This is a genomic window from Micromonospora sp. NBRC 107095, assembly GCF_030269705.1.
In the GTDB taxonomy this organism is placed as follows: Bacteria; Actinomycetota; Actinomycetes; order Mycobacteriales; family Micromonosporaceae; genus Micromonospora; species Micromonospora parva.
The window spans coordinates 1252812-1480247 of record NZ_BSTU01000001.1 but is presented as its reverse complement, the minus strand read 5'-3'; the positions used below and the strand labels follow the sequence as shown (position 1 = coordinate 1480247).

At 70.2% G+C, this 227436-nt stretch carries 212 protein-coding genes, 4 tRNA genes and 1 pseudogene (2 of these 217 running past the window's edge); 98 read left to right on the top strand and 119 right to left on the bottom strand.

The window, feature by feature from the left end:
• Window positions 1-125: the 3' portion of a glycoside hydrolase family 3 protein gene (locus QSK15_RS07005; RefSeq protein ID WP_285793422.1), read on the top strand. 1330 nt of this gene lie to the left of the window's left edge; only the last 125 of its 1455 coding nucleotides appear in the window; its start codon lies off the left edge, out of view; it ends in the stop codon at window positions 123-125.
• A gap of 270 nt (window positions 126-395) precedes the next feature.
• Here QSK15_RS07005 and QSK15_RS07000 read toward each other — a convergent pair whose 3' ends face one another.
• Window positions 396-1058, bottom strand: a complete 663-nt coding sequence (locus QSK15_RS07000; protein ID WP_285793421.1) for a GNAT family N-acetyltransferase — start codon at window positions 1056-1058, stop codon at window positions 396-398.
• Window positions 1059-1228: 170 nt separating this feature from the next.
• Between QSK15_RS07000 and QSK15_RS06995 the strand changes: the two genes are divergently transcribed.
• Together QSK15_RS06995 and QSK15_RS06990 are read left to right on the top strand one after the other, a co-directional pair.
• Complete coding sequence (locus QSK15_RS06995; protein ID WP_279517234.1) at window positions 1229-1423, top strand: DNA repair protein; 195 nt, start codon at window positions 1229-1231, stop codon at window positions 1421-1423.
• A gap of 134 nt (window positions 1424-1557) precedes the next feature.
• Window positions 1558-2076 carry a hypothetical protein gene (locus QSK15_RS06990; protein WP_285793420.1) on the top strand — a complete coding sequence of 173 codons (519 nt, stop codon included), beginning with the start codon at window positions 1558-1560 and terminating at the stop codon, window positions 2074-2076.
• 10 nt (window positions 2077-2086) lie between these two features.
• Here QSK15_RS06990 and QSK15_RS06985 read toward each other — a convergent pair whose 3' ends face one another.
• Both QSK15_RS06985 and QSK15_RS06980 read right to left on the bottom strand, forming a co-directional pair.
• Window positions 2087-2815, bottom strand: a complete 729-nt coding sequence (locus QSK15_RS06985) for a Clp protease N-terminal domain-containing protein (protein ID WP_285793419.1) — start codon at window positions 2813-2815, stop codon at window positions 2087-2089.
• A 59-nt stretch (window positions 2816-2874) separates the two neighbouring features.
• Window positions 2875-3885 (bottom strand): glycosyltransferase, encoded by a 1011-nt coding sequence (locus tag QSK15_RS06980; RefSeq protein ID WP_285793418.1) that lies wholly within the window; start codon window positions 3883-3885, stop codon window positions 2875-2877.
• 93 nt (window positions 3886-3978) lie between these two features.
• On the opposite strand from QSK15_RS06980, the gene QSK15_RS06975 reads away from it, so the two are divergent.
• Window positions 3979-4818, top strand: a complete 840-nt coding sequence (locus QSK15_RS06975; protein ID WP_502889504.1) for a DUF72 domain-containing protein — start codon at window positions 3979-3981, stop codon at window positions 4816-4818.
• Window positions 4819-4828: 10 nt separating this feature from the next.
• Here QSK15_RS06975 and QSK15_RS06970 read toward each other — a convergent pair whose 3' ends face one another.
• Window positions 4829-6658: a glycoside hydrolase family 15 protein gene (locus QSK15_RS06970; RefSeq protein WP_285794348.1), complete on the bottom strand. Its 1830-nt coding sequence runs from the start codon at window positions 6656-6658 to the stop codon at window positions 4829-4831.
• Window positions 6659-6823: 165 nt separating this feature from the next.
• On the opposite strand from QSK15_RS06970, the gene QSK15_RS06965 reads away from it, so the two are divergent.
• Window positions 6824-7249, top strand: coding sequence for a VOC family protein (locus QSK15_RS06965; protein ID WP_285793417.1), 426 nt, complete (start codon window positions 6824-6826; stop codon window positions 7247-7249).
• Between the two features lie 33 nt (window positions 7250-7282).
• Here the strand turns inward: QSK15_RS06965 and QSK15_RS06960 are convergent, their stop codons facing one another.
• Both QSK15_RS06960 and QSK15_RS06955 read right to left on the bottom strand, forming a co-directional pair.
• Window positions 7283-8500, bottom strand: a complete 1218-nt coding sequence (locus tag QSK15_RS06960) for an FUSC family protein (protein ID WP_285793416.1) — start codon at window positions 8498-8500, stop codon at window positions 7283-7285.
• Between the two features lie 69 nt (window positions 8501-8569).
• A complete protein-coding gene (locus QSK15_RS06955; RefSeq protein WP_285793415.1) occupies window positions 8570-8866 on the bottom strand; it encodes a DUF6582 domain-containing protein in 297 nt (98 codons plus the stop codon).
• A gap of 153 nt (window positions 8867-9019) precedes the next feature.
• Here QSK15_RS06955 and QSK15_RS06950 point away from each other — a divergent pair, with 153 nt between their 5' ends.
• Entirely contained in the window at window positions 9020-9322 is a 303-nt protein-coding gene (locus tag QSK15_RS06950; protein WP_285793414.1) for an amphi-Trp domain-containing protein, read from the top strand.
• Window positions 9323-9427: 105 nt separating this feature from the next.
• Here the strand turns inward: QSK15_RS06950 and QSK15_RS06945 are convergent, their stop codons facing one another.
• From QSK15_RS06945 to QSK15_RS06930, 4 genes are all read right to left on the bottom strand, one after another.
• Window positions 9428-12121 (bottom strand): RICIN domain-containing protein, encoded by a 2694-nt coding sequence (locus tag QSK15_RS06945; protein ID WP_285793413.1) that lies wholly within the window; start codon window positions 12119-12121, stop codon window positions 9428-9430.
• Window positions 12122-12716: 595 nt separating this feature from the next.
• The gene (locus QSK15_RS06940) at window positions 12717-15701 is read right to left on the bottom strand and encodes a glycoside hydrolase family 3 protein (protein WP_285793412.1); all 2985 of its coding nucleotides are present in this window, start codon (window positions 15699-15701) and stop codon (window positions 12717-12719) included.
• A 219-nt stretch (window positions 15702-15920) separates the two neighbouring features.
• A complete protein-coding gene (locus QSK15_RS06935; RefSeq protein WP_285793411.1) occupies window positions 15921-16271 on the bottom strand; it encodes a DoxX family protein in 351 nt (116 codons plus the stop codon).
• 77 nt (window positions 16272-16348) lie between these two features.
• Window positions 16349-17287: an oxidoreductase gene (locus tag QSK15_RS06930; protein ID WP_285793410.1), complete on the bottom strand. Its 939-nt coding sequence runs from the start codon at window positions 17285-17287 to the stop codon at window positions 16349-16351.
• Between the two features lie 95 nt (window positions 17288-17382).
• Between QSK15_RS06930 and QSK15_RS06925 the strand changes: the two genes are divergently transcribed.
• The 6 genes from QSK15_RS06925 (at window position 17383) to QSK15_RS06900 (ending at window position 24317) form a co-directional block, all read left to right on the top strand.
• Window positions 17383-18018: an acyl-CoA-like ligand-binding transcription factor gene (locus tag QSK15_RS06925; protein WP_285793409.1), complete on the top strand. Its 636-nt coding sequence runs from the start codon at window positions 17383-17385 to the stop codon at window positions 18016-18018.
• A 65-nt stretch (window positions 18019-18083) separates the two neighbouring features.
• On the top strand, window positions 18084-21206 hold the full coding sequence (locus QSK15_RS06920) for a hypothetical protein (protein WP_285793408.1): 3123 nt from the start codon (window positions 18084-18086) through the stop codon (window positions 21204-21206).
• A gap of 283 nt (window positions 21207-21489) precedes the next feature.
• The gene (locus tag QSK15_RS06915; protein WP_285793407.1) at window positions 21490-22989 is read left to right on the top strand and encodes a SulP family inorganic anion transporter; all 1500 of its coding nucleotides are present in this window, start codon (window positions 21490-21492) and stop codon (window positions 22987-22989) included.
• Window positions 22989-23444: a MerR family transcriptional regulator gene (locus QSK15_RS06910; RefSeq protein WP_502889501.1), complete on the top strand. Its 456-nt coding sequence runs from the start codon at window positions 22989-22991 to the stop codon at window positions 23442-23444. Before QSK15_RS06915 ends, QSK15_RS06910 begins: the two co-directional genes overlap by 1 nt.
• A gap of 50 nt (window positions 23445-23494) precedes the next feature.
• On the top strand, window positions 23495-23827 hold the full coding sequence (locus QSK15_RS06905) for a hypothetical protein (protein WP_285793406.1): 333 nt from the start codon (window positions 23495-23497) through the stop codon (window positions 23825-23827).
• 145 nt (window positions 23828-23972) lie between these two features.
• A complete protein-coding gene (locus QSK15_RS06900) occupies window positions 23973-24317 on the top strand; it encodes a YnfA family protein (protein WP_279517223.1) in 345 nt (114 codons plus the stop codon).
• Between the two features lie 61 nt (window positions 24318-24378).
• Here the strand turns inward: QSK15_RS06900 and QSK15_RS06895 are convergent, their stop codons facing one another.
• The 5 genes from QSK15_RS06895 to QSK15_RS06875 form a co-directional block, all read right to left on the bottom strand.
• Entirely contained in the window at window positions 24379-24942 is a 564-nt protein-coding gene (locus tag QSK15_RS06895) for a kinase (protein WP_285793405.1), read from the bottom strand.
• A gap of 132 nt (window positions 24943-25074) precedes the next feature.
• Window positions 25075-27729, bottom strand: a complete 2655-nt coding sequence (locus tag QSK15_RS06890) for a DUF4132 domain-containing protein (RefSeq protein ID WP_285793404.1) — start codon at window positions 27727-27729, stop codon at window positions 25075-25077.
• Window positions 27729-28037 (bottom strand): hypothetical protein, encoded by a 309-nt coding sequence (locus QSK15_RS06885; protein ID WP_285793403.1) that lies wholly within the window; start codon window positions 28035-28037, stop codon window positions 27729-27731. The genes QSK15_RS06890 and QSK15_RS06885 overlap by 1 nt, the downstream gene beginning before the upstream one ends.
• 33 nt (window positions 28038-28070) lie before the next feature.
• The gene (locus QSK15_RS06880; protein ID WP_285793402.1) at window positions 28071-29285 is read right to left on the bottom strand and encodes an FUSC family protein; all 1215 of its coding nucleotides are present in this window, start codon (window positions 29283-29285) and stop codon (window positions 28071-28073) included.
• 123 nt (window positions 29286-29408) lie between these two features.
• Window positions 29409-31892, bottom strand: coding sequence for a M14 family metallopeptidase (locus tag QSK15_RS06875; protein WP_285793401.1), 2484 nt, complete (start codon window positions 31890-31892; stop codon window positions 29409-29411).
• A 25-nt stretch (window positions 31893-31917) separates the two neighbouring features.
• Between QSK15_RS06875 and QSK15_RS06870 the strand changes: the two genes are divergently transcribed.
• The 3 genes from QSK15_RS06870 to QSK15_RS06860 all read left to right on the top strand — a co-directional run bounded on the left by QSK15_RS06870 (window position 31918) and on the right by QSK15_RS06860 (window position 34275).
• Window positions 31918-32097, top strand: coding sequence for a hypothetical protein (locus QSK15_RS06870; RefSeq protein ID WP_285793400.1), 180 nt, complete (start codon window positions 31918-31920; stop codon window positions 32095-32097).
• Between the two features lie 89 nt (window positions 32098-32186).
• Window positions 32187-32657, top strand: a complete 471-nt coding sequence (locus tag QSK15_RS06865) for a TspO/MBR family protein (protein ID WP_285793399.1) — start codon at window positions 32187-32189, stop codon at window positions 32655-32657.
• A gap of 82 nt (window positions 32658-32739) precedes the next feature.
• Window positions 32740-34275 carry a sigma-70 family RNA polymerase sigma factor gene (locus QSK15_RS06860; protein WP_285793398.1) on the top strand — a complete coding sequence of 512 codons (1536 nt, stop codon included), beginning with the start codon at window positions 32740-32742 and terminating at the stop codon, window positions 34273-34275.
• A 41-nt stretch (window positions 34276-34316) separates the two neighbouring features.
• Here QSK15_RS06860 and QSK15_RS06855 read toward each other — a convergent pair whose 3' ends face one another.
• Window positions 34317-34874 (bottom strand): hypothetical protein, encoded by a 558-nt coding sequence (locus QSK15_RS06855; protein WP_285793397.1) that lies wholly within the window; start codon window positions 34872-34874, stop codon window positions 34317-34319.
• Between the two features lie 192 nt (window positions 34875-35066).
• Between QSK15_RS06855 and QSK15_RS06850 the strand changes: the two genes are divergently transcribed.
• Window positions 35067-35651, top strand: coding sequence for a transglutaminase-like domain-containing protein (locus tag QSK15_RS06850; RefSeq protein ID WP_285793396.1), 585 nt, complete (start codon window positions 35067-35069; stop codon window positions 35649-35651).
• 468 nt (window positions 35652-36119) lie between these two features.
• Here QSK15_RS06850 and QSK15_RS06845 read toward each other — a convergent pair whose 3' ends face one another.
• A complete protein-coding gene (locus QSK15_RS06845; RefSeq protein WP_285793395.1) occupies window positions 36120-36611 on the bottom strand; it encodes a carboxymuconolactone decarboxylase family protein in 492 nt (163 codons plus the stop codon).
• A gap of 150 nt (window positions 36612-36761) precedes the next feature.
• Window positions 36762-37634 (bottom strand): SDR family NAD(P)-dependent oxidoreductase, encoded by an 873-nt coding sequence (locus QSK15_RS06840; protein ID WP_285793394.1) that lies wholly within the window; start codon window positions 37632-37634, stop codon window positions 36762-36764.
• A gap of 195 nt (window positions 37635-37829) precedes the next feature.
• Between QSK15_RS06840 and QSK15_RS06835 the strand changes: the two genes are divergently transcribed.
• The gene (locus tag QSK15_RS06835; RefSeq protein ID WP_285793393.1) at window positions 37830-38693 is read left to right on the top strand and encodes a helix-turn-helix transcriptional regulator; all 864 of its coding nucleotides are present in this window, start codon (window positions 37830-37832) and stop codon (window positions 38691-38693) included.
• 242 nt (window positions 38694-38935) lie between these two features.
• Window positions 38936-39199 (top strand): transposase family protein, encoded by a 264-nt coding sequence (locus tag QSK15_RS32515; RefSeq protein WP_352232164.1) that lies wholly within the window; start codon window positions 38936-38938, stop codon window positions 39197-39199.
• A gap of 484 nt (window positions 39200-39683) precedes the next feature.
• On the opposite strand, the gene QSK15_RS06830 is transcribed toward QSK15_RS32515, so the two are convergent.
• Window positions 39684-39765 (bottom strand) — tRNA-Lys (locus QSK15_RS06830).
• Window positions 39766-40217: 452 nt separating this feature from the next.
• Here QSK15_RS06830 and QSK15_RS06825 point away from each other — a divergent pair.
• The 6 genes from QSK15_RS06825 (at window position 40218) to QSK15_RS06800 (ending at window position 47792) form a co-directional block, all read left to right on the top strand.
• Entirely contained in the window at window positions 40218-41114 is an 897-nt protein-coding gene (locus QSK15_RS06825; RefSeq protein WP_285793392.1) for a hypothetical protein, read from the top strand.
• A 178-nt stretch (window positions 41115-41292) separates the two neighbouring features.
• Complete coding sequence (locus QSK15_RS32595; RefSeq protein WP_502889498.1) at window positions 41293-41478, top strand: hypothetical protein; 186 nt, start codon at window positions 41293-41295, stop codon at window positions 41476-41478.
• A 983-nt stretch (window positions 41479-42461) separates the two neighbouring features.
• Window positions 42462-43895 (top strand): N-6 DNA methylase, encoded by a 1434-nt coding sequence (locus tag QSK15_RS06815; protein WP_285793391.1) that lies wholly within the window; start codon window positions 42462-42464, stop codon window positions 43893-43895.
• Window positions 43892-45418, top strand: a complete 1527-nt coding sequence (locus QSK15_RS06810) for a restriction endonuclease subunit S (RefSeq protein WP_285793390.1) — start codon at window positions 43892-43894, stop codon at window positions 45416-45418. Before QSK15_RS06815 ends, QSK15_RS06810 begins: the two co-directional genes overlap by 4 nt.
• Entirely contained in the window at window positions 45415-46986 is a 1572-nt protein-coding gene (locus QSK15_RS06805; RefSeq protein ID WP_285793389.1) for an AAA family ATPase, read from the top strand. The genes QSK15_RS06810 and QSK15_RS06805 overlap by 4 nt, the downstream gene beginning before the upstream one ends.
• Window positions 46983-47792 (top strand): HNH endonuclease family protein, encoded by an 810-nt coding sequence (locus QSK15_RS06800; protein ID WP_285793388.1) that lies wholly within the window; start codon window positions 46983-46985, stop codon window positions 47790-47792. The genes QSK15_RS06805 and QSK15_RS06800 overlap by 4 nt, the downstream gene beginning before the upstream one ends.
• A gap of 343 nt (window positions 47793-48135) precedes the next feature.
• Here the strand turns inward: QSK15_RS06800 and QSK15_RS06795 are convergent, their stop codons facing one another.
• The 11 genes from QSK15_RS06795 to amcA all read right to left on the bottom strand — a co-directional run bounded on the left by QSK15_RS06795 (window position 48136) and on the right by amcA (window position 55927).
• A complete protein-coding gene (locus tag QSK15_RS06795; RefSeq protein WP_285793387.1) occupies window positions 48136-49608 on the bottom strand; it encodes a tyrosine-type recombinase/integrase in 1473 nt (490 codons plus the stop codon).
• Window positions 49605-50015, bottom strand: a complete 411-nt coding sequence (locus tag QSK15_RS06790) for a hypothetical protein (RefSeq protein WP_285793386.1) — start codon at window positions 50013-50015, stop codon at window positions 49605-49607. Before QSK15_RS06790 ends, QSK15_RS06795 begins: the two co-directional genes overlap by 4 nt.
• Window positions 49990-50913 (bottom strand): DUF2637 domain-containing protein, encoded by a 924-nt coding sequence (locus tag QSK15_RS06785; protein WP_285793385.1) that lies wholly within the window; start codon window positions 50911-50913, stop codon window positions 49990-49992. Before QSK15_RS06785 ends, QSK15_RS06790 begins: the two co-directional genes overlap by 26 nt.
• 380 nt (window positions 50914-51293) lie before the next feature.
• The gene (locus tag QSK15_RS06780) at window positions 51294-52181 is read right to left on the bottom strand and encodes a replication-relaxation family protein (RefSeq protein ID WP_285793384.1); all 888 of its coding nucleotides are present in this window, start codon (window positions 52179-52181) and stop codon (window positions 51294-51296) included.
• A 1142-nt stretch (window positions 52182-53323) separates the two neighbouring features.
• Window positions 53324-53482, bottom strand: coding sequence for a GNAT family N-acetyltransferase (locus QSK15_RS06775; RefSeq protein WP_285793383.1), 159 nt, complete (start codon window positions 53480-53482; stop codon window positions 53324-53326).
• Between the two features lie 93 nt (window positions 53483-53575).
• On the bottom strand, window positions 53576-54028 hold the full coding sequence (locus QSK15_RS06770; RefSeq protein WP_285793382.1) for a SitI3 family protein: 453 nt from the start codon (window positions 54026-54028) through the stop codon (window positions 53576-53578).
• A gap of 10 nt (window positions 54029-54038) precedes the next feature.
• Complete coding sequence (locus tag QSK15_RS06765; RefSeq protein WP_285794346.1) at window positions 54039-54437, bottom strand: CdiA C-terminal domain-containing protein; 399 nt, start codon at window positions 54435-54437, stop codon at window positions 54039-54041.
• Between the two features lie 158 nt (window positions 54438-54595).
• The gene (locus tag QSK15_RS06760) at window positions 54596-55114 is read right to left on the bottom strand and encodes a DUF6244 family protein (protein ID WP_285793381.1); all 519 of its coding nucleotides are present in this window, start codon (window positions 55112-55114) and stop codon (window positions 54596-54598) included.
• Between the two features lie 98 nt (window positions 55115-55212).
• A complete protein-coding gene (locus QSK15_RS06755) occupies window positions 55213-55422 on the bottom strand; it encodes a hypothetical protein (RefSeq protein WP_285793380.1) in 210 nt (69 codons plus the stop codon).
• Between the two features lie 41 nt (window positions 55423-55463).
• Window positions 55464-55781 carry a hypothetical protein gene (locus QSK15_RS06750; RefSeq protein ID WP_285793379.1) on the bottom strand — a complete coding sequence of 106 codons (318 nt, stop codon included), beginning with the start codon at window positions 55779-55781 and terminating at the stop codon, window positions 55464-55466.
• Window positions 55781-55927: a multiple cyclophane-containing RiPP AmcA gene (gene amcA / locus QSK15_RS06745; RefSeq protein WP_285793378.1), complete on the bottom strand. Its 147-nt coding sequence runs from the start codon at window positions 55925-55927 to the stop codon at window positions 55781-55783. Before amcA ends, QSK15_RS06750 begins: the two co-directional genes overlap by 1 nt.
• 280 nt (window positions 55928-56207) lie before the next feature.
• Here amcA and QSK15_RS06740 point away from each other — a divergent pair, with 280 nt between their 5' ends.
• Together QSK15_RS06740 and QSK15_RS06735 are read left to right on the top strand one after the other, a co-directional pair.
• Entirely contained in the window at window positions 56208-57371 is a 1164-nt protein-coding gene (locus tag QSK15_RS06740) for a helix-turn-helix transcriptional regulator (protein WP_285793377.1), read from the top strand.
• 10 nt (window positions 57372-57381) lie between these two features.
• A complete protein-coding gene (locus QSK15_RS06735) occupies window positions 57382-58122 on the top strand; it encodes a 5-formyltetrahydrofolate cyclo-ligase (RefSeq protein ID WP_285793376.1) in 741 nt (246 codons plus the stop codon).
• A gap of 157 nt (window positions 58123-58279) precedes the next feature.
• Here the strand turns inward: QSK15_RS06735 and QSK15_RS06730 are convergent, their stop codons facing one another.
• Both QSK15_RS06730 and QSK15_RS06725 read right to left on the bottom strand, forming a co-directional pair.
• On the bottom strand, window positions 58280-58957 hold the full coding sequence (locus tag QSK15_RS06730) for a recombinase family protein (protein ID WP_285793375.1): 678 nt from the start codon (window positions 58955-58957) through the stop codon (window positions 58280-58282).
• A gap of 533 nt (window positions 58958-59490) precedes the next feature.
• Window positions 59491-59566, bottom strand: a tRNA-Lys gene (locus QSK15_RS06725).
• Window positions 59567-59754: 188 nt separating this feature from the next.
• Between QSK15_RS06725 and QSK15_RS06720 the strand changes: the two genes are divergently transcribed.
• Window positions 59755-61017, top strand: a complete 1263-nt coding sequence (locus QSK15_RS06720; RefSeq protein WP_285793374.1) for a L,D-transpeptidase — start codon at window positions 59755-59757, stop codon at window positions 61015-61017.
• A 248-nt stretch (window positions 61018-61265) separates the two neighbouring features.
• Entirely contained in the window at window positions 61266-62558 is a 1293-nt protein-coding gene (locus QSK15_RS06715) for a L,D-transpeptidase (RefSeq protein WP_285793373.1), read from the top strand.
• Between the two features lie 111 nt (window positions 62559-62669).
• Here QSK15_RS06715 and QSK15_RS06710 read toward each other — a convergent pair.
• Window positions 62670-62745, bottom strand: a tRNA-His gene (locus QSK15_RS06710).
• Window positions 62746-62849: 104 nt separating this feature from the next.
• Window positions 62850-63440, bottom strand: a complete 591-nt coding sequence (gene orn, locus QSK15_RS06705; RefSeq protein WP_036411320.1) for an oligoribonuclease — start codon at window positions 63438-63440, stop codon at window positions 62850-62852.
• A gap of 72 nt (window positions 63441-63512) precedes the next feature.
• Here orn and QSK15_RS06700 point away from each other — a divergent pair, with 72 nt between their 5' ends.
• The gene (locus QSK15_RS06700; RefSeq protein ID WP_285793372.1) at window positions 63513-64796 is read left to right on the top strand and encodes a glycosyltransferase 87 family protein; all 1284 of its coding nucleotides are present in this window, start codon (window positions 63513-63515) and stop codon (window positions 64794-64796) included.
• A 193-nt stretch (window positions 64797-64989) separates the two neighbouring features.
• On the opposite strand, the gene QSK15_RS32590 is transcribed toward QSK15_RS06700, so the two are convergent.
• From QSK15_RS32590 to QSK15_RS06685, 3 genes are all read right to left on the bottom strand, one after another.
• Entirely contained in the window at window positions 64990-66021 is a 1032-nt protein-coding gene (locus QSK15_RS32590) for a hypothetical protein (protein WP_377632998.1), read from the bottom strand.
• 150 nt (window positions 66022-66171) lie between these two features.
• Complete coding sequence (locus tag QSK15_RS06690; protein ID WP_285793371.1) at window positions 66172-66915, bottom strand: YcnI family copper-binding membrane protein; 744 nt, start codon at window positions 66913-66915, stop codon at window positions 66172-66174.
• Window positions 66916-66932: 17 nt separating this feature from the next.
• Window positions 66933-68600, bottom strand: coding sequence for a copper resistance CopC/CopD family protein (locus tag QSK15_RS06685; protein WP_285793370.1), 1668 nt, complete (start codon window positions 68598-68600; stop codon window positions 66933-66935).
• A 171-nt stretch (window positions 68601-68771) separates the two neighbouring features.
• Here QSK15_RS06685 and QSK15_RS06680 point away from each other — a divergent pair, with 171 nt between their 5' ends.
• The 4 genes from QSK15_RS06680 to QSK15_RS06665 are packed head-to-tail and all read left to right on the top strand — an operon-like array spanning window position 68772 to window position 71734.
• Window positions 68772-69362: a sigma-70 family RNA polymerase sigma factor gene (locus QSK15_RS06680; RefSeq protein ID WP_030331211.1), complete on the top strand. Its 591-nt coding sequence runs from the start codon at window positions 68772-68774 to the stop codon at window positions 69360-69362.
• A 32-nt stretch (window positions 69363-69394) separates the two neighbouring features.
• Complete coding sequence (locus QSK15_RS06675; protein ID WP_285793369.1) at window positions 69395-69916, top strand: MauE/DoxX family redox-associated membrane protein; 522 nt, start codon at window positions 69395-69397, stop codon at window positions 69914-69916.
• Window positions 69909-70625 (top strand): DsbA family protein, encoded by a 717-nt coding sequence (locus QSK15_RS06670; RefSeq protein WP_285793368.1) that lies wholly within the window; start codon window positions 69909-69911, stop codon window positions 70623-70625. The genes QSK15_RS06675 and QSK15_RS06670 overlap by 8 nt, the downstream gene beginning before the upstream one ends.
• Window positions 70622-71734: a hypothetical protein gene (locus QSK15_RS06665; protein ID WP_285793367.1), complete on the top strand. Its 1113-nt coding sequence runs from the start codon at window positions 70622-70624 to the stop codon at window positions 71732-71734. Before QSK15_RS06670 ends, QSK15_RS06665 begins: the two co-directional genes overlap by 4 nt.
• Here the strand turns inward: QSK15_RS06665 and QSK15_RS06660 are convergent.
• The 4 genes from QSK15_RS06660 to QSK15_RS06645 are packed head-to-tail and all read right to left on the bottom strand — an operon-like array spanning window position 71718 to window position 74417.
• Window positions 71718-72476 carry an energy-coupling factor ABC transporter ATP-binding protein gene (locus QSK15_RS06660; protein WP_285793366.1) on the bottom strand — a complete coding sequence of 253 codons (759 nt, stop codon included), beginning with the start codon at window positions 72474-72476 and terminating at the stop codon, window positions 71718-71720. The genes QSK15_RS06665 and QSK15_RS06660 overlap by 17 nt on opposite strands.
• The gene (gene cbiQ, locus QSK15_RS06655) at window positions 72473-73243 is read right to left on the bottom strand and encodes a cobalt ECF transporter T component CbiQ (RefSeq protein ID WP_210859349.1); all 771 of its coding nucleotides are present in this window, start codon (window positions 73241-73243) and stop codon (window positions 72473-72475) included. Before cbiQ ends, QSK15_RS06660 begins: the two co-directional genes overlap by 4 nt.
• 14 nt (window positions 73244-73257) lie before the next feature.
• Window positions 73258-73704 (bottom strand): PDGLE domain-containing protein, encoded by a 447-nt coding sequence (locus tag QSK15_RS06650; RefSeq protein WP_285793365.1) that lies wholly within the window; start codon window positions 73702-73704, stop codon window positions 73258-73260.
• Complete coding sequence (locus QSK15_RS06645; RefSeq protein ID WP_285793364.1) at window positions 73701-74417, bottom strand: energy-coupling factor ABC transporter permease; 717 nt, start codon at window positions 74415-74417, stop codon at window positions 73701-73703. Before QSK15_RS06645 ends, QSK15_RS06650 begins: the two co-directional genes overlap by 4 nt.
• A 182-nt stretch (window positions 74418-74599) precedes the next feature.
• Between QSK15_RS06645 and bcp the strand changes: the two genes are divergently transcribed.
• From bcp to QSK15_RS06625, 4 genes are all read left to right on the top strand, one after another.
• Window positions 74600-75076 (top strand): thioredoxin-dependent thiol peroxidase, encoded by a 477-nt coding sequence (gene bcp / locus QSK15_RS06640; protein WP_210859345.1) that lies wholly within the window; start codon window positions 74600-74602, stop codon window positions 75074-75076.
• Window positions 75077-75175: 99 nt separating this feature from the next.
• Complete coding sequence (locus tag QSK15_RS06635) at window positions 75176-76033, top strand: HNH endonuclease signature motif containing protein (RefSeq protein WP_285793363.1); 858 nt, start codon at window positions 75176-75178, stop codon at window positions 76031-76033.
• A tRNA-Leu gene (locus QSK15_RS06630) sits at window positions 76019-76101 on the top strand. The genes QSK15_RS06635 and QSK15_RS06630 overlap by 15 nt, the downstream gene beginning before the upstream one ends.
• 80 nt (window positions 76102-76181) lie before the next feature.
• Window positions 76182-76709: a GNAT family N-acetyltransferase gene (locus QSK15_RS06625; RefSeq protein WP_285793362.1), complete on the top strand. Its 528-nt coding sequence runs from the start codon at window positions 76182-76184 to the stop codon at window positions 76707-76709.
• A gap of 4 nt (window positions 76710-76713) precedes the next feature.
• Here the strand turns inward: QSK15_RS06625 and QSK15_RS06620 are convergent, their stop codons facing one another.
• The 3 genes from QSK15_RS06620 to QSK15_RS06610 all read right to left on the bottom strand — a co-directional run bounded on the left by QSK15_RS06620 (window position 76714) and on the right by QSK15_RS06610 (window position 79474).
• Complete coding sequence (locus QSK15_RS06620) at window positions 76714-77706, bottom strand: expansin EXLX1 family cellulose-binding protein (protein WP_285793361.1); 993 nt, start codon at window positions 77704-77706, stop codon at window positions 76714-76716.
• 111 nt (window positions 77707-77817) lie between these two features.
• Window positions 77818-78636, bottom strand: a complete 819-nt coding sequence (locus tag QSK15_RS06615; RefSeq protein ID WP_285793360.1) for an MOSC domain-containing protein — start codon at window positions 78634-78636, stop codon at window positions 77818-77820.
• 4 nt (window positions 78637-78640) lie between these two features.
• Window positions 78641-79474 (bottom strand): O-methyltransferase, encoded by an 834-nt coding sequence (locus QSK15_RS06610; protein WP_285793359.1) that lies wholly within the window; start codon window positions 79472-79474, stop codon window positions 78641-78643.
• Between the two features lie 140 nt (window positions 79475-79614).
• Between QSK15_RS06610 and QSK15_RS06605 the strand changes: the two genes are divergently transcribed.
• On the top strand, window positions 79615-80694 hold the full coding sequence (locus QSK15_RS06605) for an LCP family protein (protein WP_285793358.1): 1080 nt from the start codon (window positions 79615-79617) through the stop codon (window positions 80692-80694).
• 121 nt (window positions 80695-80815) lie between these two features.
• Here the strand turns inward: QSK15_RS06605 and QSK15_RS06600 are convergent, their stop codons facing one another.
• Window positions 80816-82273 carry a sugar transferase gene (locus tag QSK15_RS06600; protein WP_285793357.1) on the bottom strand — a complete coding sequence of 486 codons (1458 nt, stop codon included), beginning with the start codon at window positions 82271-82273 and terminating at the stop codon, window positions 80816-80818.
• 200 nt (window positions 82274-82473) lie between these two features.
• Window positions 82474-83694 carry an endo-1,4-beta-xylanase gene (locus QSK15_RS06595; protein ID WP_285793356.1) on the bottom strand — a complete coding sequence of 407 codons (1221 nt, stop codon included), beginning with the start codon at window positions 83692-83694 and terminating at the stop codon, window positions 82474-82476.
• Window positions 83695-83893: 199 nt separating this feature from the next.
• Here QSK15_RS06595 and QSK15_RS06590 point away from each other — a divergent pair, with 199 nt between their 5' ends.
• The 5 genes from QSK15_RS06590 to QSK15_RS06570 are packed head-to-tail and all read left to right on the top strand — an operon-like array spanning window position 83894 to window position 89240.
• Window positions 83894-85492, top strand: coding sequence for a lipopolysaccharide biosynthesis protein (locus tag QSK15_RS06590; RefSeq protein ID WP_285793355.1), 1599 nt, complete (start codon window positions 83894-83896; stop codon window positions 85490-85492).
• Between the two features lie 31 nt (window positions 85493-85523).
• A complete protein-coding gene (locus QSK15_RS06585; protein ID WP_285793354.1) occupies window positions 85524-86555 on the top strand; it encodes a glycosyltransferase in 1032 nt (343 codons plus the stop codon).
• The gene (locus QSK15_RS06580; protein ID WP_285793353.1) at window positions 86552-87496 is read left to right on the top strand and encodes an NAD-dependent epimerase/dehydratase family protein; all 945 of its coding nucleotides are present in this window, start codon (window positions 86552-86554) and stop codon (window positions 87494-87496) included. The genes QSK15_RS06585 and QSK15_RS06580 overlap by 4 nt, the downstream gene beginning before the upstream one ends.
• Before the next feature lie 20 nt (window positions 87497-87516).
• On the top strand, window positions 87517-88533 hold the full coding sequence (locus QSK15_RS06575) for a GDP-mannose 4,6-dehydratase (RefSeq protein WP_030331246.1): 1017 nt from the start codon (window positions 87517-87519) through the stop codon (window positions 88531-88533).
• Window positions 88530-89240 carry a nucleotidyltransferase family protein gene (locus QSK15_RS06570; RefSeq protein WP_285793352.1) on the top strand — a complete coding sequence of 237 codons (711 nt, stop codon included), beginning with the start codon at window positions 88530-88532 and terminating at the stop codon, window positions 89238-89240. Before QSK15_RS06575 ends, QSK15_RS06570 begins: the two co-directional genes overlap by 4 nt.
• Before the next feature lie 61 nt (window positions 89241-89301).
• On the opposite strand, the gene QSK15_RS06565 is transcribed toward QSK15_RS06570, so the two are convergent.
• The 3 genes from QSK15_RS06565 to QSK15_RS06555 all read right to left on the bottom strand — a co-directional run bounded on the left by QSK15_RS06565 (window position 89302) and on the right by QSK15_RS06555 (window position 94357).
• Window positions 89302-90267 carry a glycosyltransferase family 2 protein gene (locus QSK15_RS06565; protein ID WP_285793351.1) on the bottom strand — a complete coding sequence of 322 codons (966 nt, stop codon included), beginning with the start codon at window positions 90265-90267 and terminating at the stop codon, window positions 89302-89304.
• 269 nt (window positions 90268-90536) lie between these two features.
• Window positions 90537-92279, bottom strand: coding sequence for an O-antigen ligase family protein (locus QSK15_RS06560; protein ID WP_285793350.1), 1743 nt, complete (start codon window positions 92277-92279; stop codon window positions 90537-90539).
• Window positions 92279-94357 carry a trypsin-like peptidase domain-containing protein gene (locus QSK15_RS06555; protein WP_285793349.1) on the bottom strand — a complete coding sequence of 693 codons (2079 nt, stop codon included), beginning with the start codon at window positions 94355-94357 and terminating at the stop codon, window positions 92279-92281. Before QSK15_RS06555 ends, QSK15_RS06560 begins: the two co-directional genes overlap by 1 nt.
• Before the next feature lie 200 nt (window positions 94358-94557).
• On the opposite strand from QSK15_RS06555, the gene QSK15_RS06550 reads away from it, so the two are divergent.
• The 7 genes from QSK15_RS06550 (at window position 94558) to QSK15_RS06520 (ending at window position 104221) form a co-directional block, all read left to right on the top strand.
• A complete protein-coding gene (locus QSK15_RS06550) occupies window positions 94558-95409 on the top strand; it encodes a MurR/RpiR family transcriptional regulator (RefSeq protein WP_285793348.1) in 852 nt (283 codons plus the stop codon).
• A gap of 16 nt (window positions 95410-95425) precedes the next feature.
• Complete coding sequence (hutU, locus tag QSK15_RS06545; protein WP_285793347.1) at window positions 95426-97084, top strand: urocanate hydratase; 1659 nt, start codon at window positions 95426-95428, stop codon at window positions 97082-97084.
• Window positions 97081-98283 (top strand): allantoate amidohydrolase, encoded by a 1203-nt coding sequence (locus QSK15_RS06540; protein ID WP_285793346.1) that lies wholly within the window; start codon window positions 97081-97083, stop codon window positions 98281-98283. Before hutU ends, QSK15_RS06540 begins: the two co-directional genes overlap by 4 nt.
• Before the next feature lie 115 nt (window positions 98284-98398).
• The gene (locus tag QSK15_RS06535; protein ID WP_285793345.1) at window positions 98399-99760 is read left to right on the top strand and encodes a formimidoylglutamate deiminase; all 1362 of its coding nucleotides are present in this window, start codon (window positions 98399-98401) and stop codon (window positions 99758-99760) included.
• A complete protein-coding gene (gene hutI, locus QSK15_RS06530) occupies window positions 99757-100944 on the top strand; it encodes an imidazolonepropionase (protein WP_285793344.1) in 1188 nt (395 codons plus the stop codon). The genes QSK15_RS06535 and hutI overlap by 4 nt, the downstream gene beginning before the upstream one ends.
• Entirely contained in the window at window positions 100941-102479 is a 1539-nt protein-coding gene (gene hutH, locus QSK15_RS06525) for a histidine ammonia-lyase (RefSeq protein WP_285793343.1), read from the top strand. Before hutI ends, hutH begins: the two co-directional genes overlap by 4 nt.
• Window positions 102480-102751: 272 nt before the next feature.
• Window positions 102752-104221, top strand: coding sequence for a glycosyltransferase family 39 protein (locus tag QSK15_RS06520; protein WP_285793342.1), 1470 nt, complete (start codon window positions 102752-102754; stop codon window positions 104219-104221).
• A 70-nt stretch (window positions 104222-104291) separates the two neighbouring features.
• On the opposite strand, the gene rdgB is transcribed toward QSK15_RS06520, so the two are convergent.
• The 11 genes from rdgB to QSK15_RS06465 all read right to left on the bottom strand — a co-directional run bounded on the left by rdgB (window position 104292) and on the right by QSK15_RS06465 (window position 113598).
• Complete coding sequence (gene rdgB, locus QSK15_RS06515; RefSeq protein WP_030331263.1) at window positions 104292-104906, bottom strand: RdgB/HAM1 family non-canonical purine NTP pyrophosphatase; 615 nt, start codon at window positions 104904-104906, stop codon at window positions 104292-104294.
• A gap of 106 nt (window positions 104907-105012) precedes the next feature.
• Window positions 105013-105744 carry a ribonuclease PH gene (gene rph, locus QSK15_RS06510; RefSeq protein WP_285793341.1) on the bottom strand — a complete coding sequence of 244 codons (732 nt, stop codon included), beginning with the start codon at window positions 105742-105744 and terminating at the stop codon, window positions 105013-105015.
• Window positions 105745-105753: 9 nt separating this feature from the next.
• Complete coding sequence (locus tag QSK15_RS06505; protein WP_285793340.1) at window positions 105754-106923, bottom strand: glycosyltransferase; 1170 nt, start codon at window positions 106921-106923, stop codon at window positions 105754-105756.
• Window positions 106920-108065 carry a glycosyltransferase family 4 protein gene (locus QSK15_RS06500; RefSeq protein WP_285793339.1) on the bottom strand — a complete coding sequence of 382 codons (1146 nt, stop codon included), beginning with the start codon at window positions 108063-108065 and terminating at the stop codon, window positions 106920-106922. The genes QSK15_RS06505 and QSK15_RS06500 overlap by 4 nt, the downstream gene beginning before the upstream one ends.
• Window positions 108066-108174: 109 nt before the next feature.
• Window positions 108175-108918 carry an MBL fold metallo-hydrolase gene (locus QSK15_RS06495; protein WP_030331266.1) on the bottom strand — a complete coding sequence of 248 codons (744 nt, stop codon included), beginning with the start codon at window positions 108916-108918 and terminating at the stop codon, window positions 108175-108177.
• 223 nt (window positions 108919-109141) lie between these two features.
• Window positions 109142-110107: a PLP-dependent cysteine synthase family protein gene (locus tag QSK15_RS06490; RefSeq protein WP_279517161.1), complete on the bottom strand. Its 966-nt coding sequence runs from the start codon at window positions 110105-110107 to the stop codon at window positions 109142-109144.
• An 11-nt stretch (window positions 110108-110118) separates the two neighbouring features.
• Complete coding sequence (locus QSK15_RS06485; protein WP_285793338.1) at window positions 110119-110505, bottom strand: MoaD family protein; 387 nt, start codon at window positions 110503-110505, stop codon at window positions 110119-110121.
• Window positions 110506-110570: 65 nt separating this feature from the next.
• Window positions 110571-111059 carry a M67 family metallopeptidase gene (locus tag QSK15_RS06480; RefSeq protein WP_030331272.1) on the bottom strand — a complete coding sequence of 163 codons (489 nt, stop codon included), beginning with the start codon at window positions 111057-111059 and terminating at the stop codon, window positions 110571-110573.
• Between the two features lie 52 nt (window positions 111060-111111).
• On the bottom strand, window positions 111112-111612 hold the full coding sequence (locus tag QSK15_RS06475; RefSeq protein ID WP_285793337.1) for a DUF2017 domain-containing protein: 501 nt from the start codon (window positions 111610-111612) through the stop codon (window positions 111112-111114).
• Window positions 111609-111899, bottom strand: a complete 291-nt coding sequence (clpS, locus tag QSK15_RS06470) for an ATP-dependent Clp protease adapter ClpS (protein ID WP_030331276.1) — start codon at window positions 111897-111899, stop codon at window positions 111609-111611. Before clpS ends, QSK15_RS06475 begins: the two co-directional genes overlap by 4 nt.
• A gap of 148 nt (window positions 111900-112047) precedes the next feature.
• Complete coding sequence (locus QSK15_RS06465) at window positions 112048-113598, bottom strand: P-loop NTPase family protein (protein ID WP_285793336.1); 1551 nt, start codon at window positions 113596-113598, stop codon at window positions 112048-112050.
• Window positions 113599-113794: 196 nt separating this feature from the next.
• Between QSK15_RS06465 and QSK15_RS06460 the strand changes: the two genes are divergently transcribed.
• Genes QSK15_RS06460 through QSK15_RS06445 form a run of 4 tightly spaced genes read left to right on the top strand, consistent with a single transcriptional unit; the run spans window position 113795 to window position 119685 of the window.
• Window positions 113795-116473, top strand: a complete 2679-nt coding sequence (locus QSK15_RS06460) for a LuxR C-terminal-related transcriptional regulator (protein ID WP_285793335.1) — start codon at window positions 113795-113797, stop codon at window positions 116471-116473.
• 16 nt (window positions 116474-116489) lie between these two features.
• Window positions 116490-117776 (top strand): nicotinate phosphoribosyltransferase, encoded by a 1287-nt coding sequence (locus QSK15_RS06455; protein WP_285793334.1) that lies wholly within the window; start codon window positions 116490-116492, stop codon window positions 117774-117776.
• 36 nt (window positions 117777-117812) lie between these two features.
• Window positions 117813-118394 (top strand): isochorismatase family protein, encoded by a 582-nt coding sequence (locus tag QSK15_RS06450; protein ID WP_285793333.1) that lies wholly within the window; start codon window positions 117813-117815, stop codon window positions 118392-118394.
• Between the two features lie 40 nt (window positions 118395-118434).
• Window positions 118435-119685: an MFS transporter gene (locus tag QSK15_RS06445; RefSeq protein ID WP_285793332.1), complete on the top strand. Its 1251-nt coding sequence runs from the start codon at window positions 118435-118437 to the stop codon at window positions 119683-119685.
• 655 nt (window positions 119686-120340) lie between these two features.
• Here the strand turns inward: QSK15_RS06445 and ctaD are convergent.
• Both ctaD and QSK15_RS06435 read right to left on the bottom strand, forming a co-directional pair.
• Entirely contained in the window at window positions 120341-122098 is a 1758-nt protein-coding gene (ctaD, locus tag QSK15_RS06440; protein WP_285793331.1) for an aa3-type cytochrome oxidase subunit I, read from the bottom strand.
• Between the two features lie 130 nt (window positions 122099-122228).
• Complete coding sequence (locus tag QSK15_RS06435) at window positions 122229-123335, bottom strand: FAD-dependent monooxygenase (RefSeq protein ID WP_285793330.1); 1107 nt, start codon at window positions 123333-123335, stop codon at window positions 122229-122231.
• A 298-nt stretch (window positions 123336-123633) separates the two neighbouring features.
• Here QSK15_RS06435 and QSK15_RS06430 point away from each other — a divergent pair, with 298 nt between their 5' ends.
• Window positions 123634-124758 carry a glycoside hydrolase family 12 protein gene (locus tag QSK15_RS06430; RefSeq protein ID WP_285793329.1) on the top strand — a complete coding sequence of 375 codons (1125 nt, stop codon included), beginning with the start codon at window positions 123634-123636 and terminating at the stop codon, window positions 124756-124758.
• Window positions 124759-124818: 60 nt separating this feature from the next.
• Here the strand turns inward: QSK15_RS06430 and QSK15_RS06425 are convergent, their stop codons facing one another.
• From QSK15_RS06425 to QSK15_RS06415, 3 genes are all read right to left on the bottom strand, one after another.
• On the bottom strand, window positions 124819-125784 hold the full coding sequence (locus QSK15_RS06425) for a golvesin C-terminal-like domain-containing protein (RefSeq protein ID WP_285793328.1): 966 nt from the start codon (window positions 125782-125784) through the stop codon (window positions 124819-124821).
• Window positions 125784-125936 carry a hypothetical protein gene (locus QSK15_RS06420; RefSeq protein ID WP_285793327.1) on the bottom strand — a complete coding sequence of 51 codons (153 nt, stop codon included), beginning with the start codon at window positions 125934-125936 and terminating at the stop codon, window positions 125784-125786. The genes QSK15_RS06425 and QSK15_RS06420 overlap by 1 nt, the downstream gene beginning before the upstream one ends.
• Before the next feature lie 125 nt (window positions 125937-126061).
• Entirely contained in the window at window positions 126062-126850 is a 789-nt protein-coding gene (locus QSK15_RS06415) for an aldo/keto reductase (protein ID WP_285793326.1), read from the bottom strand.
• A 94-nt stretch (window positions 126851-126944) separates the two neighbouring features.
• On the opposite strand from QSK15_RS06415, the gene QSK15_RS06410 reads away from it, so the two are divergent.
• Both QSK15_RS06410 and QSK15_RS06405 read left to right on the top strand, forming a co-directional pair.
• On the top strand, window positions 126945-127985 hold the full coding sequence (locus QSK15_RS06410; RefSeq protein WP_285793325.1) for a DNA polymerase ligase N-terminal domain-containing protein: 1041 nt from the start codon (window positions 126945-126947) through the stop codon (window positions 127983-127985).
• A gap of 13 nt (window positions 127986-127998) precedes the next feature.
• Window positions 127999-129189 carry a threonine synthase gene (locus QSK15_RS06405; protein WP_285793324.1) on the top strand — a complete coding sequence of 397 codons (1191 nt, stop codon included), beginning with the start codon at window positions 127999-128001 and terminating at the stop codon, window positions 129187-129189.
• Window positions 129190-129209: 20 nt separating this feature from the next.
• Here QSK15_RS06405 and QSK15_RS06400 read toward each other — a convergent pair whose 3' ends face one another.
• The 3 genes from QSK15_RS06400 to QSK15_RS06390 all read right to left on the bottom strand — a co-directional run bounded on the left by QSK15_RS06400 (window position 129210) and on the right by QSK15_RS06390 (window position 132614).
• Window positions 129210-131009, bottom strand: coding sequence for a glycoside hydrolase family 15 protein (locus QSK15_RS06400; protein WP_285793323.1), 1800 nt, complete (start codon window positions 131007-131009; stop codon window positions 129210-129212).
• Between the two features lie 42 nt (window positions 131010-131051).
• Window positions 131052-131444 (bottom strand): cupin domain-containing protein, encoded by a 393-nt coding sequence (locus QSK15_RS06395; protein ID WP_036411381.1) that lies wholly within the window; start codon window positions 131442-131444, stop codon window positions 131052-131054.
• A 282-nt stretch (window positions 131445-131726) separates the two neighbouring features.
• Window positions 131727-132614, bottom strand: a complete 888-nt coding sequence (locus QSK15_RS06390) for a sulfotransferase domain-containing protein (protein ID WP_285793322.1) — start codon at window positions 132612-132614, stop codon at window positions 131727-131729.
• A 91-nt stretch (window positions 132615-132705) separates the two neighbouring features.
• On the opposite strand from QSK15_RS06390, the gene QSK15_RS06385 reads away from it, so the two are divergent.
• The gene (locus tag QSK15_RS06385) at window positions 132706-133773 is read left to right on the top strand and encodes a beta family protein (protein ID WP_285793321.1); all 1068 of its coding nucleotides are present in this window, start codon (window positions 132706-132708) and stop codon (window positions 133771-133773) included.
• A gap of 9 nt (window positions 133774-133782) precedes the next feature.
• On the opposite strand, the gene QSK15_RS06380 is transcribed toward QSK15_RS06385, so the two are convergent.
• Window positions 133783-134064: an adhesin gene (locus tag QSK15_RS06380; RefSeq protein WP_124857855.1), complete on the bottom strand. Its 282-nt coding sequence runs from the start codon at window positions 134062-134064 to the stop codon at window positions 133783-133785.
• A gap of 193 nt (window positions 134065-134257) precedes the next feature.
• Window positions 134258-135331, bottom strand: coding sequence for an NAD(P)-binding domain-containing protein (locus QSK15_RS06375; RefSeq protein ID WP_285793320.1), 1074 nt, complete (start codon window positions 135329-135331; stop codon window positions 134258-134260).
• Window positions 135332-135440: 109 nt separating this feature from the next.
• On the opposite strand from QSK15_RS06375, the gene QSK15_RS06370 reads away from it, so the two are divergent.
• Together QSK15_RS06370 and dacB are read left to right on the top strand one after the other, a co-directional pair.
• Complete coding sequence (locus QSK15_RS06370; RefSeq protein ID WP_285793319.1) at window positions 135441-136157, top strand: MIP/aquaporin family protein; 717 nt, start codon at window positions 135441-135443, stop codon at window positions 136155-136157.
• 67 nt (window positions 136158-136224) lie between these two features.
• Complete coding sequence (gene dacB / locus QSK15_RS06365; RefSeq protein ID WP_285793318.1) at window positions 136225-137808, top strand: D-alanyl-D-alanine carboxypeptidase/D-alanyl-D-alanine endopeptidase; 1584 nt, start codon at window positions 136225-136227, stop codon at window positions 137806-137808.
• Window positions 137809-137853: 45 nt separating this feature from the next.
• Here the strand turns inward: dacB and QSK15_RS06360 are convergent, their stop codons facing one another.
• From QSK15_RS06360 to QSK15_RS06350, 3 genes are all read right to left on the bottom strand, one after another.
• Window positions 137854-138174, bottom strand: a complete 321-nt coding sequence (locus QSK15_RS06360) for a hypothetical protein (RefSeq protein ID WP_285793317.1) — start codon at window positions 138172-138174, stop codon at window positions 137854-137856.
• A 114-nt stretch (window positions 138175-138288) separates the two neighbouring features.
• Complete coding sequence (locus QSK15_RS06355) at window positions 138289-139137, bottom strand: hypothetical protein (RefSeq protein ID WP_285793316.1); 849 nt, start codon at window positions 139135-139137, stop codon at window positions 138289-138291.
• Window positions 139138-139432: 295 nt separating this feature from the next.
• Complete coding sequence (locus QSK15_RS06350; protein WP_285793315.1) at window positions 139433-140026, bottom strand: pentapeptide repeat-containing protein; 594 nt, start codon at window positions 140024-140026, stop codon at window positions 139433-139435.
• Window positions 140027-140122: 96 nt separating this feature from the next.
• Here QSK15_RS06350 and QSK15_RS06345 point away from each other — a divergent pair, with 96 nt between their 5' ends.
• On the top strand, window positions 140123-141355 hold the full coding sequence (locus QSK15_RS06345; RefSeq protein ID WP_285793314.1) for a serine hydrolase domain-containing protein: 1233 nt from the start codon (window positions 140123-140125) through the stop codon (window positions 141353-141355).
• A 51-nt stretch (window positions 141356-141406) separates the two neighbouring features.
• A complete protein-coding gene (locus QSK15_RS06340; protein WP_285793313.1) occupies window positions 141407-142048 on the top strand; it encodes an NAD(P)-dependent oxidoreductase in 642 nt (213 codons plus the stop codon).
• A gap of 21 nt (window positions 142049-142069) precedes the next feature.
• Here the strand turns inward: QSK15_RS06340 and QSK15_RS06335 are convergent, their stop codons facing one another.
• Together QSK15_RS06335 and QSK15_RS06330 are read right to left on the bottom strand one after the other, a co-directional pair.
• Window positions 142070-142534 (bottom strand): PPOX class F420-dependent oxidoreductase, encoded by a 465-nt coding sequence (locus QSK15_RS06335; protein ID WP_285793312.1) that lies wholly within the window; start codon window positions 142532-142534, stop codon window positions 142070-142072.
• A gap of 42 nt (window positions 142535-142576) precedes the next feature.
• Window positions 142577-143215 carry a DUF6642 family protein gene (locus QSK15_RS06330; RefSeq protein ID WP_285793311.1) on the bottom strand — a complete coding sequence of 213 codons (639 nt, stop codon included), beginning with the start codon at window positions 143213-143215 and terminating at the stop codon, window positions 142577-142579.
• A 303-nt stretch (window positions 143216-143518) separates the two neighbouring features.
• On the opposite strand from QSK15_RS06330, the gene QSK15_RS06325 reads away from it, so the two are divergent.
• Window positions 143519-144298, top strand: coding sequence for a D-Ala-D-Ala carboxypeptidase family metallohydrolase (locus tag QSK15_RS06325; RefSeq protein WP_285793310.1), 780 nt, complete (start codon window positions 143519-143521; stop codon window positions 144296-144298).
• 103 nt (window positions 144299-144401) lie between these two features.
• On the opposite strand, the gene QSK15_RS06320 is transcribed toward QSK15_RS06325, so the two are convergent.
• The 4 genes from QSK15_RS06320 to QSK15_RS06305 form a co-directional block, all read right to left on the bottom strand.
• Window positions 144402-144812 carry a hypothetical protein gene (locus tag QSK15_RS06320; protein ID WP_279517130.1) on the bottom strand — a complete coding sequence of 137 codons (411 nt, stop codon included), beginning with the start codon at window positions 144810-144812 and terminating at the stop codon, window positions 144402-144404.
• An 88-nt stretch (window positions 144813-144900) separates the two neighbouring features.
• A complete protein-coding gene (locus QSK15_RS06315) occupies window positions 144901-145239 on the bottom strand; it encodes a DUF234 domain-containing protein (protein WP_285793309.1) in 339 nt (112 codons plus the stop codon).
• A gap of 82 nt (window positions 145240-145321) precedes the next feature.
• A complete protein-coding gene (locus tag QSK15_RS06310) occupies window positions 145322-146071 on the bottom strand; it encodes a response regulator (protein WP_285794345.1) in 750 nt (249 codons plus the stop codon).
• A complete protein-coding gene (locus tag QSK15_RS06305; protein ID WP_285793308.1) occupies window positions 146050-147309 on the bottom strand; it encodes a sensor histidine kinase in 1260 nt (419 codons plus the stop codon). The genes QSK15_RS06310 and QSK15_RS06305 overlap by 22 nt, the downstream gene beginning before the upstream one ends.
• A gap of 131 nt (window positions 147310-147440) precedes the next feature.
• Here QSK15_RS06305 and QSK15_RS06300 point away from each other — a divergent pair, with 131 nt between their 5' ends.
• The 4 genes from QSK15_RS06300 to QSK15_RS06285 are packed head-to-tail and all read left to right on the top strand — an operon-like array spanning window position 147441 to window position 150461.
• Window positions 147441-148337 (top strand): ABC transporter ATP-binding protein, encoded by an 897-nt coding sequence (locus QSK15_RS06300; RefSeq protein ID WP_285793307.1) that lies wholly within the window; start codon window positions 147441-147443, stop codon window positions 148335-148337.
• Complete coding sequence (locus QSK15_RS06295) at window positions 148334-149128, top strand: calcium homeostasis modulator protein (protein WP_285793306.1); 795 nt, start codon at window positions 148334-148336, stop codon at window positions 149126-149128. Before QSK15_RS06300 ends, QSK15_RS06295 begins: the two co-directional genes overlap by 4 nt.
• 2 nt (window positions 149129-149130) lie before the next feature.
• Complete coding sequence (locus tag QSK15_RS06290) at window positions 149131-149880, top strand: YqeB family protein (RefSeq protein ID WP_285793305.1); 750 nt, start codon at window positions 149131-149133, stop codon at window positions 149878-149880.
• Window positions 149881-149912: 32 nt separating this feature from the next.
• Window positions 149913-150461: an SOUL family heme-binding protein gene (locus QSK15_RS06285; RefSeq protein ID WP_285793304.1), complete on the top strand. Its 549-nt coding sequence runs from the start codon at window positions 149913-149915 to the stop codon at window positions 150459-150461.
• Between the two features lies 1 nt (window position 150462).
• On the opposite strand, the gene QSK15_RS06280 is transcribed toward QSK15_RS06285, so the two are convergent.
• From QSK15_RS06280 to QSK15_RS06270, 3 genes are read right to left on the bottom strand one after another with little or no spacing between them, the layout of a single operon-like run.
• A complete protein-coding gene (locus tag QSK15_RS06280; protein WP_285793303.1) occupies window positions 150463-151494 on the bottom strand; it encodes a hypothetical protein in 1032 nt (343 codons plus the stop codon).
• Window positions 151495-151536: 42 nt separating this feature from the next.
• Entirely contained in the window at window positions 151537-153966 is a 2430-nt protein-coding gene (locus QSK15_RS06275) for an ABC transporter permease (RefSeq protein ID WP_285793302.1), read from the bottom strand.
• The gene (locus QSK15_RS06270) at window positions 153960-154709 is read right to left on the bottom strand and encodes an ABC transporter ATP-binding protein (RefSeq protein ID WP_285793301.1); all 750 of its coding nucleotides are present in this window, start codon (window positions 154707-154709) and stop codon (window positions 153960-153962) included. Before QSK15_RS06270 ends, QSK15_RS06275 begins: the two co-directional genes overlap by 7 nt.
• A gap of 168 nt (window positions 154710-154877) precedes the next feature.
• Between QSK15_RS06270 and QSK15_RS06265 the strand changes: the two genes are divergently transcribed.
• Genes QSK15_RS06265 through QSK15_RS06255 form a run of 3 tightly spaced genes read left to right on the top strand, consistent with a single transcriptional unit; the run spans window position 154878 to window position 157272 of the window.
• The gene (locus QSK15_RS06265) at window positions 154878-156035 is read left to right on the top strand and encodes a sensor histidine kinase (RefSeq protein ID WP_285793300.1); all 1158 of its coding nucleotides are present in this window, start codon (window positions 154878-154880) and stop codon (window positions 156033-156035) included.
• Window positions 156032-156700, top strand: coding sequence for a response regulator (locus QSK15_RS06260; protein ID WP_285793299.1), 669 nt, complete (start codon window positions 156032-156034; stop codon window positions 156698-156700). Before QSK15_RS06265 ends, QSK15_RS06260 begins: the two co-directional genes overlap by 4 nt.
• Window positions 156701-156729: 29 nt before the next feature.
• Window positions 156730-157272, top strand: coding sequence for a DUF1697 domain-containing protein (locus QSK15_RS06255; RefSeq protein WP_285793298.1), 543 nt, complete (start codon window positions 156730-156732; stop codon window positions 157270-157272).
• 42 nt (window positions 157273-157314) lie between these two features.
• Here QSK15_RS06255 and QSK15_RS06250 read toward each other — a convergent pair whose 3' ends face one another.
• A complete protein-coding gene (locus tag QSK15_RS06250; protein ID WP_285793297.1) occupies window positions 157315-158292 on the bottom strand; it encodes an MBL fold metallo-hydrolase in 978 nt (325 codons plus the stop codon).
• A 153-nt stretch (window positions 158293-158445) separates the two neighbouring features.
• Window positions 158446-159360, bottom strand: a complete 915-nt coding sequence (locus QSK15_RS06245) for a serine hydrolase (protein WP_285793296.1) — start codon at window positions 159358-159360, stop codon at window positions 158446-158448.
• Between the two features lie 52 nt (window positions 159361-159412).
• Between QSK15_RS06245 and QSK15_RS06240 the strand changes: the two genes are divergently transcribed.
• Entirely contained in the window at window positions 159413-160378 is a 966-nt protein-coding gene (locus QSK15_RS06240; protein WP_285793295.1) for a LysR family transcriptional regulator, read from the top strand.
• A gap of 98 nt (window positions 160379-160476) precedes the next feature.
• Complete coding sequence (locus QSK15_RS06235) at window positions 160477-161328, top strand: aldo/keto reductase (RefSeq protein WP_285793294.1); 852 nt, start codon at window positions 160477-160479, stop codon at window positions 161326-161328.
• Between the two features lie 115 nt (window positions 161329-161443).
• Here the strand turns inward: QSK15_RS06235 and QSK15_RS06230 are convergent, their stop codons facing one another.
• Window positions 161444-162286: a helix-turn-helix transcriptional regulator gene (locus tag QSK15_RS06230; protein WP_285793293.1), complete on the bottom strand. Its 843-nt coding sequence runs from the start codon at window positions 162284-162286 to the stop codon at window positions 161444-161446.
• A gap of 102 nt (window positions 162287-162388) precedes the next feature.
• Here QSK15_RS06230 and QSK15_RS06225 point away from each other — a divergent pair, with 102 nt between their 5' ends.
• Entirely contained in the window at window positions 162389-163141 is a 753-nt protein-coding gene (locus QSK15_RS06225) for an SDR family oxidoreductase (protein WP_285793292.1), read from the top strand.
• 75 nt (window positions 163142-163216) lie between these two features.
• Window positions 163217-164203 (top strand): aldo/keto reductase, encoded by a 987-nt coding sequence (locus QSK15_RS06220; protein ID WP_285793291.1) that lies wholly within the window; start codon window positions 163217-163219, stop codon window positions 164201-164203.
• A gap of 25 nt (window positions 164204-164228) precedes the next feature.
• Here QSK15_RS06220 and QSK15_RS06215 read toward each other — a convergent pair whose 3' ends face one another.
• The gene (locus QSK15_RS06215) at window positions 164229-164744 is read right to left on the bottom strand and encodes a GNAT family N-acetyltransferase (RefSeq protein ID WP_285793290.1); all 516 of its coding nucleotides are present in this window, start codon (window positions 164742-164744) and stop codon (window positions 164229-164231) included.
• A gap of 131 nt (window positions 164745-164875) precedes the next feature.
• On the opposite strand from QSK15_RS06215, the gene QSK15_RS06210 reads away from it, so the two are divergent.
• From QSK15_RS06210 to QSK15_RS06200, 3 genes are read left to right on the top strand one after another with little or no spacing between them, the layout of a single operon-like run.
• Window positions 164876-165430: an NADPH-dependent FMN reductase gene (locus QSK15_RS06210; protein ID WP_285793289.1), complete on the top strand. Its 555-nt coding sequence runs from the start codon at window positions 164876-164878 to the stop codon at window positions 165428-165430.
• A gap of 27 nt (window positions 165431-165457) precedes the next feature.
• The gene (locus QSK15_RS06205; RefSeq protein ID WP_285793288.1) at window positions 165458-166471 is read left to right on the top strand and encodes an ATP-binding cassette domain-containing protein; all 1014 of its coding nucleotides are present in this window, start codon (window positions 165458-165460) and stop codon (window positions 166469-166471) included.
• Window positions 166468-167325: an ABC transporter permease gene (locus QSK15_RS06200; protein ID WP_285793287.1), complete on the top strand. Its 858-nt coding sequence runs from the start codon at window positions 166468-166470 to the stop codon at window positions 167323-167325. Before QSK15_RS06205 ends, QSK15_RS06200 begins: the two co-directional genes overlap by 4 nt.
• Window positions 167326-167394: 69 nt before the next feature.
• Here the strand turns inward: QSK15_RS06200 and QSK15_RS06195 are convergent, their stop codons facing one another.
• A complete protein-coding gene (locus QSK15_RS06195; protein WP_285793286.1) occupies window positions 167395-168300 on the bottom strand; it encodes an AraC family transcriptional regulator in 906 nt (301 codons plus the stop codon).
• A 157-nt stretch (window positions 168301-168457) separates the two neighbouring features.
• Between QSK15_RS06195 and QSK15_RS06190 the strand changes: the two genes are divergently transcribed.
• Together QSK15_RS06190 and QSK15_RS06185 are read left to right on the top strand one after the other, a co-directional pair.
• Window positions 168458-168763 (top strand): putative quinol monooxygenase, encoded by a 306-nt coding sequence (locus QSK15_RS06190; RefSeq protein ID WP_285793285.1) that lies wholly within the window; start codon window positions 168458-168460, stop codon window positions 168761-168763.
• A 43-nt stretch (window positions 168764-168806) separates the two neighbouring features.
• Window positions 168807-169766, top strand: coding sequence for an alpha/beta hydrolase (locus QSK15_RS06185; RefSeq protein ID WP_285793284.1), 960 nt, complete (start codon window positions 168807-168809; stop codon window positions 169764-169766).
• A 47-nt stretch (window positions 169767-169813) separates the two neighbouring features.
• Here the strand turns inward: QSK15_RS06185 and QSK15_RS06180 are convergent, their stop codons facing one another.
• Window positions 169814-173161 carry an ATP-binding protein gene (locus tag QSK15_RS06180; protein WP_285793283.1) on the bottom strand — a complete coding sequence of 1116 codons (3348 nt, stop codon included), beginning with the start codon at window positions 173159-173161 and terminating at the stop codon, window positions 169814-169816.
• A gap of 171 nt (window positions 173162-173332) precedes the next feature.
• On the opposite strand from QSK15_RS06180, the gene QSK15_RS06175 reads away from it, so the two are divergent.
• Window positions 173333-173785, top strand: coding sequence for a helix-turn-helix domain-containing protein (locus QSK15_RS06175; protein WP_285793282.1), 453 nt, complete (start codon window positions 173333-173335; stop codon window positions 173783-173785).
• Window positions 173778-174146, top strand: a complete 369-nt coding sequence (locus tag QSK15_RS06170; protein WP_285793281.1) for a DUF4180 domain-containing protein — start codon at window positions 173778-173780, stop codon at window positions 174144-174146. Before QSK15_RS06175 ends, QSK15_RS06170 begins: the two co-directional genes overlap by 8 nt.
• Before the next feature lie 5 nt (window positions 174147-174151).
• On the opposite strand, the gene QSK15_RS06165 is transcribed toward QSK15_RS06170, so the two are convergent.
• Complete coding sequence (locus QSK15_RS06165; protein WP_285793280.1) at window positions 174152-174787, bottom strand: 8-oxoguanine DNA glycosylase OGG fold protein; 636 nt, start codon at window positions 174785-174787, stop codon at window positions 174152-174154.
• 203 nt (window positions 174788-174990) lie between these two features.
• Between QSK15_RS06165 and QSK15_RS06160 the strand changes: the two genes are divergently transcribed.
• Together QSK15_RS06160 and QSK15_RS06155 are read left to right on the top strand one after the other, a co-directional pair.
• Complete coding sequence (locus QSK15_RS06160) at window positions 174991-175212, top strand: hypothetical protein (protein WP_285793279.1); 222 nt, start codon at window positions 174991-174993, stop codon at window positions 175210-175212.
• Window positions 175213-175402: 190 nt separating this feature from the next.
• Window positions 175403-176293 carry a cellulose binding domain-containing protein gene (locus tag QSK15_RS06155; protein WP_285793278.1) on the top strand — a complete coding sequence of 297 codons (891 nt, stop codon included), beginning with the start codon at window positions 175403-175405 and terminating at the stop codon, window positions 176291-176293.
• A gap of 198 nt (window positions 176294-176491) precedes the next feature.
• Here the strand turns inward: QSK15_RS06155 and QSK15_RS06150 are convergent, their stop codons facing one another.
• Window positions 176492-177598 (bottom strand): FAD-binding oxidoreductase, encoded by a 1107-nt coding sequence (locus QSK15_RS06150; protein WP_285793277.1) that lies wholly within the window; start codon window positions 177596-177598, stop codon window positions 176492-176494.
• 219 nt (window positions 177599-177817) lie between these two features.
• Here QSK15_RS06150 and QSK15_RS06145 point away from each other — a divergent pair, with 219 nt between their 5' ends.
• The 5 genes from QSK15_RS06145 to QSK15_RS06125 all read left to right on the top strand — a co-directional run bounded on the left by QSK15_RS06145 (window position 177818) and on the right by QSK15_RS06125 (window position 182119).
• Entirely contained in the window at window positions 177818-178336 is a 519-nt protein-coding gene (locus QSK15_RS06145) for a flavoprotein (RefSeq protein ID WP_285793276.1), read from the top strand.
• 59 nt (window positions 178337-178395) lie between these two features.
• Entirely contained in the window at window positions 178396-179247 is an 852-nt protein-coding gene (locus QSK15_RS06140; protein ID WP_285793275.1) for a hypothetical protein, read from the top strand.
• Window positions 179248-179638: 391 nt separating this feature from the next.
• A complete protein-coding gene (locus tag QSK15_RS06135; protein WP_285793274.1) occupies window positions 179639-180784 on the top strand; it encodes a DNA cytosine methyltransferase in 1146 nt (381 codons plus the stop codon).
• A 41-nt stretch (window positions 180785-180825) separates the two neighbouring features.
• Window positions 180826-181548, top strand: coding sequence for a GIY-YIG nuclease family protein (locus QSK15_RS06130; protein WP_285793273.1), 723 nt, complete (start codon window positions 180826-180828; stop codon window positions 181546-181548).
• A 100-nt stretch (window positions 181549-181648) separates the two neighbouring features.
• Window positions 181649-182119 carry a very short patch repair endonuclease gene (locus QSK15_RS06125; protein WP_352232163.1) on the top strand — a complete coding sequence of 157 codons (471 nt, stop codon included), beginning with the start codon at window positions 181649-181651 and terminating at the stop codon, window positions 182117-182119.
• 53 nt (window positions 182120-182172) lie between these two features.
• Here QSK15_RS06125 and QSK15_RS06120 read toward each other — a convergent pair whose 3' ends face one another.
• The 4 genes from QSK15_RS06120 to QSK15_RS32510 form a co-directional block, all read right to left on the bottom strand.
• Complete coding sequence (locus QSK15_RS06120) at window positions 182173-182409, bottom strand: hypothetical protein (RefSeq protein WP_285793271.1); 237 nt, start codon at window positions 182407-182409, stop codon at window positions 182173-182175.
• A gap of 159 nt (window positions 182410-182568) precedes the next feature.
• A complete protein-coding gene (locus QSK15_RS06115) occupies window positions 182569-187839 on the bottom strand; it encodes a DEAD/DEAH box helicase (protein ID WP_285793270.1) in 5271 nt (1756 codons plus the stop codon).
• Between the two features lie 183 nt (window positions 187840-188022).
• Complete coding sequence (locus tag QSK15_RS06110) at window positions 188023-191112, bottom strand: hypothetical protein (RefSeq protein WP_285793269.1); 3090 nt, start codon at window positions 191110-191112, stop codon at window positions 188023-188025.
• Window position 191113: 1 nt separating this feature from the next.
• Complete coding sequence (locus tag QSK15_RS32510) at window positions 191114-191509, bottom strand: hypothetical protein (protein WP_352232162.1); 396 nt, start codon at window positions 191507-191509, stop codon at window positions 191114-191116.
• A gap of 463 nt (window positions 191510-191972) precedes the next feature.
• Here QSK15_RS32510 and QSK15_RS06100 point away from each other — a divergent pair.
• Window positions 191973-192557: pseudogene (locus QSK15_RS06100) on the top strand (DUF3427 domain-containing protein); the annotation flags it as partial.
• A gap of 26 nt (window positions 192558-192583) precedes the next feature.
• Here the strand turns inward: QSK15_RS06100 and QSK15_RS06095 are convergent.
• From QSK15_RS06095 to QSK15_RS06085, 3 genes are all read right to left on the bottom strand, one after another.
• Entirely contained in the window at window positions 192584-194737 is a 2154-nt protein-coding gene (locus QSK15_RS06095; RefSeq protein ID WP_285793268.1) for an MMPL family transporter, read from the bottom strand.
• A gap of 423 nt (window positions 194738-195160) precedes the next feature.
• Window positions 195161-195925 carry an alpha/beta fold hydrolase gene (locus tag QSK15_RS06090; protein WP_285793267.1) on the bottom strand — a complete coding sequence of 255 codons (765 nt, stop codon included), beginning with the start codon at window positions 195923-195925 and terminating at the stop codon, window positions 195161-195163.
• A gap of 38 nt (window positions 195926-195963) precedes the next feature.
• Entirely contained in the window at window positions 195964-196263 is a 300-nt protein-coding gene (locus QSK15_RS06085; protein ID WP_285793266.1) for a helix-turn-helix domain-containing protein, read from the bottom strand.
• Window positions 196264-196333: 70 nt separating this feature from the next.
• On the opposite strand from QSK15_RS06085, the gene QSK15_RS06080 reads away from it, so the two are divergent.
• Window positions 196334-196762 carry a VOC family protein gene (locus QSK15_RS06080; protein WP_285793265.1) on the top strand — a complete coding sequence of 143 codons (429 nt, stop codon included), beginning with the start codon at window positions 196334-196336 and terminating at the stop codon, window positions 196760-196762.
• A 71-nt stretch (window positions 196763-196833) separates the two neighbouring features.
• Here the strand turns inward: QSK15_RS06080 and QSK15_RS06075 are convergent, their stop codons facing one another.
• The 3 genes from QSK15_RS06075 to QSK15_RS06065 form a co-directional block, all read right to left on the bottom strand.
• The gene (locus QSK15_RS06075) at window positions 196834-198069 is read right to left on the bottom strand and encodes a hypothetical protein (RefSeq protein ID WP_285793264.1); all 1236 of its coding nucleotides are present in this window, start codon (window positions 198067-198069) and stop codon (window positions 196834-196836) included.
• A 102-nt stretch (window positions 198070-198171) separates the two neighbouring features.
• A complete protein-coding gene (locus QSK15_RS06070; RefSeq protein ID WP_285793263.1) occupies window positions 198172-198705 on the bottom strand; it encodes a WapI family immunity protein in 534 nt (177 codons plus the stop codon).
• A 45-nt stretch (window positions 198706-198750) separates the two neighbouring features.
• Window positions 198751-199902: a hypothetical protein gene (locus QSK15_RS06065; RefSeq protein ID WP_285793262.1), complete on the bottom strand. Its 1152-nt coding sequence runs from the start codon at window positions 199900-199902 to the stop codon at window positions 198751-198753.
• A 133-nt stretch (window positions 199903-200035) separates the two neighbouring features.
• On the opposite strand from QSK15_RS06065, the gene QSK15_RS06060 reads away from it, so the two are divergent.
• The gene (locus QSK15_RS06060; RefSeq protein ID WP_285793261.1) at window positions 200036-201613 is read left to right on the top strand and encodes a gluconokinase; all 1578 of its coding nucleotides are present in this window, start codon (window positions 200036-200038) and stop codon (window positions 201611-201613) included.
• 18 nt (window positions 201614-201631) lie between these two features.
• On the opposite strand, the gene QSK15_RS06055 is transcribed toward QSK15_RS06060, so the two are convergent.
• Window positions 201632-201916, bottom strand: a complete 285-nt coding sequence (locus QSK15_RS06055; RefSeq protein WP_285793260.1) for a putative quinol monooxygenase — start codon at window positions 201914-201916, stop codon at window positions 201632-201634.
• A gap of 254 nt (window positions 201917-202170) precedes the next feature.
• Here QSK15_RS06055 and QSK15_RS06050 point away from each other — a divergent pair, with 254 nt between their 5' ends.
• Window positions 202171-203493 carry a serine hydrolase gene (locus QSK15_RS06050; RefSeq protein ID WP_285793259.1) on the top strand — a complete coding sequence of 441 codons (1323 nt, stop codon included), beginning with the start codon at window positions 202171-202173 and terminating at the stop codon, window positions 203491-203493.
• A 7-nt stretch (window positions 203494-203500) separates the two neighbouring features.
• Here the strand turns inward: QSK15_RS06050 and QSK15_RS06045 are convergent, their stop codons facing one another.
• The 8 genes from QSK15_RS06045 to QSK15_RS06010 form a co-directional block, all read right to left on the bottom strand.
• On the bottom strand, window positions 203501-204271 hold the full coding sequence (locus QSK15_RS06045) for a hypothetical protein (protein ID WP_285793258.1): 771 nt from the start codon (window positions 204269-204271) through the stop codon (window positions 203501-203503).
• A gap of 134 nt (window positions 204272-204405) precedes the next feature.
• A complete protein-coding gene (locus QSK15_RS06040) occupies window positions 204406-205164 on the bottom strand; it encodes a MerR family transcriptional regulator (protein ID WP_285793257.1) in 759 nt (252 codons plus the stop codon).
• A 50-nt stretch (window positions 205165-205214) separates the two neighbouring features.
• Window positions 205215-207470, bottom strand: coding sequence for a putative bifunctional diguanylate cyclase/phosphodiesterase (locus QSK15_RS06035; protein ID WP_285793256.1), 2256 nt, complete (start codon window positions 207468-207470; stop codon window positions 205215-205217).
• A 318-nt stretch (window positions 207471-207788) separates the two neighbouring features.
• On the bottom strand, window positions 207789-208022 hold the full coding sequence (locus QSK15_RS06030; RefSeq protein ID WP_030331435.1) for a zinc-ribbon domain-containing protein: 234 nt from the start codon (window positions 208020-208022) through the stop codon (window positions 207789-207791).
• Window positions 208023-208197: 175 nt separating this feature from the next.
• Window positions 208198-209067: an SRPBCC family protein gene (locus QSK15_RS06025; RefSeq protein ID WP_285793255.1), complete on the bottom strand. Its 870-nt coding sequence runs from the start codon at window positions 209065-209067 to the stop codon at window positions 208198-208200.
• Window positions 209060-209617 (bottom strand): ArsR/SmtB family transcription factor, encoded by a 558-nt coding sequence (locus tag QSK15_RS06020; protein WP_285793254.1) that lies wholly within the window; start codon window positions 209615-209617, stop codon window positions 209060-209062. Before QSK15_RS06020 ends, QSK15_RS06025 begins: the two co-directional genes overlap by 8 nt.
• A gap of 101 nt (window positions 209618-209718) precedes the next feature.
• Window positions 209719-211062: a class I SAM-dependent methyltransferase gene (locus tag QSK15_RS06015; protein WP_285793253.1), complete on the bottom strand. Its 1344-nt coding sequence runs from the start codon at window positions 211060-211062 to the stop codon at window positions 209719-209721.
• A complete protein-coding gene (locus tag QSK15_RS06010; protein WP_285793252.1) occupies window positions 211059-212456 on the bottom strand; it encodes an FAD-binding oxidoreductase in 1398 nt (465 codons plus the stop codon). Before QSK15_RS06010 ends, QSK15_RS06015 begins: the two co-directional genes overlap by 4 nt.
• A 93-nt stretch (window positions 212457-212549) precedes the next feature.
• Between QSK15_RS06010 and QSK15_RS06005 the strand changes: the two genes are divergently transcribed.
• Window positions 212550-213020 carry an aminoacyl-tRNA deacylase gene (locus QSK15_RS06005; RefSeq protein ID WP_285793251.1) on the top strand — a complete coding sequence of 157 codons (471 nt, stop codon included), beginning with the start codon at window positions 212550-212552 and terminating at the stop codon, window positions 213018-213020.
• 56 nt (window positions 213021-213076) lie between these two features.
• Complete coding sequence (locus tag QSK15_RS06000) at window positions 213077-213781, top strand: RICIN domain-containing protein (RefSeq protein ID WP_285793250.1); 705 nt, start codon at window positions 213077-213079, stop codon at window positions 213779-213781.
• Between the two features lie 13 nt (window positions 213782-213794).
• On the opposite strand, the gene QSK15_RS05995 is transcribed toward QSK15_RS06000, so the two are convergent.
• The gene (locus QSK15_RS05995; RefSeq protein WP_285793249.1) at window positions 213795-215099 is read right to left on the bottom strand and encodes an MFS transporter; all 1305 of its coding nucleotides are present in this window, start codon (window positions 215097-215099) and stop codon (window positions 213795-213797) included.
• 53 nt (window positions 215100-215152) lie between these two features.
• On the opposite strand from QSK15_RS05995, the gene QSK15_RS05990 reads away from it, so the two are divergent.
• Window positions 215153-216160: a GlxA family transcriptional regulator gene (locus QSK15_RS05990; RefSeq protein ID WP_285793248.1), complete on the top strand. Its 1008-nt coding sequence runs from the start codon at window positions 215153-215155 to the stop codon at window positions 216158-216160.
• Between the two features lie 435 nt (window positions 216161-216595).
• On the opposite strand, the gene QSK15_RS05985 is transcribed toward QSK15_RS05990, so the two are convergent.
• The 7 genes from QSK15_RS05985 to QSK15_RS05955 form a co-directional block, all read right to left on the bottom strand.
• Window positions 216596-217057: a hypothetical protein gene (locus tag QSK15_RS05985; protein WP_285794344.1), complete on the bottom strand. Its 462-nt coding sequence runs from the start codon at window positions 217055-217057 to the stop codon at window positions 216596-216598.
• A 133-nt stretch (window positions 217058-217190) separates the two neighbouring features.
• Window positions 217191-219143: a vWA domain-containing protein gene (locus QSK15_RS05980; protein WP_285793247.1), complete on the bottom strand. Its 1953-nt coding sequence runs from the start codon at window positions 219141-219143 to the stop codon at window positions 217191-217193.
• Between the two features lie 2 nt (window positions 219144-219145).
• On the bottom strand, window positions 219146-220606 hold the full coding sequence (locus QSK15_RS05975) for a magnesium chelatase ATPase subunit I (RefSeq protein ID WP_285793246.1): 1461 nt from the start codon (window positions 220604-220606) through the stop codon (window positions 219146-219148).
• 31 nt (window positions 220607-220637) lie between these two features.
• A complete protein-coding gene (locus tag QSK15_RS05970; protein ID WP_285793245.1) occupies window positions 220638-221294 on the bottom strand; it encodes a response regulator transcription factor in 657 nt (218 codons plus the stop codon).
• Entirely contained in the window at window positions 221291-222535 is a 1245-nt protein-coding gene (locus QSK15_RS05965) for a histidine kinase (protein ID WP_285793244.1), read from the bottom strand. Before QSK15_RS05965 ends, QSK15_RS05970 begins: the two co-directional genes overlap by 4 nt.
• A gap of 55 nt (window positions 222536-222590) precedes the next feature.
• The gene (locus QSK15_RS05960) at window positions 222591-223097 is read right to left on the bottom strand and encodes a hemerythrin domain-containing protein (RefSeq protein ID WP_112641993.1); all 507 of its coding nucleotides are present in this window, start codon (window positions 223095-223097) and stop codon (window positions 222591-222593) included.
• On the bottom strand, window positions 223094-224074 hold the full coding sequence (locus QSK15_RS05955) for an aldo/keto reductase (RefSeq protein ID WP_285793243.1): 981 nt from the start codon (window positions 224072-224074) through the stop codon (window positions 223094-223096). Before QSK15_RS05955 ends, QSK15_RS05960 begins: the two co-directional genes overlap by 4 nt.
• A gap of 70 nt (window positions 224075-224144) precedes the next feature.
• Here QSK15_RS05955 and mgrA point away from each other — a divergent pair, with 70 nt between their 5' ends.
• Window positions 224145-225140: an L-glyceraldehyde 3-phosphate reductase gene (mgrA, locus tag QSK15_RS05950; RefSeq protein ID WP_285793242.1), complete on the top strand. Its 996-nt coding sequence runs from the start codon at window positions 224145-224147 to the stop codon at window positions 225138-225140.
• Window positions 225141-225236: 96 nt separating this feature from the next.
• Here mgrA and QSK15_RS05945 read toward each other — a convergent pair whose 3' ends face one another.
• Complete coding sequence (locus QSK15_RS05945) at window positions 225237-225812, bottom strand: TetR/AcrR family transcriptional regulator (protein ID WP_285793241.1); 576 nt, start codon at window positions 225810-225812, stop codon at window positions 225237-225239.
• A gap of 100 nt (window positions 225813-225912) precedes the next feature.
• On the opposite strand from QSK15_RS05945, the gene QSK15_RS05940 reads away from it, so the two are divergent.
• The gene (locus QSK15_RS05940; RefSeq protein WP_285793240.1) at window positions 225913-226083 is read left to right on the top strand and encodes a DoxX family protein; all 171 of its coding nucleotides are present in this window, start codon (window positions 225913-225915) and stop codon (window positions 226081-226083) included.
• Between the two features lie 194 nt (window positions 226084-226277).
• A complete protein-coding gene (locus QSK15_RS05935; protein ID WP_285793239.1) occupies window positions 226278-227189 on the top strand; it encodes a Kelch repeat-containing protein in 912 nt (303 codons plus the stop codon).
• Between the two features lie 64 nt (window positions 227190-227253).
• Here the strand turns inward: QSK15_RS05935 and QSK15_RS05930 are convergent, their stop codons facing one another.
• Window positions 227254-227436: the end of a lytic polysaccharide monooxygenase auxiliary activity family 9 protein gene (locus QSK15_RS05930; protein ID WP_285793238.1), read on the bottom strand. It continues 726 nt past the right edge of the window; only the last 183 of its 909 coding nucleotides appear in the window; its start codon lies beyond the right edge, outside the window; the stop codon is at window positions 227254-227256.

Below are 227436 nucleotides of genomic sequence, written 5' to 3'. Positions count from 1 at the left end.
CGGTGGTGGAGATGGGCTGGCCGGCGCAGTGGCGTCCAGCGGGCGTCCGCGCCTTCGTCACCACCTACGGCGCGAGCCACGCCAACGGTCGCGCAGCCGCCGAGGTGCTCGGCCTGGCCGGTTGAGTCCTCCGTTCCCCCCGGCGCTCGACCTCATTCGCACGCTCCGTCACTGAAGCGCCGACCCGTTCGGTCGGGCGGAGAAGCAGGTCAAGTCCACTTCTCGACACTCCGAATCGACAGCTTCAACCTTGCCCCGAGCCTGATCGATACGTAGCGTGATCGACACGTGGCGGCTCGCCAACCGGCGGGGCGCCACATTCGGAACCGGGGCCTGGGGGGAGGTTGCGGACCGTGGATCCGGCCCGGGATCCACGGTCCGCGCCCAATGTCCGCTCAGCGCGGATAGACCCCGTACGCGCGCCAGCCCCGGTCCGGGAACCCGGCCGCTTCGGCCACCCGGGCAGAGGCGTGATTGTCCCGCTCGTGCAGGTAGGTGGGCACCGCACCCTCGTCGAGCACCCGCCGTGCCGCCTGGGCCACCAGTCGACGGGCGAGGCCACGCCCCTGGGCGGCCGGCACGGTGCCAACGGCCAACTCGTGCCCGTACGCGTCGTGTCGTTTGATCCCGGCGCCGGCCAGGTAGGCGCCGTCCGGGGCACGGACCACGAGCACCGGCCGGTCGAAGAGCCGTAGCCAGGGCGGCAGCCCGGCGGCTGTCGGCTCGGTCCACTCCCCCACATCGGGCAGCGGCGCGGGGGACACGCTCCACCGGAAGGGGCCGTCGTGTACGCAGAATTCGGGCCGGCCGACGGCCTCCGGCAGCGCGGCGAGCAGGCGGTTCGGCGTACGGCGGGCCAGCGCGCGGATCGCCTCCACGCGGTCCGGCGCCACGGAGAGCACGGCGCTCTGCCCGGTGTCCACGGCGAGCGCGGGGCGCAGTCGGCCGTCCCACGCCGGTGTGGCCCGTCGCTGCGAGGCGACCACGTTCAACCCCGGCCCGGCCGGCCACTGGCCGAGCCAGGTGGCCAGGTGCAGGTGAAGTCGCCGGTCGAGCATGCGCACCTCCCCGGTCACCCGACCCGTCGTGGATCACCGTACGCCGGACGGCAGGGCCGGGCGCAGGATACGTCAGAGCCGAGTGGGCAAGGGGTACGGGAACCAGTCGCACAAATCGACCGTCATATCTATTTCCATACCTGGACACCTTTCTTTGGGACGGTGAACGCATGCCGATTCAGCCGAACGACCACTACGAGCAGGACCCCGAGCGACTCTGGCGGGCGGCGGAGGCCGTCGGCGGCAATCCTCCCCAGCCGCGCTACCGGAACCCCCGGACGATCGGCAGCGGCGACCTGTCGTGGGCCGGGCTGAACAAGCTGCCCGCCGGCAGCTCCAGTCGGCACCGACTGAACACCCACTGACACCGGCCGTCGCGGCGACGGCCGGTGAGCACGGAGGCGACACACCGGAGGAGGTCCAGCGGCGGCTTTCGCACACCTGTCGGGTAATTTCTTGTGGTCCCTCATCCCGGCCTACGACAGGAGAAGCTCCGCGCATGGGCAAGAAGACGATCCACGTCTCCGACTTCACCGGCACGGTTCTGCAGCAGGACGACGAGGTGGTCCGCGTCGTCGTGCTGGAGCACCCGGACCTGGTCGCCGGGCCCGTGCAGTTGGACGCCACCCCGGGCGAGGTGGAGAACATCGACGACGCCGCGCTGGACGTGGCGGTGGTCGAGATCCACGACCGGCACGGTGGCGGCGAGCCTCGCCGGGTGGTGCTGACGGCCAGTGAGTTCGACGCGATGGCCACCGACGTGCCGATGGCACAGTTGTTGAAGACGGCCGAGCGGGTCCGTCCTCCCAAGGCCCGCAAGAGCGCCGAGAAGATCGACTACGGCACGCTGGAGCACGCCGGAAAGCCGCACCGGGGCCGGGTCACCGAGGAGGAGGCCCGCCTGGTGCGCGAGCAGCTCGACGAGGTCAACAAGCGCCTCGCCGACGCGGGGGTGCGCCAGATCGATCCGACCGATCCGGAGCACGCCCTGCGTTACGGCTTCCGTGAGGCGTCCTGACCCCGGGGCCTCACTTCTTTCCGACGATGGCGGCGAGGGCGGCGGCCAGGTCGGCCTCGACCGCCGTCTTGTCCAGGCCGAGAGTGGTGAGCACGCCGTCGCCGTCCTCCTGCTCGAGCAGGGCGAGCAGGATGTGCTCGGTGCCGATGTAGTTGTGCCCGAGGCGCAGCGCCTCCCGGAAGGTCAGCTCCAACGCCTTCTTCCCCCGCGCGTCGTACGGGATGAGGTCCGGCACCTGTTCGGCCCGGGGCGGAAGGACGGCGGTGACCGCCTCGCGCACCGCCTCGGGGGTGGCGCCGCGACCGGCCATCACCCTGGCGGCCAACCCCTCCGGCTCGGCCAGCAGGCCCAGCACCAGGTGCTCGGGGCCGATCTCGGCGTTGCCGCTGGCCCGGGCCTCCTCCTGGGAGGCCACCACCACGTTGCGGGCGCGCGGGGTGAATTTGCCGAAGCCGGCGTTGGGGTCGAGCGCGGCCACGTCGGTCGCCTTCGGCACGAAGCGCTTCTGGGCGGCCTGCTTGGTGACCCCCATGCTGCGGCCGATGTCGGTCCAGGAGGCGCCCGAGCGCCGGGCCTGGTCGACGAAGTGCCCGATCAGGTGATCGGCGACCTCGCCGAGGTGGTCGGCGGCGATGACCGCGTCGGTGAGCTGGTCGAGTGCGTCGGTGTGCGCCGTCTTGATCGCCTGGATCAGGTCGTCGAGCTTGACGTGGCTACCGATCTGGAGAGGATCTGTCATGCGTCAACCATAGGTTGACGCAGCCCATGCGTCAACCACAAGTTGACGATCAGTTTCGCTCAGGCGGCGTACTCCGGCAGGAGCTGGGCAACGGCCGCCGGCGAGGGCATGCCGGCGATCTCCTCGGCGATCAGGCGGGCCGCGTCGCGCGGCGCGACGGTGCCGCGGCCCGGCAGCAGCCGGTGGGCCTGCTCGGCGACCGCCGCCGCGTCCACCTCGGCGGGGAGGAGCCGAAGACCAACCCCGGCGGCGGCGAGCACCTCCGCGTTGGCGAACTGGTCCGCGCCCTGCGGCATCAACACCTGGGGTACGCCCGCCGCGAGCGCGCCGAGGGTGGTGCCGCTGCCCCCGTGGTGCACCACCACGTCGACCAGCGGCAGCAACTCCGCCTGCGACACCCACCGGTGCACGCTGACGTGGTCGGGGATCTCGCCCAGCTGTTCCACCGGCACCCGGCCCGCCGCGACCACCACCTGGGCGTCCAGCGTCGCCAGACCGGCGATGGCGGTGCGCAGCAGCTCCGGCGTGCCGAACGCGGTACCGAGGGTCAGATAGATCAACGGGCGGGACGTCCGACGGCGCACCCGCTCGGGCAGCGGAGCCGGCGTCGAGAACGCGACCGGTCGCAGCTCGATCCGGTGTTCGGTGGCGAGGAAGTCCCTGTCCTGTAGCGAGGGCGGCCAGATGTCCAGGTGCGGCCGACCGACGACCTCGGCGTTCCTGGTGGGCAGCTCCAGACCGATGCCCTCGGGAAACATCCGGCCGAACCCGTGCCACAGACCGGGGATCCCGGCCCGGTGGGCCGCCACCGCCGCCCCCGGCAACCCCCACTCGTGCACCACCAGGTCGGGCCGCAGGCGCGCCAACTCCGGTGCGAGATCCTCGGCGTACACCTCGTAGAAGGCGTCGCCGGGGCGGAACGGCCGCAGGCCGTACGCGGCCAGTGGCGCGTGCACCTCCGTACCGGCGGCGAAGTGGACCTCGTGCCCGGCGTCCCGGGCGGCGATCGCCAACGGGATCAACGGATACGTGTGACCGACTGACGCAAGACTGGCGAACAGCACGCGCATGGCGTCGGACCCTACCCGTCACATCGGGGCCCGGCGCCGGCCCCGATACCGTGGGCTCCGGTCGAGCGCGGTCACCGGCGGGAAGGGCGGGTCATGCGTCTGCACGTGGGGTGCGCGATGTGGAGTCACCGGTCGTGGCCGGGCCACCGGCTGCCGCCCACGGAGCGCCTGCGGCACTACGCCAGCTGGTGCGACGCGGTGGAGGGCAACACCACGTTCTACGCGACCCCGGCCCGGGACACCGTCGCCTCGTGGGCCGCCCAGACGAGCCCCGACTTCCGGTTCGTCCTGAAGCTCCCCAAGGTCATCACGCACGGACGGCGGCTCACCGACGTCGGCGAACCGCTGCGCGCCTTCCTGGACGCGATCGAACCGCTCGGCCCGCGCGCCCACGCCCTCTGGATCCAGCTACCCGGCTCGTTCGCGCCCGGCGACGTCCCGACCCTGGGCCGTTTCCTGCGGCAGCTTCCGCAGTCCCACCGGTACGCGGTGGAGGTCCGCCATCCCGCGTTCTTCACCGACGCCCACCCGGCCCGACTGCTCGGGGCTGCCCTCGCCGCCGCCGAAGCCGAATGGATCCCCTTCGACACCACCGCCTTCTTCGCCAGCCCACCGACCAGCGACGCGGAGCGGGACGCCTGGACCAAGAAGCCGCGCGTGCCGCTGCGATCGCTCGCGCTCACCGAGCGGCCGATCGTCCGCTACCTCGGTCGCGACGACCCGACCCGCACCGTCGAGGGGTGGCAGCGCTGGATCGACGTGACGGTCACCTGGCTGCACGAGGGGCGCTCCCCGACGGTGTTCATCCACACCCCGGACAACGCCGACGCACCGGCGCTCGCCCGCCGGTTCCACGACGAGGTACGGGCACGCGTACCGGGACTCGCCGCGTTGCCCGAGCCGATCCCGGTCGAGCCGCTGACGCTGTTCTGACCGGGACCGCTCAGCCCTGCTGGTCGAGCAGCTCGTCGAGGTGGGTCGCCGTGCTGATCAGCGACAGATGGCTGAACGCCTGTGGAAAGTTGCCGATCTGCTCGCCGGTCGGCGCGATCTCCTCCGAGTAGAGGCCCAGCGGATTGCTGTAGGTGAGCATCTTCTCGAAGGTCAACCGGGCGTCGTCGATCCGGCCGGCCAGCGCGAGCGCCTGCACGTACCAGAAGGTGCACATGTTGAACGTGCCCTCGGTGCCGGCGAGACCGTCCGGCGACGCGCTCGGGTCGTAGCGGTAGACCAGGCTGTCGGAGACCAGGCCGGTGTCCATGGCGCGCAGCGTCGACTCCCACATCGGATCGGTGGGCGAGATGAAGTTCAGCCCCGGCATCGCCAGCAGCGAGGCGTCCAGAATGTCCGAACCGTAGTGCTGCACGAACGCGCGTCGCTCCCGGTCAAAACCACGGGTCATCACCTGCTCGTAGATGGCGTCACGCTCGGCGGACCAGCGGGCGACGTCGCCGGGGCGGCCCCGGCGACGCGCGATACGGATGGCCCGGTCCAGCGCGACCCAGGACAACACCCGGCCGTACGTGAAGTCCTGCCGGCCGGACCGGGTCTCCCAGATGCCGTCCTCGGGTTGGTTCCAGTGCTCACAGAGCCAGTCCATCAACCCGGCCGTCTTGCGCCACCCCTCGTACGGCGCGATCAGGCCGTTGCGGTCGGCGAGCTCCAACGAGACGAGCGCCTCGCCGTAGATGTCGAGTTGGAGTTGGTCCGCCGCGCCGTTGCCGATCCGCACCGGAGCCGAGCCTCGGTATCCCTCCAGGTGGCCCAGCACCTCCTCGGGGAGGTCCGGTGAGCCGTCGATGCGGTACATGATCTGCAGGGGCATGTTGCCGTCGCGTGCCTCACGGATGCGCGCGTTGAGCCACAGCAGATACTTCTGGGCCTCGTCGGTGAAGCCCAGGCGCAGCAACGCGTGCACGGAGAAGGACGCGTCCCGGATCCAGGTGTAGCGGTAGTCCCAGTTCCGCTGCCCGCCGATCTGCTCGGGGAGCCCCGCGGTGGGCGCGGCGACCAGGGCGCCGGTAGGCGCGTACGTCATCAGCTTGAGGGTCATCGCGGACCGCTCGACCATCTCCCGCCAGCGGCCCTTGTAGCGGGAACCGCCCACCCACCTCCGCCAGTGGTCACGGGTCTCGGCGAGCAGTTCGCACGCCTCCTCGGTGCTGAGTGCGCGGGGCGCGTGTGGGCTGGCCGTCTCCAGGGCAACCCCGCCGATGTCGCCCGCGTGCAGCGTGAACCGCGCGGACACGCCGTCGGCGTCGCGGTGGAAGTCCCCCACGTGGAACGCCCGCTCCACGTCCTTGAAGGCGGCGAGGGAGAAGGTCAGCGTCGGGCTCCGGAAGACGTCCCCCTCGGGGTGCACCTCCAGCTCGAACGGATCGCGCCCGTAGTTGAACCGGGGGCGGCACTGGACGCGGAACCGCATGGTCCCCCGGACCATGCGGACCAACCGGATCAACCGGTGCCGGTCGGTGGCCTGTGCACCGGTCACGGGCATGAAGTCCAGCAGCTCACCGACGCCGTCGGCGCTGTGGAAGCGGGTGATCAGGATCGGCGTGCCGGGCAGGTAGAGCTGTTTGCTCGTGTAGTCGACACCGTCGGGCGAGAGCTGGAAGTGGCCGCCGTTGCGGCGGTCCAGCAGCGCGCCGAAGACGCTCGGCGAGTCGAAGCGGGGTGCGCAGAACCAGTCGACGGTACCGTCCGTGCTGATCAGTGCGGCGGTCTGCAGATCACCGATCAGACCGTGGTTCTCGACTGCCGGGTAGCTCTCCACGCTGTCCCCCGCCATCCGTCCTGGCAATGGCGCCGTCTACCCGGGTACCGCCGAAAGATGCGGCCCGCCGCCCGACACGGTCGGGACCCAGAGCTCATTGCGGAAGCGAAGCCTCCGCAATGGTCGATAACGTCACCACCAACGACATCGACGAGAGGACACCCGATGAGCCTGCGAGGTTTTGCCACACTCAACATCTGGGCGGACGACGTGGCAGCGGCCACCGCCTGGTACGCGGACTTCCTCGGCGTCGAGGCGTACTTCATGCGCCCGGGGCCTGACGGGCGTCCGGCCTACACCGAGTTCCGCATCGGGGACTACCAGGCCGAATTGGGCATCATCGACCGCAGGTACGCGCCAGCCGGCGCGGCGACCGGACCCGGCGGCGTGATCATGCACTGGTGCGTCGACGACCTCGACGCGACCGTCGAGCGGCTGCTGGCGTTGGGTGCCTCGGAGTACCAGCCGATCACTGCGCACGGGGACGAGGGGTTCATCACCGCGGCGGTGGTCGACCCGTTCGGCAACGTTCTGGGGGTCATGAAGAACCCGCACTACCTCGACGTCCTCGCCTCTCTCAAGGCGACCTGACCCGGCGGCGGTGGCCGCCGCAGGGCAGCCGGCTCAGTCCCACTCGTGGCGACCCGACGCCCGCCGCACCAGCGCTCCCGCCTCCTCGATGTCCAACCCGCTGGCGATGAGCAGGTCCTGGCCGGCGGTGCGGAACTCACCCGCGGCGATCAATCCCGAATAGCCCAACCGGTGGGTGTGCGGGCGGGTGGGATCCGGCGCGGCCTCGCCCTGTGCCTCTCCGACCAGCTCGACAGCCGTGATGATCTGCCGGCGCGCCTCCTGTGGGTCCGCATGCTCGGGGGCCATGGTGCGTCTCAGCGTCTGCACGCTGGTGGCCAGCAGGTCGATGGCCGTCGCGAACTCATCCGGTATCGGCTCATCGTCCCGCAGAGCTTTGGTGAGTCTCCTCGCGACAGCCCGACAGGCGTACAGGCTGCGCTCGAGATGTTGGATGGACCGGGTGTAGTGGGCCAGGGACCTGCGTTGGCGCCACCGTAGTGGCGCCAGTCGCACCACCTCCTGGGCGGCCCCGAGCCCTTCGTCCAGCGCAGTCATCCGTGACCCGAGCATCCGCAGATTGGTTAAACTCTGCTCGGCGTCGCCAACGTCTCGACGACGAAGCGCCGTGGCCAGGCTGTGCAGGGCGGCGATGGTCGGGTCGAGGACCGGTTCGGTCAGCCGCCGCACCGTCCGCTGAGGGTGGATGGGCACCAACAGCAGGCCGACTGCCAAACCGACGAGCCCGCCGACCGCGGCGTCGACGAAGCGGGGGATGGACAGATCACGCACGGGCGGTTCCAGGGTGGCGATGAGGACCGCGGTGCCGCCGGCCTGGGTGAGCAGCGAGCCGCCGCCCTTGAGCAGCACGGCGACGATGATCGCCAGCACCACGACCAGACCGGTCTGCCAGGCTCCGATGCCGAACAGCGGCATGAGGATGTCACCGACGGCGAGGCCCAGGACGACCCCGACCAGCAGCTCGACGGTGCGGCGCAGGCGTGTGCCCATCGACGCGGCCACGATGCCGACCGCGGTGGTGGGCGCCAGGACCGGGGAGGGGTTGTTGAGGAACTGAGCTCCCACGAACCAGGCGAGCGACGCCGCGACGCCGGCCTGCACGGCGAGCAGCCCGAAGAGGCGGAAGCGCCAGACGCGGGCGTGTAGTGCGTGCCGCAGCCGGCCGCGCAGGCCGGCCACTGTCCGGTCGGTCCGGGACGCCCCGCTCGATGCCGGGTCGGAGTGCGCTGCCGGCTCCTGATTCGCAGGCATTCGCGCCGCTTACCCGCCGAAGGCGAACCTATCCGGTGGTAGTGCCGTGCCATATCGGGTGGGGTTGCCTCAGTGGGCGGGATTCGGGGTGTGCGGTAGTTTGCCCAGCTGACGCCAGTTCGTCTCGGCGACGTCGACGCCGTAGTGCTTGGCGGCGGCGAGGATGTTCTGGAAGGCCAGGTCGCGGTCGGCGTCGGTGACGCCCTGCACCTGGTCGAACCGGGCGATGGCGTTGCGGACGTGACCCGCGTCGGTCATCGGCTCCTTGCGTTTCCCGGGGAACGCGAAGACGCTCTCCGGCAGCTCACGCTTGTCCTTGTCCGACAGGATGCCGTGCTTCTCGTGGGGCTTCCAGGTTGATGTCATCCCCCAGCATTACCCGCACACGGCCCGGTAGCACCTCCGGAGCCGGCATTATCCGGACGACCGTCACCGACAAGATCCATACCATGCCGGCACTGCCGGGTGGAGCCGAAGCCCTTCCCTGGTTGTCCTTTGTGGAGTGCGAGCATTGCCGGCATGGATATTTACGAGGATTCCCGTACGGTGTCCCGCTCCGACCTGGCCGCCTGGCTGCGCCAGCTGGCGAACCAGCTGGAGTCTGACGGGCGGCTCTTCTACGGCGCGGCCGGCGCGGTGACCGTGGCGGACACGGTCCGCTGCGAGCTGGAGATCGAACGCGAGAGCGACACGGAGGTGTCCGTCGAGATCGAGTTCTCCTGGACCGAGCCGGCGCGCGTCACGGTGGCCGACGAGCAGGAGTCCGCCAAGGGCGACGAGGCCGCCGAGCCGGCCGGGACCACGCCGGAGGCCGCCAGCTAGCGACGTCGGCGGCGCCGATCCGGGCGCCGGACCTGCGACAACTCTGGCTGCCACGAACAGCCGGGGGCCAGGCCCGTGCCGGCCTGGCCCCCGGGGTCTGGTCGGTCAGCTACGCAGCGTCCACTGCTGGTTCGTGCCGCCGTTGCAGGACCAGAGGATGACCTTGGTGCCGTTGGCGGTGGCGGCGCCATTGGCGTCGAGGCAGAGCCCGGACTGGGCGTTCGTGACGGTGCCGTTGGCGTTGAGGTTCCACTGCTGGTTCGCGCCGCCGTGGCAGTCCCAGATGATGACCGCGGTGCCGTTGGCAGTGCCGGCCCCGGAGGCGTCCAGGCACTTGTTGCCGTACACGGTCAACTGCTTGCTGGCGGTCTGGGTCCACCGCTGGTTGGCACCGGTGGAGCAGTCCCACAGTTGGGTCTGGGTGCCGTTGGTGGTCGAGGAGTTGGGCACCTCGACACAGCGACCGGACTGGCCACCCACGAGCTGCCCGTTGCCCGTACCGCTGCCACCGCCCTGCTGCCGGACGATCGATGTCGACTCGGCCGACCGGTTGCCCTGTGCGTCGACGACGTAGAGCCGGTACTCCCCCTGGGTGCTGGGCACGGCGATGGACGTCGCGGTGCCGGACGCCCTGGTCATCGTCGCCCCGGCGGTGAAGGTGGTGGTGCCGTACGGAGCCAGCCAGACCGACTTGGTGGCGTCGCCGGTGCTGCGAATCGGGATCGACGCGGTGGCACTGGTGACGAAGGTGCTGGCCGGCAGCACATAGTTCGGCGCGGAGAAACTGCTCGCCGGAATGATGTCCCGGTAGGCGTCCTCCAGGCCGGAATTCGCGGCGATTCCGTACGCCGTAGCGGGCCAGACATAATCCGAGGAGACGATGATGTCGCCGATCGTGCTGTTCGGCAGGTTCTTGTTCGAGACCTTGTTGATCGGCCCGTAGATCTGCGTGATGCTCAGATCGTGCTTCCGCCCGAAGTCGTCCGAGTTGATCATCCAGGTGACGTTCTTGTCGATACTCAGGACATTGTCCCGGAAGGTGATGAACGCCGATCCCTCATCCGGGTGCAGGCCGTACTTGTGGCCGGACGGAACACCCTGCAGATAGTTGTTGGTGATGGTGGTCCCCGGTTGGCTGCCGAGCGTGTAAATGGGTGCCGTGTCGCTGAGTCGTTGCACCGTGTCGATGATGTGGTTGTAGCTGATGGTGTTGTTCCGCGCGGTCGTGGTCGGTCGGTTCGGCACGATCGAGCCCGACGATCCGTCGAAGTTCCACCAGCCCCAGCCCAGCGTGATGCCGGACCATGGGGCCTTCTCGATCCGGTTGCGCTGGATCGTCAGGGTGTCGACGAAGTACGCCGAGATCGGGCTGTGCCCGTTGAACAGCACCGCGCTGTCGTAGAGGTAGTTGTTCTTGATGTCGATGTTCTTCGGCAGCCCCTCGACCTGCGGAAGGTACTTCTCCCGGTTGGTCGACGTGCCGTCTCCGATGTAGACGTGCTGGGGATGGCCGACGTTGATGGCCGACCCGGCGATGTCGTTGGTGGCGTTCCCGATCAACTGGGTGCCCTGCACGTCGTTGACCATGCTGATTCCGTCGGCACCGGTGTGCTCGATCCGGTTGCGTTGCAGCACGAGGCCGTCGGCGTTCTGGATCTGAATGATGCCGGGGGTGACGTCCACGTTGCGGTAGTGGTAGACGTGGAAGTTGCCCTTCGCGTACGCCTGTGCGCCGAGGTTGCCCTGCTGCGCCTGCTTGAACGACGATCCGGCGACGTTGAACAGGTTCCAGTCCGAGTGCCGGACCGTCAGACCGGAGAACGTGATGTTGCGGGCGTGGCTGGTCGTCGAGGTGCCGGCGACCCGCAGCACCGTGGTCACGTTGTTCGGCGCGTAGACCGTCGCGGTCGACATGTTCTCGGCGCTGGCCTTGTAGTAGTAGACCGTCTTCGCGCCCTTGTCGTAATAGAACTCACCGGGCGCGTCCAGGAACTCGTACGCGTTCATGAGTTTGTGGGTGCCGCCGACCTGGGCGTTGCCGTTGAAGGCCCCCTGGGCGATGGCCGCGCCCGGCTGCTGGAACAGAGCGACCCGGCTCCCGCCGTCGGTGGTCACCTGCCGGACGCCCACGATGGCGGTGGTCCAGGTCGTGCCCGTCTCGATCTCGATGTCGTCCTGGTTGCGCGCGATGGCGGGGAAGTCGTTCTGGTTGTACCTGGCGCCGTCGCACTGTGACCCCGACTCCCAGGCCCAGGCGGCCTGGCCTGCGGTGATGTTGTACGTCCCGAAGCACCCACCCGAGTTGACCGTCTTCGTCGCCATGACAGCGCGCTTGTCGTTGACGTAGAGGGTCCGCAGCTTGTTGGCGCGGTCGAGCGGCGCCTTCCAGATGTTGCCGCTGTGCTGGGTCCACCCGGTCACCTGGACGCCGCCGTCAAGGACTGGCTTCTCGTTGGAGTAGGCCCCGTAGCTGACCCGGAATCCGTTGGTGCCGGAGTCGCTCGCCCCGAATTCGATCGTGCTGCTCACCGGATAGGTGCCGCCACGGAGATAGACGTTGATGTCGCCGGTCATGTTCGCGCTTATCGGGCGAACGACGTCCCGGGCCCGTTGGATCGTCCTGAACGGGGACTGCAACGTGCCGGGGTTGGCGTCGTTGCCGTCCGGGGCCACATAGTAGGTCGCCTGGACTGCGGCCGAGGCCGGCAGTTGGTGTGTCAGCACGGCCGGCAGCGTGGCGGCGACAAGCGCCGCCACCGCCAACAAGGACGTTCGCGCGGTGGATTTGGCTGACTTCACGTCTGTTCCTCTCACTGGTCGTCGACGTGTGGGTGCCCAACGTGGGTGTCGAGCGACGAGTACGGAACAGGGACGCCACCAAGGCCGGCGGGGACTTTCGTCGCCCCGACCGCACTCTTTGTTAACCGCCCCGAAATTCTTAGTGGGAGCGTAGGTCACACGTCTGACCAATGCAACCGTCAATTGGGGGGCGTCTATGCCTAAATGCGCCCGGATCGGGCAGATCAGCCCAGGTGCTCGGGTACCCCGGTGTGCGTCGTCCGACGAATCCGCAGCGGGGCGCTGACCGGCCACGAGCGTTCACTGTGACTCCAGGCCCGCCGGCCAGGGGCACAGGTGGCACGGCGCTCCTTTGGAGCTGAATCGTTTACGACATCACCGCCGCGCGATCCGCCACGACACTGCCTCCGCGCGGTCCCCTCGCGCGGTTCGTCGCGACCACCGCCACGGGCTCCCCCGCCTGATTCGTTTGCGGCATCAGCTCCATAGGCACGGCGGCACCGCGCCCCGCCCACGCCGACGGCCACGAAAGAGAGCCAACGGCCGCCGCCCGGGGCCGGGCCGGGCCGACGATCGACCCGGCCCCGAACGCCGGTCAGCTGATGGAGAACTCCGCCAGCCGCAGCGGGGAGTCGAACACCAGGTACACGTCCCGGGTGCCGACGGCACGGGCCAACTCGGTGCTGGTGCTGACGTACCGGTAGTCGTCGCCGGTGCTGGGCACGGTGGCTGTGCCGAGCAGCCGGCCGGTGGGCGACCCCAACCGGATCTGGATGGTGCCGCCACCCGCACCGGCCTTGGCGACCTTCGCGCTGAAGGTCTGCGCGCCGGCGCGCAACGCGGAACCGTCGAAGGAGATCCACTGACCGGCCGCGGTGGCACCGACCGCCGTACCGCTGGGTTTCGTCTCGTCGACCAGCCGGACCCCCGCGTACCGGTCGAAGTTCTCCGCCCTGGTGGGGCGGGACAGGTCCCGCGCCGGGATCGTCTCACCGCGGACCCGGACCGCGGCGCGGGCCCGGATGTCCTCGGCGGACGCCCCGACCATCAGGTCGTGCACTGACGACTCGACCACCCACCGGCTGCGGGTGACGTCCCAGTGCGCCAGGTCCGCGGCGGGCAGGCGCAGGGTCACCGTACGGGTCTGCCCGGGCGCGAGCCTCACCTGCTGGAACGCCTTGAGCTGACGGACCGGCGTGGTGTCCCGCGAGGTGCGTTGGTGGGTGTAGAGCTGAACCACCTCGGTCCCGGCCCGGCTGCCGACGTTTGTCACGTCGACACTGGCCGTGATGGTCCCGTCGGCCGCCACCGACTGGGCACCGGCACGCAGCTGTCCGTAGCGGAACCTGGTGTACGACAGCCCGTGGCCGAACGGGTAGAGCGGCTTCGCGGTGCTGTACAGATAGGTCTGCCGGGACGAGATGATGTCGTACTCCAACAGGTCCGGCGGCAGTTGCGAGTCCGAGCGGTACCAGGTCTGGGTGAGCCGGCCGGACGGGTTGCGGTCGCCGAACAGGACGTCGGCGACGGCATGACCGGTCTCCGCGCCCGCGTGGGTGGTCCAGACGATGGCCGGTACGTGCTCCTGCTCCCACCGGATGGTGACCGGGTAGCTGGTCTGGAGCACCAGCACGGTCCGCGGGTTGGCCCTGACCACGGCCTTGACCAGCGCCTCCTGGCCGGCGCTCAGCGCCGTGGAGGTCCGGTCGTGCGCCTCCCGCCCGTTGATGAACGGGTTGCTGCCGACCACCAGCACAGCGGTGTCGGCCGCCTTGGCCGCCGCCACCGCCCGCTGGATCCCGCTGCTGATCACCTCGCGACTGAAGTGGGTAGCGGCGGCCGGGGTCGATGCGCCGAGCTTGAGGGCGCCGTCGTCGCCGATCGTCACGTACGTGTCGGCGCCGAACCAGCTTTCCTTGGTCTCGTAGCCGACGTAGCGCAGCACCACCGTTCCGTCGGGTTGCGGCTCCAACTTGAACTGCTGCTGGACGTACCAGCCGTTCGGCTGCTCGTCGCGGGTGACGAACGGCCCCCAGTTGTAACCGAGGTAGCGGCCGTTGGCGGCGTTGCGCAGCGTCACCACGTCCTGCCCCCAGTCGACCACGTCGAACTGGGCGACGAGCGCCGGGGTCGCGCCGGTCCCGAGAACCGGGTTGGCGTCGGTGGTGCCGGTCGCCGAGACGTACTTGCCGGTCCGCACATCCTTCAGGGCGATCCGGTCCGCGCCGTCGAGCCCGCTCACACTGGCCGAGCCGCCCAACCGTTCACGGATGCCGTCCAGCGCCGTCACCTGGTACGGCAGGTCGCCGCCGTACCAGTCGGAGTAGAGGGTGTCGCCCAGCGGGCCGAGCACCGCCACCTTGCGGGTCCGGGCCGGATCCAGCGGTAGCGCCTGCCGCTCGTTCTTCAGCAGCACCATCGCCTCGCCGGCGGCCTGCCGGGCCAGTCGCTGGTGTTGCGGGCTGTTGATGACCTCCGGGGTGATGCCGCCGTACCGGCCGCCGCCCGGGTCGAACTCACCCAGCCGAAACCGGATGGTCAGGATGTCCCGGATCCGGGCGTCGATGTCCGCCTCGGTGAGCAGGCCGGCGGCGAGGGCCTGCTTGATCGCGGTGACTGTCGGCTGGGCGTTGGTGTCGTCGGTGATGAAGCTGCTGAGCCCAGCCTTGATGATCGCCGCGTTCGCCTCGGCCTGGGTGCTGTAGTACTTCTGCGAGTTCACCAGGTTGTTCGGCGCCCAGGCGTCCGTGACGTTCATCAGGGTCTGGTCGGTCCAGCCGCGAACCACGGTGGCCAGGTCCGGATCGACCGTCGCCGGACGTCCGTTGACCAGGTTGTAGGCGGCCATCATCCCGGTCGCCGCGTCGGCGGCGATGGCCGGTTTGAAGGCGGCGCGGTCGTACTCGTTGAGCACCCGAGGTGGCACGTTCGAGGAGGTTACGTCCCGCCGGACCTCGTTGTTGTAGGCCAGGTAGTGCTTGAGGGTCGGTGCGCTCTTCAGGTGGTTCGGGTCACCGCCGGTCATTCCCGAGCCGTACGCGGTGGAGATCGCGGCGGTGAGCAACGGATCCTCGGAGTAGCCCTCCTCGTTGCGGCCCCAGCGGGGGTCGCGCAGCAGGTTGACCACCGGCGCCCAGAGATTGAGCCCCCAGACCCGGGGGTTCTGCGCGTGGTAACCGCGCGCCTCGTCGCCGACGGCTGACCCGACCTGCCGGATCAGGTCGGTGTTCCAGGTGCTCGCCATGCCCACCGGCTGGGGGAAGGCGGTGCCACGAGCCTTGACCACCGCGCCGCCGTTGTCGATGTCGGTGGACCAGGCCACCCCGTGCAGCGCCTCGGTGCCGGTCTTGAACAGGCCGATGCCCAGCCGGGGAACGGCCGGCTGGTACTGGTGCAACCAGGAGATCTTCTCGTCCTGGGTGAGACGGCCGAGCAGGTCGTCGACCCGGGCGCTCACGGGCAGGTCGGGATCTCGGAACGGGTAGGTGGGCTCGGCGAGCGCGGTGCCGGGAACGGCCGGTAGGGCCAGCAGGGCAAGCGCGAGCGCGGTGATTCCGCGCCGAAGGCGCCAGTTCCGCATGCGGTTCTCCTCATGTCGTACGACAGACGCCCATGCGGGCGCCGAGGCCGCGTGACCAGGCTCGACACCCGGCTGTCGGGCCTGAACGACGAATCGTCGAAGCGCTTCGACGACCCGGCCGCGTCACGACGGCCATGATTGTGGTGATCCGCGCAACTATAGATGTGCACCAATGAGTCGGCAATACCGGTCGGCCACGTCGACGTCGGAGCTGGCGAATCACCAGTGATGGAGCACATTCACCGCCAGCGCGGCCAGCACGGTGATGAAGAAGACGGCCCACCCCACTAGCTGCCGGGAGCCGACGCGCAGGTGCGCGATGAGCGCGCCGACGAAGTACAGCACCAGCCCGGCGGCGGCGAACGTGCCCAGCAGCGGTACGGCGAAGCCGGCCAGCAGCCCCAACGAGCCGGCCGCCAGCGCCATGCCCAACCACGGCAGCCACGAGCGCGGCACGCGCTTCATGTCCGCCTGGGCCTTCGGATAGTCGTGCCCGATCAGGTAGGTGACGGCGGCGATGCCGGTGAAGACCGACGCGAGAATGGTGACAGTGACATAGGCGGCGAACATTCTTCCTCCGTTGTGGTCGTTCGCCACCTGGACGATCCAGCGCGGTGGGATGTGACGGCTGCCGGACGGTCCTGCGATCAGCTCGCTGGCCGCAGCGACGCGAACCGTACGCCGGTGGCCTGTTCGGACAGTTCCCACAGCCGGCGGCCGTGCTCCGGGTCGGTCACCGTGGCGGAGAGTTTCCCGGGTGCGGGGTGGCCGCGCAGCTCGGCGGGCCCGCCGGGCGCGACGAGCTGTCCCGGCTGCGCCCCGGGGTCGGTGGCGGCGAACAGCTGCGGCCAGACGCCACTGTCGACCGGCTGGGCGAGGAGCGGGTTGCCGATCCGGCCCAGCAGCAACCGCCAGATCGGGGTGCTGCCGCTGCTCTGCAGGTTCGTCGCGGTGTAGCCGGGGTGGGCGAGGAAGCTGCGCAGCGGGCTGCCCGCGGCGCTGAGCCGCCGGTGCAGCTGGTAGCCGAAGATGGCGTTGGCCAGCTTGGACGTGTTGTAGAAGCCCATCGGGGAGTAGCCGCGTTCGCCGGTCGGGTCGGCGAACCGCACCTTCGCCTGCCGATGGTTGACCGAGGTGACGGTGACCACCCGCGGGTCCCGGCCGGCCAGCAGGAGGTCGAGCAGCAGCCCGGTGAGGGCGAAGTGCCCGAGGTGGTTGGTGGCGAACTGCATCTCGTGCCCCTGCGGGCTGAGGGTGCGTGGCAGTGCCATCACCCCGGCGTTGTTGATCAGCACGTCCACGCGGCGATGGTCGGTGTGCATCCCGTCGGCGAACATCCGCACCGAGTCGAGGTCGGCGAGGTCGATCCGCCGGACTTCCAGGTCGATGCCGGGCCGGGCCGCGGCGATGTCGGCCGCCACCTGGCGACCCTTCTCCTGGTCGCGAACGGCCATGACGACGCGTGCGCCACGGCTGGCGAGCGCCCGGGTGGTGGCCAGGCCGAGGCCCGCCGTGGCACCGGTGACGACGAAGGTGCGACCCCTCAGGTCGGGGATCTGTTCGGTGGACCAGCCATTGACAGTCATGCGACCCACTGTGCAACTGGTGGCACTGAGTGTCAAGGAATACGTCAGGTGTCAACGTTGGCAGGAGGTAGCACCGCATGGCGTAGCATCGGCCAATGAGATCCCGCGCGGACAGCAGCCTGGCCGAACGCAAACGCCAGCTCGTTGCCGACGAACTGCGCGACGCCGCCCTGATGCTGCTCGCCACCAAGGGCTTCGACGTGGTGACCGTCGACGACATCGTGGCGGCGGCCGGCATGTCGAGGCGTACCTTCTTCCGCTACTTCGCGTCCAAGGAGGACGTCGTCGTCCGGTTCCTGGCCGACATGAGCGCGGACGTCATCACCGAACTCGCCGCCCGGCCACCCGCCGAACCACCGTCGGTCGCGCTGCGCCACGCCCTCTGGGTGCCGCTGGCCGCCTGCAACGACCACCCGGAACACTCCGAGCGGGCCCGCGTCGTCGTCCGTCTCATCCTGGACACCCCGGCCCTGCACGCCCGCTGGCTGGAACGCCAGATCCAGTGGCGTACCGAGCTGGCCACCGAGCTGGCCAGCCGCTGCGGCCTCGACCCGCACACCGACACCTACCCGCGGATGGCGGCCGGAATGGCCCTACTGGCCCTCGACACGGTGCTCCAGCAGTGGCAGCCGGGCGACGACGAGCAGCGCCTGACCGAGCTGACCGACCGGGCGTTCGCCGTCGTGGCACCGGCCCTGGACGCGCCGAGCACGGCACCCGACGCCGGCTGAGCGGCGCCCCCGAGCGAATCAGCGCGGTTTCAGCACCCTTTCAGGCCGCTCAATACGTTCGCGGCATGACACCCACACGTTCCACGCGCACCAGGCGCGGGACCGCCGTGCTGGCGATGATCGCGGTCACCGCGGCGAGCGCGCTCTTCGGCGAACCCGCGTCGGCCGATCCCGTCCCCGTCCCCATCCCGCAGACCGCCCTCACCGATCGGGCCTTCGGCCAGGTTGCCGAGACCCACCTCCAGGGTGCCGATCGGATCACGGCGGCAGTGCTGTCGGCCGAATTCGTCCAGTGGCACCGGCTGCACCCGAACGTCACAGCCGAGCAGGCACAGACCCAGCTCACCACCCGCAAGCAGCTGCTCGACAGCTCGCTGACCGCGTTCGACCGGCTCCTGCCCGAGCAGGACCTGCTGCTCAAGTCCGTCGACATCCTGCTCGGTGCGCCCGGCGGCGACACCCGGACCTCGCCGGAGATCACCGGCCTGGTCGGGGCCGTCATCGGGAAGACGGTCGAGGCGTGGGACACCCGTGAGGAACTCGCATCCGGAGCGCTGCGGACCGCCCAGTGGCTGCGCGGCCGTGACGACGCTCTCGCCACGGTCTGGTCCGCGATCCGACAGGCGGCGGCAGCCAGCGCACCTGTCGCCACCGCCTGGAACGCCGTCCTGGGCGAACCGTTCGGGGTCGACATCACCAGCGGTTACCAGGACCTCAGCCAGGACCCCGGGCTGTCCCACGTGGACCTCGCCGCGATCCTGGCGTTGCAGGGCGACTCGGCGGCGTTCGTCGCGGCGGCCAAGCAGCAGTTGGCCGCCCTGCACGCGCAACTGCTCGGCCTCAGCCTGGAGATCCGTCTTGAAATCGGCGAGAACAACCAGAAGTGCCCGCCCGAAGGGCCGCCGAGCGCCGCGTGCACCGCGGCGGCGAAGAAGGCCGCGGAGGACCGGGACAAGGACCGGCAGCAGACGATCTCCGACGTCAAGGCCGGGGTGGGCATGGTCTCCACCCTCATCGGGTTCGCCGACCCCGACGCCGGCAAGAAGTCCAAGGTGATCGGCGAGGCGGTACTCACCACGATCAGCGCGATCTCCAAGTACGCGGCGGCGATCACCGGGCGCGGCCTGGCGGGCTCGATCTTCAGCACCGCGACGCTGGCGATGACCGGGAACATCTTCGGTGCGGTGATGTCGGTCGTCGGGCTCTTCGGCAGCAGCGCCCCGTCGCTTGACGCGCAGATCCTCGCCCAGGTCAAAGCGTTGCGCGACGAGGTACGGGCGCTCGGCGACGAGATGCGCGCCAGCTTCGCGCGGGTCGAGGCCCAGATCAACACGGTGTACGCGAACATGATGGCGCAGTTCGACAAGCTGAACGCGGCGATCGCCGGCAACACCGCGCAGATCACCCTCGTCCAGCAGCAGGTCGCCCAGCTCGGCCTGCGCCTGGAGGACATCGCCGCCACCGTCCTGGCCGCGATCGGCGACGCCACCCTGCACGACGCCCGCGCCGACATCAACAAGTACCTCGGCTACCTGGAGAACTTCGGCCAACCCATCCCGACGTACAACGAGTTCGTCGGCCCGGAGAACGAGTTCCACCTGGCCGCGACGCAGCTGGCCAGCGGCGCCGCCTTCGTGGTGCCCAGGACCGACGCCGACAACCCGGCGATCGACCCGACCACCGTGCTGAACAGCTTCGGCGAGGCCCGGTCGATCAACTACCTGGCCCGGGTCGCCAGCGGGCGGGACCCGTCGATGGTCGAACCGTCGACACCGGTCGGCAACCCGACCGTGTGGAACCTCGGCGCGCAGGCGTACGCGATGTTGATGCTGCAGAACCCGACGTACGCCGCCCAGGTCAGCACCGGACGCGCGGCGCAGATCGAGGCGGAGGGCACCCGCGTCGCCGACCTCGCGGCCAGCTTCGGTCGGCCGGCCAACGGCAACGCCAATGGCCTGATCACCGGGTTGGTCGACGAGTACGTCGGCGCCACCAACGAGCTGTCGACAGCGCTCGCTGCGGTGCGGACCAACGAGATCCAGGTCCGCTACGAGCCGGACGCCAACGGCGTACAGGTGAGGACGCCCAAGAACTACGACCTGTTCTGGGACACCGACAAGCCGCTCGCCCCGGCGCCGACGAAGCCCGACGAGGCGACGGTGCCGTCCTGTGCCGGCAGCAGGCAGATCGACCGACCCGGCAACGTCCGCTACGACCTGATGTCGAACGTGGTGCGGGCACTCCAGTACGCGTACACGCCACGCCTCGACGAGCCGCCCGCCGGCGTACGTGAGTTGCCCGAGGTCGGCTACTGCTACGCGCCGAGCTGGGTCCACACCCGCACGACGGGCTACGGCACCGGGGTGGTCCGCTACTACGGCAAGCTCCGTTTGCAGATCCACAGCCGGTTCCGGCTGAACTCGACAGCGGCCTGGCAGAACTCCCGGACCGCCGACTACACCTGGCCGGACGAGCAGGTCTACCAGATCGACTGCGAGCTGTTCAACTGTGACAGCGAAACCACCCCAGAGCAGGGCCTGACCCAGAAGTGGCCGGCCGGCCGGTACGCCTTCGCGAGCGCCGCGACGGCCACCAACAACACGGCGCTGGACACCACGCTGACGCCGACCCTGCGTGGTTTCCTCCAGGCCCGGCAGAAGCTGATGTACGACCGGGTCCGGGACCAGAGCACGCAGCTCAGCGGGTCGATCCCCACCGCCCTGAAGAAGGTGAACACTGCGGCGCGGCTGTTGCAGGCGTACACCCGGTTGGGTCTGCCCAACGCCCTCGACTCCGACGACGTGTTGTCCGCGAACCTGTTCGGGCAGTACCAGCTTCCGGTGAACATGCCGACGGACGCCAAGATCGGCAATGCGTATGCCAGAGCGAGCGGGAACTACACCCTGTGCGGGCCCGCGCCGTGCCCGCTCGACCCCAGCCGGCCGCTGCGCGACCAGGTCAGCCTCAAGGTGCCCTGCGAGCCTGCTGTGGACTCGTCCAACCTGCCCGGTGACCCCCTCGGAGACTGTCTGATCACCAGCGCGCGGTCCCGCGCCAACGCGCTGATGCAGCGGTACGAGGTCTGGGCGGACCAGATGACCGCCGGGCTGCACCACGAACGGGTGCCGTGGATGAACGACACCCTCGTGGGCCTGCGCATCACCACCCGCCTGACCCACCCCAACTGACGACACCGCGTTGCCGGCGTCTCCGGACGCCGGCAACGTGTCACCCACGCGGAAGGCGTGAGTCGCCGAATCCAGCACGGTGATGATCACCACGTTGAGTGAACTCTCCCCTGACGGAAGGGTAGCTTCGCGGTTGGCTGTCGAAGTGAGGCACGGTCGCGCTCCTGCGGTGACCGTGGCCGCCCCCGGAGCCGTCCGACAGGCTGCCGCTCGTCGGTGGGGTAACTGCCCCATCTCGGGCGGACAGTGCGCGTCCACGGGACGCCCGAGTGGAAATGGCTGTATGTCTTCTGTGCTGTCCGCGGTCAACCGACCGCGTCTGTCCCGCCCGTCCTGGCTGTCGCCGAAGGTGTTCCGCACGGAGGTCCTCGCCGGCCTGGTCGTCGCCCTGGCGTTGATCCCGGAGGCGATCTCCTTCTCGATCCTCGCCGGGGTCGACCCCCGGGTGGGGCTGTTCGCCTCGTTCACCATGGCGGTCACGATCGCGATCTGCGGCGGCCGCCCGGCGATGATCTCCGCCGCGACCGGGGCCATCGCCCTCGTCGTCGCGCCACTGGCGAAGGAACACGGACTGGATTACCTGATCGCGGCGGTGATCCTCGGCGGCGCGATCCAGATCCTGCTCGCCGTGCTCGGCGTGGCGAAGCTGATGCGGTTCATCCCACGCAGCGTCATGGTCGGTTTCGTCAACGCCCTGGCCATCCTCATCTTCGCCGCCCAGGTCCCGCACCTGCTCGGCGTGCCGTGGCTGGTCTATCCGCTGGTCGCCGTCGCCCTGGCGATCATGGTCGGGCTGCCCCGGCTCACCCGCGCCGTCCCGGCACCGCTGGTCGCCATCGTGGTCCTGACCCTGGTCACCGTGTTCGCCAGCGTGGCGGTGCCGACCGTCGGCGACGAGGGCGCCCTGCCGGACAGCCTGCCCACCCTCGGCCTGCCGCAGATCCCCTGGACCATGAGCACCCTCACCCTGATCGCCCCCTACGCCCTGGGGATCGCGCTGGTCGGGCTGATGGAGTCGCTGATGACCGCCAAGCTGGTGGACGACATCACCGACACTCCCTCCAGCAAGACCCGCGAGTCCTGGGGCCAGGGCGTCGCCAACATCGTCACCGGTTTCTTCGGCGGCATGGGTGGCTGCGCGATGATCGGCCAGACGATGATCAACGTGAAGGCGTCCGGTGCCCGTACCCGGTTGTCGACCTTCCTGGCCGGTGTCTTCCTGCTGGTCCTGGTGGTCGCGCTCGGTGACGTGGTCGCGGTGATCCCGATGGCCGCGCTGGTCGCCGTGATGATCATCGTGGCGGTGTCGACGTTCGACTGGCACTCCGTCGCCCCAGCGACGCTCAAGCGGATGCCGTACGGCGAGACCATCGTCATGCTCGCCACCGTCGCCACCACCCTGGCCACCCACAACCTCGCCATCGGCGTCGTGGTCGGCGTCCTCACCGCCATGGTGATCTTCGCGCGTCGGGTGGCCCACCTGGTCGAGGTCACCAGCGTCCTGGACCCGGACGGCACCACCCGGATCTACTCGGTGCACGGCGAGCTGTTCTTCGCCTCCAGCAACGACCTGGTGGGCCAGTTCGACTACGCGAACGACCCGGAGACGGTGGTCATCGACATGACCCACGCCCACGTCTGGGACGCCTCGTCGGTCGCCGCCCTCGACGCCATCACCACCAAGTACGCCGCCCGTGGCAAGACCGTCGAGATCATCGAGCTGAACAAGCCCAGCGCCCACATCCACGACGCCCTCGCCGGCCAACTCGGCGTCGGCCACTGATGGTCACCACCAACCGGGAGACCGGGTCGAAGCAGCAGCACCGCTCCGACCCGGCCACCGGCCGCCTGATGCAGATCGGCGAAGCGGCCGATCGGGTCGGGCTGAGCATCCGCACCATCCGTCACTACGAGGAGGCCGGCCTGATCGTGCCCTCCGCCCGCAGCGAGGGCGGCTTCCGCCTCTACACCCAACCCGACCTCGACCGCCTCGCCGTGGTCAAACGCATGAAACCCCTCGGCTTCACCCTCGACGAGATGCGCGACCTCCTCGCCGTCGTCGACGCCCTCGACACCGCCACCGGCGCCGACCGGACCGCCCTGCTCGACCGGCTCGCCATGTTCCACACCGCCGCCACCGCCCGCGTCACCGCCCTGCGCGACCAACTCGCCCTGGCGGAAGGCTTCGCCAACACGCTCCGCGCCACACTCGACCACCATCAGGGCCCAGCCGTCTGAGCGCCTCCAGAGCGGCGGCGATCGACGGAACAGGGCCTACCGTCGTGGGTATGACCACTGATCCCCAAACCTGGGTGCCCGAGTCGTGCACCTTGCCGAGCGCGCAACAGCCACTGCGGCTGGCCGAGTTCGACGAACTGTTCACCACCGCACTGCTCCAGCAGGAACGGCTGTCCCCCACCGCGCTGCGGTGGCGCCTCGACCCGGCAGCCGAGGCGACCACCCGGGACCTGACCGCCCGGGAAAGCTCCTGCTGCTCGTTCTTCTCGTTCACCATCGCCGCCGACGCCGGCGCGCTACGCCTCGACGTGCAGGTGCCGGCCGCGCACGTCGACGTCCTCGACGCGCTCGCCCTGCGCGCCGCCGCCCGGATGACGGCGTGACCGGATCGCCCAGCAGCCAGGTCGCCATTGCGGCCGGGGTGCACCTTGGCCGATCCGCCGCAAGCGGCTCGGCGGGAGCGACTGCCGACGCCCGACCAGCCCACCGGCCCGATCGTGGACCGCGACACCTCGGTACGGTCCACCGGTGACCGTCGTCCGCTCGATCCTGCTGTTCATCGTCGCCGCCCTGTTCGAGATCGGTGGGGCGTGGCTGATCTGGCAGGGCTGGCGCGAACACCGCGGCCTGTGGTGGATCGCCGCCGGGGTCATCGCCCTCGGCGCGTACGGGTTCGTGGCCACCTTCCAACCCGACCCCAACTTCGGGCGCATCCTCGCCGCCTACGGAGGCGTGTTCGTCGCCGGATCCCTCGCCTGGGCCATGATCGTCGACAGGTTCCGGCCCGACCGGTGGGACGTCATCGGCGCCGGCATCTGCCTTGTCGGCGTCGCCTTGATCATGTACGCGCCGCGTTCGGCAGGCGGCTCCTGATCGCCACAGGGCGGGCTGATCGAGCGCGAGTTCACAGTCATCGAGAGTTGGCTGGACGGTGCTACGGGACGTTGGGAAGCAGGTCGTCGTCGCGTCCGGTCTGGGGTAGCCCAGCGGCAGCGGCGATGGCCTCGACGGCCTCGTCCAGTCCGGTGCTTTCAGGAAGGACGAGTTCGTCCGGCCAGCCCAGGACGTCGTAAGCGGCGTACCAGCCACTCATCTGGTCGGTGGTGAACTCCGTGGCCTGCGGGCGGCTGAGGTGCCGGCGCAGAGTCTCGGGCAGGGACACGTCGAGGTAGCAGAACAGCGACCGGCCGCGGTGGTCGTCCCGCAGCGAGGTCAGCACGCTGCGGTAGCGGCTGGTGTGCATGATGCCCTCCAGCACCACGTGATAGCCGTGGTCGAGAGCGAACCGCACGGTCTGCCCGATCAACGCCGGTGCCGCACCGCCGGGCTTGTCCCGCTCGCGCAGCAGGATGCGGCGCAGATAGTCCTGCTCGACCAGAGCGCAGCCCCGGCCGTGCCGACGTCGCAGCTCCCGGGCGATACTGCTCTTGCCCGACCCGGAGTTCCCCCGGACGCAGACGAGAATCGTCTCCGGGCTGCCAGTGGATTCAGCGACCACGACGCCTCCTCAACTTCAGTCGATGCGGACGGCGGGGGTGGGCACGCCACCCCCGCGCGTTCCTTGCGGCCACTGGCGACACAACAACTACCGCCGGGTCGTGGCGACAGCACGGCCGCTCCCGTTGGTGCCTCAGAGCTGGTGCAGGATCACCGGGTCCTTGATCTTCTTGTCGGCTGCCAACAACAACGCCTTGCTGATGATTTCGCCGAGCCGGCTGTCGCCCTCGAAGGGCAGGAACATCTCTGGCTCCTTCGCCTTCGCCGAGGCGGGAACGATGCACAGGTACCGATCGTCCGGGGCGATCAGGATGTTGCCCGAGCCGCAGTGGATGCGGTATGTGTGCAGGTCACCCCGTACTTCGATGAACCGGTCGGTGACCGTGCACCGGTCGGCGATCGCCAGCCGGGGAATCAGCTCGGCCAGCACCTCCCGGCGGGTCCGGGCGGTCGGGGTGAGGTCGCCGAAGCTGCTCTGCGACCAGTAGTCGCGGTACCGACCCTCGGGACCACCGTCGTACCAGTTCGGGTCGTTGCCCACGCCGGCCGCGGCCACGAACAGGTCGACGTCGCGCATCACCTCGCTCAGCACGACCGCCGGAACCTCCTCCAGCGGCACCGGCGTGCGCTCACCCCGGGCGAACCACAGCTGGTCGGTTCCCATCGTGTCGAACACCGCGTCGTCGTTCCGATCCGCGATGCCCGCGACGTTCAGCTGGGCCCGCAGACCCCAGTCGGGTAGGGCCAACCAGGGCAGGTCGTAGCTGGCGCCGTCGTTGCGGTGCTGGACGTACGACCAGCCGCGCCGGGACAGCAGCGCATTGAGACGGTGCTGGCGCACGATGTGCGCGGCGAACCGGTTGGAGTATGTGCCGGTGGTGCGCTCCGCGTCGGTGAGCAGGTACTGCTCGCGGTGCGCCTGCTTGAACGGCTGGGTGATCGTGTGCCGGCCCAGGAAGCCCCGCCACGCCTGGACCGCGGCGCGGTCGTCGACCGGGTGCCACAGCCGTACCGTGGCGTCGCTGGCGGGCTCGACCACCCTGTCGTCCACGGTCCGCAGGGCGTCTCCACCCCAGCAGCAGGCCACGCCGTCGACGGTCCAGATGAGACGCCGGGCCAGGGTCCGGGCCAGTGGGTGGTCCAGGAAACGCTCCCGCCACTGCTCGACGGTCCACGCCCGGTCCCGCCGCAGCAGCCCTTCCAGGCGGTCGCGGGTGGCGATCAGCGTCGCCCCGACGTCCGTGACGGTCGACTTCAGCTCCTTCAGCTCGTCGCCGTGCTCCTTACGCACCTGCGCCGGTGGGGCCTTGACCACCTTGCCGTCCGCGTTGCGCCACACCAGGACGGCGTCGACGCCGCGCACCTCCAGCTCGTACGAGCAGTCACCCAGCTTGTCCGCGAGGGGAAGGCAAAAACCGGGCAGGGCCATCTCCTCGACGTCCTCGCGGCTGACACCGAGCGCCTCGGCGTGCTGGGTCAGCCCCTTCTCCACGATGCGCAGGGTGCTCTTGTAGGTCAGCCGCGACGCGAGCCGGGCCAGTTGCGCGAGGGCGGCGGGATGATCGGACTCGATGAGCGCCGCGACCGCGACGTTCGCCAGTTTCGGGCTGGCCGGCCCGTGGCCGGGGATCTTGCGCGCGGCTCGTTCCGCGATCTGGCCGAGGCTGCGCAGGGTCTCCTCCGACGACGGCAGCATCGTCCGCAGCCAGATCAGGCCCCAGAGCAGCCCGACGTTGTAGCGGTCGATCATCCGGGGCGGGACGTCCGCGAGGTGGCCGGGACAGCACTTGGTCATGCGCAGCGGCCAGGTACGCGCCTGCCCCACGAGCGGGAGCCAGTCGTCGAGCCGGGCGGTGAACTCGTCGTCGCCCACCGCGTCGAGCAGCGACCGAGCCTGCTTGCGCCAGCCCGCCGACGGCTTCGCCTTGTCCGCCTCGACCGAACAGTGGGCCAGCAGCGCCTGCCACGCGGCCCGGCGGTCCCCCGTCATCGCCTCGACGTCCGCGACCGCGCGATCGGCCCACGGTTCGCCGACGTTGGGGATCGGCCACATCCGGTCGGCCTCGTCGCTCATGTCGCGCAGCGAACGCTCGATCCGGGTCCGGCGCCAGGTCGCCAGGGCCGCCGGGTTCACCCGCCCGGCCGACGCCTCCGCCTGGATGGACTCCCAGGTGAACCGCTTGAGCTGCGTGCTCCAGTAACCGAAGCCCAACCATGCCTGACCGCCCAGCCGGTCGAGCCAGACGGCGCCGTCGAGCCCGCCGCCGGAGCGCACGGCACTGATCAGCGTGCCCCGCCCGTCGCTGTCCTCCCCCGGTACGGTCAGGGCGTCGAACACCGTCTGCCGGACCGGTGCCGGTTGTGCGGCCAGCAGTTGCGCCGCCCGGGCCCAGATATCGCGGCGGGCGCGGTCCCACGGGGTCTTGGCCTGGTACGCCAGCATCGGCAGGGTTTCGACCACCGTCATCGCCGCGGCACGACGGCGATGATGGTCTGCGTCGCGGCCGTCCAGGTCCGCCACCGCGGCGGCGAGCAGTTCACCCTGCCGGATGGCCTCCGGCAGCAGCTCGACCTGCGGCGCGGCGAGCTGGTAGGGCCCGTTCGGATCGGTGAGCGCGGCGAGCAGCGCGGGCAGCGTGCCGGCCGGCGCCCAGCCGAGCACCGTGGTCATCCGGCTGACGAAGTCCCGCCGTCCATGCTCGTTGAGGGTGTTGTCGCTCAGCTCGCACCATCCCCTGACGGTGTCGACCACGTCACGCAGTGCCAACTCCACGTCGTGCGGGTCCATCAGCCACCCACCAGCGGGACGAGCTTGAGGAAGGTGATCCGCGACCCCACGTGCAGGCGGACCCTCTCGTCCAGGGCTGTCACCTGCCGGTCGTCGACAAGCACGACGAACCCGTTGCGACGGAACGCGTCGAGTGCCGCCTGCGTCCGCGCCTCCGCGTCGACCTCAGCGCCGGACTCGGCGATCTCCAGGAATGTCCGCCGCCGGATCAACTCGTCGAGGCGTAGCGACTCCTCGAAGACCTCCACGCTCCACTCGGGTCCGCTCGGGGCCCCGATCACTTCATCGGCGATCGTGATCATCGGCATGGCGGAGAAGGTAACGCAGCCGTCCGACAGTGGTCAGATGTGCTGGCCCTGGCTGATCGCCCGCCGCACCAGCGCCGCGCCCTTCTCGGGGTCCAGGCCGCTGGCGATGAGCAGATCATGGGCGATGGTCCGGAACTCGCCCACGGCGATCATCCCGGAGTAGCCCAGACGGTGACTGTGCAGACGGGTGGGGTCGCGGCCGGACCCGCCCTGGGCCCGTCCGACCAGTTCGACAGCCTCCAGGATCCGCTCGCGCGGCTCCCGTGGCTCCTCCCGCGCGATGATCGCTGCGCGCAGGTCCTGCGCGCCGTCGGCCAGCAGGTCGATGGCGTCCGGGACCTCCTCCGGCAGCGGCTCGTCGTCCTTGAGCGCCGTCGTGAGCCGCCTCGCCAGAGATCGGCAACTGTGCACGCTGCGTTCCAGATGTCGGATCGACTCCGCGTGGAGGGCGAACGAGTCGCGTTCATGCCAGCGCAGCGGCGCGAGTCGTACCACCTCCTGGGCGGCTTGCAGCCCGTCCCGTAACGCGATGATCTGCGGGCCGAGGTTCCGCAGCTCGCGCAGGCCCTGCTCGGCCTGTCCGAGATCCCGCACGCGCAGCGCCGCCGCCAGGTGGTGCATGGCGGCCACCGCGGGACCGACCACGGGCTCGGCCAGTCGGTGCAGTGTCCGCCGCGGATTGATGGGCACCAGCAGCAGACTGACCGCTAACCCGATCAGCCCTCCGACTGCGGCGTCCACGAACCGGGGAATGGACAGGTCACGGACCGGTGGTTCGAGGGTGGCGATGAGCACGGCCGTACCGCCGGCCTGGGTGAGCAGCGAACCGCCCCCCTTGAGCAGGATGGCCACGATGATCGCCAGTAGGACCACCCCACCGGTCTGCCACGGGCCGATGCCGAAGAGCGGCATGAGCAGGTCACCCACGGCGAGCCCGAGCACCACCCCGACCAGCAGCTCGATGGTGCGCCGCAGTCGGGAGCCCATCGCGGCAGCCGTGATGCCGACCGCCGTGGTGGGTGCGAAGACCGGGGACGGATTGCCGAGAAACTGGTACACGACGAACCAGGCGAGCCCCGCCGCGATGGCGGCCTGCACGGCGAGCAGACCGTAGAGCCGGAACCGCCAGGAGCGTACGCGCCACGCCTCCCGCGCCCCCTCCCGCAGGCTGCCGAACACCCGGTCGACGCGAGAACGCCCGTGGGGTGCCGAATCCAGGTCGGCGGCCGAATCCTCGCTCGCGGGCATGCGCGCCGCTTACCCACCGAACGAGGACCTATCCCCGCTGCCGACGCCGCGCGCGCCCTGTCGACCGTTGCCCCGCCGGTGCGGGTCACACCGACCGGCGGGGCAACGATCACGGTACGCGGACTACCTCTTGGTGATCTTGATCGTCGCCGTCCGGTAGTTGTTGCGCCTGTCGTTCTTCGTCGGGTCGTAGTTCTTCTCGATGTTGCCGGCGCTGTCCACCGAGAACCAGCGGAACGTGGTCGTCTCGGTCACGTGGAACACCTGCCCCGGCTCCCGGAACTCGGTGGCCGCGTAGCGCGGCGACTGGAGCGTCGGCCGGCTGCCATCGGTCGTGTAGTAGATGGTGGCCGGCTCGCTCGTCTCGAAGCGTACGTCCACCGGCCCGCGGTAGGTCCCGGCGCCGGGAACGAGCTGCGATGTCGGGTTCTTCCGGTCCCGTCCCCAGTCCGCCGCGACCCGGAACATCTCCATGATCCCGTTGGCGTACTCCATCGTCTCGGCGTGACCGCTGACCAGCTCGGGGTTGCCCGCCCACTCCGGCTGGAACGAACCGCCCTGCCAGTCGCCCGTGGCCGGGTTGTAGACGGAGCCGCCGACCTCCCAGCCGAAGGCGTAGATCCCGTAGGTGTGGTACAGGTCCTCGCGCACGTTGCCGGCGGAGGAGTAGAGGACGTCGGACGAGCCACCGACGTTCTCCGGCGTGACGACGGTCTCCCGGTGCGCCTTGACCTGCGACAGGATCCGGGCCGCCGACTGCCAGTAGAACGCCTCGTCACCCAGCGGCGGGCGTGGCGTGGTGATGCGCCCGTCCGCGATGTACGCGCCGGGCTGCCAGAACAACTGGCCGCCGTTGGAGTGCACCGACATCATGAACTTGATGTTCTTGTACTTCTCGACCAGCCAGATGATGTTCTTCGACTCGGGCTCGGACAGCTTCTCCGGGCCCTGGTAGGTGCCGCTGACGCAGTTGGTCGACCCGCCCGCGTACCCGTCGTGACCCGACCCGACCCGGTAGTTGCGGTTCAGGTCGACGCCCCAGGAGTTCCGCTGCCCAGGATCGGCTGTCGCGTCCGGGCAGTGGTTCGTCAGGTTCTTCCGCTGCGAAGCGAAGTTGTAGAAGCTGTAGTTCGCCCCGTCGGGGTTGTTGGAGAGGATGAAGAAGACGTCGGTGTTGTCGACGATCTCCTTCGTCTCGCGGTCGGACCGGTAGTTGTGCACCAGACGCTCGGCCGACTCCAGGCTGGTCGTCGCCGGCACCCACTCGCGGGCGTGGTCCTGCGCCTGGATCAGGACGCCGGGCTTCTTGCCGTCACGGTGCTTGCCGATCCGCAGGACGGGAATCGTGACCGGGCCCCGGGGCACCTCACCCTCGGGCGCGCCGACGCGCTTCTGGTCGAGGAAGTCGGTCAACGCGACCGGGCCGGCCGTCGGCGCGACGACGCCGGTGCCCGTGTTGGTGCGGTACGGGTGCGCCCGGTCGATGAGGCCCGCAGAGCGGGTCCGCAGCGCGTCCGCCACCTGGGTGGCCGTGCTCGCCGGAGCGCCGGAGGCGTCAGTGGCGAGCAGCACGCGGACCGCTGTGCCGGTGACCTCAACGGCGAGCGGCAGGTCCGCCTCCGGCCGGTCCACGAACTCGACTGTGACGTCGTTGCCGCCCTCGTGGCCCCACGCCGCCGAGCTGACCACCACCGCCGACTGCCCCGTACCGCCGATCGTGGCCTGCGCCTTGCGCTGGTAGCCGTTGGTCTGGTTCGGGAGGTAGACGATCTCGGCGATGTCCGGGTACTGGCGGGCGATCTCCTTCGCCCGGCTGTAGAGCTGCTGCGGGTGCTTGTACCCGTCCACGAAGTCCGACTTGTAGGACGGGTTCGCCGTCAGCGGCGGCGGGGCGTCCTCCAACCAGTCGGAGACCTTGCCGGTGGTGACGCCACCGGTCGAGCTCGTGACCCGGATCTGGGTCGGCCGGGCGTCGAGCTTGAACAGGTTCCGGTGGAACATGTACTGCCCGGAGTCCACGAAGCGGCTCATCGTCCGGGCGAAGCCGAACGACGTGCCCCGGCCCGAGTCGTTCTCCAACTGCATCTCGACGACCGGTTCCGCCTGCTGTCCCTCGGTGGTGCGCGCCTCGACGTACAGGAAGCCCTGGCCCTTGGTGGTGAACCAGTCGGCGCGGGCGATCCGCACCGTCGCGTCGTGGCTGGCCGGCTGCGCCGCGCGGGCGGCGGCGTTGCCCTGGAGGCCGCCGTCGGCCTCGTCACTCCAGACGAAGCCCGCGTCGTCGGCGAGGACCTCGACGCCCATCGCCGTCAGTTCGGTGATCTGCTCGGCGGTGACCACCGCCTCGCCCTCGATGCCGGTCGGCACCCGCTTGAGACCGTGTTCGAGGTCGAAGCCGGCGGCGACGACCTTGTCCAGCATGTCGGCGCCGGCCAGTTTGACGTGTACGCGGCGGACCTGGTCCCGGGTCTCCAGCTGGGATCGTGCGGAGCCGGCCGTGGCGGCCGACTGCGCGGGATCCGCGCCCGCTGGCCCGGTCGACACGAGGACGCCCGCCAACAGTGCGGGCAGCGCCACGAACGCGATGCGCCGTTGTCTGCGTCGCATTGTCCCCTCCTTCTCCTTGCGACAGGTGGATGATGTGCTCGCGACCATCCACAAAGGAGGGATGGTTGACGCTCGCGCACCCTGGTCGGGGCACGGTGACGATTGGCGTAGCGAGGAGGTCCGGGAGGCCGTGCGCGAGTTGGCTGAGCGTATGCGGATCTTCGACGGCATCGGCTCGGATCAACGTAATTTGAGCATTACTTGAGGCACACCACGACGCAGGACCCGGGTGCCCTCGCCGAGTCCCGTGGACCGGCTGTGGTTGATCCGGCACCGGCGGGGTAGCTGCACAGCATGCGACTTCCCACCCTGGTCAAGACCGCGGCGGCGGTCACCGTCACGGCCGCCGCCGGTACGGCGGTGAACGACACCTCCAACGGCTGGTACCGGCGACTGCGCAAGCCGACCTGGCAGCCACCGCCCGTGGCGTTCCCGCTGGTCTGGACGCCGCTGTACGCGCTGATCGCGGTGGCGGGCGCCCGCGCCCTGGACCGCACCAGCGGAGCCGAGCGCGCCGCGTTCACCCGCGCCTACGCGCTCAACCTGGCGCTCAACTTCGGGTGGAGCGCGTTGTTCTTCAAGGCCCGCAGGCCCACCGTCGCGCTGGCCGAGATCGCCGCGCTCAACGCCTCCAACGTCGCGCTCATGCGCCGCGCCGCCCACGCCGACACCGTCGCAGGTGCCGCGCTGGCCCCGTACGTCGCGTGGACCCTCTTCGCCACCGTGCTCAACGGCTCCATCGTCCGCCTCAACAGCGACAGGTGACAGCTCAGTTTGTGTGACCTGGGCGGGTCTCAACCCATCTCCACGGTGTACGAGAATGTCCCGTGAAGGCGAGGTTGTGAGCGTGACCTATCACGCGTACCCGAACAGGACCGACCTGTCGGCGGTAGTGGACGCGGCCCGCCGCGGCGACCACGCCGCGATGGATGAGCTGGTCTCCCACTACCTGCCACTGGTGTACAACATCGTGGGCCGGGCGATGAGCCGTTCCGCGGACGTCGACGACGTGGTGCAGAACACGATGCTGAGCGTCGTACGCGGGCTGGCGAGCGTACGCGATCCGCGGCTGTTCCGGTCCTGGCTGGTGGCCGTCACCATGAACGAGATCCGTGCCTACCGGCAGCACCGGCAGACCACACCGACGCCGCCGGAGGACATCGACAACATGGTGGCCCCGGGTTCCGACTTCGAGGACCTGACCCTGACCCAGCTACGCCTGTCCGACCAGCGCCGGGAAGTCGTTCTGGCCACGCGATGGCTGGACGACGACCACAGGCACCTGCTCTCCCTGTGGTGGCTGGTCGAGGCGGGTCACCTGTCCCGCGCCGACCTGGTCGACGCCCTGCGGATCGACCCCCACCACGTCACCGTCCGGGTGGCCCGGATGAAGGCACAGTTGGACACCGCGCGACTGGTCGTACGGGCCCTCATCGCCCGGCCCGGCTGCGCCGGCCTCATCGACACGGCCTCGGACTGGGACGGCCAACCGGCGCCGGTGTGGCGCAAACGGTTCGCACGGCACATCCGCGACTGCACGTACTGCCCGAACACGGCCTCGGACCTGGTTCCCGCCGAGCGGCTGCTCGCCGGCCTCGCGCTCACGCCGGTCCCGGCCCGCCTCGCGTCGGACGTCTCCCACCAGGCCCAGCTCGTCGCCACCTCGCAGGGCGTCGCCTCGGCGGGCGCGTACGCGAAGGCCGGGCTGGTGGCCAAGGCCCGCCTCACGGCACTGTCGCTCCCCAAGACCCTGGTCGGCGCCGTCGCGGCCGTCGCCATGGTCGGAGGGGGCGGCCTCATCCTCACCACCTACGCCGACCGGCCGACGAAACAACCGGCGAGCGCCACAGCCCTCGCACCCTCGGCGCAGGTCACCGACCCCGCCGCCGAGCCGAGCGAACCCGCTGTCGAGTCGCCCTCCCCCACGGCACCCGAACCCTCCCCGAGCACCGCACGCCCGAGCCCCACCCCCAGCAAATCGGCGACGCCGACGCGTACCCCGTCACCGACGCCGAGCAGGCCGGCCAAGAAGTCAGCCGCCGCCCTGCCGGCCGGCGTGTCCGCCGCCGAACAACGCCTGCTGGTGCTGCTCAACGAACGACGCCGCGCGCTCGGACTGACCGAGGTCAAGATGCGCACCAACGAGCAGAACCTCGCGGAGGACTGCGTGAAGCAGAACCTGGACGCGGGCACCTTCGAGCACTGCGGGCACGAGGTCCTGTGGGCGTCCTCGGGAAACTCCCCGCCCGAGCAGATGATCGAGGCCTGGTTCAACAGTCCCGGCCACAAGACGGCACTGACCTACGCCAGCTCCCGCTTCGCCGGCCCCGCCATCGTCTACAACGGCTCCCGCCAGATCGCCGCCATCAACATCGACTACTGAGGCTCTCCGGCCCGGCGACTGTCGTCGCCGGGCCGGCCCGCCTACGCCCCATCCCCGACAGGTGGCATCGGCCGCACGGACGCCTCGGCGGCCAGGCGCGCCGCCAACCGTTCATCGAGGTACGCGGCCACCTGCGCATCCTCGGCCGGGGCCAGCGTCGTCCGGCACAGGTACCGCGGCTGCTGGTCCGCGCAGTCCAGGCGGTACGCCTCCCGCATCCGGACGGCGTGCCTGATCGCCGTCCACGGCAACCGCAACGCCGCATGAGCGGTGTGCCACTCGATGGCCTCCGCGGTGAACACGTACCGCACCGGCGCGCTCAACTCGGCGTGACGTCGCAGGTACGCCGAGCCGTTGATCAGCCCCGCGATGCACCAGACCGCCCCGAACGGGACGCCGAACAGCCCGGCAAGGAGCCACCCGCCGTCGGCCGTGAACGTACCGAGGCTCGTGATCGACAACAACAGACCCGAGATGACGAACAACCAGCTCATCCGCCGCAGATCCCGTCGCAGCAACCGCGTGAACCGGACGTCGGGCGTGACGAGCAGGTCGAACCCGCCCCGGACGCCTGCTTCATCGAGCTTCTCGTCGCTCACGCATACCCCTCGCCGTCGTCGATGCCAGCCGCGAGAAAACCTAGACCCTGCCGGCGCGTTGCCGCAGCTGTGGCCGGGAATGAGGGTGACAGGCGAAGCGTGGCTGCGGTGAGATGGCACCGTTACCGTACGCGACGGGTCATGGCGCGATGGAGCAGCCTCGATCCGACAGGCAGCGGGGAGAGGACAGCTGTGCAACTGGTCGCGGGCGAACCGATGGATTACCTGGGCGGTGACACGGTCGTCGAGGTGGACCATCCGGCAGTGCGGGCGTTAGCTGGTGAACTCCGCGCGGCGCATCCGGACGACGTCGACTTCACGCGGGCCGCCTTCGAATGGGTTCGTGACCGGATCCGGCATTCCGTGGACGCCCAGGATCCGCGGATCACCGTCACCGCCAGCGAGGTGCTCAGCGCTGGCGTCGGCCTCTGCTATGCCAAGTCGCACCTGCTGGTGGCCGTGGCCCGGGCCGCCGGCGTTCCGGCCGGGTTGTGCTACCAACAGCTGACCGACGGGAGAGAGCCCTTCCTGCACGGCCTCGTCGCCGTATACCTTGCGGGCCGCTGGCATCGCCAGGACCCGCGCGGCAACCGCACCGGCATCGACGCCCAGTTCCGGCTCGGGCGTGAGCAACTGGCCTACCCGATCACCGACGGCTCGACCGGCCTCGATCTTCCTGACGTGCACGTGCGACCCTCGCCCAATGTGATCGCAGCCCTGCGCGGCGCTCGAGACGCTCTTGAGCTGTGCCGCGCCGGGTTGCCCGCTACGCCCTGAGCCGGGACAGCCGACGCCGGACATGAAAATTCGCGGCAACACGGCCGTACGCGAAAGGCCCCGACCCGGTGTGAACCACCAGGTCGGGGCCTTGATCGTTGATGCGCCGCCAGGGACTCGAACCCCGAACCCGCGGATTAAGAGCCCCGCCTGTGTCGTGTTCGTGGGTCCCACGTGGCATCGACGGTCCCACGTGCCCGTGCTGATCCAGCGTCTGCGGCCGCTGGGTGCCAACCGATAGCTACCTGTCCCCGGCGAGCGAGCACCCGACGAGCACCCGCACATCGCGGCGGAGCCGACACGGAAGCCAGCCGAGCTGGCCGGCGGTTGGACTTCGACCTGGTCTTCACAACCGGCATCGATACCCCATCGAGCCGCGGAACCTGAACCGGCACTTCGTCCGGCTCATGGCGCTGGCCGGAAGGGGTCAGGCCCGGTCCAACCGGACCGGGCCTGACCCCTGAACCCTTACTTACCAGGGTCTGAGCGTTGCGGGTTCTCTGCGAAGACCTGAGCCGCGACCTGGTAGCCGTCGAACGCGCGTGCTACGCCAGCGTAGGCCGCGACCTGAAGAAAGACTTCGGCGATCTCTTCCTTGGTGGCGCCGGCGTTGAGCGCGATGCGCAGCTGACCACGGAGGGGCTCCAGGACGCCGAGTGTCGCCGCGATGGTGACGGACACCAGTGCCCGCGTCCGTGTATCCAGGTGCTCGGTGCGCGGCCAGACGTCGCCGAAGGCGTGCATCGTCGCGATCCGTTTGAAGTCTGCGCCGTTAGCTGGCTCACCAGGCGTGGCGCCAAGAAAGCGCTCCAAGCGGAAGCCCAGCAGACGCTCAGCCGTGTCCAGCGCGGCGGCGTACCCCGGGTCTGTCGGATGGTTCGTCGTCACGATAATCACCCTTTCATCTATAAGGACAAAGCAGATGAGATCCGGCATTTCGAAGGTGACAGAGATCGTCACCTCAGTCGAGCTGATCAAGTCGCATGTCGGGACCGGGCAGCGTCTCGCTGTGGGAGCCATGGCTGACGGCCGCTGGCCGGCCCCGGTGGCGGTTGCCGGATCGGCCAGCCGCCCGAGCCGCCTGTTACCCGAGGCGGAGTCAGCGCATGGTCAGGAGATCTGCCAATCGATCGGATGCTCGCCCGGGCGCGGGATCAACGCAGTGAACAGCGGGCTGGGCTCTGCGAGGACGGCGGTACGGAACTCCGCCCAGTAGCCGTCGGTGCCCAGGATCTGCTTGGCCCTAGGAATGGCTGCCGAGTCCGGTGCGGAATAGTAACGGACCTTGGTGTTGTCCCCGTCGACGGCGGCTCGGTACACGACGTCGGCGGTAATCGACGGGTCAGAGCCGGTTGGCGCGTTCTTGGAGAAGAACGCATCGATTCCAGCCTGATAGTCCGCAGGGACGTCCTGCGCAATGTCGATCTTCGTGAAAATGCGGGTGGAGTGCTGTCCCGGCAGGACGGCCTTGACCGCGATGCCGAAACCGGCCACCTCCAGGCTCATCCCCTCACTCAGGGCCGCCACGGCTGCCTTAGAGGCAGCGTAGACGGCGCTGTACGGATAACCCTGCTCAGCGGTCAACGAGGAGATGTTGATGATCGTTCCGGAGCGCTGGGCGCGGAAGATCGGCAGGAAGGCCCGGCTGAGCGCGATCAGTCCGAACACGTTGGTCTGGAACTGCCGGTGGATCTGGTCCATGCTGCTCACCTCCACCGGCCCCATCTGGTAGAAACCCGCATTGTTGACCAAGACGTCGACCTGTCCGAACTGCTCCACCGCGGTCTGCGCGAAGGGCCCTGCCGCCTGCTCGTCATCGACGTCCAGCAGCAGCGTCCTGACCCGCTCCAATCCCTCGTGCACCGTCAGGTCGGCCTCCTTGCGGACCGTCGCGACCACGTTCCAGCCTTCGGAGGCGAACTTCTCGACGATGGCCCGGCCCATCCCAGTCGCGGTACCGGTCACCACGATCGTTTTCGACATAGAGGACTTCCTCACCTATTAGTTAGTCCCGGCCCGGACATCCGTGCCCTTTCTGGGCTTTGCTGCTGTCCGGGCAAGTGGTGGCTTGCTGATGCGTCCTAGTCTCACCGTGGCAAATCGGGCCGGCCAGGTTCGGTTCTTCATGGGAAAGACAGTCCCAGGTATCCGCCGATGCCCGGGGGTAGGTTGGGTTTCATGTCCAAGCGCCCGGCGTCCAGCGCGAGCAATCCGCTTGCCGAGTTTCTGCGGGCCAGCCGTGCACGTATCCGGCCGGACGACGTCGGCCTACCCGACGGCGGCCGGCGGCGACGCGTTCCCGGGCTGCGCCGTGAAGAGGTCGCCCAGCTGGCCAATGTCAGCGCGGACTACTTGGCCCGGCTCGAGCAGGGACGCGTCACCACTGCGTCACCCGAAGTCCTCGACGCCCTCGCGGACGCGCTTGGTCTCAACCGCGATGGCCGGGAGTACTTGCACTCGATCGCAGGGCCGAAACAGCGCCCAGGATTCCGCACTCAGACCACGTCGCGGATTGACCCGCAGACCCAGCGATTGCTCGATAGCCTGTACGAAGTTCCCGCCTACGTATTCGGCCGGAGACTGGACATCCTCGCCTGGAATCCCCTGGCCGCTGCCTTGTTCACCGACTATGGGGCGCTACCGGAGCGGCACCGCAACCTTCTCTGGCTCACCTTTCTCGATCCGGGTTACCGGGAATTGAACACCGATTGGGCCAGGGCCGCCCAGGAATGCGTCGCCTACCTACGCATGGAGGCCCGGAACTACCCTAGCGATCAGCGCCTGGCTGAACTTGTCGGGACTCTCTCCGTCAAAGACGCGGACTTTCGCACATGGTGGGGCGGCCACCTCGTGACCGGCGCCACGCTGCGCCGCAAGATTTACCAGCACCCACTGGTCGGCCCACTCACCCTCGATTCGCAGCAATTCGACGTCAGCGGCAAGTCCGACCAGCACCTCGTGGTGTTCACCGCCGAACCAGACAGCTCATCCCACGAGGCACTGAAGTTGCTCGCCCAGTGGGCGAACACGCCGGTGGCTTGAAATCCCCGTTCCGAAAATGCCTGCCTCAAATCCGGCATCGTGGTTGTAGACCCGACCCGTGGCCGGGTCGTGCGCGTCGTGATCGATCACAAATGTGGCCTGGGGCGGATGGAACGCGTGGAAAAAGCTGGCGGAGACTGCCGGCGGCCAGGGCCCCGGCAAAGTCGTGGGGTGCCCGGCTTGATGTGGTTGGTGTAGACGCGCCCTTGCTGGTGGTAGCAGGGCAGGGATGACCGGTTCAGATGATCATCGAGGTTCCTACGTCTTGTCGATCGTCCGAAGTGAGCCATGCCCGCTTTGCCATCATCGCTGATCTCGTCCGTGTCCGACGCACCGGTTGTCACGTGCCCGAAGCCGCTGCTGGGCTGCCCGCAGCGTTGACAGGTCTGCCAGATCCTCGCGCCCGTCGCGGTGTCCGGCACCGGTTGACCGTGGTGGTGACCGCAGCGGTCTGTGCCGTGGTGGCCGGCTACCGCTCCGAGCGGCACCTCGCCAGTCGGCAGTAGTCGCACTGAAGGATGAGCGCCTCGCCGCTGACTTCAAGCGCAAGACGGACGCCCTCGCCGAACGGCGCTCCTTCGGCCTGAACTTCGAGCGACACGTCCCCGAGGCCGTCGAGTTGCCCGGGCGACCGTCCGCAAGAACGACAAGGTGCATGTGCTCCTGACGCGAGAAAAGCAGATTCGCCTGGCGGACGACGGGATCGTCAACAAGCACCACGACCTGAACAGCTCCGACGATCTCGAACGACTGCTCGACGAACGCGTCGCCCTACTCACCGACGACCACATCCCCGAGGCGGCGGTTGTCGCCCACCGGCCGATGACACCAACCCGAAACCACGAATCGAAGATGCCCGGCGACGTCCACCAACGCAGGCCCTGTCGCTCCAGGCACGGAACGGTCCAACGGCTTCCGAGCACCCGGCTACGGCACGGAACATGAAGAAAGCCCCGACCCAGGTGGAAACCAGGTCAGGGCCCATCTCAGTGGTGCGCCGCCAGGGACTCGAACCCCGAACCCGCGGATTAAGAGTCCCGTCGATGCCGTGCTCATCGGTCCCGCACGGCGCTGGCAGTCCCACATCCCCCTACCAGTCCATTGCCTGTGGGCCGCCGTGTGCCACCGGATGCCCGTCGTCCACGGCGGGCGAGCACCCGGCGAGCACCCGCATAGCGCGTCCCAAACGACCATAAGACAGCCGAGCGGAACCGGTGCTTGGCCCCCCACGCCACTCAGAGCGGTGGGCGCAGAGGCCCTTGTGCGCCGCTCGTGCCCGTCGTACGGTGCAGGAATCGGGACGCCGGTCTATCCGTCTCCCCTTGCTTGCCGCTTCCTCTCGCGGAGCCCGCATCGCGGCGTAAACGCCGAGGGCTACGAGCCGCTTGCGGCTCTACCCATCTGGTTTCTGAGGACCCTTGCCTACCTGGGGTAGGCCGCCGATCTCGCGCGTTCCCTGCTAGTCGGGCCCCACGCTGCCGTACCCGTGGTCAGCGTCGTTCCCACCGTGAGAGGAGTACCACCATGATCGTCCGATCCGATGGCGTATCGCAGGATCCCGTCGGCGCGTTGCTGGCCGAGGCGTTTCCGTACCAGCATGTTCTGCGCGCTGACATCGCGGCTGATCTCCGCCGCTGTCCAGTTCTGCTGATTGACCCGCCGAACAAGTCGTTCTTCGGCCACGTTGTGGAACTCGCGATTGGTCTGGCCTTGTGCGATCAGAGCCCGTACCTTCGCCTGCTCCACTGCCTCGACCACGACCTTACGGCCCGATTGCTCACCATGGCCGGCTACGGGCCCACCGACAACGCCACCACGGCATACGGCGCTTGGCGCCGTAACGGCTCAGAGCTGCAGCCAGCGCACATCTTCACCGTGGCCAGTCGGCTCGCTCACGTCCGTAACTTGCTCAACGACCTCGACCGTCATTGCTCAGACTCCGTAGATGTCGCACGGCATCTCCTTGAGCAGTACCCGCGTCTCCTCAGCGGTCGTGCCGAGGAGACGTATCACACGAGGCGTGTGTTCCGTACCGTCTGGGCCAGCTACTCCAGTGGCTTTCACAACGCTTTGCGCTCCTACGGGGCAGCGACCACGCAGCTGTCCCTGCTCGACGCACGCCGCCACGCCGACTACCTCCTTGGTACCACCGTGCTGGAAGTCAAGACCGGCCGACTCGACGAAGACCGCTACCTCGACGAGCTGATCCAGCAGATCCTGACCTACGCGCTGCTTGCCCATCACGATGGTCACCGCGTCACTCACATTGCCGTCTACGCGGTTCGATATCAGCGGCTGCTGCGATATCACATCGATGAGCTGGCCAATCAGCTCGCCGGCACACCCATCGATCTGGCTGGAATCGGCGCTGAGTTGGCCGACGCCATAGAGACCCGGCCACGTCGAAGGCTAGCCACCTAAGCGCGGGAGGCGAGCTCAGGTGCAAGATGGGGGCAGCCTCGCTAACGGCACAACTCTGTGTCACGCGCTGACAGGAGAAACGTTGCGTCCGATCCACGCCCCAAGGACCGCTCGGTAGGCCGCCATCGCGCTGACTTATTGGGCTAGTTTCATCGAGTTGAGGGGCAATCTCAACGGCTTGGAGGACAAGGATGGCCTCGACGATCGAGCTGGCGCGGCGGCGCTCAACGAGATCTGGATGGCGCTGCGGGCGCCTTGGGTAGCCCTTATCCGCGTCCGCAAGAGTCAGCACGTTCGTGCTGGCCAGGACGTAAAAGAGGCCGTGAATGCGGGCGGCGGTCAGGTTGTGGACGGCGCCGGGTAGTACGGCCGAGGCCCAGATCAGCCGCCGGCCGTGTCGGCGAGGACTTGCACCTCAACGACCTGGCGCTTGCGCTTCCCTACGGAGGCTGGTCGGGGGCCAAGTTGATCGGGCTCAGCGTGCCATCGAGGATCGCGTACGCCAGTTGGGCGGTCGGACGCATCGCCGCGTTGAGGTCGGCACCGGAACCGAGCAGCTCGTCGGCCTCGCGTAGTTAGTGCCACACGTCCGTCAGCGACAGCTCGAAGCCCGCCGCGCGGCGCGCGAGGATGTCGCCGTCGCGCAGGTGCGCCGAGGCGAGCAGCGCCGTTCGCAGTGCAGGCAACCGGCGTCAACGGCCGCCGAACGCGCGGCGCCGGCCGCAACTCAGCTCGATCCGGCGGGCCAGGCTCGCGTGGAGCGGGATGCTGGCTGGATGAGTCGGCTGCGAAGCTCCCGTCCTGGGCGGTTGATCTTGGTCGACCGCACCGCTGTGTGCCTGCTCAGGTCTGTCCGTCGCGATGGAAGCTCAACGAGCGCCGCCGTTGGTCACGGGTGCCGGGCTAGCATCGGGTCGTGAGGGGCGAGTCATTGCTAGGCGCGAAGGACGCCCTCGCCGATGCAAGTGTCGGCTGTCGGCTCCCCTGACAACTGACCCGATGGCCCTGAAGACCGCCCGGGGCAGCGGGACGACCCGGCCGACCAGCCTCACAGAGGTCGGCCGCGGAGCTTCGCTGATCGCCGCTGTCCATGCGGATTGCAGCCCAGTCAGACAGGTCGGCGGCGCTTCGACTACCCTCACTCGTCCCGCATAGCCGCATGCCGCACTCGTCGGGCCGCCAACCGCGGTGCCGCCGCCCGCTGGTAGCCCTCAGTGCTCGGCTAACAAGCACCGAGCGACGGCGAGCAGCTCGTGCTCCCAGCGGTCGAGACCTGAGGCTAGGTACTGTCTCAGCCTTTGCGTAGGCTCTGGGAGCAACTGCCAGGTGAAGGATAGGACGTCGACCTTGCGAGCCGAGACTAGAGACAGCGTCAACAAGGTGTGGGCGCTCTGTAACGCGCTTAAGGATGACGGCGTCACTTTCCACCAGTATCTTGTAGAGCTTTCGTACCTCCTGTTCCTGAAGCTTGCCGCCGAGTTGAAGGTCGAGCACAAGCTGCCGCATGGTTGCAGGTGGAGCGCCCTAACAGAATGCCCTGAAAGCCTCCTTCTGGAACGTTATGGAGCTCTGCTTCGCTCGCTTGCGACATCAGACTCCGAGGTCGTTTGCAGAATCTTTTCCCAGAGTCGCACCTCCATAAAGAAGGCCAAGACCCTTAGAGTACTCATTCAAGGCATCGACCGTTTCGCTTGGTACGAGATCTCTCGCGAAGGACTAGGCGACCTCTACGAAGGTCTCCTCGAAAAGAACGCGAACGAGAAGCGATCGGGTGCTGGGCAGTATTTCACACCCCGATTACTGATCGACAGCATCGTCCGAGTGATGAAACCCTCCCTGAGGGACGTAATTCAAGATCCAGCCGCAGGCACGGCAGGATTTCTTGTCTCAGCCGGAAACTATATTCGAGCGAATAACGATGCATGGTCCGACGTCTCCGAAAAAGAGCTTTCGGCCATCTTTCACGGAGTCGAACATGTTGACGACACGTACTCGCTTGCCCTGATGAACCTCTTCTTGCATGGCCTCGTGAACGATGACTCGGTTGGCCTAGTATATGGAGACACGCTATCGAGCGCAGGTAAGGACCTTCCGCCGGCGACTCTCATCTTGAGCAACCCTCCTTTCGGAACGAAGCGGGGCGGCGGTCTTCCAGATCGGGACGATCTCCCCTTCCCAACCAGCAATAAGCAGCTCTGCTTCGTTCAGCACATTATTTCAGCGCTTGCACCTGGGGGTCGGGCGGCAATTGTGGTGCCCGACAACGTCCTATACGAAGAGACGGTGGGTCTCAACGTTCGCAGGTATATGATGGATTCCTGCGACCTTCACACCATGCTTCGCCTGCCACCAGGGCTCTTTTATGCAGCTTCGGTGAAGACACATGTGCTTTTCATCACCAAGAATGATGGAGGCAGCTTTCAAGGCACTAAGGACCTCTGGTTGTATGACCTCCGAGGGCACGGTCACGGACGCAGCAAATCTGAAGGCCTCACTGAAGAGACGCTGCGAGCCTTCGAGCATGCCTATGGGAACGACCCGAAGGTCGGCCCCGAAGCCCGACGCACAAGACTAGACTCCCTTAACGACTCATATCAAGTGTTCTCGCGTGCAGAGATCAGGGAGCGCGGAGACAACCTCTCGCTAGTCATAGACGCAGAACGTACCCCCGAGTCACCGGAGGATCTCGAGGAGGCTCTACAAGTTCTCGAGAAGAGCCTCGAAGTAAGCATGTCCGCGTTCCGAGAACTCAGCGATATGGTCCGAAAGGGACCGGCGTGAACGAACTACCGCCATCGTCGCGCCCTATCAAACTCGGTGAATGCGTATACGTGGCGACTCGGTCCAAGGCGGAACCGTCGGAGATCGCTGGCGAAGCATGGTTGCTGGAGCTTGAGGACATCGAACGGGACACCGGCCGACTCTTGCAGCGCGTGACTAAAGCTGAACGAGCACCTAAGAGCGAGAAGACACGGTTCTTTGCAGGCGACATCCTGTACGGCAAGCTTCGCCCATACCTAAACAAGGTTATCCAAGCAACGGACGACGGATACTGCTCTACCGAGATTGTGCCGCTTCGAGCCCCTCACGCCCTCGACAGTAAATACATCTACTACTGGATGCAACATCCAACTTTCCGAGACTACGCAAATGTTGCGAGTCAAGGAACCAATATGCCCAGGGTTAGTCCTGCGAGGCTTCGCGACGCCCCCTTCCTATTCGCCTCGACCCAACGGCAGCGCTTCATCACCGACTACTTAGATGACGTCTTTCTCCGCATCGAAGCCATTCGTAACGCTGTGGCGCAAATTCCGGGCACCCTAGATATGATCTGGGCTCACCTCGCTGAGCGGACCTTTGATGAGCTTTCCGAACGAGGACCGACGGTACGGCTAAAAGATGTCGTCACGCGAGCGAACTACGGGACCAGCAAGAAGTCTTCCAGGGAGGGCAAGGTTCCAGTCCTTAGGATGGGCAACCTCCAAGACGGCGAGATTGACTGGTCCGATTTGGTTTACAGCTCCGACGACGCAGAGATCGACAAATACAGCCTGAATGAGGGCGACCTCCTCTTCAATCGCACGAATAGCCCTGAGCTCGTAGGAAAAACGGCTGTCTTTCGAGGCAGTCGCAACGCGGTATTCGCTGGTTACTTGATTCGTCTACAGCTCGCGGACCACGTGCTCCCTGAGTATGTCTCCGTTTTGCTCAACTCGCCCCTAGGGCGCGCCTACTGCCGGAACGTCAAGGTAGATGGTCTCAGTCAGTCGAACATCAATCTGAGAAACCTACTCGATTTTCGATTTACCCTGCCCAGTGTCGGTAGGCAGGAAGCCGTCGTGAACAGGCTGATGGCGGCTAAGGGGCACGTCAGGCACCTCCGGCAGGCCGGGATGGAAATTCTCGAGGGCCTTCCCAATGTACGCGATATCGCCTTACAACGAGCTTTTGCCGAGTTGCAGTCATCACGCAATGCGCTCGATGAGACAGACTCTTTGCTGCTCGAGGAAATCGAGGAGGAGGTGCGTTCAATGGCTCAGCGAGATGTGGTCGACGCTCGCGAACGTCGTAACCGGCCGAAGGTTGAACATCGACGTCTGCTAAGTCGCGGAGAAATTTCCAGGGACCATTTGAGTCAACTGATCCAGAGCGAAGACGGCCTTAGACCCATAGATCTATGGGAGGAGTCGAGGCTAAACATCGATGACTTCTACGATCAACTTCGTGACGAGGTCATTGCCGGCCTTATCGTGGAACTTCGCTCTGATGATGATGAGTCGGAGCGAAGGTTGGTGCGACGGTGAAAATCCTCAGCTTGAGCCTGCCCCGCTATCGGAACTTGCGAGACTTTGTAATCGACTTCGACGAGGAGCAGTCGACAACTGCGCTTATTGGCGGGAATGGCACGGGCAAGTCACACCTTATCGAAGCGATTGTGGAAATATTCCGAGATCTGGAGACTGCAGACGCCTCAGCCTTTCCGTACCGGATTCTATATACGTGTCGAGGGCAAACCGTAGAGGTCTCTAATGACCCATCAAAGACATCACGGCCTCTAACGATTAGCGTCAACGGCGAGCGGATTGCGCAGAAGCGATTCCGCGAGCAGGCGGCGCAACTTCTGCCCAGCTACGTTTTCGCCTACTATTCGGGATGGAGCGATCGCCTGGAAAGACAGTTCGACGAGCCGACACGTCGTCATTACGAAGCAGTGATGGATAGCGGGGGCGTTGGCCTACCGCTCAGACGTATGTTCTTCTGCCGCAAGGAATACAGTCAGTTAGTCTTGCTCGCCTTTTTCCTGGCGCCGCCTGACATCGCTCGCGTTGTCCTCGAGAAGTACCTAGCGATTGCTGACTTCGACTCCGCGCTATTCGTTCTTAAGCGTCCCTGGTGGTTCAATGGAAAACCGAATCGCGCCCAACTCGAGGATGGCGATCCCAGATTCTGGTATGCGCGCGGTGCGTTCCGCCCTTTCCTTGCCAAGCTGTGGAGCGAGTCATTAGCTCCCATTCGGGCCGAAGACCGTGTTGCACGGGACATACGGAAGCAGCCGGAGCAGTCGGAGCGTCAGTATCTATTCCTACGCGACCTGAATAGTCTTGCGCGGCTTCAACACTCGGGGGACGAGGTTAAAGAACTCTTTGGCCATCTAGAGAGCTTGTTTCTGTGCGATTTGATCGATGAAGTGCGAGTCGTAATTCGTCGAACTGATGGTCACCGCGTGAAGTTCGTCCAGATGAGCGAAGGTGAGCAGCAGTTCCTCACCGTTTTAGGGCTGATGTTGTTCACGAGGAACGACGAGTCGCTCTATCTCCTCGACGAGCCCGACACGCATCTTAATCCAATATGGACTTACGAATACCTGGGCCTATTGCAGGATACCATCCGGCAAGACAAGGGGCAGCTGCTTGTCGCGACCCATAACCCCCTTATGATCGGTGGCCTGGTACGTGAACAGGTGCGTCGCTTTAACCGTCAAGGCACGAGCCACGTCGCGATCGAGCCAGAATACGATCCTGTCAGCATGAGTATCGAGGGAGTTCTCCGCTCGGAGATGTACGGCCTTCGGTCAACCCTGAGTAAGCAGGTACTCGCACTCCTTGACGAGCAATACGCGCTTCTGGGGGAGGACCTTTCCGATCAAGGTAGGGCGCGCCTCAGCGAAGTATCCCGTGAGCTAAACGAGCTCGGCATCGCGCACACCTATCCTAACCCCTACTTTAACAGCTTCGCGGCTGCGTTGGCACGTCGGCGACAACCTGGTGCAGTGAGGCTTACCGAGGAGGAAATGAACGAACAAGCCGCCCTTTCGGATCAAATTCTTCGCGAGCTGGAACTGGAGGATACCGGAGATGAGGAGTCGGCTTGAGATACATTAAAATGCCCCCTCCCCCCTACCCGGAGTGGCTCGAGAAGGCGTCGGAGATTCTAGCTGAGTTGGACAAGGCGTCTAGCTCAGATGAGCGGCATAAGATTATCGATGATAACGCTGCTTTTTGGGGACAGTTAAAGCCTTGGTTACTCAAGCTGTCCCATGACAAGTGCTGGTTTTCAGAAGCCAAGGATTGCTTCAGCCACTGGGACGTCGAGCACTTTAGGCCGAAGAAGTCCGCTCGAGGGCTTAATGGAGAGACGGAAGAAGGATACTGGTGGCTAGCCTTCGACTGGCGGAACCTCCGAATCTGCGGTACGGCGGGAAACCGGAAGAAGGGCACGTTCTTCCCTGTGCGCGAACTGACACAGCGCGCGACACGAAATAGTGATCTACGCGCCGAGCAGTTCGACCTTCTCGATCCAGCGGACGAAGAAGATCCAGCCCTTCTGTTCTTTAACGTTTTTGGTGATGCCATAGTTGCTCCGCACGTCACAGACTTATGGGAGCGGCATCGGGTGGAATACTCTATAAAGCGTTACAACCTCAATTCTTTCGAGGCGCTTCGCACGAAGCGGCAACAGCGATGGTCCGAGTGTTGGGGCTACATCTGTGATTATCAAACCGAGCTGACGGCTTTCCAACGAGATCCGAGTAAGGTGATTGCTCGCGACCGCGCCAAGCGCCTGGCCGGAATGATCCGAGCAATGCTTGGAGAGGACCAGGAATTGTCAGCAGTTGCGCGCGCCTGCCTCCTCAGCGCCAATGACCCTCGTTTGGTCGGCTTCCTGCAGACCAAATAGAGCGGGCCGGCGCAACCTCCGGCCACCGCTACCGAGGTCACCGCTACCTTCGCCCCGCCGTTCGCGCTTGCGGCAGTTGGGATAGCCAGCGAATTGCGCTGGGCGGCGGATTTCAGAGCCACTCGGTCAAAAGTGGGTCGGGGCCTATATGAGAACTAGCCGTCGCCCAACGACGGCGGTGCAACATAGTCGCTTTTTGAATCCCACACTGCGTCGCCGTCCTGACAGGGCCGATCGCCGGGCTTGCCGCCGTACGGTCCTGATGCCTCGACAAGTTCATCGGCCAACGAGGCGGTGGACCTGGAAGTGCCGGCTGGCCCGCCGCGGTCGACAGCCTTCGGGTCTACGCCGTCCCCGTCGAGAGACGCCGTCGCGGGACGACCGATGCGGTTGCTTCGGCGGCGGCGTGGGACAGCTCCGGCAGGACGTCGCCGTAGAACTTAGCGGTGAAGTGGGGGCTGGAGTGGCGGAGCCGGTTGGAGATGACCTTCATCTGGACGCCAGCGGCGAGGCCCATGGTCGCGGCGCCATGCCGGAGATCATGCAGCCGGATGGGTGGAAGACCGGCCTGCGTGGCGAGGTGGTGGAAGTGGTCGGTGACGCTGGCAGGATGGAGCCGACCACCCGTGGGCGTGGTGAACACGAGCCCGGTAGTGGTCCAGGCAGCACCGGCGGCGAGGCGTTCGCGGTGTTGCCGGGTGCGGTGGGCGCGCAGCACCGCGACGGTCTCGGTGTCGAGGGCGACCGCAGCTTCGCTGTCGGTGGTTTTGGGGGTGTCGATGGTGGTGGCCCAGCCGTGTTGGACGAGTTGCCAGCGGACGGTGAGGGTGGCTGCGTCGAGGTCGAGGTCGTCCCAGTGCAGGCCGCAGGCTTCGCCTCGGCGGAGGCCGGTGAAGGTGATGAGGTGGTAAAGGGCATAGAGGCGGTCGTTGGCGTCGTGGGTGTGGTCGAGGAATCTGCCGGTGTGTTCGGGGGTCCAGATCATGACGGGGCTGGGGGTCTTGCCGGTGTCGCGCCAGGTGCGGACGCGCTGGTCGGTCCAGACGGTGGGCTTGGGTGGTCGGGCTATCGGTAGTTCGACCATGAGGGCGGGGTTGGTGTCGATGTAGCGGTGGCGGCGCATCGCGTCGTTGAGGGCCTTGCGCAGGGTGGCGTGGATGACGTGCAGGGTTCTGGGGCCGACGATCCGCTGGTTCTTGACCTGGTCGCGTTTCGCGGTGTTGCGGCTGGCGCGCAGGGTGGCGATGGTGGTGTTGCGCTGGGCGATGGCGTGGTACATGGCGTCGATGTGGCCGGGGCGGAGCCGGTCGATACGTAGGTGGCCGAGGTGCGGGATCAGGTACAGCCGGATATGTCCTTCGTAGGAGCGAAGAGTGCCGGTCTTGATGTTCTTGCGTCCGGCGAGCCAGTCGGTCAGGTATGCCTGCATGGTGGGCAGTCCGGTGGGGGTGATGTCCAGGTGCAGCGCCCGCCGGACCTGATCCGGGGTGGGGACGGGCGCATTGGTCTTGACGGCTGCCTCGATGAGGTCGCCTGCCTTGACGGTGGTGTGCGGGTCGGTGGGGTCGGGGACGGCGAGCGCAGCGCGGATGCGGTCCAGGACGGCGTCGGCCTCGGCCTGGGTGGCGTAGGGGCCGTGGCGCAGCGGGCGGCGGGTGCCGTCGGCGCGGGCAGGGATCTCGATCTGCCAGTGCCAGTGGCCGTGGGTGCGGGACCAGCCGCCGCCGGGCCGGCGAAGCTGGGGACAGGAACGTCCCAGTCGCCGGCCCGTGACGCTGTCGCGGCATCCGCAGCGTTTGAAGGTGGATCCCTTCACCCATCGTCTCCTGGATGCTCGGTACGTTGCCGCCAGCGGTGCCGGGTGGAATCCGCTGGTGGCGGGGTCGTTGCATCCACGCTCACCTTCGCGTCGGGATCAAGTCGCCGGTCGTTATGGGTCGGAGCAGGGTCGTCAACCAGCAGGAGCTGGAGGAGGCCGACGACGGGGACGATGATCCGGCTACCAGCCCGGATCAGCGGTATGGGGAACTGGTTGGTGGCGGCGAGCCGGTAGGCCTGGGATCGGCTGATCCCGATCACGGAGGCGGTGGTGGCCAGGGTGGTGGTCACGCCGAGGGCACGGATACGCTCGATCGTCCATACCTCCCCGACGCAGGGCGCGGTGGTGGTGCTTTCAGTCGTGGTGCGGGTTGTCTCGTCATCGTGATTCGTTGAGCTGTTCATGATCAGGGTTCTCCTGGCCGTGAGGTGGATGACTGTTCGGTAGGAGCGGGGTAATTTCGCCCGGGTCGACCGGCGCAGGGGTGACTGTTCCGCCATCGCTGCGCCGCTCCGGGGACAAAGGCGGTGGCGTCGGTTTGGTGGGCCCGACCGAGTCGACGGCCGTTACGGGTGCGGTCGGCGGCTCGGTCTTGAGGGTCTTGAGGAGTTCGGATACTCGGGTGTTGGAGACGGTGTGACCGGCGGCGCGGAGGGCTTCGGCGAGTGCAGCCCGGGTCAGTGCCTGTCCGTCCGCGGCGAGCCGGTCCCGCACCTTTCGCGCCGCCGGCAGGAGCTCGGCCACGTCGCCGGACGGCTGCGCGGACGGTCCCCGGTCCGCTCGCCGCTGCTGGTCCCGTCCGCCATGTCGGCGACGAGCATCCGGTGAGCGGACGGTCCGGGTCCGGGACCGCCGCTCCCCCGCCGTGACAGCAGTCCGCACCGTCTGATCCGGTCGGCTGCCCGGAACGGTCCGCCCGGCCTCGTCCCGTCGGCCGTCCCCAACCGTCCAGGCAGTGTCGGCGGGCGTGGCGGTGCTGGTCCGTCCGAGGGCGATCTTGACCATGACGAGGAACCCGAGCGCGGGTACGGCGGCGGCGACCCAGCCGATGACCGAGGGTTCGGCCTCGACGACCTGTGCTGCCAGGGACAGGGTGACGGCGCAGGCCAGCACGGTGGCCGGGAAGACGGTGGAGGTGTGGGTGCGTTTGCGGCGGCGCAGTTCCAGGCCGGAGGCGATGGACATCAGCTCCAGGACGATCGCGTCGGCCCAGGCCAGCCAGCCGGGTTGGCCGTGCGCGGCGGCTACGTTGTGGACGTGGGTGAAGCTGGCCGCTCCGGCTGCGCCGCCGATGGCCAGCATGATGACGACCTGGACGGCGCCCTCGACGCGACTGCCGCGTGGACTGGTGTCTGGGTCAGATATCGGTGCTGTCGTGGCCCATCACCTCCCCGACCCGGACAGGGGTTCCGGTCCGTCCGTCAGTCGCAGGAGGCGGGACCGGATGGCAGACCGACCCGGCTTCGGACAACAGTCGGGACGGGGACCGGACACCGGTCGCGGACCGCCCGACGCGGACGCCGGACCGAGAAGTGGTCCGCCGCTGTGAGAGCGGACGGCTGGTGCTCTCACGGATCTGTCAGCGCCGACCGCGCTGCTCACGACAGATCCGTGACAGACGCCGAACCTTGCTGTCCGATCCGAAGCGGAGGTACTGTCCACGGCCGTCGTGCCGTCGCCGATCACGCGGCCTCACCCGCCCGGCTGGAAGCGTCAACGGCATACCCGGCCAGATCCGCCAGCCGCAGCCGCTGCCCTTCCCCGCCGGCCACGGCCCACACCGCCTCTGCCGGGCCGAGGCCGGCCGTTGCGGCGTGGTCGCGGGCCCCGGTGGCGACCGGCACCGACAGCGGCAGGTCGGCCAGCGCGCGGCGTAGGTTGCGCTCTCGGGCGGCCGAGTGCAGCCAGAACAGCACCGGCCACGCCCGCTCGATCGTGCCGAACAGCTCCTGATAGCCGTCCACCTTGGCGGCGAGGATCGACAACTGCTCGGCGCCGGTGTCGTACTCGACGAAGAACGGCACCTCGACACCGTTCTCGACCCACCGGCCATATCCATCCGGGCGCACCCGCGGCTGATACGCCCGCACCAGCCCCGGATCCTGCCGGCTAGTGAACGTCCCGGCACGCTGGCACACCGCCTCCGGCAACCACTCCACCAAGCCAGTACCCGGGTGAGTGCGGGCGTGCCCGGCCAGGTCGGTGAAGAACCCGTTCACCCCGAGGCGGTGAGAGAGGCTGCGGGTCGAGGTCCAGCGCCGCCGCTCCACCCGGGCGTGGTCCCGCCGCGGTGGGCGATCGTCCCGGCTTGCCGCGACGACCTCGGCGCCGAGCTGGTCGATGACGTAGTGGTACGGGTACGAGCCGCCGTCGGCCCGCTGCGGCCGGAACCGAGCGACGAGGCGCAGCCGGTACAGGGTCCGCAGCCGCCGCTGACAGAAATCGAGGGACGGGAACAGGGCGGTCGCGAGCTGGAACGACGTCAGCACGCCGTGGTCGTACAACCAGCCCAGCAGCACACGGTCACGGCCGGTCAGCTGGGACTGGACCCGAAGGACCGGATCATCCACGGGCAATCACCTCCTGTCCGGGTACTGGTTGCCGGCCCCAGGGGGAGAGACCCGAGACCAGGCAGGGTCTGTCGCAGGACAAGTCGACGTCGCGGACAGACGGTCTGGCCTGCGGTGTGAGAGAAAAGAGGGGGTCTGTTCGGGGGTCCGGCTGAAGACTGACGTCAACGCTGACGCCAAGCCCGACCCTCGAACGGGGGCCAAGCTGGAAACTGTCACCGCCACCGGGCCGAATCCCGAGGCGATGCGGAAGTCGTGGAAAAACACGTTAGGTACTCCTTGTCGAAAGATCTGAACGGCGCCGTGGACCACGGCACTGGTGAAAAACGTGGAGGGCCATGTGCATCGCACTCGCACCGGAGTGAGGTTGGCCGGCGATGGTCGCCTGCCGGGTCGCGGGGGCGGCCCGGCAAGGTGGACGGCGGGGGAAGTCGCGCTGTTAATCACTGTTGAGGCGTCAACGAACACTCCGCGCAGCGCACGGAAAGACCCAAGACGGGTCAGGGCAGCAGTCATCGCCACGACCGTGACCGGCACGATCGTGGACACGAAGATGGACAGCGACGGGGACGCGAACCGGCGGGCTCAGATTCGCTTCCGGCAACCGGAGCAACTGTTTCGGACAGGGACACTTCCGCCGGTAACGCAGCACACCGCTGCGGCCGGACTGGCGTCGGCTCAACCCGCCGGGAGAAGATCCTTCATGGCGGTCCTCCTGTCACTCGGGCGGCACCCCAACGACCAGACCGGCGCACCAAGTCACAACGACGAGGAAAGGCCCTGACGGGCGCCCATCCTCGACCAGTCGGCCTGGCGAATCAGCTCGCCGCAAGGGAACGTTCTTCCAGTACCTCTCGACCAGACCGACGCTGTCAAGCAAGTCAACCCGACGATCGAAGCCCTCGGCACGGCCTCGACGGGGCACAGCGCCGGACCACCTTCGCCAGCCCGTCACCTGCCACAACGGTTCCCACTGTCCCCACGACCCGACCGTCCCAGCCGGCCGCGCCTAGTGAAGAGCCGGTTAATGTGGGTTGCTTTGACCGAAAGGTCGATCACTGTCTAGAGCACCTGGTGATGACGGACACAAAGTCTCGAGTTCGCCGACACCATTAGCCTCAGCCAGTCCAGGTTCTGAGAGTTCAGAGATCGTCCCACCAGTGCTCGGGCCATCCCCGACGCCGGCGGTTGGGGTCGGTCATCACGTCTTGCAGATAGATCTCGGCCGGATCATCCTGGCTCCGCGTTGCGACGGGGCAGCCGACGAGCTCACCGTCCAGGATGGCAATCGCACGGTCCATGCCGCTCGTGGGCGGCCGACGAAGTCCTTGCGTCTGCGGGCGCGTCAGGGCCGAGGCCCTTGCCAGTCGCGGAATAGGCAGGCCGCCGAGCCTTTACCGGCTGAGAAGATCGTCCCCGCCGTGAACGCCCCACCAGCTCAGTGCGTGCCGGCGCAGCGTTCCCGAGAAGCGGGTCAGTAGCAGCCAGTCGGCGTCGAGGATCAGCGCGGCGTCCTCCGGCCGCTCGTCTAGCACCCGGGCCACGGACGCGAGCATCTCCCGCGTCGCCCGGTCGGAGGATTCGTCCTTCCCCAGCCGGAAGCCGATGGTCACGTACCGCTCCGGTTCCCACTCCCACATCGAGCCGTCACCATCTTCGGCCTCGAAGTAGCCGTGGGATCCGGCGTGGATGCTCACCGTGTAACCACACCGATCGCTGAGGTCCGCACTCAACACCCGGGGCTTGCCATCTACCGCCGACTCCTCAACACCTTCCGGAGCGACGACACCGGCCAGCGCATCGAGAGGAATGTCGCCGGCCAGCGTCAAGCGGTACTCGGTCGCCATGGATAGCCCTTCAGTCTCGTCGCAGGATCTGGATTATCGCCCCGCTGCGCGTCACCGCCACCAGTTCCTTCAACCCTGCGATCGGCCAGTCGTCGAACTGCCTCTGCAACGCCGGGAGATCGCCACGCCAGTCGTGGAGGTTGACCACCACCCGTTGGGTCTGCTCGCTGGTGATCTTGTCGGATACCCCGCTCCACACGCCTCGCACGCTCTTCGCCGGCATCGGGGAGTAACAGTCGAAGACATGTCCCTCGATCAGGTAGTCGGGATCCTTACCCGCTTTCCCGGAATCACCGGTACCGAGCCGGGCATCAGCGACCTCCTGCCGGGTCGGGTTCTGGTGGAGCCGGTACCCCTCCGCAGCGACGGTATCGGCGCACCGGTTCTCCAGTTCCAGGGAGCGCCGCACGCGCGCGTCTTCCCTCGGAGGAATCCGGGTACGCCGACCGGTCGGCGAACCGCCCGGCTCTCCGGTCGGTTTGCGCGTCCACGCCGTCGTCACGCCCCTGCCGGGGGACGGTGTGGGAACCGAGGCAGGGCTGGTCGGTACGGCACCGCCAGCCCCGCTCAGTTTCCCAACTGTCGTGCCTCGGCGATCGCCGCGTCAACGGCCTGGCGGGTCGTGGCGGTGCGCTGAACCAGCAGGACAAGCACCTGTTTGACGCCCTCCAGAGCCTGCAGCAGCGGCCCCGGCTGCCCACCCTGCAAAACCCCGACGACAAGCTGCTGCGCCTCACCGACCTGGGTGACAGTGGCGGCCGTCTGGTCACGGATGCCGTCGACCGCACTCTGCAGCGGAGTCAGCCCGCTGATGGTCTCCCCCGGACTGGCCTGCTCCGGGACACCAGCGGCCACCTTCGTGGCATCACCGACAGCCCCGGTCAGACCACCCAGTCCACCCCGGACGGTGGCGATGGCTCCGCGCACCCGCGCCATACCGGCAGCGACCGCTGCGAACCCGGCACCCGCCGCGCGCAGCGCGATCTCCTGCGCCTGCTGATCAGCAGCGGCAGCCAGACCGTCTGCACGTTCGACCCCAGCGGCCAGCGTACGTAGCTCCGTAGTGATCTTCTCGACCTGCGACACGCTGCCGGATCCCTCCACCTGGCCACGAGAGCTCTCAGGAGGCTTGAACCTACCGGCACGGCACCGACGCCACCAGACGTCGCAGAGCAAGTACGCGATCAGCGGTCGCGGCCGAGAAGCATGTGCGGGTACCCCTTGTTGACCTGTTCGCCGAGCTCGATGCCGAGGGCGACGATGAACGCGTCCAAGCGTTGGATGGCGTCGCTCACGTCCTCGGCGTCGCCTTTGAAATCGAACTCGACGAAGCCACCCGCGTCCACGACGTGGTCGAGGACGATCTCGACGTCCGGCAGAGTCCAGGCCCGCACGGCGGTGAGAGGAATTAGCGATCAAGGCCGGTAGCGGTCAATCAGCGCGGGACGGCAGAGCCCGCTCTGGGATGGCGCCGGCCGGGCCAGCCGAGGAACCGGTCGAACAGGTCGCTGACCCCACGGGTGGTGCTCGGGTTGAGTCGATGCAGGTCGTCGATGGCCTCGTGCAGCAGGCCGGCCAGGTAGAGGAAGAGCCCGACCCGGTTGTCGCGGTACTCGGCGACCAAAGCGATCCGCGCCCGTCCGCAGGGCCAGGGCTGCCCGCAGCGCCGGCACAGCCAGAGCGGACGAAGCGGCGGATGCTCCGACGGGAGCAGCCGGTCTCCCTCCGGCACACCTGCTCCGGTGCCGGTCATCAGCGGTCGCGTTTCCGTGCCTGCTGCTCGAACACGAGCCGCCACACGTGCGTCAGCAGCGGCAGATCGACCGCGTCCGAGCGGACCGCCGCCGTCCTGGGAGCCAGTTCACCTGTGAAGGCGAACCGGGAGACATACACGGTCATGATCGACCTACCGCCGGGACAGTCACCACGGTCATCGGGTTCTCTCCACATCGCTGTCGGGGCTTCGAGGGCGCCGGGACGGGCGGGCAGTGAGGGCGGCGGCCTTGCCGTACCGCTGTGCCGTCGGCCGGCACCCGTCCCGGGCCATGCCCCTACGCAACCGTGGATCGGGGTAGGCCTCCAGCGCAGCAATGGCGCAGAACCGGCGCATCCCCGTTGCGCTGTGGCCGCTGAGCTGGATGAATGGATTCGAGAGCATCGGCTGCGGAAGGAGCGGCACGTGGCTGGCAAGCGGCACCGGCTCGCTCAGCGCCGGAAGGCCATCGGGCTGAGCCAGGAACGCTTGGCCGAGAAGCTCGGCGTCGATCGATCGACCGTCGTCCGGTGGGAGCGGGCGGAGACGGACCCGCAGCCCTGGCATCGCCCCCGTCTGGCCGCGACGCTGGGAGTGTCGGTCGAGGAACTGGCCGCTCTGCTGGCCGATGTGGGCCAGCCGCCGTCACCACCGAACGAACGGCTCGCATACGTCCTGCGCCATCCCCAGCGGGTCGACCTGGTCGCCGTGGCCTACCTGCGAGAACGTATTCAGCACCTAGACGAGCGCTACGACCACACGCCCTCGACGCTGCTGCTCGCCGACGCGGGACAGCTACACGGCCAGATGCTCTTCCTCCGCGAGCACGCCAACAGCGGGGCAGTTCGACGGGAGCTGTCGTTCGCCGTCGGCGAGTCCGCGACCCTGATGGGTCAGCTCGTCTGGGATGCCTCCCAGCGCCGTGACCACGCCGCCAGCGAGGCGTACTTCGACCAGGCGATCAACGCCGCCCGCGTAACCCGAGACGTCGTCACCGAAGGCAACGCGCTGCTACGACAAAGCTTCCTTGCCCTCTACGGAACCAAGCAGCCCGCCACGGGCCTAGCGCTCACCAGCAGAGCCGCCCAGGTCAGCCGCGGAGACAGTCACGTCATCACCGGTCTCGCCCACCTGCACCGCGCCGAGGCACACGCGATTCTCGGCCAGGACCGTGCGTGTTCCGACGCGCTGAGCATGGCCGAGACGCACCTCAGCACAGCCGACAGGGATGATCCCGCCGGTGTCCTTTTCGCTCCCAGTCAGTACGCACGGCTCGAAGGATCCTGCTGGCTGTTTTTGAACAAGCCCGACAAGGCCATCACCGCGTTGCAGACCGCCCAGAAGCTCAGCGAGACTCAGCAGAAATCCACGGCGGTGATCCTTGGAAACCTTGCCCTGGCCAGCATCCTCCGCCGGGACATCGAGGCCGCCACCTCGTACCTGCACCAGGCAATCGATGTGATCGAGTCGACCCGCGCAGGCGGTGGCCTCAACCTGGCCTTCACCGCCGCACGGCAGCTGAGCCCGTGGCGCGCCGAACCGGCCGTCCAGGACGTCAACGACCGGCTTCTCACCCTCATGACCAGATAGGAAACGCAGCGTGACCAACCCCCGTGACCTCGACTACGCCAAGCACGCCGCCCGCCAGCACGTCTGGGATCTGCTCGAGCGTGACAACGCCGCCCCGTCAGGCGTCCACGGCCACATCCCCGACTTCGTCGGCAAGGAACAAGCCGCAGCCCGCCTGGCCGAACACGACCAGTGGAAAAACGCCAGCGTCATCAAATGCAACCCCGACCGGGCCCAGCTACCCGTTCGCCTGCGGGCCCTACATGAAGGCAAGCTGCTCTACATGGCGGTGCCGAAACTCGCCACCGCCAAACCGTTCTACCTCCTCGACCCCGCGACCCTCACCGCCCCCTTCGACATCGCCGCCACCAGCACCGGCGCCGCCGACGTCGCTCCGCTGGTCGAGCCGCAGGAGATGCGCCCGGTGGATCTCGTCGTCTGCGGAAGCGTCGCCATCGGCCGACACGACGGCGTACGCATCGGCAAAGGCGCCGGCTACTCCGACCTCGAGCTGGCCCTCCTCAGCGACGCCGGCCTCATCACCGACAACACCACAATCGCGACCACGGTTCACGACCTCCAGCTCGTCGGCGACGCTCTGCCGTACGACGAGCACGACTTCAGCGTCGACCTGGCGATCACCCCAACCGGAGCTCTCGCCTTCACGCCGACCCGGCCGCGGCCAGCCGGCATTCTGCCCGGCAAAGTCCGGCCCGAGCAGTTTCGGGCCATTCCCGCCCTCGCCCAGGCGACCCGGCATAAGGACCGCTGAGACGAAGCGATCGGCACCACTCCGGCCCCGGACCAGTTCACATCCACCTACAAAAAGATCCATTCGGCCGGCAGGGCAGGCGGAAGGTGGGTCAACGGGTGACGCGCAGTCGGCTCACGGCTACCAGCCACCCCCCATGATCCACCGATGCACCCCTTCAAGCCTCTCCCGTGAGTCTCGAGAGATGCACAGCTTGATCATCCAGGCAATCGAGGAGAAGCCGCCGGTACTGCCGAGCGTCCTGCGTGCGCAGCAGACGTGAGACGTGCGAGGGATACCAGCGTTCACCGCCACCCGGGGTCGGCACCCCATTCTCATTCAATAGCTCTGCGATATCGACTTGGCGGACGCCCAGCAGGGACTTCTCGACCACTGTCCGAAGCACGTCGTCCTTACAGCGCCTGGGGCGTCCGAGCCGTATGCCGATCGAACGGGCCTCGGCGAGGCCTTCTATGGTTCGTGCAGAGCGCAGGCCGCTGCTGCCTACGTTGTCGGCCTGATCGTCAAGCATGTCATCGAGGATTTCCAGCGCCCAGCCGAACTCGATGGAGTGACGTCTGAGCCCTGCCGTGATGAAGTTGGTTGGGCCGAGCCGGTCCCACCGCGTGACGAACAGTGCTTGAGCAGCACCCATCTCCAATCGCCTCAAGGCTTCCGGTAGTCGCACCGGGTGTTCGGCCGCCTCATCGCGGATCGTCCACACGAGTTCGTACGGCACGGGAAGCTGGCGGGCGACGACTGCCCGGCGAATCGCTGCAGCCTGCGCGCTCAAGACCGCAGCGGACTCCTCCGGCAAAGAGCGTACGTAAGCAAGAACCGGCACCGTTCGGCGCATCGGATCACGGTACGCGCTCCCCCGCGTTGACGTCACGGTGCACCACCCGTACGTCGGAACAGGCTGACCAGCAACGCAAGTACTCGAAAGGCATCGTTGCGTCGCTGCCGCTGAGGGTGCAGCACGGCCACCGCGGCTGCCAAGGCGGCCAGCGCCAGGAAGACACCCAAGACGATAGCTAGCAGGGAGCCACCCGGCAGGTCCCCCAAGATCATATTGCCCTCCCTCTCGTCGTGAAAGAAGAGAGGGAGACCGACGTGGACGACCGAATACAGACTCGCCGGGCGATGGTCCGTTCCCACTAAACGATCGCGTCTTCCTTGCACCCAAGAGCGAACAGAACCGACATAACTGGCCTACAGGGTCCTGCCGAGCCACGCCGCCGACCGCCGACGGCTCGCGTAGCCGCACCGTCCCACCAACGCCACCCTGGTCCAACGGCTCCCGAGCACCCACCGAGCCACTACCACCGGCCAGCGGACACGAAAAAGGCCCCGACCCAGTGAGAACCACCAGGTCAAGGCCTTGATCGTTGGTGCGCCGCCAGGGACTCGAACCCCGAACCCGCGGATTAAGAGTCCGCTGCTCTGCCAGTTGAGCTAGCGGCGCTCGTTCGGCAACGGAGAGAAGATTAGCACCCGGTCGAGCCGGGCTCCAATCCGGTTACCCGGCTCCCCCCTTCGGTCGAGCTTACCGGGCATATGGCTACAAAGGCACCCGCGTACGAAAGTCCGGGGCGTGGGTGGCGGCGCTGATACGGCACGATGTCCGCCAGGTACGCGAGAACAGAGGTGGGGATGGCACGGTTCACGCGAGCCGGGGCGGTGGTGGGCGCTCTGGCCCTGGCAGCGTCGCTGGCACTGGCCGGGTGCGGCGGCGACGAGAAGAAGCCGGAATTCGTTGGTGGGGCGTCCTCGGACGCGAGCGCCGCCCCTGATTCAGCCGCGCCGTCGGCGCCGAGCGCACCGAGCGGCCCGCCGCTCACCCTGAGCCCGGCGGACGGCACGAAGAACCGGCCGGTCAGCACGGAGATCAGCGCGAAGCTCCCGGGTGGCGGGAAGGTGTCCGCGGTGACCCTGACGGCGGACGGTGGTGGCACGGTCGAGGGCAAGCTGCGTACCGATGGTTCGTCCTGGGTGCCGTCCGCCCCGCTGAAGTGGGGCACCCGCTACACGGCCACGGTGACGGCGAGCACGCCGGACGGCACGAGCAGCCAGGGCACCAGCAGCTTCACCACGATGGCCAAGCCGAAGTCGACGATCGGTTCGGGCCTGTACCTCTTCGACGACAAGAGTTACGGGGTGGCCATGCCCGTGGTCACCGAGTTCCACCCGGGCATCCCGAAGAAGGACCGCGCAGCGGTGCAGAAGCGGATGTTCGTCAAGACCGACCCGCCGCAGCCGGGCGCCTGGCACTGGGTCAGCAACGGTACGCAGGCCTACTACCGGGCCCCCGAGTACTGGAAGCCCGGCACCACGATCACCGTGCGGATCGCCCTGGCCGGCATCCCGCTGAGCAACGGCCGGTACGGCGACATCGACCGCAAGGCCACCGCCAAGATCGGCCGGTCGTTCGAGATGAAGGTCGACAACGCCAACAAGAAGATGACGGTGTACGAGAACGGCGCGCCGGTGCGCACCATCCCGGTGAGCCTGGGCAAGAAGAGCACGCCGTCGTCGAGCGGCACGATGGTGGTGATGGAGAAGAAGGAAGCCACCGTCTTCGACACCCGGGACGACCCGGATCCGGCCAACCGTTACGTGACCGACATCCAGTTCGCCCAGCGGCTCACCTGGGGTGGCGAGTACATCCATGCCGCGCCCTGGTCGGAGCACGTGCAGGGCCGGCGGAACGTCTCGCACGGCTGCGTGAATGTGTCGATGGCGAACGCCCGGTGGTTGTTCGACAAGACCCGGATCGGTGACCCGATCACGATCAAGGGGACCGAGCGCAGGATCGCCGCCGGCAACGGTTGGACGGCGTGGAGCCTGAGCTGGTCGGAGTTCATCAAGGGCAGCGCGTTGCCGGTGCCCAGTGGTGGAGCCGGTCCGGCGATCTGAGGCGTCGGCTCGTTACGCCGGCTCTGCCGTTGGCGGGGCCGGCGTACCCTTGCACTCCCGCCGTGCGAGGCCGGCGCGGCGACCCCGTGATCCCCGTTACGGAGACGAGCCAGACTCACGAAACGCCGAATAGTAGCAGAATTCGGGCACTATTGATGGCGTGTTTCGGTTCACCCTCGGCAACCAGGGCCGGCTCTGGCGCGTCAGTAGGAGACGATGGGGCAGCGACCACGACTGTGAGGGAATTCATGCGAGCTAGCCAGGACCAGCTGATCAGGCCCGGTGGGCGACGCCGCGTGTTCGCGGCGGGGCTTCTCGCCGTGGCGCTGGCCTTCACCTCCGCCTGCACCGACGGCGACGGCGGCAAGCCGTCCTCGTGGCACGGTGGTGGCGAGAACACGGCACCGAAGGCCGCGGCGACGATCAGTGAGCCGGCGGCCGACGCCAAGGACGTGCCGGCGTCCACCGCCATCACCTTCACCACCAAGGACGCCGTGGAGACCGCTGTCGAGCTGAAGGACTCCGCCGGCAAGACGGTCGAGGGCACCCTCGCCAAGGACGGCACGTCGTGGCTGCCGGCCGGCGCGCTGGCGTACGGCACGAGCTACACGGCGACCGTGACCGCCACCGGTGACGACGGGCGTCCGGCCACCGCGACCAGCACCTTCACCACCATGGCCAAGCCCGGCAACCAGGTTCGGGTGAGCAGCTTCCTCGGTGACAACCAGGTGGTCGGGGTGGGCATGCCACTGATCGTGAAGTTCAGCCGGAACATTCCGGAGGACTACCGCGACGACGTGCAGCGCCGGATGACGGTCACCTCGACCCCGGCGCAGGAGGGGATCTGGCACTGGGTCAGCCCCACCGAGATCCGGTACCGGCCGAAGGAGTTCTGGAAGCCCAACAGCAAGGTCTCCTACCGGGTGCAGGCGGGTGGCCTGCCGATGGGTGCGGGTTGGTACGGCCGCGCCGACCTCTCGGTGGACATCAAGATCGGCGCGGCGGTGGTCATGACGGTCGACAACAAGACCAAGCGGATGACGGTGACCCGCAACGGCTCGGTGATCAAGACCATCCCGGTCAGCCTGGGCAAGAAGAGCACCCCGTCGTCCAGCGGCACCATGGTCGTGATCGAGAAGCTGCGCAAGACGGTCTTCGACACGTTCGAGGAGCTGGGCCCGGAGGAGGGCTACCGCACCAAGATTGACTTCGCGCAGCGCCTCACCTGGGGCGGCGAGTTCATCCACGCGGCACCCTGGTCCGAAGGGCAGCAGGGCAGCGTGAACGTGTCACACGGCTGCGTGAACGTGTCGATGGCCAACGGCGACTGGCTCTTCAAGAACACCCAGATCGGTGACCCGATCACGGTCAAGGGCACCGAGCGCAAGCTCCAGAACGGCAACGGCTGGACCGACTGGAACATGAGCTGGGACGAGTACGTCAAGGGCAGTGCCATTCCGTACGAGCCCCCGGCCGACCCGGACACCACCACCCCGAGCCCGGACACGACGAGCACCCCGTCCGCCACGCCGACCGCCTGAGCCACCCGAAAAGGCCCCCTCTTCGGAGGGGGCCTTTTCGTGGCTGCCCCTGTCTGGCCCATGAAACGACTCAGGCCCCCTCCGGAGAGGGGGCCTGAGCGGTGAAACCAGTGGGGTGACTGATGGGAATTGAACCCACGACAACCGGGACCACAACCCGGTGCTCTGCCAACTGAGCTACAGCCACCATGCCGCCGTCGCCCGGTCGATCGCTCCGGGCGGGGTGCGGACCAATAATAGCCACACCCCAGCCAGGCACGTCCAGCGGGTTGCCGGTCGGCACGGCCGGGGTCAGAGTTCGGCGGCGATGGCCTTGGCGGTCTCGACATCCGGGCCGGGCAGCGGGACGAAGACGGTGCGCCGGTAGTACTCCAACTCCCGGATGCTCTCCCGGATGTCGGCCAGCGCCCGGTGCGCGAGACCCTTCTGCGGCTGACCGAAGTACACCCGGGGGTACCAGCGACGGCAGAGTTCCTTGATCGACGACACGTCGATCATCCGGTAGTGCAGGTGCGCGTCGAGGCGGGGCATGTCCCGGGCGATGAAGCCCCGGTCGGTGGCGATCGAGTTGCCACACAGCGGAGCCGTACGCGGGTCCTTCACGAAGCCGCGGACGTACTCCAGGACCAGGTCCTCGGCTTCGGCGAGAGTGACCGCCGAGCGGCGGACCTCTTCGGTGAGGCCGGACTTGGCGTGCATCGTCTGCACGATCTCCGGCATCCCCTCCAGCGCCGCCTCGTCGGCGTGGATAACCACGTCGACACCGTCACCCAGCACGTTGAGGTCGGGATCGGTGACCAGTGCCGCAACCTCGATCAGTTTGTCCCTGCCGAGGTCCAACCCGGTCATCTCACAGTCGATCCAGACGAGGAGATCAGCCACCGGGACAGCCTACGCGCAGCCCACGCCCTGTGGCTGCGCGCTCTCGGCGGACCGGACCGCTAGGGTTTCGGGGTGCCAGCAGAACCCGTCGCACCGCCCGCCGTCACCGAAGACGATCCCGGTGGTCGTACGGTCCGTCGCCTGGTCGCCGTGGTGGCGCTCGGTGCCGTGCTGCCAGCGCTCTACCTGCCCGGCCTCGTACACAACTTCTTCGATCTCAAGATCTACATGTCCGCGATGGACTGGTGGCGGGTCGGCCACCCGCTCTACGACTACGTGCAGCCCGACCGGGTGCAGGGTGAGCTGTACTTCACCTACCCACCATTCAGTGCGCTGCTGCTGTGGCCGTTCGGCCTGCTGCGGCTCGGCGCGACCGTGGCGATCTTCACGGCGTTGACCGTGTTGGCGGTGGTGCTGACCACCCGGTGGCTGGTGATGCCGGTGATCGACCGACACGGCCTGCCCCGAACGTTCACCCTGGTCATCGCCGTCCTGCTGGTGCTGGCGGTGGAGGGCATCCGGGAGACGATCACCTTCGGCCAGATCAACATGTTGCTGGTCGTGTTGATCCTGGCCGATCTGCTGTTCGCGGTACCACGGGCGCGACGCTGGGCCGGGGTGGGCGTGGGGCTGGCGACGGCGCTCAAGCTCTTCCCCGGCATCTTCATCGTGTACCTGCTGGCCACCCGGCGGTGGCGGGCCGCCGCGGTGGCGAGCGCGACCGCTGCGGCGGCGACCCTGCTGGCGGCGGCGATCGCCCCGCGCGACTCGTGGCGGTTCTGGACCCACGAGCTGTGGACCACCGAGCGGGTGGGGCGCACCGACATCGTCGGCAACCAGTCGCTGTTCGGCCTGCTCAGCCGGTTCACCGCCCCGGAGAAGCCGGACCGGCTGCTCTGGCTGCTGCTGGTCGCCGTGGTCGCCGGCTACGGACTCTGGCGGGCCGCCCGCGCGGCCCGGGCCGGTGACCCGTTGACGGGCCTGACGCTGACCGGGCTGGTCGGTTCCCTGGCGAGCCCGATCACCTGGACCCACCACATCTACTGGTTCGTGCCGGCGGTGGTGCTGCTCGCCGACGCGGCGTTGAGCGCCAACCGCCCCGACGAGGTACGCCGGCGTCGGTGGCTGGCCGGCCTCGCGTTGGGCATCACCGCCCTGACCATCTACGGCGTGGTGACGTTCCAGGCCTGGGGTGTGGCACCGGTCCGCACGCGTGACCCGTTGGATTTCCTCCTGCAGAACACGTACGTGCTGCTCAGCCTGCTGCTGCTGGTCGCGTTGCCGGTGCGGTCGAGGCTGGGTGCGGAAAATCGCACCAATTGGACACACCTCCCGAGTAGCCATGATCGGCGCTAACCTGTCCTCATCTACCTCAAGCGTCGCTCGGGTAGCACCGATCCCCCGGTGAGAGTGGCCCTCCGCGTCGGCAGCGCGGAGGGCCACTCGCCGTTTCACCCGCCGCGACCGGCCGCCCGCCAAGATCGCCAGCGGCCGGGCCGCCACCCGCGGGGCAACGCCACCCGGCGAGGCCCGGCCACCAGCAGGGCCGTCAGCCGGCCGGATCGCCATCGGGCCGGCCGCCAGCCGGTGGGGCCACCACCGGTCGGGCCGTGGGCTCGTCCGCGTCGGCCGGCGGCCAGGCGAGGCTCAGCGTCACCTCCGGCGGCCGGGGCAGCCGTACCGGCTCGTCCAGATCGGCGAGGGTGGCCGGGCGGGCACCGATCGCCGATCGGGACCGCTCCGCCGCCCCGGCACCGACCGGGGTGAGCTGACGTGCCGGCAACGGCTCGGCCGGCTCCGGTTTCCGGGGGCCCAGGCCACTGAGGGACGTGACCCCGAGGCGGCCGGCGAGCACCGGCACCTGGTCCGGCTCGACCACGAAGATCACTTCGCGCGGGCGTAGCGGTCGCAGCAGGATCAGCACTGCGCCCACCACCAGCAGCACGCCGACCGCCAGCAGACCCCAGGCGGCCGGACCGGTCCACCCGACCTGCAACTCCGCGCGCAGGTCCAGAGCCAGGTCGGCACCGCCGTCGGGGCGCATCACCACCAGGCTCATGGGTTCGCCGGCGAGGTCGTCCGCGCTCCACTCCAGCGAGCCGATTCCCTCGCGTACCCAGAAGGGCCGACCCAGCGGCGTGACCAGCCCGTCGGCCGTCGCGGCGCCCGTGCGGTCGGTGCGCGGGGTGTCGATGGCCGGTCCGGCCGGGTCGAGCCGGACCGGCAGCGGCCCCCGGGCCAGTGCCATCCGGCGGACCGTGGCGTGCGGCACCGTCTCCAGCCAGCCACGCACCTCGGCGGCGGGCGCCAACCCGACGAACGCCGGCCCGCCGGTGGTGCGGGCGTCCAGGTGAAGCCGGGCCTGTGCGGTACGCGCGAAGGGCGCCTCCTGTCGCAGCAGCCGGTCGAGGTCGGTGACCACCACCGCGTGACCGGGCGTGCGGACCGTTTCGAAGCGGGCGGCGAAGACCCCGCCGGGGTCGGCGTGTCGGGTCACCAGCCACAGCCCGCCACCGGCGAACAGCGCCGGAATTCCCACAACCAACAGCAGCATCCCGGCGATCGCCCGCACGAACCGCATCCGCACCGTCCCCCTCCGTAGCCAAATACCCGGCCGACCTTACCGACGTAGCCCGCCTGATCAGGGGATATCCACGGCACGGCCGACTCCGACTGCGGAAAGCACGCTGGCCCGCCGGATGATCCGGCGGGCCAGCGGGTCACTCAGGGGTCAGGCCTTGGCGACCGGCTCCCGGCGGGTCCGCGTGAACGCCAGCCCACCCAGCACCAGGCCGGCGAGGCCGGCGACGAGACCGGCCACACCGAGGCCGACCGCGAGCCCGTTGCCGTCGTCGTCATCGTCATCGTCATCGTCGGGCGACGCGACAGCTGCGGTCGGCGCGGCCGAACCCGACGGCGCGGCCGCGGCGGCCAGGGTGAGCACCGGAGCCGGGTGGTCCGGCTCCTCGGCACCCGCCGCCACCGGTTCGTCGATCCAGCGCGAGATGTTGCCGTCCGAGTAGGTCTGCAGGGTCTTGAAGATCATCGAGTCGACCTGCGGCAGCGGCCCCAGCGACACCGGGAACTCCTGGAACTGCCCCGGCTTCACCCCCGCGTCACCGGTAGCCGTCCAGGTGATCTTGGAGACCGCCTCGGTGAGCTGACTGCCGTGCACCTCGATCGGCGGGTCCACCTTGCGCTTCTCCGTGGCGACCGTCCAGCCGGGCACCGGCATCGTCGACACCGAGCCGACCGGAGCGTTCTCCGGCAACACGACCTCCAACTTGGTGGTCGACGCGGTGTCGCTCTCGTTCGGCACCCGGAACGCCACCCGGGCGTAGCCGCCCTGGGTCGCCTCCTTCGGGTTCACCGTGACGTGCGCGGACGCCGGCCCGGCGAAGCCGAGCACAGCGGTGGCGGCGGCGGTGAACGCCAGGGCGGCAGCGGCGGTTGCGGTGCGCCGGAATCGGGTCATGGGTTTCGCGAACCTCTCTAACGGATGGGCACGGTGGCGGTCACCGTGGCCTGGTCGATGTCGGTCGTTCGGGCGGTGATCTTCAGCTGCCACTCGCCGGAGGTCGGCATGCTGATGTCGCCGTAGGCGTGACTGTCCGTCAACCGCAGCAACGGCACCTCGATCGGCTCGATCCCGGCCGACGGCAGCGCGACTGTCGCCTTCCACTCCGCGACCAGCAGCGGCTGGTTGTTCTTGTCGTAGGCGTACAGGTGCACCGAGTTGTTGCCCCGCTCGGCCGGGCTCACCTCGACCTCCACTGCCACCAACGGGCTGGACAGCCTGGTGCTGAAGAAGCCCGACTCGGACCCGGCGGACGGGCCGGCCACGGCGGTGCGGGCCGGGGTGGTCTGCACGAGCGTGGCGGACACCGCCAGCACCACCACGGTGACTGCCAACTCCACCAGGACCGCCCGGCGCACCGGCACCGGGCGTTGCGCGGCGACGCGGCTGCGTACCAGGTGCCGGGAGTACGCGGCCACGGCGATGACTATCGCGAACAGCCCGATCTTGGCGAGCAGCAGACGCCCGTACGTGGTGTCGATCAGCGCCCGCGGGGTGGCCACCTCGATCAGCGCCTGGACGGTGCCGGCGAGCAGCAGCGCCGAGACGGCGAGCGCCGCCCAGCGCGACCAGATCGGCAGGATCGCGCCCAACTCCCGTTCGTCCGCCTGACGCAGCAGGAAGACGGCGAGCATCAGCAGACCGCCCAGCCAGACCGCCATGCTGCCCAGGTGGACCGCGTCGACCACCACCGACACGGCCGGCGCCGGGGAGGCCGCCGGGTGCCCGGCCAGCGGCCAGGTCAGCAGGGCGGCACCGCCGAGCACGGCCAGGATGATCGCGTCCGCCCGGCCGGCGGGCCGGGCCAGCAGCGGGCGGAGCAGGAAGACCGACGCCGCCAGCAGGCCGAGCCGGACCAGGTGCGCGGCGCCGAAAGCGCTGCCGAAGACACTGCCGAACCCCTCACCGGTGACGTCGAGGAGACCACCACCGGCGGTGTACGGCACCTGCAACCACAGGTCGGCGAGGGTGGCGAAGGCCACCAGACCGAGGCCGGTCCAGGCCAGCCGGGTCGGCCCCCGCCGGGAGAGCCGGCGCGGCCAGAGCACGGCGAGCACCAACGCCGGCCCGACCAGCAGCACCAGACCCGCGTAGCCGAGGAAACGGGCCACCTTCACCGCCGTCCCCACCACCGGGTTGGCGCGGCTGTCAGTGCCGGAGTCGACGGGCGGGGTCGAGGCGGCGCCGACCGAGTAGGTGAACGCCCCGGAGACCGGGTGACTGTCGGCGGAGATCACCCGGAAGCTGACCAGGTAGGTGCCGCGCGCGCCGCCCGGGTCCACCGGGATGGTCACCACGCCGCCGCTGAACGACGGTTCGCCCCGGTCGGCCCGGGACCCGTCCGGCGCGATGACCCGGATCTTGCCGGGCACCTTGCGGACCGACTCACTGAACGTGAGGACCACCTCGGACGGCCCGCTCGGCACGATGGATGAGGCGGCCGGACTGCTGCTCTGCAGCACCGCGTGGGCGCTGGCGGAGGTGGCTGGCGCGATCAACAAGGCGACGACGGTGACCAGGAGGCCGGCGGCGGCGGCCAGCCGGGCGGCCCAGCGGCGGGGGGCGACAGTCATGCCGGCCATGGTCGCCGATCGGTGTCCCGTTCGGCGACCCGAGGGGGGTGGCCGCGTCGGAGATCGCACGTCATGAACGGGTAGTCGGCCGGGGTTGGGGGAAAGTTCCCGACGTGGCGCAGACCATCAAGGGCCGAACGACCCTGACGCGTCGCCGGGTGCCGCGTAACCTGGTGTGTCGTGATCCCTGTCCCGCGTGACTCCGGTGCCGCCGGTCCGGCGGAGCCGGTCGACGACGTCGCCCGGGACCCGGCAACCGGGTGGGCGTTGACCGCCCGCGACGGTGACCCCACCGCCCAGGCGGCGTTCGTCCGGCTGACCCAGGCCGACGTCTGGCGGTTCGCCGCCGCCCTGGTCGACCCGGACAGCGCCGACGACCTGACCCAGGAGACCTACCTGCGGGCGTTTCGGGCGCTGCCCGCGTTCGAGGGTCGCTCCAGCGCCCGCACCTGGCTGCTCGGCATCGCCCGGCGGGCCTGCGCCGACCACCTGCGCACTGTCATCCGGCGTCGGCGGCTCGACGAGCGCCTGACGGCGAACGCGTACACCGACCGACCGCACCCGGACCCGGCCGGCCAGCTCGGCGCCGCCGACCTGGTCCGCCGCCTCGGCCCCGAGCGGCGCTCCGCGTTCGTGCTCACCCAACTGCTCGGCCTGTCGTACGCCGAGGCCGCCGCCGTCGAAGGGGTGCCGGTGGGCACCATCCGCTCCCGGGTCGCCCGGGCCCGCGACGACCTGGTCGAGGCGGTCGGCGACGCCCTGACCGGCTGACAGTGGAACTTCCGGCGCGGACGGGACGACAAATGAGCGTGACACCTTCCACCCGGGGCGGCCGGTGGCCAGTGGTCCGCCCTTGGCTCGGCATCGCCGCCCGACTCGGCCTCGCCGCCGTCTGGTTGGTCGCCGGCGCGTCGAAGGTCAGCGATCTCGCCGCCTCCGGACGGGCGGTCAACGCCTACCAGGTGCTGCCGTACGACGTGGCGACAGTGATCGGCGCGGCCCTGCCCTTCGTCGAGCTGGCACTGGGCGCGCTGCTGCTGCTCGGGCTGGCCACCCGGCTCGTCGCCGGGTTCTCCGCCGCGCTGCTGGTGGTCTTCATCGTGGGGATCGCCTCGGCCTGGTCGCGGGGGCTGGCCATCGACTGCGGCTGCTTCGGCAGCGGCGGGCAACTGGCGGCCGGGCAGGCACCCAGTTACCTCCCGGAGATCCTCCGGGACCTGGGATTCTTGGTTTTAGCCGGATTTCTGCTGATCTGGCCGCGTACGCCGGTATCGGTGGACGGGTGGTTGTCCGGCGAACCCGTTGTGGAGGACGAGGATGAGTAGTCGCAAGGGGCAGCGGGACGCCGCCCGGGTGGTCCGCGAACAACTGGCCCGCGAACGGCGTCGCCGCCGCACGATCTGGGTCTCCGCCGCCGCGGTCGTCGTCCTGGTCATCGCCGGCGTCGTCGGTTGGGCCGTCTGGTCCAGCCAGCGCTCCGACGACTTCACCACCCCACCCGGCGCCAACACCGCCGGCACCGGCATCGTCACCGGCAACGGTCCGGTCACCGTCGACGTCTACGAGGACTTCCTCTGCCCGGCCTGCAAGCAGTTCGAGCAGACCAGCGGGTCGACGCTCGAACAGCTGGTGGCCGAGAACAAGGCGACCGTCGTCTACCACCCGGTCGCGTACCTCAACCGCTTCTCCACCACCGAGTACTCCACCCGCTCCTCGGCCGCCTCCGGCTGCGCCGCGGCCGGCGGCAAGTACCACGAGTACGCCAAGGCGCTCTTCGCCCAACAACCACCCGAGGGCAGCGCCGGGCTCACCGACGACCAGCTGATCGACATCGGCACCAGCGTGGGCCTCGACCGGGGCTCCTTCGGCACCTGCGTGAAGGACCAGACGTACCGGACCTGGACCGAACACGTCACCGACGACGCCAGCCGGAACAACGTCACCGGCACGCCGACCGTCAGGGTCAACGGTCAGCCCGTCGAGAACCCCACCCCGGACGCGCTCACCGCAGCCGTGGCGGCGGCCGGCAAGTGATCCGTACCCTGCTGGGCCGCGCCGGCCTGGTCGCGGCCGCAGCCGGTCTGGCGACAGTGATCAGCGCGGCGCCCGCCGCCGCACACGGCGCGGACGCCCCGGACGGCACCGACTACCGCACCCGGACCACCGGCGTCGCACCGGCGCGGCCAGGACTTGAGGTACGCGTCATCGAGGCGGGTGCCCGACTGGAGCTGACCAACCACACCGGCCGCACCATCGAGGTCATCGGCTACTCCGGCGAGCCCTACCTGCGCGTCGGCCCGGACGGGGTCTTCGAGAACAGCCACTCCCCCGCCACCTACCTCAACAGCACCATCACCGGGGACACCACGCTCCCGGCCGAGGCCGACCCGGCCGCCGCACCGTCCTGGCGGCGGATCGCCGACGGCACCACGGCACGATGGCACGACCAGCGCGCGCTGTGGCAGGAGTCAGCCCCACCGGCCGCCGTCCGCGCCGCGCCGGAGCGCGAACACCGGGTCCGGAACTGGAGCATCCCGCTGCGCGACGGCACCGACCCGGTGGCGATCGGCGGCACGCTGGACTGGGTGCCGCCACCGGACGCGTACACCTGGTGGGCGGTGACCATCGTGGGGCTGCTCGCGGTGGGCGCGCTCGGCCTGCTCCCCGCCACCGCCCCGGCCGGCACCCGCGCGCTGTCCGCGCTGGGCGTGCTGCTGATGGTCGGCGGCGCGCTGGCCGTCGGCTACCCGGTGGGACGCGAGTTGGACGCCGGCGCCCGGGGCGTGGGTGGGGTGCTGGTCGGGCTGCTGTCCGGGCAGATCTGGACCCTGCTCACCGGCCTCGGCGCGATCGCCGCCGGCTGGTACGCGCTGCGCCGCCGCCCGGCCGCCGACTTCGTGGTCGCGCTCGCCGGGGCCTGCCTGACGCTCTTCGCCGGAGCGGCGAACGCCGCCGTGTTCGCCCGCGCCATCGCCCCGGTTCCCTGGCCGCCGACGACCGCCCGCATGCTGGTGGCGCTCTTCCTGATCACCGGCGCCGGCGCGACAGCCGCCGGCGTCCTGCGCCTGCACGCCGCCTCCCGCACCACCGCGGCAGCACCGCGGGTCGAGACCGCCGAGAGCGGGTCTACGGCTGCGGGGTGAAGCCGTAGGGCAGCTCCAGGCGGTGCTGTGCCAGCAGGGTGGCGTCGTTGAGCAGGGTGGTGGTGGGGGCGTCGGCGACGATCCGGCCGTCGTCCAGGATCACCGAGCGCTCGCACAGCTCCGCCGCGTACGGCAGGTCGTGGGTGACCATCAGCAGGGTCACCGGCAGGCCGCGCAGGATCTCGGCCAGCTCACGACGGGCCGCCGGGTCCAGGTTCGACGACGGCTCGTCGAGCACCAGGATCTCCGGGTGCATGGCGAGCACCGTGGCCACCGCCACCCGGCGGCGCTGCCCGAACGACAGGTGCTGCGGGGCCCGGTCCCGGTGCTCACCCATCCCCACCGCGGCGAGGGCCTCGTCCACCCGGGCGGCCAGCTCGGCCCCCCGCAGACCCAGGTTCGCCGGCCCGAACGCCACGTCCTCCGCCACCGTGGGCAGGAACAACTGGTCGTCCGGGTCCTGGAAGACGATGCCCACCCGACGACGCACCTCGGCCAGGGTGGCCCGATCCGGTGTGACAGTCAGCCCGCCGACGCTCACGCTCCCCTCGGTCGGGCTGAGGATGCCGTTGAGGTGCAGCACCAGCGTGGTCTTGCCAGCGCCGTTGGGCCCGAGCAGGGCCACCCGGTCGCCACGCGGCACGACCAGGTCAACCCCCTGCAGGGCGACGTGCCCGTCCGGGTACGCGTAGCGAACGCCCCGAACGTCCAGCGAGACAGCGGTCTGCACGACACCGATCATGACAGGACGACGGCGGTGGCGGCGATGGAGGCCGCCACCACCGGCACTGTCGCCGCGACCAGCCACTGACCGGCGCTCGCCGCACCCTCGCCCTGCCACACGGCCGGCATCCGCCCGGTGTAACCCCGGGACAGCATCGCCAGGTAGACCCGCTCGCCGCGCTCGAAGGCGCGCAGGAACAACGCCCCGATCCCGGCGGCGAAGCCGCGCAACTGCCACAGGAAGCGCGGGTCGTCGCCCCGGGAGATCCGGGCCACCCGCATCCGCCGCGCCTCGCCCACCAGCACGTCCAGGTAGCGCAGCATGAACGTGGCGATCTGGGTGAGCACCTGCGGGCAGTGCAGCCGGTCCAGCCCCACGATCAGATCCCGGGTGGTGGTGGTCGCGGCGAGCAGCAGCGAGGCGAGCACCCCCAGGGTGCCCTTGGCCAGAATGTTCCACGCGCCGTGCAGCCCGTCCTCGGACAGCCGCAGACCCAGCACCTCGACCCGGTCGCCGCTGCCGAGGAACGGCAGGGCCACGGCGAACAGCACGAACGGCAGCTCGATCAACGCTCGGCTGAGCAACCACCGTGGCCCCACCCGGGCCAGCGCCGCCACCACGGCCACCAGCACCGCGTACGCGCCGAAGGCCCAGAACGCCTCGCGCGGGGTGGCCACCACGGCGATGGTGAAGACGACCATCGCCACGATCTTGACCTCGGGCGGGAGCCGGTGCACCGGCGAGTCCGACTCGCGGTACAGCACGTGCCCGTGACCGGCACCCATCCGCGTACCCCTGCTCAGCTGGCCGTGCCGGCGCGCGACGCCGCCGCGGCACCGTCGGTGGGCGTAGGCACCGTCTCGTCATCGTCGGTGGGCGTGGGCGTCGCCGCGGCACCGTCGGTCGGTGTGGTGCCCCGGCGGCGGAGCAGCCAGAACCCGCCAGCGCCGATCGCGAAGGTCACCAGCACACCGAGCACCCCGGACAGGCCGGTGGAGACGAAGCTGTTCTGCACGCCGCGTACGGCGTAGTCGGCGAGCGGGCTGTCGGCCAACTCGTGGTCGCGGGCCTGCTGCGCCGGGCAACTCCCGCCGACGATGTTGTCGTCGGCGTCGACGGTGCAGCCCTTGAGCAGTGACGAGTCCAACCCGTCCGGGTGGGACGAGGCGTAGTTGCTGACCACACCGGCGAGTAGCAGGGCGACCAGCAGACCGCCGGCCAGGAAGGCCCAGGACCGGTTCTTCATCGGACACCTCCGGCGACCGGGACGGCGGGGACAGCGGGCGTACGCAGGGACCGCAGCGCGTACACCAGGTCGGGGCGCACCTTCGCGACGGTGAGCACGGTGGTGGCCGTGATCAGGCCCTCGCCGATGCCGATGAGCAGGTGGACGCCGGCCATCGTGCCGGCCAGCCCGGCCAGGTTGCCGCCCAGGTCGGTGGTGCCGCCGAGCCAGTACTGCAGGACGAAGCCCTGCGACGCGACGACCACGCTGAGCATCGCGGCGACGAACGCGGTCACGGCCAGACCGGCCCGGGTGCGGGGCAGCACCCGCAACAGCAGCGCGATCAGCGCGTACGCCGCGGCGGTGCCGAGCAACGCCATGTTCGTGATGTTGAGGCCGAGCATCGCCACGCCGCCGTCGCCGAAGATCAGCGCCTGCACGACGAGCACCACTGCCACACAGAGCGCGCCGACCCACGGGCCGACCAGCATGGCGGCGAGCGCGCCACCGAGCAGGTGCCCGCTCACACCGGCCGTGAAGATCGGGAAGTTGAGCATCTGGACGGCGAAGATGAACGCCGCCACCAGGCCGGCCATCGGGGCCAGTCGGTCGTCCAGGTCGCGTCGGCCGCGCAGAACGCAGGCGGTGAGCGCGGCCAGAGCGAGCGCAGCGAAGATCGCTGCCACGGGACCGTCGATGATCCCGTTCGAGATGTGCATCGCCAGTGTCTCCACGCGACCTCCCACGCGTCAGCGGACCCGACCGGGCCGGCAGGGGTCAGCCTATTTCCCAGGCATCGTTGTTGCCAGACTCTTGCAACAAGGCATGGGCTTGATCACCATTCCAGGCCGAACCCGTCACACCCGACGCGTATCGCCGGCGCGGCACCCCCCGGCCCGGCGGTAGGGTCGGGGCCATGACCGCGCCCGACCGCCTCTCCCCCGGTGACCCCGCCCCCGAGTTCACCCTCGGCACCGACACTGGCGACCAGCTCTCCCTCAGCGACCTGCGAGGCCGCAAGGTCGTCCTGTACGCCTACCCGGCCGCGATGACCCCCGGCTGCACCAAGCAGGCCTGCGACTTCCGCGACTCGCTCGCCTCGCTCCAGGCCGCCGGCTACGAGGTCATCGGCATCTCCCCGGACAAGCCGGAGAAGCTGGCGAAGTTCCGCGAGCGCGACGCGATCACCTTCCCGCTGGTGTCGGACCCGGACAAGGCGGTGCTGATCGCCTACGGCGCGTACGGCGAGAAGCAGCTGTACGGCAAGACCGTCACCGGCGTGATCCGCTCGACCTTCGTGATCGACGCCGACGGCAAGATCGAACGCGCGCTCTACAACGTCAAGGCCACCGGACACGTCGCCAAACTCCGCCGCGACCTCGGCCTGGACTGACCTGTCGTACCGGTTCGCTACGGTCCGTCAGTGGTTCGATACAAGTACACGCCCGAAGCGCTCGCCGCCGCTGCCGCCGCCGCCCGCAACATCACCGAGGTGATGCGGTTGCTCGGCGTACGCATCAGCGGCGGCTCGCACGCGCACATCAGCCGGCAGCTCAAGCGGTTCGGCATCGACACGTCACACTTCACCAGGCAGGCACACAACAAGGGCCGCAGTGGTCAACGGCGCACGACATCTGCCCAGCTTCTGGTGATGCTGCCCGGAGGGTCCCGCCGGACGCCGGGCGTGCGGCTGAAGTGGGCGCTGGGCACACTCGGCGTACCGGAGGAGTGCGAGGGGTGTGGGATCGGGCCGGTGTGGCAAGGCGCGCCGCTCATCCTGCACGTCGACCACATCAACGGGAACTTCCTCGACAACCGGCCACCGAATCTTCGGCTCCTCTGCCCGAACTGCCACAGCCAGACCGTCACCTTCGCTGGCCGGCGGAACCGTGCCCGTGACCTCACCGTTCCCATGAGAACGGCGACAGGCAGCGAGGAGCAGCCGTACGAGGCAACAGGTTCCGATCGCAGACCAGCAACCCGGGGTGAACTCCTCGACCTGTTCGGTCGAGTCGACGCGCAACAGATGACGGCCCTCGATGCCGCACGACACCTGGGCTGTCACCCGGCACACCTGTACAAGGTTCGGCGCGGCCTTGAGCAGGAAGGCGTGCTGACACCACGCGCGGACCGCAGCTGGCGTTCAAGGGCTCATCGCGACACGGTGATCGAACAGGCGCTGGCCAATCCGGATGCCGGGCCGAAGCGGCTGTCGGGCATCCTCCGCAACCTGCCCGACGGGCCGTGCAAGGTGAGTCACGGCACGATCTCGACGATTCTCAAGGAGGCCGGGCTCAACACCGTCGGGGCGAGACGTTCTAGACTCACGGAGTTGGCGGGAGTGGCGTAACGGCAGCCGCGATAGGTTTAGGTCCTATTGTCCGAAAGGGCGTAGGGGTTCGAATCCCCTCTCCCGCACAGGTCAACGCAGAGCACGGGCTGTCGGGCGCGTCACTGTCGGGGGTCGCGGGCCTGGTCGTCGGGTCAGGATGGCGGGCGTGAGTCTGCGCTTCGTCCTCGACCCCGACCTGACCCCGCAGCTGCGCGCCGAGATCGTCGACCTCTGGGTGGACGTCAGCAACGCCGGCGGCGCCGTCGGTTTCGTGCCACCGGTCACCGCCGCCGACGTGCACGTCATCGCCGATCCGACCTTCGCCGGCATCGTCGACGGGCCGGACCGGCTGCTGGTCGGCTACGCCGGTGACCGGCTGGCGGCGATGCTGATCTTCGGTGACAACCGGTTCCCGCTCAAGGCGCACTGGTGTGTGGTGAAGCGGGTGATGGTCCACCCGGACACCCAGGGCGCCGGCTACGGCGCGGCCCTGATGACGGAGGCCGCCCGGCTGGGCAGGGTGTTCGGCCACGAGGCGCTGCACGTCACGGTGCGCGACGGGCTGGGGTTGGACAGGTTCTACGCCGGCCTCGGGTACCGGGAGATCGGCCGGCTGCCGGGCGCGTTGCGGGTGGCCCCCGATGACGACCGGGACGAGATCCTGATGTGGCTCGATCTGGCTGTCGCCGCCTGAACGGTCAGCCGGCGCACCACCGGGCGTTCGCCTGGGCCGAACTGGTGGTCGGCGCGGCGGTGGCCGGCGCGCTCGCCTTCGCGACCTCGACCGGGCGACGGGTCGGCGTCGGCGTGGCGGCGGGTCGGTTGCCTGGCGGTCGGGTGGACGCGGCGGGACGCCGGGTGGCCGCCGCCGCGCCGCCGGGTGCGTACATCCGGACCGTGCTGTTCTGCACCTGACCCGGGGCCATCCGGATGCCGCCGACGGTGACCCGGTTGCCGTACACGTCGCTGACCCGGAGGGTGAACGGACCCGGCCCGACGCCGGAGGCGATCAGCCAGTAGTTGTAGTCCTGCCTTGCGGCCGGCTGCCAGGGGTCGCTGTCTCTCTGCCGGACCTCGACGGACCGCAGCGGGTTGCCGTGGTTGCCGACCCGGACGGCGAACCACCACTGCGACGCGCCCTCCTTGATCCGGAAGGTGAGTGGTCCGGGCAGCGGCGGGTTGACGACCGCGCGGTAGGTGACCGGAACGACGCCCTGGACCGGGTCGGCGATCCGGGCGAACGCCTCACGGGACAGGTCGAGGTGGCCGGGCTGGCACTCCGGGCACTGGTCCATGATGAGCACCCGGACGGTGCCCTTCGGGCCGGCGACGTCGAGGAATCCGCCGCAGGCGGCACCGGCGGAGTATTCCGTCGGTCCGAGCGCGACGTAGAGCCGGTTGGCCGGGGCGGCCGGGTTCGAGCAGTTGCCGCCGGCTCCCTTGGAGTCGTAGAAGGTCGCCTTTCCGGTGTGCGTGGCGTTGCCGGTGGGCGGCGCGGCGGCGAGTGTCCGGCCGGCGGCGCAGGCCGGGGTGGATCCGGAGCGTAGGGCGAGGGTGAGCCCGAGCGTCGCCGCGAGGACGGTGACGCCGGTGGCGACCAGCCAGGGCTTCGCGCCGGACGACGGTGCCGGCCGGTCCGCTGGGGGATGGTCCAGGTCGATGGTGATGTCGACAACGCTTCCGTCCGGCACGACGGCGATGCTGCCGGATTCTGGCGCGTACCGACAAGCGGGCTAAGCCAAAGCTAAGACAGCATCGACGGACGGTGATGAGGGCGTGCGGATTGCCGGTTGGTGGCGCGGTCAGGGCGCGACGACGATCGGGGCGCCCACGGTCAGGGGTCCACTGTCGAGCGGTACCAGGTTGAGTCCGAAGAGGAGTTTCTGCTTGACGTTGCGGTGCCGCCCGAGGGTGCGCAGCGGCTCCTTCGTGCGTACCCCGGTCTCCTGGTCGGTGGTGGTCACCACGCAGCGGTCGCACGGCCCGGCGGCCCGGAACAACCGGTCACCGATGCGCAGCGGCCGACCGACCCAGTCGTCCTCGGCCCAGGCCGGCGCGCCGCTGACCACCAGGTTGGGTCGGAACCGGGTCATCGGCACCGGTTCCTCCCCCGCCTCGGCGAGCCAGTCGTTGAGGCCGTCGAGGGAGGCGGCGTTCGCCAGCAGCACCGGGTAGGCGTCGGCGAAACTGACCTGGTCACCGGTGTCGTGTTCGCGGGACCCGGCGGCCAGGTGGCGGGTCGGCTGGGCCAGCCAGACCAACCGGACGGGTCGGCCGAGCAGGGCGTTGAGCCAGTCGTCGGCGTCCTGGCCGGCCGGCAGCGCGGGCACGGGGAAGGCGCGGCTGCGGAAGGTGCGCACCGCTACCGGCTCACCGCCGGCGGGTTCGGGCACGTCGAGGTCGGGCTGCCCGTCGGCGCGCAGCGACAGACCTCCGGGGCGCACCGATGCGCGCAGGCCGACGAGGCGGGTGGTGTCCCGCTGGGTGACGCCGACGCCGTCGGCGTCCACGACCATCCAGCGCCGGTCGCCGGCCAGCCCCCACCGGTGCACGAACGCACCGTCGTGGTCGAGCCGGTGACAACCCTTGATCGGGTACGTGTGAATGGAGGTCAGGCGCACCCGGCTACCATGCCACGCCGATCCCGTCGCCCGGGTACCAGTGGTTGACCGGGCTCTCCCGGTAGGCGAGGAACCGGCGGCCGGTGCGTTCGGCGTGCTCGGCGAGCACGTTGGTGCTGGTGACGTTGTCGGTGAGCAGGATCGCGCCGGGGGCGAGCTTGGGCTCCACGGCGTCGAACTCACGCTTCTCGTGGGCACGGCTGTGGTCGCTGTCGTGCAGGAACAGGTCCACCGGGCGGTCCAGCGCGCCGATCGAGGCGATCGAGTCGCCGATCACCAGGTCGACGACTTCCGACCAGGGCGCGACCCGGGCGAGGTAGCCGGCCTCCGGGTTGATGTCCAGGGAGGTGACCCGGCCGGGGTGCCCCTCCTGCGCGTTGCGCAACAGGGCGGACGCCAGGACGCAGGTGCCCAACCCCTTGTCGACGCCGGTCTCCACCACGTGTGCGGGGTGGGTGGCCCGGACGATCGCGTACCAGCCGACGCGTCGGGCGTAGCGGACCTTCCGGTCGGCGAGGCCACGGCGGGCTGCGGTGGCGGTGGCCTGCTCGATGTGGTGGCGCAGCGCGTCGTCGGACTCGATCTCGGCGACGTAGCCGCGGACCTGCTGCACGGGGATGTCGCAGACGACGCTGACGAACCAGGTCAGGTGGTGGCGACTCAGCTTGGTCAGCTCGTAGGTGTAGTTGTGATGCTCACGGGAGGTGACCAGCCACCGGGCCGAGGCGCGCAGCACCTTGGCGTCGTGGCGGGCGACCCGGGCGAACCGCTTGGGGAAGGCGGCGACGGGCGCGAGCGGGGTACGGGCGATGGCTCGGCGGAGCTTCGTTGCGTCCACCGGAGGTTCATACCACTTCCGCGGGAGCACCGGCAGAGGGAAACGGCGGATGGTGCGCCGTCCGATTTGGGACCCACGTCGCACGATGGTGACCGGACGAGGGTACGCGATCAGAAACCACGTTCAGTAGCATCGCGCCCATGCCACGTCGTGAACATACAGCGGAGCACTGGACGGAACCGAGTTACGGCGCCGCCGGCGGGCCTCAACCGACCGAGGACATTCCGCCGGCCGACGCACCGCCGCGCCGCCGCCGCTGGCGCCGGATCGCCCTGTTCAGCCTGCTGATCTTGCTGGTGCTGGGGGGCAGCGGCATGGTGGCCGGCGGTCTCTACCTGCGGTCGGTCGAGTCGGGTATCGAGCGGGTCGACGCCTTCGACGGCGTGCCCGAGGAGTCGCGCCCTCAGGCGGCCGTCGACGGCGCGATGAACATCATGATTCTGGGCAGCGACTCCCGCGACCCGGAGAAGACGAGCGGCTCGCGTACCGACACGATCATCCTGGCCCACCTGCCGAAGGACCGGAAGAGCGCCCAGCTGATCTCGATTCCCCGCGACACCTGGGTTTCGGTGCCGAAGTCGGCGGACGGCAACAACGGTGGCCGGGACGCCAAGGTGAACGCCGCGTACGCCTGGGGTGGGGTGCCCCTCATGGTGCAGACGGTGGAGAAGTTCACCGGGGTCCGGGTGGACCACGTGACGCTGATCGACTTCGCTGGTTTCAAGGAGATCATCGACGCGCTGGGCGGCGTGGACATCGACTCGGAGAAGAGCTTCACCTCGATCCACGAGCCGTTCCGCACCTTCAAGAAGGGTGTGCAGCGGATGGACGGCGAGGCGGCACTGGACTACTCCCGCCAGCGCAAGCAGTTCGCCGACGGTGACTTCGCCCGGATCCGCCACCAGCAGCAGGTGATCCGCGCCATCATCGACAAGGCCTCCTCGGGCGGCATCCTCACCAACCCCGGCAAGTTGAACAGCTTCCTCAAGGCCACCTCGAACTCGGTCTCAGTGGACAAGGAACTGTCGCTGTTCGACATGGCGACGCAGATGCGTGGCGTTCGCGGCGGCAACATGACCTTCGTGACCAGCCCCACCAAGGGCACCGGCCGGATCGGCTCGGAGAGCGTGGTGTTGGCCGACAACGCCCGAGCCAAGACGTTCTACGACGCGGTCCGCCGGGACTCGGTCGCCGAGATCGTCAGCCTCGGCAAGAAGTAACGACCTGGGCCGGCGCGGGACCCGCCGGCAGTCGAGACACCAGACGGGCGGCGGCCTCACGGCCGCCGCCCGTCGCTGTGTGTCTGTGGTCCTTCCGGGAGCCCCGGTGTGACCGGGTGGGTCAGTACGCCCCGCGCCGGGCCAGCACCACGCTGGCCGTCTTCCAGAGGATGGCGAGGTCGTACACCAGCGACCAGTTGTCCACGTAGTGCAGGTCCAGCCGGACCGCGTCGTCCCAGGTGAGGTCGGAGCGGCCGGAGATCTGCCAGAGGCCGGTGATGCCCGGCCGCACCAGCAGCCGCCGACGGACATCACCGCGGTAGTCGTCGTCCTCGGTGGGCAGTGGACGCGGCCCGACCAGCGACATCTGCCCGCGCAGCACGTTGATCAGCTGGGGCAGTTCGTCGAGGGAGAGCGCCCGCAGGTGCCGGCCGATCGGGGTGACCCGGGGATCGTCCTTCATCTTGAAGAGCAGGCCGTCGCTCTCGTTGCGATGCTTCAAGGTCGCCAGCCGCTGCTCGGCGTCGGTGTACATGGTCCGGAACTTCCAGACCTTGAAGGCGCGTCCCTCGTGGCCGATGCGGGTCTGCCGGAACATCACCGGCCCGGGATCGTTGATCTTGATGGCCAGCGCGATGGCGAACAGCACCGGGCTCAGCAGCACCAACCCGACCAGCGCGGTCACCCGGTCCAGCACGCTCTTGGCCAACAGGGAGAGACCGGAAATGGTCGGCTCGTCCACATTGAGCAGGGGAAGGCCCTCGATGGGCCGGACGTGGATGCGAGGACCGGTGACGTCGGTGACCTGGGGGACCACCACCAGGTTCAGGCCGGTGCCCTCCAGCTGCCAGGCGAGCTTGCGAAGCTCGTACGACTCCAGGCTGGCCGGGCCACAGACCGCGATGGTGTCCGCGCCGAGTTGTTGGACCAGCGGCACCAGGTCCCAGCCCACGTACACCGGCACCGGGGCGTTCACCCGCTCGCCCGGACGGGGATGGTGTGGCAGGTGGATGGCGATCGGGTGCAACCCGGCCCCGTAGTTGCGGGTCACCACCTCGTGCAGCGCGAGCGCGTCGACGAGGCGGCCCACCAGCAGCACCTTCTGCGACGCCCGCCCGGTACGCCGGATCCGCCGCAGCACCACCCGGGCGGCGAACCGAACCACCAGTGTGTAGAGCAGCAGGCAGACGATGATGGCCGCGACAGTGGCCCGGGACAGGTCCTTCTTGAAGCCGAGCGCCAGGAACGAGACAGCGGCGGCCATCGCCAGGCTGGCCCGGGCGACCCGCTTGAGTTCTTCGGTGCCCAGCCCGAGCGCCCGCTGGTCATACGCCCCGGAGGCGACGAGCAGGAGCAGCCAGCCCACCGGGACGCCGACGAAGGCCGCGAGGCTGAAGGAGCTGACGTTCCCGAGCACCCGCTGGTCCCAGAAACCGGCGTCGGCGTCGGCCAGCAGGGTGACGACCGTCCGGCTGGCGGCCAGGGCCGCGAGTACGTCGAGCAGGACCAGCCAGGCCACGTAGCGGCGACGCCAGTTGGCCCGAGGCGCGACCGGTCGGGCGAACACCGACCGGGCCATGCCGTTGGACGGAGGCGTGATCACACCGAGGTCGGGGTCGAAGCTCGGTCTTTGCTGCGACGAGACAGCCGTGAGGAATTGCGTGTGTGCGGACACGACCTTCCTTTCCCATGTCGCCCCCGTCGGGAGATCGCGACGTGCACCCTATGCGTCCATGCCACGTCGTGCCTAGTGGCGGTTCGGGTCCTTCCTCAGCCGGATCAGTTCGGTGATGCCGACTTCCGGGCACTCAACTCCTGGGCGAGCGCACCGTGCGCCGGCTTCGGCGCGAACTCCTCGTCGAAGATGCAGGCGGCGCCGTACCCGGGATAGTGCGAACCGATCCAGCTGCTGACGTCCGTGAAGCCCCACAACGTGACCGATTCGCAGGTGGCGACGGCGAGACAGGCCTTGAGCATGTGTTGGTAGAGCAGCGCCTGGTCCAGCAGTTTCTGGGTGGTGACCGGCAACGGAATCCGTACGTCCAGTTCGGTGATGGCCACCGAGACGCCCAACGCGGCGAAGCGGCGCAGGTTTCCCGTCGCGTCCTTCGGCGGCGCCCCCAACCGGATGTGGCTCTGGAAGCCGACCCCGTGCACCGGCGCGCCACCCGCGCGCAACTCCTTGACCAGCCGCAGCAGGCCGTCGGCCTTACGGGTGCGACCCTCGGTGCCGTAGTCGTTGATGAACAGTCGGGCGTCCGGGTCCGCCTCGTGGGCCCAGCGGAACGCGTCGGCGATGTAGCGGGGGCCCAGCTTGCGCAGCCACAACGAGTCTCTCAACGACCCGTCCTCGGCGAGCACCTCGTTGACCACGTCCCAGGCCCAGATCTTGCCCCGGTAGCGGCTGACGACTGTGGTGATGTGCTGCTTGAGCACGGCGCGCAGTTGCTCGGGCGACCAACTCTCGGCCACCCACACCGGAGTGTTGCTGTGCCAGAGCAGGGTGTGACCGTAGACCGCCTGCCCGTTGGCCTTGGCGAAGTCGACAAACTGGTCACTGGCCGACCAGTCGTACACGCCGCGCTCCGGTTCCAGGATCGTCCACTTCATCGCGTTTTCGGACGTGACGGCGTTGAACTGACTCGACAGCGTCGCGCGGTACCGCGCGTCCGAAGCCAACATCTGCCCGTTGACGGCGGATCCGATCCTGACGTTCGGCGGCATCAGGTCCCGCAGCGCCGGAGGACCCGGGGTTGGCGACGGCTGTGCGGTGGGGGCGGCGACCGACTCGACCGGGCCCACCCCGCGGTCCCAGCCAAAGTATGCTGCGCAGGCGACGAGGACCAGCACCACCACCGACAGCACCACCACACGAGCCCGGGGCAGCCGTGACATCGTGCGGTCGACCGATGTCGGCACCCGCGATGGCGACACCGGCCAGCCGTCGTCCGTTCGGACAACGGTGCCCGTCGCGGCACCGGCGCGGACCTCTTCGGTCATTAGCATCCCCAGACAGAAGTAGCGACGCAGCATGACGAGGCCCAACTGATGCGCCTGATCGATCCTACGACCCTCGACCATAAGGGTCCGCCCGCCTGTCGGCTGACCTCCTCGGCGCCGACGTTGCCGTGCAGGCCGACCGCAGCCAGCGTTCATCCCCGGTCGCGCCGCGACCCATAGAGACATCGGCGGTCTGACAGTGCAGCACGGTCATCCCATCAACGGCAGCGCGGCACGCCTGCGGGATCCGGGGGTCCCACCGGTCGGCGGGGCAACCGGCGGCGACGCCGCGCGCGGTGTCGCCGCGGTGCCCCCACCGAAGCCCCCGGTTCGTGGTGGTTCCACCATCGTGCGCAGCGGCGCGCTCTCGATGCTCGCCCTGGTGGCGGTGGGCGCGACCCGTCTGGTGCACGGCTCACTCACCAGCCATGCCACGGACCGCGCCACCTACGGGCTGGTCGGCATCATGCTGGCCGCGAGCATGGTGGCCAGCCTGCTGCTGCCCGGCGGCGTCTCCAGCGGCCTGTCCAAGTTCGTCGCCTTTCATCGTGGCGCCGGCGACCTGCCCGGGGCCTGGGCCGTACACCGGTTCCTCTCCCGGCTCGGCCTGACGGCCTGCCTGGTGCTCGGCGCCGCGACGGCGCTGGTGGTGCAGCGGATCTACGACCTCGGCGTCGTGGACACCCTGACGCTCGCGGTGTTGACAGCCACCTACTCGCTCTACACCGTGGACAAGGCGGCCATGTACGGCCACGGCCTCGTCCCCCAGTACGCCCGCATCGAACTGGCCACGTCCGCGCTGGCGGTGGTGACCACCGTCGTGGTGATCGCCACCGGTGAGACCGCCTACCTCCTGCCGCTCTGCCTCGGTTACGGCGTCTTCGTCGCACTGTGCCGGCACCAGCTGCGCGCGCACCGTCGGCGGGAGGGAGTGCCGGCCGGTGGCCGGTTCGACCGACGCGAGGTCGTCACGTTCGCCGTACTGGGCAGCATCGGCACGCTGGCCAGTGCCGGTTTCCTCCAGACGACCCAGCTTCTCGGCGGTCACTTCGCGGACCCGTCCGAGGTGGCCTACCTGGTCGCGGCCGTCGCCCTGATCGCACCGCTGTGGTTCCTGCCCCGGGCGCTCGCGTTGGCGCTCTTCCCGGCCATGGCGGGGGCTCAGGGCGCGGGGGACACCACAGCGGTACGCCGACAGGTGGACGCGTCGACGCGTGCCCTGGCGGTGACGATGGCCCCAGTCTTCGTGGTGGGTCTGCTGGCCGCGCCCCTCGTGTTGGGCCTCTTCGGCGGCCAGGAGTACGCCGCCGGCGCCACCGTGCTGCGCGTCATGCTGTGCGCCGCCTTCCTCGGCATCCTTCAGGTGCCGTCGGTGAACGCGCTGGCCAGCGGACCGCTGACCCAGGCCCGGGTGCCGGTGATCTCCGCCGTGGTGGGCTGCCTGATCGGGCTGGCCGTGGTGGTGGCCGCGGCCCGCTCGATGGGTGCCACCGGGGTCGGCATCGGCTACCTGGTGGGCACCGCCGTCACCGCGACCATTCCGGTCGTCGCGGTCTGGTGGCTGCACCGGCTCGCCTGGACGATGACCCTGGTCCGGAGCATCGCCCTGGTCGTGGTCGCCGCGCTGGTGACCCGCCTGGACGTCATGCAGACCTGGTCGTGGACCGCCGCCGGGGTGACCCTCGCCGGGTTCGTCGTGGCCGGGCTCGTGCTCAGTGGTGACATTCGCCGGCTGCTCGTCCTCGCCCGCAGCCACCGCCGCGGTTCCGCGTCCACCCCGGTCACCACCGCCGTCTGACCCGACAGAGCGTCTGAAGAAAGAGAACAGCGTGAACGAGACGTCCGAGCAGTTGTCCCCACCCCTCGCCCAGCAGCGCACCCTGCGGATCCTGGCGGTCACGAACCTTTGGCCGGAGCAGGGCAGCTACCGGGGCATTTTCGTGCAGCGACAGGTGTCCGCGCTGCGCGCGCTGGGCCACCACGTCGATGTCGAGGTGGTCGCCCAGTCCCGCGGCAAACTGGACTACCTCACCGCCGCCAGTCGGATCCGTCGGCGCGCCCGGGCCGGCGCTTACGACATCGTCCACGTGCACTACGGGATGACGGCACCGGCGGCGCGGCTCGCTGGTCACCCCGCCCGGGTGCTGTCGCTCTACGGCAGTGACGTCAACGCCCCCCGCCAACGTTTCATGACGAAGCTGGGCTGGGGTGGCACCCGGGCCCGGATCTACGTGTCCCGCCGGCTGGCCGAGACGGCCGGTGACGCCGCCGGTCATGTGGTGGCCAACGGGGTCGACTTCCAGCTGTTCCAGCCCGGCGACCGGTTCGCCGCCCGGCAGGCACTCGGCATCGCCCCCGACGCCCGGGTGGTGCTCTTCGGCGCCGACCCCGGTCGGCCGGTGAAGGGCTACGACGTCTTTCGTGACGCGCTGGCCGAGCTGCGGCGCCAGGACCCCTCGGTGCAGGAGCTGATCCTGTCCGCGCCGGGTCAGCCCGAGGCCGACCTGGTCCGCAAGTACGACGCGGCCGACGTCATGCTGTTCACGTCACGGCCGGGCAGTGAGGGCTCCCCCACGGTGGTCAAGGAGGCCACCGCGATGGGCCTGCCGGTCGTCACCGTCGACGTCGGCGACGTCGGCGAGGTGCTGGCCGACGTACGACCAGGAGCCGTCGTGCCGTTCCCGGCCGGTCCGTTGACCGGGGCGGCCCGCGACCACCTGGTGTCGGAGCTGGCCAACCGGGTCCGCGAGGTGCTGCACCACGGCGTACGGGCGAACGGGCGCGAGCGGAGCAGCTGGCTGGACGAGCGTCTGGTCGCGCAGCGGATCGCCGAGATCTACCGGTCGGTGCTCGGGTCGTGAGCACCACGCTCGTGACCGGGTCGCACGGTTGGGTCGGCACCCACCTGCGTCGCCTGGTCGCCGCCAACGGTGAGCGGGTGGTCGGGCTGGGTCGCCGGCCCCGGCAGCCCGGTCCAGGTGAGACCTACCACCAGCTGGACCTGCACGATCCGGCGGCGGTCCGCGCCCGGCTCCAGGCGGTACGCCCCGACGTCGTCTTCCACCTGGCCGCGACCCTCCCCCAGCGGGGGGCCGGCGGGGCGGACGTGGTGGCCGATGCCGTGCACACCACCTACACCCTGTGCCAGGAACTGCGCCGGGTCGACACCCGGTCGGGCCGGCCGGCGCGTCTCGTCCTGGCGGGATCCTCCGCCCAGTACGGCGCGGTGCCGCCGGAGCTGAACCCGATCACCGAGCAGACGTTGCCCCGGCCGGTGGGCGCCTACGGTCATGCCAAGGCGGCCGCCGAGTCGCTGGCCCTCGCGCTCGGCGCCGACGGGCGGATCGCGGTGGTGGCCGCCCGTCCGTTCAACCATGTCGGCCCCGGCGAGGACGGTGCCACGGTAGCCGGCTCGCTGGCCCGACGGGTGGCTGACGTGCTGGCCGGGCGCGCCGACCGGGTCCAGGTCGCCGACCTCGACGCGGTGCGCGACTTCACCGACGTCAGGGATGTCGCGCGGGCGTACGTCGAGCTGGCGGAGCTGGGCAGGGCCGGTGAAATCTACAATGTCTGCTCGGGTTCCGGGGTGACCGTCCGGCGGGTCCTGGAGATCCTGCTGGACCTGGCCGGGCTGGACTGGTCCGTCGTTGACGTGGTCGCCGGGCGCAGCGACCTCCGCTGCCAGGTCGGTTCGGCGGCCAAACTCGCCGCCGAGACACCCTGGAAGGCTGAGACGCCGTTGCGGGATAGCCTACGTGGCCTGCTGACAGAGTTGGCAGTGCCGGCCGGAGCCGGCCAATGAATGACAAGGAGAGGCACGGGATGACGGCGTTATCAACCGATGGGGCTTGGGCGGGGCGCCGGGTTCTGGTCACCGGTGCCGGCGGGTTCATCGGCTCCCACCTGACCGAGCGACTGGTCAGGGCCGGGGCGGAGGTACGCGCCATGGTCCGGTACACCGGTCGGTCCGACCTCGGCATGCTCGCCGACGTCGACCCGGAGGTCCGCCGGTCGGTGGAGGTGGTGCACTCCGACATCACCGACCCCTTCGCGGTCCGCCGTGCCATCGCCGACTGCGACACGGTCTTCCACCTGGCCGCCCTGATCGCGATCCCGTACAGCTACGTGGCCCCGGCGTCCTACGTGGCGACGAACGTGACCGGCACGCTGAACGTGCTGGAGGCGGCGCGTGATCTCGGGGTACGACGGTTGGTTCACACGTCCACGTCCGAGACGTACGGGACAGCCCGTTACACGCCGATCGACGAGGACCACCCGATTCAGCCCCAGTCGCCCTACTCGGCCTCGAAGATCGGCGCCGACGCGATGGCCGAGTCGTTCTACCGGTCCTTCGATCTGCCGGTGGCCGTGATCCGGCCGTTCAACACCTACGGTCCCCGGCAGAGCGCACGCGCGGTGATCCCCACCGTCGCCGCCCAGGTGGTGGCGGGGCGGGAAAAGATCGCCCTCGGCGACCTGCGGCCGGTGCGCGATCTGACGTACGTCACCGACACGGCGGCCGGGTTCATGGCCGTAGCGGCTGCCGACCAGTGCGTCGGGCAGGTCACCAACATCGGCAACGGCCGCGGCATCGCCATCGGTGACCTGGCGCGCCTCATCGCGGAGGTGGCGGGGCGACCGGACATCGACATCGTCGAGGACAGCCAGCGGCTGCGGCCCCCGCAGAGCGAGGTGTTCGAACTGATCGCCGGCACCGAACGGGCGCGGGAACGCTGTGGCTGGGAGCCCACGGTGTCGCTGCGTCAGGGCCTCACCGAGGTCGTCGACTACGTGCGGGCGAACCTGGGCCGGTTCGATGTGGACCGGTACGTGGTATGAGGGCGATCATTCTCGCTGGTGGGCGCGGCACCCGGCTGCGTCCGTTCACCACCAGCTTCCCGAAGCCGCTGATGCCGGTCGGTGACATCCCGATCCTGGAGATCCTGCTCCGCCAGCTCAAGGCACACGGCGTCACCGACGTGACACTGTTGACCGGTCACCTGGCGTACCTGCTGGAGGGGTACTTCGAGGATGGCAGCAAGCTGGGCCTGCGCATCGACTACGTCCGCGAGGAGCAGCCCCTGGGCACGGCGGGGCCGTTGCGCCAACTGGCGGGCTCCCTGGACGACGACTTCTTCGTGATGAACGGCGACCTGCTCACCGACCTGGACTTCACGGCCCTGATGGCGCATCACCGTGGCAGCGGAGCCCCGGTGACGATCAGCGTGTACACCCGGTCGGAGAAGATCGAGCTGGGCATCCTCAAGATTGACGAGTCCGGTGACGTGGTCGGCTACGACGAGAAGCCGACGCTGAACCTCGACGTCTCGATGGGCGCCTACGCCATGTCACCCAAGGCGCTCGAGAAGATTCCGCCCGGCGCGTACGACATGCCGCAACTCATCCTCGACCAGCTGAGCACCAACGGGCGGGTCTCCAGTTGGCGGCACCGCGGCTTCTGGCTGGACATTGGGCGGGTGGACGACTACAGCCTGGCCAACAAGATGTTCGCGGAGAACCCGACCGGGTTCCTGCCGCCCGACTAACGCCACCACGACGATTCGGCCCGGCCGCCCCCGAGGGGTGGCCGGGCCGAGTTTGTTTGATTCAGCGACCGAGCGCGGACACCAACCACTTGCCGATCTCGCTGCTGGCGCGCACCGCCTTGATGACCAGCGCCAGGCCCGGCACCCGTGGGCGGGTGTAGCGGCTGATCAGCTGGAACCAGACACTGAGCCCGGCGATCCGGCGGCGGCTGATGCTGCCCTCGTGCCGGTGGAACCGGACGACCGGATGGTCGAGGTGCGCCGGGTGGACGCCGTTGGCGAGCGCCCGCAGGACCAGCTCGACGTCGACCTTGATCGGTAGTTTCTCGTCGTAGCCACCGAGGCGGAGCAGCAGCTCGCGCTCGATGGACATGCCGGAGTGCTTGAACGGCAGCCGCGGACGGGTCAGGACCGACCAGAGCATGCGGCGCGCCGTCGGGTAGGACGGGAGGCTGATCGACCGAGCGGAGTTACCCACCAGCTCTTCGTAGTCGGTGTAGACCCAGACGGCCCCGGTCCGAGTCAGGAACTCCTGGATACGGGCCAGCCCGTCCTCAGTGAACTCGTCGTCGGAGTCGAGGACGGTGACGTAACGGCCACGGGCGACGCGCAGGGCCGTGTTGCGGGCTGTGCTGATGCCCGACGGCTTCTGACGCACGAGTCGAATACGCTGGTCGGCCAGAAGACCGGCGGCGGCCAGGCATTCCTGGGCCGGCACGGTGGAGCCGTCGTCGACCACGACGATCTCGAAGTCGTCGAAGGTGCCGCCGAGCACGCTGCGGATGGACGTCACGAGTAGTTCGGGACGGTCCCGTACCGCGATGCAGACCGAGATCGCCGGAGTGACCCGGCGTACCGGCTCGGTGAGCCCGACCGTCGGCGCGTCGACGGAGGGACGGACCGGCCCGGTGAGCCCGACCGTCGGCGCGTCGACGTTACGGCCGGGGGCGCCCGGCAGTGGCTGGAGTGCGCGAGGATCCCGGTCGGTCAACTGAGCGGCGCGCACCGCGAAAGGGCCCTCGCTCACCGCGAGCGTCGACCGCCGCTCGGGGCGAGGCTCGCGCCGACCGGTGCCCGGCCAACGAACGAGCCATCGGCTCTGCTTGTATCGCCCATGCCCACAACCCCCGTGATGGTCACTGCTGGTCGTCCTCTGGCGACGCTCCGGTAGGACCGTCGCGCCGAAGGATGCCCGATCTGAACGCCGCGCGCGGCAGATGGATTCTAGCGACGCACTCATGATCGCACCACTACTGAATGTGGACGAGTAGTGACACAAACGCGTGTCGCGCTACCTCAGCGGAATCCCGCCGGTGGTCGCACCCGACGCGCCTGCGCCAGGATCTCGTCGGTGGCGAGGATGCGGGTGTCGTCCTCTCGGGCACCGGCGGGGCCAGCGGTATCGGCGGGCCCACCGTCCTTCCGATCGATGGGAGCGGGGCGCCGTGCGGCCCACCAGGCCAGACCGACGACCGTCCAGAGAAGGGGCGGGAGCAGGGGATCCTCCATCGATGGCGAGAGGAAGCCAACGATGCAGGCGAATATGATGGCGGCGATTCCCCACAGCACATTGGGTGCCGGCCGGTGACCCGCACGACGCAGTTGACGGGTCCGGGCCAGCAGTGGTTTGGCAATCATGAAGAGCCACACCAGGTACGCGCCGAACCCCAGAACGCCGACCTCCATGATCAGGTGCAGCCAGAAGGAGTCCACCTGAACCGCCTGGAAGCCGTAGCGGTTGAAGCCACCCGGGCCAAATTTCGGGTTCTTGTGCCAGTTCGGATTGTCCTTCTCGGCGACCACACCACCGAACTGGCCGATACCGAAGCCAAGAAGGGGTTGACGCGGCAGGATTTTCGCTGCCTGCTGGAGGTAGAGCACCCGGATCTCGCGGACCGGCGCGGGCGAGTGGGTGGGCTGCGGCGTGACCGCTCCCGGCGATCCTCCCGGGCCGCCGGATCCGCTGGTCCCGGGCGACGTCGACGGCTTCGCCGAGGTCTTGGGGCCACCCGACGCGGTCGAGCCGCCGTCCGGCCGCGCGGTGGCCGTCGGGGAGGGCTTGGCCGTGGTCGCCGCTGGCGGAGCCGGCGGCGACGACTCGCTGCCGGCCGGGTGATTGAAGCTCGTGAACGCGTTGCCGATGCGGCGTTCCCATTCGGCCCGGTTGTCGGGCCGGGCGGCGATCTGGGCGACGGTGCAGAGGACCACCAGCAGGCAGACGGCGAGGATGCGTCGCGTGTTGGTGCGGGCCACCACCGCGATCACCACAGCGCCGATCAGGACGCCCAGCAGCGTTTCCCTGGACTGCGTCGCGGACATGGCGACGGTGGCGACGACGGCCACCGCCCACCAGCGCCGTCGGACGTCGGCGGCGGTCGCCAGCCAGGCGACGAAACCGAGCAGGGTCAGCCCCAGGACGTGGCCGAGGTGGTTCGGGTGGGACAGCAGCCCCTGTGCGCGGCTCTGCTCCGACCAGGTGAGGTCCACCCAGCCGAGTACGCGGTAGGCCGGCTCACCCACGACCATCTGGATGAGAGCGAGCAGAACGTTGACGCTCACCACCACGGCCACCACGATGAGCAGGCGACGGATCATCGTCGAGTTCAGGTCGGCCGCGCGCAGCGCGTAGAAGACGATGACGCCACGGAAGTAGACGAACAGCGCCTCGCCCATCAGGGACATCGAGGAGTCGTTCACCAGGCCGGCGAGCACCATCACCAGCCCCAGCACCAGCAGGGCGAGGTCGGCGCCGGTAAGGAACCGGCGCCACAGCCGATCGACGACGACCTTGACCACCGTCAGCCCGGCGAGCCCCAGGTAGAGGACGGTCTTGAGCTGCTTGGGCCACTGGGCTGAGCCGTCGAGGTTGGCGCGCGGATCCACGCTCGTCGGACCGCTCAGCACCTGGGCCCAGGTTTCGAGCAGCACATGTACCAGCAGCGCGCCGACGACCACCACGATCGCGGTGGAGAGCAGCCCCGAGACGGGCCGGGTGGGCCGGTCCGTCGCCGGGGCCATGCTCTGGATGGAACCGTTCATCACACGTCCCTACGGCGTCGGACCAGCATCACCACGAGCACGATGAGACCGACGAAGAGAGCGCCGCCGGCACCGGCGAGCAACACCATCAGCCAGACCGACTGGTCGCTCGGCTCGGACTCGTTCTGCTGCCGTTCCACGGCATTCTGCCGGTACGCCTTTGCCAGCAGGTTGCCGGGGGATGCCTGCGCGACCGCGTCGAACTGGGTGATCGCCGCCGAGTGCTGACCGGCGAAGTAGGCGTCCAGGGCCTTGCGATACAGCTTGTCGGAGTCACCGAGCTTGTTGGCGGTTCCGGCCTCGCCGATCAGCGCGTTCAGGCTCGACGACGGGACAATCACCCGATTTGCCCTGTCCGGACGAGCCTGATCCTGGTCGATCATCCCCGCCACCCGGCCGCTCGGGTCCAGGGCGATACCGCCGTGCGACGTGGTTCCGAGATCCTGGTTGATGCGGGAGATCGACGCCGACCCGCGCCGCCCGGTGCCGGTGATACCGACGAGCTTCGACTTCGGACCGTAGGTTGCGGTGCGGAAGTCGTCATCGGTGGTGGCGAAGCCGAGAATGAGCAGGGAACTTCCGTCGGTGAGGGTCGCCGAGGGGTTGAGCTCCGCCACCGGAAGGCTCCCCCGACCCAGCTTGATGAGCGCGATGTTGCCGGTGTCGGGCGGCAGCGCCCGGACGACCTGCGCCGGGATCGCCGGCTCCGTGGTGAGGTTGCCCTTGGCGGTGTTGAGCTGGCCGTGGATCTCGGTACCGGGCTCGGTGCCCGGATCGATGCCGGTGAACTTCGTCTTGCCCATGTTGGTCCGGATGTACTCCTGGACCTGCGCGGGGACCAGTGTCTGCTCGCGCACGAGCATCCGGGCCACCGTGTCGAGCGCGATCTGCCTGGCGGTTTCCTGGGTGGGCTTGACGCACGCGCTACTGGTGAGTGCGTGCCCGTCCGGGGTAACCACGAAGGCGCTGCACCTGCGGGTGAAGGTGATGGGCGTGGCCCGTATCGGCGTGTTGGTGCTGGCGTCGCGGACGTAGCCGGTGAAGACCGTTTCGACGAAGACGAGCGCGGGCGCGGCAACCGCCAACGCGCGCTCCTCGGGGCTGTACGGGGCGGCCTGCGCCCAGGGCTTCAGTGGCGGGTCGACGGCGGCGGCCGTGGGGAACGCGGTGGCGCCGACGGTCGGCGGGATGCCGGGGTCGGTCGGCTCGTCGGGGGCGAGCGCCCAGACCGCCACGCCGCTGCCCACCGCCACCGCCAGCGCGAGCGCGGCCACCTTGACCCAGAGGCCGGTACGCCGCTTCGGTGGGGCCGACGGCTGGATCCGTCGCACCGGCGCGGCGAACGGATCGTGCGGCGGCGGGCCGTCCATCGGCCCGACGGCGGGCGGCGGCGGCTCGTCGGCGTCGGGCTGCGCGGTCGTGGGGTTGGGGTTGGGCGCCACCGGCGGGCCGGCGTGCAGCGCCCACGGCGCCGGCGGAGGGCCCGAGGTCAACTGCGGCACTCCCGACACCTGCTGCGGCACACCGGAGACCTGCTGCGGAATCCCGGAAACCTGCTGCGGCACACCGGACACCTGCTGTGGAATCCCGGAGACCTGCTGCGGCACGCCGGAGACCTGGTGCGGCACACCGGACACCTGCTGGGGGATGCCGGACACCTGCTGCGGCACGCCGGAGACCTGGTGCGGCACACCGGACACCTGCTGGGGGATGCCGGACACCTGCTGGGGGATGCCGGAGACCGGGGCGGCGGGACCGCCCTCGGTGGGCACCGGCTGATAGTCCTGGCCGAGCGCCCGGAACAGTCGCTCCGCGCCCGGGCCTGCCTCCGCGGGGTACGCCACCCACGGCTCGGCCGCGGAGAAGTCGGCGTAGGCGAAGGTCTGGCCACCGGGCGCCTGCGCCAACCCGTTGGCGGTGCCGACGAAGGCCTCCCGCCAGCCCGGCGCGTCCGCGACGGCCGCGTTCAGCACGGCAATCGTCACCAACCGGCCCTGCCCGTCGATGGCTGCCCATGCCTTACCGGCCGGGCAGGTGCCCAGCATGTGGGTGAACCTGTACGGACCAACCGGTTGCATGCGCACTCCTCTGCTCAACCGCCGTGCGGATACTACAGAGAGCGCGCTCGTCCGCCGCCCTGGTGGTCGTCGGCCCGACAGCCGGTTGACGGGGCCCACAAGGCGCACTGTCCCAGCCCGTCAAGGGGTTCCCCGGTCAGCCGACAAGCGACGTGTGACGCCTGTTGCTTATTGAAAGTTTTCATGCATAGAGTCACCGTGTGAATGAAGGAGCTGTCGGGGCACCGGCCGAGCAGGTGCTCGGCCTGTTCCAGGGGGTGCGACTCACCCCCACCCAGCGCCGGATCGCGCACTGCTTGGTGCAGCACGCGCCCACCGTGGCCTACCTGTCCGCCGCCGAGGTGGCCGAGTTGGCCGGGGTCAGTCAGCCGTCGGTCACCCGGTTCGCCGTCGCGCTCGGCCACGACGGCTACCCGGCGCTGCGCCGCCGGCTGCGCGACCTCACCGCCACCGCACCGGGCGGATCGGCGGACGCCGGCAACGAGCTCCAGCAGGCGGTCCGCGCCGAGATGGACAACCTGGACCGACTGGCCGGTCAGCTCGCCGACCGGGACCGGATCGCCGAAACCGGGCGGTTGCTCGCCGCGAGTCGTCCGCTGCCGGTGCTCGGCCTGCGCGCCGCCGCACCGCTGGCCGCGTACTTCGCCTACTTCGCGGCCAAGGTGCACCCGGACGTACGGGTCCTCGACGACGGGGGCAGCCTGCTCACGGACCGCCTGGAGCAGGCCGCCGAGGCCGGGGCGAGCGCCGTGCTCGCCTTCGTGCTGCCCCGCTACCCCCGGGAAACCCTGGACGCGTTGCGCGACGCCCGCGACGCCGGGTTGACAGTGGTGGCGATCACCGACTCACCGGTCAGTCCGGCCACCGAGCACGCCGACGTGGTGCTCGCCGCCGCGGTGGGCGCGCAGCTCGTCTTCGACCTGCACACCGCCCCGATGACCCTGGCCATGGTGCTGCTGCAGGCGATCTGCGATGCCGCGCCGGCCGACACCCAGCGCCGACTGGAGGCGTTCGAAGCCTCCGCGGCCCGCCGACAGTTGTTCCTCGGTTGACCGGAGGAGACCAGAGATGACCCAGCCCATTCGTGCCGCACGGGGCAGCCAGCTCACCACCCGCGGGTGGCAGCAGGAGGCCGCCCTGCGGATGTTGATGAACAACCTCGACCCCGAGGTGGCCGAGCGCCCCGACGACCTGGTGGTCTACGGCGGCACCGGCAAGGCGGCACGCGACTGGCCGTCGTACCACGCGTTGGTCCGCACCCTGACCGACCTGCGCGAGGACGAGACGATGCTGGTGCAGTCGGGCCGCCCGGTCGGGGTCATGCGCACCCACGAGTGGGCACCTCGGGTGCTGCTGGCCAACTCGAACCTGGTCGGCGACTGGGCGACCTGGCCGGAGTTCCGCCGCCTCGAACAGCTCGGCCTGACCATGTACGGGCAGATGACCGCCGGTTCGTGGATCTACATCGGCACCCAGGGCATCCTCCAGGGCACCTACGAGACGTTCGCGGCGGTGGCCGCCAAGCGGTTCGCGGGCACTCTCGCCGGCACGCTGACGTTGACCGCCGGCTGCGGCGGAATGGGCGGGGCGCAGCCACTCGCGGTCACCATGAACGGCGGCGTCTGTCTGATCGTGGACGTGGACCGCACCCGGCTCGACCGCCGGGTGCACGACCGTTACCTGGACCAGGTGGCCGACTCGCTCGACGACGCGGTGCGGCGGGTGCTCGCCGCGAAGCGGGAGCGGCGCCCGCTCTCCGTCGGTGTGGTCGGCAACGCGGCGGTGGTCTTTCCCGAACTCCTGGTGCGGGGCGTGGAAATCGACATCGTGACCGACCAGACCAGCGCGCACGACCCGCTGTCGTACCTGCCGGTGGGGGTGGAGCTGGCCGACGCCCGGGAGTACGCGGCGGCCAAGCCGGCCGAGTTCACCGAGCGGGCGCGGGCGTCGATGGCCCGGCACGTGGCGGCGATGGTCGGTTTCCTCGACGCCGGCGCCGAGGTGTTCGACTACGGCAACTCGATCCGGGGCGAGGCGCAGCTCGCCGGCTACCAGCGTGCCTTCGACTTCCCGGGTTTCGTGCCCGCGTACATCCGGCCGTTGTTCTGTGAGGGCAGGGGTCCGTTCCGGTGGGCGGCGCTCTCCGGCGACCCGGCCGACATCGCGGCCACCGACCGGGCCGTCCTCGACCTGTTCCCGGAGAACGAGTCGCTGGCCCGCTGGATCAGGCTGGCCGGTGAGCGGGTCGCCTTCCAGGGCCTGCCGGCCCGGATCTGTTGGCTGGGCCAGGGCGAACGGGACCTGGCGGGCGTGCGGTTCAACGACATGGTCGCCTCCGGCGAACTCTCCGCCCCGGTGGTGATCGGCCGGGACCACCTGGACACCGGCAGCGTCGCCAGCCCCTACCGGGAGACCGAGGGGATGGCCGACGGTTCCGACGCCATCGCCGACTGGCCGCTGCTCAACGCCCTGGTCAACACGGCCAGTGGCGCGTCCTGGGTGTCCATTCACCACGGCGGTGGAGTGGGCATCGGCCGGTCCATCCACGCCGGGCAGGTATGCGTGGCAGACGGCACCGCCCTCGCCGGTCAGAAGATCGAGCGGGTGCTCACCAACGACCCGGCGATGGGGGTCATCCGACACGTCGACGCCGGCTACGAGAGCGCCCGCGAGGTCGCCGACCGGACCGGCGTCCGGGTGCCCATGACGGAGGGGCAACCCTCATGAGCGGCGACCTTTCGGCCCGGTTCCGGGCGCTGTGGGACGAGATCGCGCCGGTCGGACGGGACGCCGACAGCGGCGGCTACCTGCGGTACGCGTTGACCGAGCCGGAGCGGGAGCTGCGCGCCTGGTTCCGCGCGCAGGCCGAGCGTCGGGACATGCCGGTCACCGAGGACGGCAACGGCAACCTCTTCGCCCACTGGGGTGACCCGGAGGCGTCGGACGCGGTGCTCACCGGCAGCCACTTCGACTCGGTGCCGCACGGCGGGGCCTACGACGGGCCGCTCGGCATCGTCAGCGCGTTCCTCGCCGTGGACGAGCTGCGCGCCGCCGGTGTCACTCCCGGCCGGCCTCTGGTGCTGGGTGCCTTCGTCGAGGAGGAGGGGGCGCGCTTCGGCGTACCGTGTCTGGGGTCGCGGCTGCTCACCGGCGCGCTGTCGGCCGAACGCGCGGCCGGCCTGCGCGACGCGGCCGGGGTGAGCTTCGCCGAGGCGCTCGGCGACCGGCCGGCGGGCGCCCGGCCGGAGCTGCTGGGCCGGTTCGGCGCCTTCGTGGAGTTGCACGTCGAACAGGGCCGCGCGTTGGTCGACACGGACGCGCCGGTCGCGGTGGCCAGCGCGATCTGGCCGCACGGCCGGTGGCGCTTCGACGTCGTCGGCGAGGGCAACCACGCGGGTACCACCCGGATGGCCGACCGGCGCGACCCGATGCTGACCTACGCGTTCACGGTGCTGGCCGCCAACAAGGAGGCCCGGCTGCGCGGCGCGCACGCCACGGTGGGCCGGGTCGCCGTCGAACCCAACGCCACCAACGCGATCCCGTCCAAGGTGACCGGCTGGTTGGACGCCCGGGCCGCCGACCCGCAGACGCTGACCGGGCTGATCGACGCGGTGCGCGGCAAGCTCGCCGAGCGGGCCCGCCGCGACGGTACGGAGGTGACCGTCACCGAGGAGTCGGCCACCCCGCTGGTCGCCTTCGACGGTGGGCTGGCCGAACGGCTGGCCACGCTGCTCGACGCCCCGGTGCTGCCCACCGGGGCGGGCCACGACGCCGGGGTGCTCGCCGCGCACCTGCCCACCGCGATGCTCTTCGTGCGCAACCCGACCGGGATTTCGCACTCCCCCGCAGAGGCCGCGACGGACGATGACTGCGCGGCCGGGGTACGGGCGCTGGCCCGGGTGCTGGAGGGGCTGACATGCGCGTGAACGGGCCGACGGGCCAGCCGTCGAGATCGCCCGAACCGCTGAGGTCACCCGAACCGCCGACATCGCCCCGGCCGTTGATGTCGCAGACGATTCAGCTCCAAAGGAAGCGAGGAGCATGACCACCGCCCGCTGGCTCGCCCAGTACGCCTGGCTGCCCGAGCACGCCGAACCCACACCCGACGTGCTCATCGAGGTCGAAGCCGGCCGGATCTCCGCGCTCACGCCACTGGTCGGCGGCGAAGGCCCCGCCGCCGGTGTCGAAGTGCTGCGGGACGCCACCCGGCTGCCCGGCCTGACAATGCCCGGTCTCGCCAACGCGCACTCGCACGCCTTCCACCGGGCGCTGCGCGGACGCACCCACGGCGGCCGGGGTGACTTCTGGACCTGGCGGGACCAGATGTACGCCGTCGCGGACCGGCTGGACCCGGACACCTATCTCGCCCTGGCCCGCGCGGTCTACGCGGAGATGGCGCTCGCCGGGGTCACCTGTGTGGGCGAGTTCCACTACCTGCACCACCGGCCCGGCGGCGGCGCGTACGACGACCCGAACGAGATGGGCGCGGCGCTGGTCGAGGCCGCCGCGCACGCCGGGATCCGGCTCACCCTGCTGGACACCGCCTACCTCACCTCCACCGTGGACGGACAGGCGCTGGCCGGGCCGCAGCGCCGCTTCGGCGACGGGGACGCGGCCCGCTGGGCGCAACGGGCAGAGGCGTTTCAGCCGACCGACCCCCACGTGCGGGTCGGCGCGGCTGTGCACTCGGTGCGGGCGGTCCCGGCCGACCAGCTCCGCACTGTCGCCGAGTGGGCCGGGGAGCGGCAGGCGCCGCTGCACGTGCACCTCTCCGAGCAGCCGGCCGAGAACGACGAGTGCCGGGCGGTGCACGGGCGGTCGCCGACCGCGTTGCTCGCCGAGCACGGCGTGCTCGGGCCGGACACCACAGCCGTCCACGCCACCCACCCGACCAGCGCGGACCTGGCCCTGCTCGCCGACAGCCGGACCGGCGTGTGCCTCTGCCCCACCACCGAGCGGGATCTCGCCGACGGGATCGGCCCGGCCCGGCTGATGGCCGAGGCGGGCATCCGGCTCAGCCTGGGCAGCGACAGTCACGCGGTGATCGACCTGTTCGAGGAGGCCCGGGCGGTGGAGCTGGACGAGCGGCTGCGTACCCGCCGGCGGGGCCACTTCGCGCCGCTCGACCTGCTGACGGCGGCCACCGCCGCCGGGCACAGCGCGCTGGGCTGGGCCGACGCCGGGAGGATCGCCGTGGGTGCCCGCGCCGACCTGGTGACGGTACGCCTGGACAGCGCCCGCACCGCCGGGGTGCCGCCGGTGGGCGTGTTCTTCGCGGCCGGCGCGGCGGACGTCGAGCAGGTCATGGTGGACGGCCGCGTGGTGGTGGCCGAGGGCCGACACCTGACCGTCGACGTGCCGGCCGAGCTGGCGGCGGCCATCGAGGCGGTGAACCCTCTATGAGCGGCAGCCTGCTGGTCGACAACATCGGGGAGCTGGTCACCAACGGTGCCGGCGAGGGCCCGCTCGGCATCCGCCGCGACGCCGCCGTGCTGGTCGAGGAGGGCCGGGTGGCCTGGGTCGGGCCGTCCGCGTACGCGCCGGCCGCCGACCATCACGTCGACGCCGGTGGGGCCGCCGTGCTGCCCGGTTTCGTGGACAGCCACGCCCACCTGGTCTTCGCCGGGGACCGGGCCGCCGAATTCGCCGCCCGGATGGCCGGCCAGCCCTACACCGGCGGCGGCATCCGGACCACTGTCGGCGCGACCCGGGCCGCGACCGACGAGGAACTGCGGGCCACCGTGCGCCGGCTGCGTGCGGAGGCGCTGCGCCAGGGCACCACGACCATGGAGATCAAGAGTGGGTACGGCCTGACCGTCGCCGACGAGGCCCGCTCACTGCGGATCGCCGCCGAGACCAGCACCGAGACCACCTTCCTGGGCGCGCACGTGGTGCCCGCCGAGTACGCCGACCGCCCCGACGACTACGTCGGACTGGTCTGCGGGCCGATGCTGGCTGCCGCCGCCCCGCACGCGAAGTGGATCGACGTGTTCTGCGAGCGGGGCGCCTTCGACGTGGACCACGCCCGCGCCATCCTGGCCTGCGGTCAGGCCGCCGGGCTGGGCGTACGGCTGCACGCCAACCAGCTCGGACCCGGCCCCGGCGTTCAGCTCGGGGTGGAACTGGACGCGGCGAGCGTCGACCACTGCACCCACCTCAGCGACGCCGACGTGGCCGCGTTGGCCGACACCGCCCACAGCGACTCCTCGGGCACCCGCACGGTGGCGACACTGCTGCCCGGCGCGGAATTCTCCACCCGCTCGCCGTACCCGGACGCGCGCCGGCTGCTCGACGCCGGTGTCACGGTGGCGCTGGCGACGGACTGCAACCCTGGCTCGTCGTACACCTCGTCGATGCCGTTCTGCGTGGCCCTCGCGGTCCGCGAGATGCGGATGACCCCGGCGGAGGCGGTCTGGGCCGCCACCGCCGGTGGCGCGCGGGCGCTGCGCCGCGACGACATCGGTGTCCTCACCCCCGGCGCGCGGGCCGACCTGGTCGTCCTCGACGCGCCGTCACACCTGCACCTGGCCTACCGGCCCGGTGTCCCCCTGATCCGCCAGGTAATACGCAACGGAGTTCCGCAATGACGAACGTGACCATCCAGCCCTCCGGGATCACCGCCGACGACGTTCTCGCGGTGGCCCGCGGAACCGCCACGGTCGTCCTCGCCCCCGCCACCATCGAGGCGATGGCGACCAGCCGGGCCATCGTGGACGGCATCGAGTCGTCGGGGCGCCCCGTCTACGGGGTCTCGACCGGGTTCGGGGCGTTGGCCAACACCTTCATCGCCCCGGAGCGACGGGCCGAGCTGCAACACGCGCTGATCCGCTCGCACGCCGCCGGGGTGGGCGCGCCGATGCCGCGCGAGGTGGTCCGGGCCATGATGCTGCTGCGGGTACGGTCCCTCGCCCTGGGCCGTTCCGGGGTCCGACCACTGGTCGCCGAGGCCCTGGTCGACCTGCTCAACCACGACATCACCCCGTGGGTGCCGGAGCACGGCTCGCTGGGCGCCTCCGGCGACCTGGCGCCGCTGGCGCACTGCGCGCTGGTGCTGCTCGGCGAGGGCTGGGTCCTCGGCCCGGCCGGTGAGCGGCAGGACGCGGCCGACGCGTTGACCGCCGCCGGGCTCAAGCCGATCGAGCTGGCCGCCAAGGAAGGGCTGGCGCTGATCAACGGCACCGACGGCATGCTCGGCATGCTGTTGCTGGCCATCCACGACGCGGCGCACCTGTTCACCATGGCCGACGTGACGGCCGCGCTGGCCATCGAGGCGATGCTCGGCTCGGAGCGGCCGTTCCTGCCCGAGCTGCACGCGATCCGGCCCCACCCCGGTCAGGCGGCGTCGGCGGCGAACATCCACCGGCTGTTGCAGAACTCCCGGGTGATGGACTCACACCGCGACGACCTGGCGCACGCCGTACAGGACGCGTACTCGATGCGCTGCGCCCCGCAGGTGGCCGGCGCGGCCCGCGACACCCTGGACTTCGTCCGCACCGTCGCCGCCCGGGAGCTGGTGTCCGTGGTGGACAACCCGGTGGTGCTACCGGACGGCCGGGTCGAGTCGACCGGGAACTTCCACGGCGCACCGCTCGGCTTCGCCGCGGACTTCCTCGCCATCGCCGCCGCCGAGGTGGGCGCGATCGCCGAACGGCGGGTGGACCGGCTGCTCGACGTCACCCGCTCCCGGGAGCTGCCCGCGTTCCTCTCCCCCGACGCCGGGGTCAACTCCGGACTGATGATCGCCCAGTACACGGCGGCCGGGATCGTCGCCGAGAACCGTCGGCTGGCCGCCCCCGCCTCGGTGGACTCGTTGCCCACCAGCGGAATGCAGGAGGACCACGTCTCGATGGGCTGGGCCGCGGCCAAGAAGCTGCGTACCGTGCTGGACAACCTGACCAGCCTGCTCGCGGTGGAGCTGTTGGCCGGCGTACGCGGCCTTCAACTGCGGGCCCCGCTGGAGCCGTCACCGGCCGGTCGGGCCGCCGTGGAGGCGCTCGCCGACGTGGTCGGCGAGCCCGGGCCCGACGTGTTCCTCGCTCCCCTGGTGGAGACGGCCCGTGCCGTGGTGCGCGGTCCGAACCTGCGGGCCGCCATCGAATCGGAGATCGGCACGCTCAGCTGACGCGGAAAAGACGCGCCCACCGTCCGCAAGGTTGAGCCGTTCAGGTGGATTTCGCTGGTCGAGGCCCTTGCTAGGCTTCCCGCCCGGCGGGGGTATCCGGAGCCTTCCCGCCCGACGGGGGCATCCGGAATGGGTTCCGAAGGTGAGCAGGCGTGAACGACGTCACTGAAGAGTTGCATTTCGGCAATCGCTATTCCGGGATACCAGCACAGAGGTCTGCGGCGGCGGCAACCACAGCCGCTGGTGGTGATGGTGACGGCACCGCGTCGCCGGTGGCGGCTGACACCGACACCGGCCCTGGCCAGCAGTGGTGGCAGCGGCCCGTAGCGGTGCCGTTGGCCGCCGGCGCGCTGACCCTCGTCGTGGTGCTGATCGCCGCGGGACGCCGCCAGCTGTGGCGAGACGAGTTCGCGACGCTCGACGCCGCCCGAATGGGGCTTCGAGAGCTGTACGCGTTGGTGCAGCAGAAGGATCTGGTGCTCCTTCCGTACTACCTCGGAATGCACTTCTGGGTGCGGCTCTTCGGCGACAGCGAGGTGGCCCTCCGGCTTCCCTCGATAATCGCCGTGGCGATCGCGGCCAGCCTGACGGCCCTGCAGGGCCGAATGTTGTACGGCCCACGGGTGGGTCTGCTGGCTGGTGTGCTGTTCGGGCTCCTACCGGTCGTGACCCGGTACGGGCAGGAGGCGCGGCCCTACGGTCTGGTCATCGCCGCGGTGGCGGCGGCCGGCCTGTTCGTGGTGATGGCGACGCAGCGGCACTCCCGCGTGGCCTGGATCTGCTACGCCCTCATGCTCGTCCTGGTCGGCTGGCTGCACCTGATCGCCCTGGTGGTGCTGCCCGCACACGGCCTGCTCGTCCTGCTGGAGGCCCGTCGGCGGCAGAGTTGGCAGCCGGTCACCTGGTGGATGGGTGCGACAGCGGCCGCTGTCGCAGTGCTGTCGCCGCTGGTGTGGCTGGCCAAGGCGCAGAGCGGTCAGATCGCGTGGATCCAACCCGTTCCGGTGGGCGACCTCAGCGAGTGGATGCTGGAGTTGCCCGGCGCGATCGGGATCGGCGGGGTGCTGTTGGGCCTCGGCATCCTCGGCTGTGTCGGCGGTGGACCCCGCGTCGGCTACCTCGCCGCCTGGGCCCTCGGTCCGTTGATTGTGCTGTGGGCGCTGACTCCCATCATGCTGCTCTTCACCGAGCGCTACGTGCTGTTCGTGCTGCCCGCGTGGTGCCTGTTGGCGGCCGCCGGGGTGCAGGTCGCCGCCCAGCGGTTGAGTACGTTCACCGTGGCGGTCCCGGTGCTGGTGCTTCTCGTGGGTCTCAGCAGCCACGTCGCGCTCAGGGCTCCGGTCACCCAGTTCGAACCCGACCTGCGGGGCGCCGCGGCGGTGATCGACCAGCAACGACGGACGGGGGACCAGGTGGCGTACACCGGCCCGTTCCCGTGGTGGGCGAACGCGGGCCTCAAGTACTACCTGAAGGAGAAGCCGCTCCCCGAGGTGTTCCAAGCGACGGAGGGGCAGGCAACGCCGAACTACCGGGCGTGGTGCGGCGGGCCGGCCAAGTGCCTGGACACCAGGGCCCGGATCTGGCTGATCAACACGAAGCCGTCCACCACCAAGCTGACCTCATTCGCGGGGATGAATCCCGAGGTGGAGAAGGCGCTGCGGGCCCGGTTCGTGGTGACCCAGGTGGACCGCTTCACCGACGTGAGCGTCTCACTGCTCACCCCCCGGCCCAAGAAGGGCTGACTGACGAGCCGTTGCGGCCGTCAGTCAGCCAGCCAGCCGGCTCGGGGCTCGGATGGAACGGGCCGGGTGTTCAGGCGGGCGGCAGCACCTTGGCGACCAGCTTGGCCAGCTCACGCAACGCCTTGCCCCGGTGGCTGATGGCGTCCTTCTCCGCCGGGGTCAGCTCGGCGTTGGTCCGGTCCTGCCCGTCGCCCAGGAAGATCGGGTCGTAGCCGAAGCCGCCGTCACCGCGCGGTGCGCGCAGCACCCGCCCGGGCTGCCGGCCGTCGACGAGGTGCTCCTTGCCGCCGGGCAGCACCAATGCCACGGTGCAGACGAACGAGGCGGCCCGCTGCTCGTCGGGCACGTCGGCGATCTGGTCCAGCACCAGCTGAAGGTTGGCCCGGTCGTCGCCGTGCTTGCCGGACCAGCGGGCGCTGAACACGCCTGGCATCCCGTTGAGCGCGTCGACAGCGAGCCCCGAGTCGTCGGCGATGGTCGGCAGCCCGCTCTGCCGGCACCCCTCCCGCGCCTTGATCAACGCGTTCTCGCCGAAGGTCAGGCCGGTCTCCGGCAGTTCGGCGTACTGCTCGACGTCGTCCAGCCCGAGCAGTGCGATCCGGTGCGCGCCGAGCGCACCGTCCAGGATCCGCTGCAGCTCGACGAGCTTCTTGCGGTTACGCGTGGCGAGCAGGACCTTGTTCATGCTGAATCACCTTTGTTCGCGACTGCGGGGCTCGCAAGCTCACTCCTCGCGCTCACCCAATCACCTTTGTTCGCGACTGCGGGGCTCGCAAGCTCACTCCTCGCGCTCACGGGGAGGAAAGTGCCTTTCGCTGGGCTTCGGCCAACTCGGCGCAGCCGGCGACGGCCAGGTCGAGCAGGGCGTCGAGCTGGTCGCGGGCGAACACGCCCGCCTCGCCGGTGCCCTGCACCTCGACGAAGTCGCCCGCGCCGGTGCAGACCACGTTCATGTCCACCTCGGCGGCGACGTCCTCCTCGTAGCAGAGGTCGAGCCGGGCCTCCCCCGCGATGATGCCGACGCTGACCGCGGCCACCGACCGGTGCATCACCTTCTCCGGCTTGCCGGCCAACGCCTTGCGGGCGGCAAGCCAGCCCACCGCGTCGTGCAACGCGACGTACGCACCGGTGATCGCGGCGGTGCGGGTGCCGCCGTCGGCCTGGAGCACGTCGCAGTCGAGCACGATCGAGTTCTCGCCGAGCGCCTTGAGGTCGATGCTGGCCCGCAGGCTACGGCCGATCAGCCGGGAGATCTCGTGGGTGCGGCCACCGACCCGACCCTTGACGCTCTCCCGGTCGGAGCGGGTGTTGGTGGCCCGGGGCAGCATCGCGTACTCGGCGGTCACCCAGCCGAGCCCGGAGCCCTTGCGCCAGCGGGGCACGCCCTCGGTGACGCTCGCCGTGCAGAGCACCCGGGTGCCACCGAACTCGACGAGCACCGAGCCCTCCGGGTGGGTGCTCCAGGCACGGGTCACTGTCACCGGTCGGAGTTGAGAGGGCCCTCGCCCGTCAGGTCGCGCCATGCCTGCACCTTATGCGGTGCGGTGATCCGCCGCGCTCGGGGTGCCCCGGGGACCGTCGGCGCCGTGCACACCGAGGAACCCGTCGACAGCGGCCGGCCAGCCGAACTCCTCGGCTCGCGCCCTGGCGTCCCGCCGCCGTTGCGCCTGCGGCCGGGCCGCCAGGCGGCGCACCGCCGCCGCCATCGACGCCCCCGAGCCGTACGCCGCCAGCCCGGCCGCGCCGACCACCTCGGGGAGCGCGCTGGCCGCGTTGACCACCACCGGGGTGCCGCAGGCCAACGCCTCCAGGCCGGCCAGACCGAAGGTCTCCACCGGGCCCGGCGCGAGCACCACGTCGGCGCTGGCCAGCAGCGCGGCCACCGCGGCGCGGTCCGGTAGGAAGCCGGTGAACGTGACCGGCAGCCCCGCCGCCCGTCGGGCCAGCGCGTCGCGCAGCGGGCCGTCGCCGACCATCACCAACACCGCCGGTACGCCAGCCCGGCGCAGCTCGGCGAGGGTCTGCACGGCCAACTCCGGACGCTTCTCCGGGGAGAGCCGGGCGCAGTGCACCACCAGCAACTCGGTGTCGTCGGCGTAGCGCTCGCGCACCCGTGGGTCGGCCCGGTGCGGGGCGAAGGTGTCCAGGTCCACCCCGAGAGGCACCAGGCTCACGTTGTCGGCGCCGATCCGGGCGAACTCCTCGGCAGCCCATCGGGTCGTGCAGACGATCCGGTCGTACGCCTGACCGGTCGCCCGGTTGAGCCGGTCGGCGACTGGGCGGCGCAGCGCGGCCGGTACGCCCCACTGACCGAGCAGCCCGGTCAGCGACTCGTGCGACACCATCACCGACGGCACCCCGTGCGCCCGCGCCCACCGGCCCGTCCAGCGCAGCGACGACCGGTCGGAGACCTCCAACCGGTCCGGTGCCAGGTCGGCGAGGAGCCGGGCCAACCGGCCCCGGCCGGCCAGCAGCCGGTAACCGCCACTGCCCGGCAGCCGTGGGCCGGGCAGTGTGAGCACCCGTCCCCACGGGAACGTTTCGTCGGCGGCCCGCTGACCGGGTATCACCAGCACCGGATCGTGCCCGGCCGCCCGGTAGCCCGCGCCGAGATGCCGCAGCGCGGTCCGCAGGCCGCCTGAGCGTTCCGTGACGAAGTTGGCGAGCCGCACGATCCGCAGTCCGCCGGCCGCCCCGCTCACGAGGCCGCCGGCAGGCCGGCGGTGGCGGCAACGGCGCGTGCCGCGTGGTAGTGCCCGATCAGCTCGTCGCCGACCACCGCCCAGCTGCGGCGACTGACAGCGACCCGGGCGGCCCGCCCGTAGGACCGCCGCCGGTCGGCGTCGCCGGTCAGCTCGGCCACCGCCGCGGCGAGCGCGTCGCCGTCGTTCGGCGCCACCAGCAGCCCGGTCACGCCCGGCTCGACGAGGTCGACCGGGCCGCCGCTGGCCGGCGCCACGACCGGCACCCCGGAGGCCAGCGCCTCCTGGATGGTCTGACCGAAGGTCTCGTGCGGTCCGGTGTGCACGAACAGGTCCAGGCTGGCGTAGAGCCGCGCCAGGTCCTCGCCCTGCTGGACGCCGAGGAATGTCACAGCGGGCAGCTGCCGGGCCAACTGGCGGCGGGTCGGGCCGTCACCGGCCACCACCACCCGTACGCCGGGAAGTCGGGACGTCGCCGCCAGCAACTCCACCCGCTTCTCCGGGGCGAGCCGACCGACGTAGCCGACCAGCAGCTCACCGCCGGGTGCCAGCCGGTCCCGTAGCGCCGCGCACCGCTTGGCCGGATCGAAGCGGACGGCGTCCACACCGCGCCGCCACAGCCAGATCCGCTGCACCCCGTTGGCGATCAGGTCCGCGGCGGCCCGGGTGGAGGGTGCAAGGGTGCGTTGCGCCGAATTGTGGATCTCGCGGATCCGCCGCCACGCGGCCGCCTCGCCCCAACTCACCCGGTACGCCCGGGCGTACGCCGCCACATCGGTCTGGTAGACCGCCACCGTGGGCAACCCGTGCCGGCTGGCCAGGGTGGCCGCCCGTGCGCCCAGGACGAACGGACTGGCCAGGTGCACCACGTCCGGCTCGGCGGACAGCAGCGCCCCCGCCAGCCGGGCGTTGGTCGGCACACCCAGCCGGAAGCCCTGGTAACGGGGCAGCGGCACGCTCGGGATGCGCACCAACGGGTACGGCAGCCGGTCGATGCCCTGGCGGCCGGCGCCGGGCGGGGAAGGCGCGATGACCACCGGCTCATGGCCCTGGTCGAGCAGGTGCTCCGCCGTCCGCACCACGGAGTGCGCGACGCCGTTCACATCAGGTGGGAACGACTCGGTCACGATGGCGATCCGCATGCCCACACCGTGCGGGTGCCACGGGTGCACCAGACGACCTGCCGCTGACCGGCCGGCGAACAGTACGGCACAACACCGCGGCCCGGCGTCGGGAAGCGGACCCGCCGGGTCAGACGTCGTAGCTGGCGCCGGGCCGGACCACCTCGAGCGGTCCGGTGTACGCGGAGGCGGCCGACTCCAGGGTGTGCGCCTCGCTGCCCCAGGCGGGCACCAGGTGGGTCAGCAGCAGCCGGCCCACAGCGGCCTTGGTCGCCGCCTCACCGGCCTCCCGACCGGTGAGGTGCAGATCCGGTGGGTTGTCCATCCCGTCGAGGTAACTGGCCTCGCAGAGGAAGACGTCGGCATTCTGCGCCAGCCGCAGCAGCGCCTCGCACGGCGCGGTGTCCGACGAGTAGCACAGCGACCGGCCGTCGTGCTCCAGCCGCACGCCGTACGTCTCGACGGGGTGGTTGACCCGGTCGACGGTGACGGCGAACGGGCCGATCGGGAAGGTGCCCGGCTGAAGCGCGTAGAACTGGTACACGTCCTCCACCGAACCGTCGTCGCCGTACGCGGCGCTGAGCCGGTCCGGGGCGCCAGCGGGCGCGTACACCGGCAGGGCCGGGTAGGGGCCGTCCGGGGCGTAGCGGCGCACCACCACGTAGAGCACGGCGTCGAACATGTGGTCGCAGTGCAGGTGGGTCAGCAGGATCGCGTCCGGGGCGTGCAGCCCCGCGTACCGCTGGAGACTGGACAGCGACCCCGAGCCGAAGTCGACCAGGAGCCGGAAGCCGTCAGCCTCGACCAGATAGGCCGAGCAGGGCGACTCGGGGCCAGGAAAACTGCCGGCGCTTCCCAGGACAGTCAGTCGCATCGAGTGGTCTCGCTGTCACTATCAGTAGCACCCGTGCCGGCGACAGTCCCGGGCATGATCTCTACCGACGCGTACGCCACGCTGCGCAGCCTACGCTGACGCGCCCGGCAGCAAGAATCATCCAACGGAAGTTGTCACGAACGTGACACCTGCTCGCGGTACGCCGGGCAGCCTACGGGCCGTCGACGGATGTCGACGGCCCGTAGTCGGCAGACCAGATCGGTCAGGCCCAGAGCTGCCCCTCCAGGGCGTCCTCGGCATCGGCGAGCGTGCCGCCGTACGCGCCGGTGGACAGGTACTTCCACCCGCCGTCGCAGACCACGAAGGCCACATCGGCCCGCCGGCCGTCGCGAACCGCCTCGTGCGCCACCGCCAGCGCGGCGTGCAGGATGGCACCGGTGGAGAACCCGGCGAAGATGCCCTCCACCTCCACCAGCTGGCGGGTGCGCAGCACCGCGTCCCGGGTGCCGACCGAGAAACGCCGGGAGAGCACCGAGGCGTCGTAGAGCTCCGGCACGTAACCCTCGTCGATGTTGCGCAGGCCGTAGACCAACTCGCCGTAGCGCGGCTCGGCGGCCACCACCTGGATGCCCTCGACCTTCTCGCGCAGGTAACGCCCGGTGCCCATCAGGGTGCCGGTGGTGCCCAGCCCGGCCACGAAGTGCGTGATGCTGGGCAGGTCGTGCAGCAACTCCGGCCCGGTCGTCTCGTAGTGCGCCCGCGCGTTCGCCTCGTTGCCGTACTGGTAGAGCATCACCCAGTCCGGGTGCTCGGCGGCGATCTGCTTGGCGGTGGCGACCGCCTGGTTGGAACCGCCCGCCGCCGGCGAGAAGATGATCTCGGCTCCGTACATCCGGAGCAACTGGACCCGCTCGGTGGAGACGTTCTCGGGCATCACGCAGACCAGCCGGTAGCCGCGCAGCTTGGCCACCATCGCCAACGAGATGCCGGTGTTGCCACTCGTCGGTTCGAGGATGGTGTCACCGGCGCGGAGGCGGCCGGCCTCCTCCGCCGCCCGGACCATGAACAGCGCCGCGCGGTCCTTGATGCTGCCGGTGGGGTTGCGGTCCTCCAGTTTGGCCCAGAGCCGCACCGGAGGGGCACCGTCGGGCACCGTCGGGGAGAGCCGGGGCAGGCCGACGAGCGGCGTACCCCCGCAGGCGTCGAGCAGGCTGTCGTACCGCGCCATGGCGGCCGACCTCAGCGAGCCGCGACGGCGTCGCCGGCCACCACGGCCGCGGCGCTGTGCGAACTGATCGCCGCCGCCGCGGCGCTGTGCGAGCTGATCGCCGCCGCCGCGGCGAAGCCGAACGCGCCGCCGGCCACGGCCGGCAGGATGGTGACGCTGTCGCCGTCGGAGAGCTTCGCGTCCAGCGCGCCGAGGAAACGGACGTCCTCGTCATTGACGTAGACGTTGACGAAACGGTGCAGCGAGCCCGCCTCGGTGATCAGCCGGCCGCGCAGACCGCCGTGCCGGGAATCCAGGTCGGTGAGCAGATCGGCGAGCGTGTCGCCGGTGCCCTCGACGACCTTGGCTCCGCCGGTGTAGCTGCGCAGGATGGTGGGGATGCGAACCTCAATAGCCATGATGTCGAACTCCTCGATCGGGTGTGCCTACGGTGACGGGACGAGACGGTTGCGGCGCTGACGGGTCAGCGGCCGGAACACTCGTAATCGACCGTCGCCGGGCTCTGCCCGAACATGTAGGACTGCACGGCGTGCGGGTCGACGCCGGCCTCCACGACACGGACCGGCTCCTCGGTGACCACACCGTCGACGATCCGGAACGACCGGATCTCCTCCGAGTCGGGCTCACGGGTCGAGACGAGCAGGTAGTGCGCACCCGGCTCACCGGCGAAGGCGACATCCGTCCGCGACGGGTACGCCTCGGTGGCGGTGTGCGAGTGGTAGATGACGACGGGCTCCTCGTCCCGGTCGTCCATCTCCCGCCACACGCGCAGGTGCTCCATCGAGTCGAACTCGTAGAAGGTCATCGAGCGGGCGGCATTGTCCATCGGGATGTGCCGGGTCGGGGTGTCGCTGCCGACGGGACCGGCGACCACGCCGCACGCCTCGTCGGGGTGGTCCCGCCGCGCGTGGGCGACGATCGCGTCGATGATCGACCGGTCGATGCTCAGCACGTGCACCAGCCTAACGCCTGTCGAGCACAGGCCGAAGTGGTGCCGGTCACCCCTAGTCGATCAAGGCGTTGAGCAGCGACTCCTGCAGATATCCGAGATACGCGTAGACCGAAAGCTGGAACACCCTGCTGGAACCCGGGTCCTCAGCGACCGCGTCGTCCAACTCCTCGCCCAGATCCGTGCCGTCCTTGATCTCCAGGCGGACGCCCATCGCGAGCCGGGCGTCGTTCAGTGCCCGCAACCACGCCTCGGCGGCCTCGGCGTCCAGCCGCACCTCGCCACCGGCGTCGTCCGGCAACGCGGCCAGGATCGCCCCCGCCTGATCGATCTTCGCGGTCTTCAGGTCGCCCTCGGTGTAGCGGCGGAACTCGGCGGTGCCCGCAGCGTCCTGCGGGTAGACCGCCGGGAAGAGCCGACCGACGACCGGGTCGGTGTGGTCGAAGCCGTCAGTGAGCAGACCCACCACCTCGGAGGCGACCTTCCGCAGCACCCGCACCTCGTCGACGGCGAAGACGGCCACGTAGTGACCGGCCTGGCGACGGAACATGCTCATGATCTGTCCACCGTCGCCCAGAGCCCGTACGCGTGCAGTTGCGACGCGTCGTGCTCCATCCGCTCGCGGGCGCCGGTGGAGACCACAGCACGCCCCTTGTGGTGCACGTCCAGCATCAGCTGTTCGGCCCTCTCCCGGCTGTAGCCGAAAAGCTTCTGGAAAACCCAGGTCACGTACGTCATCAGGTTGACCGGGTCGTCCCACACGATCGTCACCCACTGCCGGTCGGACGCCGGCACCTCGTCAGTGTCCGGCGTCTCGACCGGTACAACCTGCGGAGCCGCCATGCCCCCCATCGTGCCACCGGTTTCCCGGAACCGAGGAACCGGAACGCCGGCCCGGCGCGGATCACCCACTCCGGGCACTCCCGACCCGCTCTGGACGCCACCGAGCGCTGGGTCGGGCCCGGACCCGGGCCAACCGTCGGGCGCGCCGTCAGGCGAGCAGGATGCCGTGATCAACTGCATCGGAGAGCACCACGCCCAGCGAGAGGCGGATCACCTCGAACCGTCGGGAGATCTCCCTGGACAACCCCAACTCGACCTCGCGCACCGCCCGCTGGGACCAGGCCCGCGCCGCGCTGTGGTTGTCGTTGCCGGGGGTACGCCACTGCTGCCAGCACCCGCCGGAGAGCGCCACCGCCACCGGTGGGAGCACCTCGTCACGGGACGCCACCGGATAGCTGGCGGCGGCGTCGATCGCCTCCGGGCCGGTCAACTCGGCCACCCCGGCCGTACTGGTGATCAACAGCACCTTGTCCAACTCCTGGCCGGGCCGGTGATCGGCCAGGCCGTACTGCACAGCGGCGTTGATCCGACGTCGCACGCCTTCGCTCGGCGGCGCGCCGAGCACCCGGGACGCGACGTCGGTCACGATGCCGCGCACCGCCTGATCGCACTGCGCGGTGGCCAACAGCGACAACGCCGCCATCTCCCGGTCGAGCAGATCCGGCAGGCCGGCACAGCCGACTCCGAACACGATCTCCTGAACCGCCCGCAGGTGGATGTTCGCCAACTCCAGGGCGAGGTGCTGGCGGATGCGCTGAGCACACGAGCGGGCGTGCCGGTCCAACCGTTCGGACCAGTCACCCGGATCGGCGGCCACGGCGACGCGACCCTGCTGCCCCGGCACCACCGGTGGGTCGACGCTGGCCCGCTGCAAACCCTCACGCGACGCCCAACCCACCAGCGCCCGCCGCAGGTCGGCGGCGGAGGCGGCGTCGTCGACCGGGAACCACCGCGCGCCGGCCAACGCCGGCACCGCGGCCAGCAGCGCGGCCCGATGCGCCTCCACCGTCACCGCTACCGCGTCCACCTCGGTCTGCGAACCCCCGACCGGCGGGACGGACGCCCCCGCGCCCTCCGTAGTCGCCGTGCCGTCGGCCATCTGAGCCCAACCCGCCGCGCCGGGAGTGACCGCGAAGACGACCTCCACCGAGGTCGAGGCGACTTCGGCGAGCAGGTTCAACTCGGCGGCGGTGAAAGCCTGGTCGGCGGCGATCACGAAGAGCAGCGCTCCGGCCCGGCCCGCCGCTTCGAGCAGCACCTGGGTGCCGGCCACGCCGAGGGTGGCGGTGTCCGGAACGTCGATCAGGACGAAGTGCCGCAGCAGTGGCTCGGGCACCGTCAGCTCGACCCGCCGGGGCGGACGAGCCAACGCCGGACCGGCGGCGTCCCGGTCCGCGCCGTACGAGTGCGGCTGGCGGTAACCGGGCACGTACGCCGCCCGGGTGGGCACCTGGGCGTTGCGCACCACCAACCAACTGCCGGCGGGCACGGTGAGCATGACCGGGTCGAGCCCGAGCAGTGTGGCGAGCACGGCACGCCGCTCGGCACCGGCCGGGCCGACGGCGACCACACCGAGCGGCTCGTCCGGGGCGGGGCCCGCCACGCCGATCCGGGTGGGGAGCGGGCCGCAGGTGGGTAGGTCGGTTGGGCCGGTCATGTCGTCCGACGAGTCGACCGAGGGGAGAGGGCCCTGCTTCATCAGGTGCCTCCCGTTGCAGGTGGTCGGAGGTCCGGTCGCGAAATTTTCCGGTACGTCAACCCCGGATGTCGGAAGACTACGGGCGGGCCGACGACCGGGCAGAACACCCCGAATACTCACCGGTAATTGTGCGCTTACTCAACTTCGCACCGTGACGGTGCGGGCGCGGACGGATTCCGATCGATATGCTGCGCGGATGAGTCGATGGGAGTTCGTCGGCCGCACGGATGAGCTCAACCGCCTGCTGGAGGCGGTGACCGGTGAGGCCGGCCGAGGGCTCTTCTTCAGCGGCAGCGCTGGCATCGGCAAGAGCCGGTTGCTGCGCGAGGGCGTGGGCGCCCTGCCCACCGACCGGTTCGCGATCTGGTCCATCGCCGCGAGCGCCACCACCGCGGCGCTGCCGTTCGGCGGCCTGGTCCAGGTCCTCCCCGCGGAGCAGCCCCAGGGCCTCTCCCCCGCCGGCGTCCTGCGCTGGGCTCTCAACGTGCTGCAACAGCAGGCGGCCGGCCGACGGATCGTGCTCGCCATCGACGACGCCCACCTGCTCGACCCACCCTCGGCCGCACTGGTGCACCTGGTCGCCCGCGCCGAGAACGCCACAGTGGTCGGCACCCTGCGCGACGGCGAGCAGATCCCGCTGCCGATCCGCGCGCTCTGGACCGACGACCTGGTCGAGCACGTGGAGCTGACCCCGATGCCGCAGGCGGAGACCGCTGGGCTGCTGGCGGCGATCCTGGGCGGCCCGGTCGACCCGGGCTCCGCCGACCGGCTCGGCCGACTGTCGTCCGGCAACCCGCTGCTGCTACGCGAACTGGTGCACGCCGCCAACGGCAGCGCGGAGCTGAAGCAGACGTACGGGATCTGGAAGTGGACCGGGCGGTTGGAGCTGGCGCCCAACCTGACCGACCTCATCGACACCCGGGTCGGAAAGCTCACCGACGGCGTCCGCGCGGTGGTCGAGCTTGTCGCGTTCGGCGAACCACTCGGCCTGCAACTGCTCAGGCAGGCCGCCGATCAGAAGGACGTGGAGACCGCCGAGGAGCGCGGCCTGATCACCGTGGACCAGCACGACCGGCGCACCAACGTCCGGCTGGCCCACCCGCTCTACGGCGAGGTGATGCGCCGGCGCTGTCCGGTCAGCCGCACCCGTCGGCTTCAGGCGCACCTCGCCGAGCTGATCGAGCAGGTCGGCAAGCGCCGCCGCGACGACCTGCTGCGGGTGGCCGTCTGGCGACTCGACTCGGGCACCGCACAGGACCCGGCCCTGCTGCTGGAGGCCGCCGTACAGGCGTTCACCCGCTACGACGTACCGCTGGCGACCCGCCTGGCGCGGGCCGCGCTGAACGCCGACGGCGGCTCCGACGCGGCGGAGCTGCTGGCCACCATCCTGATGTTCGCCGACCGGCCCGGCGAGGCGATCGACGTCCTCGACGCGGTGCCCCCGGAGCCGGGCGACGAGCGACGGCTCTGCCGCTGGCTGACAGTGCGCGGCATGGTCAGCTACTGGGGGTTGAGCCAGGAGTCCACGGTGGAGGAGATCGCCGGCCGGGTCGAGCAGCTCAGCGACTCCGCCGACCGGGCCCGGGTGCACGCCTTCGAAGCGATCATGCGCCTGCACCGGCTGGACACCGCCGCCGCGGTGCGGCTCAGCCAACGTGTCCTGGACCGGCCGGCGGCCGGCGTCGCCGCCCGCGAGCTGGCCCGCTCCACGATCGCGTACGTCCAGGCCGCGCAGGGCGAGCTGACCCGCAGCGGTACGGCGATCGCCCAGGTGCACTCGGCTGCGGCCAACTGGCGCACCGACATGCCGTACCTCCAACTGGCCCTGGAGTTGGCCCGCGGCACCCGGCTCATGCTCACCGGCGACCTGGCCGGAATCGACGCGATCGTCGCCGACGAGTTCGCCGACCTCGCCGGGGAGGGTGACTTCCGCCTCGGCACCGGCTACCTGGCCATCCTGCAGGCGTACGCGTACCGGCTGCGCGGGCAGAGCGGCGCCGCCATGCGGACCTCCCTGAGTGCCTGTGCGGTGCTGGCCACGAGTCGGGTCTACGCGGGTCTGGCCCAGGCCGAACGCGCCCAGTCGGCGGCGCTGCGCGGTGACGCCGTGCAGGCGGCCGCGGCGATGGCCGAGGCCGACCGCACCCACGCGCCGGGAATGGCGGTGCTCTACCCGTGGCTGGAGCAGGCCCGGGGCGCGTCGCTGGCCGCTGGTGGCGACCTGCCGGGCGCGGTCAAGCACCTCGGCGACCTGGTGGATCGGCTGCGCTCGGACGGCTTCGCCGGGCACGAGGTGCACGTTCTGCACGACCTGGTCCGACTGGACCAGGCGGGCATGGCGGTCGGGCCCACCTGTTCCGACGGTGGTCGGCGCACCGTCGCGCAGCGCCTCGCCGAGCTCTCCGAGCGGGTCGACGGGGTGTTGCCACCGCTGTTGGCCCGGCACGCCCGCGCCGCGGTGACCGACTCCCCCGCTGATCTGCTCGCGGTCGCCGACGACTACGCCGCACTGGAGTTGACCGTGTACGCGGCCGAGGCCACCTCCCAGGCCGTTCAGCGGCTGCGCCAACAGCACTCGGCGGCGGCCAACGACGCCCGGGAGCGTCTCGCCGGGTTGCTCGGGCGCTGCGACGCGATCCGGACGCCGGCGCTCCAGGCCGGCGCGCCGGTGCTCACCGAGCGGGAGTGGCAGGTGGCTCGCCTCGCCGCGCACGGTGCGGCCAGCCGGGCCATCGCCGAACGGCTCTACCTGTCGGCGCGCACTGTGGAGAACCACCTCCAGCGGATCTACGCCAAACTCGGCGTGACCAGCCGGGCCGAGCTGTGGGCGGCGTTACGTTCGATCCCGGGCCACGACGGCGGCGACGCGAGCTGAACCTTAGGCTGGGGCGGTGAGCATCCACCGCCCCGCGCTGCTGACCGACCACTACGAGCTGACGATGGTCAGCGCGGCCCTGAAGGACGGCACCGCCGACCGCCGGTGTGTCTTCGAGGTGTTCAGCCGCCGGTTGCCCAGTGGCCGCCGGTACGGCGTGGTCGCCGGGACGGCCCGACTGATCGAGCTGATCCGCGACTTCCGGTTCGATCCCAGCGAGGTGGAGTTCCTGCTGCGGACCGGGGTGGTCGACGAGATGGCGGCGGCGTGGCTCACCGACTACCGCTTCACCGGCGACGTCGACGGCTACGCCGAGGGCGAGCTGTTCTTCCCCGGCTCACCGATCCTCACCGTCTCCGGCGGTTTCGCCGAGTGTGTGGTGCTGGAGACGCTGGTGCTGTCCGTGCTCAACCACGACAGCGCGGTGGCCGCTGCGGCGGCACGGATGGTGACCGCGGCGCGCGGCCGGACGCTCATCGAGATGGGCTCGCGGCGGGCACACGAGGAGGCGGCGGTGGCCGCGGCGCGAGCCGCGTACCTGGCCGGTTTCCGGTTCACGTCCAACCTCGCCGCCGGTGCGCTCTACGGTATTCCGACGGCGGGCACGGCGGCGCACGCCTTCACCCTGCTGCACGACGACGAACGGGCGGCGTTCGCCTCGCAGGTCGCCACGCTGGGCAAGGACACCACGCTGCTGGTCGACACGTACGACATCAGCCAGGGCATCCGCAACGCGATAGCGGTGGCCGGGCCGGAGCTGCGGGCGGTACGCATCGACTCCGGCGACCTCGCGGTGATCGCTCAGCAGTCCCGGGAGCTGCTCGACTCGTTGGGCGCCACCGAGACCAAGATCATCGTTTCGGGCGACCTGGACGAGTACGCGATCGCCGCGCTGGCCGCCGAACCGGTCGACATGTACGGCGCCGGCACGGCCGTGGTCACCGGTTCCGGCGCGCCGACCGCCGGGTTGGTGTACAAGCTGGTCGAGGTCGAGGGACGACCGGTGGTGAAGCGCTCCGAGCACAAGGCGACGATCGGCGGCCGGAAGGTCGCGGTCCGCCGGCACAAGCCGACCGGTACCGCCACCGAGGAGATCATCGTTCCGCAGGGCGTTCCGGACCGGCAGCCCAACGACCGCCTGCTCCAGCAGTCGTTCGTGGCCGCCGGTGAGCCGGTGCCGCTGCCGACGCTCGACGAGTCGCGGGAGCACCTGCGGGAGTGTCTGATCTCCATCCCGTGGGAGGGGCTGAAGCTCTCGGCCGGCGACCCGGCCGTGCCGGTCACCGTCGTACCCGCTGGTTGAGCCTTCCGCCGATCCGATCTCGAAGGGGAACCCCTGATGGCCAACGCGCTGATCATCGTGGACGTGCAGAACGACTTCTGCGAGGGCGGCTCGCTGGCCGTCGCCGGTGGCGCAGGGGTGGCCGCCGGGATCTCCCGGCTCCTCGCCGCCGAGCCGGACCGGTGGACGCACGTGGTCGCCACCAAGGACTACCACGTCGACCCGGGGGCCCACTTCGGCGATCCGCCGGACTTCGTGGAGTCCTGGCCCCGGCACTGCGTGGTCGGCACCAGCGGTTCGGAGTTCCACAGCGAACTGGACACCGCCCGGATCGAGGCGATCTTCCACAAGGGCGAGCACGCAGCGGCGTACTCCGGTTTCGAGGGGCATGCCGACGACGGCGAGTGCCTGGCCGACTGGCTGCGCCGACACGACGTGGACCGGGTCGACCTGGTCGGCATCGCCACGGACCACTGCGTGCGGGCCACCGCGCTGGACGCCGCCCGGGAGGGTTTCGCCACGACCGTGCTGCTCGAGTTGACCGCCGCCGTCGCCCCGGCGACCACCGACGTGGCCCTGCGCGCGATGGACGGCGCCGGAGTGATCATGCACGGGCAGCCTGTGATCAGGGCCGCATGAGCCGCTAATTGGTTGGCCAAGGGGCCGCCGCCGGTCGAGGATGTCGCCGGAGGTACGGACCCACGTGAACATGAAGCCTTACCGGCGGGCACTCGCCCTGCCCGGCCTGCGATCGCTGCTGGTGGTCGCCGTCCTCGCCCGCATCCCGCTCACCGCGACCGGGGTGACGCTGACCTTCCACGTGGTGTTCGACCTGCACCGCGGTTACGGGGCCGCCGGCCTGGTCGGTGCGGCGGTCACCGTGGGCGCGGCGATCGGCGGGCCGATTCTCGGCCGGCTGGTGGATCACCGGGGTCTCCGCCCGGTCCTGGTGCTCACCGGCATCGCGGAGGCGATCTTCTGGTCGACCGCGCCGTCGCTGCCGTACCCCCTGCTCCTGCCGGCCGCGTTCGTGGCCGGCTCGCTGGCCCTGCCGATCTTCTCAGTGGTCCGTCAGTCGATCGCCGCGCTGGTCCCGGAGGACCAGCGCCGCCCGGCGTACGCGTTGGACTCGATGTCGGTGGAGCTGTCGTTCATGATCGGCCCGGCGTTGGCCGTCGCGCTGGTCACCGCGATCTCCGCGCAGACCACCATGTACCTGGTCGGCGGCGGCATCGTGGCCGCCGGCATCGCCCTGTGGCTGGTCAACCCGCCGATCCGCGAAGCCACCACCGGGGAGCCCAGCGGGCCGGCCCAGCGGGTGCCTCGCCGGCAGTGGCTGACGCCCCGGCTGCTCGCCGTACTGGCCCTCAGCACCGCGGCGACACTGGTGCTCGGCGGCACCGACGTGGCGGTGGTCGCGGTGCTCCGGGCCAGCGGCGAGGTCGGCTGGACCGGCGCGGTGCTGGCCATCTGGGCGGTCGCCTCGCTGGCCGGCGGGTTCGCCTACGGAGCCGTGCACCGTTCGTTCTCCCCACTGGCGTTGACCGCCGCACTCGCCCTGTGCACCATCCCGGTCGGGCTGGGCGGCGCGCACTGGTGGCTGCTGTGCCTGGCGCTGATCCCGGCCGGTGCGCTCTGCGCGCCGACCATCGCGGCCGGTTCGGACGCGGTCAGCCGCCTGGTCCCGGCCCAGGTACGCGGTGAGGCGATGGGGCTGCACGGCTCGGCGGTCACCGTGGGCATCGCGATCGGTGCGCCGCTCGCCGGAGCGGTGATCGACGCCAGCTCGCCGGTCTGGGGTTTCGTGGTCACCGGGGCACTCGGCGCGCTGGTCACGGTGGTGGTGCTCCCGATCGAACTGCGCCGCCGTCGCGCCGCCGCAACCGTCCCACCGCCCGTCGAAGCGGACCTCACCCCCGCCGCCCGCTAACGGTCTGACAGCGGCCGGGCCAAGCCGAGCCGGACTGAGCCGTGCCGGGCCCGGGGCATGCCGGGCCGGGGGCAGCTCCGCCGGCAGGCGAGCCAGAACGGGTCAAGGCAGCCGTGCACCAACCCAATTGGGTGGGTGTGCCGCCCGGCAGTTTCCGGCCGGCGCGCTGTCTGGGGCAGCAAGATAGTGGCGTCACTGCGGATCGAGGTGTCCGCCGGGCCGCCGGGCCACCAGGGCCGCCGGACCACCAGGGCCGCCGGACCACCAGGGCCGCCGGACCACCAGGGCCGCCGGACCACCAGGGCCGCCGGACCACCAGGGCCGCCGGGGCCGCATACCTGCTCGTGAGCGTGATGTCTGTGAGTCATCGTGATGACTCACAGACATCACGCTCACGAGGGACATGGCCTGCCTTGGGGCCAGGCCGACCATGGGCCAGTCCGTGCCGACACCGGGTTAGGCCGCGCCGACGCCGAGCCAGGCCAAGCCAAGCCGAGGCCAGACCCAGCAGACGCTACGGACGGCAGCCGCCGGTGAGCCGCGTGGACCGGCTGGTACAAGGCTAGACGCGAGAGTGGCGGTGGCTGGACATGGCGACGGGCGCCGCTCCCGGTGTCCCGGGGGGCGGCGCCCGTCGTACTGCCTGGGTTTTGCGTCAGTGCCGGTCGACGTCGCTGGCGGTGTCCTCGCGGTAGCTCGCGCCACCGTCGGACTCACTGGTGAGCGGCTTGGCGCCACCCTCCGGCGGGCCGGCCACGCTCTGGCCGGCGGCCAGCTCGGGGAACTTCGCGTCGAACGCCGGCCGCTCGGAGCGGATGCGCGGCATGCGGTCGAAGTTACGCAGCGGCGGCGGGCTGCTGGTCGCCCACTCCAGCGAGTTGCCGTGACCCCAGGGGTCGTTCACCTCGACCACCGGGCCGGTCTTGTACGACTTCCAGCAGTTGTAGATGAACGGCAGCGTGGAGATACCGGTGATGAACGCGCCGATCGTGGAGATCATGTTCAGCGTGGTGAAGCCGTCGCTGGGCAGGTAGTCGGCGTACCGGCGGGGCATGCCCTCGTTGCCGAGCCAGTGCTGCACCAGGAACGTGGTGTGGAACCCGATCATGGTGAGCCAGAAGTGCACCTTGCCCAGGCGTTCGTCGAGCATCCGGCCGAACATCTTCGGGAACCAGAAGTAGATGCCGGCGAAGACCGCGAACACGATGGTGCCGAAGAGCACGTAGTGGAAGTGCGCCACCACGAAGTACGAGTCCGACACGTGGAAGTCGATCGGCGGGCTGGCCAGCAGCACACCGGTGAGACCACCGAAGAGGAACGTGACCAGGAAGCCGACCGCCCAGAGCATGGGCGTCTCGAAGCTGATCTGGCCCCGCCACATGGTGCCGATCCAGTTGAAGAACTTCATACCGGTCGGCACGGCGATCAGGTAGCTCAGGAAGCTGAAGAACGGCAGCAGCACCTGACCGGTGGCGAACATGTGGTGCGCCCAGACGCTCATGGAGAGCGCGGCGATCGCGACGGTCGCGGCGACCAGACCCTTGTAGCCGAAGATCGGCTTGCGGGAGAAGACCGGGATGACCTCGCTGATGATGCCGAAGAACGGCAACGCCACGATGTAGACCTCGGGGTGCCCGAAGAACCAGAACAGGTGCTGCCAGAGCATTGGCCCACCGGTTGCCGGGTCGTACACGTGCGCGCCGAGGATGCGGTCCGCGGCGAGCGCGAAGAGCGCTGCGGCCAGCAGCGGGAAGACCAGGATCACCAGAAGGCTGGTGACCAGGATGTTCCACGTGAAGATCGGCATCCGGAACATGGTCATGCCTGGGGCGCGCAGGGTCAGCACCGTGGTGATCATGTTCACGGCACCGAGGATGGTGCCCAGACCGGAGATGGCCAGACCCATGATCCACATGTTGGCGCCGACGCCGGGCGAGTGCTCGACGCTGCTCAGCGGCGCGTACGCGAACCAACCGAAGTCGGCGGCGCCACCCGGGGTGATGAACCCGGCCGTCGCCATCGTCCCGCCGAACAGGTACAGCCAGTAGGCGAAGCTGTTCAGCCGGGGGAAGGAGACGTCAGGCGCGCCGATCTGGATCGGCACGATGTAGTTGGCGAAGGCGAACACGATCGGCGTCGCGAAGAACAGCAACATGATCGTGCCGTGCATGGTGAAGAGCTGGTTGTACTGCTCGGGCGACAGGAACTGCAGCCCTGGCCGGGCCAGCTCAGCCCGCATGATCAGCGCCATCAGGCCGCCGATCATGAAGAACACGAACGCGGTGACCATGTACATGATCCCGATTTGCTTCGCGTCCGTGGTTCGCAGCAGCCGCGCGATGGCCGACCCCTTGACCGGCTCCCGGACCGGCCAGGGCCGGGTCACGACCGGCTTGGGTGCGACGGTGGTCACGAGTGGCCTCCGGTTCTCGGTTGTCCCGCTCGGCACACGCTGGTTATCGGCGGGCCGTCATCCGCAAGGAGGATAGTCCCCGGCAGGTCGCAGCGCCGCGTGGGGTGGCGTGACACGATCTACAACGGGCCTACAGCGGGCCGAGCAGGAGCCGGTAGTGCTCCCCGAAGATCCGGTCGCCGCGTCCGCGCAGCAGCGGGTCGCGCAGCGCCGGCGGCACATCCCTGGTCCGGTTGCGGTCCCGGGTCCGGTCCCGCACCCATCGGGTACGCGGGCGGCGACGACTCTCGTACGCCACCAGCGCCGCCTCCACGCTGTTGGCGGCGCGCAGCGACTCGGCCAGCACCACGGCGTCCTCCAACGCCATGGCCGCGCCCTGCGACAGCGTCGGCGCGGTGGCGTGCGCCGCGTCGCCGACCAGCAGCACGCGCCCCCGGTGCCAACGGCCCAACTCCACCTCGTCGGTGATCCCGACGTGCACCTCGTCGAGGGCCGCCAGCACCTCGGGCACCGGGCCGCGGTAGTCGGCAAAGAGGTCGCGCAGCCGCGCGAGAGGATCGGCGGGTTCCTCGGTGCCGGCCTCGTCGGCGTAGAGGTGCAGTCGCCCGGCACCGATCGGCACCATCAGGAACCCGGAGCGCTGGCCGAGCAGTGCGGTCCACTCGGTGACCGGTGGGCCGTCGCGCAGGACGGCCCGGTAGACCACCTGCCCGACCGGGCGCGGCGGCCCACCGAGCGCGGCCAGCGCACGGACCGAGGAGCGTGGTCCGTCGGCGCCGATGACCAGGTCGTACTCACCGGTGGTGCCGTCGGTGAAGGTGACGCCGACGGCACCGGGAAGCAGGTCCAGGGTGCGGACCTCGGCGCCGTGCCGGACGGCGCCGCCGGCACCGCTGAGCAGCACCCGGTGCAGGTCGGCCCGGGGTAGCGCGCGGCACTCGCCGACGCCGGCCCAGAGGGCGTCGAGGTCGACCTCGCAGAGTTGCGCGCCCGCGGCGTCGAAGAACCGCTGCCGGTGGATCACCTGCCCGACCGGCCGGACGGGGTCGTGCAGGTCGAGCCGGTGCAGCGCGCGGGCGGCGTTGCCGGGCAGGTAGAGGCCGGTCTCGATGGACTCCCCCGGTGGCAGCTTGTCGGTGACGTCGGGCCGGAAGCCCGCCAGGCGCAGCGCCCGGGCTACGGACAGGCCAGCGATGCCCGCGCCGACGACGAGGATGCGCAGGGGGGAGCCACCCATGGTGGTGTACGCCTCCGGAGGGGGAGCGGCACGCGTTGGAGGCAACACGCTACTCGGAGCGATCGGCGCACACCAGGCCCAATCGGCCCGCACCCCGCCGCTCGTCGGCGACCCGAGCCGCTTGGCCGGCCGTCCGTCGCCGACCGTAAGGCGGGGATGGCAATCCTCACAATTTGCCAGTTCAATCCCGACGGTTGCGCGTCAGTTTCAGACATGTAAATGTGTCGTTGAGCGTGGGAGCGCTCCCGCACTGCCCCACCACATCCGGCGCCCGGCACGCGCCGAGTCAAGGAGCGTCATGAAACGTCAACTTCGGGCCCTGGCCGTCGCCGGGTTGCTGGTCGCCAGTTCCCTGGTGGCCGTGACCTTCGGCGGCACGGCCTCCGCCGACACCCTGATCTGCGAACAGTACGGCTCGACCACCATCCAGGGCCGCTACGTCGTGCAGAACAACCGCTGGGGCACCACCGCCCAGCAGTGCATCAACGTCACCAGCAGCGGCTTCGAGATCACCACCCTGAACGGCAGCAGCCCCACCAACGGCGCGCCCACCGCGTACCCCTCGGTGTTCTTCGGTTGCCACTACACCAACTGCTCCCCCGGCACGAACCTGCCGATCCAGGTGAGCCAGATCAGCAGCGCCACCAGCAGCATCTCCTACCGCTACGTCAGCGGCGCCACCTACAACGCGTCGTACGACATCTGGCTGGACCCGTCACCCAAGCGGGACGGGGTGAACCAGATGGAGATCATGATCTGGCTCAACCGGCAGGGCCCGATCCAGCCCATCGGCTCGGTGGTCGGCACGACGAACCTGGCCGGCCGCACCTGGGAGGTCTGGCGGGGCAGCAACGGCTCCAACAACGTCATCTCCTACGTCGCGCAGTCGGCGATCTCCAGCCTGAACTTCAGCGTGCTGGACTTCATCAACGACACCCGCAACCGGGGCGCGATCACCAATTCCTGGTACCTGACCAGCATCCAGGCCGGCTTCGAGCCGTGGCAGGGCGGCGTCGGCCTGGCCGTGACGTCGTTCTCGGCCAACGTCAACGGCGGCGGCAACCCCACCAACCCGCCGCCGACCACCCCGCCGCCGGGCGGTGGCGCGAGCTGCGCGGTGAAGTACACGGCGAACTCGTGGAACAACGGCTTCACCGCCGACGTGCAGATCACCAACACCGGGTCCAGCGCGATCAACGGCTGGACGATGAACTACAACCTGCCCAGCGGGCAGACCGTCACCAACGCCTGGAACGCCACGGTGAGCCAGAGCGGGTCTGCGGTGACCGCCCGGAACGTGGGCCACAACGGGTCCATCGCACCCGGGGGCACTGCCAGCTTCGGCTACCAGGGGACGTTGAACGGGTCGTACTCGTCGCCGAGCAGCTTCTCGCTCAACGGGGCGACCTGCTCCCGCAACTGACCTGACGGTGGGGGCGTGACCTTCCGGTCGCACCCCCACCGCACACGGGATCCGGCGCTGTCAGACCCGGGTGAGGCGTACCGCGTCGGCGATCACCAGGCCGCTGGAGCTGCTCCACCGGCTCACGCCGACCCGGTTGGCGTCGCCCGCCGGCAGGGCGAACGTGCCGAGAGCGCGCCACTGCCCGCCGGTGGCCCGCTGGTCGACCCGGACGGTCTGGTTGCCGCTGCCGGTGGCGACGATGTACGGGGTGGCGCTGTTGTAGCCCGAGTTCGCCGGCCACCAGGCCTCGACCCGGTAGTTGCCGGCCGCCGGGACGTTGAACCGGTACCAGGCGACATCGCTGGCGGCGACCGGTTCGGCGTAGCGGTAGTCGGTCCCGTAGCGCTGACTGGAGTACGACGACACGCCCCAGTTGGCGCTGGCGGTGAACCGGCCGCTGGTGGTGTTGTCCACCGTTGCGGACCAGGTCGTGCCGCCGCCGGCCATCTTCGCCGCCACGTCGGCGCGCATGACGTTCAGGTCGATGAAGGACGGGTCGATCTTGCCGGTGGTGCTGGTCTCCCGGTGGCCCCGGGCGTAGCTGCTGTCCCGACCGAGGCGGGTGAGCACCGCGGCGGTGGCGGCGACCGAGGCGTTGTACTGCGCGGCCGTCATCTCCTGGCTGACACCGTTGTAGTCGATCTCCCACCCGATCATCAGGGTGTTGCCGTCCCCGGAGGGGATCGGTCCGCTGCCGCCGCTGACCCCGGCGTGGTTGCAGCGGCCGGCGGAGATGACGTGGAAGACGCCGTTGTAGTCGACGAGCGCCTGGCACAGCGGCCCCGGCAGGTCGGACCGGCCGTTGATGCAGATGTTGAGCGCCGGGTGCGGGTTGCTGGCGCTCGAGGTCGAGGCGGTGTGGTGCCACAGCACCCCGATCGGGTCGAAGGAGCCGGGGCGCATCCGGTTGAGCCAGTCGCCCTCGACGACGACCTGGACCCCGGCGGCGCGCAGCACGTCCACCAGCCAGGGGATCGTCGCCATCAGGCGTCCGCGAGCAGGTCGGCGAGGCACTCGGCCTTCGGCGCGGCGTTGGCCGGGGCGGGTCGGGCGACGACGGTCAGCGCGGCGACGACCAGGGCGGGGATGCCGAGCACCCCACGGCGGCGCAGACGGACGGATGGTGATCGGGTCATGGCGATCCTCCAGCGACGACGGGCACGAACGGATCGACGATCGTGATGACGGGCACGCTATACCGTCACGTACGTCGATGTCGATACCCTTCATTGGCGGGTCGCCCGCTGAAGGAATCCGCCGATCAGACCTCGCCGAGCGCGTCGATGTCGCGCATCTCCTCCGCCGTCAGCGAGAAGTGGAAGACGTCGAAGTTGGCGGTGATCCGCTCCGGAGTCACCGACTTCGGAATCGCCACGATCTCGTGGTCGATGTGCCACCGCAGCACCACCTGCGCCGGCGAGACGCCGTGCGCGGCGGCGATCCTGACCAGCACCGGGTCACTGAGGTCGCTGGTCTTGAACGGGCTGTACCCCTCCAGCACCACACCCCGGTCCCGGTGCTCGGCGTGCCGCTGCCGGTCGTACAGTGCCGGGCTCCACTCGATCTGGTTGACCGCCGGGTTCTCCTCGGTGGACTGGATCAGCTCGTCGATCTGCGGGGTGCTGTAGTTGCTGACGCCGATGGCCCGGGTGAGATTCTCGTCCCGGGCGGCGATCAGCTCCCGCCAGAGCGGGATGCTGTCGGCCGGCGACCCCGGCGGCCAGTGGATCAGCCAGAGGTCCAGGTGGTCGACGCCGAGCGCCTCCAGGCTGGCCTCCAGCGTCTGCCGCTCCCGGCCCACCTGGTTGGGGGGCAGCTTGGTGGTGATGAAGACGTCCTCCCGGCGCAGCCCGCTCTCGCGCACCGCACGGCCGACCTCCCGCTCGTTGCCGTACACGGTGGCGGTGTCGAGGTGCCGGTAGCCGGTGTCGAGCGCCGCCAGCACGGCGTCGTACCCGGCCTGGCCGGTGGCCTGCCAGGTGCCGAAGCCGAGCAGGGGCATCCGCACGTCACCGGGGAGCAGGGCGGTGGGCTGGTCGGTGAGGTCCATGAGGTCCGTTCTACCCCGCCACGCCCCCAAACGCCGAGCGAACCGGACACTGGGGCGTCCAGCGCACCGGTCGGTTTTGCCGGAGAATGCGGGTGTGACCGACCGGCTGCAGGAGTACCGGCGACGGAGGGACGCGGCCCGCACACCCGAGCCGGTGCCGCAGGGCCCGCCGTCGGCCGGCCCCGACTCCGCCCGCTTCGTCATCCAGCAGCACCACGCCCGCAGCCTGCACTGGGACCTGCGTCTGGAGCACGACGGGGTGCTCGCGTCCTGGGCGGTGCCACGCGGGCTGCCGCGCGATCCGGGTCGCAACCACCTCGCCGTACACACCGAGGACCACCCGATGGAGTACCTCGACTTCGCCGGCGAGATCCCCGCCGGTGAGTACGGCGGGGGCCGGATGCTGATCCACGACCGGGGCACCTACCACTGCGAGAAGTGGCGCGACGACGAGGTGATCGTGACCCTCAGCGGTGACCGGACCGCCGGGCGCTACGTGCTGTTCGCCACCGGCGGGCGGGACTGGATGGTCCGTCGCACCGACCCCGCGCCAACGGGCTGGACAGCGATGCCGGACCTGGTCCGGCCGATGCACCCCACGCCCGCCGCCGGGCTCCCCCGCGACAGCGCCGCCTGGGGGTACGAACTGCGCTGGGACGGCGTCCGGGCGATGGCGTACGTCTCCGGCGGCCGGCTGCGGCTGCTCTCCGAGACCGACGAGGACATCACCGGCGGATATCCGTGGCTGCGCGCGATGGCCGAGGCGCTCGCCCCCACCGAGGCGGTGCTCGACGGTGTGCTGGTGCGCATCGACGGTGCCGGCCGGGTGCGTCCGGTGCGCCCGAGCACCGGCGGACGGGTCCCCGCCGACGCTCAGTACCTGATCGTCGATCTGCTCTGGCTGGAGGGCGTGAGCAGCGTCGACGTGCCGTACGCGCAACGCCGGGAGTTGCTCGATGGGCTGGCCTTGGCCGGTGCGCACTGGCAGACTCCGCCGTGGTTCCCGGGCGCGGGCGACGAGGCCCTGCGTGCCGGGCAGGAACAGGGCCTGCCGGGCGTGGTCGCCAAACGGCTGGACTCGGTCTACGAGCCGGGGCGGCGCAGCCGACGCTGGCTGGGCATCGACGCGGCCTGACGCGAGGAGCGACGTGTACCTGACCCACCTGGACTGCCCGCGGTGCGGCAAGGAGCACGCCGCCGACCGGTTACAGAACCTCTGCGACTGCGGGTCGCCGCTGCTCGCCCGCTACGACCTGCCGGCCGTGGCGAAGGCGGTCACCCCGGAACGCTTTCCGCTGCGTCCGGCCGATCTGTGGCGCTACCGGGAGCTGCTGCCGGTCGCCGATCCCCGGCACGTCACCACGCTGGGCGAGGGCTGGACGCCCCTGCTGCGCACCCCGGCGTACGGCACGGAGATCGGCATCGCGGACCTGATGGTCAAGGACGAGGGGCTGATCCCGACCGGCTCGTTCAAGGCCCGGGGCGCTGCGGTCGGCGTGAGCCGGGCCCGTGAGCTGGGCGTCGAGCGGGTCGCGATGCCCACCAACGGCAACGCCGGGTCGGCGTGGGCCACCTACGCCGCGCGGGCCGGGATGGGCGCGACGATCGTCATGCCGTTGAGCGCGCCGAGCATCTGCCGGCGCGAGTGCGTCGCCGCCGGGGCCGACCTGCGCCTGATCGACGGGCTGATCGGCGACGCCGGTCGGCAGGTGGCCGAGCTGATCGCGGAGTCGAACGGAGCGATCTTCGACGCCGGCACGCTGCGCGAGCCCTACCGGCTGGAGGGCAAGAAGACGATGGGGTACGAGATCGTCGAGCAGCTCGGCTGGCAGGTACCGGACGTGATCATCTACCCGACGGGCGGCGGTGTCGGCCTGATCGGCATCCACAAGGCGCTGCACGAGCTGCGCGAGCTGGGCTGGATCGGTGACAAGCTGCCCCGGCTGGTGGCCGTGCAGTCCACCGGCTGCGCGCCGATCGTGCGGGCGTTCGCCGCCGGCGAGAATCGGGCGCAGCCGTGGGCGGACGCGCACACCGTGGCGTTCGGCATCACGGTGCCGGCCCCGCTGGGCGACGAGCTGATCCTGGCGGCGCTGCGGGAGTCGTCCGGAACGGCCGTCGCCGTCGACGACGCGGACATCCTGGCCGACCTGCGCGAGTTCGCCGGCCGGGAGGGGCTGCTGCTCTGCCCGGAGGGTGCGGCCTGCCTGACGGCGGCGCGGCAGCTGCGCGCCGGAGGGTGGATCCGGGCCGGCGAACGGGTGGTGGTGCTCAACACCGGCGCCGGACTGAAGTATCCGGACACCGTCGACGTGTCCGGCGTACCGCTGGTGACGTGAGCTGACGGTGCGCCGACGGATCAGTAGCTCTCCGGTTGGGTGATCCGCCAGGCCGCGTTGATCAGCCCGATGTGCGAGAGCGCCTGCGGCATGTTGCCCAGCTGCATCCCGGTGGCCAGGTCGATCTGCTCGCTGAACAGCCCCACGTCGTTGGCGTACCCGACGACCCGCTCGAAGAGCGCCTCGGCCCGCTGCTGCTCACCCGTCATCACCAGGCACTCCACCAGCCAGAACGAACACAGCAGGAAGCCGGCCGGGTCGGCCGTCCAGCGTCGCAGCAGACCGTCCTCGGTGCCCAGCTCGCGCTCGACCATCGCGATCGTCGAGCGCATCCGTGGGTCGGTGGCCGGCAGGAAGTGCGTGACCGGCAGGGCGAGCACCGAGGCGTCCAGCTCCGCCGACCCGAACGCGCCGGTGAACGCCCCGATCCGGTCGTTCCACCCCTCGCGCAGCACGGTCTCCCGGATCTCGTCGCGCACCGTGGCCCAGCGACGGGGGTCGGCCTGATCACCGAGCCGGTCGGCGAGCCCCACCGCCCGGTCCATGGTCAGCCAGCAGGACACCTTGGACGAGAGGTAGTGACGTTCTTCGTCGCGAGTCTCCCAGATGCCCCGGTCCGGCAGCTGCCACGTCGCGGCCACCTGCTCGGTCAACCCGAGCACCATCTCCCGCAACTCGACCTCGAAGTTCGCACCGAGGTAGTCGCGCAGCCGCCACACCGCCGACATCACCTCACCCGGCACGTCGAGCTGTCGCTGGCGCCAGGCGTCGTTGCCGATCCGCACCGGCCGGCTGCCCCGGTAGCCGCGCAGGTGGTCGCAGTGGTGCTCGGAAAGGTCACGCTCGCCCTCCAGCCCGAAGAGCACCGGCACGGGCTCGTCGCCGAACCGGCCGATCGAGCGGGTCGCCCAGGCGAACAGTCGGGACGTCTCCTCGGGGCAGGCCGCCACCCAGAGCGCCCGCATCGTCAACGAGAAGTCCCGCAGCCACGAGTAGCGGTAGTCGTAGTTCCGGTCGCCACCGATCTGCTCCGGCAACGACGAGGTCAGCGCGGCGGCGACCGCGCCGCTGCGGGCGTACGTGAGGCCGGTCAGCACCGTCGCGCTGTGTTTGACGAGTTCGGGGTAGCGGCCGGAGTATCCGTGCGTCTCCCGGAACGCCTGCCACGCCTGCGTCGTCTCCGCGAGGGCGGCCAGCGGGTCCAGTCGGGCCGGCGGATCGCCGTACGCCTCACCGAACGCGACGTCCATCCCGATCACCTGACCGGCGGAGACCTCGAACTCGTGGGTCACCCGGTCGGTGCCCGCCCGCAGGTGCAGACCTCCGGCGCGCAACACCAGCACCACCGGGCCGGCGCCGGCCAGCACCCCGCCGTCCGGCTGATCGTGCAGGTACGGCGTGAGCAGGCCGTACTCCGGGCGGGGTGCGAAGTCGAGCCCCATCCGCACCCGCCCGGACAGGCCCTTCACGACCCGGATCAGCACGGCCGGTGAGTTCTTGCCCAACTCGTGGGCGCGGGCGCCCACCTCGGCGGCGAGGGCGTCGACGACCGCCACGCTGCCGTGCGGCGTGTGGTGCACCGTCCGCAGCACCAGCGAGTCCGGCAGGTACGCGCGCTCCACCCGGTGGCCCGGGCCCCCGACGCCTACCGGGGCCAGCCGGAAGTGGCCGGCGCCCGGGTCGAGCAGCCGCGCGAACACGGCCGACCCATCGAACCGGTGCGGGCACCACCAGTCGATCGAGCCGTCCTTGCCGACCAGGGCACCCGAACGGGAGTCCGAGAGGAACCCGTAGTCGGAGATCGGCGGCTGCTGCTCCACCCGCCGGGGGTACCCGCATCAGGCCGGATCAGACCGGGAGCCTCACTCGGTCGGCGGCTCGTCCTCGCCCGCCGCCTCGGCCGCGTCGGCCTCCTCCTTGGTCTTGTGCACCGCCTGGTCGGCGTGCTCCGGCGGCCCGTAGACCGTGTACAGCACCAGCGGATTGGGGCCGGTGTTGACGAAGTTGTGCTTGGTGCCCGCCGGAACCACGACCAGGTCGCCCGCGGCGACCTTCCGCTTCGCGCCGGCGACCCGGGCCTCGCCGACGCCGCTGACGAAGGTCAGGATCTGGTCGATGCCCTCGTGCACCTCCTCGCCGATCTCCCCGTCCGGCGGAATGGTCATGATGACCAGCTGGGTGTGCTCACCGGTCCACAGCACCCGCCGGAAATCCGGGCTCTTCTCGGCAACAGTCGCGATAGTGAAATGCTCCATGCCCACGCCCATACCCCGTCCGGCGGCCCGCCACGCCGGGAGTCGCAGATGGTGGAATTCCCCACGGTCAGAGGGTTTGGATGCGCGCGGACCGGGGATCGACAGCGCGGACCGGCACGAAGGGCCGGTCGAGCCAGGTCCCCGCCGGCGTACCGCCGAACGGCTGCGGTGGTGGGAGACGGCCAGAGCGCGGCGACGTTCCGACCACGGTCGAGCGGCGCCGTGCGCTCTTTCGAGCACCGGTGCGCTCGTTCGACTCGGCGGTGCAGCCAGGTGGAGCAGTCAGCGGTGCAGCCAGGTGAGCAGATCGGGCGGGGCCAGCGCGGCGACCCGTTGCTGATAGCGGGATCGCGCGGGCTCGTCCAGCAGGGCGCGTCCCTGACCGGAGCCTCCTCGGCGAAAGAACGCCAGGCGGTCGCGCAGCACGCCGAGGGTGTCCGGTGCCAGCTGGTCGGCGCGCTCGCGCATGCGACCGAAGGTGGCCGCCTCGATGAGCGCGGGCCAGTGCGCCTCGGGGACCGTGATGCCCCACCGATCGGCGAGCCGGCGCATCTCACCGCCCAGATCGGCCAGCAGGTCGTCGTAGTGCACCACCTCGATGTTCGGCTCGTGCCGGCGGGCCCACGCGTCACTCAGGTGCATCAGCACCCCGGGGAGCGAATCCAGCTCGGAGTGGGGGTCCACCTCCCGGTCGACCCAGCTCGCCAACCACTCCCGCACCGGGGGCCGCGCACCCGGTGGCCCGGCCGGGGCGGGTTGGCCGGTCAGCTCGGCCAGGCGCGCCCGGTCCAGGTTGGCGGCCTGGTGATAGAGGGAGACCGCCATGTCCAGTGGGTGTCGGGCCACCACCACGTAGTGCACCCGGGGGTCGAGCGGCACCCCGTCCAGCGGGGTGTGCGTCTTGATGAACCGCCGGTGTTGCTGGGCGGCCAGCCGGTCGTACACCGTGGCCCGGGGCTCGCCCAACCAGTCCAGCCACGGCGACAACTCGGGCAGCGGCGCCGGCAGGTCCGGGGTGCCCAGCACCAGGAGCGCACAGATCATCTGCATCCAGGTGGTGCCGCTCTTGGACCGGGTGCTGATCACGATGTCGCCGTCGCGGAACGGGAAACCGGCCCACCGCGCGCTGTCCTCGTCGTCGGATCGGTACCGGTGAATTGGCGTGAGCACCGGTGGATGGTAGTCGCCGAACCGACAGTCGAGCAGCCGAATTCCGACTTACACCCCTGTGAGACATGCGCATGCCTGGCTAGATTGAAGTATGGTGCCCGCCCACGGGGGCCGGGCGGCGGCAACGCTCTACCGCCCCATCCTCGCCAACCGACGGGGCGAGCTTGAGGCCCTGAGCCACCTCGATCCCGCGTACGCCGAGCTGGTCGCCCCGGTCCTGGAGATCGGCACGATCGACAGGTCCACGATGGACACCATTCGCCGGCTGCCGTCCGGGCTGCTGCCCGCCATCGACGTCAGCGCGCTGCCCGACAGCCCCGAGGCGGAGCTGACCCGCTGGGGCGTACCGATGGTGCCGGTCATCGGGCTCTCCGAGAGCGACCACCGGCTGGTCGCGCACGGCGCGGCGGCGCGGGCGTACGGCCGCCGGGCGCTCATCCGGCTGCGGGCCGGCCAGGACCGGGCCGGGCCGGACGCGAGCACCACCGCTGTGGAACGGATCTGGCGGTTCACCGACCTCGCCCCAGAGGAGTGCGACCTGCTGGTGGATGCGGGGGACGTGGGCTGCCCGGCGGACGTGCGGGCCGCCGAGCCCCGGATACGCCGCCTGCTGGACTGGGCGCGCCGACACGCCTGGCGGTCGGTGACGGTGGCGGCGGGCGGCATGCCGCCGACGCTGTCCCGCCTGCCCACCGACGAACCTGTCCCGTTGGACCGTTGGGACTGGCAGCTGTGGCGACGACTGGCCGACACCGGTGTCGACTACGGCGACTACGGCGTCCACCCGGCCGGGCCGGGCACCGGTGATCCCGGCGACCGGTTGCCGACAGTGCGGTACACCGACGACGACAGTTGGTGGATCTACCGCTGGGCGCGTCGCGGCGGCCGGGGCGACGACCGGTTCGCCGACCTGTGTCGCACCCTGGTGTCGGCACCATACTGGCCGACCACCGGGGCGGCCTTCTCCTGGGGTGACCACGAGCTGTTGCGCCGGGCCCGCAGGGGCGCCGGTGCCGGCTCGACCGCCAACTGGGCGGCGTGGAGCACCTCGCACCACCTGGCCCACGTGCTGAACACGCTGTTGCACCCGGCCGGCGACGGTGCGCCGAGGTGGCACCCCGGGCAGGGTCCACCGCGGCAGGGACGCCCGTTGCGGTGAGCTCCGGTGCTACTGCTTCTCGGTGAAGCCGAACTGGATGACGCCCTCGTCGTCGACGGTGGCGTCCACCGACGCGTCACCGAGCAGCTCGGCGGCGTCCTCGTCCAGGAAGATCCGGGCGCCCTGGTTGTCGACCACCCGATCGCCCTGCACCGGCTCGGGCACCAGCTCGACGGTGAGCGAGCCGGCCTCGGCGTCGGCGGCGATCCGGACCCCACCGTCCTGGGCGACGTCCTGCTGGTTGGCGAGGTCACGAATGACGAGCACGGCGTTATCGGTCATGGTGAGCATGAGTGGAACTCCTCGTGGATTCTCGGCTCGCGGTCGGATACGGCACGGACCGGACAGTCGGGCCCGCCTACGAGCACGCGTGGGAGGCGACAGAGGGGCGAACGGTCGTCGCCGTCGCATCGGATCGGGGCAGCTGAGGGCCCCGTCACTCCCACCGTGCCCGCTGGCGGACCATCCGTCAAATAGAGCCGGATCAGTGGAGAGCGGCGGCCGGGGCCAGCCAGGCGCGAATCTCGTTGACCGCCGCGCGGCCGGCCCGGTTGGCGCCGATCGTGCTGGCCGAGGGGCCGTACCCGACCAGGTGAACCCGCGGGTCGGCGACCACCCGGGTGCCGTCCATCGTGATACCGCCGCCCGGCGCGCGCAGGCCCAGCGGGGCGAGATGGTCCATGGCCGCCCGGAAGCCGGTGCACCAGAGGATCACGTCCGCCGGCACGAACCGCCCATCTGCCCAGGCCACCCCGTCGGGTGTGATCCGGTCGAACACGGGTAGCCGGTCGAGGACGCCGCGCTCGCGCAGTCGGCGTACCTCGGGGGTGACCGGCAGTCCGGTCACGCCCACCACGCTTCCCGGTGGTCGGCCGGCCCGGACCGCCTCGTCCACCCGAGCCACCGCGGCACGTCCCAGTTCCGGGCCGAACTCCTCGTCGTTGAACGACGGCGGCCGGCGGGTGACCCAGGTGGTGGCCGCCGCGACGGTGGAGACCTCACCGAGCAGTTGCACGGCCGAGGTGCCGCCGCCGACGACCACCACGCGAAGGCCGGTGAACTCGGCCGGCCCCCGATAGTCGGCGGTGTGCAGCTGACGTCCCCGGAACGTCGACCGGCCCGGGTAGTGCGGCCAGAACGGCCGCGTCCAGGTGCCGGTGGCGTTGATCAAGGCTCGGGCGGTCCAGGTGCCCCGGTCGGTGTGCACGTCCAGTCGTCCGTCGGGGCGGGAGCGCACCGCCCGGACCCGTACCGGCCGCCGCACCGGCAGGTCGAAGGCCCTCTCGTACGCGGCGAAGTAGGCGCTGACCTGCTCGGCTGCCGGGCGGTGCGGATCGGCGGGCGGGAGCGGCAGGCCGGGCAGGTCGTGGAAGCCGTGCACCCGGTCGAAGACCAGCGTCGGCCAGCGGTGCTGCCAGGCGCCGCCGGGCCCGTTGTCGGCGTCGAGGATGACGAAGCCACTGCCGGGGGCGAAACCGGTGCGGTGCAGGTGATAGCCGGCGCTCAGTCCGGCCTGGCCGGCGCCGATCACCACGACGTCCGCGGAGAGGGTGTCCACACGGGGTACAACAGCCCGGTTGTCGGGACTGTGCCCGCCGTCGGTCGTCGCGCCGGTCACAGCCGGCCATTCCGGCGTCGACCACCCGATCGACGCTTACGCTGAGTGAATGAGCGACTTCCGTCGGTACGCGGCCGAATTCCTCGGCACCCTGCTGCTGGTGTTCTTCGGCGTGGGCAGCGCGGTCGCCGCCCGGGTCCAGGGCGGCGTGGTGGTGGTGGCGCTGGCCTTCGGGTTCGTGATGGTGGCCCTGGTCTACACGATCGGCCCACTCTCCGGCAGCCACGTCAACCCGGCCGTGACGCTCGGTGTGCTGCTCTCCGGAAAGATCTCGGTGCTCGGGGCGGTGGCGTACTGGATCGCGCAGTTCGTCGGCGCGACCGTCGCGGCCTTCGTGCTGTGGGCGCTCACCCGGTGGGGTGACGTCGCGGACCAGACCGGGGCCCTGGGCGCGAACGGCTACGGCGCGCACATCAACCGGGGCGGCGCCGCCGTGCTGGAGGTCGTGCTGACCTTCCTGTTCGTGCTGGTCGTGCTGGTGGTGACGAGTCGGAGCGAGAATCCGGGCACCGCCGGGCTGGCCATCGGGTTGGCGCTGGCCGCCACCCAACTGGTGGGCGTGACGCTCACCGGTGCGGCGGTCAACCCGGCCCGCGCGTTCGGCCCGGCGGTCTTCGAGGGCGGCGTGGCGCTGCGGCAGCTCTGGGTGTTCATCGTCTTCCCGCTGCTCGGCGGGGCGCTCGCCGCGCTGGTCGCACCTCTGCTGATGGGGGCGCAGCGGCACTACTGGGGTGGTCACGAGAAATCGGTCGGCGGGCCGAAGTAGTCCCGTACGGCAATATCTTTCGCCCGGGGACCTTCTCCGGCGAATATCTCCGTGGCAGCATCAGCACATGCATCGTCGTCACTTCCCCCGGGCCCTCGCGCTGCTCGCGCTGGTCGCCACCGCGGCCACCGCCGCCGCGCCCGGCGCCACAGCCGAGTCGCCCACCCCCGCGACGACCCAGCTGCGCGCCACCATCGACACGATCCTCGCCGACAACCGGCTGAGCGGCGCGCAGGCCTCGGTGGTCGTGGTCGACACCAGCACGGGGCAGACGCTCTACGACCGCAACGGCGACCGCCGGCTGATTCCGGCGTCCAACACCAAGCTGCTGACCTCGACCGCGGCCCTTGAGCTGCTCGGCCCCGGCCACCGCTTCACCACCGACGTCCGCGCCAGCGGCAAGCGTCGCGCGGGCCTGCTCTCCGGCAACCTCTACCTGCACGGCGGAGGCGACCCGACAATGCTCGCCGCCGACTACGACGCGCTCGCCGCGCAGGTCGCCGCCGACGGCGTACGGGTGGTCACCGGCAACCTGGTCGCCGACGACACCCGCTACGACCGCACCCGGCTCGGCCCCGACTGGACCTGGGACGACGAGCCCTACTACTACGCCGCCCCGGTCTCCGCGCTGACCGTCGCCCCGGACACCGACTACGACGCGGGCACGGTGATCGTGCACGCCGCGCCGGCCGACCGGGCCGGCACCCCGCCGGTGGTGACCACCACCCCCGCCACCGGGTACGTCCGGATCGACAACCGCGCCGAGACGGTCAGCAGCGGCGAGACCTCCATCTCGATCGAGCGCGAACACGGCGGCAACACCGTCGTGGTGACCGGTCAGATCGCCGTCGGCGACGAGCCGGCCAGCGACTGGGTCACCGTCTGGGAACCCACCGGCTACGCGGCCGACGTGTTCCGGGCGGCGCTGCACCGACACGGCGTCCGGGTGCTGGGCCGGACCGTGCTCGGCCAGCCCACCCCGGAGACGGCCGACCAGGTGGCACGACACGACTCGATGAGCCTGGGCGAGCTGATGACACCGTTCCTCAAGCTCTCCAACAACGGGCACGCCGAGGTGTTGACCAAGGAGATCGGTCGGGTGCTCTCCGGCTCGGGGACGTGGACGGCCGGCATCACCGCGATCAGCGAGTACGTCGCCGACACCGGGATGGACACCGGGAAGCTGCGCCAGCGGGACGGCTCGGGGTTGTCCCGGCGCAACCTCGTCCCGGCGACGGAGTTCGTCGACCTGCTCAGCGCCGTCCGCGCCGAACCGTGGTTCGCCACCTGGTACGCGGCGCTGCCGATCGCCGGCCAGCCCGAGCGGTTCGTCGGCGGCACGCTGCGCAGCCGGATGGCCGGCACCCCGGCGGCGGGCAACGTGCACGCCAAGACCGGCAGCCTCACCGGTGTCTCCGGGCTCTCCGGGTACGTCACCAGCGCCGACGGTCGACTGCTGGCGTTCTCCATCCTGCTGAACAACTACCTGACGGCGTCGGTCAAGTCGCTGGAGGACCAGATCGCCGTGACGCTGGCCGGCTTCCGCGAGGGACAGACGTCGGCGGCCCGGGTGGCAACGCCGGTGGTGCCGGAGACGCCGCGCACCCCGGAGGGCGTCGAGTGTGCCTGGGTGAAACCGATCACCTGCTGAGCGGCGGCCGGGAGGCGCGTACGCGCCTCCCGGCCAGGCGAGCGCTCAGGCCGGACGGTCCGGTGGGGGGACCACCGCCGTCGGGTCGCCCCGCTCGATGAGCGCGGCGATTTCAGCGGCCCGCAGCCCGCGCAGCGCCAGGACCCGGGTGCCCCAGCGGTGCAGGCGGCACGGGTGCGGGCTGGCATCGTTGCGGCAGACCACACCCCCGGACCACCGCCGCGGGGCGTGCACCACCACCGCCCGCACGGCGAACTGGGTGTCCTCGCCCGTCACGTACGGCGGCAGGGGAATGTCGCGAAGAACCTCTTCACCGGTGCCGGACGAAGCGGCAGGACGGACGCGGTGGGCGGTGCTGCTGCTCATTTCCGCTGCCTCCACACTGGATGGTCGGATGGGGACAGCAGAAAGTTACGTCGCATTCGACGCTCCGCGACGGACAAACTGTCCCGCCGCCGCCCGCAGCGACGGATCGGTCAGTCAGCGCACCGCCACGGCCTGGAGGCCGACGTTTCCGCAGTGCTGCGTGAAGACCTTCTCGACGGTCCACTTCAGCAAGAGTCGAGCACCCTTCGGCAGCGTAAAGCGGATGGTGAACTGGGCGCTCTGACTGGTGTAGGGATCTTCCAGTCGCGCGGTGCTGGCGGGCCCGCCGGTGGACAGCCGCGCCTCCAACCGCCCGCGTGCCATCCAGATGCCGCCGTAGAGCTGGACCGTGCGCGGCCCGCCGCTGCCGGCGACGGCGAGACTGAACCCGTTGCCGGCACCGCAGGTGTAGACACCGTTGGAGGTGCCGTTGGTCGACCGGTCCGGTGTGCCGTCGGACCACCGCACGTACTCCTGGTTGCCGTCCCAACCGACCCGCCTGCCGGCGCCTCCCCCGTCGATGATCTCGCCGGAGCCGGAGCGCTTGCGGACCGTCGACCTGCCGCCGTCCTCCCCCCAGTGCACCCAGTCCCGGGTGCCCACCGCGGTGAGGTCGACGGCGGCGGGCATCTCCTCCCGGCTCAGCGACAGCGCCGGAGCACCGGGTTTGGCCGGTGGAGGCGGCGGGGCGGGCGGGCTGGTCGACGGTGTCGGGTCCGGCGAGGGCGGGCGCTGGCGCGGGCGCAGACCGGGGGTGGCCGGCCCGGCCTCACCGGTGCGCCCCTCGGCGGCCGGAAGAACGGGGGAACGGCCGGTCCCGGCGGAAGCGCCGCCCTGACCCACCTGGTCGTCCGGCTCGGGCCCGGACCAGAAGCTGAGGTACGAGATCAACAGCACCAGGCCGACAAGTACGGCGGCCCCCTCCACCGCCCAGCGCCGCCGCTGTCGGACGCGGCGCAGCACGCTGCGGGTGAATCCGGCGGTCGTGGCACGCGGACGGTGCCTCGGCGGCGCGTCGCCAGCCCTCGAACCAGCCCGCGTGCGGTCTTCGTCCGCCACCGACCCCTCCAACTCCACCGCCCGGCCGTCCTGGACCGCGGCGGACCACACCGTCCACTGTGGGCCGATTCACGTTTACACGGGCGTGGACGACACGCTAGATCCGGACTGCCGGACGTGTCCAGCCCACAACGGGACGCTGTCGGACAACCCGGCCCGCCCGGAGTGACACTCCGGCAGCCCACGACCGCCGTACGCGTCAGCCGATCCGGAAACCGAGCAGCTGCGCGATGGTCACGGCCTGCTCGACGTCGATGATGGCACCGGCCCGTTCGACGACCGTCGGGTCGAGCGCGGTGAGATCGCTGCCCCGCAGGTCGGCGCCGCCGAGCCGGACGTTGGTCAGCTGGGCGCCGGAGAGATCGACCCCAGTGACGGTGGCACCGGTCAGATTGGCCCTCGTGAGGTCCACCTCGCGCATGCGCACCCCGGTCAGCCGAACGCCGCGCAGGTCGGCGCCGGGCAGCGCGGCGAAGGACCAGTCGCCGCCGTCCACCGTCAACGGACGCAGATCACACTCGCTGAAGGTGCTGCCGACCAGCTTGCAGCCGGTGAACTCGGCCTCGAAGAAGTTGCACCGCCGAAAGACGCACCGGGTGAAGGCGGAGTCGACATGCCGGGACGAATTGAACGCCACGTTGCCGAACGTGCACCCGGTGAAGACCGCTCCTCTGCTCACCGCCTCGGTCAGGTCCACCCCGAAGAACTCGCAACCCACGAAGTGCCGGTCGGTCAACTCCTCGCCGTACCAGTCGTCGTTGCGGAAGGTCACGTCCTCGGTCAACTCCGGCATCCGGCCAGGCTAGTGGGCACCGCCGACGGCCGACGGGCGGCGGGCCGGTGCCGGCCCCCTTCCGACGCCGGTGTACCGGCGAGTAGGTTCGGCGGCGTGAGTGTGGCTCGGAGCAAGGACCCGGATCAGATCGGTTTCGACCCGGCGCGGCTGGCGCGGATCGACGAGCACTTCGGCCGGTACGTCGACGACGGCCGGCTTTCCGGCTGGCAGCTGGTGGTCACCCGCCGCGGCGAGGTGGCGCACTCCTCGACGTACGGGCTGCGCGACCGGGAGTCGGGCGCGCCGGTCGAGACGGACACGCTCTGGCGGATCTACTCGATGACCAAGCCGGTCACCTCCGTCGCGGCGATGATGCTGTGGGAGGAGGGCCGGTTCGAGCTGACCGACGAGATCAGCCGCTGGTTGCCCGAGTTCGCCGACCTGCGGGTCTACTCCAAGGGGTCGACGCTCAAGCCGTACACCGTGCCGGCGATCGAGCCGATCCGGGTCTGGCACCTGCTCACCCACACGGCCGGCCTGACGTACGGCTTCCTGCAGACCTCGGTGGTCGACGGGCTCTACCGGGCCGCCGGCTACGACCTGTACCCACCGGCGGACGTGGACCTGGCCAGCGCCAGCGCGACCTTCGGCGAGCTGCCGCTGCTGTTCCAGCCCGGCACGGCGTGGGGCTACTCCGTCGCCACCGACGTGCTCGGCCGACTCGTCGAGGTGATCTCCGGGCAGAGCCTCGACGCGTTCTTCGCGGACCGGATCTTCGGCCCACTGGGCATGACCGACACCCGCTGGTGGGTGGAGGGCGACGAGGCCGAGCGGCTGGCCGCGCTCTACGTACCGGATCCGCGCAGCGGCCGGGCCGTCCGCTACGACAGCCTCGGGTCGCTGGCGTTCCGCAAACCGGCGTTGCTCTCCGGCGGCGGTGGCCTGATCTCCAGCGCCGCCGACTACCACCGGTTCACGCAGTTGCTGCTGCGCGGCGGGGAGCTGGACGGCGTCCGGCTGCTCGGGCCGCGCACTGTGGCGCTCATGACCCGCAACCACCTGCCCGGCGGTCAGGACCTGGGCACCCTGTCCACCGGCGGTTTCGCCGAGACCACCCTGGACGGGATCGGGTTCGGCCTCGGCTTCGCGGTGGTCGACGACCCGATCCCCAGCCGGTTGCCGAGCAGCGTCGGCGAGTACTACTGGGGCGGAGTGGCCAGCACCGCGTTCTGGGTCGACCCGGCGGAGGAGATCACTGCCCTGCTGTTCACCCAGCTGATGCCGTCGAGCACCTACCCGCTGCGCTCCCAGCTGCGCCAGCTCGTCTACGCCGCCCTGGTCGACTGACGGTTCGCCGTTCCACCGACGCCGGGTCGGCCCGCTGCCTAACCTGAGCCGGTGAGCACCATCGTCGTGTTTGGCGCGGGCGGCACCGCCGGTTCGCGGGTCGTCGCCGAGGCGGCCGACCGGGGGCATCGGGTGATCGCCGCCGTCCGCCGCCCGGAGGCCACCTCGTACCTGCCGGCCGGGGTGCGGACGGTGACCGGCGACGCGACCAGCCAGCGGAGTGTGCGGGAGTTGGCGCCGGACGCCGACGCGCTGGTCGTGGCGATCGGCGGCGGCGAACGCGAGCTGTGGCGCGACGCGGCGGAGAACCTGGTGACCACTCTGCGCGGGATGCCGGCCGCACCGCGGATCATCCACCTGGGCGGCGGGTCCACCCTGCTCACCCCGGGCGGCACCCGCATCCTCGACGAACCGGACTTCCCGGCCGAGTACCGGGACTCGGCGCTGGGCCAGGCGGAGGCGCTGGACTACTACCGCACCGCCGCCGACGGAGTGAGCTGGACGTACGTCTCGCCGCCCCCGCTGGAGTTCCACCCCGGCGCCCGCACCGGGCACTACCGCACCGGCACCGACCAGCCGGTCACCGATCATCAGGGCCGTTCGGTGCTCACCTACGAGGACCTGGCGGTGGCGATCGTCGACGAGATCGAACAGCCACGACACCGGAACGCCCGCTTCACCGTCGCGTACTGACCGGGTGGCGGCCGGCAGCGCTCAGTCGGCGAGGCGGGCCGGGAAGCCACCGGTGGCGATCGGACCCCAGGCGTCGATGGTGACCCGGATCAGCGACTTGCCCTGGCGCACCATCGCCGCCCGGTAGTCGTCCCAGTCCGGGTGTTCGCCGGAGATGCTGCGGAAGTACTCGACCAGCGGCTCCAGCGCCTCGGGCAGGTCCAGCACCTCGGCGGTGCCGTCGATCTGCACCCACGGGCCGTTCCAGTCGTCGCTGAGCACGCAGGCCGAGACCCGGGGGTCGCGGCGGATGTTGGTCACCTTGGCCCGCTCGGGGTAGGTGGACACGACCAGCCGCCCCTGCCCGTCGATCCCGGCGGAGACCGGGGAGGACTGCGGGCGCCCGTCGGCCCGGGTGGTCATCAGCAGGACGTGGTGCCGCGGCCGAAGGAAGTCGAGCAGGCCGTCCCGGTCGACCCGGGTGTTCGTTGCGATGCTGCGTGCCATTCCCCGTTCCTACCAGGGGGCGGGCGCGGCGACGGCGGCGGGTCAGCGGGGTCGGGCCGGGGAGCGGTGCACCGACTGGGTGGGCACCCGGGGACGACCGGACGGACGCCAGGCCCGGCCGTTGGCGTAGATCACCCGGAAACCGAGGTACGACGCGAGCGGAGCCCAGTGGGCGGAGCCCATCCGCAACTCGGCGGCATTGTGGCGCTGGCCGTTGGCGAGCACGTCGAGCAGGACCGTTTCGAAGGCCGCTGATTCAACCCAGTCGACTTCCCGGGTGAAACCGCAGATCAGTGCGGCTCCGGTGACCTCCAGGAACTCGCGCAGGACCGCGTCCGAGGCGCGCAGCACCGAGCAGCTGCCGAAATAGAGCCGCCGGCCCTCGGCGCGGCCGGCCATCAGCTCGGCCACCTCGTTCAACTCGACCGACTGCCAGTCGGTGAGGCAGAGCCGGCTCGGCTCGCCGTGCATGGCGAAGAAGCCGACCCGGTGGTCGGCGTACTGCTTGAGCAGCCAACGGTCCAGGAAGTAGAACAGCTCGTCGCGGGTGGCCGCGTCCTTGTGGATGAAGCGGATCTTGCCCAGCCGCTCCAGCAGCTCCAGGGTGGGCAGCACCGAGCCCCGCTCGTTGAGGTCCCGGTGCCACTGACCCTCGACACAGAAGACGCCACCGCGTGCCACGCGCACCTCCGCCAGTCCGCCGCCCGGGCTGACGTTACCGGCCGCCGCCACCCTGGGAACATCACCCTCGGTGTGGCGGAACGCGACGTTCGGTGTGCTTGACCGCAGAAAGGCCGATCGGCAGGAAATGGCTGTTTCGCAAATCAGCTGAATTCCCAGGCAATACCCAGGGACAGCGGATTGTGAGCACGATTCTCGTTAATCGCCGCCAACGGCACGGATCAGTGCGAGGGTGGAAATCACAGGACTTCTCGGTCGATGTCCTGGAGCCACCCCATTCGCTCTCCTATCGGGAGGACTTCTGTGCGCGTAAACACCTTGAAGCGTGCCGCCGTCGCATTCGCCCTGGCACTGCCCGGGGCCGCAATCGCCACGGTGGTCGCCGCACCGGCGGCGCACGCGGACGGCTGTTACACCTGGAATCGCACCCTGACCCAGGGCCGCTCCGGCGACGACGTCCGGCAGTTGCAGATCCGGGTCGCCGGGTGGGCCGGCTACCGGGACATCGTGGAGAACGACGGCCGCTACGGGCCCAAGACCGCCGCCGCGGTCAAGCGGTTCCAGCAGGCGTACGGGCTGCGCGCCGACGGCATCGCCGGCCCGCAGACCTTCGCCAAGCTCTACCAACTCCAGGACAACGACTGCACGCCCGCGCACTTCAGCTACAGCGAGCTGGACAACGGGTGCGGCGGGAGCGGGTGGAGCGGCGGCCCGCTGTCGGCGAGCCAGACCAAGCAGAACGCGCTGCGCACCATGTGGAAGCTGGAGGCGCTGCGCAAGGGCCTCGGTGACAAGCCGCTCTACGTGTCCAGCGGCTTCCGCAGTCGCGCCTGCAACAACCAGGTCGGTGGCGCGTCCGACAGTCAACACCTGTACGGCAACGCGGCCGACGTGACCTCGCGGACGTCCTCGCTGTGCCAGATCGCCCGCAACGCCCGCAACAACGGCTTCAGCGGGATCTACGGACCGGGCTACCCCGACCACGACGACCACGTGCACGTCGACTCGCGTCGGGAGAACAACAGCGACCGCAGCTCGAACACCACGAGCTGGTCCGCCCCGGACTGCGGGGTCGGTAACTGAGTCACCTGATCAGAGCGGCGTCGGCCCGACGCGGAGGGGGAATCTCCGCGTCGGGCCGACGTCGTGTCGCCCCGGGTCGGGGTGGGCGGAGGGGGTAGCGCGCTCAGCTCGCCCGGGGCCAGCGCGGCGCGGTGACGGGGGGAGTCACCGGCCGGCCGGCAGCGGTGGGCCGTACGCCCTGGGGGACGACCCGCGCGGCCTGCTGCCGCGACGGCCCGGTCGCCGTGAACGGGAAGGGTACGTGCACGAACGGATTGCCATGCCGGATCAACGCCTCGATCTGCCGCTCGTTGAGCCCGTGTGTCTCCAACACCCGCCGCCCCCAGCGATGCAGGCGGCACGGATAGGAGGCACCGTCGTTGCGGCACAGCGGCCCGGTCGGCCACTCCTCGGCGGTGTGCACGACCACCGCCCGGACCGCGAGCCGGACATCCTCGGGGGTCAACGGTGTCGGCATCGGCACCTCACCCAGCACCTGATCGATGGGATCCGTCGACTGCTCACCAACTCGCACGGCAGGCCTCCCGCAGTTCGGCAGCGGTACGGCGGACCCACCGCACCGACATCCTCGGTCAGGAGTACGGCGGGCACTGGCCGAAAGTTCAATTCCGGTACCCGGTAAGCAGATCCTCCGCCGACAACACGCGGATGCCGTCGACGGCGGTGCCGCTGCGCGACACAGCAACCATCGGCACCGACTCGTCGGCACCGGGGAGCCGGGACCGGTGCAGCAGAAGCCGGCCCAGGTCATGCGCGTCAAAGGGCCGGTTCTCCTGCCACTTGACCGATCCGACGAAGCTGATGTGCCGCGCGACGGGCGCCCGGTCGGCGCCGACGATGTCGATCTCCGGGTCGTTGGTCCGGGTCCAGTAGCCGCCGATTGTCGCCGCCTGCGCCGGTAGATGGTCACCGGGCAACCGCCGCAGCGCCTCCCCTGACACTGCCAAAGATGGAACAACCAAAGATGAGTGTGACCTCATCGGGCTGTCCGCCCCCACCATTCAGTTCAGGCAGAACCGACCGTCAGACCAGGCCGGCGTCGTGCACGAGCAGCGCCACCTGGACCCGGTTGTTCAACTCCAGTCGGGTCAGCAGCCGGGAGACGTACGCCTTCACCGTCGCCACGCTCATGAACAACTCCCCCGCGATCTCCGCGTTCGTGTGACCCCGCCCCAGCGCTACCGCCACCTGCCGCTCCCGCTCGCTGAGCCCGTTGAGCTGTCGCAGCGCCCGTTCCCGGCGCGGGTCCGGGCCGACCGGGCCGGGAACGGCGGCGGTCACGTGGGCGATCAACGTGCGGGTCACCGTCGGGGAGAGGGTCGCCTCGCCCGCCGCGACCCGGCGCACGGCGTGCACGATCTCCGCCGGCGGGGTGTCCTTCAGCAGGAAACCGGCAGCCCCGGCGCGGAGCGCCCGCAGCACCTGCTCGTCGGCGTCGAAGGTGGTCAGCACCAGCACCTCCGGCGGGTGCGGCTGCGCACGCAGCGCCTCGGTGGCGGTCAGCCCGTCGACCCGGGGCATCCGGATGTCCATCAGCACCACGTCCGGGGCGTACGCGGCGACGGCCGCCGGGACCTCGCCACCGTCGGCCGCCTCGCCGACCACTGTCAGGTCCGGCAGACCACCGAGGATCATCGAGAGCCCGGCCCGGACCAGCGCGTCGTCGTCCACGATCAGCACCCGCACCGGCGGCGTGGCCGCGTCGGCCGACCCGCTCGCGTCCGGCAGTCCGGCTGCGCCGGCAGGGCTGGTCACGCCGGCCACGGCAGCCAGGCAGCGAGCCGGAAGTCACCGGAGTCGTCCCGACCGTAGGCGAGTCGCCCGCCGGCCAGGGTGACCCGTTCGCTGATGCCGACCAGGCCGGTGCCCGCGCCCGGCAGGGTGCCACCCTCCGGTGTGCCGACCGGCCACCGGTTGCTGATCGCGACGCTCAGCCCGGTGCCCGGCCCGCCGGACACGTCCACGGTCACCACCGCGCCGCCCGCGTGCTTGCGGGCGTTCGTCAGCCCCTCCTGCACGATCCGGTACGCGGCCCGGCCCAGCGCCGCCGGCACCTCCCCCGGGCTGGCGACGCTGTCGCTGACGTTCACCCGCACCCCGGCCGACCGCGACTCGGCGATCAGGGCCGGCAGGTCGGCGAGGGTCGGCTGCGGCGGCTCCGGGGCGTCGCCCCCGCCGTCGTCCTCGGCCCGGAGCACCCCGATCACCTCGCGCAGGTCCTGCAGGGCGGCGTGCGCGCTGCCCCGGATCACCCCGGCGGCCCGGGCCACCTCGTCGGCCGGCGCGTCCGGACGGAACTCCAGCGCACCGGCGTGCAGGCTGAGCAGCGAGATCCGGTGCGCCAGCACGTCGTGCATCTCCCGGGCGATCCGGGTGCGTTCGAGATGGCGGGCCTGGGTGACCCGGAGCTGCTGCTCGGCCTCGGCCCGCTCGGCCCGATCCCGCAGCGACACGATCAACTGCCGGCGGGCCCGGACGAACATTCCCCAGGCGAGCACGAGGACAGTGATCACGACGCCCCAGGCGACGGTGGCCCAGTAGGGCATGGCCGGGTCCGGACGAGTCCAGCTGAAGACAAGGTTGGTGAGCAGACCGACCCCGGTCACCGCCACCGCGACGGCGGTGCGCCGGTGTACCACGACGGTGAAATAAAAGATCAACAGTGGGATGGAGGCGGCCATCGAGAACAGGTTCAACGGCAGGGTCGCCAGCACCAACCCGAGTGGCCAGCGCCGCCGCAGCCAGAGCAGCCCGCAGCAGACCAGCCCGATCAGCGCGTCCACGCCGACCATCCAGTCGTGCGGCAGCGGGACCGCCGTCTCCGGATTGGGCGACAGGGCGTCCGCCGTGGCGAACAGCACCCAGAGCAGGCTGATCAGGAAGGCCAGGGTGTCGACCGCCCAGTCCCGGGTGGTGCGGCGCGGCCGCCGCGTCGCCGCGTCCGGGCTGACCGCGCCGGCCAGCGCCCCGGGCAGCAGCCAGGGGTGCTCCGGAACGACGAGGCTGGTCACGCACCCATGCTAGGGAGCCGTCGGGGGCACGACCAGCTACCAAAGTCGAGACCCTCGGGTCGACCAAGGTCGACACGGCACCGACCGGTGGCCGCAGCGGATGGCCGGGCGGCGCGGGCACGCTCGACGACATGATCACCGTGGAGAACCTCACCAAGCGGTACGGGCCACATCCGGCCGTGGACGACGTGTCGTTCCGGTGCGAGCCGGGCACCGTCACCGGCTTCCTCGGCCCCAACGGCGCCGGCAAGTCGACGACCATGCGCATGATCTGCGGGCTCACCACGCCGACCGCCGGCCGGGCCACCGTCGCCGGGCACCCGTACCAGGAACTGCCCAACCCGGGGCGGGAGGTGGGAGTGCTGCTGGACGCCTCCGCCCAGCACGCCGGGCGCACCGGCCGCGAGGCGTTGACGCTGTCCGCGTACACCATGGGTCTGGACCGGCGCGAGGTCGCCGCGAAGCTCGACCTGGTCGGGTTGAACGCGGTGGCCGCGAAGCGTCGGGTCCGGGCGTACTCGTTGGGGATGCGCCAACGGCTCGGGCTGGCGCACGCGCTGCTCGGCGACCCCCGGGTGCTGATCCTCGACGAGCCGGCCAACGGGCTGGACCCGGAGGGGATCTTCTGGATGCGCGGCCTGCTGCGCGACTTCGCCGACCGGGGCGGCACCGTGCTGCTCTCCTCCCACCTGCTGCGCGAGGTGGAGGCGGTCGCGGACCGGCTGGTGGTGATCGGGGGTGGCCGGATCGTGGCCCAGGGCGACAAGAACGAGCTGCTGGCCGGCGGCGGCACGGTGGTCCGGGCCCGCGACGGCGCGGCGCTGCGCCGTGCGCTGGAAACGGCGGGTCTGACCGCCGCCGACAGCACCGACGGCCTGCTGGTGCAGGCCGACGCCGAGGCGGTCGGCCAGGCGGCGGCCGATGCCGGCGTCGCGCTCGCCGAGCTGCGCCCCGCCAGCGGCGGCGGCCTCGAACAGCTCTTCCTCACCCTGACCGCCGGCGAATCCACCAAGGAGGCCGTCCGATGACCACCACCACCGCGCCCGCCAGCGGCGTCGTCGCGCCCCGGCAACTTCCTCCGGTACGCCGGCCGTCACTGCTCCGGCTCACCGGTGTGGAGCTGCGCAAGCTCGCCGACACCCGGGCCGGGCGCTGGCTGCTGATCACCATCGGCCTCGTCGTCGTCGCGATCGTCACCCTCCTGCTGATCTACGCCGAGGACTCCGAGCAGACCTTCTTCACCTTCTTCGTCACGTCGCTGTTGCCCGTCAACGTGCTCCTGCCGGTGCTGGGCATCCTGTCGATCACCAGCGAGTGGTCCCAGCGCACCGCCCTCACCACGTATGCGCTGGTGCCCCGGCGGGAGCGGGTGGTCGCCGCGAAGCTGATCGCGGTGGTGCTGGCGGCGCTCGCGTCGGTGCTGGTCACGTTGGCCGTCGCCGGTGTCGGGACGCTCGTGGCGTCGGCCACGGGCGGCGCGGGCACCTGGCGGGTCGACGCGGCGCTGATCGTGAACGCGGCGATCGTCCAGGTCGCCGGTGTGCTGATGGGTGCCGCCTTCGGACTGCTGCTGCTCAACCCGCCGTTGGCCATCGTCGGCTACCTGCTGCTGCCGACCCTCTGGTCGGTGCTGGGCGAACTGGTCCGGCCCCTGCGGGGTGCGGCCGGTTGGCTGGACACCAGCCGGACCATGGAGCCGTTGTTCACCAGCCAGGTCACCGGCGAGCAGTGGGGACGGCTGATGGTGTCCCTGCTGGTCTGGATGGTTCTGCCGCTGGCCGCCGGCCTGTTCCGGACGCTGCGTCGCGAGGTGTCGTGACCATGGACGCGGCCGACTACCGTCCGCGCACCGTGGTCAGCGGCGGCCCGCTGGAGCTGGCGGTCCTGTGGGGTGGCTTCCCGCTGCTCGGCGCGGGCGCCGGATGGCTCCTGGCGGCGGCGACGGGCTGGCTCGCCCGGCTGCCCTGGGTGCCGTTCGGCGACCTGATCGAGTGGTTGGACCGGCTGCCCGAGCCGCAGGCGACCGCCGGCACCATCGGGGTGGGCGTGCTGGCCGGCCTGGTCATCGCCGGGATCGGCACCGCCGAACGGTTGATCGTCACCGTCGACGCGGCGCAGGTCCGGCTGCGCCGCTCCGCCGAGAACCGGACCGTCGTCCGGGTCGACACCCGGGTGGTCTTCCTCGCCGACAAGCACCTCGTGCTGCTGGACGCCGACGGCGCGGAACTGGTCCGGGAGCCGACGGACCTGTCCGCCGCCGCACTCGCGGCGGCGTTCCGGGAACACGGTTGGGGTTGGGCGGACGACGACCCGCACCGGTCGGCGTACCGGCTGTGGGTACCCGACCTGCCCGGGTTGCCGGCCGGCGCGGACGCGCTGCTGCGGGCCCGGGAACGGGCGATCCAGCGGGACCGCCGCGACGACGCCCGGGAGTTGCGCCGCGAACTGGGTCTGATCGGGGTGGTGCTGCGCGACGAGGACAAACGGCAGTACTGGCGGTTGACCGGCCGGGCCGTCGCACCCGGTTCGAAGCAGCCGACTTCGGCCGAGCGGGACGCGGACGGGCGGTAGCGTCGGTTCCAGCAGACCCTGGGAGCCGCGCGATGACGGAACAGCAGCCGTACCGGGTGGTGTCCCGACACCCCGGGTTCGAGCTGCGTCGGTACCCGGCCCACCTGGTGGCCGAGATGCGGGTCCAGGCATCGTTCACCCGGGCGCCGATCGAGGCGTTCCGGCCGCTGGCCGCCTACATCGGCGGTGCCAATCGGGCCCGGCGTCCGCTCGGTCCGGAGGCGGCCGGCGGCTCGGAGAAGATCGCCATGACCGTGCCAGTGATCCAGATCGAGGGTGAGTCGCCGGGGGCGTACCTGATCCAGTTCATCATGCCGGCCACCTTCACCACCGCCACGCTGCCCGAGCCGGTGGATGCCCGGGTGCGGATCCGCGAGGTGGCGGCACAACTGGCGGCGGCGATGCGGTTCTCCGGGCGCTGGACGGAGCAGACGTTCGGCCAGCGGGCGACAATGCTCGGCCGGTCGGTGACCGCGGCCGGGCTGCAACCCACCGGCGCCGTCCGGTACGCGCGCTTCGACCTGCCGTGGAAGCCGTGGTTCCTGCGCCGCAACGAGGTCGTGCTGCCGGTCGTCGAGTGAGCTAGCGGAGTTGCCGGCGGTCGTCGATGCTCGGTCGGGCCAGCAGCACCGCCATTCCCAGCCCGGCGAGCAGTCCGGCCAGGGAGAGCAGCAGATCGGAGTCGGCGGCGTTGATCGGGCTGTTGCCGGCCAACGAGGTGAACGCCGCGCCGATCGGCAGCATGATCATCATGGGAACGGCAGTAGCCACCAGAAAGACCACCGGGCCCACCAACGCGATGAGAGCCGCCACGCCGTGGTGCCACCAGACCGGCCGGCCGCCCGGCCAGTCCCAGGCCAGCAGGGTGACCCCGGTGAGCAGCACCGCCCCGAGAGCGGCCTCCGGCAGGAGTCGTTCACCGGGCGCGGCGGCACGGACCAGCCCGACGCCGAGCAGGGCCGCCACCGTGACGCCGACCGCCAGCCCGACCCGAGCCCGGGTCCGCGCCGAAGCCGCCGCCAGCCCGGCGCCGACGGCCACGGCCACCAGCAGCGCCGCGGTGGCCAGCGCGCCCTGGTTCAGCTCCGGCTCCCGGTCGGTCGGTGACTCGATTCCAGCCGCCACCAGCGTCAGCACCCCGGCCACGCAGGCCGCGCCGGTCAGCACCCGCCGGTCGGTGGCCGCAGGCGTGCCGCGCTCCCGCTGTGGCCGGCGAGGCTCGCGCGCCGACGACGTGCGGCGCTCCCACCACAGCGAGACCGTCGCGACCACGCCGAGCACGGCGCAACCGCCGACGGCGAGCAGCACCGTCGCGTCGACGCCGATCGGGTCGGCCCGGTCGATCGCCACGTCGGCGGCGACCCAGCAGCCACCCAGCAGCACCGCCGGGCCGCCCCACCGCAGCTGACCGCGCCCGGCCAGCACCAACCCGAGCGACACCGCCATGATCGCCATGAACCGCAGGTCGCGCGCCCAGTAGGCGTTGTTGCCCGGCAGGTGCTCCGACCACGGGCCGAGCGGCTCGGTCAGCGGTTGCCACCTGGTCATGCCGTACGCCCAGAGCAGCACGGCGGCGGCGGAGAGGAACAGCCCGACCGGGCGCGCGGATCGCATCCATGGACGGTAGCGGCCGGCCGGACCTCGTGGGGGGCGCGGTCATCCGACCGGCCCGACCGCTGCCCGGGCGGAACGGTGACGCAGCAACCGCCACGTCGGCAGCACACTCGACAGCACCGCGAGCAGCAGACACAGCCCCATTACCCCGGCGACCACCGGCCAGGGCACCACCAGGTCGACGGGGGCACCGACCTGCTCGGCGAGGCCGGCACGGATGCTGAGCAGACCGACGAACGCGACAGCACCGCCCAGCAGGGCGCCGACCAGCACCACCAGTGCTGACTCGGCAGTGACCAGCCAGATGACCTGCCGTCGGGTGGCCCCGGCCAACCGGATCAGCCGCAGGTCGGCGGCGCGGCCGGCGGCGGCCAGCAGCAGCGTGTTGGCCACCGCGATGGCACCGTAACCGGCCGACACCCCGATCAGCAGCAGTGTGAAGAGCCAGACGAGGCGGTCCTCGGCCGCGTCCGCCTCGGCCGCCCAACCCGCGACGTCGAGGATCCGCGCGCCGACGGGCGGATCGATCCGGGCCCGGACGTACACGGTGGAGGTCAACGCCGACGGGTCGTGCGCCCGCACCACGGCCCGGGGCACGAGCAGGTCGCCGGGGATCGAGGTGTCGGTGACCACGGCGACGACGCGCAACGACACCGACGTCCCGTCGGCGAAGACCACCGGGTACGGCTCGGACGGCAGCAGGTTCGCCGACGCGGTGACCACCACGGTGTCGTCCCCCGTCAGGTCGTCCAGCGAGCCGGCGACGACGGTGAGTACCCGGTTCGCGGCGGCGAAGCCCTCCGGCTCCACGCCCAGCGCCGTCAGCGGCCGGTCCTTCGGCGGCGTCGCGGGGTCGGTGCGGTAGACGGTGGTCGGCAGGAGTGCGGTGCCACCGGTCGCGGCGACGGCCCGGTCGGACAGGCCGGGCGCACGGTCCGGCACGACGATCCAGCCGGCGTTGACGTTGTCCGCCCGACCTGCCGCGTACGCGGCGCTGGTGGTGCGCACCATCCCGGACACCAGCACCGCGAACGCGACGGTGAGCAGCACCGGCGCGGCGATGGCGGCGGTCCGCCGGGTCGCTGTCAACGCCCCACCTCGGACCAGCATCCCGATCGCGCCACCGGGCCGACGCACCGGGAAACGCAGCAGCCGCACCAGCGGCCCGACCACCACCGGGGCGAGCACTGTGGCACCGGCCACCAGTGCCATCACCGCGTAGAGCGCGTACTGCGCCGCCACCCGGGCCTCGTCGGCGGTCGCCGTGCCGACACTGAGGGCCGCCCCCGTCGTGAGGAGCAACGTCCCGGTGGCGGCGCGCAGCCGGCCGATCGGTCGCTGTTCGACAGCGGCCTCGCGTAGCGCCTCCAACGGGCGGACCCGGGCCGCTCGGCGGGACGCCGACCAGACCGCCAGCACCGCGATCACCGGCCCGGCGGCGAGCGACACGGCGACCGGCCAGAGTTCGTAGCGGACCCGGAAGGTCGACGGTTCGTAGCCGACGTCGACGAGCAGCCGGCCCAGCAGCGGGGCGAGCGCCGCGCCCAGCAGCAGGCCGACCAGCCCCGCCGAGGCGCCGACGGCGAGCGCCTCCGCGCCCACCATGCGGCGGACCTGGCGTCCGGTGGCGCCGACCGCGCGCAGCAGACCCAACTCCCGGCGGCGCTGTGCGACGGTGAACGCGAAGGTCGAGGCGACCACGAACACCGTGACGAAGCCGGCGAGAGCCGCCGTGGCGGTGAGCACCTGCATGCCGATCCACCGGGTACGGGCGTCGCCGGGCGGCTCCAGCACCCCTCGGGCGGCACCGGTCAGCACCCGCCCGTCGCCGCCGACGACCCCGCGCGCCGCCGTGGCGACCCGCTCGGGGTCGGCCCCCGGGGCGAGCACCAGCCCGACGGCCCGGACGCCGGGTGCGAGGGCGGCGGCGACCTCGTCGGCGACGTGGACGCCGGGCCCGTCGACCAGACCGGTGACGGTGTACGGCTCGGGGCCGACGGCGGTCAGCACGGTGACCGGTGCGCCGACGCCCAGCCCGAGCGCGCGGTCGACGACCACCTCGCCGGCCCGGCGGGGCGGCTCGCCCGCCGTGAGGCGCAGCCCACCCAGTTGGGCGCTGGACCAGCCGTGCCCCTGGTGGGCGTCCGCCCGCCCGCTGTCGACGGCCGAGGGTCGACCGTCCACGAGCGGCTGCGCGTAGAAGGTGCGGTCCGGCACCGCCGCCACGACGTCCGGCAGACCGGACAGCCGGCCGACCAGCCCGGCCGCGGCGGTGGCGGACCAGGGCCGGGTCGGCACGAACTGGTCGGCCGACGCGCCCGCCTCGGGGCTCTGCACCACGACCGCCGCCCGCGCCAGCCGGTCCGGCACCTGCGGGCGGCCCGAGGCGAGCAGCAGGGTGGCCGCCGCGACCAGCGTGACCCCGATGGCGACGGCCACGAACGCGCTGGCTGACCGGCGGACGCTCAGCACGACGACTCCGCGACGATCTCCCGCTCGGCGATCCGGGCCGCGACGGCGGCGGCGGTGATCCCGCCGGTCAGCTCGTCGACGACCCGGCCGTCGGCGAGCAGGAGCACCCGGTCGGCGTACGCGGCGGCGGCCGGATCGTGAGTCACCATCACCACTGTCTGCCCGTGGTCGTCGACGAGCGCGCGCAGCAGCCGAAGCACCTGCCGGGAGGACGCGCTGTCCAGTGCCCCGGTCGGTTCGTCGGCGAAGACCACCGCCGGACGGGTGAGCAACGCTCGGGCCACCGCGACGCGCTGCTGTTCGCCGCCGGACAGCTCACTCGGCCGGTGCCCGGCCCGGTCGGCGAGTCCGACGGCGTCGAGGGCGGCGGTGACGTCCCCGGCCGGCGGGCGGCGACGGGCCAGGCGCGACGGCAACTCGACGTTCTGCGCGGCGGTCAGTGTGGACACGAGGTTGAACGCCTGGAACACGAAGCCGATCCGGTCGCGCCGCAGCCGGGTCAACTCGTCCTCGCCGAGGTCGTCGAGGCGGATGCCGTCGATCGTGACACTCCCCTCGGTCGGGCGGTCCAGCCCCGCCGCGCAGTGCAGCAGGGTGGATTTCCCCGAGCCCGAGGGGCCCATCACCGCCGTGAACGTGCCGCTCGCGAAGCTGGTGGTCACGCCGTCGAGCGCCGTCACCCGCCGGGTGCCGGTGCCGTACACCGCGCGCAGCCCCGTCACTGTCACCGTGTCTGTGGTCATGACAGTTACGGTGCCGAAGGCCGGGGTGCGGCGCGTCGTGCCAGGGCTGGCACTTGCCAACCCTTCCCGGGGTGGAGCCGGCCGCCCGGCAGCGCCGGCACGTCGACCCCGGGGATGACCACCCGCAGGTGGACGCGGCCGGCCCGGCCGGCCGTTACCGTTCGACGGGTGACCGCTCTGCTGTTGACCCGACGGATGCGGCCGGTGGACCTGTACACGGTGGACGCACTGCTGGCGCTGGCCGTGGGTGGGGCGCTCTGCCCGTACGCGGCGCTGGAGTCGCCGTTGCACGGTGGCGTACGCGAGCCGCTCTGGGTGTCCGTGCTGGTCGGGATGGCCCTGGGGCTGCCGTTGGCGGTGCGCCGCCGCTGGCCGGTGACGGTGGCCGCGGCGATCAGCTCCGTCGCCACCGTCGCCCTGATCACCGGGGTGATACCCAATTTCGCGGCCGCCGCGCCGGCGCTCGCCATCGGTCTGGCCTTCTACACGGTGGCCGTGTCGACGCCCACCCGCCGGTCGATGCTGTGCGCCGCCGGTTGTCTCGCACTGGTGAGCGCCGCCCTGGTGCTGACCGCCGGCGATCTCTGGTCGCGCACCGGCGCTGTCGTCTACGCCGCCGTCATGATCGCGCCGGCCTGGGTGATCGGCTGGCTGATCCGGGAGCGACGCGCCCTCGCCACCCGGCAGAGCGACCAGTTGGTCCGTCAGGCCGCCACCGAGGAACGGTTGCGGGTGGCGCGCGAGCTGCACGACGTGGTCGCGCACACGCTGAGCCTCATCGTGGTGAAGGCGGCCGTCGCCAACCACGTCGCCGAGGCCGACCCCCGGGAGGCGGGCGCCGCGCTGCGGGTCATCGAGGAGACCGGCCGCACCGCCCTGACCGACGTGCGTCGTGTGCTCGGCGTCCTGCGTGCGGACAGCCCGTACGCCCCGGTGCCCGGGCTGGACGAGTTGCCCGCCCTCGCCCGGCAGGCGGCGATCGGCGGGGTCGACGTGCAGCTCGACGTACGACGGGAGGAGCCGGCCGACGTGGTGCCGGAGTCGGTGGGCCTCGCGGTGTACCGGATCGTGCAGGAGGCGGTGACGAACGTGGTGAAGCACGCGGCGCCGGCCGCCTGCCGGGCCACGGTGACCGTCCGGCCCGACGAGGTGCGGGTGGAGGTGACCGACGACGGGCGGCGGCCGGTCCTGCTCGGCGGGGAGGGGCACGGGTTGATCGGCATGCGGGAACGGGTGGCGTTGCACGGCGGGGAGTTCCGCGCCGGCCCACGCGCCGACGGTGGCTTCGCGGTGACGGCCAGCCTGCCCTACCGGGTGGCCGCGTGATCCGGGTGCTGATCGTCGACGACCAGGCGTTGCTGCGCGGCAGTTTCCGGTTGCTGGTCGATCTCAGCCCGGACTGCACCACGGTGGGCGAGGCGGGCACCGGCGTGCAGGCGGTCGCGTTGACCGGGCAGCACCGGCCGGATGTGGTGCTGATGGACGTCCGGATGCCGGAGATGGACGGCATCGAGGCGACCCGGCGAATCTGTGCCGACCCGGCGACGGCCGACACCCGGGTCATCATCCTGACCACGTTCGACCTCGACGAGTACGTCTACGGGGCGCTGCGCGCCGGGGCCAGCGGGTTCCTGCTCAAGGACACCCCGCCGGCGGACCTGCTGACCGGGATCCGGGTGGTCGCCGCCGGGGAGGGGTTGCTCGCGCCGACGGTGACCCGCCGGTTGATCGACGAGTTCGCCCGGCGCCCGGAGCCGACCAGGCCGTTGCCCCGGCGGCTCGACGGGGTGACCGACCGGGAACGGGAGGTGCTGGCGCTGATCGCCCGCGGCCTGTCCAACGCGGAGCTGGCCGCGCACCTGAACCTCAGCCAGGCCACCGTCAAGACGCACGTCGGGCGGCTGCTGACCAAGCTGGCGGTACGCGACCGGGCGCAACTGGTCATCGTCGCGTACGAGACGGGACTGGTCGGTCCGGGCGGCCTACGCTGACCCGGTCGGCGCGCATCCGAGGAGGAACCATGACCCGTTACGTCGCCCTGCTGCGTGGGGTCAATGTCGGCGCCAACACCCGGCTGGCGATGGCCGACCTGCGCCGGATCGTCACCGACCTCGGTCACGAGGACGTCAGGACGTACCTGCAGAGCGGCAACGTGGCATTCGGCAGCACGGTGCGCGACGCGGAGAAGTTGGCGGCCGGGATCGAGCGGGCGCTCACCGACGAGCTGGCGTTGACGGTGCCGGTGCTGGTGCGCAGCGGCCGGGAGCTGGCCGCGATCGCCGGCGGCAACCCGTACGCCGAGAGGGACGACGACCCGACCCGACTGCTGGTGGCATTCCTCGCCACCGCGCCGGAGAAGTCCGCTGTGGACGCGCTCGCCGTGCCCGGTGGCGAGAACGTGTCGTTCACGGTGACCGGCCGGGAGGTGTTCCTGCACTACGTCGACGGTGGTTACGGCCGGTCGAAGTTCACCAACGCGTACCTGGAGAAAAAGCTCGGCGTGGTGGCCACCACCCGCAACTGGAAGTCGGTGCGGGCCCTGGCGGAGATGACCGCCGGCTGAGCACGGTGGAGGTCGCGGCCCTGCGACCCCCACCCACGCTACTCAGAAGTGGTACGCGGTCTCGTACTCGGGCACCAGGACCCGGCTGCGCGGCGAGATCCGGCGGATCGCCGCGATCATCTCGTTCAGCCGGGTGCGGTCGGTCGGGGCGACAGTCGGCGGGTTCTGCAACGCCGTCTCGAAGTTGTCGTAGTGCACCGGCACCACGACCTTCGGGTAGTCGAGGCCGGCCAGCAGCCGGGGCAGGTAGTCGCCGGTGGTGGTGGCGCTCTGCATGGCCACCATCGCCACGTCGGGCGCGAGGCCGGTGAGATTCCGCTCGGCGACGTCGCTGGCCCCGGTGAAGTAGACCGACGGGCCGCCGTCGACCCGCAGCAGGTAGCCCAGCGTGTCACCCTCCGGCAGGTCAGCGATGGTGGCCGGCTGCGGCGGCGGGGTCACCAGCACCCCGGGAAAGGCCACCGAGTACGACGGGTTGCGGCTGTGCAGCGAGCCGACCACCTCGACGGTGTGGTCCCCGAAGTCCAGCACCTCGCCACCCTTGACGGCGCTGAGCTGCGTAGACGGCAACCCGTAGGCCAACCCCAGGTGGTACGCCGTCAGCGTGCCGAACACCCGCGCGCCGGTGCGCTCGGCGATGTACGGCACGTCCATGAAGTGGTCCCAGTGGGTGTGCGTGACGAGCACCGTCAGGGCCCTGTCGACGCGCGGGTCGATCACGTCGGTGCGCACCGTCAACCGGGTCTGCGTATTGAACGGGCCGGTGAACAGCCCGGTGTCGATGCGGCTGAGGAACGGGTCGACGAGGACGGTGCGGTCGCCGATGTCGACGCGCCAGCCGGCCGTACCCCACCAGCGGAAGCTGACCGCGCCCTTGCGGCGCGCGGTCGGCGCGGGTGCGGCGGTCGGGGGCGCGGCCTGGGCCGGGCTGGCGGCACCGGCGGCGAGGCCACTGGCAGAGACCAGGGCGGTGGTGGCGGCGGCGTCGCGCAGGAAGCGGCGGCGGTCGAGGTTGGGCATGCGGATCTGCTCCCCGTGGTCGGGTGATCGGTCGACACGAGCCAACCAGCGCCACCCGGCCCCGGTCCAAGATCAAAGGCCGTCGGCTCCGATACGACACCGCATATCGGACCTGCTCAGCGGCGGTGCACAGACGCTTCGACGGCCGGCAAATCAGGTGCCGCGCAGCGCCTCGACGGCCGTCCGGGCGGCCTCCCCCATCGCCAGGTCCACGTCGATGCGGCGCGGGGCCAACTGTTCGGCGCGGGCGAAGACGGCGATCGCGTACCGGCCGCCGTCGGGGTACTCGGCGACGCCGGCCTCCAGGTGCAGCCCGGGCAGGGTGCCGGTCTTTCCCGACACCCGGACGCCGGGCGGGAAACCGGCGGCCAGCCGGGTCCAGAAGAGCTGCCGGGCCATCCAGGTGCGGACCATCGCGCACGCTCCAGGCGGACCAGCCTCATCCCGCCAGATCAGCGTGAGCAGCCGGGTGGTCTCCCGGGCCGTGCTGGACGTGGTGCGCGCGGGGTCGAAGACCCGCATGGCCCGGACCTGCTCCGCCGGCAGGGTGGGAAAGATCCTGGCGAACTCCGCTTCGGTGCGCGCGCCCACGTCGGCGAGCATCACCTCGACCAGGTCCCGGGGGCCGCCGAGCACGCGGGTACGGGTCAGCCCCAGCTCGACGGCGAGGATCGGCAGCAGGTCCGGGCCGACCCGGCGCAGCAGCAGGTCGGCGGCGGTGTTGTCGCTGACCGACATGGCGAAGTAGGCGAGGTCGCGCAGCGACACCTCGGCGTCGTCGGCGCAGCCCGCCAGACCCCACCCGCCGAGCCGGTCGGCGGCCGTGACCAGGACCCGCTCGGTCGGATCCAGCTGACCGGCCTCGACCTGCCGGGCGAACTCCAGCACCAGCAGGATCTTGAAGATCGAGGCGATCACCACCTGCTCGTCGGCGCGCACCCCGACCTCCCGGTCACTGCCGGTCGGGCCGTCGACGGCCAGGTCCACGGCGTCCAGGTCGACGGCGTGCATGCTGGCCGTCACCCCGGCGGCGGCGAAGATGGCCTCGATACGTTCCTGCACGTCCACGTGGGCACGGTATCCAGCGGCACGGTGCCGGCGTAGGCGTAGGGTCCCGGCCGTGGACCTGCTCCGGCACCTGCGGCACTTCGTGGTGGTCGCACACGAACTGCACTTCGGGCGGGCCGCGGAGCTGCTCGGGATGGCCCAGCCGCCGCTGAGCCAGTCGATCCAGCGGCTGGAACGGGAGCTGACGGTCGAGCTGTTCGACCGCTCCCGCCGGCAGATACGCCTCACCACCGCCGGTGAGCTGCTGCTCGGCGAGGCGGAGGAGCTACTCGCCGGAGAGGGGCGGCTCCGCAGCCTGATGGCCCAGATCCGCGCCGGTGAGCTGGGCGTACTGCGGGCCGGGGTGCCACCGGAGACGCCCGCTGTGACGCTGCGCTCGCTGTTGGACGGGCTCACCGCCCGGGCACCCGGGCTGGACGTGGAGCTGCACGAGCTGACCACCGCCGAGCAGGTACGGATGCTCGCCGAGCGAACCCTGGACGTGGGCATCGTGCATCACCCGGTGGCGGCGGACGGGTTGCGTTTCGGCACTCCCGTCGACGTACCCCTGGGGGTGTTGCTGCCCCGCACCTCGCCGCTGGCTCGCGGCCGTGCGGTGCCGCTGGCGTCGCTCGCCGGTCTGGATCTGGTGGCCGCGCCCCGCGCCACCGCCCCTGGCTGGCACGATCACCTGCTGGCGGTGTGCCGGCAGCACGGTTGGCGTCCGACCCGGGTGCGCCCGGCCCGCAACCCGGAGTTCCTCTTCGGGCTCGTGCTGGCCGGCGGCGCGGTGGCAGTGGAACCGGCGGCGGTGGCCCGCCGGGAACCCCGGATGGCCTGGCGGCCGATCGTCGACGCGCCGCTGGCGAAACGCACCTCGGCGGCCTGGCCGGACCGGTCCGCGCACCCGGCGGCGGCTATGTTCGGCCAACTCGCCGCGGACGTGCTGGCCGCCGCACAACCCACCGCGCCCGAGCCGCCGTCGACGTCGACACCGGCGGCGCGGCCGTGGCCGGTGCTGTTCGACACGACCGGGTGAACCGTTTCGCCGTTGCCTTCGTCACGCCGGGTTGAGCGGTGATTCGTCCACCTGCCCGGGTATGGATGACAGGTAAACGAAGACGCGAAGGAGCCGCAGTGGCAATCACGATTCCCGACATCAGCCTGAACGACGGCACCACCATTCCACAGCTCGGCTTCGGGGTGTTCCAGATCGAGCCGAAGGACACCGTCGCGGCGGTGAGCACCGCGTTGGAGATCGGCTACCGGCACATCGACACCGCCGAGATGTACGGCAACGAGGCCGAGGTCGGCGAGGCGGTACGTGCCTCCGGGCTCGACCGCGGCGCGGTCTACGTGACCAGCAAGCTGAACAACGGCTTCCACCGCCCCGACGACGCCCGCCGGGCGTTCGACTCGACGCTGGCGGCGCTGAAGATGGACTACATCGACCTGTTCCTGATCCACTGGCCGCTGCCGACCCTGTACGACGGTGACTACGTGTCGACCTGGAAGGTGCTGGAGGAGGTCCAGCGCGACGGCCGGGCCCGCTCCATCGGCGTGTCGAACTTCCAGGTGCCGCACCTGCAGCGGCTGGCCGACGAAGCGAGCGTCGTGCCGGCGGTCAACCAGATCGAGGCGCACCCGTACTTCACCAACGACGAGGTCCGCGCCTACGGCCGGGCGCACAACATCCTCACCGAGGCGTGGTCGCCCATCGCGCAGGGCAAGGTGCTCGGCGACCCGACGGTTGTCGACATCGCCGAGCAGCTCGGCCGGACCCCGGCGCAGGTGGTGCTCCGCTGGCACGTGCAGCGCGGCGACATCATCTTCCCGAAGTCGACCACCCCGAAGCGGATCGAGGAGAACACCCGGATCTTCGACTTCGAGCTGGACGACGTGGCGATGGAGCGGATCACCGAGCTGAACAAGGGCGAGGCCGGCCGGCAGGGCCCGAACCCCGACACCTTCGCCTACGTCCCCCGCTGACCTGAGCCCGCCGCTCGGCGGTCAGGTCTCCCGGATGCTTGATGCCTCAGAGTCATCTTGATGACCCTGAGGCATCACGCTGTTTCTGGCGGGTCAATCACTCTGTTCCCGGCGCTCAGGAGCCGACGCGCTCGGCGATCCGGCGGAACGCCGCCTGGGTCGCCGAGCCGGGCTCCGGGACGTAGACGATCATCCGCTGGTCGGTCTCCGGCACCAGCAGCACACGGCACTCGAACTCCAACGGCCCCAGCTCCGGGTGTGGCACCCGCTTCACTGTGGGGCGGCGTTCCGCGACGTCGTGCTCGGCCCAGAGCTGGACGAACCGGGGCGAGGTGCCGAGCAGCTCGGTCACCAGCTCACGGATCGCCGGGTCGGCCGCGTAACGGCCGTAGGCGGCCCGCAGGTCCGCCACGGTGCCGCGGACGAACCGGAGTGTTTCGGCGTCGGTCCAGTGACTGCTGGTCGCCGACTGCCGGAACATCCAGCGGATCATGTTGCGGTCCGCGTCCGGCACGGCCGCGAGATCCCCCACGAAGTACGTGGCCAGTCGGTTCCAGGCCAGCACCTGGTACGCGGCGTCGACGAGGTACGCCGGAGTCTCGGTCATCGCGTCGATCAGGTGCCGCAGCCCGGGTGGCACCACCCGGCTCGGCCCGCCGGCCGGCGGCGCGGTCTCGCCGGCAACCCGGAACAGGTACTCCCGCTCGTCCCGGCTCAACAGCAGCGCCCGGGCCAGCGACGCGAGCACCTGCCGGGACGGGTGCGGCCCGCGGCCCTGCTCGAGCCGGATGTAGTAGTCGATCGACATGCCGGCGAGCTGGGCGACCTCCTGCCGGCGCAGCCCGGGGGTACGTCGGCGTTCGCCCTCGGGGAGCCCGACCTGCGCCGGGCGCAGCCGGGTGCGGCGGGTACGCAGGAACGCCGCCAGTTCGTCACGCCGCAGGCCACTGCTCGTCATGTCCCCAGCATCCCCCCGCTCCGGGCCGCCAGGGTGGTACCACCGGTCCCAGCCTCGGCCCGTCTCTCCCCGCAGACCGCCGACGCGGACACGCTCGACGGCATGACGAACAAGATCGCCCTGATCACCGGGGCCAACAAGGGGATCGGCTTCGCCACCGCCCGGCAGCTCGGCGCCCTCGGCATGACCGTGCTGGTGGGCGCACGGGACGCCGAACGGGGCCGGGCAGCCGAACGGAAGCTGCGCGACGGCGGCGCGGACGCGGTGTTCGTGCCGCTCGACGTCACCGACGCCGAGTCGGTGACGGCCGCCGCGAAGCGGGTGGAGGCGGAGTACGGCCGGCTGGACGTGCTGATCAACAACGCCGGCGTCGTCCTCGCCGACGGCGCGCGGGGGCTGCCCAGCGAGACGACGGTGGCGACGATGCGCCGGCTCTACGAGACGAACGTCTTCGGGGTGGTGGCGGTGACGAACGCGCTGCTGCCGCCGCTGCGCCGGGCACCGGCCGCCCGGATCGTCAACGTCTCCAGCGAGGTCGGCTCGATCGCGGTGATGACCGACCCGGACGGCGCCCTGTTCGCGCTGACCTCCGTGCCGTACCCGTCGTCGAAGGCGGCGCTGAACATGCTCACCGCGATGTACGCCAAGGAGCTGCGGGACACCCCGATCAAGGTGAACGCGGCGAACCCGGGCTACTGCGCCACCGACTTCAACGGCAACAGCGGCTTCCGCACCGCCGAGCAGGGTGCCGAGGTGAGCGTGCACCTGGCAACGCTGCCGGCCGACGGGCCGAACGGGCTGCTCTGGGGTTTCCAGATGGACGCTGGCGGCGGATACGGCGTACTCCCCTGGTGAGCTTGACCTGGAGCGCGCTCCAGCCGGCAGGGTGATCGGTGCGCCCGCCGGCAGGGCGCACGAGAGGAGATCCCCATGCGGTACCGCACCATCGGCACCGACCCGGCGACCCGGCGCGAGGTCAGCGTGCTCAGCCTCGGCGCGATGCTCTTCGGCAGCGCCACCGACGAGGCCACCTCGTACGCGATCCTGGACCGGTACGTCGAGGCCGGCGGCACGTTCATCGACACGTCGGACAACTACGCGTTCTGGGTGGACGGCGGGCAGGGCGGGCAGAGCGAGGAGCTGCTCGGCCGGTGGCGGCGCAGCCGGGGCGTCGGCCCCGAGATCGTCATCGCCACCAAGCTGGGCGCCCGACCGTTGGCCCCGGGGACCAGCTACCTGGACAACGCCGAGGGCCTGTCCGCCACGGTGATCCGCGAGTCGGCGCAGCGCAGCCGGGACCGGCTCGGCGTGGAGCGGCTGGACCTGCTCTACGCGCACATCGAGGACCGGACCGTGCCTCTCCAGGAGACCGTGGAGGGCTTCGCCGAGCTGGTCGCCGAGGGCACCGTCGGTCTGTTGGGCGCGAGCAACCACCGGGCCTGGCGGGTGGAACGGGCCCGCGCGTTGGCCGCCGCCGCCGGCCTGCCCGGGTACGAGGTGCTCCAGTACCACCGCAGTTACCTGCCGAACCGCACCGACCTGATCAGCGAGCTGGACCCGGACGGCGAGCCGGGCGGCGTCAGCGGTGACCTGCTCAGCTACCTGCGTGCCGAGCCGGAGTTGACCCTGGTGGCGTACTCGCCGCTGCTCAAGGGGGCGTTCACCCGGGCGGACAAGCCGCTCAGCCCGGCCTACGACCTGCCGAGCGCGCCCCGACGACTGGATGCCCTGCGGGAGGTGGCCGGGCAGACCGGCGCGACTGTCAACCAGGTGGTGCTGGCCTGGTTGCTGGGCGGCGACCTGCCGTGCATTCCGCTGGTGGGCGCCTCCTCGGTGGCGCAACTGGAGGAGAGCCTGGCAGCGGTCGACCTGGAGCTGACCGCCGAGCAGCGACACCGCCTCGACACCACCTGGTGACCTGTCACCGGCCGCCCCGCCGACCTCAACTCCCGGCCGGTGGGGCGGTCAGGTCGAGCTGCCAGTCGTTGGCCCGCATCATCCGCCCCGGCGGATATTCGAAACCGGTCTCACCGAGCAGCGTGAAACCCGCCTTGCGGCACACCGCGTTCGACGCGGGATTGTCCACCGAGGGGTAGGCGTGCGCGTAGCGCCGGTCCCGTCGGGCGCGAGCGACGTCGACGACCGCGCGCACCGCCGCCGTGGCCAGCCCTCTCCCCCGGTACGCGGGCAGCACCGCCCAGCCCATCTCGTACACCGGTTCGTCGCGCCACTCGCGGGCCCAGTAGCCGACGCTGCCCGCCCGCGCGCCGTCCGGCAGCACCAGCGTGAACATGCAGCCCTGCTCGGTGCCGGAGAAGTGCACGTACCGGTCGTGGCGGGCCAGCACCTGCTCGTCGGTCTCCGGGCCGCCGGTGTGCTTGCGGGTTTCCGGTGTGTTGAGCTGCCGCAGCAGGTCGAGGTCGTCCTCGTGCCACGGTTCGATGCGTACCTGTGCCATCCCGCCCCCTGTTCGTCGACCCCAGTCAAGCCGACCGCACCGACATTCCGCCCCGAAACCGCGCCCGCTAGATCAGATCTAGCGGGCGTCTGCGGTCACCTCGCGCCTTCAGAGTGGAAGGGGGGTGGCGCATGACACCGCTACGGATCGCCGTGATCGTCGGCAGCACCCGGGAGGGGCGGGTCGGCGACCGGATCGCCACCTGGTTCGTCGAGCAGGCCGGGCGGCACGACGACCTGGCGGTGACGGTCGTTGACCTGACCGGGTACGACTTCCCGGCCACCTATCCCGCCGAGCCGACCGCGCCGATCCGGGCGTTCGTTCGCGAGGTGGGCCGGGCGGACGCGTTCGTCGTGGTCACCCCCGAGTACAACCACAGCTTCCCGGCACCCTTGAAACAGGCCATCGACTACGCGTACGACGAGTGGCAGGCCAAACCTGTCGGCTTCGTGTCGTACGGCTGTCGGTCCACCGGCGGGCACGCCGTCGACCAGCTCCGCACCGTCTTCACCGCCCTGCACGCGATGACGGTGCGCGACGTCGTCGGGATCGACCTGCTCACCGGCGAACCGGCCGCCCGGTGCACCGACGAACTGCGCCGCGACGTCGACGCCCTGCTCGACCAGCTGCGCTGGTGGGGTCTGGCGCTGCGCGACGGCCGGGCGGCCCGCCCGTACGTCTCCTGAACACGTCCACCACGAAAGGTAAGGATCATGAGTAGACGCACCACCGGCCTGGCCATCGAGGCCGAGGGGCTCACCCGTTCGTTCGGGGACACCCGGGCGCTGGCCGGCATCGACCTGCAGGTGCCCGCCGGCACCGTCTACGGCCTGCTCGGCCCGAACGGCGCGGGCAAGACCACAGCGGTCCGGGTGCTCGCCACGTTGCTGCGGCCCGACGGCGGTTCGGCCCGGGTGTTCGGGCACGACGTGGTCGCCGAGGCCGACAAGGTCCGTTCCCGGGTCAGCCTCACCGGCCAGTACGCCTCCGTCGACGAGGACCTCACCGGTACGGAGAACCTGGTGCTCCTCGCCCGGCTGCTCGGCCTGCGCAAGCCGGCGGCCCGGGACCGCGCGGCGGCCCTGCTCGCCGCGTTCGGTCTGACCGATGCCAGCGACCGCCAGGTGAAGAAGTACTCCGGTGGGATGCGGCGGCGCATCGACATCGCCGCCAGCATCCTGAACACCCCGGATCTGCTCTTCCTCGACGAGCCGACCACCGGCCTCGACCCGCGAAGCCGCAACCAGGTGTGGGAGATCGTCCGGGCTGTGGTGTCGCACGGCACGACGGTGCTGCTGACCACCCAGTACCTCGACGAGGCCGACCAGCTCGCCGGCCGGATCGCGGTCGTCGACCACGGCCGGGTGATCGCGGAGGGCACCCCGGGTGAGTTGAAGTCGTCGATCGGCTCGGGCACCGTCCACCTGCGACTGCGCGACCCCGGGCAGCGCCCCGACGCGGAACGGGTGCTCCGCGAGGCGCTCGGTGTGCCGGTGCAGCTCGCCGCCGACCCGGTGGCGTTGACCGCCCGCGTCGGTGAGGCCGGCACCGACCTCGACGCCAGCGCCCAGGCCGCCCGCGTGCTCAGCGACCTGGCCCGCGCCGGCATCGTGGTCGACAACTTCTCCCTCGGCCAGCCGAGCCTGGACGAGGTCTTCCTGGCCCTGACCGACCACCCCGCCGTGCCGGCCGACGAGCGCGACGACGAGCTGGAGGCAGCCCGATGAGCGACACCACGACCACCACCGCCGAACGGGCGCCGTCCGTCTACGTCCCGTCCGCCGAGGCACTGGCGACCGTCCTCGCGCCCGGTGCCCGACCTCCCCGGCCGAGCGCGCTGGGCGCGTCGCTCACCTTCGGTTGGCGGGCCATGCTGAAGATCAAGCACGTGCCGGAGCAGCTCTTCGACGTGACCGCGTTCCCGATCATCATGGTGCTGATGTTCACGTACCTGTTCGGTGGCGCCCTCGCCGGCAGCCCGCGTGACTACCTGCAGTTCTTCCTGCCCGGCATCATGGTGACCAGCGTCGTCATGATCACCATGTACACCGGTATCGGCCTCAACACCGACATCGAGAAGGGCATCTTCGACAGATTCCGTACGCTGCCCGTCTGGCGTCCGGCCGCCCTGGTCGGCATGATCTTCGGCGACGTGCTGCGCTACATCCTCGCCGCCCTGGTGATCCTGGGTCTCGGGCTGGTGCTCGGCTTCCGGCCCGAGGGCGGGGCGCTCGGTGTCGCCGCCGGCATCGGGCTGCTGGTGGTCTTCTCGTTCGCGTTCTCCTGGGTGTGGACGTTCTTCGGGCTGATCCTGCGCAGCGAGAAGTCGGTGATGGGGGTCAGCATGATGGTGCTGTTCCCGCTGACGTTCCTCAGCAACGTCTTCGTCGAGCCGAGCACCATGCCCGGCTGGCTCCAGGCGTTCGTGAAGGTCAACCCGGTGACGCAGCTGGTGGCCGCGATCCGGGGCGCGATGAGCGGCGAGTCGGACCCGTCGGCCACGATGTGGCTGCTGCTGTGGAGCGCCGGTTTCGTGCTCGTCTTCGGCACCCTGACCATGTACAAGTACAACCGCCGCTGACCTGCTCCGACCCCGGTTGACGGGTGCCGCCACCGCGGTGGCGGCACCCGTCGGCTGTTCGGTTGTCGATCAGACGACCGCCGGCACCTCGGCTCGGGTGACGCCGCGCAGGCGGCTGGCGTCCTGGCTGGGCGGCGCGCCGAACTGGCGACGGTATTCACGGCTGAACTGCGACGGGCTCTCGTAGCCGACGCGGATTCCCACCCCGGTGACGTCGTTGGGATGGGTGGCGAGAAGGAGCCGGGCCTCCTGCAACCGGATCTGCTTCTGGAACTGGATCGGGCTCATCGCGGTCACCGCCTGGAAGTTGCGGTAGAACGCGGACACGCTCATCCCGGACAGCCGGGCCAGATCCTCCACCCGGAACGCCTGCGCGTAGTGGTCGCGGATCCACCGCACCGCCCGGGCGATGTGGCTGAGGCTGCTGTCGGCCAGGCCGAGCTGCCGAACCGCGGCACCCTGCTCCCCCCTGAGCAGCAGCCAGAGGATCTCCCTCTTGATCAGGGGCGCGAGCACCGTGACGTCCCGGGGCCGGTCCAGCAGTCGAAGCAGTCGGACCACCGCGTCGCCGAGTTCGTCGGGAGCGTCGCTGACCACCATCCCGGAGGGCGTCCCTCCAGGCAGGGGTGGGAGGTCGCCCGGTGCCGCCTGCAGCAGCAACTCGGCGACCGTGACCGGATGCAGCACCAGCCCGAACCCCAGCGCCGGCGAGTCGGCGCTGGCCTGGGTGAACCGGCCGGTGACCGGCAGATCCACCGACGCCACAAGGTACTGGCCCGCGCGGTACTCGTACACACGGTCACCCAGCGCCATCCGCTTCGCGCCCTGGGCGATCAGCGCCAGCACGGTGCCCGACATCGACGTGGTTGGCCCGGTCTGCTGGTCGACCTTCGAAATCAGCACCCCCTCGATGGGTGTGGACATGTCCGGACGGGCATGGCGGGCCAGCAACGTCCGCAGCTCGTGGAGGTACACGGCCCGATTGAAGCACGTGACCGATGCTCGTCACAACGAGAGGATTAGGCAAGGGCTGGAGAGCATCTGTCTAACGTTCCCGCTGGTAGCGGTGCTCTTATTGAAGTGTCAGTTTTCCGAGATCGCAGCAAGAGCTCGACGATTAGGAGTCACTTCGATGACCGTTCACCACGGGTTCCAGGCCACCATGACCGCCCAGCCGGGAAAGGCGGACGAGCTGATCCACCTGTTGCTCGACGCGCCGTCCCTACCCCACGACGACTGCCTCGTCTTCATGGTGTCCCGCTCGGCCTCGAACCCCGACGTCGTCCACGTCATCGAAGGCTGGACCAGCGCCGAGGCGCACAGCGCGTTCTTCGCCGGGGAGCAGGCGCAGGCTCTGGTCGCGAAGCTTCAGCCGCTGCTGGCCGCCGACTCGACATACACCGACGCGGTGCCGGTCGGCGGCAAGGCGACCTTCTGAGCCGGCAACCCGTCACCGCCCCCTGGAACCGAAAGGACTCCCGATGAACCCCACCCGACCGGCCATCGACCCCGAACTGCTCGCACCCCTGGCCGAACTGCCGGCCATGCCGCCCCTCGGCCCCGAGGTGATCGAGTTGCTCCGCCACTTCCCCCAGCCGCCGATCGAGACGCACCTCAACGGCCGTGCGGTCGAGCGGCGCGAAGTCACCGTTCCCGCGAGTGACGGCACCCCGATCCCGCTGTCAATCCTCAGCCCCACCGGCCTTGGGGCCGACGCGCCCTGCGTCTACTGGATTCACGGCGGTGGGATGATGTGGGGCGACCGCTTCTCGAACATCGACGTCCCACTGGAGTGGCTCGACCGGTTCGGCGCCGTCGTGGTCACCGTTGACTACCGGCTGGCACCGGAGGCAACGGGTACGACTCTCGTCGACGACTGCTACCAGGGCCTGCTCTGGGTGGCCGAGAACGCCGCTGACCTTGGCATCGACCCGGCCCGCATCGTGGTGGCCGGTGCCAGCGCCGGAGGTGGCCTGGCCGCCGGTGTCACACTCCTGGCCCGCGACCTCGGCACCCCGGCCATCGCCGCCCAGTTGCTGTCGTGCCCCATGCTCGACCACCGCAACGAAACCACCTCCAGCCATCAGTACACCGGCCCGGACGGCGTGTGGACCCGGGAGATGAACGAGTTCGGGTGGCGCAGCGTGCTCGGCGGGCACAGCGTCTCGGCGTACGTCTCACCGGCGCTCGCGGACGACCTCTCCGGCCTGCCGACCACCTACATCGACGCCGGCACCGCCGAGGTCTTCCGGGACGAGGACGTCAACTACGCCACCCGCATCTGGGCGGCCGGTGGCCAGGCCGAGTTGCACCTGTGGGCCGGCGGCTTCCACGGGTTCTCGGCGTTGTTCCCGCAGGTCCGCGTCTCGGACGCAGCCCGGCGAGCCCAGGCCGACTGGCTGGCCCGAGTTCTGGACCCCGACCCTGCTCTCAAGGACTGACCCGGACCCGCGGCCGGTGTCGACCACGCGTCGCGCCGGCCACGGCTTCAGAGCCGCCAGGGCAGCGGCGAGGGTGGCAGGTAACGGCACGTGCTGCCGGTCGAGACGCAGTCGCGCAGGTGACCGGCGAGCGTTGGGTGCCGCTCGTCGAGCTTGCGCAGCGTGTCCCGGATCCGCGCGGTCACCGTCTTGCGGGCCCGCTCGGCCTCGTCACCCAACCGGCGGCTGCGACCGGCCAGCCCCGCCGCGGCACGTAGCTCGTCGAGCAACGCACCCCGCTCGGCGTCCAGCATGGACACCTTCCGCTCGTCGTCACGCGCGGCGGCCCGGTCGATCTCCTCGTCGAGACGGGCCAGGTGCCGCCGGTAGCGGGCCTTCGCCTCCTCGTCGAGGACCGGGTCGGCCCCCATCCGCCGGGCGGCGACCAGCTCCGGCCCGGCCGCCGGGTCGAGCAACTCCACCGCCGGCACGTCGCTGCCCGGCCTACTCAACAGCAGGTGCAGGTCGTGCAACCCTTTGGCGTCGGGCAGATGAACCACGACACCGGCGTACGCGAGTTGCCACACCGGCCCGTCGCGCCGAAACTCGTACCCCTCGACAGCGACCGCCGTGGCCTGGCCGGGCACCGCAACCTGGCCTGAGCCGGCGTTGGCCGGCCCGACGCTCTGACCCGGCGCGGCGAGTTGGCTCGACGGGGCAAGCTGGCCTGGCCCGGCTGCTGTGGCCGGCGCGGGGGCCTGGCGTGCGGTGGCGGTCTGCTCGGCCACGTCGGTGGGGGCGGGTTCGGCGATCCGGTGCAGCACCTGCGTCATACCGAGAGCCGTCGCCTCCTGGACGGTGGCGGCCCGCAGCCCGGTCACCGTCGCGGTGTCGTCCGGGTTGCCTCGGCTGGCGAGGGCGGTCACGAGGCCGGTGCGGGCGAGCAGCGACCAGGGCCGGGAGCCCAACCGGTCGGCGGAGTCACGGGCGGCGGTGAAGCCGGCGACGGCGTCGTCCCAGCGGCCCTGGGCGGCGTCGATCAGCGCCAACCAGTAGTCGACGGGGCCGCTGATGTCGCAGCCGAACAGCGCCACCATCCACTCTCCACGATGTGGGGCGAGTGCGGCCCGTGCGGCGTCGCAGCGCTGCGGGTCGGCGGACGCGGCGGCAGCCTGCGCGCGCAGCCGGAGCCAGAGCGGTGACACCGGGCGCGGGTACCGGACGGCGGCAGCCTCGATGCCGGCGGTCAGCCGCACCGCCGTCTCGCCGTCGCCCCGCTCCGCGGCGGTGATCGCCCGCAGCAGTTCCCGGTAGGGGTAGTCGGTCGAGGTCAGCCCGTCCAGCAGCGTGTCGGCCTCGGCGAACCGACCCTCAAGCAGCAGACGGGACCAGCGCAGGTGATGGCCCATGAACCCGAACTCGGCATGGCTCGGGTCCGCGATGTCGGTGATCTCGGCGAAGCGCTCGTCAGCCTCGGCGAAGTCACCCCGGAAAGCGGCGATGATGGCGCTGTCGACGGAGGCCGCTATCCGGTACCGGGTGAGGTCGCCGTCCCGGTCCGCGTTGACGAAGGTGCTGAACTCCCCAAAGAAGCCGGGATCGCCCAACTCCAGCAGCGCCACCCAGCGCAGCGCGGTGGCCCACAGCTCGGTCTCCCGGTCAGGCGTCCGGCGGGCCACGTCCCTGATCTCCGCGGTGAGCGCGGCACGGGCCGCCGCGGTACCCAAACCCCAGGTGGCGTCGTGGCGGGCCCAGAGGCTGAAAGTGAGCGCCTCGTCGTCCTGCCCTCGGCGGGCGATCGTCTCGGTTGCGGTGATCAGGTCGGCGACCAGCGTGCCGACCGATGCGTCGGCGTCCGGTTCGCCGATCAGCCGCCGGTACGCCTCGCGTACCAGCTCCGCCGCCTCGTTGGAGAAAGCGATCTCGACCTGGCGGGCGCGGTTCACGATGAGCGCGACGCGGGCCAGCAGCACCGGGTCGTCGAGGGTACGAGCCAGCACCCCGGCCTCGGTGAGCAGCACCGTGGCCTCTTCCCGGCCGGCGTGGTGGTATTGCGTTTCACCGAACTCGACGAGGATGCGTACTCGTTGTTCCCGGTCGTCGACGACCTCCAGCGCTCGGCGGAAGTGCACGGCCGCCTCGTCGCCGGACAGCCGGACGAACGCGTCCCGCCCGGCGGCGACCAGCAGTGTGGCCACCCGGGCCGGGTCGAGCGCGGGGCCGGCGAGGTAGGCGTGGCGGGCGAGGTCGGCCGGGATCAGCCGGTCGGTGAGCTCCTGCAGATCGTCGACCGCCCGGACGACCGCAGCGTGCCGGGCTCGCCGGTCGTCGTCGGTCAGGCCGTCGTAGAGGGTTTCGCGGACCAGGTCGTGGGCGAAGGCGAACCGGCCGCCGCCCCGGGCCACCACCAGTCGGGCGGTCACCGCCCGGTCGAGCAGCCGGTCGACCTGCGCCACCGGGGCGGCACCGCAGGCCGCCAGGACCTGACGGTGGAACTCGCGGCCCAGCACGGCCGCGACGGTGAGCGCCTCGACCACGGACGGCGGCAACTGGGCCAGGCGGCGGCGCACCGCTTCCCGTACGCCGGGGGCGATCGTGCCGGCCGCGTCGTCGGCATGCCACAGTCGGGCCGTCTGCTCGATAAAGAACGGGTTGCCGCCGGTGCGCCGGTGCACCTCGTCGACGAGGTCGGCGTCGGGCTCGCGTCCGGCGGTGCGGGCCATCAGCGCGGCCACCTCGTCGCGGGAGAGCCCGGTGAGAGTGATCGTGGTGGCCTTCGCGACCAGCGGCATCAGCAGCGGGCGCAGCGGGTGCTCCCCCGACTCGATCTCCGCGTCACGGTAAGTGCCGACCAGCAGCAACCGCTCGAACCAGGTGTGCTGGGCGGCGAAGCTCAGCAGCCGCAGCGAGGCCGGGTCGGCCCAGTGCAGATCGTCGAGGACGACCACGACCGGCCGTTGCTGGGAGACCGCGACCAGCGCGGCGGTCACCGCGTCGTACAGCGCGAACGCCTCCTGGTCGGCGCTGTCGGTGTTGACGCCGGCCCAGCTGGCGAGCCGTTCGGCCTGCTGCTTGCTGGTGTCGGTCTCACCGAGCAGGGCCGCGAGGGCCGGCTCGGCGTCCGGCCGTGCCACCGCCCAGTCGTCGGCGGAGCGCCGCAGGCCGCGCAGCACCTGCACCCACGGCCAGTAGCCGGGTGCGCTGTCGGAATCCCAGCAGGCGGCGCCGAGCACCAGTGCGCCACGGTGCCGGGCCTCCCGGGCTGCGGACGTGACGAGAGTCGTCTTGCCGATGCCCGGCTCGCCGGTGACCAGGACGAGACCGCCGTGGCTCGTGGTGGCGCGGTCCAACTCGGCGCGCAACAGGCCAGCACTGTGATCCCGCCCGATGATGGCGTCACCGCGCCGCGCGTCCATGGTTTCCAGACGGTACTGCAACCGTCCGACAGCGCGAGCGAGTTAGCCGGCCGACCCCCTCTCCTGGTCCTGGGAAGCGCACGCATTGACCGGGGCGCTGTCGAGCTGGTGTCGCCAAAGAATCTACCCTACTTGTCGCTAACCTTCCCTATCGGCGTAGCATGGGGAACGATGATGGATAACATGTACTCGGCTGAGCAGGTCGCCGACCGGCTTGGGCTGCACGTGCGGACGGTGCGCAGCTACATCCGTTCGGGCCGGCTGCGCGCGGTGCGGATCGGCAAGCAGTACCGGATCGCCGCCAGTGATCTCGACGCGCTCACCGGCCGGGCCCCGGCCGCGCCCAGCATCGCCAGGCAGGCGGAGGTGTCGAGCATCGTGCAGATCGACGGTGCCGACAGAGCCGCCGCCGACCGGCTCGGCACGCTCGTGCTCACCAGCGCCAACACCGCCCACGACCAGGCCAGTCCACTGCGGGTGCAGACCGTGTACGACGAGCAACGCCACCGCATGAAGATCATCATCCTGGGTGACCCGGCCGCCACCGCCGAGTTGCTGCACCTGCTCGATGCCGTACTCAACGCCGACAACGGCCTGCTCGACCGGGAGGTCCACGATGCCTGACGAGATCCAGGAACGCGCCGGAGTGCCGGTGCTGGTCTGTGACCCGGCGGGGCCGCCGGTGGCCACCGAGCAGGACGCGCTGGACCTGATCGGCGCGGCGTTCCTCGGCGCCCAGGTGGTGGCCGTGCCGGCCAACCGACTCGACAAACGCTTCTTCTCGCTGGGCACCCGCTTCGCCGGCGACGTGATGCAGAAGTTCGTCAACTACCGGGTGCGGCTGGCCGTCGTCGGCGACATCTCGGCGCAGCTCGCGGAGAGTTCCGCGTTGCGCGCGCTGGTGCACGAGTCGAACCAGGGCGGGCAGATCTGGTTCGTCCCCGACCTCGACGCGCTCGACGCCCGCCTCCGCGCCGCCCGATAACCACGTCACCTGTCGATCGCAACCGCCATCTCCACCGCGTCCGGCTCCACGCCCCTGACCCGAGCCTGCTCGGCCGCCCACCGCAGATAGGCCAGCCACTCCTCGGACGGCCACCCGTTACGACGACCGACACCCGCCTCGGCCGGGAGCTGGCCGGCCACGACACGGTCGAGGATCAGGGGCTGGACGCCGCCCAGCCCACGCCGGTAGCCGACGAAGTAGAGCACCTTCGTGAACAGGCCCGGCCCCAACCACGGCAGGCGAGAGTGGTCGGGGTCGCTGAAGCGACGGTACGCCGCACCCAACGCGTCCTCGTCGGGCGCTGGTGCGGACACCGCCTCCAGCGCGTACGCCAGGCGTTTGCCGTCCGGATCGGCGTCGAGCGACCGGGCGGCACGCCACGGGCCGTACCCGATGGGCCCGTAAGCCCAGATCAGCACGGCGGTCAGCAGTTGCCGCGCGGTCGCCGACCCGGCCCGGTACGTGTCGGCAGTCGCGAAGACGTCCCTCCGCCAGATCTCGCCGCTCACCGGGAGGGTGTCGGGCCACGCGTCCGGTGGCAGCCCCGCCCGCCATCTGTCCATGTTGGGCCGGACCGGAGCCCGCTCCCCCGGTAACACCGCACCTTCGGTCGTCTGCATGGCCACCTCCTCAGAACCGCGCTCGCAGAACTCCGTGGTTCGGACGCTACGGTCGGGCGCTTCCACAGGCCGCCCGCCGACGGCAAATCGCGGTATCGACTGCATGGACGCCTGCCTTTTGGGCAGCCAGCGTCTGACGGGATCGAGAACGTCGCGTGGTTGACCCAAGGACTAGCCGCACAGGGACCGGGTACGCGCGATCCATGGGTAGCCACAAGCAGAACAAACACGACAACGGCGGCGAGTCGGCGCGAGGCCGGCGGCATTCGGGCAGCGGCGCTCCGGGCCGCCAGGGCTCGACCGTGGAGCACTCACCCGATCAACGGCACCGCCGTACCGCGACCGGCCCGGCCGGCACCGAACGCGACCTGGGCCGGGCCAAGGTCTCGGGCGATGGGCGGATCCAGCGCCAGGGCGGCTCCTGAGCCGACCACCCAGCCGGTTGCAGCCGCTCGCCTGTTCGCAGGGCGCCTGCACCGGCTGACCGGTCTCTGCGGCGTGGCGCGGGCATCATCTCCGAGCCGACCCGTCGCGTAATGGACTGGCCCCGTCGTCGGCGTGCAGTGAACTGACGGACGATGGATGGACATCGATGTTCATGCATACCATTCGGTTATGTCCGCTCGCCGCGTCACCGTCACCGCCACCATCGCCCTAGCCACGCTGGCGAGCCTGCTCGCCGTCAACGCCGCCCGGGCCGACGGCCCGGCGATCAGCACCCCCGGCGCACCCACGGTGGTGGTTAACGAACCGCATCAGCTCACACTCAGCTGGACGCCTTCCACCTGGGTCGAGCCGGGCAACGAGCAGCCGATCAACTACGAGGTGCAGGTGCCGCTCGGGCCGAACACGTACCGCTTCCTCGGCTCCACCACCGACACCACGATCACGCTGACCGACCTCGCGCCCGGCACGACGTACCGGATCGGAATTGCCGCCCGCGCACTCGGCGGCTATTCCGACACGTCGCCCACCACCGCCGTGCGCACCGCGGCGGGCCGCGCGACGGTCAGCTACCTCAACCTGGACTGGTCCCCGACGAACAACCAGATCCAGCACCTGCTGAAGGTGACCAACACCGGCACCGGGCCACTCGACCTGAGCACCGTGCAGGTGCGCTACCACCTGCGTTTCGAGGGCGGCAACACCTCACTGGTGCCGAACTGTGACTGGGCCGCGCTGGGCTGCGACCGCATCCGGCAGGCTGTGCAGTTCTTCATCCCGCCAGGCGGGCCGCCCGGCACGCTGACGACCCCAGCGCCACCGAGTTACCCGGTCCCCGGAACGCCAGTCCCCGGCTGGGTGGAGCTGACCTTCACCGACGGCACGCTCGCGCCGGGCCAGTCGACCGGGCCGATCCAGCTCCGGCACCACCGGCACAGCTGGAGCACCATCGACGAACGCGACGACCCGAGCTGGCTCGCCGCCACCGGCAAGTGGACCTCGAACGACCGGATCACGCTCGATGTGGACGGAGTACGCGAGTTCGGCGACACCTACTCCTGACTGCGCGCCTGGCGGCCAGCGCCAGCGGGCATCCGGCCAGTCTTGTCCCGACGAACATGATGCCTGTGGGTCATCACGATGACTCACAGGCATCACGCCTTCTCCGGGAACTACTCCCGACCGCTGCCGTCCTGAATGCTGAGCCGTTGGCTCGCCGCCACACGGGCGCGGTGTCCCTCACCACCACGCCGACAGCCATCAGTGGGTGAAGCTTCGGGGCAGGTGGATGCCGGCGGCGGGGATGTCGAGGGCGCGCAGCCGTGACCGCGCGTCGGCCAGCATCGCGGGTGCGCCGCAGAGGTAGATGTCCTGGTTGGGCTGGTGGTGGCCGAGGGCGATGGTCAGGGCGTCGCCCTGCTCGGCCGGCTCCGCGCAAGGGTCGTCGGACAACGCCGGCACGATGGTCAGCCACTCGTGGGCGCACTGCAGCCTGTCGAGGGCGATCGAGTCGTACAGATCGGTGAAGGTGCGCGCGCCGACGATCAGCGTCACCCGTCGGCCGCCCGGCGCCACGGCGACCTGCTCCACCAGGGCGCGCAGCGGTGCCAGGCCGGTACCACCGGCGACGAGCAGCAGATCGCCCGTGCTCGCCGGGTCGAGGCTCAGCCCGGTGTCGGCGGGTGGGCCGAGCCAGAGCAGCTCGCCGGGGCGTACCTCATGAACCAGGCGGTGGGAGACGGTGCCGGCGGGTACGGCGCGGACGTGCAGCTCGACGATCCCGTCGGCGCGTGGGGCGTTGGCCGGGGAGAGCCAGCGCCAGTGACCAGGTAGGCGCGGAGTGCAGACGGGCACCGCCTGACCAGACTGGAAGGGCAGACGCCGCCAGGGACGTACCGTCAGGATGGCGATATCGGGCGACGGCCGGTCGTGGTCGATTACCTGGACGTGCCACCAGGCCGGGCCGTCGCCGGCCCGCGCGGCGGCGCGGCGGATGGCGTGCGTGGCATGGCACAGGGCGTGCCCGGCGGCGATGGCGAGCTGCGGCGTCCACTGCGGGTGCGCGTGGCGGGCAACGGTGGCGATCAGCGCGTCGCCGATGGTGGTGGCGTGCGGGAGCAGGTCGAAATGACGGTACGCGCGACCGAGCACCCGGAGCAGCGCCGCCCGGTTCGCCGGGTCGTCGCCGCCGACCAGGAGGCGGCCCAGCGCGGTGAAGAACAGCGGCGCGTCGCGGTGTGGGAGCAGCCCGGATCGACGGTCTTCGGTTGTGCACCAGAAGTCGCCGGCAGCTCGCGCGTCGACCGACTCCCAGGCGGCGGCCAGGCTCACCCGTGCCGCGTATCCGTCGTCGATCATTCTCGGCATGCCGGCTCCAAGACGTTGCTTCGTGGCATGGCACCGGGGCGGGCGGGAGAAGCTGCGCCGTTGAGGGCCGGCGCAGCTTCAGGACAAGGCACCCGCCCCGGGCCATGCGACAACTGTCGCGACTGACCAGGTACGACGGCATGCCACGGTGATCATCGACGACATGCGAGATACGTATGCGGTCGACCTCGAGACGATCGAATCGGGCAGACTGCGGGCATGACGGAACGCCCGGTGCTGTATCTGGTCGTCTGCGCCGCAGGCCCGGCGGAACACATCGACGAACTGGTCGACCTCCTGATCGCCGACGGGTGGCAGGTCTGCATGATCGTCAGCCCCACCGCCGCGCGGTGGCTCGACCGTCAGGCGTTACAAGACAAGACCGGCTATCTGGTACGCGTGGAGTGGCGGATGCCCGGCGACCCGGAGCCGCACCCGCCGGCCGATGTTGTGGTGGGCGCGCCCGTCACGTTCAACACGGTGACGAAATGGGCGCTGGGCATCAACGACACGTTGGCGCTGGGCGTCCTCAACGAGTCGCTGGGTGCAGGGTTGCCGATCATTGCGTTTCCGCACGTCAAGGCAGAGCTGGGGGCGCACCCGGCTTATGCCGGTCACCTGGAGGTGTTGCGTGCTGCCGGCGTGGTCGTGGCGGACGGGAAGCCGCTGGAGTCGGTGGACGGGCCGGGGCGCTGGAGCGTGGTAATCGAACCGCTGCGCTCGACCCGACAGTCCTGAGCGAGTCCGTTCCTGTGGACGAACCGGCCGGTGACTAGTCGTGAGCAGAAGTACTCGCTGTGGACAAAGCCGGGCACCTGGTGGTCATCGAGCTGAAGCGCACCTACGACGGCGGCCACATGGAGCTGCAAGCTCTGCGGTACGCCGCGATGGTGTCCGCGATGAGCTTCGACGAGGTTGTCGCCGCCTTTGAGGTGCACCTGTCGAAGGTGCGACCGGATACGGATGTCGACGCCCGGACCGAGCTCATCAGCTGGCTGGACCTGAGCGACAGCGACGACGCGCCCATCATCTCCTCCGACGTGCGGATCCTGCTCGTCTCGGCGGACTTCGGCCGGGAACTCACTACCGCGGTGCTGTGGCTGAACCGCTTCGAGGGCATGGACGTGCGCTGTGTCCGGCTGATTCCCTACGAGATCGACGGGCGGGTCCTGCTGGACATCCAGCAGGTCATCTCGCTCCCCGAGGCCGCCGATTATCAGATCCGGGTGGGCCGGAAGGTCACCAAGCAGGAGCGGCGCAGCACCGACGGCCGGGGCTGGACGCGCTACCACATCATTGTCGACGGTCGGGTACTGCCGGACGAAAACAAGCGCCGTACGGTGCGGCTGATGATCGAGAAGTTGGTGGACCGCGGGGTGACTGCCGCAGCCATCGGGAAGGTCCTCACTCCAGGGCGCTTCCGACCTCTCGAGGGAGAGCACCACAGTGACGAGGAGGTCCAGGCCGGGCTAGCTGAGCAGTATCCCGGGGTGGAGGTCAGCCGCTGGTTCGCCGGTCAGGCGATGGTCGAGGACGGCATGACCTGGGTGGTGCCCAAAATGTGGGGACGCAACACCGAGCCAACCCTCTCTGCCCTGCGGGACGCACTCCCCGCAGCCGGAGTCAGTTTCCAGCGAGCAACCCCTTGATTCGGCTGGAGACAAGGGTGCAGGCAGGAGGAATCGCTGGCAGCTATTGCGGGTAGTCGCGATGACGGTAGTGGCTGCCGCGGGCTTGGTGTTGGCGTCGGCGGTGCCAGTGGACCAGGCAGCGGGACCCCGAGTAGTCATCCGTTCAGCCGAACACAGCTGGCGTCATTGCCGTCTCAAAAACCCGGCAGCGCAGCGGGCACCTCGGTGATCGGTGTTGTTGCTGGTCGCCATAGCAGGGGGCACATGGGCCGCCTCGGCATCGGCGTCGTAGCCATGCGTGCTTGACGGTTGACGGAGAGTTGCGATGCCGGCAAGCCACCAGGTGTCGTAACGCACTTGGCCCGTGTGTCCGCATGAGTGAGCCCATGACGCCTGTAGGGTGGCTGCCGTGATCGACGAGTCCGTAGCCACAACACAGACTCCCGTCCGGGCGGCGGAGTTCTTCGCCGGCATCGGGCTGGTACGGGAGGCGCTGGAGCCGCTTGGGGTCCAGGTCGTGTGGGCGAACGACATCGAGAAGGCCAAGCGAGACGCCTACGCTGCCAACCACGACGCCAGCCACTTCCTGCTGGACGACGTCCGCAAGGTCACTGCAGAAAACCTCCCCGCGGACATCGAGTTAGCTACTAGCAGCTTCCCATGCGTTGATCTGTCTCTTGCGGGCAACCGCCTCGGACTCGTCGGTTCACAGTCGGGCATGTTCTGGGAGTTCGCAAGAATTCTCGAAGAGATGCGGAAGCAGCGACCTCGAGCCGTTCTCCTCGAAAATGTCCACGGATTCGCCACAAGTCATGGCGGCAAAGACCTCTCCGACGCCCTGACCCGGCTCTCCGAGCTTGGATACTCGTGCGACGTCATCGCCGTTGACGCTCGGCATTTCGTGCCACAGTCAAGACCCCGAATGTTCATACTCGGGATCCGTGGCGGAGTCGTTCCGGGGGCCCAGACGGGCATTCCGCCGGTCTCTGACGTCCGCCCCGAGTGGGTTCAGCGCGTGCACGCCCGGCACCAGCACCTCGCCATGCACTACCTGCCGCTTCCCCGGCTCCCCGAGGGACCACACGACCTGTCCGGTGTTGTAGAGAGAATGGACACAAGCGATCCACGATGGTGGGGTCCTGATCGTGTAGCTGCGTTCGTGGAGTCGATGAGCCCGCTGCAGACGGCTCGGTTGCAAGCTCTGCGAGACTCCGAAGGCATCTCCTGGCGCACCGCCTACCGGCGAACGAGGAACCGCGTCTCGATGTGGGAGCTGCGGCGGGACGACATCGGTGGCTGCCTCCGCACTACCGGCGGCGGCTCCAGCAAGCAGGCGCTGGTCGAGCTGGGCAAGGGCGAGGTGCGGGTTCGATGGATGACCCCCCTCGAGTACGCGCGCATGATGGGCGCAGGCTCATACAAGCTCACGGCCGGGACGCCGAACCAGGCCCTGTTTGGCTTCGGGGACGCAGTCGTTGTGGACGTCATCAAGTGGATCGGTCAGCACTATCTGCTCCCAGTGCTACGCCCGCAGGCGGTTCTGCAAGCCGCGTAACACCCCTCCGCACCGCACCGCCATAGGTCATCTGGAGCATCGTGGCCAAGATAGCCAAGAAAGACCAGCCGCCGCGCGCCGTGCAGCTCATCAGGGCCGAGCTCACCAAGGTGATGGCTCTGGACGACCCGAATGAGCCAGGCTGCCGGATTGGCGATGCCGTGGGCGTTTACGCCTATTTCGACTATGACCTGGAACCGATTTACGTCGGGCAGACCTCGTCTTCGTTTCGCGACCGCGTTTCCCGTCACTTGACGGGACAGAGGTCGGATGCTGTAGCCAAGTTCATTCTTGATCCGTTCGAGGTTGCTTTTGTGTCCATGTGGAGCGTGCCTTATGTCGCCACGGCGCAGAGCTTCAGAAACCCTGGCCAGAAGGCAACGTCAGCCGAAAAGAAGCGCCTCTTAGATCCCTATGAGTACACGGTCTATCGAGCAATCGAAAAGCAGTCGAGGTTCCGAGCAGTTCTGAATGAGGGCGTCATTCAGGCAACCGAAATAGTGGACCTACCAGCTGTCATCCACGAGCGCATCATTCCGGCGGAGCTTTGGGAGGATAGGAAGCATTCTGACGTCCGGATCGCCCGTCGCGCCGCTACCATTTCCCGTCTTTCCCAGATGATTTCGGAGCGCGAGGTTTCGGGAGGCATGCGGCGCACTCTCCTGCTTCAAGCTAAGCGGCTGACTTGGCTCGCGGAGCAGCGCATCCATGAGGTCGGCGTTGAGCTTCCTGATGCCGAAGACGCAAGAATCCGCGACGATTAGGAGCATCCGCCGATTGCCGTAGCATCGGATCGTCGACAGGCGCAACAAGGACAAGAGCCGTCAAACGAACGGCGTCAACGGGAGGGACGGAGCCAAGGAGATGCTCATGCCATCCGATCTGGTGCTTCCGCCGTCGCCACCCCCATCTGCGGCTAGTGCGTCAATGCGCTCAAACCGCCATCGAGATACCGGACCAGAGCTACGCCTTCGCAGAGCTCTTCATGCTCTCGGGCACCGCTATCGGGTAGCGCTGCCGATCGTCACGGCGGGGAGGCGGGTACGTCCTGATCTTGTCTACCCCAAGCGCAAGCTCGCCGTGTTTGTCGACGGATGCTTCTGGCACCGCTGCCCGAAGCATGGTCGGGCTCCCACCGACCCCACCGGTTACTGGGCGGTCAAACTCCAGCGCAACGTAAACCGGGATCTCGCCGTCACGGCCGCACTTGTAGCGGATGGGTGGCGCGTCACCCGCATTTGGGAGCACGAGAGCCTCGAGGAGGCGGTCGCCCTTGTCGAGGCGGCTTGGCAACAGGTTGGCACCCCATTGAGTAACAAGCAAGAGCCGAAGTAGGCAGGCAGAAATGTTAGTCCAGCCCATCTTGGGCGAAGGAGCGGCTGCGCCAATCATTCAAGACCGGGGAAGGACTGCCTGGCGATCTGAATAAGCGCAACCAAGGCTTCTCGGTCGAACTGAAGTGTTTGGCTGACCTTCTTGCCGGAAGCCCGCTGGTCCGATCCGTACGTGCTCAGTTGCAACAGACTTTCATCGCCGTCTGCGACAAGCTGCCAGCCGCATTCAACGACCGTTGGATGACGCCTAGCATTCGCAGTGTCTGCAAAGAACTCTCCAACCACCGCCATGCTTAACCTCCAATACGCTCATATTGAGGAATATTCCGACTTACCTTGAGTCGCGGCCAGATGTACGAGCCGGCTAGTTGAATCGTCGCCCCGCAGCCGGCATAGCCTCGGGCTCATGCCGGCCGCGTTTATCGCCGCTTTCGTCACCGAACGCGGCGGCTACGACAGCAGCCTCAATGCGATCCGCATGGGTGTGCGGTCGAGTTCGAACAGGTCGCCAGGTCGAACTTCAAACCCATTTGACTCGATCAAACGGAGCGCCGCCTCCTGCTCTTCTCGCAGGAGGTGACGTTCTTGGCGCCACAACGGGTGACCCAAGATCACCGCTCGTCGCTTATCGGTCTGGTATAGGACCGCTAGCCCCTCCATCTCCTGCGCCTTGATTCCATGCTGTCCGAAGGAGGCGAGGAACCCGCGGGTCAGCACGTCCGCACGGCCCAGCCAGCGTTTCCAGGCCACATCTTCCTGCAGGGCCAATTCCGCCATGTCCAGAGCCAGCCTCCAGTCGAGCGCGCCATGAAGGCGCCGGTTGTCGTAGGACCGGAGACAGTCCGGGCAAGACATGGTGCAGTCCATCGAATGGCGGACGCCCTCCCAACGCGCGCGCAGGTCTTCCACGACGCGGCGCAACACACGCTCAAAGACCTGGGGCTTACCAAGCTCGGTAGCGTACCCGGCTCCGTTCTCGAGGCTGTCCGCTACAAAGACGCGGTGGGTCTGCTCTCCGGAGACATTGACGGAGTTAAGACCCACCGTCAGCTCAGCCGGATCGACGTCAAGCTCGGCCTGGAGCCCTCGGCGCAGCACCTCCGCGAAGGACCACAGAGCCGGAAGGCCGGCGGGATGCGTTGCCCGACGTGTCGGTAGGACACCATCGGGCAGGTCCAGTGCGTTCGGCGTAACGACCAGCACGTCGGTCTTTCGCACTTCTCCGATCGCCGCCTCGCACCGCAACCCGTAGGACTGCGGGAGGTTCACCTCGTTGCTGTACAACGACGAATCTGTCACGATCACCGACTTCCCGGGTCCGGCCTCCATCGGGAACAGGTGCCCGAGATTGTCGTTTATCCGGAGAATGTCGGCCATCTCGTAGACTTCGACGAGCACTCCGTGGATCTGTGACGTCTGGTCCGGTTCGGACGCCACAGCAAGTTCGGGAGCGCCGACCACGGCTACGGCGTCGCCGTCGATGTCGTAGTCCCTACCGTGATAGTCGGTGCGGAACCCCAACGGCTGGTACATGTCGAATGAGTTGACAGGGTCACCACAGACGGGGCAGACCGCCGCCGTCTCTGCGAGGGCTGTCCAACCGCACTCGCTGCACCTGCCGACGCGGATGGGAACCCCCAGCGGATCAATCGGCAACGTCGTCCTGCCTCGAGCCTCGTAGGCGGCGAAGCCGACGACCGTGTGGATACGTCCGTCCCGGACGACCTCTGCGCCTGGGGCGAAGGTTCCCACCGCCATGTCGAGAGCCCTATCGGATACAACTAGGTCGTTGAGCTGACGCTTCTCCTTCGGAACGCCCATATACAGGTTTCGAACCCGGGTGGGAAACCCGAACATCGGCAGGACGCCGGCGTTGGCGAGCAGCTCGCTCAGCTCGTTTTGCTGATAGAACGGGTTGGCCAACGCCGTGTCGATGTCGCTGACAAGGTCCGTCCGCGCCCAACGCTCCAGATCGGCAACGTCGGCCAGATCGATCCCGGAACGAATGGTAAGCGCTCTGATGACCTGAGGCACATCGGCGGAATGCCTGAGCCAGCCACCCACCTGCTGCCGATAGAACCCGGGCCACGCATCCCGTGTGCCGAAAATGCCATGGATGCTCTCGCGCGAACGAGCCGGCCTAGAATCCGCCGCTAGGAACGCTCGGCGCAGGAGTTCCGCGGCAACGACCCGCCGTGCGATACGGGTGCGACGCAGGTCCAGGAACGGCTGCGGCGGAATGTCACCCGTCATTCGCTCCGTGGCGTTGAAGTAGTAGTCATCGTGGGTGCGAGAGCGGGCTACGGTCAACGCATACGAGAAGGGCTGTCCCTGACGTCCGGCGCGGCCGACCCGCTGCTGGTAGTTGAAACGTTGCGGCGGAACGTTGGCCATGATGGTCGAGCGCAGGGAGCCAATGTCCACGCCGACCTCCATCGTCGTGGTGACGCTTAGTACGTCCAGCGGGCTCGTCAGCTCGTTTTCCAGCGGCGGCTTGAGCAACGCTCCGCGGAACCAACGTTGGCGCTGCCGCTGCAATGCCAGAGGCTTCGTCTGTCCGGTCAGCTCAGCGACCGCCATTCGCCGGGGCTCAAGGCTGGAAAGCCAGGCGTAGTAGTCCTCGTCCACGCGATCACCGATGTGCTGTTCCAGGGCGTGGTGGTAACAGCCCCTGGCGGCGCAGACACCGGCCGACGGGTGCAGGTGGCGGTAGTTGCACATACGGCAGACCCAGCTTGAGTCGCCGCCCCGCACAATGACGAGGGGCACATCCGGGTTGTCAACCCGCAGCCCCCAGTCCGGTGCGATGCCACGGTCGCGAATCTCGCACGCCACCCAGGTCTCCAACACGTCCGTGTCGCATCCGAGCCGGTTCGACACGGCTTTCAGGTATTGCCGTACGGCGGGTGGCACCTTGGACGACGGTTTGAACCATTGGGCACCCGCGAACCGCCCTGCGATGCCGAGGATCCGGATGACCGAGCGCAAGACTTGCAGCGCTGTCTCCGGGTCTGTCGGCGCGCCGGTGAGCTGCGGTGCCCGAGGCTCGACCAGCACAAGGCCTGTGGATTCGAGATCCCGGCCCGCGCGGTCGAAGACTGCCTCGGCCATCGCCGTGGCAAGTGCTTGCCGGTACAGCTGTTGACCTTCGATACGCGCCTGCGGGTCGAGCGGAACCCAATGCCCTGCGATGGGCGGCTCGTACGCCCGATACCACGGCTCCCCGTGGGGCGTCTGCTGCATGGACTGCGCGGGGCCTGCCGGGTGTAGGCCCTTCTTGAGCATGCTCTCCTGCAACCTGCTCGCCACCATGCCCCACGAGAGCCGCGCGCTTGAGCGGCTCTCCTCTTGGTACCGCGAGATCAGGCTTTCGTCCTCGGTTGAGGCAATGCCGGTGACCTGCCGCATCACCGCTTGAAACACGTCCGGGTGCTGTGTCTGGAAGCTGGTGAAGGCGAGCTGCTCATCGGCGGCCAGCGGCGTTCCGGAAAGCAGCTTGGCGGCCAGTTGCGCGCCGTCGGGCTGCTCAGCATCGAGCTCCTGGCGAATGAGCTGGCGCACCAAGTCCCGGTGGTGGTTTTTGGCCACCCCGGCAGCCGTACGTGCAGCGTCGTCACGGCTGTCGGTGAATAGGATCGTGCGGGAATCGGCTGTCGTGGAACCCATGCTCCGGAAGAGCTGCGACAGATAGAGCTGAATTGCCTGTGCCTGACCATGGGTGTGGCCACGTATCGGCGAGCGAACAATGCCGCGCCAGAACCTCTGCAGATCGGTGTTGCGGTTGTGGGACCCACAGCGGGGGCAGCATTCCGGAAGAGCCGGTGCCTTCGCCTCCGAGTCGGTGCCGAGCCCCGCGACGCGCAACGCATACCCGGTGTGGTTATCATCGCGCTGGATCACGCCGGAAGTGGGATCCAGACGGACCGGCTCGAACTGAAACCTCGCGGAGCGTTTCTGTGGCGTCTGGTGTCCCCACTCCTGCACCGCCGTGACATCTCCCGGCCAGTACCACACGTACTGGCTAAGTGGGCGGCGGTTTACCGGCCGACTCTGCCCTGATGGAATGTCAACCGCTGTGGCTCCGAGTGCCCGGATCGGCGGATCAAACTCGTCGTTCCTCTCGATGACGTAGCCTCCGAGGCTCACATCTCCGCAGTCGAAGCAGTACAGGACCTCGAGGATGCGGCCTCCGCAAGGGCAGGTCGATCCGGGGCGGCTGAAGAGTCGGCCGATTCGCCGCCCCTCCCAGCGATATGCCGGATCGACAGCGTCGCAGTCGGGCTTCGCGCAGGCCCACAAGCCGCCGACAGTACGGACGAACATATGCGCACGAAGTGGAATAGCTCCTTGGCCGCTCGCGAAAGCAGCGGCTGACAGGACCAGCTCAAGGGCTCGTCCCTGGTCGGCACCCTCGTCGAACAGCCGCTGCTCGATGACGCCGAGGCGCGTGGCACGCAACCGCCTTCCGGTCGTCTCTCGGCAAGCCGAAGCGATGGCCTCCGACACGCGGAATTTCTCAGCGATGTTGGCCAGCGCGACAGCTTGCCCCTCGGGGTCGTCCGGGAGTTCGCGGGCCAGCTGCTCGAGCTCCCTGCGTGGCAGCGGCTCACGGTGGGCAACGGAGCGCGGAACGCCGGCCGTGACGTGGAATGTGGAGCGGTCGACACCGAAGAACTGCTCGAGGTACTCCTTGCCGGCCTCGTCGTCAGAAAGCGAGGCGCTGGTAGCGAGGCAGCGTAGCTGCGGCGAGTCCGCCTCCAGCCCCAGCCTCGCTAGGAGGTTGCGCACGACCATCGCCACCTCGCTGCCCTGCGTCCCTCGATACAGGTGCATCTCGTCGACGACGATCGTGAGCTCGTTGCTTTGGTCGGCTCTCAGCCACTTCGCTGTGCTCTCGAACAAGGGCTGCTCGATATCCCGCATGAGCATGGCGTTGAGCATCGAGTAGTTGGTCACGAGAATGTCCGGCGGCGAGGCCACCATGTCCCACCGGGTCAGCATCTCCCCCATTTGCGGGTCAGGGAACTGCGACAGCATCTCCTCAACCCGCCGCCGGTCAACTTCGCCCTGGTACGCCTCAACGAGGGCCCGGAAATCGCTGGCTGCGCTCTTGATCTCGTTGGCCGCGTCGATGACTCGCTCTCGGTCTGCGGAGCCGGCTGGAAGATCATTCGACCCCAGCGTCCCGCCTGTGTACCGGCCAAACCACAGCGGTGCCAACTGATTTGCCCCAATGCGCCGCAGCGCCTTGCGCAGTCGGCTGATCTGATCCTCGACGAGTGCGTTCGTGGGGTACAGCACAACTGTGCGCAAGGCCGCCGGCCGCGCCTCCGCGGCCCGCATCGACCGCCACCGCATCTGGCTCTCCGGCACCTCCCACCACCGGTCCGGCAGTCGGTCTTTACCCCAGGCAAGGGCCTCCTGCACGAGCCTGGCGAGCACGGGCAGCAGGAATGACTCCGTCTTGCCGGAGCCGGTGCCTGACGTGACAACGACGTTGCGCGGCTTGTCCGGATGGCTGCCGAGCGAGTGCCTCAAGGCTTCGGCCTGGTGGCGGCGCAGCATGACGCTTTCACCGGGAGCCACGAAATCGCCAAAAAGGGCTTGCCCGACGATGTCGGCTGCCAGCGGATCGAGCCCGACCTCGGCGGCAACGTCCTTCAGCGGAACGTCAGCGTCGTACGGAACGACCGGCTCGAGTAGAACGTCGGTGAACAGCAACCCCGACTCGTTTAGTAGCTGCCGTCGCTCCCGCCGCAACGGCTCGTCACGCAGCCAATACGCCGTATCGAAGTAGCGAAGGTAAGCGTCCTGGAGCTCTTGGTAGACCCGCTGAGGGGTGGGAAAGCCAAGCCGTGACGCGGGGTCAAATGATCTGATAGAGCGAGTCATCAGACACTTCCTTCAGCTGGCAAGACGGGCGGCGAGCGTGTCAGCGATATCGGCCGGGACCTCTCGGTAGAGGAGTAGTTTCTCCACCTTCTCCGGTGGGCGACCGCTGCACAGAACGGCGGCTCGACCGTAGAGCCCAGGGAGATCAGCCCCGAGCGGCACCTGGAGACATCGCTGCTTGGCGTCGTACGCGACGAGCGGACGGCCGGTCGGGAGCGCGTCTAGGTGCTTGACGAGCTGCACGGTGCCGATCCGCGCTGTTCCCTGCGCAACATCATCTTGGCGACGGATGACGTCGGTGATGCCAAAGGACTCAAGCCGGTATGCACCCGGAGACTCGGCATGCGGTTGCCCGACCCACGACGCCGAGGAGATGTCAAATCTCTGGATACGCCGGGCGCCTGGCAAGGTGACCTGCGGAAGAGCTCTCTCAACCACGCTGAGGTTTGGGGTCACCCGCAGGATCGACCGTGCGGCATCGCGAGCGACTGCCACGGCTTCGAAGGAGCCGGCAAGGGCCTCGACGTCAGCTGTTGCAAGGCCTCGAAGAACCCAACGAGTGGGTCCCGTGTTAGTGGTTTCCGCGACAAGGGACCCACCCAGCGATGCAGCCCCTTCCCCCAGCTTCGCTCTCATCGCGGCCGGCCACCAACCGACAAGCAACAATGAGCCGTCCACCAGCTCGGCGAGCGCTGACGGACTGACTTCCCAGTCAGTCGGACGGAGGGCATAGTCGTCCCGCTTGACGTGCAGATGCCCAAGAACCTCCAGCGTGCGGACGAACTCATCGACGAACCGCGAAGAGCCTTCCACCTGGAGGGCGATCCGTTCAAGAGCGGAGATGGGACCGCCACCAGCATGCATCAGGGCATCGAGGGCCACGTCCCAAGTGATCGATCCGGGCTGTACGGGCTCGACCTCTCGAACATCGACATGATAGGCCGCGGCGCTGTTCTGGACCCTCCGCTTCGCCTCGGCTGCCCATGCGGTGTTAGGGAACCGCTTAACGAGGCCGCACTTACGGCAGGTCCCGTGCACGGTGATGCTGCTGGAGAGGGGCAGATCCCAGTAGTGGGCACCAGTCACCAGACACGAGGCCGGATCCGGAGTGGTGAGCACGGCGGTTGTCGTGCCCACGTATCCGGGGGGACGCTTACGGGTCCACCAAACCGTCCGTGGAGCCTGCACTTGGGTTACCTCGACCGGGGTGCCATCGGCGGAAGCGCCGTCGACCAACGAGATCGACTCCTCAGCATCCAGCTCGTCTGCAGAGATCACCGCCCAGCCATCTCGCCCACCAATGTCGTGAACAAGGCGTGGGCAACGGCTCCACATGGCCAGGTCCACGGTGTCGCCGGACCTAAGCCAGAAGGGAAGCCGCTGTACGGGGATCTTCGGGTCATCGACGTAAAGCAGGGCCTCGTAGTCACCGTCCTCGAGTGCTTCCGTGGCGAGCGGGAGAACCAAGGCACTGCCGCTGGTCTCGGCTTTGCAAACCGCCTGATCGAGTGCCGCTCCTGCTGGTTCCTCGAGTAGCCCTAGGTCGTCGGTGCGCTTCCTCAGCACCTCAAGTCGGAGGTGCTCGGCGGCTACGGCAACAGACCGGATTTCTGGCGGCGACAGGGATGAGTACTTCCGCATCTGGCCAGGCAACTTCAGCCCATCAGCAAGGGTCAGCTGGGACGCGACCGATGGGAGAAGGACGTTCAGATCATGGTGTTTGTAGGACCGATGCTCGTCCGTTAGCAGCGCGAGCAGTTGCACGTGCGAGAAGAGGACCCAGTTCGCCGGCACCCCCTCCTGCCCTCCGTTGACGCGCCGGAAGCCCGGGCGCGCGGCTTTCTCGAGCGCGCGCTCAACCTCGTCGGCCAGCTCCTCGGCAGCGAAAACCACCGCATCCTCTGCCAGCTGCAACCGCTCGACCTCAAGGTACAGCCCGAGCGATTCATCTTTTCGCATAGGCACCACACGGCGAGGACGGCGCCGGACTGTGAGGGTGCTGTCCTCGCTACTCAGCGACAGGATGCCATCAAGAACAGACGCCTTTTCCAGGTTCGCGGGCCGGTGCAATCGATACCAACCGCCGGGGCCGGGGATGAAGTCAAGCAGCGGTTTCTCGTCTCCGATGGCACTTGAAACGGACATGCACTGCGGACCATCGATGCCGGGCAGCCGCGACACGATGTTGAATTCGACACCGCCGCCAAATGGCCCGGACCGCAGCATGGCCACCAGCCGGACTTCGCCCCGGGGCTGAAGGGTCGAAGTCGGCGATTGGACGTCACCAGCCGACATTCCGTCCCAACTTTGGAGTTCAAGCGAAACGACACCCGCAATCCGCTCGCGCGCCGCCGACTGCCGCTTCCATAGCTTTGCCAAGCCACGGCTGACGGGTGGAGGGTCCTTCTTCAACCACTCGTCGAGCAGTGCCTCCGTCTCACGTGGGGTGACCTCCTGCCCGGGCATAAGTCCATATGCCATGAAGAATCGTGGCAGTTTCTGGCGGTCGTGCTCGCGGACTAGAGCCTGCGAGACCGACAGCCCGACGTAACGGTGAGTCAAGGCGACTGCGGACGGGAGACCCCGCATCCCGTCGAGGCCCGTCAGCCACAGGGCCAACACATCCCAGAAGAATTCGACATTTCGCCGGTAATCATTCCGTAGCCGTTCCCGCTGCTTCCCATCGGGTACCGCAAGCACCTGAGCTAGAGGCCCAAAGTAATTGCTGGAGGCCATGGTGGCGTCACGACCCATCCGCTCCGCCGCCATGCTGAAGACCGCCAGTAAGGCCAGCACGGGGGGCGGCGCGAGATCCAGGCGGGATATTCGGGCAGTGCGCCGCCACTTGCGGAGCCAGGCTTTTAGATGCGTCAAAACCTCATCGAACGCGCCCTGTCGGCCTCCACCGAGACGCAATACCTCCCGTACGGCTGCCGCCAGGGCACCCTCGACCTCATTAACTGGCGTCCCAGTCTTCTGACTGAGCATCGGTACGGTGTCGTTGTCGAGGTCAATGTATGCAGGCTGACCTCCCAGTTCTTCGCGGAAGAAGACTTCGGCAATCGCATCATTCCAAGCGTCGTACGCTTTCCAGCGAGACATCCTAGATCCCTTCCTGCAGAACGGGCCTGAGTTGGGGAAGTGCATTACGCCTTACAGACCCAGAGGCAGGCGTTTTCGCGCCTTCCAGTGACGACAAGATTGACCAATTCGCTTCCAGGCCAGCGGGGAGCTGGACGGGCACGTTGAGGTGCGCGCACTCGGTCGTCGAGCGCCCATCCAGCTGCTCGTCGACCTGCTCGTTGGTCCGGGCTATGGCCATCAGCGGCTGGCCGGCGGCTGCAACCTCGACGGCAGCGCGCACGACAAGGCTCGACTTGCCGGCCTCGATCGGCGAATCGACGATGACCCAATACTCGCCGGAGCGCAGGTCAGTCAGGGCCGCCGAGGGCCGGCGGTCCGCCTCGAACCCAGGCGGCAGAACCAGCTCCGTAAGCACCGCCACCCCACTTCCCACTGACGGTGCTCGGACCCTATCGCCCTGAGTCCTGATGGCGGGACCCCAGGTAATCAGCCGTTTAGCCGGTCCCCGATGCCCTGTTTGCGCTGTCAATAGCCTCGGAAGTTGATATTGCCCGCAGGGCAACTGCCATGAGAGCCGACGTCGTTTTCCCTGGTCAGCGGCAGCTGCTGCCAGCCTCGGCAAGTGGGCCAGGGGCAGGGCTGGAGGCGGATGACAGGGCCCCACCCAGCCACGAGGTGGGCGGCGAAGGCCTTCACCCTGTCCGAGATCTGACGATCGCAAGCTCAAGGAGGTGCGCATCCGTGACATTCCGGTCCGGCGCGCGCCCCCTGGTCGCGGTGTGCCTGATCTTCGCCGCCGCGTCGCTGGTCGCGGTGAGGGCCAGTCTCGACCTCGGCTGGAACGCTGCTGACCCGGGTCGCGGCCGGATGCACCGAGCCAGCAGGTGTACGCGGGCAACAGCCGACTGCTGGACATGCTGCACTTCAGCCTCTGGGGACCGAACCCACCCCTCGCAACGCGCGACGAACGGCTGGCACGGCTGTGGAAGGAGCCGGCACGCTGCACGGAGTTGCGGGTGCACGCCCGGTACAGCCGCAACGAGGCATGTGCCGCCTTCGGAATGACCAACCCGGGGTCACTGCGCGAGGGGGTGAAGTGGCTGCCCGACGCCCAGGCCGACCTGTTCTTCGTCACCCTGGTCAAGTCGGAGGCGCACTACTCCCCCACCACCATGTACGCCGACCGGGCCATCACCGACACGTTGTTCCAGTGGGAGTCGCAGAGCACCACGTCGGCGACGTCGGCGACCGGGCAGCGGTACACGTCGGGCGGGTCGACAGTGCACCTCTTTGTGCGGGAAACCCGCATCGCCGACCGTGACCTGGGCGCACCGCCGTACCTCTACGCCGGGCCGATGACGTACCAGGAGCACACCGGCGACCGGCCCATGCGCATCCTGTGGCAGCTGCACCACGCGCTGCCCGCCGACATGTACACCGCGGCTCGGGCCATCGCCGCCTGATATCGGCCGTCCGTCCGCTCGCCCGGCTACCCCTTCGCCACGGTCTCCGGCTCCGGCGGGACGTGCGGGCCGCCGGCCGGTCGCTCGTCGCCGTGGCCCGGCCACCACGCCTTGTGCCCGATCAGCGCGGTCAGCGCTGGCACGAAGAACATCGACATGACGAACGCCGACAGCACGATGCCGATCGCCACCGCGAAGCCCATCTGCTGCAGGAACGAGATCGGAGCAAGCAGCAGCACCGCGAACGTCCCGGCCAGGATCAAGCCTGCTGCCGCGACCGTCGGGCCGGCGTGTTCGACCCCGATGGCGGCGGCCTGGCGCGGCTCATTGCCCTCCCGCGCCTCCTCGCGTAGTCGGGCGATCATCAGGATGTTGTAGTCAGTCCCGATCGCCACCACGAAGAGGTAAAGGATGATCGGCAGCTGGAAGGTGACACCGGGCTCACCCTGCAACCCTTGGAAGAGGTAGACAGTGGCGCCCAGCGTGGCGGCGAAGTTGAGCAGCACCGCTATCACGAGGTAGATCGGCGCGACCAGACTGCGCAGCAGCAGCGCGAGGATGAGCGCGATCAGGCCGGCCGCGACCGGCAGGATCACCGACAGGTCCCGGTTGTTGGCCGAGTTGATGTCCGCGAAGATCGCGGTGGTCCCGCCGACCAGCGCCCGGGTGCCCGGCGGGGCCGCCGCGTGCACGGCACCGCGCAAGTCGTCGCGGACGAGGGTGATCGCCTCGTTGGAGACCGGGTTCTCGTTGAGCAGCAGGTTGACCCTGGCCACACTCGGGTCGGTGCTGCGCTCCGGGGGCTGCGCCTGGCCCACACCCGGGGCTTTCGCCACGGCCGCCGCGAAGTCGTTGACCTGCTGCTCGTTCAGCGGCGACCCGTTGCTGGTGGTCAGGTAGACCTCGGTAGGCGCGAGCGCACCGGCGGCGAACCCGCGCTGTAGGTCCTGTGCGGCCTTTGCCGACTCGGTGTCCTGAGGGAAGCCGGCGCTGAAGTCGTAGTCGGCCTTGTAGCCGAGCACGCCTGCGGCGAGCGCGACCAGGAGGACGCCGGAGGCCGCCGCGACAAGCGCCGGCCGGCGCCCGACGGTGTTGCCGAGCCGGTGCCAGATGGTGGCCTTGGGCGCACGCTGCCACGCCTTCGAGGGCCAGAAGACATACCGGCCGAGCAGGGAGACGACCGCCGGGATGAGGGTGAGCGAGGTGACCAGCATGACGCCGACCGCGATCGCGAGCGCCGGACCGAGGGAGCCGAAGAAGCCCAGCGAGGCGAGGAGCAGCACGAGGAACGCGACGATGACCGCTCCGGCGGCCGAGGTGATGACCTCGCCGACCCGCTGGACGGTGACGATCATCGCGGTGCGCTTGTCGTCGCCGGCGCGCAGCCGCTCCCGGTAGCGGAAGAGCAGGAACAGGATGTAGTCGGTGCCGATGCCGAACAGCACGATCAGCAGGATCGTCTGCAGATCCTGGCTGACACTGAGGTCGAATGCCTTGCCCGCGGCGGCGACGAGACCCGTCGTGATGCTCAGGACGACGCCGACGACCACCACGGGCAGCAGCGCCGCGATGGGGCTGCGGAAGATGACGAGGATCAGTCCGATGATCAGGATGATCGTCGCGACGCCGACCACGGCGAAGGCGTTGTTGAAGGTGTCCTCGTTGTCGACGAAGCTCGCCACGTCACCGGCCACGCCTGCGGTCAGCCCACTGTTCGCCAGCTCCGGGCCGATGTCCGCGCGCAGGTCTCGCACGGCGTCGAGCAGTGCCGGGTCGTCGGGGGTGGGGGCGTCGAGCCCGACGTTGATGATCTGCACCGACTTGTCCGGTGCGACCGCGGGCGGGCCGGTCAGGTAGCCGGACGTGCGCGGGATGTTCTTGGCCTTGAGCGACTGGGCGAGCTGGCCCACCTTCGCCTCGTCCGCCGAGGTGAGTTTCTGCCCGTCGGCGCGCTTGACCACGATGGTCGCCGTCACGGTGGCCTGCTGCGGGAACGCCTTCTGCCCCAGCTCGGTGGCCTGCACCGACTCGTACGAGCGAGGCAGGAAGCTTTCCTGGTCGGCGGAGGTAATGTCGCTCAGGGACGGTGTGGTGAGGATGATGGCGGCTGCCGCGACCACCCACCCGGCGATCACCCACCACGCTCTGCCCACGACGAATCTGCCCAGCCGCTCGAACATGGTTCCCCCCGTGTGTCCGGCACAACCGACGTCTGGTGGCGAGGCGGCCATGGATACCCGATCGCCACCCTGCGCTACCGATATGCAGCGTACCGTCACGACCTAATCCTTTTCGGACGCGCAGGAGTGTCAGGCGCGTGCTTTCAGCCTCGCCGCCGATGAGCGGGCAGCCGTCCGGGCACCACACCCGGAGACTGATCACGCACTAGGTTGGGGGCGCGGAGCAGCGGATCAGCCTGATCACCCTCGGCGTCAGCGACCTGGCGCGGGCCAAGGCGTTCTACGAGCAGCTCGGCTGGCGGGGCCAGGAGGTCGAGGAGACGGTCTTCATCCAGGCCGGCGGCCTGGCCGTCGTCCTGTGGGGCCGCGACAAGCTCGCCGCCGACGTGTACGCCACCGCCCGAATAATCGCCGCCTAAGGATTCACTCGGTGTCCAACAGAAAGGCGCTGACCACAGCGGCGAACTCCGCTTGGGCATCGTGATGCACGACGTGACCTGCTGGCAGCTCGACAAGCGTCGCTCGATCGTCGCGACGGGTGATCATCTCGCGCGCGTGAGCGGCCGTCAGCTCGTCACTGCGCGTTCCGTGGATCAGGAGGGTCGGGCAGGTCACCGACACCCAGTCGTTCCAGTGGTCGCCGTTGAGCGCTTTCTGAGACGCCACCGTGTCATCGATGTCGAACGAGAAGCCCCAGCCGCCCTTCGACTGACGGAAAGAGCACTCCAGATAGGGAGCCGCCGCACCCACTGCCGAGGCCAACGCATCGCGTGATGGCGCATCGCGAGGGAGTCGGGTGGTGAACGACCAGTCGCAGTCCACGACCGCGCCGATGTCCTCGACTACCAGCGCGCTGACCCGGTCCGGGTGCCGGCTGGCGTACTGGTAGGCGTTCACCCCGCCGAGTGAGTGGCCCAGCACCACAGCCGGGCCGACATTCAGATGCTGGTGGAACGCGGCGACGTCGGCAACGTAGTCGTCCCGTTCATAGCTCTCGGCACGGTCGGACTCTCCATGCCCACGCTGGTCCAGCGCGATCACCCGCCACCCTGGGGCCAATGCCTCAGCCAGCGGCGCGAAGGCCGACGCTTCGTTGTAGTGCCCGTGCAGAGCCAGGAGTGGAGTGCCCGGCCCGCCAAAGTCGAGGTAGGAAAGCTTCAGACCGCCGACTGTGAAGAACCCCCGCATGCCTCAGCATGCTAGATCAACCACTGTTTCGGATGCGGTCAGGCCGCGTCCGCATCGGAGGTGAACCTGACGTCTAGCCTCCGGTCCAGAGCCCGGGCCAGACGCTCCAGCACCGGCAGCGTCGGCACCGTTCCGCCTGCTTCGAAGCGGGCCACCGCGGATTGAGTCATGCCGGCGGCGCGGGCCAACTGGCTCTGACTCCAGCCATGCCCTTCGCGCAGATGGCGTACCTCCTGCCCAAGCTCGAAGGCGATCCGGGTGGCCTCGTAGGTCTCGGCCGCTCCCGGCTCCGCCATCCGGCGCTCACGCAGGTCGTTCCAGTCCAGGCGATCACTCATCGCTCCCACCTCATAGCATCAATGCTATGGGATGAGGCCACGAGCGTGCTGCTGGCGTTACGTTAAGGGCATGGAGCAGCGGATCAGTCTGGTCACTCTGGGAGTCGCGGACGTGGCCCGCGCGAAGGCGTTCTACGAGCAGCTCGGCTGGCAGGGTCAGGAGGTCGAGGAGACTGTCTTCTTCCAGGCCGGCGGCTTGGCCGTCGTCCTCTGGGGCCGCGACAAGCTGGCCGAGGACGCCGGCATCGAAGGGCCCGGCACCGGCGCGATGACCCTCGCCCAGAACGTCCGTTCCCGGGCCGAGGTCGACGAGGTGATCGCCACCGCGACCAAGGCCGGCGCGACGGTGACCAAGCCGGCCCGGGAGACGTTCTACGGCGGCTACGCCGGCTATTTCGCGGACCTGGACGGCCACCTGTGGGAGATCGCCTGGAACCCGGGCTTCACCCTCGCGGAGGACGGCACCCTCACCGTTCCCAACTTCAGCGCCATGGGCTGAAGCGCCACGGGCTGAAGCGCCGTGAGTTGAAGCAGCCGTGAGTTGAGCAGCCGCGCCGGCACGGACCCTGATCAGGGTGTCGGAGACGGGCAGAGCAGCGGGTCCAGCAACGGCATTTGAAGTGGGTCCAGGCAGATCGCCAACAGCCCCGGATCCGATGAGGGCGTCGCCGTAACAGTCGCGGTCGGCGTCGGCGTCGGCGTGAGCGACGCGGCGGGCGGTGTCGGCGGGACTGACGCGGGCGGGTCGGTGGTGGGGGCCGGGTCAGGTGTCGGCACCGGGTTGGCCGGCGGGGCTGGTGCGACGGTCGGCGCGGGGATCGGTGGCGGGGTCACCTCGACTGCGGGTGCCACCACAGTAGAAACAGGCGGCGGACTCGGCCGTCGGACAGCCGGGCTCCATACGGCGCTCTCGGCCGAGCCGATCCGTGACCGGGGTCCGACCGGCGTGACCGGGCCGATCGGAACGAGGATCGCCCCGGCCCTCGGAACCTCCATGGTCACGATCTCCGCCGAGGGCACCGGCCCGCGTGAACCCCACCCGCCGGGCCCCAGAGCACCGGGGCCCAAAGCGCCAGGCCCCAGAGCACCCGGGCCGAGCGTCACGAACACCACTGCCGCGACGGCGGCAGCGCCGAGCGCCCGGCGGTCGGGGCGTACCGCGGTCAGGGGCGCGTCCTCGGGTTCCGCCAGGAGAACGGGCCCGGGGTGGGCGGCCCGGTGCGCGGCCAGCAGCGCGTCGACCTGCGCGATGACGGCGGCGCGATCGTCGGCGGCGGCGAGGGCGAGGTAGAAGCGGAAGTTCACCACGGCACCCGCCGGGACCAGCAGGCCGGAAAGCCGACCGCGATCGGGCAGCAGAGTGACCGGGACGTCGGGGTGGTGGGCAGGGCCGATCAGGTCGGCGTACCGCCACTCGCGCCGGTGTTCCCGGCCGCCGAAGGCCACCCGTCGACTGGTCACCACGGCCATGCCGGTGTCGACGGTCCGCAGCCCTGGCGGCAGTTCCTCGGAAGAGGTCTCGGCGAGGGACCACAAGCCAGGGGTGGGCAGGCCGGGGACGTGCCGCGCCCCGGCCTCGACGAGCGTGGCGACGGGGAGGACGCGGAAGACGAGTTCGTCGTCGTCGAGGTCCACCGGTAGGCCGGTGCGGGGCTGCGTACACCCGAGAAAGCTGGCGGCTTCGATGCGGAGCCGGGCCAGGTGGTCGTCGCGGCGCCGCCAGGCGTCGGTGGCGTCGCGGTACGCGCGCTGCCGACGATCGTTCTCGCGCTCAGCCCAGGCGATCCGCCAGGGAGCACAGGCCACAGAGGTCACGGTCACACGCGGTACAACCGCTCACGTACGTGACAGTAACGCGACCACGGTCGATGTGTCCCCTTGTGCCCGGAAGGCGAGAGTTGCAGGTGATCAGCCGGCCCGGCGGCGGTACGGCTGCGGGCCGTGGGTCGGAAACCTCGACCGGGTACGCGGCGGGTACGCCTCGCAGTGCTCGACCCAGTGCTCGGCGGCGGCGGCCAGGGCGTCCGCGGAGACGGTGAGGACCAGCGGGTAGATCGCGCTGGACGGTCGGCGCATCCACGGTGGCAACGACTCGGCGGAGAACTCCACGATCAACTCCAGCCGGCGGCGGCGTAGCACCCGGCTGCGCAGGGCCAGGTTGGGTTCGGTGAACCGGACCATGGCCGGTGGCGCGCTCAGTCCGAGCGCGGCGGTGGCCTGCCCGTGCAGCCAGCCGCCGAGCGCGCGGGCCTCCTCGACCATGAGGCTGGGGTAGTGGTGTGACCAGGTCTGACCGTCGGCGGTGCGGGCGTCCACCTCGATCAGCAGCCAGTCGCGCCAGCCGGGCGTGACCCCGTCGGGGTCGTCGGGCGGGTCGATGCCGGGCTGGTAGCCGACGGGGCGTATCCGCACCCGGGCGCCATCGTCGGACCGGATCTCCACTCGATCATTCTGGCCGAGAAAAGCGGACTTCAGGCCCCGAATCGGTCACTTCGTGATGGTTCGCCGCACGCCCCTATGCTCGGCGCAGGCGTGGGGCCGACCTCCGGCCAGGCTGACCGAGCCGTCGCGGCACTGCACGAGGTAGCCGCGACCCGCCCAGAACTGCGGTACGCAGTCGAACCAGTCGCACACCTCGGCGGCCGGTTTGCGGATCCGTGTGCCGCCGCAGAAGCCGTACCCCAAGGGGTTCTCCGGTGCCCCGCAGCGCGAATCGGTGGTCGCGCTGGGCGTGGGGCGCGGTGACTTCTTCTGCTTCGGCGGCGGGGTCTTCAGCGCGAGCGCCGGGTCGGCCGGGCGGATCACCGCCGGTGCCACGCTGGGGGTGGGTGCCGGGGTGGCGGCGACGGCGACCTCCGCGCCACCGGTCGGGTCGGACGGGTCCGACTCGATCAGCGCCGCCGGCACCAGCAGCGCGATGGCCGCCGCCACCGCGATGGTCCTGCGACCACCGGGTACGAACGACGACAGTCGGGCCTGCCCGGGGGTGGCCACCGCCGGCCGGAACGGCTTGAGCTGGGCGTGCTCGGCGATCAGCTCGTCGAGCTGGGCGAGCACCGCGGACCGCTGTTCGATCGCGTCGGCGAAGGCCAGGGTGAGCTTGAACCGGAAGTCCGACGCGGCGTCGGTGGGCAGCAGCAGCCCGGAGGTACGCCGCCGGTCCAGCACCTGGATCAGGGTGACCGGCGCCGTCGGGTCGTGGGCCAGGCCGGTCATCCGGCCGTACGCCCAGTCGCGCCGGCCTCGTCCGCCGAGCAGCACGAGTCGACGGCTGGTGATCACGGCCATGCCGGCGTCGGTGACGCGGACGCCGTCGGGGCGGCGTGGACGCAGCGGCCCGGTTCGTGGGTCGACGTGCAGGTCCGGCGCGGGCAGCACGGTGGTGTGTCGCACCTCGACCAGTTGCACGGCGGGCAGCGCCCAGAGCACCACCTCGTCGGCGGCCAACTCCAACGGCAGGCCGGCGCCGGCGGCCGCCGAGCCCTGGAAATCGGCGGCCAGGGCGCGCAGCCGCCGTAACTCGTCGTCGCGCCGCCGCCACGCCGTCTCAGCGCCGCGGAACGTGCTGACCCGCCGCACGTTCTGCCGGTGCGCCCACCGGTACCGCCATGTGGAACCCGTCGAATCAGTCTTTGCCACGCCGACTCCTTCGCCGCGCAGGCCACCAATCTGGGGTGTCGTCGGGTTCAACAGGTGCGGCGCGGTACCCGGACACGCCGAAACGGGCGAAGTATCCGATCGGCGGAGCAATCAGCACGATAGGGGGATACTAGTGCCGACGTTCATGTTCTCCGAGGGGGTGACGGTCGTGCCGGCAGTCACGCTGCCCGGGGTCGTGATCGGGGTCGACATCGGCACCACCAGCACCAAGGCCGTCGCGTACGACACCGACGGGCGGCAACTCGGCAGCCACCTGGCCGGTTACCCGATGAACAACCCGCAACCGGGCTACGCCGAACAGGACCCGCAACTGATCCTCGACGCGGTGCTCAGGTCGATCAGCATCGTCGTGGCCGAGCTGGTGCAGCCGGTGGTCGGGTTGTCGTTCAGCTCCGCGATGCACAGCCTGATCGGGTTGGACCCTGACGGCAACCCCCTCACCCCGTCGCTGACCTGGGCCGACTCGCGCTCCACCCAACAGGCCGAGCGGCTGCGGGCGGCACCGTCGGGGCTGGCCCTGCACCGGCGCACCGGCACGCCGATGCATCCGATGTCGCCGCTGCCCAAGCTGCTCTGGTTCGCCGAGCAGGAGCCGAAACTCTTCCAGCGGGTGGCGCACTGGGTCGGCATCAAGGACTGGGTGCTGCTGCGGCTCTGCGGCACGCTGGTCACCGACCACTCGATCGCCTCGGCCACCGGCCTGCTCGACATCCACACGCTGGAGTGGGACGACGAGGCGCTGCGCATCGCCGGCATCACCGGGGAACAGCTTCCGCAGCTCGTCGCCACCACCGCCGTGCTGCCCAACCTCACCGCGCAGAGCGCGGCCCAGACCGGCCTGCCGGAGCGCACCCCGGTGGTGGTCGGCGCCGGCGACGGGCCGCTGGCGAACCTGGGCCTGGGCGCCGTGCATCCCGGCATGGTGGCCTGCTCGATCGGCACCAGCGGCGCGATGCGGGTGATGGTCGAGCGGCCCGGCGTGGACCCGCTCGGCGGGGTGTTCTGCTACGCGCTGACCGAGCAGCGTTGGGCGGTCGGTGGCGCGGTCAACAACGGCGGCATCGTGCTCAAGTGGGCCGGCGCGGCGCTCACCCCGGACCTGGGCGACCACGCCGAGGAGGAGTTGGTCGCCCTCGCCGCCCGCGCGCCGGTCGGCTCGGGCGGGCTCATCATGCTGCCGTACCTGCACAGCGAACGGGCACCACACTGGAGCGCCCTGCCGCGCGGCGCGTACGTGGGGTTGACCCACGCACACCGCCGTGAGCATCTGGTGCGGGCCGCGCTGGAGGGTGTCTGTCAGCAACTCGCGCTGGTGCTCAGCTCGGTGCGCGCGGCCGGTAACGAGGTTCGCGAGGTCCGGGCCGGCGGCGGCTTCGCCCGCAGCGGCCTGTGGCGGCAGATGCTCGCCGACGTGCTCGGCCTGCCGGTGAGCTTCCCGGCCGCGCACGAGGGGTCGAGCTTCGGCGCGGCGCTGCTCGGCATGGAGGCGCTCGGGCTGATCCCCAGCATCGACGTCGCCGCCGACCTGGTGCGGATCGAGGAGACGGTCCGCCCCGACCCGGCCGCCGCCGCCACCTACGCGGCGCTGCTGCCGCTCTTCGCCGAGCTGTACGACGCCCTCACGCCCACCTTCGCCTCGATCCGTCGGATGGCACCCGGCCTGCCCACCGGTCTCGAATCACCGGCGTGACCGGGGTCGACCCACGGGTCAGGGCGCCTCGACGCCGGAGATCAGGTAACGCCGCACGTCGGCGTCGAGGATGGCCACTTCCGGCCCGTCGTCCGGCCCGGAGCCACGGAACGCCTCCAGCTGCTCCGCGGACTCCCAGCGTTCGTAGACGTGGATCCGGCCGGGCTCCAACGGGTCGGCCGCCAGCAGGAAGTCGAGGCAGCCGGCGGTGGCGCGGGCCTGCGCGATGACCTGCGCGCAGCCGGACAGGTAGGCCTCGCGCGCGGCCGGTTCGACCTGCAGACTGCCAGCGATGATCAACATTGGGCCTCCGGGGTGAGTGGGCTGACCTTTGCTCTGCACCCGCCCGCGCACCACTCACCGTCCGTAGCTGGCGCATGGGCGGGTGCAGAGCAAAGCGTGACGCCTGTGAGTCATCTTTATACCCGTGGGATATAGCGCTCTCCGGGACATTGCCGCCCGGACGGGTGACGCCGGTCCCACCGGACTCACCAGGCTCCGGCGCTTCATATCGTGCAAACGTGAGAAAAAGCGACAAGAGGCGCTCATCTTCCTTGTTGAGGAACTCTGCCCGCGTACCCCTGAAGGTGCTGTCGGCGGCGGTCGCGCTCGCGGTGCTCGCGACGACCGGGCCGGCCACCGCCGACGACCCGGACCGCGGGCCCGCCGCGGACCAGGCACAGACCACCGAGCCGGGGTACGGCGGTGACGGCCGGAGCCACGAGCCGGGACTGGACCCGACACCGGAGCGCCCACCGACCAGCGAGGTGTCCTGGTTGTCGTTTCCCGGCGGGGTGTTCGCAGTGGACTCGCTCGGGCACACGGTGCGCTACCGCGCCTGCGACGGCGACACCGGTCGGGTCGCCGACCCGAACATGCTGGTTGCCGCCGGCGTGGCCAGCGGCACGGTCGTGGTCGGGGGAACGGCCTACCGCTACCGGGTGCCGCTCGCCGGACGGACCGAGGGAACGCTGGAGGTGGTCCCCCAGCATCGCCCACCGACGACGCTGACCGGTGTGGTGGTCACCAGCCCGCAGCCGCCCACCGACCCGGTCGCCGGGGCGCGGCTGCTTCCGCTCAGCAATCAGCTCGCCCGGGTGGTCGCCGACGCGAGCCTCAACCCGGCCGGGGCCACCGTCCGTGACCTGTCCGGCCGCTACGGTGATCAGCAGATCGCCGTCAACGGGTCGCTGCGCCCCAAGGCGGCCAGCGTGATCAAACTTTGGATCCTCGTCGAGCTGCTGCGCCGGGTCGACTGTGGACAGGCCTTCCTCGACGACGGGGTGCTGGTCACCCCCGAGGACGTGGTCGGCGGCACCGGCCAACTGCAGTTCGAGACGTTCCCGCAGGTGGTCACACTGCACCGGCTCGCCCAATACCTGATCAAGTACAGCGACAACGTGGCCGCGAACGTGCTGATCACCTACCTGGGTGGGTTCGCCCCGGTCAACGCGCTGATCGACTCGATGAATCAGCGGTCCACCATCCTGGCTCGCCGGATGCTCGACAGCGCCGCCGCGCAACGCGGCGAGGAGAACTACACCAGCCCGGACGACGTGGTGTCGCTGCTCGGCGCGGTCTGGGACGGTGAGATCCTCACCCCCGCCTCCCGCGACCTGATGATCGGGTTCATGCGGGAACAGACCCTGAACACGAAGATCCCGGCGGCGTTGCCGCCCGGGGTGCCGGTGGCGCACAAGACCGGTGACCTGCCGGACGCCTCACACGACGTCGGCTACTACCTGATCCCCGGCACCGAGACCGCCGTCGCCTTCCTCACCGCCGGGCCGATGGCTACCGGCGACGAGACGGTCCGGCGGATGGCCCGCACCGTCTACGACTTCCTGGTCGACCCGGTCGACGGGGCGGTCGAGGAGTGAGCCGGCGTCAGGCGCCGGGGATGTTCGCCGGCGGGTCCTCGCCGACCAGGTCGGCCGCCGGCGGGTCCGCCGACACCGACAGCCCGAAATCCGAGTACGTCAGGTCGAGCTGGGCGACCTCCGACTGCTCGCTCGCCAGCTCGATGCGGTAACGGACCAGTCGCCCCTGCTCGTCGACGGCAGCGGTGAACGGGACCGCCCCGGCCCGGTCACCGAGCACGCCGCCGACCCCCTCGCCCAGCACCGCGCCGCTGTGGCGCAGATCCAGCGTGCCCGCGTATTCCCGGGCGGCGGTCTGCCGGACGGCGGTCACCGTGCTGAGCGTGTCGGCCAACCGGGTGTTGTCCAGGCCCTGCTTGGCGGGCGGTGAACCCGGAGCGCCGACATGCCACCAGGTCTTGCCGTCCCAGACCGGAACGCGCCGGTCCGGGGCGCTGACCCGCACGTAGACGTCCGGCCCGGTGGTGAGCCGTTCGATCTTCACCTCACCGCTGGGCACCTTCAGGGAGGTGGTCTCCAGACCCCGCTTCGCCTTCGGGTCCCACAGCACCACGGTGCCGTCCCCGCCCGTCGTCCCGCTGCTCAACGTCAGCTTGTAGGTCTGCTGGTCGACCTTCCCGGCGGCGGCAGTGAGCACACCGACCCCGTCGGTCGGACCCGCCGACGCCGCCGGGCGACCCGCGTCGGGCTCGTCCCCGGTGGCCACAAGTGCCCACACCCCGGCGGCGACCGCCACGACGAGGATGACAGCTGCGGCGATCAGCTTCGGTTTCTGCACTGTCATCTCCCCCGGGGCGGTGCGGTCCGGCCAGAGTAGCCGGACCGCACCCGCTGTTGCTCCCGGTCGGCCGGCCGCTGTTGCTCCCGGTCGGCCGGCCGGCCGCTGTTGCTCCCGGTCGGCCTGCCGGCCGATCACGCCCGGCTGATCGCGTTGGCGTGGATCGCCTCGTGCAGATAGGCGGCCAGCCCCGGGGCGATGTTCTCGAAGTACGCGGTGAACCGCTCGTCGGCCAGGTACATGTCGGCCAACCCGGTCTGCACCTCGTACGAGCACTCGTAGAACCAGCGGCTGATGAGCTGCCGGTGCTCCTCGGCCAGGTCCATCGCCTCCGGGCTGTCCGCCGGTGCGCCCGAGGCCATCAGCGCGACGATCCGCCGGCCCCAGTCCTCGTTCTCGGCCTTGATCCGCAGCCAGTCGTCCTTGGTGTAGCGGGAGGCCCGCCGGTTCGACTCCCGGTAAGCCTCGGTGTCACCCCACCGCTGCTCCGCCTCGGCCTCGTGCTCTTCCGGACTGAAGTCGCCGAAGACCTCGAACCGCTCCTCCGGCGTGAGTTGGATGTTCAACTTGCTCGCCTCCATCGCGAACTCGATCGCCGCGACCATCTCCTGCAACCGCTTGAGCCGTACCGTCAGCAGTTCGTGCTGCCGGCGCAGGTGCGCGGCCGGATCGGCCGCCGGGTCGTCGATGATCGCGGTGATCTCCTCAAGCGGGAAACCAAGCTCCCGGTAGTACAGGACGAGCTGCAGCCGTTGCAGGTCCGCGTCGTCGTAGCGGCGGTAACCGGCCGAGGTGCGCCCGCTGGGCGAGAGCAACCCGATCTCGTCGTAGTGGTGCAGCGTCCGCACCGTCACGCCGGCGACCTTCGCCACCTGACCCACCGTGTACGCCATGGTCCCCCTCCCTTCCGGGAACCAGGCTCCTGCCTGCCGTTACGTGAGAGTCAACTCCGATTCTGGCCCACCATGGCGGGGCCGTCCGGCCGCCCGTACAGATAGCCCTGACCGCGCGGGCAGCCGATCGCGGCGACCGCCTCGTGCTGGCGCTCGGTCTCCACCCCCTCGGCGACCACCGCCAGGTCGAACGCGCCGGCCAGCCGGGTGACCATCTCCACCGTGGCGTACGCCCGGTCGTCGGTGCCCAGCCGCGCCACGAACGAACGGTCGATCTTCAACTCGGTGGCCGGGATGCGGTGCAGGTAGCTCAGCGACGAGTAGCCGGTGCCGAAGTCGTCGATGGCGATCCGGATGCCCAGCTCCCGGAGCTGGTGCAGCCGCTCCAGCACCGCCTCGGTGCCCTCGATCAGCGCCGACTCGGTCAGTTCCAGGGTCAACGCCCGGGGCGCCAGCCCGGCAGCGCTGGTGGCCGCCGTGACAGTGGCGATCAGGTCCGGCCGACGCAGGTGCGCGGCAGCGATGTTCACCGCGACGGTGGCGTCCGGCACCCGACCCCGCCAGGTGGCGGCGGCCCGGCACGCCTCGTGGATCACCCAGCGGTCGATCGGCAGGATCAGCCCGGTCTCCTCGGCCAGCGGCAGGAACTTCGCCGGAGCCAACATCCCCAGCCGGGGGTGCCGCCAGCGCACCAGCGCCTCGGCGCTGCGTACCGCACCTGTGGCCAGGTCGACGATGGGTTGGAACTCCAGGCGCAGCTGGTCCTCGTCGACAGCGCGGCGCAGGTCGGCGATCAGCTCGGCACGGGAGACGGCCGACTCGCGCAGCGCCGGCGTGCACGTCCGGTACGCGGACTTCCCGGCCGCCTTGGCCGCGTACATGGCGATGTCGGCGTCGCGCAGCAGGTCGGTGTGGGAGGCGTGCTGCGGGCCGTACTCGGCGATGCCGATGCTCGCCGACGGGTGCACCCCGACGTCCTCCTCGTCGTCGGACGGCCGCAACGCGTCCAGCAGCCGCTCGGCGAGCCGTTCGGGTGACACCGGCCGGTCGCCGTCGACAAGCACGGCGAACTCGTCGCCGCCGAGCCGGGCGATGGTGCCGTCGCCGTTGACGGCAGTGCGCATCCGGGCCGCGAGCCCGGTCAGCAGGGTGTCACCGGTGGAATGCCCGAACCGGTCGTTGACCTGCTTGAACCCGTCCAGGTCGAGCAGCAGCACGGCGACCGGCCGCCCGTCGCGCAGCGCCAGGCGCAGCCGCCGGTTGAACAACAGTCGGTTGGGTAACCCGGTGAGCTGGTCGCCGTACGCGAGCCGGCGCAGCCGGACCACCAGCCGGAAATTCTCGTTGGCGGCCAGCCCCTGCCGGACGGCCAGGGCCGCCAGCAGCACCATCATCGTCACGAACACCAGGTGCGGGGTCTGCCCGGTGGGCCGACGGGCCAGCACCACCGCGACGATCGCCCCACCCACCGGCAGGTACGGCAGTGCCACCCGCCACCAGGGCGGCAGCGGCGACTCGGCGGTGTCGTCGGTGCCGTCGCAGTCCGGTGGTGGCGGGTTCCGGGTGGCCAGGCCGATCAGCAGATAGCTCAACGGCCAGCACAGGTCGATCGGGTGACCGGCGGTGTAGTCGGCGCGGGCGACCAGCGACACGTAGACGACGTCGGCGACGACCCGCAGGGTGAGGCTCGCCGCGAGGATGCTCATCGGCCGCCACATCGGCCGGGCCGGCCCGGAGACTGCGACCAGGATGGTGAGCTGCATCAGGTCGAACATCGGGAAGAGCAGCCCGAGGGTACGCGCCGGGTCGGCCAGCTCGGCCGCGGCGACCCCACGGAAGACCAGCACCCACCCGACCGGCACCAGGGCCAGGGCGACGATCACCCCGTCCAGCAACGTACGGGCCCGCCCGACCGCGGTCCGTGGTGCGGACGGCGAGCTGAGCAACGCGGCCGTGCCGGTGAGGATGCCGGCGGTGAAGACCACCCCGACCACCGGCGTGTGCGGCAGGTCGCCGCCGACGAGCCGCTGCGCCGTCCAGATCGCCCGGCCGATCGCGGCGAGCGCCATGGTGACCGCGAGCAGGGTCCAGAAGCGACGCAGCGGCGCCGGATGCCGACGGGCCACCCCGACGCACGCGAGTGTCGCCCAGCCGGCGACCAGCATCGCGCCGACATCACTGACCAGCGCGGCACCGGGCAACGCGGCGACCAGCCAGCCCGCCTCCAGAAGGATGACCGCAGCCGCGACGAACGCACCGGCGGGGTTGAGCGCCCCCGCAGCCTGCGTTCCGTCCTGTCGGGACACGGTCGCTCCGGCCCTTTCGTCGTGCGTGCACCCTCGGCAGGACCGGTCCACGGCAAACTTCGAAAGCCTAACCAGCACTCAGAAACGCCGCCAGAGCCGAACGTGCACGCCGTTGCGGATGCCCGGACCCGCGGTCAGCGACCGCCGGAGCGGTTCCAGGGTGAGCGGGGCAGTGTGGTGCCGGCCGACGGACGGCGTGCGCGGCGGCGTCTGCGCCGACCGGGGGTGCAGGGCGGGCGGGCGACGGTGTGCACCGCCACGTCGACCGGGGGCGTGGGTCGGCCGATCAGCCAGCAGAGGAAGCGTTCCATCGTCGGGTCAGCCGACCGGGAGGCGTTCGGCGTCGGACCTGGAGATCTCGTACTCCGCCCCGCAGAACGTGCACTGCTGCGCGTACCGGGTACGGATCGGAATGAGGGGGATGAAGAAGAGGGTAAATTTCGTCGAACGGCGGGTGATCACCTGTGCGGCCTGGTTGCCGCAGTGGCGGCAGACCTGCTGCACGACACCGGACCTGTCGACCTTGGTACGCAGACCAAAGATGAAGAACATCGCCAGCCAGTACCCACCCGACCGCGAAAAGTCACCACATCCCGGCGGCGGAAGTCACAAGATCTGCTCAAGTACGGGGAAACTGCTGTCTCCACGCGGCTGGAGACAGCAGTTTCCCCGATGTTGCTCGGATCTTGGGCCCCGGTGACGTGAGCGGGGGGCGGACGATCAAACGTCAGCTGGTCGGCGCGGGCTCCAGGCCGGGGATCTCCTCGGAGATCCAGATCGGCTGCCAGTTCGGCACCTCGTGGAAGCGGCGCAGCTCGTACAGCCCGGCAACCGACCCGCTCCAGGCCCCGTACGGCGGGTTGGCCTCGTCGAAGCCGCTCTGCACGAAGGTCAGCGTGGTCCTGCCAGCGGATTCGGCCAACTCCCAGCTCGTCACGCCGGTCGGTCCCCAGTCGACGGACATCCGCCGGCCGGGCTCCAGGTCGACGACCTTGGCCGCGTAGCCGGTCTCGAAGCCACCCATGGCGTACCGGCCGCCGACCCAGGGCTCGATGCCGATCGGGTAGCCGAACCAGGCGCTGGCCTGCTCCGAGTCGGTCAGCGACTCCCACACCTTGTCGGCGGGGGCGGCGATGACCAGCTCCCCCCGCAGGTCGGCGGAGGTGAAGTCGGTGCGGGGCAGCAGTGGCTGGCCCTCCACGTGGGCGGCCAGGTTGGCGATGGCAAGCGCCCAGAACGTCTGGAGCACGCCCCGGATGCTGGAGCCGCTCATCGCCTCGGCGAAGTCGAAGTGGCTCTGGGTCAGCGTCAGCACGGTGCTGTCGGCGCCCTCGGCGGCCAACTGGAACTCGGTGGTGGTCTCCACCCCGTCGAGCAGCCAGCTGAAGCGCAGCGTGTCGTCGTCCACGTGCAGCAACCGCTGGTGCGGGGCGTCGCCCTCGGGCGTGAAGCGGCCCCAGAACTCGTACCGCTGGGGCAGCTCGACCTCGGCGTGCTCGGCCAGCCAGAGACGCAGCTCGGCCGGGTCGGTGAGGGCCTTACGGACCCGCCCGACGGGCGCGGAGAGGCGGGCCTGAACCTTCATCGGTTCACTCATTGTCGTTTCCTTTCGGGTAGCAGGCGACGGCCAGCTTGAAGGCGTCGCCTTCGCTGCCGCCGTAGCGGGTGAACAGGTCCTGAAGTGCGGTTTGCAGGTCGTGCAGGAACTGTGGGCGCTGCTCGGGGGGCACCCGGATCTCGCCGGAGACCCCGATCGAGGGCAGCTCGGGCGCCGCCCGGTCCAGGCCGGCGATGTCGGCCTGGACCTCCTCCATCAGGTCGAGCAGGTAGCCGAGGCTCAGCTCGTCGCGGGCCCGGCGCAGGCCGATCCGGCCGACGAGCCGCGGGGAGAGCCAGTAGGACCGGGCGGCGGCCTGGTAGATGCCTTCGGTGATGCCGCGGACCTTGCGTTCGTTGACCAGCTCGACGAGGCCGGCCGCGACGAGCTGCTTGACGTGGTAGTAGACGCGCTGTGGCGTCTGGTCGAGTCGGGCCGCGACCTCGGTGCAGGTGCGCGGCTCGGCCAGTTGCCGCAGCACCTCGACGCGCTGCGGCTTGAGCAGGACTTCGGCCTGCTCGATCTGCTCCAGGTACAGGACGTCTCTCATGGCAAAATCAGTTTGTACGTACAAAACTTCTTTGTCAATCGCTTCGCGAGAAGCCGCGCCGACTTTTTCCGGCGCGGCTTCAGGCGACGCTCAGTGGATGGTCAGGGCAACCAGTCCGGGCGCAACGGATAGCCACTCACGCCGTTCGGGCCGTTGTGGGTGGCCAGCACCTGGTGCAGCTGGATGCCGTTGCGCTCGAACGCCATCCGCGACCCGGCCATGTACAACCCCCACACCCGGGCAGTACCCGCGCCCACCTCCGAGACGCAGAAGTCCCAGTTCTCGACCAGGTTGCGGCACCAGGCAGCCAGCGTCAGCGCGTAGTGCTGGCGCAGGTTCTCCTCGTGGTGCACCTCGAACCCGGCGTCGTGCACCTCGCTGATCAACCGCCCCGGACCGGCCAGCTCACCGTCCGGGAAGACGTACCGGTCGATGAACGCGCCCGAGCGGTGCGGCGCCCGGTTGTCCGCGCGGGTGATGCAGTGGTTGAGCAGCCGCCCACCCTGCCGCAGCCGATTGCGCAGCGCCCCGAAGTAGGCCGGATAGTTGCGCACCCCGATGTGCTCGGTCAGCCCGATCGAGGAGATGGCGTCGAACTGCTCGGCCGGCGCGTCCCGGTAGTCCAGGTGCCGCACCTCCGCCAGCTCGGTCAACCCCTCCCGCTCGATCGCCGCCTGCGCCCATTGCGCCTGCGCCTTCGACAGGGTCACCCCGAGGGCCTTGACGCCGTACTCGCGCGCGGCGTGGCGGACCATGCCACCCCAGCCGCACCCGACATCCAGCAGCCGCATCCCCTTCTTCAGCGCCAGCTTGCCGGCGACCAGGTCGTACTTCGCCGCCTGGGCCTGCTCCAGCGTGTCGTCCGGAGACCGGAAGACCGCGCAGGTGTACGTCATCGACGGGCCGAGCACCTTCTCGTAGAAGGCGTTGGAGACGTCGTAGTGGTGCGAGATGGCGGTGCTGTCCCGCACCCGCGAGTGCCGCAGCCCGTTCATCACCCGCTTCCAGCGGGGCTGCGCCTCCTGCGGCGGCGCCGGCGGCGGCATCAGCCGCTCCCAGCCCAGCCCACGGACCAACGCCAGCCCCTCGGCCAGCGCCGGTGGGCGCAACCGCAGCTCGTCCTTGAGCACGCGCAACGCCTCGTACGGGTCACCCGGGTGCACCCCCTGCAACGCCAGGTCACCACTGACGTACGCCCGGGCCATGCCCAAATCGCCCGGTGCGGTGAGCAGGTACGACAGCCCACGCTCGGAACGGATCGACAGGGTGATGCCCGCGTCGGACGGGCCGACGGCGCTGCCGTCGTACCCGGTGATCCGCACCGGCAACGGCCCCGTGGTGACCGCGCGGACGACATCCGCGACGGTCGGACCCGTGCGCCGGCCCCCCGCCGGCGGGGTGGCGGGGACGCTCGCCGCCCCCTGATCTCTGTCGGTCAGGCTCATGCTCGTGCTACCGCCTTTTCGTACAGTCCCGTCAGCCGGTGGTCCGGGTCGTAGCGGTCTTTCACCGCCCGCCACGTGTCGCCGCCGTACAGGCGATCGAAGGCGTCCCGGTCGTAGTACGCGTCGGAGTAGAGCGACTTGTGCCCGCCCGACTCCGACACCCTGCGTTCGATCGTGCGGTTGACGTCGCCGTCGGCGGCGCCCGGCGCGATCGGCACGCTCCCCCAGAACCCAATGTTGACGTAGTCCTGGCCCGGCTGGAGTGGATACAGCGGCCAGGACCGCGCCGAACCGGGACCCGCCGGCTCCCGCAGCCGCAACGGGCACAGCCACACCGGGTTCATCCCCACCGCGCCGGCGAACCAGCGCAGGAAGTCAGCAGTACGGTCCAGCGGAATCTCCACGTCCTGCACGACCCGCTCCCGGGCCGGTTGCCCGCGTAGCCGGTCGATCCGGGCCGCCACCTGGTGACGGTGCTCCAACCGGACCAGTCGGTGGTAGAAGTCGCTGCGCCGGTAACGTGCCGGCCAGAGCCTGCGCACGACCGGGTGCTGCGCGCCGAACGCCGCCGAACACCAGAACCAGTCGGTGTCCCAGCGCCACAGATAGTCGTACGCGGTGAGCACGTCACGGGTGCGCTGGCGCAGCGACCGGTAGTAGATCGCCTGACCGGTGTAGTCGCTGGGCGGGTCGGCCGCGTCGGTGAACGTGGCGAACACCAGGTACGCCTCGCCGGGGCTGAACATCACCCCGTCCATCGCGTCGACCGGCTCACCGGCCCAGGTCCGGGTCGCGCTCACCTCGGCGATCGCGTCGGTGAGCGCCTCCAGCCGGGTGAACCGGACGTTGCGCAACGCCACGTACCGGCCGACCGGTTGCAGCTCGATGCGCAGCCGGGTGGCGTAACCGAGGCTGCCCAACGAGTTCGGGAACGCGGTGAACAGGTCGGCGTGCTCGCCGTCGGGTCGGGCGGTGACGATCTCGCCCGAGCCGGTGAGGACGTCCAACTCCTGGACCGACTCGTGCGGCAGGCCGTTGCGGAACGAGGTCGACTCGATCCCGAGGCCGGTCACCGCGCCGCCGAGCGTGATGGTGCGCAACTGTGGCACCACCAACGGCATCAGCCCGTGCGGGAGGGTCGCGTCGACCAGGTCCTCATAGGTGCACATGCCCTGCACGTCAGCGGTGCGGCCGGCCGGGTCGACCGACAGCACACCGTTCAGGCCACTCACGTCGAGCCCCGGAGTCCGGGGAGCGGACCGGGGGCGGAACAGGTTGGAGGTGCGTTTGGCCAGCCGGACAGGCTCGCCCGTGGGCACCGCGGCGTACGACCGCCGCAGCGTGTCCACCGCTTGATCATGGTCAATGGGGTGATCCACACGCTCAGCGCGCATGTGATCACCTTACGCTCGCCGTTCGGAAACCGTGGGATGTCGGCGGGGGCAGTTTCCCGTCCGGTGGCAGGCCCGACGGCTACCGTGGCGGGCATGCCATCGCCAGCGATCGCCGCCCTGGACGCCGCCCAACTGCCGTATCGGCTGGTCAGCCATGGTGCGGTCGGCAGTCTCGCGGAGGCCGCCGCCGCCCGGGGCGTGGCCGTTCCCGACGTGGTCAAAACGATCGTCGTGCGTCGTGGTGAAGCCGATCACCTGTTCGTGCTCACCCCCGGCGACCGGGTCATCTCCTGGCCCAAGCTGCGCGCCCTGCTCGGGGTGCACCGGCTCTCCATGCCGGACGCGGCCGGCGCCCTCGCCGCCACCGGCTACGAACGCGGCACCATCACCCCGTTCGGCGCCAGCACGGCCTGGCCGGTCGTCGCCGACGAGCGACTGCGCGGCCGGGAGATCACCCTGGGTGCCGGCGAGCGCGGCCTGGCCATCGCGATCGCCGCCGACGCCGCGATCGCCGCCCTCGACGCCACGGTGGCCGACGTCACCGACCCGCAGCCCGTCCGCTGAGCACAGCCGCAGCGCCGGCTGGCTCCGCCGCCACGTCGTGGGTGAGGATGACGCCTATGTCTGCGCCCGAGGACCGCCCCGACCCCGCCGGCACCGTTTACGGCGGCCGCCGACGGGCCGCGCGTTCCGGCCCGCTCACCGACCCGCTGTTGCGGGTGGCGCTCGGCGTCGGCCTGGTGGGCGTACTCCTCGGGGTGGTCTTCGCGACCGGGCTGCTCGGCGGCGACGACGAGCCGGTGGTGCCGGCCACGGTGGGCGCGACGTCCAGCGCGGCGGAGGCCACCACCGGGGCGGCCGAGCCGAGCCCGACCCCGTCGGTCGAGCCGTCGCCGACGCCCTCGACGGCACCGACCACCGGTCCCCGGGTGCTGCGGGTCGCGTCCGGGCTCTGCCTGGGGCTCGACGGCGACGACAAGGAGGCGGGGGCCGAGCTGGCCGTCTGCACCGACGGTCCGGAGCAGAAGTGGGTCGTCAACCCGGCCGGCGCGGGCGTGGTGACGCTGACCAACGCCGCCCACGGGCAGTGCCTCGATGTCGAGGGCGGCAGTACCGACGACGGCGCGCGTTTGCTCCAGTTCCCCTGCCACGGTGGGGCCAACCAGCAGTGGCGGCTGTCCCCCACCGACGCCGGCCCGGTGCTGCTGGTGGCCGCACACAGCGGCAGGTGCGCGCAGGCCGACGACGACGGCGACGAGCCCGACGACGAGATCCGGCAGCGCGCCTGCGACGGCCGGCCCGCCCAGCAGTGGACCGTCGGCTGACCGTCCGACCCGCTCAGCCCCGGTAGCTCCAGGCCCGGGGGGCGGTCGCGGCGAGCAGCACGGCCTCCGGCACCGCCCGGCCCGGTCGTCGACGCAGTAGCAACGACAGCCCGGCGGCGCCGATCGACAGGGCGCCCGCCACGTACCAGGCCATCGCGTAGTCGCCCAGCCGGTCCCGGACCAGCCCCGCGCCGGTGGCGGCGACCGCCGCGCCGAGTTGGTGCGCGGCGAACACCCAGCCGAACACCACCGCCCCGGCCCCGCCGAAGTACTCCCGGCACAGCGCCACGGTCGGCGGCACGGTGGCCACCCAGTCCAGGCCGTAGAAGACGATGAACACCAGCATGCTCGGCTCGGCGGTGCCGGAGAACAGGCTCGGCAGCACCAGCAGGGACAACCCCCGCAGCGCGTAGTACATGCCGAGCAGCAGCCGGCTGTCCACCCGGTCGGTGAGCCAGCCGGAGGCGATAGTGCCGACGATGTCGAAGAGCCCCACCAGGGCGAGCAACCCGGCCGCGGTGGTCTGGGCCATGCCGTGGTCGTGCGCTGCCGGCACGAAGTGCGTACCGACCAGGCCGTTGGTGGTCGCGCCGCAGATCGCGAAGCCTCCGGCCAGCAGCCAGAACGGTCGGGTCCGGGCCGCCGTCGCCAGCGCGCCGAGCGCCCGGGTCGCCGCGCCGCCGGTCGCCGGTGGCGCCGCGACGACCTCGGTCGCCCCGTAGGCGGGCAGGCCGAGATCAGCCGGGTGCTCGCGCAGCAGCCACACCACCAGGGGTACGACCGCCAGCGCCGCTCCGGCGACGACGAGCGCCGCCGTCCGCCAGCCGTGGTCGCGTACCAGGATGGCGATCAGTGGCAGGAACACCAGTTGCCCGGCCGCCCCGCCGGCGGTCAGCACTCCGGTCACCAGACCCCGCCGGCGGACGAACCAGCGGCCGGTGACGGTGGCCACGAACGCCAACGCCATCGAGCCGGTGCCCAGCCCGACCAGCACACCCCAGCAGAGCAGGAGTTGCCAGCTGGCGGTCATGAAGACCGTCAACCCGCTGCCCGCGGCGACCAGCAGCAGCGCCACCGAGACCACCCGGCGGATGCCGAACCGGTCCATCAGGGCTGCCGCGAACGGCGCGGTGAGCCCGTAGAGCAGCAGGTTGACGGAGACGGCCGCGGAGATGGTGGCCAGCGGCCAGCCGAACTCCTGGTGCAGCGGGTGCAGCAGCACCGACGGGGTGGCGCGGAAGCCCGCCGCGCCGACCAGCGCCACGAAGGCGACGGCGGCGACCAGCCAGGCGGGATGCAGACGACGGGTCTTGGTCACGGAGCAAGTCTGGGGCGGGTCACACACCCGCGACGAGTGGCCGGAAAGCCATCATGCGCAATAATCGGGCCATGACCGCTGGCCCGCACCGAATCGCCGTCCTCGCTCTGCACCAGGTGGTCGGCCTGGACCTCGGCACCCCGTCCCAGGTCTTCAGCACCGCCCGGGCCGCCAACGGGACACCCTTCTACGACGTGCGGGTGTGCACACCGGGCGGGCAGCCGGTACGCAGCACCGCCGGCTTCCAGGTGCTCCCCGACCACGGCCTGGAACTGCTCGACACCGCCGACACGGTGATCGTCCCCGGCATCCACGACGACACCGTGCTGACTTCGGGCACGATCGCGCCGGAGGTGACCGGGGCGCTGCGCGCGGCGTACGAGCGGGGGGCCCGGATCATGTCCATCTGCACCGGGGCGTTCGTGCTCGCCGCCGCCGGGCTCCTCGACGGGCGGCGGGCGACCACCCACTGGGCGTACGCCGAGCGCTTCCGCCACCTGCACGACCGGGTGGACCTCGACCCAGGCGTGCTCTTCATCGCCGACGACCGGGTGCTCACCTCGGCCGGGGTCGCCGCCGGCATCGACCTCTGCCTGCACGTCATCCGCCTCGACCACGGCAGCGAGGTGGCCAACCGGGCGGCCCGCCGCTGCGTGATGCCACCGTGGCGCGACGGCGGCCAGGCGCAGTACATCGAGCAGCCGGTGCCGAAGACGACCGACTCCAGCACGGCGGGCACCCGGGAGTGGGCGCGGCAGCGGCTGCACGAGCCGATCGCGCTGCGCGACCTGGCCGAGCAGGCCCGGATGAGCGTGCGCACCTTCACCCGGCGCTTCCGGTCGGAGACCGGGCTGAGCCCGGCCCAGTGGCTGCTGCAACAGCGCACCGACCACGCGCGGCTGCTGCTGGAGACGACCGACCTCACCGTCGACCAGATCGCCCACCGCTGCGGTTTCGGCACCACCGCCGCCCTCCGCCAACAACTCCACCAGCGCATCGGCGTGGCGCCCTCGACCTACCGCCGCACCTTCCACCCCCGCCCCGAGTTGGTCGACACCTGAGTCGGTTGACACCTGAATCGCTCGACACCCGAGCCGGTCGACACCCGAGCCGGTCGGCAACACCTCCCGGCCCAGCGCGGAACCGATCGTCGCGCTCCCACCGCCAGCAGGCACGTTCAGCCGGCCACGCCACCCGGCCCCAGCACGCACGCCGGTGAAACGCACCCGCCCAGGCCGGCAACTCCGGAGAGCGTGATGTCTGTGAGACATCCTGATGTCTGACAGACATCAGGACAAGCAGCGGCCTGCCCTGCCCGCGCCGAGTCCGGGCGCCCGGCGCCCCTGCCCGCGCCATACCCGGACGCTGCCGCCCCCGCCCACACCACCACGCCCGAAGACCCGGCGTCCCTAACTGCGCCACGCCCGCACGCTGCCGCCTCTGCCCGCGCCAACCCCGGGCGCCCGGCGCCCCGCGCCCCGCGCCGGTGACGCGTCTCAGGTGCGCAGGAGTCGGAGTTGGGCCTGGTGTTTGGGGAGGTGGACCCGGGTGTGCAGGTCCAGGGTGCGGGACCAGGGCAGCGGCTCGTCGACGGTGAGGTCGATGCCCTCCCGCAGCCGGGTCTCGACCGGGGTTTCCGCCTCCAGGCCGAGTTGATCCACCAGCGCGCAGAGCCGTTCACTGGTGCCGTGCAGCAGCGCGGTCAGGCCACGCAGGCCGCCCTGCTCGGCCACCAGCGCGTCGAGCTGCGGACGGTGCATGTCATCCAGGTCGTAGTAGGCGAACGTCGACCCCGCCAACAACGCCTCGGTGGCCTGGATCATCAGCTCGTCGTTGGCAACCAGGTGCGCAACAATCTGCTCCGCACCGAGCGACCCTTCCGGAGGCGGACCAAACCCCCCAGCGTCGATCTCACCAAACACCCCGTCATACGCCCGCCGCAACGCGCCACTCTCCACCACCACCCCACCCCACCCGGCCCACCCCGTCGATCATGGAGTTGTGGTGCCCGGTTCACCCGGACGAGCAGCATTTGTCACCCACCACAACTCCATGATCGACAAGAAGGGCGGCTCGCGGCGGGATCGGCGACTAGCGGCGGGACTGGCGGGAGCGGAGGTAGTCGCTGACCACGTACTCGCCCAGGTCGTCGGTGTCCGGGGTGAACATGCGCCCCCGGCTCCGGCGGGCCACCGCGTCGACGAAACGCCGCAGACCCGGATCGTCGCCGAGCATGAACAGGTTGAGCGTGGCACCGTAGCGGCTCAGCCGGTCCACCTCGCGGACCGTCGCCTCGATCGTCTCCGGCAGCGGCGGCCAGTGGAACAGCGCCTCCCCGTCGTCCGGGTCCAGGTGGGCGGTCGGCTCGCCGTCGGTGACCACCAGCACGACCGGCTCGGCGTCCGGGTGCCGGCGCAGGTGCCGGCCCGCCAACCGCAGCGCGTGCTGCAGGTTGGTTCCCTGTTCCAGGTCCGGCTCCACGGCCGCCAACTCCTGCTGGGTGAGCGTCATCGCCTCCCGGCCGAAGCCCACGATCTGCAGGGCGTCCTGCGGAAAGCGCGTCTCCATCAGGTGCGCCAGCGCCAACGCCGTCTGCTTCATCGGCCCCCAACGACCCTGCGAGATCATCGAGTACGACAGGTCGACGCAGAGCACCACAGCGGCCGAGGCCCGCTTCTCGGTCTCCACCACCTCGAAGTCGTCCACCGCGAGCTGCACCGGAACCGTCGGCCCGGCCCGACTGACCGCCCGGGTCAGCGTCCGGACCACGTCCAACGGCTGCTCATCGCCGTACTCCCAGGGCCTGGACGCACCGCTGACCTCGCCCGCCGCACCGGCCGACCGCAGGTCGTGCTGGCCGCGCGGCCCGGCGGTCAGCTCGGCGAAGACCCGCCGCAGCGCGGTCCCACCGAGCCGGCGCAGCGCCTTCGGGCTCAGCGTGAGGCCCTCCGCGTCCCGGCTCACCCAACCCTGGCGGCGCAGCTCCCGTTCCAGGTCGCGCAGCCGGCGCACGTCATCGGCCGCGTCCCGGCCCAGCGTGCGGGCCACCGCGTCGACATCCACGTCATCGAGGGTCGCCCCCGGGTGTTCCTGGTCGAGATGGTCCAGCAGGTCGTCCAGGTCGCCGATCTCACCCAACGCGCCGGCCGCGTCGGCGTAGTCCAGCGGCTGGTCGCCGCGGACCCGCTCGCCCCGCCCCCAGCGCAGGTCGGGTCGTAGCGCCCGCAGGTTCGCGTCGAGCGCTGACATCTCCCCCGCGAGGCGGTCGCCGAGCGACTGCTGCATGAGGCCGGCCAGCTCGGCGCGCTGCCGCTCGGAGAGCGAGTTCATCAGCCGCTCACCGGCCGCCGCCCGGCGGGCCAGCACGTCGATCAGCTCGTCGACGGTCTCCGGCTTCTCCGGGAAGAAGTCGCCGTGCCGGCGCATGAACTCGGCGAACGCGTCGGTGGTGTCCTCCGCCCGACCGTGCCGGGCGAGCAGGTCGTTCAGGTCGCCCATCATCTCGGCGAGCCGCTGCTGGGCGGCCGGGTCGGCGGAGGCGCGCACCGCGTCGCGCAGCCCGGCGAAGCGCTGACCGAGCACGTCGTCGCGAAGCTGGTCGAGGATCTGCTGGTACGAGCGGCGGGCGTCGTCGCTGACCCACTGGTAGCCGGACAGCTCCTGCACCGCCCGCGCGGTCGAGCGGGGCAGACTGTCCAACACCGCCTCGGCGAACCGCGCGGCGTCGTCGTCACGACCTCGCAGCTCGTCCCGTTCGGCGGCGAGGGCCTGGTCGAGCAGGGCCTGCGCCCTGGTCACCGCGCCGTCCAGGTCACCCCGGCGCATCGCCTCGCGGCGCAGCCGTCGAGCCCGGGCAGCCAGGTCGTCCAGGCCACCCCGGCCCTGCGGGCCACGGCGCAGCAGGTTGCGCAGCGCCTCCCGCAGGCTGCCGCCGGCCAGCACCTCCGCACCGACCGCGTCCACCGCCTCGCGCACGTCGTACGGGGGTGCGAGCGGGTCGGGTCCGCCGTTCCACTGCCCGTAACGGAACCGGTTACCGGCCACCGTCAGCCCCGACCGCCGTAGACGGTGCGCCCCGAGTCGGTGACGTCCTTGCCGAGCCGGCGGGTCAGATGCAGCCCTTCCAGCACGAACTCGACGGCGGCGGCAGCCTCCTCCGAGGTGGGCGCGTCACCCAGGCCGAGCCGGTCCAGGACCTTCGCCAACCCGGGCACGGTGCCGACCTGACGCAACAGCTCAGCGGCGCTGACCAGCTCGCCGGTCTCGATCGCGGCGCCGTCCTCGACCAGGGCGGTGAACCCGGACAGGTCCAACCCGGCGAGGTGGGCCCGGAACGTCTCGGCGGTCGCGGTACGCAGCAGGTGCGCGAGGACCTCGATCTCCCGGCCCTCCTCGCCGCTCTCGAACTCGACCTTGCCGCGCAGCGTGCTGGTCACCGACACCGCGTCACCGACGCGGGCGACGGCGGCCTCGGGACGCCCGTCCGGGGTGCCGGCGGCGGCGAGCAGACCGGCGCGCCGCAGCGCGGCACCGGCCACCGTCTCGGCGGCGGCGATGGCGAACCGGGCGGAGACACCGGAGCGCGGGTCCACCGACGGCGACTCCCGCACGGCGCGGGCGAAGCGGGCCAGCACCTCCAGCACGTGCTCCGGCACCTCGGCGACCAGGTCCGCCTCCTGACGGATCAGCGCCAGCTCCAACTCCAGGTCGACCGGGTAGTGGGTGCGGATCTCCGCGCCGAACCGGTCCTTGAGGGGGGTGATGATCCGGCCCCGGTTGGTGTAGTCCTCCGGGTTGGCGCTGGCCACCAGGAGCAGGTCCAGTGGCAGCCGCAGCTGGTAGCCGCGAACCTGGATGTCCCGCTCCTCCAGCACGTTGAGCAGCGCCACCTGGATACGCTCGGCCAGGTCGGGCAGCTCGTTGACGGCGAAGATGCCCCGGTTGGTGCGCGGCACCAACCCGAAGTGGATGGTTTCCGGGTCGCCGAGGGTACGACCCTGGGCGATGCGGATCGGGTCGACGTCACCGATCAGGTCGCCGACGCTGGTGTCCGGGGTGGCCAGCTTCTCGCCGTACCGCATGGAACGGTGCAGCCAGCCGATCGGCAGTTCGTCGCCGGCCTCGGCGACCTGGGCGACCGACGCCGGGGTGAGCGGGTGCATCGGATGCTCGTTGAGCACCGAGCCGGGCAGCACGGGGGTCCACTCATCGAGCAACGCGCCCAGCGAGCGGATCAGCCGGGTCTTGCCCTGGCCGCGCTCGCCGAGCAGCACCATGTCGTGCCCGGCGAGCAACGCCCGCTCGACCTCGGGCAGCACGGTGTCGTCGTAGCCGACGATGCCGGGGAAACGGCTCTCGCCGGAGCGCATCCGGGCGAGGAGGTTGTCGCGGAGTTCCTGCTTGACGGTGCGGTACTGGTGACCGGCCGCCCGCAGCGCGCCGAGCGTGCCGGGCAGGTCGGCCGGTGGAACCGGGATTACCGGGGTAGGCGCAGTCACCCGAACCACGCTAGCTCACATTCCCCGCGGCAACCCTCGCCTAGGCAGGGCCGGACGGGGTGACGAAGCCCGACTCGTAGGCGGCGATGACCGCCTGGGTGCGGTCGCGGACGCCCAGCTTGGCCAGCACGTTGCCGACGTGCGTCTTGATCGTCTCCACTCCGACCACCAGGTGCGCGGCGATCTCCGGGTTGGATCGGCCGGTGGTCATCAACCGCAGCACCTCGGCCTCCCGTTCGGTGAGCCGGGCCCCGCGCAACCGGTCGCCGCCCGCCGGCCCGTACGCGCCGACCAGCTGACGGATCGCGGCCGGGAAGAGCAGCGAATCGCCCGCCGCGACCACCCGGACCGCCTCCACCACCTCGGCGGGCCGGGCCCGTTTGAGCAGGAACCCCGAGGCCCCGGCGCGCAGCGCCTCGTAGACGTACTCGTCGTTGGCGAACGTGGTGACCACCAGCACCCGGGGCGGGTCGGCGGAGGTGGCCAGCAGGTGCCGGGTGGCCTGGATGCCGTCGATGCCGGGCATCCGCACGTCCATCAGCACCACGTCGGGCCGGTGCCGGGCGACCAGCGGCGGCACCTCGGCCCCGTCGGCGGCTTCGCCGAGCACCCGCAGGTCGGGTTGGGCGTCGATGATGGCCCGCAGCCCGACCCGGATCAGCTCGTCGTCGTCGACGATCAGCACCCCCGTGGTCATCGCGTCTCCTCGTAGGGCAGGCGGGCCCGGATCAGCCACCGGTCGCCGTCCGGGCCCACGGTGAGCCGGCCGCCGAGCAGCAGCACCCGCTCCCGTATGCCGTCCAGACCTCGACCACCCCGTCCGGGCTGCCCCCGGACGGGGTGGCGCAGCGCGTTGACCAGCTCCAGCTCGAGCGCGTCCGGGTGCAGGTCCAGGCGTACCGTGACCGGCCCGTGGCCGTGCCGGGCGGCGTTTGTCAGTCCTTCCTGGACGATCCGGTAGCCCTCCCGGGAGACCACCGCGGGCACCCGGGTCGGGTCGCCGGCGCGCTGCGCGTGCACGGCGAGGCCGGCGGCGCGGGCGTCGGTGACCAACCGGTCCAGGTCGGCGAGGGTACGCTGCGGCACCGCCACGGGCCGGTCCCGTCCGCCCTCCCGGAGCAGCCCGAGCACGTGGTCGAGGTCGTCCATCGCGGTCCGCCCGACGTCCTCGATGGCGGTGAGCGCCCGCCGGACGAACTCCGGGTCGGTGTCGAGGACCTCGCGGGCGGCCCCGGCCTGGAGGGTGGCCACCGTCAGCGCGTGACCGACCGAGTCGTGCAGTTCCCGGGCCAGCCGGTTGCGTTCGGCGAGGCGGTTGGCCTGCGCTTCGAGGGCGGCGATCCGCTCCGCCTGGGCGGGGCCGAGCAGCGCCGGCGCCATCGACCCGGCGAGCGCGCCGAGCCCGGCGACGGCGTAGCCGAGGCCGACCAGCAGGAGCACCCCGGTCACCGTCAGCCATCCGCTGTCCCGCCCGTCCAGCGGCCCGTACCGTTGCCGGCTGGTCAGTTCGGCGCCGATGCCGAACTGTTGGGCGATGAACGCCAGCGCCATCGGCAGGGCACTGAACAGCGCGAGCATCACCAGCGCGCCGACGATGAGGTGGGTGGCGATCCACAGCGCGCTGCGCAGCCGGGTTTCCCGGTCGCCGTGGTGCCCGGGCGCGGGTTCGGGCAGGTCGACACCGAGCAGAGCCCGGGCGGCGGCGATCTCCAGGGCCCGGCTGCCGTCCAGCAGCAACGGGACGACGGCGATCAGCACCGCGATGACCAGCAGGACGTAGACCAGCGGGCGGGGGATCGCCGAGTCGGCGAGCATCTGGGCGAAGACCGCCGCGAGCAGCCCGTACGGCAGGGCCAGCACGCCGCCGAGCAGCAGGAACACGCCGCGTCGCCAGGTGGTGCCGGCGACCAGCGGGGCCAGCGCCGCGCGGAGGGTCACCCCGCCATTCTGCGGCCGGGACCGGTCCCGGCGACTCCCCCGTGCCGGGGAGATGTCAGCGGTGGTCGGCGACGTACTGCTGCGGGTCCTTGTCGCGGAACGGGAGGTTGCGCCCGTTCTTGTGGTCGCCGTAGAAGGTCAGCCAGCGTTGGCCCAGCTCGGCGCGGAGTTCGGTGCTGGCGTGCCGGCGGAAGTCGGGCAGCGCCTCGTCCTCCTCCTCGGCGAGGTGCTCGCTGTTCTCCCGCCGGGCCGTGCCGACCGCCTCCCACCACTGATCCGAGCCGACCGGGTGCAGTTTCGCCTCGGCGATGGCGTCGCGGATCTTGTTGTGGTCGCCGATCGCGTCGGCCGTCTCGTCCTCGCCGTCGTCGCCGTGCTTGACCAGGTGCGGGTAGAGGATCGCCTCCTCCGCTTCGGCGTGGATGTCCAGGTGCAGGGCGAGGGCGTCCCAGATGGCGAGCATTTCCTGCTCGTCGCGGGCGTCGTCGAGGCGGGCGAAGCCGCGCCGGAAGGCGGCGTGGTCGTCCAGGATCAGTGCGGTGATGTCGTCCACTGTGCTCACTTCTCGGTTGGGTTGGCGAACCGGGCACGCAGCATCGCCGGCATCGCGGCGAGGCCGGTGATCGGCCGGAAGCGTTTCGCCGCCTCGGCCAGCGCCGTGTACTCGTCGTCGGCGAGGTCGATGTCGGCCGCGGCGGCGTTGCGTTCCATCTGCTCGACGCCGGACGCGCCGGGGATGGCGAGCACGTTCGGGTGGCGCAGCAGGTAGGCCAGCGCGATCTGGCTGGGGGTGGCGTCGTGGGCGTCGGCGACCTGGCGCAGCGTGTCGATCAGTGCCGCGCCGCGTTCCAGGTTCTCCGGGAGGAAGTACGGGTTGGCCCGGCGGACCGCCCCGGTCGGTGGGTTCTTCGCGTCGTACCGGCCGGAGAGGAAACCCTGTGCCAGCGGGCTGTACGCGATGACCACCCGGCCGGCCTGCCGCGCGTACGGCAGCAGGTCCTGTTCGGGCGCGCGGTCCAGCATGCTGTAGCGGACCTGGTTGCTGAGCACCCGCCGGCCGAGCGCCGCTTCGGCGACCTGCCAGCGGCGCAGCCCGTAGTTGCTCACGCCGACCTCGCCGACCAGCCCGACGTCCTGCAGGACCCGCATGCCGCGCATGGTGGTGTGGTCGCCGACGAGCGGGTTGGGCTGGTGCACCTGGTAGAGGTCGATGCTGGTGACGCCGAGACGGGCCGCCGAGGCGACCGCCCGCTGCTGCACCACGGCGGCCACCGGCAGCACGGGCAGGATCTTGCTGGCCACCACCACCGTCGGCCGGTCGTCGCCGAGGGCCGCGCCGAGGATGCGTTCGCTGCGCCCGAAGCCGTAGATCTCGGCGCTGTCGAAGACCGTCACGCCCAGCTCGACGGCCCGCCGGACGATCTGCGCCGCCTGCCGCTCGAAGTCCGGGCCGTACCCCCATTCCCGGGAGCCGAACTGCCAGGTGCCCAACCCGATCTTGGACAGCGGTTTGGGGGTGTCGAGCGCAATGAAACGCATGGCGTCGAAACTACCCCGATGTCCTGGTTCGCACGCCCGATCCCCGGCACCGTGCTCCGGAGTTAGGCTCATGATCGTGACCTATCTCGCCGCGGAAGACCGCTACGACACCATGACCTACCGACGCAGCGGACGCAGTGGGCTGCGGCTGCCCGCCGTCTCGCTCGGCCTGTGGCACAACTTCGGCCCGGACCGCCCGTTCGACCGGCAGCGCGACATCGTGCGCCGCGCCTTCGACCTCGGCGTCACCCACTTCGACCTGGCCAACAACTACGGCCCGCCGCCCGGTTCGGCGGAGGAGAACTTCGGCCGGATGCTCGCCACGGACCTGAAGTCGTACCGGGACGAGCTGGTCATCTCCAGCAAGGCCGGGTACCTGATGTGGCCCGGCCCGTACGGCGAGTGGGGCTCGCGCAAGAACCTGATCTCGTCGCTGGACCAGTCGCTGGGCCGGATGGGGCTGGACTACGTCGACATCTTCTATTCGCACCGGTTCGACCCGGACACCCCGCTCGAGGAGACGATGGGGGCGCTCGACGCGATCGTCCGCTCCGGCAAGGCGCTCTACGTCGGCATCTCGAACTACAACTCGGAGCAGACCGCGCGGGCCGCCACGATCCTGCGTGAGCTGGGTACGCCGCTGCTGATCAACCAGCCGTCGTACTCGATGCTCAACCGCTGGACCGAGTCCGACGGTCTGCTCGACACGCTGGAGCGGGTCGGCGCCGGCTGCATCGCGTACAGCCCGCTCGCTCAGGGTCTGCTGACCGACCGTTACCTGGGTGGCATCCCGGCCGACTCGCGGGTGCGTACCAGCGTCTTCCTCAACGAGAGCGACCTCAGCGAGGACAAGATGGCCACCATCCGGGGCCTCGCCGCGGTCGCCGAGGGGCGCGGCCAGTCCCTCGCGCAGCTCGCGTTGGCCTGGGCGCTGCGTGACCCGCGGATGACCAGCCTGATCATCGGGGCGAGCAGCGTCGAGCAGTTGGAGACCAACATCGCCGCGCTCGACAACCTCGACTTCTCCGCCGACGAGCTGGCCGAGATCGACCGACTGCTGGGCTGAGCGCCCGCGATACCGCGATACGACGTTGGCCGGCACCATTCCCGGGGTGCCGGCCAACGCGGTTGTTGGCGGGGTGTCCCGGCAACGGCCGGACGGTTATCGCGCGCCGTCCCGCCTCGCCGCGGCCAGGACCCGATCGACAAGGTCTTCGACGAAGGGCCGATCCGCCGGTTGAGCCTGGAAACCCGCGCGCACGAGCACCCCGCCCACCAGGAGCGCCAGCGAAGGCTCGACATCCTCGGCCCGCAGGTGAGAGCGGAGGGCCGAGTCCAGCGACCGGGTCCCGGCCGCGTAGAGCCGCTCGCGCAGCTCATCGACGATGGGGTCACTGCCGGCCCGCTCCAGGAGCCCGCCGAAAACCCTGACGAGGTGCCCGTCGGCGAGGTCCTGCCCGAAGTCGAGCAAGCCCGCTATCAGGTCGTGGCGCAGGTCGCCGGTCAACTGGGGGTGCCCGACCGCGGCACACATCTGATCGACCGACGCCCGAACCAGGTCCAGGCGTGTTGGCCAGTGTGCATAGAGGGTCGCCTTGGAGTAGCCCGCCCGGTGCGCGACCTCGGCGTGGGTCACCGCCGCCCAACCCTGCTCCAGGAACAGCGCCGTGGCCGCGTCGACGACATCCCGCCGGGTCCGCTGAACCCTCGGATCGACGCTGTCGGCTTCCTGCTCCACGACCACCGACCCTATCGAACAGCCAAACCATCCGACAACTTCTGAACATATTGTCTATTACTGAACGACTAGGCTAGGTTCACAGGCGTGCTTACCCGACGTGACAGTGCTCGCGGCTCTCGGGTGCGTCGCGCTGCAAGCGCCCGCGATCGTCTTCCACCTCTCCCGGGGAGAGGCCGCAGACACGCCCGTCAACGTCCTGTTCATCGTGCTCGCGCTCTTCGTCGCCTGGGGTCGCCACTCGAAGGCCCCGATCGCGCCTCGGGCATGACCCACCGCACCACCGAGCCGTCGGCCACTACCCACTTTGGAGCAGAGTTGAAGAGGAACTATCGCATCGTCGCGGCGACGTTGGCGGCAGCTGCGTTGTCCGTCGCCGGCCTCGGGGAGGTGACGTCGACCGACAGCGCGCAGGCAAAATCACCAACCGGCCACGATCGAGCTGTGTGGAGCGACAGGGCGCCAATGAACACGGCACGGGCGGAGGTAGGGGTGGCCGCGCTCGACGGCCGCGTCTATGTCGTCGGTGGCACCGTGCAGAACGGCGACGAGCAGCCAACGTGGGCCACGACCCTGGTGACCAGCTACGACCCGCGTACCGACCGGTGGCGGCAGCACGCGCCCCTGCCGCGCCCCCTCACGCACGTCGGCGTGGCCGGGCTGAACGGAAAGTTGTACGCCTTCGGCGGCTTCACCGACATCGTGCACATGCACCCACAGCAGGTGGCCTACGCCTACGACCCGCTGCACGACGCCTGGAGCCGGCTGCCGGACATGCCCCAGAAGCTGGGCTCGGTCGGCGTGGCGGCGGTGAACGGAAAGCTGCACCTGCTCGGCGGACGGGACTCCCACACCGTCGTGACCCTGCCGGATCCGCCGATCTCCATGGGGTACGGCACCGTCCGGACCCACCTGACGTACGACCCGGCGCGGCGCAGCTGGTCCACGGCCGAGCCACTGCCGGTTGAGCCGCGCGACCACGCGGGAGTCGCCGTCCTCGGCGATCGCGTACACGTGTTCGGCGGCCGGGTCGCCGACGGGGAGGACAGCCTCGCACGCCACGACGTCTACGACACCCGGACCCGACGGTGGAGCAGGGCAGCCCCCTTGCCGACGCCCCGCTCCGCCGGAGCCGCAGTCGTGCTCAACGGCCGGATCGTGTACGCCGGCGGCGAGTGCAGGCCGGACGAGACCACCTACGACGACGTGACGGCGTACGACCCCCGCAAGGACCGCTGGACCACGCTGCCGCCGTTGCCGCAGGGCCGGCACGGACTGGGCGCCGCCCGGGTCGGCGATCGCGGCTACTTCGTGGCGGGGGCGCTCACCTGCGGCGGCGGGGCAAGCGCCGACACGTTCGAGCTGAACCTCAGGTAAGACCGGCCGGGTGCCGTTCGATCGACACCTGGACTGAGCGCCGCCGGGTGTCGGGCGGGTCGGGTCACCAGATCCGGCGCCGCCCGGCCCGGTGGTTGCGTACCTCGCACTGGCGTCCCACCGGTGCGGCGGCACCGCGACGCCGCCGGCTCGCGCCGATCAGCAGCAGAACCAGCACGACGGCGGCACCGGCCAGCACCGGCCACCGGCCGTCGAGGTCGGTCACCGCCGCCACCGGCACGCCCGG

What these genes read in the sequence shown, in the direction of transcription:
- QSK15_RS07000 (WP_285793421.1), bottom strand. Translation starts at nt 1,058, where the DNA reads ATGCTCGACCGGCGACTTCACCTGCACCTGGCCACCTGGCTCGGCCAG.
- QSK15_RS06995 (WP_279517234.1), top strand. Translation starts at nt 1,229, where the DNA reads ATGCCGATTCAGCCGAACGACCACTACGAGCAGGACCCCGAGCGACTC.
- QSK15_RS06990 (WP_285793420.1), top strand. Translation starts at nt 1,558, where the DNA reads ATGGGCAAGAAGACGATCCACGTCTCCGACTTCACCGGCACGGTTCTG.
- QSK15_RS06985 (WP_285793419.1), bottom strand. Translation starts at nt 2,815, where the DNA reads ATGACAGATCCTCTCCAGATCGGTAGCCACGTCAAGCTCGACGACCTG.
- QSK15_RS06980 (WP_285793418.1), bottom strand. Translation starts at nt 3,885, where the DNA reads ATGCGCGTGCTGTTCGCCAGTCTTGCGTCAGTCGGTCACACGTATCCG.
- QSK15_RS06975 (WP_502889504.1), top strand. Translation starts at nt 3,979, where the DNA reads ATGCGTCTGCACGTGGGGTGCGCGATGTGGAGTCACCGGTCGTGGCCG.
- QSK15_RS06965 (WP_285793417.1), top strand. Translation starts at nt 6,824, where the DNA reads ATGAGCCTGCGAGGTTTTGCCACACTCAACATCTGGGCGGACGACGTG.
- QSK15_RS06960 (WP_285793416.1), bottom strand. Translation starts at nt 8,500, where the DNA reads ATGCCTGCGAATCAGGAGCCGGCAGCGCACTCCGACCCGGCATCGAGC.
- QSK15_RS06955 (WP_285793415.1), bottom strand. Translation starts at nt 8,866, where the DNA reads ATGACATCAACCTGGAAGCCCCACGAGAAGCACGGCATCCTGTCGGAC.
- QSK15_RS06950 (WP_285793414.1), top strand. Translation starts at nt 9,020, where the DNA reads ATGGATATTTACGAGGATTCCCGTACGGTGTCCCGCTCCGACCTGGCC.
- QSK15_RS06940 (WP_285793412.1), bottom strand. Translation starts at nt 15,701, where the DNA reads ATGCGGAACTGGCGCCTTCGGCGCGGAATCACCGCGCTCGCGCTTGCC.
- QSK15_RS06935 (WP_285793411.1), bottom strand. Translation starts at nt 16,271, where the DNA reads ATGTTCGCCGCCTATGTCACTGTCACCATTCTCGCGTCGGTCTTCACC.
- QSK15_RS06930 (WP_285793410.1), bottom strand. Translation starts at nt 17,287, where the DNA reads ATGACTGTCAATGGCTGGTCCACCGAACAGATCCCCGACCTGAGGGGT.
- QSK15_RS06925 (WP_285793409.1), top strand. Translation starts at nt 17,383, where the DNA reads ATGAGATCCCGCGCGGACAGCAGCCTGGCCGAACGCAAACGCCAGCTC.
- QSK15_RS06920 (WP_285793408.1), top strand. Translation starts at nt 18,084, where the DNA reads ATGACACCCACACGTTCCACGCGCACCAGGCGCGGGACCGCCGTGCTG.
- QSK15_RS06915 (WP_285793407.1), top strand. Translation starts at nt 21,490, where the DNA reads ATGTCTTCTGTGCTGTCCGCGGTCAACCGACCGCGTCTGTCCCGCCCG.
- QSK15_RS06910 (WP_502889501.1), top strand. Translation starts at nt 22,989, where the DNA reads ATGGTCACCACCAACCGGGAGACCGGGTCGAAGCAGCAGCACCGCTCC.
- QSK15_RS06905 (WP_285793406.1), top strand. Translation starts at nt 23,495, where the DNA reads ATGACCACTGATCCCCAAACCTGGGTGCCCGAGTCGTGCACCTTGCCG.
- QSK15_RS06890 (WP_285793404.1), bottom strand. Translation starts at nt 27,729, where the DNA reads ATGGACCCGCACGACGTGGAGTTGGCACTGCGTGACGTGGTCGACACC.
- QSK15_RS06885 (WP_285793403.1), bottom strand. Translation starts at nt 28,037, where the DNA reads ATGCCGATGATCACGATCGCCGATGAAGTGATCGGGGCCCCGAGCGGA.
- QSK15_RS06880 (WP_285793402.1), bottom strand. Translation starts at nt 29,285, where the DNA reads ATGCCCGCGAGCGAGGATTCGGCCGCCGACCTGGATTCGGCACCCCAC.
- QSK15_RS06875 (WP_285793401.1), bottom strand. Translation starts at nt 31,892, where the DNA reads ATGCGACGCAGACAACGGCGCATCGCGTTCGTGGCGCTGCCCGCACTG.
- QSK15_RS06865 (WP_285793399.1), top strand. Translation starts at nt 32,187, where the DNA reads ATGCGACTTCCCACCCTGGTCAAGACCGCGGCGGCGGTCACCGTCACG.
- QSK15_RS06840 (WP_285793394.1), bottom strand. Translation starts at nt 37,634, where the DNA reads ATGTCGAAAACGATCGTGGTGACCGGTACCGCGACTGGGATGGGCCGG.
- QSK15_RS06835 (WP_285793393.1), top strand. Translation starts at nt 37,830, where the DNA reads ATGTCCAAGCGCCCGGCGTCCAGCGCGAGCAATCCGCTTGCCGAGTTT.
- QSK15_RS32515 (WP_352232164.1), top strand. Translation starts at nt 38,936, where the DNA reads ATGATCATCGAGGTTCCTACGTCTTGTCGATCGTCCGAAGTGAGCCAT.
- QSK15_RS06825 (WP_285793392.1), top strand. Translation starts at nt 40,218, where the DNA reads ATGATCGTCCGATCCGATGGCGTATCGCAGGATCCCGTCGGCGCGTTG.
- QSK15_RS06790 (WP_285793386.1), bottom strand. Translation starts at nt 50,015, where the DNA reads ATGAACAGCTCAACGAATCACGATGACGAGACAACCCGCACCACGACT.
- QSK15_RS06785 (WP_285793385.1), bottom strand. Translation starts at nt 50,913, where the DNA reads ATGCTGGCCATCGGCGGCGCAGCCGGAGCGGCCAGCTTCACCCACGTC.
- QSK15_RS06775 (WP_285793383.1), bottom strand. Translation starts at nt 53,482, where the DNA reads ATGGACCGTGCGATTGCCATCCTGGACGGTGAGCTCGTCGGCTGCCCC.
- QSK15_RS06770 (WP_285793382.1), bottom strand. Translation starts at nt 54,028, where the DNA reads ATGGCGACCGAGTACCGCTTGACGCTGGCCGGCGACATTCCTCTCGAT.
- QSK15_RS06750 (WP_285793379.1), bottom strand. Translation starts at nt 55,781, where the DNA reads ATGACCGGCACCGGAGCAGGTGTGCCGGAGGGAGACCGGCTGCTCCCG.
- amcA (WP_285793378.1), bottom strand. Translation starts at nt 55,927, where the DNA reads ATGACCGTGTATGTCTCCCGGTTCGCCTTCACAGGTGAACTGGCTCCC.
- QSK15_RS06730 (WP_285793375.1), bottom strand. Translation starts at nt 58,957, where the DNA reads ATGCGCCGAACGGTGCCGGTTCTTGCTTACGTACGCTCTTTGCCGGAG.
- QSK15_RS06720 (WP_285793374.1), top strand. Translation starts at nt 59,755, where the DNA reads ATGGCACGGTTCACGCGAGCCGGGGCGGTGGTGGGCGCTCTGGCCCTG.
- QSK15_RS06715 (WP_285793373.1), top strand. Translation starts at nt 61,266, where the DNA reads ATGCGAGCTAGCCAGGACCAGCTGATCAGGCCCGGTGGGCGACGCCGC.
- QSK15_RS32590 (WP_377632998.1), bottom strand. Translation starts at nt 66,021, where the DNA reads ATGCGGTTCGTGCGGGCGATCGCCGGGATGCTGCTGTTGGTTGTGGGA.
- QSK15_RS06690 (WP_285793371.1), bottom strand. Translation starts at nt 66,915, where the DNA reads ATGACCCGATTCCGGCGCACCGCAACCGCCGCTGCCGCCCTGGCGTTC.
- QSK15_RS06685 (WP_285793370.1), bottom strand. Translation starts at nt 68,600, where the DNA reads ATGGCCGGCATGACTGTCGCCCCCCGCCGCTGGGCCGCCCGGCTGGCC.
- QSK15_RS06675 (WP_285793369.1), top strand. Translation starts at nt 69,395, where the DNA reads ATGAGCGTGACACCTTCCACCCGGGGCGGCCGGTGGCCAGTGGTCCGC.
- QSK15_RS06670 (WP_285793368.1), top strand. Translation starts at nt 69,909, where the DNA reads ATGAGTAGTCGCAAGGGGCAGCGGGACGCCGCCCGGGTGGTCCGCGAA.
- QSK15_RS06660 (WP_285793366.1), bottom strand. Translation starts at nt 72,476, where the DNA reads ATGATCGGTGTCGTGCAGACCGCTGTCTCGCTGGACGTTCGGGGCGTT.
- cbiQ (WP_210859349.1), bottom strand. Translation starts at nt 73,243, where the DNA reads ATGGGTGCCGGTCACGGGCACGTGCTGTACCGCGAGTCGGACTCGCCG.
- QSK15_RS06650 (WP_285793365.1), bottom strand. Translation starts at nt 73,704, where the DNA reads ATGAAGAACCGGTCCTGGGCCTTCCTGGCCGGCGGTCTGCTGGTCGCC.
- bcp (WP_210859345.1), top strand. Translation starts at nt 74,600, where the DNA reads ATGACCGCGCCCGACCGCCTCTCCCCCGGTGACCCCGCCCCCGAGTTC.
- QSK15_RS06605 (WP_285793358.1), top strand. Translation starts at nt 79,615, where the DNA reads ATGCCACGTCGTGAACATACAGCGGAGCACTGGACGGAACCGAGTTAC.
- QSK15_RS06600 (WP_285793357.1), bottom strand. Translation starts at nt 82,273, where the DNA reads ATGGCCCGGTCGGTGTTCGCCCGACCGGTCGCGCCTCGGGCCAACTGG.
- QSK15_RS06595 (WP_285793356.1), bottom strand. Translation starts at nt 83,694, where the DNA reads ATGACCGAAGAGGTCCGCGCCGGTGCCGCGACGGGCACCGTTGTCCGA.
- QSK15_RS06575 (WP_030331246.1), top strand. Translation starts at nt 87,517, where the DNA reads ATGACGGCGTTATCAACCGATGGGGCTTGGGCGGGGCGCCGGGTTCTG.
- QSK15_RS06570 (WP_285793352.1), top strand. Translation starts at nt 88,530, where the DNA reads ATGAGGGCGATCATTCTCGCTGGTGGGCGCGGCACCCGGCTGCGTCCG.
- QSK15_RS06560 (WP_285793350.1), bottom strand. Translation starts at nt 92,279, where the DNA reads ATGAACGGTTCCATCCAGAGCATGGCCCCGGCGACGGACCGGCCCACC.
- QSK15_RS06555 (WP_285793349.1), bottom strand. Translation starts at nt 94,357, where the DNA reads ATGCAACCGGTTGGTCCGTACAGGTTCACCCACATGCTGGGCACCTGC.
- hutU (WP_285793347.1), top strand. Translation starts at nt 95,426, where the DNA reads ATGACCCAGCCCATTCGTGCCGCACGGGGCAGCCAGCTCACCACCCGC.
- QSK15_RS06540 (WP_285793346.1), top strand. Translation starts at nt 97,081, where the DNA reads ATGAGCGGCGACCTTTCGGCCCGGTTCCGGGCGCTGTGGGACGAGATC.
- QSK15_RS06535 (WP_285793345.1), top strand. Translation starts at nt 98,399, where the DNA reads ATGACCACCGCCCGCTGGCTCGCCCAGTACGCCTGGCTGCCCGAGCAC.
- hutI (WP_285793344.1), top strand. Translation starts at nt 99,757, where the DNA reads ATGAGCGGCAGCCTGCTGGTCGACAACATCGGGGAGCTGGTCACCAAC.
- hutH (WP_285793343.1), top strand. Translation starts at nt 100,941, where the DNA reads ATGACGAACGTGACCATCCAGCCCTCCGGGATCACCGCCGACGACGTT.
- rdgB (WP_030331263.1), bottom strand. Translation starts at nt 104,906, where the DNA reads ATGAACAAGGTCCTGCTCGCCACGCGTAACCGCAAGAAGCTCGTCGAG.
- rph (WP_285793341.1), bottom strand. Translation starts at nt 105,744, where the DNA reads ATGGCGCGACCTGACGGGCGAGGGCCCTCTCAACTCCGACCGGTGACA.
- QSK15_RS06500 (WP_285793339.1), bottom strand. Translation starts at nt 108,065, where the DNA reads ATGCGGATCGCCATCGTGACCGAGTCGTTCCCACCTGATGTGAACGGC.
- QSK15_RS06495 (WP_030331266.1), bottom strand. Translation starts at nt 108,918, where the DNA reads ATGCGACTGACTGTCCTGGGAAGCGCCGGCAGTTTTCCTGGCCCCGAG.
- QSK15_RS06490 (WP_279517161.1), bottom strand. Translation starts at nt 110,107, where the DNA reads ATGGCGCGGTACGACAGCCTGCTCGACGCCTGCGGGGGTACGCCGCTC.
- QSK15_RS06485 (WP_285793338.1), bottom strand. Translation starts at nt 110,505, where the DNA reads ATGGCTATTGAGGTTCGCATCCCCACCATCCTGCGCAGCTACACCGGC.
- QSK15_RS06475 (WP_285793337.1), bottom strand. Translation starts at nt 111,612, where the DNA reads ATGAGCATGTTCCGTCGCCAGGCCGGTCACTACGTGGCCGTCTTCGCC.
- clpS (WP_030331276.1), bottom strand. Translation starts at nt 111,899, where the DNA reads ATGGCGGCTCCGCAGGTTGTACCGGTCGAGACGCCGGACACTGACGAG.
- QSK15_RS06465 (WP_285793336.1), bottom strand. Translation starts at nt 113,598, where the DNA reads ATGAAGCAGGGCCCTCTCCCCTCGGTCGACTCGTCGGACGACATGACC.
- QSK15_RS06460 (WP_285793335.1), top strand. Translation starts at nt 113,795, where the DNA reads ATGAGTCGATGGGAGTTCGTCGGCCGCACGGATGAGCTCAACCGCCTG.
- QSK15_RS06450 (WP_285793333.1), top strand. Translation starts at nt 117,813, where the DNA reads ATGGCCAACGCGCTGATCATCGTGGACGTGCAGAACGACTTCTGCGAG.
- QSK15_RS06445 (WP_285793332.1), top strand. Translation starts at nt 118,435, where the DNA reads ATGTCGCCGGAGGTACGGACCCACGTGAACATGAAGCCTTACCGGCGG.
- QSK15_RS06435 (WP_285793330.1), bottom strand. Translation starts at nt 123,335, where the DNA reads ATGGGTGGCTCCCCCCTGCGCATCCTCGTCGTCGGCGCGGGCATCGCT.
- QSK15_RS06430 (WP_285793329.1), top strand. Translation starts at nt 123,634, where the DNA reads ATGAAACGTCAACTTCGGGCCCTGGCCGTCGCCGGGTTGCTGGTCGCC.
- QSK15_RS06425 (WP_285793328.1), bottom strand. Translation starts at nt 125,784, where the DNA reads ATGGCGACGATCCCCTGGCTGGTGGACGTGCTGCGCGCCGCCGGGGTC.
- QSK15_RS06420 (WP_285793327.1), bottom strand. Translation starts at nt 125,936, where the DNA reads ATGACCCGATCACCATCCGTCCGTCTGCGCCGCCGTGGGGTGCTCGGC.
- QSK15_RS06415 (WP_285793326.1), bottom strand. Translation starts at nt 126,850, where the DNA reads ATGGACCTCACCGACCAGCCCACCGCCCTGCTCCCCGGTGACGTGCGG.
- QSK15_RS06395 (WP_036411381.1), bottom strand. Translation starts at nt 131,444, where the DNA reads ATGGAGCATTTCACTATCGCGACTGTTGCCGAGAAGAGCCCGGATTTC.
- QSK15_RS06385 (WP_285793321.1), top strand. Translation starts at nt 132,706, where the DNA reads ATGGTGCCCGCCCACGGGGGCCGGGCGGCGGCAACGCTCTACCGCCCC.
- QSK15_RS06380 (WP_124857855.1), bottom strand. Translation starts at nt 134,064, where the DNA reads ATGCTCACCATGACCGATAACGCCGTGCTCGTCATTCGTGACCTCGCC.
- QSK15_RS06370 (WP_285793319.1), top strand. Translation starts at nt 135,441, where the DNA reads ATGAGCGACTTCCGTCGGTACGCGGCCGAATTCCTCGGCACCCTGCTG.
- dacB (WP_285793318.1), top strand. Translation starts at nt 136,225, where the DNA reads ATGCATCGTCGTCACTTCCCCCGGGCCCTCGCGCTGCTCGCGCTGGTC.
- QSK15_RS06360 (WP_285793317.1), bottom strand. Translation starts at nt 138,174, where the DNA reads ATGAGCAGCAGCACCGCCCACCGCGTCCGTCCTGCCGCTTCGTCCGGC.
- QSK15_RS06350 (WP_285793315.1), bottom strand. Translation starts at nt 140,026, where the DNA reads ATGCCGGAGTTGACCGAGGACGTGACCTTCCGCAACGACGACTGGTAC.
- QSK15_RS06335 (WP_285793312.1), bottom strand. Translation starts at nt 142,534, where the DNA reads ATGGCACGCAGCATCGCAACGAACACCCGGGTCGACCGGGACGGCCTG.
- QSK15_RS06300 (WP_285793307.1), top strand. Translation starts at nt 147,441, where the DNA reads ATGATCACCGTGGAGAACCTCACCAAGCGGTACGGGCCACATCCGGCC.
- QSK15_RS06295 (WP_285793306.1), top strand. Translation starts at nt 148,334, where the DNA reads ATGACCACCACCACCGCGCCCGCCAGCGGCGTCGTCGCGCCCCGGCAA.
- QSK15_RS06290 (WP_285793305.1), top strand. Translation starts at nt 149,131, where the DNA reads ATGGACGCGGCCGACTACCGTCCGCGCACCGTGGTCAGCGGCGGCCCG.
- QSK15_RS06285 (WP_285793304.1), top strand. Translation starts at nt 149,913, where the DNA reads ATGACGGAACAGCAGCCGTACCGGGTGGTGTCCCGACACCCCGGGTTC.
- QSK15_RS06280 (WP_285793303.1), bottom strand. Translation starts at nt 151,494, where the DNA reads ATGCGATCCGCGCGCCCGGTCGGGCTGTTCCTCTCCGCCGCCGCCGTG.
- QSK15_RS06270 (WP_285793301.1), bottom strand. Translation starts at nt 154,709, where the DNA reads ATGACCACAGACACGGTGACAGTGACGGGGCTGCGCGCGGTGTACGGC.
- QSK15_RS06255 (WP_285793298.1), top strand. Translation starts at nt 156,730, where the DNA reads ATGACCCGTTACGTCGCCCTGCTGCGTGGGGTCAATGTCGGCGCCAAC.
- QSK15_RS06250 (WP_285793297.1), bottom strand. Translation starts at nt 158,292, where the DNA reads ATGCCCAACCTCGACCGCCGCCGCTTCCTGCGCGACGCCGCCGCCACC.
- QSK15_RS06230 (WP_285793293.1), bottom strand. Translation starts at nt 162,286, where the DNA reads ATGACGAGCAGTGGCCTGCGGCGTGACGAACTGGCGGCGTTCCTGCGT.
- QSK15_RS06225 (WP_285793292.1), top strand. Translation starts at nt 162,389, where the DNA reads ATGACGAACAAGATCGCCCTGATCACCGGGGCCAACAAGGGGATCGGC.
- QSK15_RS06220 (WP_285793291.1), top strand. Translation starts at nt 163,217, where the DNA reads ATGCGGTACCGCACCATCGGCACCGACCCGGCGACCCGGCGCGAGGTC.
- QSK15_RS06215 (WP_285793290.1), bottom strand. Translation starts at nt 164,744, where the DNA reads ATGGCACAGGTACGCATCGAACCGTGGCACGAGGACGACCTCGACCTG.
- QSK15_RS06210 (WP_285793289.1), top strand. Translation starts at nt 164,876, where the DNA reads ATGACACCGCTACGGATCGCCGTGATCGTCGGCAGCACCCGGGAGGGG.
- QSK15_RS06205 (WP_285793288.1), top strand. Translation starts at nt 165,458, where the DNA reads ATGAGTAGACGCACCACCGGCCTGGCCATCGAGGCCGAGGGGCTCACC.
- QSK15_RS06200 (WP_285793287.1), top strand. Translation starts at nt 166,468, where the DNA reads ATGAGCGACACCACGACCACCACCGCCGAACGGGCGCCGTCCGTCTAC.
- QSK15_RS06190 (WP_285793285.1), top strand. Translation starts at nt 168,458, where the DNA reads ATGACCGTTCACCACGGGTTCCAGGCCACCATGACCGCCCAGCCGGGA.
- QSK15_RS06185 (WP_285793284.1), top strand. Translation starts at nt 168,807, where the DNA reads ATGAACCCCACCCGACCGGCCATCGACCCCGAACTGCTCGCACCCCTG.
- QSK15_RS06180 (WP_285793283.1), bottom strand. Translation starts at nt 173,161, where the DNA reads ATGGACGCGCGGCGCGGTGACGCCATCATCGGGCGGGATCACAGTGCT.
- QSK15_RS06175 (WP_285793282.1), top strand. Translation starts at nt 173,333, where the DNA reads ATGATGGATAACATGTACTCGGCTGAGCAGGTCGCCGACCGGCTTGGG.
- QSK15_RS06170 (WP_285793281.1), top strand. Translation starts at nt 173,778, where the DNA reads ATGCCTGACGAGATCCAGGAACGCGCCGGAGTGCCGGTGCTGGTCTGT.
- QSK15_RS06165 (WP_285793280.1), bottom strand. Translation starts at nt 174,787, where the DNA reads ATGCAGACGACCGAAGGTGCGGTGTTACCGGGGGAGCGGGCTCCGGTC.
- QSK15_RS06160 (WP_285793279.1), top strand. Translation starts at nt 174,991, where the DNA reads ATGGGTAGCCACAAGCAGAACAAACACGACAACGGCGGCGAGTCGGCG.
- QSK15_RS06155 (WP_285793278.1), top strand. Translation starts at nt 175,403, where the DNA reads ATGTCCGCTCGCCGCGTCACCGTCACCGCCACCATCGCCCTAGCCACG.
- QSK15_RS06150 (WP_285793277.1), bottom strand. Translation starts at nt 177,598, where the DNA reads ATGCCGAGAATGATCGACGACGGATACGCGGCACGGGTGAGCCTGGCC.
- QSK15_RS06145 (WP_285793276.1), top strand. Translation starts at nt 177,818, where the DNA reads ATGACGGAACGCCCGGTGCTGTATCTGGTCGTCTGCGCCGCAGGCCCG.
- QSK15_RS06125 (WP_352232163.1), top strand. Translation starts at nt 181,649, where the DNA reads ATGCTCATGCCATCCGATCTGGTGCTTCCGCCGTCGCCACCCCCATCT.
- QSK15_RS06120 (WP_285793271.1), bottom strand. Translation starts at nt 182,409, where the DNA reads ATGGCGGTGGTTGGAGAGTTCTTTGCAGACACTGCGAATGCTAGGCGT.
- QSK15_RS06110 (WP_285793269.1), bottom strand. Translation starts at nt 191,112, where the DNA reads ATGTCTCGCTGGAAAGCGTACGACGCTTGGAATGATGCGATTGCCGAA.
- QSK15_RS06095 (WP_285793268.1), bottom strand. Translation starts at nt 194,737, where the DNA reads ATGTTCGAGCGGCTGGGCAGATTCGTCGTGGGCAGAGCGTGGTGGGTG.
- QSK15_RS06090 (WP_285793267.1), bottom strand. Translation starts at nt 195,925, where the DNA reads ATGCGGGGGTTCTTCACAGTCGGCGGTCTGAAGCTTTCCTACCTCGAC.
- QSK15_RS06085 (WP_285793266.1), bottom strand. Translation starts at nt 196,263, where the DNA reads ATGAGTGATCGCCTGGACTGGAACGACCTGCGTGAGCGCCGGATGGCG.
- QSK15_RS06080 (WP_285793265.1), top strand. Translation starts at nt 196,334, where the DNA reads ATGGAGCAGCGGATCAGTCTGGTCACTCTGGGAGTCGCGGACGTGGCC.
- QSK15_RS06055 (WP_285793260.1), bottom strand. Translation starts at nt 201,916, where the DNA reads ATGTTGATCATCGCTGGCAGTCTGCAGGTCGAACCGGCCGCGCGCGAG.
- QSK15_RS06040 (WP_285793257.1), bottom strand. Translation starts at nt 205,164, where the DNA reads ATGGCGTACACGGTGGGTCAGGTGGCGAAGGTCGCCGGCGTGACGGTG.
- QSK15_RS06030 (WP_030331435.1), bottom strand. Translation starts at nt 208,022, where the DNA reads ATGTTCTTCATCTTTGGTCTGCGTACCAAGGTCGACAGGTCCGGTGTC.
- QSK15_RS06025 (WP_285793255.1), bottom strand. Translation starts at nt 209,067, where the DNA reads ATGAGTGAACCGATGAAGGTTCAGGCCCGCCTCTCCGCGCCCGTCGGG.
- QSK15_RS06020 (WP_285793254.1), bottom strand. Translation starts at nt 209,617, where the DNA reads ATGAGAGACGTCCTGTACCTGGAGCAGATCGAGCAGGCCGAAGTCCTG.
- QSK15_RS06015 (WP_285793253.1), bottom strand. Translation starts at nt 211,062, where the DNA reads ATGAGCCTGACCGACAGAGATCAGGGGGCGGCGAGCGTCCCCGCCACC.
- QSK15_RS06010 (WP_285793252.1), bottom strand. Translation starts at nt 212,456, where the DNA reads ATGCGCGCTGAGCGTGTGGATCACCCCATTGACCATGATCAAGCGGTG.
- QSK15_RS06005 (WP_285793251.1), top strand. Translation starts at nt 212,550, where the DNA reads ATGCCATCGCCAGCGATCGCCGCCCTGGACGCCGCCCAACTGCCGTAT.
- QSK15_RS06000 (WP_285793250.1), top strand. Translation starts at nt 213,077, where the DNA reads ATGTCTGCGCCCGAGGACCGCCCCGACCCCGCCGGCACCGTTTACGGC.
- QSK15_RS05990 (WP_285793248.1), top strand. Translation starts at nt 215,153, where the DNA reads ATGCGCAATAATCGGGCCATGACCGCTGGCCCGCACCGAATCGCCGTC.
- QSK15_RS05970 (WP_285793245.1), bottom strand. Translation starts at nt 221,294, where the DNA reads ATGACCACGGGGGTGCTGATCGTCGACGACGACGAGCTGATCCGGGTC.
- QSK15_RS05955 (WP_285793243.1), bottom strand. Translation starts at nt 224,074, where the DNA reads ATGCGTTTCATTGCGCTCGACACCCCCAAACCGCTGTCCAAGATCGGG.
- mgrA (WP_285793242.1), top strand. Translation starts at nt 224,145, where the DNA reads ATGATCGTGACCTATCTCGCCGCGGAAGACCGCTACGACACCATGACC.
- QSK15_RS05935 (WP_285793239.1), top strand. Translation starts at nt 226,278, where the DNA reads ATGAACACGGCACGGGCGGAGGTAGGGGTGGCCGCGCTCGACGGCCGC.